We start from the raw sequence: 230,686 nt of genomic DNA, 5'->3' as shown, positions 1-230,686 counted from the left end.
CTTGCACGGGTGAAAAAGATGAAGAGCAAAGACTATGTCAGCGCCGATTCCATCGCCAAACTCGAATACAACCTGCAGGCCGCCAAGGCGCGCCTGGACCTGGCAAAGCTGCAGGTTAAAGAAAGCCAAATCGTGTCCCCCGTGGATGGCATCATCGCCAAGCGCTTCGTTAAAGCCGGCAACATGGCCAAAGAATTCGAAGAGCTCTTCTATGTGGTCAATCAGGACGAGCTTCACGGGATAGTGCATCTGCCGGAACAGCAGCTCTCCAGCCTGCGTCTTGGACAGCATGCCGATATCTACGCCAGCGGTCAGAAAAACCAGGCCGTGAATGCCGAAGTACTGCGCATCAGCCCGGTTGTCGATGCCCAAAGCGGCACCTTTAAGGTCACACTCAAGGTGCCCAATCAAAATGGCGTCCTCAAATCGGGCATGTTTACCCGGGTTGAGCTAAAGTACGACACCCATGAAAACGTCATCACAGTGCCTTATAACGCCATCATCAACCAGGATAACAAGCAGACCCTGTATGTTATTCAGGACACCACGGCCGAGCGTCGCGAAGTAGAGCTGGGTTATCGCGAAGGCAACATGGTTGAAGTAGTCGCGGGTATTGCTCCCGGAGAGCATCTGGTGATCCGTGGGCAGCAAAACCTCAAAGACCAATCGCTGGTTGAAATCATCACCCCACTGGATGTGGCTTCGGTTAAAAAGTAAGGAGCACATCCCATGTCAATAATCACGACTTCCGTTAAACGGCCGGTCACCGTGTGGATGTTTATGCTCGCGGTGATCCTCTTCGGTATGGTGGGTTTCTCCCGTCTGGCAGTGATGCTGCTGCCGGACTTGAGCTACCCCACAGTCACCATACGTACTCTTTATGATGGCGCAGCGCCCGTTGAAGTGGAGCAACTGGTCTCCAAACCAATCGAAGAGTCAGTGGGTACTGTTAAAGGCCTGCGTAAAATCAGTTCAGTGTCCCGCTCTGGTATGTCCGATGTCATCCTCGAATTCGAATGGGGCACAGACATGGACATGGCAAACCTGGATGTCAGGGAAAAACTCGACATCATTGCCCTGCCGCTTGACGTGCAAAAGCCATTGCTGCTGCGCTTTAATCCCAACCTCGACCCCATCATGCGTGTCGCTCTCTCGCGGGAGGAAGCCAGCGGCGATGAACTGAAGCAACTGCGTACCTATGCCGACGAAGAGCTCAAACGCCAGTTAGAAGGCTTACCGGGCGTGGCCGCAGTTCGCCTGTCGGGAGGTCTGGAGCAGGAAGTGCAAATCCTGCTGAATCAGGAGCGTCTGGCACAGCTTGATTTGGATGCTGAGCAAATTCGCAGTCGTATCGCGGCAGAAAACCTCAACGTGTCTGCAGGTAAAGTGGTTCAGGGCGATAAAGAGTATCTGGTGCGCACCCTTAACCAGTTCAACTCCCTCGAGGAACTGGGCCAGGTGGTGGTGTACCGCAATGGTCAAAGCCTGGTGCGTTTGTTTGAAGTGGCCACCATCATCGACGGCCACAAAGAGCGCAGCGATATCACCCGCATAGGTCAGCGCGAGTCCATTGAGCTTGCCATCTATAAAGAGGGCGATGCCAATACTGTGACTGTGGCGAAAAAGCTGAAGCAGGATATTGAACGCATCAACGGGAAAGATCCCCTCGCCAGGATGGAAATCATCTACGATCAGTCCGAGTTTATCGAAAGTGCCGTCAGCGAGGTGACCTCCTCGGCGTTGATTGGCTCTGTTCTGGCCATGCTGGTGATTTACCTGTTCCTGCGGGACATCATCCCAACACTGATTATCTCCATCTCTATCCCCTTTTCGGTGATAGCCACCTTCAACATGATGTATTTCGCTGACATCAGCCTCAACATCATGTCCCTTGGCGGTATTGCACTGGCGGTGGGCCTGTTGGTGGATAATGCCATTGTGGTGCTGGAGAACATCGACAGATACAAGCAGCAGGGGCTCTCGCGCATGGACGCCGCCATCAAGGGAACCAGGGAAGTGAGCGGCGCCATATTTGCCTCGACCCTCACTACGCTTGCGGTATTTGTACCTCTGGTGTTCGTGGACGGTATTGCCGGTGCGCTCTTCTCCGATCAGGCGCTTACCGTGACCTTTGCCCTGCTCGCCTCTCTGCTGGTTGCCCTGACCTCCATTCCCATGCTGGCTTCACGGGAAGGCTTTAAGGCCCTGCCGCCACTGCTGGAAAAAGAGTCCAAGGCCAAACCTGAAGGTAAAATGGGTAAGCTCAAGCATTACAGCGCTACTGTGTTCAGTTTCCCCTTTGTTCTGCTTTTCAAATGGTTACCTGCCGCGATATTGACGATGGCGCTGTCATTGAGCCGTCTGCTCTCCTGGCTGATGGGCATGTTGCTCAGGCCCTTCACCTGGTTGTTTAACCTGGGCTACCGCGCACTGGAAGCCAGTTACCGTCCGCTGCTGGCCGCTGCCCTGAAGGCCAGAATTCTGACAGTCGTGGTTGCCCTTGGCATTACAGCCAGTGCAGGGCTTTTGCTGCCACGGCTCGGCATGGAGCTCATCCCCAACATGGATCAGGGTGAATTCTATGTGGAAATCCTGCTGCCGCCCGGCACCGAAGTTGGTGAAACCGATAGGGTTCTTCAACAGTTGGCTTTCGCCATCAAAGACATGCCAGCGGTTAAACACGCCTACAGCCAGGCCGGCAGCGGCGGCTTGATGACCTCGGATGTCAGCCGTGGTGGAGAAAACTGGGGCCGTTTGCAGGTGGTACTCGCCGATCATGACGCCTTTGACCAGGTCAGCGATGTGCTGCGCCATGAAATCCGCCGTATTCCTGAGCTCGAGGCCAAGGTCAAATATCCCGAACTCTTCAGCTTCCGTACCCCACTCGAAATCGAACTGCGCGGCTATGAGCTGGATTTGCTAAAGCAAAGCGCCGACAGTCTTGTGCGTGCACTGGGCGAGTCAGAGCGTTTCGCCGATATCAATACCAGCCTGCGGGATGGACAGCCTGAGCTGGCCATTCACTTCGACAGTAACCGTTTGGCGGCGCTGGGCATGGAAGCCCCCACAGTGGCCAACCGTATCGCACAGCGTATCGGTGGCACTGTCGCCAGTAAGTACAGCCTGCGTGACCGCAAAATTGATATCCTGGTGCGCGCTGAAGAAACCGAGCGCGACCAAATCAGCGATATCGGCAACATGATAATTAACCCTGATGCGGCGACCCCAATCCCGCTGTCGGCAGTGGCCGATGTCAAACTCGAGTTGGGTCCATCTGCCATCAACCGTATCAGCCAACAGCGTGTTGCTTTGGTATCGGCTAACCTCGCCTATGGGGATCTGGCCGAGGCGGTCACGGAAGCCCGCAGTATTTTGGCCAAACAGCAGCTGCCTGCTTCCATTCAGGCCAGTTTTGGTGGTCAGAATGAAGAAATGGAACACTCGTTCCAGTCGCTGCAAATCGCGCTGGTGCTGGCGGTATTCCTGGTCTATCTGGTGATGGCCAGCCAGTTCGAGTCTTTCCTGCATCCGCTGCTTATTCTCTTTGCCGTGCCCATGGCCGTCAGTGGCAGTGTGTTTGGCCTGTATCTCACCGGCACCCATGTGTCAGTGGTGGTGTTTATCGGCCTTATCATGTTGGCGGGGATTGTGGTGAACAATGCCATCGTCCTGATTGACCGTATCAATCAGCTGCGCAGCGAAGGCGTTGAAAAACTGGAGGCCATCAGCGAGGCCGCCAAGTCCCGGTTGCGCCCGATTATGATGACCACACTGACCACTGTACTGGGCCTGTTGCCCATGGCGCTTGGCCTGGGTGATGGCGCCGAGGTGCGTGCCCCCATGGCCATCACAGTGATTTTTGGTCTGGCGCTGTCTACCTTGCTGACGCTGGTGCTCATTCCTGTGCTCTACGCCCTGTTTGACCGCAAAGACTTTGCCACCAAAGCCCCTGTGACCGTGGAGGCTGGCGTATGAATATCACCAAACTCGCGGTCCGCCGCCCGGTCACAACTGTAATGTGTTTTGTCGCCATACTGCTGTTTGGTATGGCCTCTACCAGGTTGTTGCCACTGGAACTCTTTCCCGGAATCGACATTCCTCAGGTGATGGTGCAGGTCCCCTATAAGGGGTCCACACCCGCCGAGGTTGAGCGCGATATCACCCGGGTGTTGGAAGAGTCCCTCGCCACCATGAGTGGCATTGAGAGAATGACCTCAGAATCCAGCCAGGATGGCGCCTTTATCGAACTCAGTATGAAGTGGGGCGAAAACACCGCCACCAAAAGCCTTGAGGCCCGTGAAAAGGTCGATGCGGTAAGACACTTGCTACCTAAAGATGTAGAGCGGGTATTCATCCAGCAGTTCTCCACATCAGACATGCCCATCTTTAACCTGCGTATTTCCAGTGAACGGGAGCTTTCCGGCGCCTACGACTTGCTGGAAAAGCAGCTGCGTCAGCCCCTTGAGCGCGTGGAAGGAGTCTCTCAGGTTACCCTCTACGGGGTGGAGCAAAAACAAATCAGTATCCGGGTGGATGCCGACTTGCTGGCCGCTTCCGGGATATCTTCTGCCGAACTTAACCGCCGTCTGCAGGCCGAAAACTTCGTGATAGCCGGTGGTACGCTGCGTCAGGACAAATCCGTCTATCAGGTTTCCCCCAAGGGAGAGTTTCGCTCCCTCAAGGAGATTGAAGACATAGTCCTCACGCGGGGCGTGCGTCTTGGCGACATCGCCAAGATTAACTATGAGCTGCCTGAGCGTATCGAAGGTCGTCATCTGGATCAGCGTTATGCCGTGGGCCTGGATGTATTTAAAGAGTCAGGTGCCAACCTGGTGGAAGTGTCAGCCCGGGTTATGCGGGTCATTGAAGAGGTAAAAGCCGATAAACAGTTCAACGGTATCAAGCTCTTTATCATGGAAGATCAGGCAGAAGGGGTAAAATCCTCCCTGTGGGATCTGATGATGGCCGGCCTTATAGGTGCCGCCCTCTCCTTTGCCGTGCTCTACCTGTTTTTGCGCAACATGGGAATGACGCTGATAGTGGTGTCTTCGGTGCCCATTTCAATCTGTATGACTCTGGCCGCCATGTATCTGCTTGGCTACAGCCTGAACATACTGTCGATGATGGGCTTGCTGCTCGCCGTGGGCATGCTCATTGATAACGCGGTGGTGGTCACCGAAAGCGTACTGCAGGAAAAACAGAAAGAGCCCCACGAGAGCAAGGACAAGGCCGTGCTGGCAGGGGTGGATAAGGTTGCGCTGGCCGTACTCGCCGGTACCCTGACCACGGCCATTGTATTTTTCCCCAATATTTTTGGCGCCAAGGTGCAGCTCACCATCTTCCTCGAGCACGTGGCCATCGCCATCTGTATTTCTCTGGGCGCCTCGCTGCTGGTTGCCAAGACACTTATTCCACTGATGCTGACCCGCATTCACATCCATCATGAGGACAAAACCCATAAATCCCGGGTGCAGCGTTTTTATGAAGTAAGCCTGAACTGGGTGCTGACCCACCCCAGATGGAGCACACTGATAGCAGTGCTGATGCTGGCATCAACCGCGCTGCCCCTTGCGAATGTGAAGCAGGATCAGGAAGATGGCGCCAGCAAGCAGCGACTCTTTATCAATTATCAGATTGAAGGTCGCCATGCCCTTGCCGTTACCGAAGCCGTAGTTGCCGAGATGGAGAGCTACCTCTACGCCCACAAAGAGGAGTTTTTCATCGACTCGGTTTACAGCTACTACAACCCCGAGCGCGCCTCTTCAACCGTGCTGTTCACAAAAGGCGCTGAGTTTGACCTCGAAACCCTGAAGAAAAATATGCGGGAAGGTTTCCCCAAGTTCTCCATCGCCAAGCCACAGTTCGGCTGGAGCAATGACCGCCAGGGCGTACGCGTCACCCTGACGGGTCGCTCCACCAGCGAGCTGATGCGCTTAAGCGAGGAAGCCTTGCCTATGCTGAGCGCCATTGAGGGGCTTGAAGACGTCAATTCCGAGGTCAGTGGTGCACAGCAGGAGGTGCTTATCCGGGTTAACCGCGACATGGCGGCGCGCCTTGGCACCCAGGCCAGCGACATTGCCCGCGCCATCGCAACGGCGCTGCGTGGCCAAATGCTCAGAAGTTTTCGTCATGACCCCAGTGGGGAAATCCGAATCGAACTTGCCTACGAGAAAAGCTGGCAACAGTCCCTGGAAAAGCTCAAGCAGTTGCCGGTGCTGAAAATAGACGAGCGGGTGTACAGCCTGTCGTCACTGGCGGAGGTGGACATTGCGCCCCGCTTTGACACCATACGCCACTTTAACCGTAAGACGGCACTCTCCATCGGCGCCAACGTGGAAGGCATTACCACCGAAGAAGCCCAGGAGAAGATCAAGCAGGCCATGAGTCATCTTAATCTGCCCCATGGCTATGAATACTCGCTCAGGGGCGGTTTTGAGCGTCAGGATGAAGATCAGCAAATCATGGTGGTGAACATGCTGCTGGCCGTGGCAATGATTTATATCGTCATGGCAGCCCTGTTTGAATCCTTGCTGCTGCCGTCGGCCATTATTACCTCCATCCTGTTTTCCATCACAGGGGTATTCTGGGCACTGTGGCTTACCGGCACGCCCAACGGCGTGATGGCCATGATTGGCATACTCATTCTGATGGGGATTGTGGTGAACAACGGCATAGTACTGGTTGACCAAATCAACCAGATGACACCTTCTTTGGAAGAACTGTCTGCCACCATACATGCGGTGTGTATCACCCGTCTGCGGCCGGTGTTGATGACGGTGGGCACCACAGTGCTGGGTCTTGTGCCCCTTGCCATGGGCGACACGCAAATCGGCGGTGGCGGTCCCCCATACTACCCTATGGCCATTGCCATTATCGGTGGACTCAGCTTCTCCACTGTCACCAGTTTGTTTCTGGTTCCCTTGTGCTATCAAGCGCTTTATCGCTTAAGACACAGGGCCGCCCAGGGATTGTGGATGGCAAATAAACGTACAGACAAGATGCTGCCCTGGCTGGCAGGTAAAACAGACTGATCTGACAAGCATCAAGGGCCGCATTCTGCGGCCCTTTTTGTTGACAACTCTGGCCAAAAACATCACTCCGGATTCCTTGAGAGACCGCCAATTCTTGCATACACTCAGGATCCGGCGTTGTGATGGAAATGCAACCGACATGAACAAAGTGGTGCAAAAGGAAACCCGCGCTGCTGGCACAATGCCCCGCCATCTGTTGCTCCTGTCTAAATCCCAGGAAGCAACAGATGTAAGTCGTCGCCTCGCGGCATACGGCTGGCATTGTCTGACTGCCGCCAGCGGTCATGAAGCAATTTTAAAACTGAGCGGACAGCAGTTGGGTGTCGCCGTCGCCATGCTGTGCCCCCGTGCCGATACCCTGTCTTCAGACATCGCCCTCATTCAAAGCCACTTCCCTCACTTGCTCTGGATAGCCCTCACCGACGGAAAACTGGATAAAGCCTGCCAGTGGCTGCTCAGCGCCCGCTTTATCGACTATCACCATTCTCCCCTTGACTGGGACAGCGTCAACAAAGCCTTGGGCCACGCCGACGGCATGGCCAAATTACTGCCGGTAAAAACCCCAGGGGTTAAAATTACCGATATTTTGGGAACACATCCCTGTATCCTCCGGCTGAAACAGGATCTGAAAAAACTGGCCAGTACCGACGAAACAGTGCTGCTCAGTGGTGAAACCGGCACCGGCAAAGGTCTGTGCGCCAAATGGCTGCACCGCATGTCTGCCCGGTCCGATGGTCCTTTTATTGCCCTTAACTGCGGCGCCTTACCCAATGGCCTTATCCAATCCACCCTGTTTGGCCACGAGAAGGGAGCCTTTACCGGCGCCGACAGACAGCATCAGGGTCACATAGAACAAGCCAAAGACGGGGTCTTGTTTTTGGATGAAATTGCCGATCTGCCGCTGGAGCTGCAAGTTAACCTGCTCCATTTCCTGGATGACAGACAAATCACCCGTATCGGTGGCAAGAGCCCACTGAAGATAAACTGCCGCATCATTTTTGCGACGCATCAAAACCTTGAAAAAGCGGTCGATGAAGGTACTTTCCGGGAAGACCTCTACCACAGGATTAATGTGCTCCGATTGCATGTTCCCAGCCTGAGAGAGTACAGCACAGAAGTAAAGTTGATGGCCGAAGCCTTTCTTGCCCAGCTTTCCCCTCCAAACCGTTCCTTGAGTTTCAGTGACAGTGCCATTGCGACCATGCGCCATTACGACTGGCCGGGTAATGTCAGAGAGCTGCAAAACCGCATACGGCGAGCGGTGATTATGGCGGAAACACCGCTTATTACACCGGACGATTTAGGCCTAAGCGTTGCCATTCACGCCAAACACCGCGACCTGGTCAGTCAGCGCGATGAGCTGGACGTTGAAGCGGTTCTCAAAGCAATCAGCGACCATAAACATAATATTTCAGCCGCCGCGAGGGCGTTGAATATTTCCCGCTCCACCCTCTATCGCTTGCTGAAAAAAGAACCCAGTTAGGTGTGTCAGTGTCGCAGGTAAACGCGACAACCTGCTTCATATATGCAACAGTTCTACCCACCATAAAATAAATTTCCTCATATAAACATATAGATAACTTCAGGCTCAAGTCTTGCTAAGACTAAGCGTGACCACGCCCATTACGCCCCCTGTCCGCATAAGAAGACGTAACGGGTTACGCATGCATAGAAGGAGCTAAAAATGAAACTACTCTGTAAAGGAAAGATACTTCGTAGGTTCAGCGCACTGGCGCTGGGTTTCACGATGGGTATGGCCGCAACGCCAGCGTTTGCGGTTCATGATGACATATTCGAATTGGAGGGCAATGCCGTACAGGATGCCGTTGCACCACCCTATGACTGGGCAACCCTGTACAACAATGGCAGTAATAATGGTGGTGACCCACTGAGATTTACAGGCATAGTCGACGATACGCCAGATGCATCTGGAATCGACAGCAGTATTTTCACAGGTGGCCGTAAAGACATTCAGGACGTTAGCGACTGGGCTCACAAAATGGGTAGCTCACCGGATAAAGATGAAATTACCCACGCTTATGCGGCAGCCTATAACATCAATGATGACCTGGTGGTGTACTTTGGCGCTGACAGGATCTCCAACAAGGGTGATGCCTTCCTGGGATTCTGGTTCTTTAAACAGCATGTAGCAGCCTTGCCAAACGGCAGCTTCGAGGGCATGCACACAAACGGTGATGTACTGGTTCTGGCAAACTTCCCGCAATCAGTAAACGCGAGCCCCGAAATCCGTGTGGATGTGTGGGATTCAAGCTGTACCAAGGCCGCCAACAACAATCCCGCTGCCGGTGAGTGTGATGCCGCCAATCTGCGTCTGCTTTACAAAGGGGCAGCCATTTGCGGCTCTGGCCTGGGTAACGATTTGGTATGCGCCATTACCAATGATGAGAACGGGTCATACGACCCTACCCCGTCACCATGGCCATATCAGTCTAAAAACAGCAACAACGCCAATGAGTTCCCATATGAAACCTTCTTTGAAGGTGGCATTAACCTGACTCAGTTGGTGGGTGGTGACAGTTGCTTCAGCAGTTTTATGGCAGAAACCCGTTCTTCCAGCGAGTTTACCGCCACGCTGAAAGACTTTGTCATCCATGACTTTGAACTCTGCAGTGTTGATATTACCAAGACCTGTAGTCAGGCCCGGGTCAACGCAACAGAAACCGGCTATGAGTATGACTTTACTTATAAAGTCATCAACGATGGCGCAGGCACCCTGTACAACGTAGTGGTAACCGATAACGTGGCCAATCAAACCTTTAATGTTGGCACCCTGGCAAAAGGTGCAATGGCTGAAGGTGGTGGCACCTTTGAAAGTAACCTCAACGGCCTGCAAAATACGGTTACAGTAACAGCAGCCGGCACACCAAGTGGGGATTCCACCATCTCCGATACCGGTGGCGCCGATTGTCAATCACTGAGCATTTCGCCCATGATTAATGTGACCAAAGACTGTAATTCCAACTTCGTTGAAACTGAAAATGGTGTGATTGCCAAGGTCAGCTTCTCTGGACAGGTTTGTAATACCACAGCCAATAACCTCACACTGATCAACGTAACAGTCACCGATGACTCAGGTACTCCATCCGATCCATCCGATGACGTGGATGTGCTTTCAGGTGTGACTTTGGGCGGCGGCGTATGTATGCCTTACTCAGGCGATTACGTACCTAAAGCCTTTACCTCTGCAGTAGACAAGACCTTCAGTGACACCGTCTTTGCAGTCGGACAACTGAAGATTGATGGTTCAAGTGCCTTCAGTGAAAACTCTGCCACCTGTCCTATTTGTCCAAGTAGCGACTAGCGGCTAATCAGGCAGTGGCTTGATTATGAGCCACAAGACCTGATTCCAGAAAGTGCACAAACAAAAAGCCCGGTATCAATACCGGGCTTTTTTTATCGGGTCACTGTTAACGGTTCTTACCTTTGCCGCCGGTGCTGCCACCAGTGCTGGTGTCACCTGTGTCTGTGGTTGATGAGCTCAGCGTCACAGTCACGGTAGCGCTGGAGCTGCTGATACCATCAAACAGGGTGTAGCTGAAGCTGTCACTGGTTTTGAACGCCTTGGCAGGAGTGTAACGTACGCTGCCATCACTCAGTACTTCCACGCTGCCTTTGGCGGCGGTAGAAACCTGCACAGTCACGTTGGCACCCTGGGCTATCACGTCATTGGCCTTCACTGCGATGGTAACCGCTTGCTTGCTGCTGATATTCACCAGGTCATTGTTGGCAACCAGCTCACTGGCAGCAGGGGCTGCGATTACCTGATAAGTCAGGTTGGTGCTGCCTTTCACGCTGGAGTCAGCCAGTGAAGTGGCAGTCACAGGCACGTTGTAGTTACCGTCAGCACTGTTGCCGGCAGAAGTAACGGCCAGAGTCACCTGCTGGCTGGCACCGGGAGCCAGAGTCACAGTGGCAGTGTTGGCCTGCCAACCACTCAACACGTTGGCTGCAACACGGTAATCGCTAGCTGCACAATCTGCAGAGTCACGGTTTTCAATTCTCACACTGTACTGCACAGTATCACCGGCATTCCCGGAGGCAACGCTTTGGACCGCTGAAACAGTTGGTGAGGCTTTCAGACACTGGCCAGCGGCGCTGCCCAGCTGGACACTGATGTCAGCAGTGTTGCCGTTGGCAGACAAGAGGCTGAACGTCACACCTGAATCCGGATCGGTAAAGCTGTCACCTATGGCCATGGCGGGATCTTTCCAGTCGTTCATGCCATATCTTTGCTTGAAGTAAGCATCAGGCTTCATGTGCAGTACGCGGCTGCGTGGCTCACCTTCGGTCACCATACGAACCAATACCCCTTCTGTGACATCGCCGCGGTACATGGTGTAAGAACGGGCTGCCAGGAAGCTGTCATGGGCCAGAGACTGGCGATATTCGATGTAAAACCAACGCTGTTTGCCTGTGACTGGATCGGCGCCGCGTGGGATTTTTACCGCGATGGGTTGACCATTGCTCTGCTCATAGGCGCCCAGGGTGTAAACACCATCCTCTGCAGCCACAGCTACCGCACCAGACGCTGCGCTAACCCAACCCAGTTGTTCTTTTTGCTCTGCACCGAAATAACCCATATCTGAGTTGCCCATGGTGCTGTAGCTGTCACCGTATTCAATTACGCGACAGTTACCCGCCAGAGTACCGGCATCACAATCCCAGGCACCGGCGTGTTCCAGACCCAGGTTGTGGCCAAATTCGTGTGCAACAACGCGGGCAGGCTGAGGACCATTAATTACGGCCCGTGATGGCAGACCGGTCAAGGTTGCAGAGCCTTCAGACTGACAGGCGTCCTTGGTGGTCAGATACACATAGCGGTCATACTGGTTCAGGGGCACACCGGCGGCAATCGCCTGCTCATTGATGGACTGCGCCAGGGTATTGGCGTTGTTGCAAACCTGATTGGACATGGGCGCAGTGAACACACCAGCCACAGTACCAGTCAACCACAGTTGGTTATCTGAGGCCGCACGGTAGAAATCATTGACAGTACCGAACACCATGGCATCGGCTTCGCTGACGCTCATGGGCAGATCGTTGGGGTTTTCCTGAAAGTTGACCAAAAACACCAGGGTTTTCTGCGCCCCGGTCACGGCGGCGTTTGCAGCCACAGGCACCATGGCGGCCAATCCCAGTGCGGACATCACCATCATTGACGCGGCTGTCTTGCCAAACCCCTTTGATGAAAGGCGCTGAGACTGACGGATGTGGGTGGTGCTTGCAGTAACTTGGGTCAACTTTGTCATTTTGCTACTCTTTTGGGCTATTCAAATTCGGAGTTTTTCAGGTCCAGATAACTGATAAAACTAGAATTTGTATGTGAATAACGATGGAAGCTTTTGCGTTTCAGGACATCCTTTTTACGATTTGAAACGCTTTCCTTCACTTTTTCACCCAAACCTCTGTGGATCTGTTCGGCGGGGTCATTCTATAGAGAAATTCGTCGGCTTGTATATAGGCTAAAACCCAGTAAATTAGCGGGTTTCAGCCATTTTCTTTTAAAAACAACACATAAGATTGATTAAATTTTAATCTGGTCATACCAGACGAATTTTTGACTAATTTCCATCAAGTTAGCAATCTTAAAAATTTGATAATTGCTTTTTTTACGAGAAACATGGCTTTAATTATCCAGTGTCAATAAAAAGTCAAATGTCTGAATTTTGACACCATAAAATGACGCTTTTCATTGCGCGCAATGAAAGCAACAATGCTCAGTTAATTCATCCGAAATTTCGGGTTCAGGCGGGATAAATCACCATTAATAGGCGCAGCGATTTTGACGCATCGATGGCGCGCCTAAGGACAAGGTTCGCGGGGATCTCTACTTGCGTTTAAGGTGAATTCTTGTAGCTTTAAACAGGTTTATAACAACAGGGATATACAGATGAACAAACTGCCACTGATTCTGCTGCTGTGCTGTAGCGCAGCCATGTCCGCCGACGATAAATTTGCTGCCGTGGAAATCAAAAGTACTCACCTCAATGGCAGTGCCTGGTTGTTTGAAGGCGCCGGTGGCAACATAGGCGTCAGTAGCGGCGAAGACGGCCTGCTGATCATTGATGACCAGTTCGCGCCCCTGGCAGACAAGATAACTGAGGCCCTCGCGCAAACTCCGGGTGCCAAAAAAGCCGCTATGCCCAGATACATCATCAACACCCATTATCATGGCGATCACACTGGAGGAAATGCACACTTCGCCGAACATGGCACTGTGATGGCCCATGATAATGTCCTGCAGAGACTGCAAAAGGACGACAAATTCCCCGGCACAGGTTTGCCGGTGATTACCTACGACAAGGGCATCAATATTCGATTCAACGGTGACAACCTGAAAGTCACCCATCTGGGCCCAGGCCACACAGACGGCGACAGTGTCGTGCTTTGGCAAGCTGCCAACGTGATTCACATGGGCGACCTCTTTTTTAAAGACAGATTTCCCTACATTGACCTTAAGGGTGGTGGCGACGTGATAGGCTATCGCGACAATGTAGCGGCAGTGCTGCAGATGATCGGAGACGACACCAAAGTCATCCCGGGGCACGGCGGGCTTGCCACCAAGGCCGATCTGTTAACGTTCAAACATATGCTCGATCACAGTATCAATTGGGCCAAGGAAGCCCACCGGGAGGGCAAGAGTCTCGAACAGATGACATCCGAAGGCCTGGGCGAAAAATATCAGAGCTGGAGTTGGTCGTTTATCAACGAAGAAAAATGGATTGCCACGCTTTATGAAGGGCTGAAGTCCTCTTAAGTTCATTGCGGCAGAGTCTTGATGTCCTGCTGCTAAATCCCCCGAGTACAAGGAACTGAGTACCATGAAAACCACTGTGCAAACCCTGATTGACGCCCCGATTGCCGTTGTGTGGCAAGCCTGGACAACGCCCAGCCATATTTGCCAATGGAATTTTGCTGACGACAGCTGGTGCTGCCCCGCCGCAGAAATCGATTTACGTGAAGGAGGCAGCTTCAGTTATCGGATGCAGGCGCGCGACGGCTCCATGGGCTTTGATTTTGGCGGCACCTTCACCCATCTTATTCCCGGCAGCGCTTTGGGTTATGTGATGGAGGATGGCCGCGAAGTCCAGGTGACCCTGCGCCAAACACCTGAAGGGGTGTTGCTGGAAGAAACCTTCGACAATGAAGATCAGCATACCGCTGAGCAGCAGCGTCAGGGCTGGCAGGCCATCCTCAACAACTTCAGGCATCATGTGGACTCCCTGGTAAGTTAATATGCATTACCGGCCTCAACCCACGCCCTTAAAACCGGCGGCGCGAAATGGATAACTGCCAAGAAGCGCAGCGACAGTTGCTGGCCGTGCTCGATTCACAGGAAGCCGCGAGTACACAGGCCTTGATGCATCTGACAACGGCCTTTTCTACCTGTGCCTGCTGGCCCACGCTATTGCTGAACAGTGCAAACGATTCAGCAAACCACACCTCAGTAACCTGGTTATTAAAGGTCTGGCTTGAACAGGGCAACCGACTCGATGACCAGCAATCGGCAACCTGGCTGGCACTAACCCCGGCGTTAACGCAATGGCAGGCAAGACTTCATATACTGCAATGTCTGCCGGGGTTTAGTATCCCCGAATCATTACGGTCGCTGACCGAACACATGGTTCGGGAGGCATTGGCTGACAGCAATAAATTTGTCCGGGCTTGGGCATACACGGGTTTGGATACTCTGGCTCGGCAATTTCCTCAGTACCGGGATGAGCGCAACACCTTGTTTCAGATGTCGCTGCAGGACGAAGCCCCTTCAGTAAAGGCGAGAATACGCCAGCTGATAAAGGCCCAGAAAGGAGAGCAAGTATGACAACCAAAGGTGGTTGCCACTGCGGCAACATTCGCTATCAACTCAGTGCTGACCCATTTGATGCGGACTATTGCCATTGTCTGGATTGCCAAAAGACCTCAGGCGCTCCGTTTGGCGCCTGGATGGACTTTAAAGCAGAGCAGGTCACCTGGCTTGCTGGTGAAGTAAAAGAATATGCGTCATCGGATAACATCCGTCGTGGCTTTTGCCCTGAGTGTGGCTGCACTCTGACTTACCGCAGCACCCAATACCCCGACTATCTGACCCTGAGCATCTGCTCACTGGACGATGCATCGCAGATTTCCCCCAAGTACCATATCCATACCCATAGCCGGCAGCCCTGGCTGACGATTCAGGACAGTCTGCCGCGCTTTCTCAGGTCGCGCCCACAAGGCTAGAGAATTAGTCGCGTATTCAGAATAGAAACTACCAGGACAGAGGAATGGCCCTGCGGACATCGCCGCAGGGCCGGCTTAGGGGTTAAATGACGTTGCGATTAGCCGCTCAGGACTTTGACAAACCGGCAGTCAGGTTAAAACGCATGGCTTCTTCAAAGCTCCAGTCGACCTTGATTAGGTCTTCACGCTTAACCAGGGTAGTGACACCGGCCATTTGATAGGAAAGCTGAAACAGCACCGGCACCCAGTCGCCCTCCCCCAGCGCCAGGGATACAGGCTCAGGCGCCTTATCCGTCATGATAAAACCCACCACATATCCGCCGTTGGCCTGCTTGACCAGTACCACCTGCTGATCCTTGGGCTTGCCATCGCGATTCATCAAAGAGGCTATGTCTCTGATACTGCCGTACACAGACTTAAACAACGGGAAGCGCATCAGCGCGCGCTCAATCTTACCCCATATCCATTGGATGGGGCTCACGGAAAACAGCAAGCCGGCAGAGAATACCAGGGCTATCACCAACAAGAAGCCCTCACCCACAAACAGCTTGGGTAAGCCCACCAGCTTCAGCAGCAAGACACCCAACTCGTCCAGCGACACGAACAGCGACCAAAAAAGCCACAGGCTCAGTGCCATGGGCAATACATTCATCAGTCCACGGGTCAGGGTGGTTTTCATTGATTCCTCGATTAACGCAGTGGCTTTAGAGGGGCAAGTTGCCCCGGAAATTGTCCGCTATGGTATCACAGCCGTTTACTCTGGCTATCTGCGCCTCAAGCCTTTTCATTGCCTGTGGTAATACCAGGGGTTTTGCGACGTTAAGGGGTATCCCCAATCGGCCGTCAGTCAGGGATGCGGATGCAAACCACAGGTACAAAAAAGCCGGGAGAACCCGGCTTTTAATGTTGGCTACAGCTGAGACATCAGAGGTTAATGTCTTTTTCCATGTCCTCATAGGAGGTATGGCGCACGTCTTTGCCCTTAACGTAGTAGATGATGTACTCGCAGATGTTCTTGCAGCGATCCCCTACTCTTTCCACCGCGCGGGCGGCCCAGAGCACGTCCAGTACACCCGGGATAGAACGGGGGTCTTCCATCATGTAGGTCATCAACTGACGAATGATACCCTCGTATTCCTTGTCCAGACGCGCATCCTCGCGGTGCAGCTCCAGGGCCGACTCCACATCCATCCGCGCCAGCGCATCCAGCGTGGAATGCAGCATGCGGGTGGCATGGCGCCCCATAGACTCGATGCTCACCAGCAGCGGTTGCTGGTTGTTGTTACGCTTCTCCAGTGCCGCCTTGGCAATGCGCACCGACGCATCGCCGATACGTTCAAGGTCGGCAATGGTCTTGGAGATGGCAATGATAAGGCGCAGGTCGCTTGCCGCCGGCTGACGCTTGGCGATGATGCGGGTGCACTCTTCGTCGATGGACACTTCCATGCCGTTGACCTTGTGGTCGCCATCAATCACGCGCTTGGCGAGCTCAGCGTCCAAACCGCCGAGGGCATCCAGGGCCTGCTCCAGTTGACGCTCCACCAGACCACCCATGGCCAGAACCCGGTTACGGATGTCGTCCAGCTCGGCATTGAACTGACCGGAAATGTGCTTATTGGTACTCAGTTTATCCATGTGAATTCAAACGCCTCTTGCTGTTAACCGTAACGGCCTGTGATGTAGTCTTCTGTTTTGCGCTGGGATGGCGTGGTGAAAATGGTGTTGGTATCCGCATATTCCACCAGCTCGCCCATGTACATAAAGGCCGTTTGATCAGATACCCGCGCCGCCTGCTGCATATTGTGGGTAACGATAACCACAGTGTACTTGGCCTTAAGCTCGGTGATGAGCTCTTCAATGGTCAGGGTCGAGATGGGGTCGAGGGCCGAGGTTGGCTCATCGAGCAGCAGCACTTCGGGCTCAATGGCAATGGCACGGGCAATCACCAGACGCTGCTGCTGACCACCTGAAAGACCAAAGGCATTGTCATGCAGACGGTCTTTCACTTCATCCCAAATAGCAGCGCCGCGCAGCGAGCGCTCACAGGCTTCATCCAGCTCACGACGGTTGTTGATACCCTGCAGGCGCAGGCCATACACCACGTTTTCGTAGATGGACTTGGGGAAGGGATTGGGGCGCTGGAACACCATGCCCACGTTACGGCGCAGCGCCGCCACATCCACCGCCTTGTCGTAGATATTCTGCTCATGCAGGCGAATTTCACCCGTGATATTGCAGTTATCCACCAGGTCATTCATACGGTTGATGCAGCGCAGCAGTGTCGATTTACCGCAGCCACTGGGGCCGATAAAGGCAGTAACGCGCTTTTTCGGGATCTTCATCGACACATCAAACAGTGCCTGCTTGGTGCCATAGTGCAAATTAAGGTTTTGGATCTCCAGAGCCGTCTCCGACGCGGGCAGATTGGCCAAATCCAGGGTTTCGGTCTTCATTACAGTGCTGTCTATCGAAATCATATTCTGTACCAATTCTCAGGATAATCGTCGGATTATCAATGCTCAAGGGAGCGATATTTTTCACGCAGGTGGTTACGTACACTGATGGCGGTCAAATTGAGCGCCACAATCACGGACACCAGCAGGAAGGAGGTGGCATATACCAGCGGGCGGGCCGCCTCCACGTTGGGGCTCTGGAAGCCCACGTCGTAAATATGGAACCCGAGGTGCATGAACTTACGGTCAAGGTGCACAAAGGGGAAGTTCATGTCGATGGGCAGAGTTGGCGCAAGCTTCACCACACCCACCAGCATCAGCGGCGCCACTTCACCGGCGGCGCGGGCTACCGCCAAAATCAGCCCCGTCATAATCGCCGGGCTCGCCATGGGGATAACAATCCGCCACAGGGTCTCGGCCTTGGTGGCGCCCAGAGCCAAACTGCCCTGACGCACAGCACTTGGTATACGAGACAAGCCTTCCTCGGTGGACACAATCACCACCGGCAGGGTCAGAATGGCGAGCGTCAGCGCCGACCAAATCACGCCGGGAGAGCCAAAGGTGGGCGATGGCAGTGCTTCGGGGTAAAACAGCTGGTCGATGGAACCACCCAGCATGTATACGAAGAAGCCCAGACCGAACACGCCATACACAATCGACGGCACACCGGCGAGGTTAATCACGGCGATGCGGATAATCTTGGTGAGCGGGCCCTTTTTGGCATACTCGTGCAGGTAAATGGCGGCAATCACCCCAAATGGCGTCACGATAACAGCCATCAAAAGCACCATAAACACGGTACCGAAAATGGCCGGGAATACGCCGCCCTCGGTGTTGGCTTCGCGGGGGTCGGCGCTGACAAAGTTCGCCACACCGGCAAACCAGTGGCCAATTTTACCCACAAAGCCCAGACGGTTTGCGTAGGCTACATCCAGCACGCTATCGAGCTTGAGCACCACTTCCTCACCACGCATATCGCGGACAATCACGCTGTCGCGGGCCGCTTCGTCACGCAGGGCAAAGAGCTCTTTTTCCAGTACCAGATAGTCAGCTTCCAGCTTTTGACGGGCCGCTTCAAACTCCTGCTTTTTGCTGTCGTTGAGCTCACCATCGAGTTCGGCGCGGCGCTCCTTCAGACGCAGACGTTCCAGCTCATAGTTGATGGCACCGATATCACGCTTTTGCAGTGTCATGGCCTTGTCGGCAATATCCACTGCCCGGGCAATGTGCTCTTCCAGAGAATGCTGCACATCGGTGAGGTCCAGGCGCTTGCCATCTTCAATCACCGCCAGCGGATAACCGTAGAAGTTACCATTTTTGGTGCGCTCGATTTTGGCAATCCCCTCGGGGGTGCTGCGCGAGACGATGTCGGTCTCCAAAATCCAGCGGAAATCCAGCCCCACAAATTCACGGTTACCGGTTTTCACCAGATAACGGGTCACGAACTCGCCGGGATGCTCGGCAAACTCCACACCGGCCGTGATAAGACGCTCGGTGGGCACGGCTTCGCTGTCGTAAATCTCACCAATCAGGGTGGACTCCACCCCTTTGGCATCACGCAGTTTCCACTCGTAGATATCGGCCGGCCAGAAGTACGACAGACCACGCCAGGCAATCAGGAGCAAGAGGCCCAGCACAGCAATAAGGCTGATGCTGACCGCGCCGCCGGTCATCCAAATCCAGGGGGAACCCGATTTAAACCACTTACCCATTGTGCTTTCCCCAATTCATTTCAATGCATTTCATCAGAACAATTCCTGCTTGCAACAGCGCCATTACAGCGAGCTGTAACGCTCGCGGAGGCGTTGACGAACAACCTCGGCAATCGTGTTGAAAATAAAGGTGAAGATAAAGAGCACAAAGGCCGCGAGGAACAGCACCCGATAGTGGCTGCTGCCAATGGCCGACTCCGGCATTTCCACGGCGATGTTGGCCGCGAGGGTTCGCATACCTTCAAATACACTCCACTCCATGATGGCGGTATTACCGGTTGCCATCAGCACAATCATGGTTTCACCCACGGCACGGCCAAGGCCCATCATGATGGCAGAGAAAATACCTGGGCTTGCGGTAAGCAAAACCACCCGGGTCAGGGTTTGCCAGGTAGTAGCCCCCAGCGCCAGACTGCCATTGGACAGATGACGGGGCACAGAGAAGATAGCGTCTTCCGCAATGGAGAAAATGGTTGGAATAACCGCAAAGCCCATGGCAATACCCACCACCAGAGCGTTGCGCTGGTCGAAGGTGATACCAAGCTCGTTGGTGATGAACTGACGGGTATCCCCGTGGAAGAACATCACTTCGATGCTGGGGCTGATGGCGAAGGACAGATAGCCCACGGCGCAGATAACGGGTACCAGCATCAGTTCCTGATAGGTTTCAGGCAGGCGCTGCTTCCAGCGGCCGGGCAACTTGCTCCAGCCATAGGCACTGGCCAGAATCGATACAGGTAACAGTATCAGCAGGGCCAGAATACCGGGCAAATGCTCTTCCACCAGGGGGGCCAGCCACAGACCAGCCAGGAAGCCCAGAATAACCGTAGGCAAAGCTTCCATGATTTCAATGGTGGGCTTGACGATACCGCGCACCTTGGGGGACATGAAATAGGCGGTGTAGATGGCACCGGCAATAGCAATGGGCACGGCAAACAGCATGGCGTAGAGTGCCGCCTTCATGGTGCCAAACGCCAGTGGCATCAGGCTCAGCTTGGCCTCAAAATCATCAGAACCCGAGGTAGACTGCCACACAAATTTGGGCTCTGGATAACCTTCGTACCACACCTTGTTCCACAGGGCACTCCAGCTCACCTCAGGATGCGAATTGCTCACATCAAACAGATGCAGCTTGTTGCCGGCATCCACCACCAAACCATTGGCACGGGGGCTGAAGCCCAGCGCCTGTGGCTTGGCGATATCAAAGGTTTCACTCAAAAGCTCGCGCTCACTGGTGGTATAAAGCAGTGCCAAACGGCCTTCGGCGGTGATGGTGGCAAAGCTCTTGCGGTAAAATTCACTTCCAATGGCCTGCACATTGCCAAGGCCCTTGAAGTCACGGATTTCACGGTAGAGGCGACCCTTGTCGCTGCTGACCTGGAAATACTGCACCACATCGCCACTGTCGTAGGACAGCAGCAGCGAGCTGGCACCGGCAAGTAAAGACACGCTGGTAAGCTGCTGTTTGGCACGGCCCGCATCTATCACCTGCAGCAGTGAAGGCGACTCCGCATCGCGGATGTCGTACACAAAAATTTTGTTGCCGCCGCGCAGCATCAACTGACGCTGATCCGGGGTCATCAACTGTTGCTCAACCTTGGAAGGGGCATCCTCGAGGGGCGCGCTCACGCGGCTCCACTCCACCTCTTCGGTCATCATGTTCACTTCGCCTTCGAGGCGAGTGAGCTGCCAGCGGCCCTGGGCATCCTTATACGCCACACTCACCTGCTCGCTGCTGCGGGCATAGGCAAACTGGGCAATGGCATCACCGGACTCACTCACCAGGATTTCACCATCCTGGCTTAACTGACGCAGTTTAGGCGTAATAAGGCGGCGATTGTCTGGATAGGTGACGCCAAACTCCACCCGGTAAAGGCGAAGCTCACCATTGGAGAGGCCAAGACCGAAGCTTTGTTCATAGGGCATGCCGGCATAAGCGCCGGTGACACTGAAACCTTCCGGGAGAGAAGGCGCAAAGGAATCGGCCAGCTCACCGCTTACACGATAAAAGGCGACACTGCCATCGGTTGCCACGCGGTAGAGAATTTCATTTTGCTCATCGCTGCCCACCATCAGGGCGGGAGCACTTTGCGCATCGTACGCAACAGAGACACGCTCAGTCACTTCGGCGCTGTCGAAAATGGGCTTCACCACATAAAGCAGATAAAAGAAGATCAGCAAAAGGGCGACAAACACCATCACGCCGCCTACGCTGACGCCGATGGCTGTCGCCTTGTCCTTGAGGGCGCGTCGCCCCGTGCCCCTGCCTGCCAGTATACTGCTGGCAGCCATTTCAGGCTTAGTGACCTGAATTTCCATTCATAACCTCTGATTGATTGGCCTGAGCTCTTTTCGCTGGGCAGCGCCGATTTGCTGTGCTAACAATTAATCATCGGAGCGACCCAACCTGGAATGGCCGCCATTATATGACGTCAATATGACAGTTGTGTTACGACCATAGACCCAAGCCGCCAAAAGATCATCTGCAACTCTGTCTTTATTTTGTAGCAAACACAAGGAGTAAGCGCGCAATGCTGAGATACCTCATCACACTGCAGGCCCCGGACAGAACCGGATTGGTTGAGCAGATTGCCCATGCCGTGAGCCGCCATGGCGGCAACTGGCTGGATTCAGAGCTGCGCCATATCGACGGTATTTTTGCCGCCATCATAATGTTGGAGATCCCGTCCGATAATTGGGACCCCCTGATAGAAAATCTCGAATGCATCGATGGCCTGACCCTGACCCACGCCAGTACCCGGGCGGGCAAACCACCAGCCTTTAAACGAAGCTACAGCCTGGTGGCCTACGACAGACCCGGACTAGTGCTGGATATTTCAAATAAAATCAATGCCCTTGGCATTAATATCGAGCAATTTTCCAGCCAATTTGAAAGTGCCAGCCACACGGGGGTCGCCCTGTTTCGCGCGACCTTTGTGCTGGGGATGGATGACATCGCCAAACAGGAGCTGCTGACCGAATCCCTCTACCGCATCGGCGATGATGTGGTGCTGGACCCAGTCAGCAACTGAGCAGGCCTAAGGCACCTTTTGGTGCCTTGATTTCACCAGATACCTTAAGGGTATCTGGCTGACCAGCATTCCAAAGAGCATCAAGCCGCAGCCAAACAGGGCTCGCGCTCCCAGGGTTTCATCGAGAAACAGCATCCCGCCGATGGCGGCAAACACGGTTTCGAGACTTAAAATAATTGCCGCGTGGGCAGGATGGGCGTGTTTCTGCGCCAGCACCTGCAGGGTGTACGCCACGCCTACCGAGATAAGGCCTGCGTATGCCAGAGAGCCCCAGGCCGCCTGCACACCTTCCAGCGTGGTGGTTTCCATCATTAAGGACACAACAAAGCTCGCCAGCGCACACACCAGGAATTGGCCACAGGCCAGCACCACAGGCGCTATGCGGGTGGCGTAGTGATCCACTGCCAATATATGCATGGCCCAAAAGAGTGCGCCAACAAGCTGCAGGGCATCACCAAAGGAGATACTGAAATCATCGCCCACGCTTAAAAAATACAGCCCCACCACAGCAATGGCGCAGCCAAGCCAGGTATTGAGTCCCGTGCTGTGCTTAAGCATGATCCCCAGCACAGGCACCAGCACTATATATAGGCCGGTGATAAATCCGGCGTTGGCTGCGGTGGTGTGCAGCAGCCCCACCTGCTGAAATGATGCCGCGATAAATAAAATGCCACCACAGCCAAGGGATCCCACCAGTGCCCGGCGCCAAAAACCAGCCTCCCCCGTGCCCTTTACCCGGCCTCGCGCCTTTAAAAACCAAATCAGCGGCAACAGACTCATCGCACCGATAATAAAACGCAACCCATTGAATGCAAAAGGCTCAAGGCTTTCCATCCCCAGTCGCTGCGCCACAAAGCCAAAGCCCCAAATGGCCGCCGCCAACAATAACATCAGATTGGCCAATTTTTCCCCCAAGGCACTCAATATCCAAAACCAACGAACAGATTCAGTAACATACAACCAATACTTAAGGCCAAATCGACTTGGCAGCAAGCGCGCTATTCTGACCGCATGCCAGCCGTTTTACAACGCCAACCAGGCATTTTCAAAAACACCCTGTGCAAAATAAAAAACGGCGCCCGTGTCGGTCATTACAACCGGGGCGCCCAACGGCATAAGCACATAAAAGCCCTCATCCATGAGGGATAAGCAACAAACCTCATTCATTTGGCAGCACGAACACTGTCCACTTGTTCGGCGTGACCAGCCCCCTTATTTGCGTTCCAGCAAGCCCGGCAAGGCCGCTTGTTCACCGGGCGCCCACAACCAGGCAGCACCGCGTACCCCTGAGGAGGCGCCATGATGATTTTTGACCACTTTGGTGGCACACTCGCCGCCCAGCACGTATTTTGGCAGCAGGGCTGGCAGATACTCGTAAATCTCATCGATATTGGACACGCCGCCACCAAGGACAATCACGTCCGGGTCAAGCAGGTTGATAACGTGGGCCAGCGCCCGTGCCAGACGGTCGATAAAGCGGCCGAACGCCGCTTCGGCTAGGGGATCGCCCTTGCCCATCAGCGCCACGATTTCAATGCCGCTTGCGGCCTCTCCCCCGTGGGCGCGAAAATCACGCACAAAGCCTGTGCCGGAAACAAAGGTCTCTATGCAATCGGCATTGCCACAGAAACAGCGGGTGGAGTTAAACTCATCTGCCGTCATCCACGGCAGCGGGTTGTGACCCCATTCACCGCCAATGCCGTTACCACCACCATGTACCTTGTGATTAATCGCAATACCTGCGCCGCAGCCGGTGCCAAGAATGGCACCAAATACCAACGTTTTACCGGCGCCGCCACCGTCCACTGACTCCGACACCGCAAAGCAATTGGCGTCGTTGGCAATACGCACTTCCCGGCCCAGCATGGCACCGAGGTCCTTATCCATCGGCTGTCCGTTCAGCCATACGGCATTGGAGTTCTTTACCCTGCCGGTAACTGCAGACACCACACCGGGAATGCCAATCCCCACACTGGAGACCTGTCCGGTTTCCATTTCAGAGTCATGCACCAGGCCAGCGACCGCTTCGAGGGTCGCTCGGTAGTCCTTGGGCGTAGGTACACGCTTGCGAAATACCTCCTCCCCCTTCCCATTCAAGGTCACCAATTCAATCTTGGTGCCGCCCAAATCAATCCCAGAGCGATACATCTCTTTCTCCATGTCGATGGTGTTTTTCATCTCAGCGCAGCTTGTCATGCCCCTGCCCCTGCCCCTGCCCCTGCCAATTCTCAGTGCTCATGCTCAGTGCTGTCATTTGTTGTTGACCGGCGGCAGTCCACATTTCAGCGCCTTGGCAGGCTCATCCTGTTGGACAATCCCTTCGAGGCGGATATTCGCCAGCGTCAGGGTACCGCCCTGGGGAAGCGACAGGGTCATGGGGCTGAAAGTGCGCGCCAGCTCGTCGGCCGTTACCCCGAAACATGACAGAGGTACTTCCACTCGCTGCCACTGGCCATCGGTTTTTAACTGCCCGGACAAGTCCACAGCCTGACGACAGCCGCCTTCACAAACCATCGACAGCTGCAATTTGCCGGGCAAGGCAGCCAGAGCAATATCGAAGGAAAGCATTGATGAGTCGGGCGCAAAGCGGCGCAAATCCAGGGTGAAATCATCACGGAAGCTGAGGGTACCGGCGGCGCCGAACTCAAACCGGCGGGCATCTTCCTGCACGATGCGATTCACACTGCGCACGGCCCAGGGACCCTGCTGCCAAAGACCGGGGCCGACGCGATGTAGCCCCTTATCGTCCCCCACGGCCAAATGCCAGGGCGCCTTAATGGCTTTATCGAAAATCGCCAGTCGGTTATCCGCCTCAGAGCTGCCGTTGTCCTCGCTGAGTTTGGCAAGTGCCCCATCCGTCTGATAATCAAAGCCCTGCCAGAGGCTGAACAGGGGCTTGGGCTGAGTTTGCCCTGCACTGTCGGCAACAGAGACAAAGCCATCGGCTGCCGGGGTGGCGGGCCATGGGAAGGGCATGCGCCCCTTGAAGTCGGTTCGCGGCTTTGCGTTTTTATCGCCAATCAGCACATCTGCGATACCCGCACCTTCGCTGCCAGGCAGCCAGGCGGCCACAAAGGCATCGGATACGTTGATTTCAGGGTTCATCCACAGCGGTCTGCCGGACAAGACCACGGACACCAGAGGTAATCCTGTTTCCTTCAGAGCATTAAGCATGGCCAGTGAACGCTTGTCAGCGCGCTGATACTCGAGGTTATCCAAATCGCCGTTGCCTTCGGCGTAGGGTTGCTCACCATAAACGGCGATGACCACATCGGGCTTAAATCCCACGGGGATACTGCCATCTGAACTCAGCAGGGCATCACCGCCAGCGGCGTTCAGCGCCGCCTTGATACCGGCAAAAATGCTGGTGGCGCCGGGGAAATCGGCGTTGGTCACTTCAGTTCCCTGCCAGGTCATGCTCCAGCCACCTGACTGCTGGGGAATACTGTCAGCGCCCTCGCCCACCACCAACACCCTGGCATTGGCAGCAATGGGCAGCACAGGGCGCTCGCCATTGGCTGGGCGATTGTTTTTCAGCAGCACCAAGGACTCGGAAACGGCCTGACGGGCAATGGCACGGTGCTCTGGATGCCCTATCCATTCCTGTTTACCGGCATAGGGGTTAGCTGACGGCGCTTTATTGTCAAACAGACCAGCGCGCAGTTTTACCCGCAACACGCGCTTCACCGCATCATCAAGACGGGAAAGCGGCAAGACCCCGGATTTCACATCCTCGATGGTATTGGCATAGAGCGCTTTCCAGCTGTCCCCCGGCGCCATCAGTATGTCCACACCGGCATTCACGGCTTCAGCACAGTGCTCGTAACTGCAGCCCGGCACAAAGCCATGGCCCAGCCAATCGCCAACCACTACCCCATCAAATCCCATGCGCTCTTTAAGCACATCGGTAAGCAGGTATTTACTGCCGTGGAGCTTTTCGCCGTTCCAGCTGTTAAAGGAGGCCATCACGGTTTGCACCCCATGACCCAGCGCACCCACGTAGCCCTGACCATGACGGGCAAGCAGGGTGCTTTCATCTACCCTGGTATCACCGCGATCGTCACCATTCTCAGTGCCGCCATCGCCGATAAAGTGTTTGGCGGTGGCCAGGGTGTAATCTTCGCCAAGCCAGCTTTTACCCTCGCCCTGCATGCCATCCACAAAGGCTTCGGCGTAGCGTTCAATCAGCTCTGGATCCCGGGCGTAACCTTCATAAGTGCGACCCCAACGCAGGTTGTCCACCAGGGCCACGGTAGGCGCAAACACCCAATCAATACCGGTTGCGCGCACTTCTTTGGCGGTGGCCGCGGCGATGGCCTTAATCAGCTGGGGGTTTTGCGTTGCACCCAGGCCAATGTTGTGGGGGAATAAGGTGGCGCCAAACACATTGCCATGACCGTGAACAGCATCTGTGCCCCACATGGGCGGGATGGCGATGCCATCGATACTGTCATCCATGGCAGCATGGTACATCTGGTCGGCCAGCGCCACCCAGTCGGCTGCCTTTGCCCTGTTGTTATTACCGGGGAATGAGCCGCCACCATTGAGAAAGGAGCCAAATCCATAGCGGCGCATGTCCTCGACACCAAAGTCGCGAATTTCCGGCTGGATAATTTGCGCCACTTTCTGTTCCAGTGTCATTGCGGCCAGCAACTTATTGACCTTTGCCTCTACATCCGCCTGTTTTGGGGCCTGATACACGGCCTTTGGCCAGCGATTAACGTCCCGCTCGGTCAGTGACGTCGGCTCTGCTGCGCTCACCTTGCCTGACATGACGCCGCCAAGGACACAGGCAAGGGCTACCGTGGTTTTGGATAATGCAAACTTCATTGACCCGCCTCCCTGGGTACAGAGCCCTTCAGGCCATAGAAAAGGATATAGCCGTAGCACAGTACCGGCAGGATAAAGGAGGCTGACAGGCCAACAGAATCCGCCAGAAGCCCCTGCAGCAAAGGCACCAAAGCGCCACCTACAATCGCCAGACACAGAATACCTGAGCCCTGAGCTGTCGCCGGACCCAGGTTTTTCAGTGCCAGACTGAAGATGGTCGGGAACATGATGGAGTTAAACAGCCCCACTGCCAGAATCGCCCACATAGCCAGGGCGCCGCTGCTGTTCATGGCAACCAGCACCAGCAGGGCCGCCATGGTGGCATTGAAGCCCAGCACCTTGCCGGCATCCACTTTTTGCATCACGGCCGCACCGATAAAGCGGCCCACCATGGCGCCGCCCCAGTAAAAGGCGATGTAATGGGCCGCATCGGCTTCGGCCATGCCCGCCACATGGGATTCACCCAAAAAGTTCACCAAAAAGCTGCCAATGGCCACTTCACCGCCCACGTAAACGAATATCCCGATGGCGCCGAGCACCAGATGGCGATGGCTCAGGGCACTGTGACCGCTGCTTGTGACGTCATCTTCCTGGTCATGGATGTGGGGCAGCTTCAGCAGCGCAAACACCACTGCCAGCACTATCAGCATGCCGCACAGCAAAAGATAAGGCAGCTTGACCGCATCGGCTTCTGCCTCGGCAGAGGCGCCCACGGCCACCGACAGGATAAGCACAGAGCCAAAGGCCGGGGCTATGGTGGTGCCAAGGGAGTTAAATGCCTGGGTCAGGGTCAAACGACTCGAAGCGGTTTGCACCGGTCCCAGCGCCGTGACATAGGGGTTGGCCGCCACCTGCAGCACGGTAATGCCGCTGGCAAGCACAAACAGCGCCCCCAGGAATACGCCGTAAGTAGCCGATACCGCCGCCGGATAAAACAAGCCGCAGCCCAGCGCCGCGGTTAACAAGCCAACCACAATGCCCTTTTGGTAGCCGAGGCGTTTTACCAGCACCCCGGCCGGTACCGACACCAGAAAATAGGCACCAAAGAAGCAAAACTGGATCAACATCGCCTGGGCATAGTTCAGGCTGAATACCGCTTTCAAATGCGGAATAAGGATGTCGTTAAGACAGGTGATAAGGCCCCACATAAAAAACAATGTGGTGAGTGAGCCGAGCGCAAAACGATAGTTCTCTGCGCCGGCCGCGCTTGCCTGATTGGTGTTGGCAATAGGTACAGTTGCCATGAGTTCTCCCCTTGTATTTTCGGGTTTGCTTCGTTCGGATTTTCAGTGTCCACCGCTTTGGCGATTGACCTTTGGCTATTCTGCCACTAGATTAATGTAAGCGCTTTCATTTTTAACATTGCGGTAACCCTTGTCAACTTGTTTTACCGGTAAAACCCTGCGCTGAAACGCTGTCACAGGGAGCCAGGGTAAAGGGCGCAAGGCTGAGATCTGGAAAAAGGATAACGATGACAACACTCTCGCATTTCACCCTGCCGGGTGATTCAGCAATGATGCAAAAAGATTTTTTATTTGGCGTTGCCACCGCCTCGTTTCAAATTGAAGGCGACGCTGAACATCGTCAGCGCTGTATCTGGGACACCTTTTGCGACACCCCGGGCAAAATCGCCGATGGCTCAGATGGTCAGGTTGCCTGCGATCATGTCAAGCTCTGGCGTGATGATGTGAACCTGATTGCCTCCCTTGGGGTGGATGCCTACCGCCTGTCCATCAGTTGGGGACGGGTGTTACATCCGGATGGCAGTGTGAACCAGCACGGCATGGACTTTTACATTAATCTCCTCGATGAGCTCGGCCGTCTGGGCATTAAAGTGTTCGTCACCCTCTATCACTGGGACTTACCTCAGCATCTTGAGGATAAAGGTGGCTGGCTGAATCGGGACACCGCCGTGGCCTTTGCCAAGTATGCTGCCATTGTGGCCAAAGCCCTGGGCAATAGAGTGTATGCCTATTCAACCCTGAATGAGCCATTTTGCAGCGCTTTTCTGGGCTATGAGGCAGGTATTCACGCCCCCGGCCACAAGAGCCGTCAGCAGGGCCGCACTGCCGCCCACAATCTGCTGCTGGCCCACGGTATGGCAATGGCTGAGCTTCGCCGGGAAGCACCACAGGCCAAAGCGGGCATAGTGCTTAATTTCAGCCCAGCCTACCCATATACCTCCAGTACCGAAGATGCCAACGCCGCCAGGCTGGCCCATGAATATCACAACACCTGGTATTTGATGCCACTGATTCAGGGCCGCTATCCGGACATCATCAACCAGCTGGAGCCCCATGAGCGCCCGGTTGTGGCGCCCGGTGACATGGATATCATCAGTACACCAATCGACTATCTGGGTATCAACTACTATACCCGTAACGTCTACCGCGCAGGCGGCCCGCTCGGCTTTGAAGAAGTGCGCCTCGATAATGTGCCCCGTACTGCCATGGATTGGGAGATTTGTCCCCAGGCCTTTACCGACTTGCTGACAGGTCTGGCGCAGGAATTTAACCTGCCGCCCATTTACATCACCGAAAATGGCGCCGCCGAAGACGATGCGCCCCTTAACGGCACAGTGCACGACCCCATGCGACTGGACTATTTGCAGTCTCATCTGCTTGCCGTTCATCAGGCTATCGAACGGGGGGTGGATATCAAAGGCTACTTCGCCTGGAGCCTGATGGATAACTTTGAGTGGGCGGAAGGCTACCGCAAGCGCTTTGGCCTGGTTTATGTAGACTATGGGACCCAGCAGCGCATACTCAAATCCAGCGCCAAAGCCTATCAGGGAATGCTTGCCATACGCCAAGAGGCCAGCCAACAATAATAATAACGGAGGTCGCCATGCTGAGCGTCAGAGAAAAAATTGCTTATGGGCTGGGAGATACTGCCAGCAACATCGTTTTTCAAACCGTCATGCTGTTCCTGACGTTCTTCTATACCGATATCTTTGGTATATCGGCGGCCTATGTGGGCACCATGTTTTTGGCCGTACGCATCATGGATGCGGTCACGGATCCCCTGATGGGCTATCTGGCTGACCGCACCAACACCCGCTGGGGCCGCTACCGCCCGTACTTGCTGTGGTTTGCCTTTCCTTTTGCCGCCATCAGTGTGCTCGCGTTTACCACCCCGGATTTGAGTGAAAGTGGCAAGGAGTGGTATGCCTTTGCGACTTATGCACTCTTGATGCTGGCCTACACGGCTATCAATATTCCTTACTGTGCCCTTGGCGCCGCCTTGACCACCAACCCAGCCGAGAGGGTGTCGGTTCAATCTTATCGCTTCGTGTTTGCCATGCTCGGCGGCGTGATGGTCAGTGCCCTTACCCTGCCCCTGGTGGATTTTTTTGGACAGGGCGATAAAGCCAAAGGCTATCAGCTCACCATACTGGCGATGAGCATTGTCGGCGCAGTGATGTTTTTACTGTGCTTTATCGGTACCAAAGAGCGCGATTTCAGCACAGATGACAGCAGCGGCAACTTCAAGGCGGCCGCTGCCGCCCTGTGGGCCAATGACCAATGGCGGGTATTGTCGACGGCAGCCATCTTTTTGCTGACCGGATTGGTGCTTAAATCCACCCTTGCCATCTACTACGTCAAATACTTCCTCGGGCGTGAAGACATGATAAGCGTGTTTGTCACCAGCGGTGTGGTTGGCAATATCTTTGGGGTCGCCCTCGCCAAAAAACTCGCCGATAACATGTGCAAGGTGAAAGCCTATATCCGGCTGCAACTGATTGCCGCCGCGCTCTGTATGGCTGCCTGGTTTGTACCGGCCGACCAGTACGTGCTGGCGCTGGTGTTTTACATCGCCTGGAACTTTACCATTAACATGGGCACCCCACTCCTGTGGGCGAAAATGGCCGATACCGTGGACTACGGCCAGTTTAAAACCGGCGTTCGCACCACAGGATTGGTCTACTCGTCGGTGATTTTCTTTATCAAGCTTGGGCTTGCCATTGGTGGCGCCCTGGGCGGCTGGTTGCTTGCCGCTTACGGCTATCGCCCCGATGTCGTACAAACCGAAGAAACCCGGGCGGGCATTTTATTGTGCTTTACCCTCTACCCTGCTCTGGCATCAATCGCAGTTGCCTTTGTGATGCGACACTATAAACTGAACAGCCAACGCGTTGCCGAGATCAGTGTATCTTTGCAACAAAAGCATTCAGGCACATAGATGTAGTACAAGGAAAGCCCGCGCATATGGCCACTATTTATGATGTTTCCTTTCTGGCAGGCGTGTCACTGGCGACCGTCTCCAGGGTGGTGAACAACACCGGCAAGGTCAGTGACAAGACCCGTCAAAAGGTCCACGATGCCATGGCAAAGCTGGACTATCGCCCCAATACCATCGCTCAATCGCTGGCCTCTAACCGCTCAAACAGCGTGGGCGTGCTGGTGTCGCAGCTGGATGGTCCCTTCTACGGCCCCATGATGCGGGAAGTGGAATCGGCGCTGCGGGCTGCCAATAAGCACGTTATCATCGCAGCCGGTCACAGCGATGCGGCGCAGGAAAAAGACGGTGTGGAGTTTCTGCTCTCCCGGGGCTGTGACGCCCTGATTGTGGATGCCGAAATCCTCTCCAACGGCTATTTGGTTGAGCTGTGTCAGGGGAAAACCCCGGTGGTACTGATAAACAGGCATGTGGATGGCATCGATGAGCGCTGCGTGCACCTGAATAACCTTCAGGGTGGTCTGCTCGCCAGCCGCCATGTACTGGAAAAGGGCCACAAGCAGATAGCCTATATCTCAGGGCCGCTGTTTAAGCTCGATGCCAGAGAACGTCTCGAAGGTCATCGCCAGGCATTGGCCGAGCAAGGCATTGCCTTTGATGAAAACCTCTTTTATGAAGGGGACTTTCGTGAAGAAGGTGGCTATGAGGCCATGGCTGAGTTGCTCTCCCGGGGACGGGACTTTACCGCTGTGGTGTGCGCAAACGATCAGATGGCATCGGGCGCCATCGCCCAGTGTTTGGAGCGGGGTCTGCGGGTGCCGGAAGACATCTCCTTTGTGGGATTCGATAATATCCCCTTCCCCCGTTATATCTCGCCCAAACTGACCACCGTGTGTAACCCCATTCAGGACATGGGACGCATGGCGGCCCATTGGGTACTGCGCGAGGTGTATGACCAAACCGACGTGACTTTTTGCCACCGCTTTGAGCCTGAGTTGGTGGTTCGGGATTCTGTTATCACACGTTAAGCATTTTTATCATAAAAAGGGTGAGCCAGCGTGCTCACCCTTTTTTCTGGCCGAATAAAATTCCTTTAAAAACAAAAGAAAAACTCCAACCCAAACACTCAATCAAAACATTTATTCAACATCCATCATCAGAGTGGTTGACATAAAACGCTACTCAACCTAATTTGTGTAAGCGCTTACATTTGTGCTGACAAGGGAGAGTTGTATGCCAGCAAGTAAGCTTTACAACAATAATGTCCCGAACCCCTGATGCGGTTCCGGGTATAAAGGAGAGGAACTTGATGCGACCCTTACAATTCAAAAAATCCATGTTGGCTACCCAGGTTTCACTGATGATGGGCCTGTTGACTGCCGTGCCTGTTATGGCCGAAGAAGCCCCCATTGCCGAAGGCAATATCGAAGTCATTCAGGTAAAAGGTATCCGCGGCTCACAGGCCAAGTCGATGGAACTGAAACGTCAGTCTGCCGGTGTGGTAGACGCCATTTCTGCCGAAGATATCGGTAAATTCCCCGACACCAACCTCGCCGAATCACTGCAGCGTATTACCGGTGTGTCTATCGACCGTATTAACGGCGAAGGCAGTAAGGTGACTGTGCGCGGCCTTGGCCCGGATTTTAACCTGGTGTTGCTGAACAATCGCACCATGCCCACCGCCCAGGTGGCCGGTGAGTCCACCCGCTCTTTCGAATTCGCCAACCTGTCATCAGATGCTGTCAGTGGTGTCGAAGTTTACAAGACCAGCAAGTCGGACATCAGCTCAGGTGGTATGGGTTCTACCATCAATATCCGCACTGCCCGCCCCTTCGATACCCGTGGTTTGGTGGCCAGTTTCGGCGTTAAGGGTCATCACGACACCAATGTGGAAGATGGCAGCTCCATCACCCCCGAAATCTCCGGTATTTTCAGCAACACCTTCCTGGACGACACCCTGGGCTTCGGGCTGAATGCCTCTTATCAGGAACGTGACAGCAACCTCAAGAAAGCCACCATCGATGGCTGGCGCCAGAACATTCACGGCGAACTGAACCCCAATGCGGTTGTGGTAAACGAGAACAAAAACCCCTACGGCAACACCTTTTATGCCCGTAACATCGGCTATGCCAGTCAGGATACCGAGCGTGAGCGTACCAACGCCCAGCTGGTGTTCCAGTATGCGCCATCCGATACCATTGAAATGACCCTGGATTACACCTATTCCAAGCTGTCTGATGTATCAAATACAGATACCTGGGGTCTGTGGTTCTCGGGTCCGGGCAACGCCACCTACGCCCATATCAATGAAAACGGCACTTTTGACTATGTGACCGAAGTGGGTGGTGATTACTCGGGCACCATGAATCAGAACGCCTCTGACAATATCAACAAGTCGCTGGGTTTCAATATCGAATGGCAGGCCACGGATAACCTGCTGCTGAGCTTCGATGCCCACGACTCCAACGCCACCGCCGAAGGGAAGTTGGGCAATTACGCCGACAATATCTTCTTTATCCTTGGTGCATTGAACGTGGCCGATAAAACCTACGATGCCACCGGTACCGAAATCCCATTACTTGGCGCCAACTATGGCACCCTGAACCCCAACGGCGAACCACATCTGTTGCCCGAGCATTACGCCTCTCTGTTTGCCGGTGTGCGCGCAGGCCGTAACGAGACCGATGTAAACCAGTATCAATTTGACGGTCGCTGGCTGAACGAAAACAGCGACGCCCTGTCCTCCATCGACTTTGGTGTGTCTTTCACCTCCATGGAAACCCACGCCCAGGGCTCTTACACAGGCCCTATCAGCGCCGGTTGGTATGGCAATATGGGGTTGTGGAAGGATGATGTGAGCTACGTTGGCCTGGGCAGTGACTTCCTGTCCGATTTCAGTGGTGGCGGCAGCGATCTGCTGATCCCTTACTACTACACCTACAATCAGCAAGCGGCCATGGACAAAGCCCAGGCCCTGTACGATGTGGAATATGTGTCCGCGCCATGGCAGGACGACCACCGGATCAAAGAAGACACCACAGCGGCCTATATACAGGTAAATATCGACAGCGAGTTCAATAACATGCCATTGAACATCGTGGCCGGCCTGCGCTATGAGCAAACCGATGTCAGTGCCAGCTCCATGCAACAGGAAGCCGAAAAACTGGTGTGGCTCAACCCCACCGAGTGGCAAACCGTCTTTGCCGACGATTTCACGTTCAGTGACGAAAGCCACGACTACAAAGAGTTCCTGCCGAATCTGGATATCAATCTGGAGCTGATGGAAAACGTGATGGCGCGTTTCTCCTACAGCCGCACCATGGCCCGTCCAAATCTGGGCGCCATGCGCGCTACCACCTCGCTGACGCCTATCCCCAAAGTGGGTTCGCGCACCGGCTTTGCGGGTAACCCCGGACTCAAGCCATACAGTTCCAACAACATCGACCTGTCGCTGGAGTACTACTACGACGACGCCAGCTATGTGTCTGTTGGTTACTTCAATAAAGAAGTCGATAACTTCCTCGCGGATGTCATCGAAGAAGTGAAATACGACTGGCTGCGTGACCCATACCTGGGCGCTGCTGCCGAGCAGGCACGTGCTGAGCTGATTGCCAATAACGAAACCCCAAGTGATGAAGCCGTGTTCCAGTGGCTGCTCGACAATGGTTATGGTAACGCTGACAACCGTGTTGAACAGGACGGCAGCGACCCGGTCGCCAGCTGGAACATCAAAAAGCCCAACAACGTGAACCAGATGAACATCAACGGCGTTGAGCTGGCCTGGCAACATTGGCTGTGGGATTCAGGCTTCGGCTTTGCCGTTAACTACACCCTGGTGAATGGTGACATTGATTACGACGTTGAGCGTGTGGATGAGCAGTTTGCCCTGCCCGGCATGTCAGACACCGCCAACTTCTCCGTGTTCTATGAGAAAGATGGCCTGCAAGGTCGTCTGGCCTACAACTGGCGTGACACCTTCCTGTCAGGCATGGGTCAGGCAGAAGCCGGTGGTCCTGCACCGCAGTTTACCGAAGCCTTTGGTCAGCTGGACATCAGCGTGAGCTATCAGCTCACCGATAACCTGTCCATCTTCGCAGAAGGCATCAACATTCTGGAACAGGAAAAACGCGTTTACGGCCGTTATGAGGAGCAGATGCTGCTGGCTCAGCAAAACTCCGCCCGTTACTCCATAGGCGCACGTTACAACTTCTGACACCTTTGCTTGTGTACTTAAGTGGGAAAGCCCGGGGCCAACACCGTCAGGTAGCGGCCCAAGGGTGAGGTCTTTGCCGCGGCATCTGCCGCGGCTTTTTTTATCTTCCAGGCCAAGACTGGTACACTCTGGGCAAATTCAAAAAGAGCCAGCGCCACGGCGGACGGCTCCAACGCAATTGAGAGTGTTATGCAAGGAACATTAAGAAAAATGCGCACCGGGCTCGATGAGCAGGGCCTGGCCAGTTATCGCCTGCCCATAGGTGAGCACGAAATCCCACTGAATCCGCTGATTGGAAAGCCAGTGAAGCTCATCTTCTCGGGCAATATCTATTGCTGTAATTGCGGCAAGAAGACCAAGAAAAGCTACTCCGAAGGCCACTGCTATGTGTGCATGCAAAAACTCGCCAGCTGCGACATGTGCATCCTGAAACCCGAAACCTGCCATTACGACCAGGGTACCTGCCGCGAGCCTGAGTGGGGCGACAGCCACTGCTTTGTGCCCCACTTTGTGTACCTGTCGAACACATCCGGGCTTAAGGTGGGCATTACCCGTCATACTCAAATTCCTACCCGCTGGATAGATCAGGGCGCAACACAGGGTCTGCCTATTCTCAAAGTGGCTTCCCGAAAAATATCGGGGCTGATTGAAGTGGAGATCGCCAAGCTCGTGGCCGATAAAACCCACTGGCAGGCCATGCTCAAGGGTAACAATGCCAATATGGATTTGGCCGCCGAAGCCGCGCGTTTACTCGGTGAAGTGGCGCCTGTGATTGCAGAGGTTCGCAATCAATATGGCGAGGATGCGGTGCAGGAACTGGTGAGCCAACCACAGCCCATTGCGTTCCCGGTGTCAGCGTTCCCCACCAAGGTGAAGTCATTCAACCTGGACAAAGAACCGCTTATCGATGCGGTGCTGACCGGCATCAAGGGCCAGTACCTGATTTTTGATACCGGTGTTATCAATATTCGCAAATACACGGGCTACGAAATCAGTTTTGAATGCTGAGAGGTGAGTGGTGAGTGGTGAGTGATGAGTGATGAGTGATGAGTGCGGAGCCTGACTCACATTCCACCAGCCACATAAAAACGCCGGGCAATGCCCGGCGTTTTTCATCTATGCCTGTTTTACAGGAATAACCTTAGAAGCGCACCCGGGCGCCGAGGGAGTAACGGCTGCCGTACTGCCGGGCAAACAGGAACTGCTCCTCGAAACGGCCATACCCTTCTTCGGTTTCGTTATTGAGGTTAATGCCCTCAAAAAACACCGTCAGATGCTCGTTCACATCGTAGTTGATGCTGGCATCGAGCTGGCCAAAGGTCTTGGCAAACTGTGGGGGGGCATCGGCAGAGCCCTGGGACTGACCCACACCAATCAGGTAGCTGTCTCGCCAGGCGTAGGTCAACTTCACCGACAGGCCATCCTTCTCATAAAAGGCCTGGAAGTTAGCCGAATCACCGATACCACTGAGCGGATTTTGCGGTGCCAGGCTATAGGGATCGTAGGTCACATCCCCTTCGACGAAGGTACCGTTAACACCCACACCAAAGCCGGTTTCGCCAAACACATGCTGCAGCGCCAGCTCTATCCCCTGGACTGTCTTGCTGTCACTGTTAAAGGGACTGGTGATATCCCATACAATCAGCGGGTCGCTGGCAAGGGGCACTATCTGGCCATCGGCATTGCCATGTCCATTGGCAATCATCTGGGCAAAGATGCTGTTTTCGCTGACCGGCGTACCTGCCGCTTCAAGCTGGCTGATAGCCTCCTGATAACGGGGGCTGTTATAGACGTCGTGTAACCCTTCGATGGTCAGCTGAGTGGTTTTTTGAGACACATAGTTATCGGCGTACTTTTTAAACAAGCCAACCGAGGCGTAGCTCGCATCGCCATAGTAGTACTCAAATGACAAATCCAGATTGACCGATTCCAGCGGCAACAGCCCGGGGTTACCAAGGCTGCCACGGCGGGCACCAATCTTGGGGCTGCCGCTCAGGTTTCTGCCGGCCACCATGTCACCAAGCAAAGGCCTTGCGATGGTTTTACCGGCGGAGAACCGCACGACGATATCTTCCAGCGGCTCGGCGCTGATATCCAGCATCGGCAGCCAGACATCGTAATCACCGCCCTGGGTGAAGTAGTTATCATCGCCACCGGGAGCATACTGCATGATCCACTCGGTGGGACTTGCCCACACCACCTGACTCTCCACCCGCTGTTTCACGGTGCTCGAGGCATCGGTTTGCTCGTATCTGAGCCCCAGATTCACATTCACCGGCACATTGCCAATGTCAAAACCCCATTGGGTGGTGAGATAAAGCGCCAGAGTCTTTTCTTCCACCAGGGTGGCGCTGTCGATGCCATCAAAGTAAGGATCGATGGAGTAATAGTTGTCACCGGCTATCTCGGGGGTGATAAAGGCCAGCTGGCGGGCGACGGCCTCATCGAAATTGTAGGTGTAGTAGTAATCGGGCATGAGTGCACTGCCGCCACCGCCAAGGGCATCAAGCAAGCCGGAGGCATCCTGCAACACAAACATGGCATCGGGGAAAATTTCCGCATAGGACGGATTAAATCCGGGGCCGCCACGCAGGCCGCTCCAGGCACTGGTGCCCGACATGGTCTGCTTGGTGTAAGCCGCGCCAAAGTCCACCTTCACCAGATGCTCGCTGAACTCGGGGTACCAGTTGGTGTTGAATTGCACCTGCTCAATCTCACTCTCACCCGGTGAGTGGATGAACTGACTGAAGTTGGAGTCAATATCGCCGGCATCCAGCACATGGGTGCCATTGTTCCAGTTGATCAGAAAATGGGGCACCTCACCGGTACGATAGTCGTAAACCTTGGAAATCAGCTTATCTGAACCCAGGATCACCTGCCCGTCACTGCCCAGGCCTTTATCGGCACCATTATCGATTTCGTTGGAGGAGTTGTGATAGTCCAGGGTAAAGCGCCAGGCTTCGTTGGGGCTCCAATCGATATTCAGGCCAACGGACTCGGCATTCACCTCTGTGGTATTGCGATTGGCGGTAAAGGAGCCATCACCACCACGGATGTCGGAATAAAGCGCTGTGCCGTTGGCATCGAGTTCATAGCCAATCACCGGAGAACCATCCGTAGAGGAGTTCCAGATCCCCCAACCAAAACCGTTGGAGGCGGTCAGCGCCCGGGTCGCCACATAGTCGGCAGTCAGTATCAAATTATCCGTTGCCACAAACTGCAGGGTAACCATGCCGTTGGTGCGTTCACGTTCCACATCATTGATACTGAAGTTCATATCACGGGGGAAGAAAAACGGGGCCACCGCATTGCCTTCGGCATCGCGAAAGCGGGCAATCGGATTGCCATCGGCATCGGTTTCGCGCCCGTCTATGCCTTTATCGCCAGCCAGTGTTGGCAAGCGGCCATTGTCAGTCTGGGCAATCCAGCCCTGACTGTTGGCAGTTTGCTGCTGGAAGTCCCGCTCCTGATGAGAAACAGATACCAGTACGCCAAAACGGTCATCAAACAGCGTGTTACTGTAAATGGCCGCCAGCTCTGGTGTTACATCATCACCGTGCACATTGGATTCATCGTAAATACCCTTGCCAGAGAAGGTAAATGCCTGGCCGGGGTTATCCAGCGGCTTGTGGGTAACGATGTTAACCGTTCCGCCGAGTCCACCGGTGGGCACATCGGCCCTGGCGGTTTTAACCACCTCAAGGGTCTTCACCCCCTCAGAGGAGAGGTTCTCCAGATTATAGGAACGGGTATAACCCGTGCCCGGCATCTGCCTGCCATTGAGTGTGATGAGGTTGAACTCGGGACCAAAACCCCGCACCGTGATCTGGCTGCCTTCACCGTTGGCACGGCTGACGGTCACCCCGGTGATCCGCTGTAAGGATTCTGCAAGGTTGGTATCGGGAAATTTACCGAGCTCCTCGGCTGAAATCGCATCCACAACGCCGTTGGCGCCGCGCTTTAAGTCCATGGAGCGGTACAAACTGCCCCGGATCCCACGAATTTCAATCACTTCGATGGTTTCTTCCGATCCGTTCTGGGCCGCCACAACGCCATCGGCTGCGGGGGTCGCGTCATCAGCAGCCCATGCCAGCGGGATGGCGCCAACGCCGAGGATAGCTGCCAGCGTGGCAGACAACCGGTTACGCTTAAATGCCTTATCTAACATAATTGCCTCTTATTCTTTCGCTACGGCCACACCGGACAAATCACAAGCTCCGGCGGGCCATTCCCATTCATGCCAAAGGGTTAGGTGTATCAGGGCGTGCCTATCAGTGCGTTATCCAAACGGAACACCGCCCCCTCACCGGTCCCCCACGCAGGGAACACCATCACCACATCAATGGCACTGGCATCCAGCCCCATATCGGCCAGGGTCTTAAGCGGGAAAGTGTAGGTCTGCCACTGGCCTACAACAGGTGCAGTGCCTTCGACACTGTCGGTCAGGTTCAGCTCAGCAGCGGTATTGGCATCACCGGATTCAATCTTGAATTTCCACACCGAGCCTGGGTCATTCGGTGCCGAAACCAGCTTCATCTCAAAGCGCACCACACCTGTCTCCACAGCAGCGGACGCATCGTAATAGACACCGTCATCGGCGAAGAAGCCCACCACAGTCGGCTGCGCGCCAATTACATACTCAGCGACGGCACCATGGGCTGCATCATCGGCCTCAACTGTGGGGGTTGAGCCGCCGCAGCAATCCCAGATTGACCAAGCATCGGCCACAGTGTCGGCAAACAGACTCAGGGCGTTCATGGCGCCGCCGGAGCCGGGTTGATGGATTTTAACGTTATCAATGCGATAGACAGCGCCTTCACCCTGTCCCCAGGCGGGGAATACCATCAACACATCGATGGCGCTTAAATCCAATCCCGCATCGGCCAGAGTCGACAGGCGGAAGCTGAAGGTTTGCCACTGTGCAGATGGCGCCATGCCTTCAACGCTGCTGGTTAACGGCAGCTCCACCGCAGAGGCCGCATTGTTGGATTCAACCTTGAACAGCCAGGGCGCATCGGCGGTATTGGGCGCGGTGACGACCTTAAGATCAAATTGCACTACGCCATTGTCATACAGGGATGAGGCATCGAAGGGATTGCCACCGCCACCCAGCTCGGTGCGATTGATATACCCCATCACGGTAGGGCTGGCACCAATGGTGAACTCGGACACTATGCCGTGCTCTGCATCATCGGATACCACCTGCGGGGTCGAGCCACCACAGCAGTCCCACATGGGCCAATCGGGGTTCTCGTTGTCGGTAAAGATGGTCAGTGACGGCAGGCTGGTGTCGGGACGGGCAATCTTCACTTCATCCAACAGATACTCAGCGCCGCTGCCGGTGCCCCACGCAGGGAACACCATCACCACATCAATGGCAGACAAATCCAGGCCCTTGGCTGCAAGTTCAGACAGCGGGAAACTGAAGGTTTGCCACTGGCCCACTGCCGGTGCCATACCTTCACTGCTTGCGGTAAGCGGCAGTTCAACGGCGGTCGCACCTTCGTTGCTTTCAACCTTCATCATCCAGGTCGAGTCGGCATTTGACGGGGCACTCACCACCTTCATGGCAAAGCTTAATACGCCGCTTGCCTCAATGGGCGCGGCATCAAAAGGACTGGGCACACCGGCCGGATCGGTAATGAAGGCCGCGCGGCTGATAAAGCCGTTGACTGTGGGGCTGTCACCTACCACAAAGCGATATACGGCACCCTTGTCGGCATCGTCCACCAGGCCTGGAGTAGAGCCACCGCAGCAATCCCATGCAGCCCAGTTGGGGTTGGGGGTGCTGTCAAAAATCAGCAGATCTTTTGGCGTGCCATCAGAAGGCGGTACAGGCACAGGTGCCTTGCCTTCCACCAGCGCATCCTCTGGCTTGTCATAGCCCGGACGCACAGTCTCACAGCCCTTGCCGGTATCAGGGTTGGCAGAACACTCATAAACCCTGACAAAGTCAATTTGATATCTGTTGTTCTCGTTAAAGGCGGTATCGTCGATACCGGTTTCGTTTACCGAGGCTGGCCAGTTGCCACCCACGGCGAAGTTAACGATGAGATGGAATTTTTCATCAAATGGCGCATCGGTCCAGCTGAGCTGCAGGTCGCCGCTGGACTGATCGTAATATTCCGTAAACCAGCCTTTGTGAGCCAGACCAACCGCCTGCCCCTTGGAGTTGTACCTCAGTTCAGAGCGCCGCTGGGTGGCATAAAGATAGTCGTCCACGTACCAGCGGATTTCCCCCTGCTGCCACTCAATGGCATAGGTATGAAAATCATCGGCTGGATTGACGCCATTGGGCAGCAGATAGGCTTTGCCGGATTGCTCGTTCTTGGGCCACTCACGACCGTAGTGAAGGGTGCCGTGGACATAGGCTTCAGGAGTGCCCTCAGCAGTGGCGGCTTTAAGATTCACCGCTTCCACAATATCGATTTCGCCGCTTCTGGGCCAGATGCCGTAAACATTGTCCGTAGGCAGCATCCAGAAGGCGGGCCAGCTGCCCTGCCCCGACGGCAATTTCGCCCGCATTTCAATGCGGCCAAAGGTGAAATCCGCCTTGCCTTTGGTTGTCAGTCTTGCAGAGGTATAAGGCTTGTCAGCACCTTCGGGCGCCTTCAGTGCCACTATGTTCAACATGCCATCGGCAACGAAGGAGTTAGCCTCATCTGCGGTATAGCATTGAGACTCCTGATTGCCGCCTCCGGCACAATCCACTTCATGCGCCCATTTGGCCGCGTCTATGCTGCTGCCGTCAAACTCGTCGCTCCATACCAGTTCCCAACCGGTTGCCGGACCTTCAAGGTTGACCGAGCCCAAATCGGTGCCGGTATTGGTGTCTCCCCCGCACCCCTGCAGCGCCGCCGCAAGCAGTCCAAAGGCAAGGTACTTGCTCGTTCCAGAATTCTTCATCATCATTGCAGCCCAACCCACTGTTTTTATGGATAAATTTAGCCATGCCAGCGCTAACTACTGCCGATGTTTCCATTTGAAACCAAATGTAAGCGCTTACATTTGTATAAAATAAGTAAAGATAATGTAAAGATCAACCGGATTTTTAATTGGTTTCAGAAGAAAAGCATCGGCAAGGGCCGCCTGGAGGGACTCAGGAAAAATAGCGGGGGCAGCGGCATGCAGTGAAATCCAGCACAGTACAGGCAGAAACGCTCTATTTGCGAAACAGCAAAAGCGTCCTGAGTAGCGGGGTAAAGAAACATGAAAAAATGTAAAAATATCAACAACTACATATTTTTATAACGAGACCGAACAGGGTGTTCTGAAAAACTGTATGCAATCCAACCGCAACCGGGGCGTGAGAATGGATAGGTGTACTTGTGCCCCAGACGATGCACTCAAACACACGTTAGTTTAAAGCCTCAGCCCACCAGGTGATGGGCTGAGAGCCGCAAGGCGATATTACAAACGTAAACGCAGCATCCACAATTGGGCTTTGGTTTATTCCGATTTATCTTTGTCGTCATCCTTGCCCATCACATCCACATGGGCTTTTTTCGTCAGTCCAAGCAGTGCCATTTCCTTGCTGCCCACAGAGTCGTATTTAAGGGAGATTTTTTTCAGCGTGGCGTCCCCCTTGGGCACACTGATCACCCGGCTGGACATGCCATCGGTGAGCACGCCGAGGTTATCCACCTCTTTATCGGAACCATCACTCATGTGCAGCACTATTTTATGCAAATTAACCGTTCCCTGAGTGCAAACCAGCCTGATATGGGTAACGTTTTTCTTGTCAAATTTCGGGGTGACCTCGTCTGTTTCCGACTTATAGTCCACCACCTTATCGGCAATTTTAAACCAGTCATCGGCCAGCACAGCATTGGCAAATAGCGCAGCAGAAATCGCCAGGGTACCAGCCAGTATTGATGAAGCTTTAAAGTTCATGACCTATTTCCTCCTGAAATAACCAATCAAGACAGCCTGATGATGACATAAGCCTAAGCGCCGGTGCCCCAGAGGTTGCCTACAAAAGCTTATATTCCCCTCCGGGGATTACCAGTCTGCAAAAGTTTACTTTACCGGCGCCATTCTCGCCGCCATGGCGCAACAAAATTACAACATATGTAAATAATCTGAATTTGTTATTGATAGTAATTATCATTCCCAAAAAATAAAGTATCACCAAGGAATGAAAATGAAGCTATCCCCTATTGCCATTGCGCTCTCTCCCTTGATGGCCCTCACTGCTGCACCCGCCTTTGCCGAGGTGACAGAAGCCTTGTCCCCTGACACTATCGCAATTGAACGCATGATAGTGACCGGCAGCCGGGTGCCGGAGCGCCTCGATGAGGTGCCTTCCTCTGTCACCCTGATTGACAGCAAGACCCTGGCCACCGAAATGAGCATCAGCTCTGAACTGCAGAATATGCTGGCAACCCGGGTGCCGGGCATGTCGCCCGCCACTGGCACCTCCAGCAACGCAGGTCAAACCCTCCGCGGCCGTAAAGCTTTGATTTTGATTGACGGTGTGCCTCAATCCACTCCCCTGCGAAACGGCTCGCTGGACATTCGCTCCATCGACATGAACGCTATAGAGCGGGTGGAGGTCATCAAGGGTGCCACCTCCATTTATGGCAACGGCGCGGCCGGTGGCATTATCAATTACATCACCAAAAAGCCGGGGGCCGATGGCGCTATTGGCGGCACTTTGGGCGTTTCCACCCGTTTCAGTGCCGTGAAATTTGAAGACAGTGTTGGCAGCCGGGTTGAAGGTGCACTCAATGGCAGCGTGGGAGAGCTGGGCTACCTCATCAGCGCCAGCCGTGATGATTATGGACTGCAGCGGGATGCCGAAGGCGATGTTCCTGGCCTGGTATACGGACTGTCAGAAACCACCACGGACAACCTCTTTACCAAATTCCATTTCAATTTCGACGATGAAAAATCGCTGCAATTGACTTACAACTACTTCAGCTCCGCCCAGGATGCCCGCATGGTGGATGTCACCGGCAGCGTCAACACCGGTGAGAAAACCTACGCCATCGAAGCCGGACCCGACACCCTTATCCTCGGGGAGCCACAGGGTGTCGATGGAAACCACAACCTGATGGTGAAGTACGAAGACCTGGCGCTGTTCGACAATACCCGATTTGCCATCGATGCCTACGGTCAGAAAATCGAAAACGTGTTCTTTTACAGCCTGACACTCGCCAATCCAGAACAGGGGTTTGATGGTGGTCAGTCCATTATTCGCTCTGAAAAACGTGGTCTTCGGGCCAACTTCAACTCGGATTTCACTCTGGGCGATACCGAGTTGGATTTAATCTATGGCATTGATTACCTGCAGGATATATCAAGCCAGCCCTTGGTGGATGGTCGTATGTGGGTGCCCGAAATGGACATGCAGAATCTCGCCTTCTATCTGCAGGCCAAATGGCTGTTTGCCGAAGACTGGGTTCTCAAGGCCGGTGTGCGCCGGGATCAGATGGCCATCGAAGTGGACGACTACCAGACCCTGCGCCTTTGCCGCACAGCAACACAGTGCTCTACACCCGTTGCGGTAAAAGGCGGTGAACTTGAGTTTGATGCCAACACCTACAATATCGGCCTGAGGTATAAGGGTTCATCCATCTTCAGTCCTTTTATCAGTTTTTCACAGGGCGCGGACGTATCGGATCTGGGCTTGCTGCTGCGTACCGCCACGGTGGACGACCTGGCAAAAATTCAGTCACAGGCGGCACTCATTGATAATTACGAAGCCGGTTTCGACGGCCATTGGGAGGCCTTCAGCTACTCTGCAGCGGTTTTTCTGAGTAAGTCAGAGCTTGGTACCCGTACCGTACTGAACCCCGCCAGCGGTATTTATGAACCTGTGCGTGCGCCCCAGGAAATCAAAGGGGTAGAGCTTGCGGCCAGCTATGACGTGAATGATGAGCTTACCCTCGGCGCGAATTACAGCTGGATGGAAGGCAAGGATACCGATCAGGATATTTATCTGGATGGCCAGGCCATCACCCCGCCCAAGTTTGCCGCCTATCTTGACTGGGCCACCACAGACAACAGCAGTGTGTCACTGACCTGGCTGCATGTGGGCGACCGCAAACGCTTCGAGCCGGTCAATGGTCAGTACACCGGCAGCCAGGGCCCCGTAGACAGCTATTCGCTGCTGAATCTGGCCGGTCATTATCGTATAGACCAGCTGCTCTTTACCCTTGGGGTAGAGAACCTGCTGAACGAAGACTACTACTCGGCGCGTTCTCAGGCCTTTACCTTCCCCGGTTATAACACCAAGGGGCTGGGTACCACGATTAATCTTGGCATGAAGTGGACCTTCTGATCCTGGTCGAAGCCAGATGAAAAAAGCAGCCTCCGGGCTGCTTTTTTATTGCGTGTTGGCAACAGGGTTTCTACCATGTGCGACCAACGAGCAAAACCGAGCCACCAAGAGGCCACCCGAGATGTCCGAACAGCAGGAAATTCAGTCCATCACCGATGAGACCCGCGCCTGGGTCACCAAGGTGATCATGAAATACAATATTTGCCCTTTCGCCCGCCGCGAAGTGGAGCGAAACAGTATCCGCTATCAGGTGTGCAACGAAACCCGCATGGAATTGGTGCTGCAAGCCTTGCTGGATGAGTGTCAGTTTCTCGATACACACCCCGAGGTGGAAACCAGCCTCTTTATCCTGCCAAGGGGCTTTGAGGGCTTTTACCTCTATCTGGACCTACTCGGTATCGCCGAAGACTTACTGGTTGAAGAAGGCTATGAGGGCACTTATCAGCTGGCAAGCTTTCATCCTGACTATTGTTTTGACGGCGAACCTCAGGATGACCCGGCCAATTTCACCAACCGCGCGCCCTATCCCACGCTGCATATCATCCGCGAAGAAGGCATGGCGGCGGCGCTGGCGAGCTACAACGAACCCGAAAGCATCCCCGAGCGCAATATCGCCTTTGCCCGTCGCAAGGGCAGCGAGTTTTTTGCGCGCCTCCTGCAAGAATGCAAAAAGCCGGATTGAGTCCGGCATTTTTGTGTTAAGGCCTGCTCATCAAAAGCCCAACCCAGATCACTCCTTTACTGCTTGAGGGCGCATGCTCTCCTCCTGTGAGGCCAGCTCCTTGTCATAGCCCTTGGGCGGCGGTGTCCAGCCGCTCAAACTGCGGCTGTGGCCATCCATCCTATCCTTGCCCATGTCTTCCTTGAGCGCCGCCTCCAGCTTGATAAAGAGCTTCAAATAGCGCTCGCGTCGGTCGAGATTATCCCGCACCTCGAGCCAGGCCTCATAGAGTTCGCTTGCATGGGCTTTTTCCCGCTCCACCATAGCCGTTTTACGCTGCTCGGCGGCAAAGGGATGTATACCAAGACGTATCAGCGCCTCTCCCCCCATGTTAAGCGCCGAGTAGAAGCTTTCACTCACCACCCAGTCGGCCCCGGCTTCAGTCAGTGCATAGAAGTGCCCCCTGTCAAAGGCCCGGGCCAGAATAGCCACCTGCGGATAGTGTTGGCGCACGTGGCGCACAAGCGCTGTGGCCCCTTCCACATCATCGATGGCCACCACCAGCATCTTGGCCGATTCAATGCCCGCAGTGTGTAAAAGCTCGGGGTTACTCACATCCCCGAAAAAGCTCTTCATCTCGATTTCACGCAGTCGTTCCACCTGGGCGTATTCCCGGTCGAGTACCACGGTTTTCACCCCGTTGGCCCTGAGCAGGCGGTTAACTATCTGCCCAAAGCGGCCGATGCCGGCAATGATCACCGGCCCCTGCTCGTCTATGGTATCGGCTTCACGTTCATTGGTACTGCGGGTCACCCTCGGCAGGATAACCCGCTCATACAGGATAAAGAGCCCTGGGGTTAAAAACATGCTGAGCGCCACCACCATAGAGAGAAGCCCGCCAAGCTCGCTGCCAAAGATACCCTGTTGCTGGCTGTAGCCGAGCAGCACAAAGCCAAACTCCCCGGCCTGTGCCAGCGACAGTGCAAACAGCCACTTGTCAGAGCCGGACAGACGGAAAGTTTTTGCCAGCAGCAGAAGCACCAGCGCCTTTATCACCATCACGCCGAGTGCCAGCCCCAGCACCAGCGCAAACTGAGACAGCAACATCTCAAAGTCGATGCCCGCGCCCACAGTGATAAAAAAGAGCCCCAACAATAAGCCCTTAAAGGGCTCGATGGTGGACTCGAGTTCATGTCTGAATTCACTGCTGGCCAGCACTACACCGGCCAAAAAGGTCCCCAGTGCGGGCGACAGGCCCACCAGACTCATGAGCGCGGCGATGCCAATCACCATCATCAGCGCCGCCGCAGTAAACACTTCCCGAAGACCCGAACGCGCCACATAGCCAAAGAGTAGCCTTGTTAAAAAGCGCCCACCAAACACCACGGCGGCAATGGCGCCAAGCACCACCAGCGCATTTGCCCAGCCGGGCAGGCCGGCCACCAGCGACATATCCTCATGGCTGGCGTCGACCTGGGGGGCGCCAAGGGCCAACAGCGGCAATATCGCCAGAATCGGGATCACAGCAATATCCTGAAACAAGAGCACCGAGAAGCCACCGCGACCACCTTCGGTTTTGGCCAGGCCCTTCTCGTTGAAGGATTGCAGCACTATGGCGGTGGATGACATGGCAAAGATCATCCCGAGGGCGAGCGCTATCTGCCATGGCTGGTTCAATATCAGCGCCAGGCCCGCCACCGCGCCTGTGGTCAGCAGCACCTGCAAACCGCCCAGCCCCAGGAGTCGCTGGCGCATCTGCCACAGCTGTTTGGCATCGAGCTCCAACCCCACCAGAAACAGCATCAGCACCACACCGAATTCGGCAAAGTGCTGAATACTTTGCGTTTCCTGGCCAACCAGTCCCAACAAAGGCCCGATGGCAACGCCAGCGACCAGATAGCCAAGCACCGAGCCGAGTCCCAAACGCTTGGCAAGGGGCACCGCGAGCACAGCGGCAAGCAGGTAAACAAAGGCCTGCAGAAAAATCCCGGTCATGACAAGGTCTCCCTCTTTTTCGGTGCTCCGTCCCTACAGCCGGTATCCGGTATTTCACCTGCCACCAGTGCTTCCAACACCTCTTGCCAGCGTTTGAGATGGGGTTCAAGCCGTCCCTCCTCCACCGCCGAACGGGCACCGAAAAGCGCAAAGGGTGGCAGGTAGTCCATGCCAATAAGGGAGGCGGTTTGCTCGATGGGTGACAACAGTTGCCTCAGACCAAAATGATTGTAACCCTCTGCGCAATATGAACTTTCGCTGCCACCCGCGCTCAGGGCGCAAAGCAGGGATTTCCCGTGCAGTGCAGTACCGCCCTGCCCATAGGCAAAACCATACTCAAGCACCAGATCCTGCCATTCCTTGAGGATGGCAGGCGTGGAATACCAATAAAGCGGAAAAAGCCAGATAATTCGTTGATGGGCACTGAGGCGCTGCTGCTCTGTGGCGATGTCGATGTTAAAGGTGGGGTAATCGGCATAGAGATCCACGCAGGTCACTCCAGGCACCGACTGGGCAACCCGGTACATGGGCATGCACACTTCCGATTTATGTTGCGATGGATGGGCAAACAGCAGCAGAACAGATGACATAGGTTCACAGCTCCCTGATGAACTCTCACACCCTGGGGTTATTGAGGATTGGGCAAAGACGGGTCTGAAGGAGCCTGGCAAACCATTTTGTATTTATGACGAAGTAACACAGCCCCCAGAAAGAACATAAACGACACCCCGGCCAGACTCAAGGACTGACCGGGGGTATTTCAGGGTAACTCAAACAGCAAGGCTCTCACCGGCTCTTTTCCGGGGTTGGTGACCTTGGGACTGTCGCCCCCTTCCAGTTTGGCGCCATCGCCGGGGGACATCTCCATAGCTTCCAGAGATAAAGCCCCCTCAACCAGATGCAGATACCCTTTACGGGCGGCGCTCAGCGGCAGGACGATGGATTGCCCCGGTGCCAACAGCAGCTGATAGACACGGGCATCCTGGCGCACAGTAAAACTCCCGTCGCGCCCATCCGGGCTGGCAATCAGGGTGAGTCCCTCACGACTGCCAAAGTGCTTTTGCTGATAGCCCGGCTCACCGCCAAGGGTCGCCGGAATAATCCAAATCTGCAAAAACCTCAGCGCCTCAGTCCGGGAGCCGTTGTACTCGCTGTGACGTATGCCCTTACCCGCCGACATCAGCTGAAACTCGCCCGCCGGCAGGGTGGCAATGTTGCCCTCGCTGTCCTGATGACGGATGCTCCCTGACAGCACGTAGCTTAAAATCTCCATATCCCGGTGGCCGTGGGGTGCAAACCCAGCGCCCGGTGCCACGGTATCGTCGTTGATAACCCGCAGTGCGGAGAATTCCATATGGTTGGGATCGTAATATTCGGCGAACGAGAAGCTGTGAAAGCTGTCGAGCCAGCCGTGGCTGGCATGACCCCGTTCATTGGCCGGACGAAGCGTTATCATGCCCACTCCTCAGCCTCTTTGTTGCAGCACTCTGTCGATACCGAAGCGGCCCGAACCGGACAACACCAGGGAGACGCTCATGGCCAGCAGCGCCAGGCCAAATTCGTAACCATTGTTGGCCATAAAAAGACCATTACCCAGGTGTACAGTGACGATAGCCACCACCATGGTCACGGCCAGCACCAGCGCGGCTGGACGTGTCAGCAGGCCAAGCAGAATAGCCAGACCACCGAAAAATTCGGCGCCGCCCGCCATGGCCGCCATCAGCCAGCCTGGCTCCAGTCCAATGGATGCCATCCACTGTCCGGTCCCTTCGATACCATAACCACCAAACCAGCCAAAGAGCTTCTGGGCGCCGTGGGCCATAAAGATTATGCCGGCGGGTACACGCAGCGCCAGCGGGGCAATGCTGTCCTGGGTTTGTACAAGTTTTTTGATTGTGCGGTTCATAGTCTGTGCCTCATGTTTCAAATCGCTGTTATTGGTCTCAAGCTTTCGCTCAGCCTTGATTGAATTTTAGTTTATGGCGATAAAGGCACAGAAAAAATCGGAATGTTTCGATATAATTATTCAAAATTATTGAACAGTATAAAATCATGGCGAACTCACTGGATTTGGACGGACTGAGAGCACTGGATGCAATTGATAAAAAAGGAAGTTTTGCAGCAGCTGCCGAATCGCTCCATAAGGTGCCATCGGCCCTCACTTACACAATTCAAAAGCTGGAACAGGAATTTGGCACGCCTTTATTCGACAGGTCAAAACAAAGGGCCAGATTAACGGCCGCCGGCAGACTGGTGCTTGAGCAAGGGCGGGAAATTTTGCAGTCTACCCAGCGCCTGGCCGATGCGGTGGCCGCTTTGGAGTCAGGCTGGGAGCGAGAGCTGCGCATAGCAAGAGACACGGCCATGCCGCCGGGGCCGCTGCTGGATGCGCTCACGGCGTTTCTGGCCCTGTCGGTGCCAGTGGACATCAGCCTGGCGGAAGAGTCACTGGGTGGCGGCTGGGACGCGCTGCACAGCCGCCGCGCCGATTTGGTGATTGGTGCCAACGGTGACCTGCCCCGGGGACTCTTTGAAACCCATTGTATTGGTCAGCTCGAGTTTGTGTTTGCCCTCGCCCCCTTTCACCCACTGGCAGCGGCTGAGGGTGTATTGCAGCTTGAACAGCTTATGCCCTTCCCTTCGGTGGTGGTGTCTGACAGCTCGCAGCTGTTACCCGCCCGAAGCAGCGGCCTATTCAGCAGTCGCCAGACCCTGAGAGTCGCGTCCATGGAAGCAAAAATTGAGTTGCAATGCCGCGGATTGGGCACTGGCTTTATTCCGCGCCATCTGGCGGCGCCGCTAATAGCCAGCGGCGCACTGGTTGAAAAAGCCTGCGCCCTGCCGCGGCCAAGCCAGCCGGTTTTTCTGGCCTGGCATAAGGGGCATCAGGGCAAGGCGCTAGCCTGGTTTGTGGAGCATTTATGCAAGGCCGAATGGGGCATATAAACCCACTATCGGCCTTAAATACACATGGCTGGCGCCATTCGCAGCCTCAGTGAAGTGAGCCAGACCTGTCCCTGTCTGGAACGCACGCCTTATTTCATGGAGTGCAGGCCAAGCATATTGCCTTCGGTGTCTATGGCCAGCGAGATATAGCCATACTGACCTATGGACATCTTTTCCCGCTGCACTGTGCCACCGGCGGCAGCAACGCGAGACTCTTCCAGCGCGCAGTCGTCACAGGCAAAGTACACAAGGGTACTGTTACCGCCCGCTTCGAACCCCGGCATGTGCACCAGGGCACCACTGGCGCCGTAGTTTTCCATATCCGCAGGAAAGGACCACATGGAGAAGCCCGGCTCTTCCGGCACCTGCAGCGCTTCGAGCTTGATATCCAGCACCGCCTCATAAAAGGCCTTGGCCCTGTCCATGTTGTTCACGTAGATTTCAAACCAGGCAATGGGGTTTTTGGCCATCAGCTTTCTCCTTGTAGATGGGGATAACAGTACATTTCCGGTGCCCTGCCGCGCTTGCACACAGGGTTCCAGTTAAGGCCAAAAATGTTAAAGAAACAAGCAACTTTTACGCAGGCAACTTTGCTTAAGGCACAAAAAAGCCGGCAAAGTGCCGGCTTTTAGCGCTGAAGCGTCTGTTAGTTTTCGATGCCTTTACTGCGCAGGAACTCGTCGTAAGTGCCCTTGAAGTCGGTCACGCCATTGGCGGTGATTTCGATGATGCGGTTGGCCAGGGAGCTTACAAAGGCGCGGTCGTGGGACACGAAGAACAGGGTGCCTTCGTACATTTCCAGTGCGTTGTTAAGCGACTCGATGGATTCCATGTCCAGGTGGTTGGTGGGTTCGTCCATCACCAGGATATTGGGCTTTTGCATGATCATCTTGCCAAACAGCATGCGACCCTGCTCACCACCCGACAGTACCTTAACCGATTTTCTGATATCGTCGGCGCCAAACAGCATTCGGCCCAGAATACCGCGTACGGCCTGCTCATCGTCGCCTTCTTTCTTCCACTGGCTCATCCAGTCGAATACGGTCAGATCGTTTTCAAAATCACTGGCGTGATCCTGAGCGTAGTAACCGATAGAGGCATTTTCAGACCAGTGGATAGTGCCTTCATCCTGTGGCAATTCATGGATGAGGGTGCGCACCAGAGTGGTTTTACCGGCACCGTTCTCACCGAGGATGGCGATACGCTCACCCACTTCGGCAATCATATTGAAGTTCTGGAACAGCGGCTTGCCATCGAAGCCCTTGCTCAGGTTCTCTACCACCAGCGCGTTACGGAACAGTTTCTTTTCCTGCTCGAAACGGATGTAAGGGTTCACACGGCTGGAAGCCTTCACTTCGTCCAGCTTGATCTTGTCAATCTGGCGGGCACGTGAGGTGGCCTGTTTGGCCTTGGATGCGTTGGCAGAGAAGCGCGCCACGAAGGTTTGCAGCTCGGCAATCTGAGCCTTCTTCTTGGCGTTGTCCGCCAGGAGGCGCTCGCGGGCCTGGCTTGCGGCCATCATGTATTCATCGTAGTTGCCCGGATACACACGCAGCTCACCGTAGTCCAGATCCGCCATGTGGGTGCACACAGAGTTCAGGAAGTAACGGTCGTGGGAAATGATAATCATGGTGCTGTTACGCTGGTTCAACATGTCCTGCAACCAACGGATGGTGTCGATGTCCAGGTTGTTGGTTGGTTCGTCGAGCAGCAGCACGTCAGGATTGGAAAACAGTGCCTGGGCCAGCAGCACACGCAGTTTCCAGCCTGGGGCTACTTCGCTCATGGGGCCAAAGTGTTGCTCAAGCGGAATACCCACGCCCAACAGCAGTTCACCGGCGCGGCTTTCGGCGGTGTAACCATCCATTTCGGCGAACTCCATCTCAAGCTCAGCCACCTTGATGCCGTCTTCTTCGCTCATTTCAGGCAAAGAATAGATGCGGTCACGTTCCTGCTTCACGGCCCACAGTTCTTTGTGGCCCATGATAACGGTATCGATTACGCTGAACTCTTCATAGGCAAACTGATCCTGATTCAGCTTACCGAGGCGCTCGTTGGGATCCAGATGAACGTTACCGCCGGATGGCTCAAGCTCACCGGCGAGGATCTTCATAAAGGTGGATTTACCGCAACCATTGGCACCGATAAGGCCGTAGCGGTTGCCGTCACCGAACTTGACGGAGATGTTTTCAAACAGTGGCTTGGCGCCGAACTGCATGGTGATATTGGCGGTTGTGATCACGGGCTGGTTTCCGTTTGTCTGTAGGCCGAGGCAGACGCCTGCGGCGAAAATCCCAAGGGCGAAGCTTAAGCCTACCCTCTGATAAAGCGCGGTACTATAACACCCCTGCGTGAATTATCAACCGACTTGCGGCCCCACGCCAGATGCCGCCAATATAGTCGGGGATAAATAAAAAGCGGCGCGTAGATAAGGAGAAGCGAATGATCCGGCTGGAAAAGATGACTGAATCCAATCGTACGCTCGCCGAAGCGTTGGAAGTCGCCCCTGAGCAATTACGCTTTGTGGGTACCATGGAGGAAATTCTCGCCACCGCTGGCGGCGCCATAGTGCCTGTGTTGGTGTGGCATCAAACTGACACTGCCGATACGGATAGCGCCGAGGCCAATCACAGCGAAAACCTGGTGGGCTTTTTTCTGCTGGATAAGGCATACAGCCTGGAGCATGACTTCGCCGAGGCCACCGATTTAGGTTTCAGGGCATTTCTGATTGATGTGCGCCATCAGGGTAAAGGCCTTGCCAGAGGCGTGATGCAGGCACTGCCACAGTTTATTCAGACGCGCTATCCGCAGTTCCACCGCCTGGTATTAACCGTCAATCTTAAAAATATCCCGGCGCGGGATCTCTATCTTAAAAACGGCTTTATCGACAGCGAAAGCCAATATTTGGGCGGCAGCGCCGGGCCCCAGCACATCCTTTATTTGCCGCTGGGTTAACCAAGGCGAGCACAAGGCACTTAGCACAAGCCACGTAGCACAAGGCACTTAGCACAAGGACTGTTTATGACAACAACTTCTTCCGAGCCGCAAACCGCGGTAACACCGGGCCATGGCCCCAGCCCCGATAACCCGTTTCCCATGGAAGGCTTCCCTCAGGTGTGCTTTATCAAAAACACCATCAGCAATCCCAATATTCAGGTGGGAGATTACAGCTATTACGACGACCCCGAGGACAGTGCCAATTTTGAGCGCAATGTGCTGTATCACTTCCCCTTTATTGGCGACAAACTCATTATCGGTAAATTCTGCGCCATCGCCCGTGGGGTCAAGTTCATTATGAATGGCGCCAATCACCCCATGGCCGGGGTGAGTACCTACCCGTTTTTCATTTTCGGCAACGGCTGGGAGCAGGCAGCGCCTGAGCCCGGGGAATTGCCCTTTAAAGGCGATACCCAAATAGGCAACGATGTCTGGATAGGTTACGACGCCCTGATTATGCCCGGAGTAAAAGTGGGCAACGGCGCCATTATCGCAAGCCGCTCTGTGGTGACATCAGACGTGCCCGCCTACGCCATTGTGGGTGGCAATCCGGCCAAAATAGTAAAGATGCGCTTTGATGATCTGGACATCGCCCGGCTTGAAGCCATCGCCTGGTGGCACTGGCCGGTTAAGAAAATCAGCGCCCATCTGCTGGATATTAAAAACGGTGACATAGCAGCACTCGAGAAAGCTGCCGGGCAATAAGGCTTCACCTTACATCCCAAATGATGCATAAAAAAGCCGCCCAAGGGTGGCTTTATGTCAGCGAAGGACTGGCTCGGACCTTACTTAGTCCTTCAGCGTCTTTCTTTTAAGCCGGTTGGCGTTAGTCACCACAGTGAGCGAAGAGGCCGCCATCGCCGCCCCCGCCAGTACCGGGCTTAACAGCACCCCAAACGCCGGGTAAAGCACGCCCGCCGCCACCGGAATACCCAGCACATTGTAAATAAAGGCGCCAAAGAGGTTCTGGCGAATATTGCCAAGGGTGGCGCGCGACAGAGCAAAGGCATCGGCAAGGGCCTCGAGCCTGGGTGACAGCAAGGTCAGAGACGCGCTCTCGATGGCGACATCCGTTCCCGTGCCCATGGCAATCCCCACATCGGCCTCGGCCAGCGCCGGGGCATCATTAATGCCATCCCCCACCATGGCCACCACTTCGCCAGCCGCCTTAAGACGGGCAATATGCTGATGCTTTTCATCTGGCATCACCCCGGCAATGACCTCATCGATACCCACTGCGCGGCCAACCGCTTCGGCGGTGTGCCGGTTATCCCCTGACAGCAGCACCAAGCGCTTGCCCTGGGCTTTAAGGCGCGCCATCGCGATTTTGGCATCGTCTCTGAGCGGGTCGCCCACACCGAGTATGGCAATAAGCTTGTGATTTTTAGCTACCAGCACAGGGGTGAGCGCCTCTTTGGCCAGGGCATCAAGCTCGGCCTCAAGCGCTTCAAGTTCTGATGCCAGGCCAAGGCGCGCCATCAGACGTGGATTGCCGATATGCCACTCTTGGCGACCATCTGTGGTGGTGACCTTACCCATGAGGCCTTCGCCGGGCAGGTTTTGAAATTCGCTCACCACAAGTGAAGGCGCATCCGACAGGGCCACAAGCGCCTCTGACAGCGGGTGGCTGCTCTGGCGCTCGAGGCTGGCTATTACATGCCGCGCCTCCGCTTCATCACCCTGAAGCCACAGCGTTTTTCGCACCGCTGGTTTACCCAACGTCAGGGTGCCAGTCTTATCCAGCACCACAGTGGTGACCTTGCTGGCCAGCTCAAGTGCTTCACCGTTTTTAACCAAAATCCCCATGGAGGCGGCGCGCCCTACCCCGACCATAATCGACATGGGCGTGGCAAGCCCAAGGGCACAGGGGCAGGCAATAATCAGCACTGTGGTGAGCACCACCATGGCATGTGACAGCGCGGGCGCCGGGCCAACAAAGTACCAGATCAGCGCGGCAATAATGGCAATGGCCACCACCACGGGCACAAATACCGCCGAAATCGCATCGGTCAGACGTCCTATGGGCAATTTGGAGGTTTGCGCCTCTTCCACCAGCGCTATGATTTTCGACAATCGACTGTCATCGGACTCTGCGGTCACTTCAATCACCAGGCTTCCGTTGCCATTGACCGTCCCGGCAAACACACTTTCCCCTGCGGTTTTGGCCACCGGCAGTGGCTCACCGGATAGCATGGACTCATCAATCAGCGACTCACCTTCGATAACCTTGCCATCGAGGGCAATCCTGTCACCCGGCCGTACCCGAATCAGATCGTTGCAGGCAATCTCTTCCACCCTGACCCAGCGCTCAGTACCGTTTTCCAGCCGCAGCGCTTCATCGGTTTTAAGCCCAAGGAGTTTATCCAGCGCCTCGCTGGTTTTGCCCCTCGCCCGCGCCTCCAGCGCATGGCCAAGGTTTATCAAACCCAGAATCATCACGCTCGCTTCGAAATACACATGGCGACTGCCTTCGGGAAACGCCTGTGGCAGCAACACCAACGCCATGGAATAGAGCCATGCTGTGCCTGTGCCAAGTGCTATCAGGGTATCCATGGTGGCGCTTTTAGCCTTTAACGAGCGCCAAAGCCCTTGGTAGAAGTGCCCGCCGGTTAAGAGCATAGCAATACCTGTTATCAGCCCCACCAGTCCCCAGCCAAGGCGGGTGGCATCGTTCACCATCATCTCGCCGCCAAAAAGTCCCCATAGCATTAAGGGCACACCCAGCCCCAGCCCCACGGCCGCCTGCCACAGTCTGGTTCGAAAATGCTGCCCTTCATCGCTGGCAGGCCTTGGCTGTGCGCTTAAAAGCTCGCCGGGATAACCCACACCGTTCAGCGCCGCCAGCGCTGCATCGGCGGATAACCCCTTCACCCGTACCACTTTACGGGACAAATCGACCCGGCCCTCACCGCCGGCTGAGCGCAGCGCCCCTTCAATCTTGGCCACACAACTGGCGCAGCTCATGGCAGGCACACTGAAACGCAGTGTCGCCAGGGATGCATCCGCATCAGACGTTGGCTTACCTGATGCCGCGCTCGTGTCCCCAAGCGGATTTTTACCGTCAGTAATCAGCTTGTGGTCACTGTCTGGGTGCAAAGCTGCAAAGACTTCGGTTCCTGCTGCAGCAGTTTCATCCGTCAGGCTTGCGGGATACCCTCCAGCCTCGAGCCGCGCAAGCACGTCTGCCACATCAATCGCATAGCTTGCGCTGATATCGAGGCGTTTAGTGGCGGGATCTGTGTGTATATCCCAGCCTTCGGTGGCCAGCAATGAGGTGATTTTTTTGCCGCAGCCACCACACTTCATGGCGGGGACTGTGAGATGGACGCTGTACATATGGACTCCTTGACTCTCTATTGAGTTTAGCCCATCGTAAAGTCTCCATTAACTGGAGAGTCAAGCCGAAAAACAGCCTGTGTTCTGCCTCGAAGCAGGAGAGAAATGGAATGAAAATTGGTGACGTGGCCCGCATCACCGGGCTCAGCGTGAAAAGCATCCGCTACTATCACGATATCAAGCTGGTCAGTGCCAAACGTGGTGACAATGGTTACCGTGAATACGACGACAGGGCGCTGGAAAATCTGCACTTTGTCCATCAGTGCAGAGAGATGGGGTTCTCGGTGGAGGAGTGTCGAAGCCTGTTGTCTTTAAAACAAAACCCCAGCCGCGCTGCGGGAGAAGTCAAGGCTCTAGCAAAGGCACATCTGGACCTTATCGCTGCCAAAATCGTCCGGATGCAGGCATTGCAAAAACAGCTCGGCGCCTTGGTGGAACAGTGCCAGGGAGGCAATCAACCCGATTGCCCCATCCTCAATTCCCTCAGTCAGCCTTGAGTGTCGTGGACTGAGATACTTCGACGGGCGCCCGCAGATGGAGGTTCAGGGAAGGCACCTCATCCGCAACCTTAAAGCCGAACACCTGCCCATAGAAACCCAGCTCATATTCCAGCGCCTTGACCAGGTTGGCATTTTTCCAGTGGTTGTGGTTCTCATCGGCAAAGGTGAGCAAGGCAGCCGGGATCTGATTTTTCTCCAGCGCCTCGTAGATGGTCAGGGCCTGGTTGGGTAACACCACGGTATCCTGCAGTCCCTGCAGCAGCAGTAAAGGCTCTTTAAGTCGCTCCAGTTGATAAACCGGAGAACGTTCACGATAGAGCGCCCTGTGGCTAGCCAATGGACCAATCAACTGATCCAGATAGGTTTTTTCAAACTTATGGGTCTCACCTGCCAGCTGCTCTATATCGCTTATCCCGGCACGACTGACGGCGGCCTTAAAAGTATCATCATAGGCGAGTGCCGACAGCGCCGTTAAGCCACCGGCGCTGGCACCTGTGATAGCCATTTCATCGCCATTCACCCAGCCTTTTTTCACCAGAAAACGAGCCGCATTCACCGCATCCTCTACATCGGCCTTGCCCCAATTGCCATAAAGGGATTGACGGTAGGCACGGCCAAAACCACTGCTGCCGCGGAAATTCAAATCCAGCACCGCAAAGCCGCGGCTGGTCCAATATTGGATATCACCACGGTAAGCCAGGTTGGCCTTGGCAGTGGGGCCGCCATGCAACTTCACCAAAAGCGGTGGGCGTGTGTCAGACAAGCCTTTAAACGCCGGGTTGCGTGGCCAATAAAAATAACCCCAGGCGCGCATATTGTCGGCGGTGGCAAAACTGATGCTTTGGGCTCTGGAGATAAAGCGCGGGTCCAGCACCATGAGTCTGGGCGCATAGACCAGCTCCACGCCCCGGCCACTGACCCGGTAAATGCCTTTCTCTGTGGTTACCTTGCTGCCGATAAAATAGACGGCATCTTTGCCACCGGTGAGCTGCTTGATTTCACCAAAGTCCACGGCGATATCTTCGGCGTGGCCGGTTTGTAAATCGAGGCGGATAAGCCCGGCTTCACCATTATGCACGTAGCTTGCGATAAGGCTGCTTTCACTTTCAAAAGCATAGGTGCGTTCGCCAAGACGCCAGGCGGGGCCGGCAAAATCCGCATTCTTCTGATAAAGCCGTTCCGGTTTGCCATCGTCACCGAGGCGATACAGATTCCACCAATCGTCATAGTCGGCAATAAAGTACAGCCTGCCATCGGGGCCAAAGCTTGGCTGGGTAACGGCCACATTGCCTCCCTCGCCTGCAACCACCCGTGACGAATGAAGCCGCCCCTTGCGGTCAAGCTCACCGAGCCACAGACGAGTGTTGTCCCAGGGCATAGCCGGATGCTCCCAGGTGAGCCAGGCCAGCTGAGTATTGTCGCCGTTAATGCTGGGCGAGCTGATGAAATCGTGCCCGGCGACGAAGGTGTCACCTTCACCGGCAAAATTCAGGTTAATGGTGACCAAACTGGCTGCTGGACTGCCCTGCTGCCGGTGATCTTCCCGCACACAAATAATGCGGGATCCCTTGGGGTAGGAAATGCAATCCCCATGGCGGGTGCAATTGGGCGTGAGCGCCAGTGGCGCTTGATTGGGGGCAAAACGGTAAAACAGCTGATCGCTCTTGCCGGTGGCAAACAGGCTTTGACCAATACCAAGAAAGTCGCCGCCGCCGTATTCATGCACCCGGCTGCCCACATTAAATTCGGCTGGTACTACCTGAGATACACTGCCATCGGCCTCGAGACGCTTAATGCCGGTGTTGCCGCTTTTGCCGTCAAACTCAGAAAAATACATCAGGTCGCCAACGGCCCTGAGTTCAATCAGTTCATCGGAACTGGCATAGACATCTTCGGCGGTGAGGGGGGAAATCCAGGTGCCATAGCGGGCGGCCATGGGTTCGCTGTCGCTCTCTTGGGGCAGCACAGATTCCTGCCTGGGCTCACACCCCAGCAGTGCCAGTGTCATTAAGCAAATCGCCGCAACGCGGTGCCCAATGCCAAGCCTCATGTCCTTGATTCCCCAAAACGCTTCGTATGCGAAGTTCTGTATACAAAAGGCAGGTTAACGTCTGAATTTATTGATAAACCAGCCGACTACCGCATGTTGCTGTGCAGAGGGCAAGCCAAAAAACACACAAACCCAGGGCGATAACAGGATATACCAAGGGAGTGCCCGGGTGTCCTGTCCGCTCAGCAACAGAAACAAAAATCCGCCGTAAATCACTACAACGCCCGCATAGCCTGTCCAGAGCATGAGCTTTTTTAAAACAAATTCCAGGCGTAGCATCTCGGGTCCTGCTAAGGCAAACGACTGACCGAGAGGCGGCTTTCGTGTTGCTTTTAAAGAGAATTTAACGGCAGCTTTCACTGCCGCATTGTTCAATCTGCGTCAGTTTCTGTCAACTTGATACGCAAAATAAAGGGTGACAAAAGTTAACAGCCCCAGCCAGACAAGGTTAGCCGGGGCTGGCGACTCAGAGTCTGATACCGCCGTCGATTTCAAACACACGGCCATTCACATAATCATTTTCCATGATAAAGCGAACGGTGGAAGCAATCTCTTCGGCCTGGCCCAGTCGACCTACGGGTACCATTTTTTCGAGACGCTCAAGGGCTTCCGGCTTCATGGCCGCAGTCATCTCGGTGGCAATTACACCGGGCGCCACTGCCGCAGCGCGGATGTTAAAGCGGGCCAGCTCTTTGGCCCAGCCCACCGCCATGGTGGCTACGCCAGCCTTGGATGCCGCGTAGTTGGTCTGGCCCATGTTACCGGCTCGCGCCAGGCTGGAGATATTGACAATCACTCCGCCCTGACCCGATTCAATCATGGCTGCAGCGGCTTCGCGGCCACACAGGAAGGTGCCGGTCAGGTTTACATTGATAACTGACTGGAACTGATCCAGTGACATACGGTCAGTCACTACCCCGTCTTTGGCCTTGACCAAAAGACCGTCGCGCAGAATACCGGCGTTGTTTACCAGACCGTGGATAACACCAAAATCTTCGAGGATATAGCGAAATCCGGCCACCACATCTTCTTCGTCAGTAATATCCAGGGCATAACCCTGTACTTCGGTGGCGTCACCGATATCGGCACAGGCACGCTCGAGACGCTCCTGATCCACATCAATCAGCGCCAGTTTGGCGCCATGGGCGGCGAGGTCCTTGGCCATGGCCAGACCCAGACCACCGGCGCCGCCGGTAATGACAATTACCTTATCCTTCAATTCCATTGTGGTTCCTTAGGCCTTATCGCCTTTGGCAAAATGTTCAAAAATACTGGAAAAATCCCTTGGACCATTCCCGGCTCGGGCATGGGACACATACAGGCTGCGAGCCAGCGCACCCATGGGGGTGCTCGACTGACTGCTAAGGGCCGCTTCCTGGGACAATCCCAAGTCTTTCACCATCAGGTCGACCATAAAGCCACCCTGGTAGCCTTTGGAGGATGGAACATTCTCCATCACACCCGGGCAGGGATTGTACTTTTCCAGGGTCCAGTTACCGCCACTGGACACCTTCATGATGTCTGACAGCACCTTGGGGTCGAGCCCATGGTCAATCCCAAGCGACAACGCCTCGCTGGTACCCACCATAAGTACCGACAGCAGCATGTTATTGCAAATTTTGGCGACCTGACCGGCTCCCGGGCCACCGGCATGGAAAATGTTCACGCCCATATTGGCCAGCACGGTACGCGCCTTCTCAAAGGCCGCGTCTGTGCCACCACAGATAAAGGTCAGGGTTCCGGCTGCGGCGCCGGCTGTGCCGCCGGACACGGGCGCATCAATAAATTCCAGGCCCTTTGCCGCAGCGGCTTCGGCCACAGCGCGGGCGCTATCGGCATCTATGGTGGAGCAGTCTATCAAGAGACAACCTGCTTTCACCACCTCAATCAGTCCCTTGGCGGTATCAGTGCCTAAATAGAGACCGCGTACATGCTTACCGGCCGGCAGCATGCTCACCACAAAGTCCGCATCGGCGGCGATGGCCTGCGCCGTATCGCCACTGCCTGCTCCCTGGGCCTTGAGTGACTCAACCGCAGCCGGGTTGAGATCGAATACCGATACACTGTGCCCCGCCTTCAGCAGGTTGGCCGCCATTGGGCCACCCATGTTGCCAAGGCCAATAAACGCTATCTTCGCCATGATGTCGCTCCTTGCCAAGCCCGGCAAGCCGGGCCATAAATCGGATAAGCCCGGTAAGTGCCGGGCTGTGAATAGGGTATCCCTCAGAGGTCCTGCAGCGGATGCTGCTCGCCCTGCCAGGGTGAACTCAAAAGGCGGCCAATCACCTCGGCGGGTACCGAGGCCACATCGGCATACTGCCAGTTTGGATTTCTGTCTTTATCGATAAGCAGTGCCCGCACCCCTTCGACAAAATCGCCGTGGGCACAGCAATTGATGCTGACGCCAAGCTCCCAGCGGAAGCAATCGTTCAGGGACAGCTCTTCACCTATGATGGCCTGGTGCCATACCAGATGAGCACTGAGCGGACTGCCCGCCAGCAGGGTGTCGCGGGCTCTGAGCAGGGACTTGTGGCTGTCGTCCGGCAGCGCTTTGAAACGCTCAATGACTGTCTCCAGAGAGCCGCTGCACAGCGCACTGATAAACTCAGCATTGTCCTTAAGGAAGCTCTCCTGCTCGGGCACGGCTCTGGTGCCGAGCACGTCACTCAGACGCTGATGATTGGCTTCGCTGTTGTCATCCCAGGCCACCTCGGCCAGGGCATCAAGCAGCGGCTCCTTGTCATCACTTTCCAATAAGAAGTTGGCAGTGCCTGCGTACAGCGCATCGGCACCGTTCATTTGAAACGCGGTTAACCCCAGGAACACGCCTGTCTTTTCCGGCATATGGGCCAAAAAGAAGGTGCCACCCACGTCCGGGTACAAACCAATGGTGATTTCCGGCATGGCAATACGGGAACGCTCGGTGGCAATGCGGTGGCTGGCACCGGCCATCAGCCCCAAACCGCCGCCCATCACAATGCCATCTCCCCACACCATAAAGGGTTTGCCGAATTCGTGGATAAAGTAATCGAGGCGATATTCTTCCTCGAAGAAGATCTTCGCCAGGGTCTCTGTACTGCCGGGGGCCTCTTTGCTGGCCTGATACAGGGCGCGCACATCGCCACCGGCGCAAAAGGCTTTGTCACCGGCGCCATCCAGCAGCACCATAGCGATATTGCTATCGGCCTGCCAGGCTTTCAGCTGGGCAGTTAAGGCCCGCACCATGTCCAGATCCAGGGCGTTAAGCGCGGCTTCCACATTGAGGGTGGCTACACCTATCTGTTTGCCCGAGGCGGTACCCAGGGTTTGAAATACAACTTTCTGTGTCATGCTCGCTCCTTGCTTGCTGTCTTGTCCAAGGCAAGGCCTCAGCGGTTTTTCCACTGGGCGGCACGCTTCTCGAGGAAGGCATTCACCCCTTCAGCCTGATCTTCGGTATCAAAAAGACCAACAAAGAGCTCACGCTCCAAAGGCAGTGCCTGGGTGCGCGGCATGGTGCGGCCACTCTGAATGAGCTGTTTGCACACGGCCACGGCAGAGGGGCTCTGCTTGGCGACCTTGGCGGCCAGGGCGATGGCGGCACTCAGGGACTCGCCCTTCTCCACCACTTCTTCCACCAGCCCAAGATTCAGCGCCTTGGTGGCATCAATACGCTCACCACAAAGGATCATCCGCTTGGCCCAGCCCTCGCCCACCAGGGCGGTGAGATTCTGAGTACCACCGGCGCAGGGCAGAAGGCCCACTGTGGCTTCCGGCAGTGCCATCACCGCCTGAATTTCGGCGATACGGATATCACAGGCCAGCGCCACTTCGAGGCCGCCGCCCATGGCATAGCCATTGATGGCGGCGATGGACACGCCACGGAAGGCGCTTAAGGTTTCAAAGGCTTCACCGAAGGCCTTGGCCATGGTGGCGGCATTGCCTTTATCGCCGTCGGCAAAGAGTTTCAGGTCAGCGCCCGCAGAAAAGAACTTCTCCCCTTCCCCGGTCAGCACCAGCGCGTAAATCTCTTTGTTGTTATTCAGCTCAAGTACCTTTTCCTTCAGCTCATTCAGGCTCTCACGGGTCCAGGTATTGGCCGGTGGATTGCTGATGGTGAGGATGGCGGTATTGCCTTCAATACGTTCAATCAAAAATGCCATGGCAGTTATTCCTTTTCTGTCGAAGTCTCTATTCAGTCGACGTTACTATTCAGTCAAAGTCACTGGCAAATCAGAGGATGTCGTTGGCGTTTTCGTCCAGCAGACGACGGGAAATGATGAGACGCATGATCTCATTGGTGCCTTCCAAAATCTGGTGTACCCGCACGTCACGGAAATGGCGCTCAAGCGGATATTCACGGATATAACCATAACCGCCGTGGATTTGCAGTGCTGCGTCGCACACGGCAAAGCCGATGTCGGTGGCAAAGCGTTTGGCCATGGCGCAGTAGGCCGTGGCTTCCGGGTCCTGGCTATCCAGTTTAAAGGCTGCAAGGCGCACCATCTGACGGGCAGCCACCAGCTCGGTAGCCATATCGGCGAGCTTGAATTGCAGCGCCTGGAAGGCCGCCAGCGGCTTGCCAAACTGCTTGCGCTCGTTCATGTAAGCGATTGAACGTTCAAGGGCCGCCTGGGCGGTACCCACGGAGCAGGTGGCGATATTGATACGGCCGCCATCGAGCCCCTTCATGGCGAAGGTAAAGCCCTGGCCTTCTTCACCCAGCAGGTTTTGCACAGGTACGCGCACGTTTTCAAAGGTGATAAGGCGGGTCGGCTGGGCGTTCCAGCCCATCTTGTCTTCGGCCTTGCCGTAAATGACACCGTCAGCATCAGCGGGGATGGCAATGGCAGAAATGCCCTTGGGACCGGCTTCACCGGTGCGGCACATCACCACCAAAAGTTCGGTGGCACCAGCGCCTGAAATAAACATCTTGCTGCCATTAATCACATACTCATCGCCTTCACGCACCGCCTTGGTGGTGAGAGATGCGGCATCACTGCCTGCACCGGGCTCGGTCAGGCAGTATGAGGCCAGCTTGGCACCCGTGGTCAGGGCCTCAGACCATTCGGCGCGAAACGCCTCTGTGCCCCAGGTGGTCACCATCCAGGTGGCCATGTTGTGAATGGTCAGCATGGCGGTGGTGGCGGTACAGCCCTTGGAAAGCTCTTCAAAAATAATCGAGGCATCCAGGCGCGACAGGCCCATGCCGCCTTCTGACTCAGGGGAATAGAGTGAACAGAAACCCAGCTCTCCGGCCTTTTGAATGACATCTTTGGGGAAGTGGTGCTCTTCGTCCCACTTGGCGGCAAAGGGGGTCAGTTCATCTGCGGCAAACTGGCGTGCCAGTTCGGCAAACTGACGTTGATCTTCGTTGAAATTGAAATCCATCTTGACTGCTCCCGTGACTCTGGGGTCACTTCATGTGATGGCCGGCATAACGCCGGCCTTGAAGGTGGTTTTGGTTTACGGCCTCGCCAGGTTAAGCACCCGAAAGTGATTAACGCAGGGCGATGGTCATGTTGGGACCATGGGGGATATCGTCTTCAAACCAGCGACAGGTGATGGTCTTGGTTTCGGTGAAGAAACGAATAGCCTGCTTGCCGTAGGCGTGCTGGTCGCCGTAGAAACTTCCCTTCCAACCGGTAAAGGAGAAGAATGGCAGAGGTACCGGGATAGGTACGTTAATACCCACCTGACCCACTTCAATTTCGTGCTGATATTTACGGGCGGCAGCGCCGCTGGCGGTGAAGATGGAGGTGCCGTTACCGTAGGGCGATTTGTTCACCAGCTCAATGGCGTCTTCCAGCTCATCCACTTCCATACAGCACAGCACTGGGCCGAAGATTTCTTCCTTGTAGATGCTCATGTCGGTGGTGACCTTGTCAAACATGGTCGGGCCAACCCAGTTGCCTGACTCGTAGCCGGGCACGGTAAAGTCGGAGCCATCCAGCAGGCAGTCGGCGCCTTCGGCCTTGCCCTGCTCAATGAGCTTGAGTACACGGGCCTTGGCAGCTGGGCTGATAAGCGGGCCGTAACCGGCATCTTTATCGTCCCACAGGCCTGGGCGAACCTTGGCCAGCGCCTCTTTAAGCTCAGGGATCCACTCTTTGGCGGCGCCCACAAACACGGCCACCGAAATCGCCATACAACGCTGACCGGCCGCGCCCACAGAGGCACCCACCAGGTTGTTGATCACCTGCTGCTTGTTGGCATCTGGCATGATCACACAGTGGTTTTTGGCGCCGGCAAACGCCTGCACCCGCTTGAGGTTGTCAGTGCCGGTCTTGTACACGTACTGGCCCACACCCACAGAGCCCACAAAAGAAATGGCCTTGATATCGGGATGGGTCAGCAGAATATCCACGGCGCTCTTGTCGCCGTGCACCAGCTGCAGCACGCCCTTGGGAGCACCGGCCTGTTCAAACAGCTCGGCCAGACGCAGCGGTGTCATGGGGTCCTGCTCGGAGGGCTTGAGCACAAAGGTGTTACCACAGGCCACAGCCAGGGGGAACATCCACAGCGGGATCATCGCCGGGAAGTTGAAGGGGGTAATACCGGCGCACACGCCCAGGGGCTGGGTGTAAGAATAGGTATCGATTTTACGGGCCACGTTTTCAACGGTTTCGCCCATCAGCAGGGACGCGATATTACAGGCGTGCTCGGCCACTTCAATGCCGCGCCACACATCACCCTTGGCATCTTCGAAGGTTTTACCGGTTTCCTTGGCCAGAATGGTCGCCAGCTCGTCGTGGTGTTCTTTGAGCAGCGCCTGATAACGCAGCATTACGCGGGCGCGCTCGGATACAGGCACTTCTTTCCAGCTTTGGAACGCGGCCTTGGCACTGGCGATGGCGCCGTGCACTTCCTCGTCACTGGCACAGCGCACTTCGGCGATGGGCTGGTTGTTGGCCGGGTTGGTCACGGTAATGATGCGCTCACCCTGTCCTGTGGTGAACTCACCGTCGATGTAGTGCTTAACTTGTGTGATCATATCGCTTCCTTTTGAGGGTCAGAGGTAGCGGCGCAGCCTTGTAGGTATTGTGTATGGCCGCGCCCGCGTCTCCTGTCGAGTGTCTTGTTGATTGCAGCTTGCCGTGTCCTGGCAATTAAACTTCGATGGCCATGGCAGTGGCTTCACCGCCGCCGATGCACAGTGAGGCCACACCGCGCTTGAGGCCACGGGCCTTGAGCGCATGGATGAGAGTCACCAGCACACGGGCGCCTGAGCAGCCGATGGGGTGACCCAGGGCGCAGGCGCCGCCGTTCACGTTAACCCTGGCGGCATCCAGCTTAAGCTCACTGATGGCAAGCATGGTCACCATCGCAAAAGCTTCATTGATTTCAAAGAGATCGACCTCGTCCTTGCTCCAGCCCACGTTGGAGAGCAGCTTCTGCATGGCACCCACAGGGGCTGTGGTGAACATGGCGGGCTCCTGAGCATGGGTAGTGTGGCCCTTGATGGTGGCAAGCACCTTAAGACCCAGAGCGTCAGCCTGCTCACGGCTCATCAGCATCAGCGCAGCTGCGCCGTCGGAGATGGAGGATGAGTTGGCGGCAGTGATGGTGCCGTCTTTGGCAAAGGCCGGGCGCAGTGTCGGAATTTTTTCGGGACGGGCGTTTCCAGGCTGCTCGTCAATTTTCACTTCCACATCGCCTTTGCGGCTGGACACAGTCACTGGCACGATTTCGGCTTCGAAGGCGCCGGAGTTGATGGCGGCATTGGCTTTTTCCAGTGAGCTTAGGGCGAAAGCATCCATGGACTCGCGGGTCAGGCCGTAATCATCGGCGGTTTTCTGGGCGAAGGTACCCATGGCGCCGCCGGTATAAGCATCTTCAAGACCATCGAGGAACATATGGTCGAGCACCTTGCCGTGTCCCATGCGCATGCCGCCACGGGCTTTGTCCAGCAGGTATGGGGCCTGGCTCATGCTTTCCATGCCGCCGGCAATCACCACATTGGCGCTGCCTGCTTTGATGAGGTCATGGGCCAGCATCACGGTTTTCATACCTGAGCCACACACCTTGTTCACTGTGGTAGCTCCCACAGACAGTGGCAAATCGGCACCCAGGGCGGCCTGACGGGCAGGCGCCTGGCCAAGGCCTGCAGGCAGCACGCAGCCCATCAGGAGTTCGTCAACCTTGGCGCCATCCAGGCCGGTGTCATCCAGCAGAGCCTTGACTGCGGTCGCGGCCAACTTTGGTGACGGCACCTCAGACAGGCTGCCCTGAAAACCACCCATGGCGGTGCGTTTTGCCGCAACAATGACGATATCCGATACGCTCATTTCTCACTCCAATTGCTTGTGATGCCCGGGCGCAAAACCCGGTGCAAATGTGATTGCAGTCGCAGTTTGCGACCCGATGCATTGAATGTGACGTTTACGCGAACGTAAAGCAAGTAGAAATTGGTCTAACAAGCCGCATTTTCTGGCCAAGGCTTGTCACTCTGGATTTACAGCGGCGGGAACTGAGATTGACACGGGCACCAACGCAGATTGTCAGTGCCTGCGGACAAAATAAAAAGGCCGCATAAGCGCGGCCTTTTCACATTGATTTTCAAGATTTTGCACTATCTTCCCAGGGGGTGATGGCACTCATATCCGACAGATCGTAAGGGGTCAACTGGTACACATAATAGTTAAGCCAGTTACTGACCAGGAGGCTGCCATGGCTGTGCCAGCGCGCCACCGGTGCCTGGGCCGGATCATCGTTTCTGAAGTAATTTTTGGGGATGTCTGGGTCAATACCGGCTGCCAAATCCCGATGATATTCGTCACTCAGGGTGGATTTTTGATATTCGGGATGACCAATGACAAACAGGTTTCGGCTGTTTCGGCTCAGCACCAGATAGGCCCCGGCCTCGTCAGACTCCGCCAGTACCTGCAAAGCCGGATGGGCATGAATTTGCGCCACCGGGATTTCGGCATAACGTGAATGAGGCGCGAAAAACTCCTCATCGAAACCCCGCAGCAGCGGATGATGGTCGCAGCTGCGACTGTGCACGAATACCCCGGAGCGTTTGGTCTTCAGCAGTTCACGCTTGAGGCCGTAGAGATGGTACAGACCGGCATGGGCAGCCCAGCACAAAAACAGTACCGAGGTCACATGGCTTTGCGACCAGTCGATGATTTCGCGGATGTGGTCCCAATAGGTCACCTCTTCAAAATCAAGCTGCCCCAGTGGCGCTCCGGTGATAATCAGGCCGTCATAATTTTTATGACGCACATCCTCAAAGTCCCGGTAAAAGGCATTCATGTGGTCGAGCGAGGTGTGACGGGACTCCTTGTCGTGGATGCGCAGCAAATCCACATCCACCTGCAAGGGCGTATTGCCAAGGAGCCTCAGCAGCTGGGTCTCTGTTTCTATCTTGTTGGGCATCAGATTAAGGATAAGCACCTTCATCGGACGTATGTCCTGATGGGCCGCCCGGGTTTCTGACATCACAAAGATATTTTCTGCCGACAGTATCTCTGCCGCTGGCAGATTGTCGGGGATTTTTACCGGCATACTGCGCCTCTCCCTTGATTAACTCCGGGGCGATGCCGGTAAGTGTAAAACTTACCCCGGCTCAGCGCCCCACACTGTCCAGCCTTACCGACATGCCGGTAGGCTGTGTGAAATCCACTCTGTAGCTTTGGGTGTTGATAAACAGCAGTTTATCGCCCTGGGTGATACGTGCGCCCACCGCGTAGGTGTGGCCCTGCTTAAACGTGTCCGGCTTAAAACGCAGCGCAAAGTCCTTGGGCACGGCGGTGACAGGCACCTTCAACTCCCCCAGCACCTCTGCCGCCACATCCATACGGGAAACGTCCTGCACCTGAACCGTCAACACTGCATCAACAGGCAAAGCGATGCGCTCCCGGAACCAGACGCTGCCGCTTATCTCCACATCGTCTGCACTGCTGGCACATCCACCCAGTCCAACCGCTCCCACCAATGCCGCCATCGGCAGGGCAACACTCAATAGCCATTTCTTCATGGTGATATTCTCCTAAATCATACATAAAGACTTCTGGATGTCTATACATCCAAGTTTGAATCTTGTTCAGCATGGGCTTTCACCCTATCATGGTAGCCCTGTACTTTTGCTGAATATCCTTATGACTCAAGCAACTGCAATAATTGTGGGCGCCAGCTCACACCTTGGCCGCGAATTAGTGACCCAGCTCACACAGGAAGGCACCCGAGTGGGCGTCCTGGTGCCCGATCCAGAACAGATGACTGAATTTATCCAGTCCCTCGGCGGCACTGTTGAGGTGGAAGCCTTACCCATCACAGACCCCGACGGCGCCATGGCAGCCTTTGAAAACCTGTGGCAGCGTATGGGCGGCGCGCATCTGGTGTTGGTCAACACAGGCCTCAATAGCTACCACCCTGACCTGCCATGGCAGATAGAAGCCGACATCATCAAGGTTAACGTGCAGGGCTTTGCAGTGATTTGCAACACGGCATTCAGATTACTGCGCCAGCAAGGGTACGGACAACTGGCTGCCATCAATTCCATCGCCGGTCAGCGCGGTGGCCCTGCCGTGGCCTACCATGCATCCAAAGCCTTTGCACAAAACTACCTTGAAGGCTTATCCATGCATGCCCAGCGGCTGAAGTTACCCATCACCATTACCGATCTGCAGCTGGGCTTGCTGGACAAAGCCGCCATGCAGCAGAGCCGCTTTTGGTTGCAGCCGTTGCCAAAAGTCGCCGGGCAAATTTTACGGGCACTGAAAAAAGGTAAACGCCGTGCCTATATCACCCGCCGCTGGGCCTTGGTGGCCTGGCTGATACGTTTGCTGCCGGAATACATCTATAACACCCGCCACTGGAAGAAAAAAGGCAAGCATTAATACTGCTACCCCTTGAGTAATCCGCATAAAAAAGGCGCCCGGTGGGCGCCTTTTTTCATCCAAGGTTTGGCAGGGAAGGGACAACCTTAGAACTTGTAACCCACACTCACCATGTATACCCATGGGTCGATATCGGTTTCAACAACAACAGGGGTATCACCCAGGTTAAATTTCACGTCTGTGCTGATGTCGGCGTACCACACAGAGGCGTTCAACATCCAGTTTTTGTTGAAGCTGTAGTCAAAGCCTACCTGTGCGGCCCAACCCACTGAAGTGGACAGACTCAGATCGGTCAGGGCACCGTCCAAATCGTTGGTGAATTCGGTGTCAAAAAAGTTGGTGTAGTTCACACCCACACCCACGTAAGGGCGGAAGGCAGAATTGGCGTTGCCAAAGTAGTATTGGGCAACCAGAGTCGGTGGCAGGTGCTTGGTTTCGGCAATCTTGCCCAGCACGCCCAGAGACACATCGTGGGTGAATGGAGTAGCAGCCAGCAGCTCGATAGCCCAGTTGTCAGTCAGCATGTAACCGAAGTTCAGACCCAGCTGAGTATTGTTGCTCACGCCAAATTCCGCTACGTCGGCTACGACAGGGCTGGACTCATTGGGGGCAACAACAACAGCACCGGCGCGTACGATAATATCGCCGGCCTGGTGAGCCAGGGCAGAGGCAGAAACAACAGACAGCAGGGAGGCAGCGATCAGACCGGACAGATAGGATTTCTTCATCATTTACTCCATTAACCACGTGGGCTTTGTTATTTTCTGTTACGTCCGTAACAATTGAGGCCTAGCCTGCCAGAGCAGGCCGTTAACTTTCTTGATCCAAATCAACACCGCCGTGTGATACCCACTTTGGGGTAACAAGAGCGCGATCGTGCTCACGCTTTTAGTGCATTTTGTCTTGTTGCTCAGCAAGATTGTGTTGTCATCGTCACAGGACCTTCAGCGAGATAAGCCTGATTACGCCAAATCGGGTTCACTTGATTAGCGGTTTATGCATTCACGGCTCGGCGAAGACAAAATGCCTGAAAGCCTGGTTTTGGGTTGATAGCGAGCCTGATAGCTGTCTGGTTCAAACCCAGAGTTTGTCATCCGGTTTTGCGGGCAATTCATCGATTGAGCTTAGGGAGCGAGGTAAATCGCCAGGATGAGAACAGGGTATGGAGCAGGAATGCGTGTGCACGCCTGCTATAGCGCCAGCGGGAGAACATCACAGGGGATGGCGCTATGTTTCCTGAGTGGAGAATGCCGGGCCGGTTTATGGCTTAACCAGTTGAAGTTTAGGGTAATGCTCAAGCCAGCCTTTTGAGCGGACCCGCTGCCAGAACACATCAATCGGCCGCCGCGGGGATGGCGTGAGTTTAAGGGCAAAGAGGGACTCGAGCCCCCAGGCTGATTCGATGTGAAATGTATCCTCATGGGTCAGCCTGACGCCAACGGCGGTTTCCTGCTCCGGCCAGGCGGCCATGGCGTCCACCAAATTACGGTAGGGAGCATCGCCGTGGCGCAAGTGCATACGACGCTGATCTTTCACTTCCCATGGGATTACTGCGAGTCTGGCACCGAGTGCCTCAGTAAGCCGCTGCTCCAGCGCTCTCTCCCCTGCCCCCCAGTAAATCAGGTCAACGTCGGCAAGCTGACGGGTCTCCATACCATGGAGGCTATCCCACACCCGCTGGCGCACAAAACCAGCCGCCAGCAGATAGTCCCCGATACCAGCCTCGGTCATCACCTCTCGGGCCGCTTTCAGGCAGTCCATTGCCGAATCATCGTCACGCAGCAGGCTGGTAAGCGCAGTGGACAGCCTCATGGCACAGGGATCCATGTCAGGGTAAGCAGCCTCTGATGACACCGATGATTACCTGCCAACAGGCTTCATCACCACTTCGGTGGTGAACTTGTTGTTATGGATCACCGGGAAGCGGTCATAGGTCTGAAAAATCACCTGGTTATTGTGCTTGATAAGTGCCACCACGCCGTAATTGACATTGCTGCTGATAGACTCGGCCGGCAATATAAACTTAAAGGGCACTGGCGCCCGCACCACATTAAAGGTTTTCTGGGCGATGATAATGCCGGGGGTGTCCAGATCTATCACAGCTATGGTGATAGAACTGTTTGGCGGCAGCACCACGGACTCCAGATAACCCGCCGCACCATTGATGATAATGGGTTTAGGTTCTTCCACCGTCACACAGGCGCTCAGAGCGCCGAGCATACTCAGGGCGACCATGGCCCGGGCCGCTTTGGCAAATTTGTTCCACATCAGTTGCTGTCCTTCTTCATGCGCATCAATCCTTCCTGGGTTGCAGACGCCACCAGCTCACCCCGGCGATTGAAAAAATGTCCTTTTACAAAACCGCGACCACCGCTGGCATTGGGGCTATCGATACTGTATAGCAGCCAATCATTCATATCCAAGGGGCGATGGAACCACATGGCATGGTCGATGGTGGCCATACGCATGCCCGGGGTCAAAAAGGATACCCCGTGTGGCTGAGCGGCCGTCACCAAAAAGTTGAAATCAGAGGCATAGGCGAGAAGCGCATCGTGCACATGGCTGTCGCCTTCCACCTTACCATTGGCACGCAGCCAAACGTGGCGCACCGGCTCCCGGGAGCGCGGCGCCACCGGACTGACAGGGTCGACAATGCGCATCTCGATGGGCGCATCGGCCATAAACTTTTCCAGCATTTTTTCGGGAATTTTGTCCCTTAGGGTCACTGCCAATTCCTGTTGGTTGAGCAGTCCCTCAGGCCCAGGTACATCCGGCATACTTATCTGATGGGAAAAACCGTCTTCTTCGCCCTGAAAGGAGCAGGTCATGTAAAAAATCGGCCGGCCTTTTTGCACGGCTTTTACCCGACGGGCACTGAAAGAACCACCGTCGCGCATGATTTCCACGTCATACACTATGGGGAGAGACTCATCGCCTGCGCGCAAAAAATAGCTGTGAAGTGAATGGACCTTGCGTGTTGGCTCAACGGTTTCCCGGGCGGCACTCAGGGCCTGCCCCATCACCTGGCCGCCGAAGACATGACCAAAGCCCAGATCCTGGCTCTGACCACGATAAAGTCCAATCTCCAGGGTTTCGAGGGTCAGCAGTGACAATAGATCGTTCAATACCTGACTCATGTTATCTCTCTGATTTAAGGTCAATTGCCAAGAGAGTAACAAAAAGCGCCATACTCTGGCGAGTCTCAGTCGAGTCGAATGCCCTGCTCGTGGGCGGCACGTCGGGCAAAGGCAAGGATCTGGTCTTCACCGTTGGCGTGTTTTTGGATGGGCCAGGCGTTGTCAATGTCCGGCCAATGGGCAGCAAGCACTTCGGGGGTACGCAGCTCAGATTCGAAATATCGATACCTGTGTTCGGCAATACAAAGCTCACTGACACTGCCGCCACCGGCAAGCAGATGTCGGCCGCTGGGCGCCTGCCCGCTCAGTAAAAATAACATGGCAGCCGTCACTATTTCCTTGGAGAACAGCGGTTTGACCTGAGGCGCCAGATGAGCATCTGTCATGGCGGTATGGGCAAGGGGGCAGAGGCTGTTGACCATGATATTGCGGGGAAGCCCTTCGGCGGCCAAGCCATTTACCAGGCCGATGAGCGCCATTTTGCCACAGGCAAAGGCGCTTTGATGCAGATCTCCATAGAGCCCACTGACCCCGGTGGACATCACAATACGGCCATACCCTCTGTTCATCATGCCCGGCCACAACACATGGGTCAGGGCAATGCTGCCCAGTAAATCCACCTGCAACTGGCGGCGAATATCTGCGATGGACTGATGCTCGAAGCTGCCATGGGTGTGCATACCGGCATTATTGATAAGCAAGTCCACATTGGCCCCGGTGGCGTCAAATTCCGCCGCCCATGCCTCGATAGCATCGGGACTCCCCACATCAACGGACCAATAGCGGCAGGTCGCCCCCGTGGTGTCCAACGTTTGAAGCAGGCTTTGTACTTCTGCGGCCTCCTCTGGCAAGCAATCAATCAGCATGACACTGGCACCACGCTCGGCCAGCGCCAGCGCATAAGCGCGGCCCAAACCGGATGCGGCACCGGAGATCAGGGCAGACTGGTTATCGAATCGCATCTCGCTTTCCTTAGGCGCAAAAATCAAACAGCCGATTAAATAAAGCACAGCGTTAACGGTAAAACTTTGACCTTGACGGCAAATTTACCCGAAGGCGCCGATGCCGATGTGCGCCTTGTCCCAGTCTGCTAAATGCGTGTTTTCGATTGTGCTAACTTTCAACGAAATTCTTGTTATCCTATGGGCTGCAATCGTTTTTATCTTTTAAAGGCCCCCATGAATCCCTGGATCCTTGCCATCAGACCCCGCACGCTGCCCGCGGCCATCGGCCCACTCCTGGTGGGAAATACCCTCGCCCTTGGCCTGGAAAGCTTCAGCGTGACTATTGCCATCGCATCGATGATCTGTGCCCTGTTGCTTCAAATTGCCGTGAACCTGGCCAATGACTATTTTGATTTTAAGAGCGGCGTGGATACCGAAGAGCGCCTGGGCCCTGTGCGGGTAACCCAAAGCGGCCTGATAGCCCCGGCCAGAGTCAAGGCGGCCATGATAGTGTCCCTGCTTGCGGCACTGGCGGTCGGCTCCTACCTGATTTGGCACGGTGGTGCCCCCATTGCCGTGCTCGCCGCCGCCTCCATTTTGGGCGCACTCTGTTACAGCGGCGGCCCCTATCCCCTCGCCTCCCATGGCCTTGGCGAAGTGGCAGCCTTCGTGTTTTTCGGCCTGGTGGCCGTTGTGGGCAGCTTTTATCTGCAGGCGGGCTACACCTCAATGGATGCATGGATACTGGGTGCGGCAATCGGTCTTTTCAACGCCGCCATTATGTTGGTAAACAATACCCGTGACATACGCACCGACACCCGCGCTGGCAAGCGCACTCTGGCAGTACGTATTGGCGAAGCCCAGTCGCGGGTGCTGTATCAGGCATTGGTGTATTTGCCCTTTGGCTTAATCATCGGCAGTTTTCTGATGGGCATACTGCCGGGCTGGCCGGTACTGCTCTCAGGCGTGTCTCTGGTGATTGCCAGACGCCTGTCGCGGGAGTTCAGCGAGACCAGCGGCGGCGCCTTAAACCCTTTACTGGGCCGCACCGCAAGACTGACGCTGGTCTTCAGCGTACTCTTTTCCGTCGGGCTGCTCATTCCGGCTCAGGCCTGATGGCGGCATCGTAAGTCAGAGATGAAAAAGGCTTCCCGAGGGAAGCCTTTTCGTTTAATGGTGTGACGCGCGGCGCGTCAGCTGCTCAGAGCCTTTGCAGATTAGAGCTTTTGCAGATCACGGGCCGGGCTGCTCCAGTTGAGATGATATTTTTCACCCGCTGGGGTGTCGATACGCTCAAAGCTGTGGGCTCCGAAGTAATCACGCTGCCCCTGCAGCAAGTTGGCAGGCAGGGTTTCACGGCGATAACCGTCGTAATACGCCAGGGCCGAGGTGATACAAGGGGCAGGTACACCCGCCAGTACAGCCTTGGACACCAGATGGCGCCAGGACTGCTGGGCCTCGCTCAGCGCCTTGGCAAAACTTTTCGCCATCAGCAGATTGGCAAGCTTGGGCTCGGCCTCAAAGGCCTCTGTGATGGACTGCAGGAAGGTGGCACGAATGATACAACCGGCGCGCCATATGCGGGCGATGGCGGCAAAGTCGAGCTCCCATCCCTGCTCGGCGGCGTTCATGGCCATCAGCTGGAAGCCTTGGGCATAACAGCAAATTTTGGCGCAAAAGAGCGCCTGCTCCAGCTCGTCGATAAAACCAGCCGCATCTATGTCCTGCAGTGGCAAAGCGCCGGCGAGACGGTCTGCCAGCTCAGTACGAAGCGCCTTTTGATTCGACAGTGCCCGGGCGTATACCGCTTCGGCGATAGTCGGTGCCGGCGTGCCGATTTGCAGGCTGCTGACCGCAGTCCACAACCCAGTGCCCTTCTGACCCGCCTTGTCCAGAATCATTTCCACCAGTGGCTTGCCGGTGAGTGGATCTGTCTGGCGCAGCACTTCGGCGCTTATTCCCATCAGGTAGCTGTTGAGTTTGCCGCTGTTCCAGCGCTCAAAAATGGCGGCAATCTCCACCGCAGACAGCCCCAGCACATCAGAAAGTAACTGATACACTTCACAAATCAGCTGCATATCGGCGTACTCGATGCCGTTGTGCACCATCTTCACGTAGTGACCACTGCCCGCCGGGCCTATATAGGCGGTGCAGGGCTCGCCTTCCAGCACCGGATTACCCGGCTCGAAGCGCTCAATGGGCAAACCCGTGGTGTTATCTACCTTGGCAGCAATGGCGCGCCAGATGGGGGCTACACTGTCCCAGGCGTCTTTTTTGCCTGACGGCATCAGGGAAGGCCCAAAACGGGCACCTACTTCGCCGCCGGAAACGGCAGAGGAGAAGAACACAAACTTGCCGGCGTATTCCTGCTCGCGTTTGACGGTATCGGTCCACAGGCTGTTGCCGGTGTCGATAACTATGTCATCCGGCTTGATACCGGCATCAATAAGTGCCGAGCAAACGCCGTCTACAGGGGCACCGGCGGGTACTGACAACAACAGGAGTCTGGGCGAAGTCAAGGCGCACAGCATGGACTTGAGACTGTCCACACCGGTCAGCTCCGTGGCCTTGCTGTGTGCAGGCTTGGCGGCAACTTCGGCCTGGGATTGACTGACGGCGGCGCGCACCTTGGCAACGTCCAGGTCAAAGGCGGCCACACGATAGCCATTATCTGCGATATTGAGGGCAAGGTTTTTGCCCATGACACCCAGGCCGATAACCCCGATGTCGTGTAATTGGGTGTGGTTTTGCATGCTTTTTATTCCACGGGTACAGGAAGAGCCAAATTTCGCGGCGGATTATAGCGATTTTGGTAACTGAATTACAGTAAGGCAAGATAATGCATAGGAATGCAGTGTAAAACTGTTGCTAAATGACGAGCTTAGGGATGAAAAAAGCCTCCGGTGAAATCGGAGGCTTATCGGCGTACTATGGGTCAGACCCGGGCGTCACCATAACCCATGCGGGTCAGGGTGTTACGTACCAGTTCCAGCGTCGCCGGATCTTCAATGGTGGCAGGTACGCTGTATTCCTGATTGTCGGCAATCTTGCGCATGGTGGCCCGCAGGATTTTGCCGGAGCGGGTCTTGGGCAATTTGGGAATGGCACTCACCAGCTTGAAGGCCGCCACCGGGCCAATTTCACTGCGAACCAGGGCCACCAGCTCTTTATTGAGCTGTTCATCGGTGATGTTCACTCCGTTCTTGAGTACCACCAAGCCAAGGGGCACCTGGCCTTTCAGCTTATCTTCCACCCCAATCACAGCCGCTTCGGCAACGGCCGGATGCTGACAGAGCACCTCTTCAAACCGGCCCGTGGACAGGCGATGACCGGCCACATTAATTACGTCGTCGATGCGGCTCATGATGTACAGGTAGCCGTCTTCATCCATGTAACCGGCATCGCCGGTAAGATAGCAATCCGGGTACATGGAGAGGTAACTGTCGATGTAGCGTTTGTCGTTTTGCCACAGAGTCGGCAGTGTACCCGGAGGCAATGGAAGGCGGATCACCACGTTGCCGTATTCACCGGCGCCCACGCTGTTACCGGCTTCATCCACCACATCCACCTGATAACCGGGCACGGGTCGGGCGGGAGAGCCCGGCTTAATGGGCATTTGTGCAATTCCCATCAAGTTGGAGGCCACAGGCCAACCGGTCTCGGTTTGCCACCAGTGGTCAATCACTGGCTTCCCAAGCATTTCCTGGGCCCACAGCAGGGTATCGGGATCGCAGCGCTCTCCGGCCAGGAACATCTGTTTCAGGCAATCGAGGTTGGTGTTGCGGCAGAAGAAGCCTTCGGGATCTTCCCGTTTGATAGCACGAATGGCGGTAGGCGCGGTAAAGAAGCTCTTCACGCCATACTTTTTAATGGTGCGCCAAAACGCTCCGGCATCCGGGGTGCCCACGGGCTTTCCTTCGTAAAGCACAGAGGTGGCACCGGCAATCAGAGGTCCGTACACAATGTACGAGTGACCTACCACCCAACCCACGTCAGAAGCGGCCCAGAAGGTATCACCGGGTTCGACATCGTAGAGGTAGCGCATGGACCAGGCCAGCGCCACCGCGTGGCCACCGTTGTCCCGCACCACCCCCTTGGGTTGGCCGGTTGTGCCTGAGGTATAGAGTACATAAAGCGGATCGGTTGCTTTAACCGGTACCCAATCGGCGTCCGGCGCAGTTGCCACAGACTGCTGCCAGTCAAGGTCACGCCCGGATGTCATCTCGGCCTCATATTGAGGGCGCTGTAGAATCAAACACTTGCTGACTTTATGGGTCGCCTGAGCCAGAGCGGCATCCAGCAGCGGCTTATAGGCCACCACACCCGAAGGCTCTACCCCACAGGATGCTGAAAGCACCATCACAGGTTTGGCATCATTGATGCGACTGGCAAGCTCATTGGCCGCAAAGCCGCCAAACACCACAGAATGAATCGCTCCGATGCGGGCACAGGCGAGCATGGCATAGGCCGTTTCGGGGACCATGGGCATATAAATCACCACCCTGTCACCCTTGTTTACGCCCTGCGCCTGGAGCAGGCCCGCCAAGCGCTTCACCTGGGCCAGACACTCGCTGTAACTGATGGAATATTCAGTCTCAGTCACCGGACTCACGTAATGAAACGCCGTCTGCTGGCCACGCCCGGCATCCACCTGACGGTCGAGGGCGTTATAGCAGGTATTGATTTCGCCGTCTGTGTACCAGCGATATAAAGGCGCCTGTGACGAATCCAGAATAGTCTCCGGCGCCTTGTGCCAGTCCACCATGGTGGCGGCCTTTCGCCAGTATTGCTCGGGGTTGTCCCTGGCTTCCTGGCGCAGCGCCTCAGCAGGATCCGCTGGCATCATTGTGCTTGTGCTTATTGTTGTCATTGTAATGGTCCTCCGGGGTGGAGTGGCGACATCTGCGCCGGTAAGGTCCCTTCCTTATCTTCGGCATTATTGCGCGGAGTCGCCCCGCCCCCCATTAGACAAAAGCCTAGGAAGGTTTGCCTGTAACCGAAAGAAGCACGGCCATCACGGCAGGGGCCACGGGTAAGCCATGAGATTGAATGATTGAGATAAGCAGATGCCCCGGCCCTGGATAGCACGCGAGCCCCTTGGAAACAGCACCCGGCAGGGCTGTAAGCTAAGCCTGACACTGGTCACCATGAAAATGCCTTAGCCACGCGCACTCCAACTTTACCTTTACGTAAACTTCATATATCTTGCATCCAATTGAAACAAGAAAAATCCGGTGTCGAGATGAGTTCAACCAACAGTGCGCAAACCAGCTATTCAATCAGTGACTTGTCGAAAGAATTCGACATTACCACCCGCTCTATCCGCTTCTATGAGGATCAGGGGCTGCTTAAGCCCAAGCGTCGTGGCCAAACCCGTATCTACAGCCTGAAAGACAGGGTTCGCTTAAAGCTTATCCTGCGTGGTAAGCGCCTCGGGTTTTCGCTGGCCGAAACCCGCCGTTTGTTTGAGCTTTACGATGCCGACAAAACCAGCGTAACCCAGCTCAACACCATGCTGGCGCTGATTGAAGAGAAAAAAGCCGCGCTGCAGCAACAGATGGACGATATCAAGGTGGTATTGATGGAACTCACCAGCGCCGAGGCCCAGTGCCGTGGTGCCCTGGATGGACAATCCAAGAGTTCCTGAGCTTACGCCGGCGCCCAGACTGAATAAAGACCGACACAATAACAAAGATAACAAGACAACAAGCAGATTTAAGGACACAAGCACATGAGCCACCTGTACTCTACTCTCAACTTCGGACTCGGTGAAGACGTGGATATGCTGCGGGACGCGGTATACGAATTTGCCAAGGGTGAAATTGCGCCGCTGGCCGAAAAGGTTGACCGCGACAACGCCTTCCCCAACGAGCTGTGGGCAAAATTCGGTGACATGGGCCTGCTGGGCGTCACTGTGGCTGAAGAATACGGCGGCGTGAACATGGGTTACCTCGCCCATGTGGTGGCCATGGAAGAAATCAGCCGCGCCTCGGCCTCCATTGGCCTGTCTTACGGTGCCCACTCCAACCTGTGCGTCAACCAAATCTATCGCAACGGCAACGAGGCTCAGCGCGCCAAATACCTGCCCAAGCTCATCAGCGGTGAGCACATCGGTGCCCTGGCCATGAGCGAGCCCAACGCCGGCTCCGACGTGGTGTCCATGAAGCTGCACGCCCGCAAGGAAGGCGATCGCTATATCCTCAATGGCAACAAGATGTGGATCACTAATGGTCCCGACGCCCACACCTATGTGATTTACGCCAAGACCGACCTCGATAAGGGCCCACACGGCATCACCGCCTTTATCGTTGAGCGCGGCTTCAAGGGCTTCTCCCAGGCGCAAAAGCTCGACAAGCTGGGTATGCGCGGCTCCAACACCTGTGAGCTGGTATTTGAAGACTGCGAAGTACCGGAAGAAAACATCCTCGGCGGCCTCAATAATGGCGTCAAAGTGCTGATGAGTGGCCTGGATTACGAGCGCGTGGTGCTCTCCGGTGGCCCGCTGGGCATTATGACCGCCTGTATGGATATCGTGGTGCCTTACGTACACGAGCGGGTGCAGTTCGGTAAATCCATTGGTGAGTTCCAGCTGGTACAGGGCAAGCTTGCCGACATGTACACAGGTATGAACGCGGCCAAATCCTACGTGTACAACGTGGCCCGCGCCTGTGACCGCGGCGAAACCACCCGTAAAGATGCCGCCGGTGTGATTCTCTATGCCGCCGAATTGGCCACCAAGATGGCGCTGGATGCGATTCAGCTGCTCGGTGGTAACGGCTACGTCAATGAGTACGCCACCGGCCGCCTGCTGCGGGATGCCAAACTGTATGAAATCGGCGCCGGCACCTCGGAAATCCGCCGCATGCTGATTGGCCGTGAGCTGTTTAACGAGACTAAATAACTCTGTCTTATAAATCAGCCCGCTAAACCAAGCTGATAAGCCAATAAGCCAACTCTTCACATCCACTCCCCGGCAAAGCGCCGGGGTTTAAGGACACTGCGGCAGGCAACAGGCCTGCCCCTTGGAGGACACAAGACGTGACTCAACTTACCTCCCGCGTGAATCCACGCAGCGACGAATTCAAACAAAAACACGATGCCATGGCGGCCCTGGTGGCTGATCTCAAAGACAAGCTCGCCCATATCGAGCAGGGCGGCGGCCCGGTTGCCATGGAGCGCCACTTATCCCGTGGCAAACTCGCCCCCCGCGCCCGGGTGGAAAAACTCTTAGACCCAGGCTCACCCTTCCTGGAACTGAGCCAGTTTGCAGCCTATGAGGTGTACGATGAAGACGTACCGGCGGCGGGCATCATTGCCGGTATCGGCCGGGTCAGCGGCGTCGAGTGCATGATTATTGCCAACGATGCCACCGTAAAGGGCGGCACCTACTACCCCATCACGGTGAAAAAACACCTGCGTGCCCAGGCCATTGCCGAGCGCTGCCACCTGCCCTGCATCTATCTGGTGGACTCGGGCGGTGCCAACCTGCCCCGTCAGGACGAAGTCTTCCCCGACCGTGACCACTTCGGCCGCATCTTCTTCAATCAGGCCCGCATGTCCGCCAAGGGTATTCCGCAAATCGCGGTGGTGATGGGTCTGTGTACCGCGGGCGGCGCCTACGTGCCAGCCATGGCCGATGAATCCATTATCGTGCGTGAGCAGGGCACCATCTTTTTAGCAGGCCCGCCGCTGGTGAAAGCTGCCACCGGCGAAGAAGTGAGCGCCGAGGAGCTTGGCGGCGGCGACGTGCACACCAAAATCAGCGGCGTGGCCGACCATCTGGCGCAAAACGATGAGCATGCGCTGGAGCTCGCCCGCAAGGCGGTATCGCGCCTCAACCACCAAAAGCAGGTTGAGCTGCAACTCGCAAAAGTCAAACCGCCCAAATACGACATCAACGAGCTTTACGGCATCGTCGGTACCGATCTTAAAAAGCCCTTCGATGTGAAAGAAGTGATTGCCCGCATCGTGGATGACTCCGACTTTGACGAGTTCAAAGCCAACTACGGCGCCACCCTGGTGTGCGGCTTTGCCCGCATCCACGGTTATCCGGTGGGCATAGTGGCCAACAACGGCATCCTGTTCTCAGAGTCGGCCCAGAAAGGCGCGCACTTTATTGAGCTGTGCTGCCAGCGCAAAATTCCGCTGGTGTTTTTGCAAAACATCACCGGCTTTATGGTGGGTAAAAAATACGAGCACGAAGGCATTGCCAAGCACGGCGCCAAGATGGTGACGGCAGTTTCCTGCGCCACTGTGCCCAAGTTCACCGTGCTGATTGGCGGCAGCTACGGCGCCGGTAACTACGGCATGTGCGGCCGCGCCTTTGAGCCTACCCTGATGTGGATGTGGCCCAATGCCCGCATCTCAGTGATGGGCGGCGAGCAGGCCGCAGGCGTGCTGGCCACTGTGCGTAAAGATGGTCTGGCCCGTAAAGGCGAAACCATGAGCGCGGAAGAGGAAGCCAAATTCAAGGCGCCCATCATCGCCCAGTACGATAAAGAGGGTCACCCCTACCATGCCAGCGCCCGCCTGTGGGACGACGGCATTATCGACCCTGCGCAAACCCGTGATGTACTGGGGCTGGCCATTTCCGCCGCCCTCAACGCCCCCATCGAAGAGACCCGCTTCGGCGTGTTCCGCATGTAAGGAGAAGCAGATGACAACCATGACTTCCATTGCCGAGCTGTCTGCCTCCTTCAGTGCCGTGCGCTGCGAGCTTAAGGGCAAGGTGGGTTATCTCATCTTGAATCGCCCCGAGGTGCACAACGCCTTCGATGAGGTGATGATAAGCGAAATGACCCAGGCCATTAATGCCTTCGCCCACGAGAGCGACTGTGCCCTGATGGTGCTTAAAAGCGACGGCAAGCATTTCTCCGCCGGCGCCGATTTGAACTGGATGCGCAAGCAGGCCGCCATGGACTTTGATGCCAACCTCAAAGACGCCCGTGAGCTTGCCAACCTGATGGATACCCTGGACCGGTTCCCCAAGCCGTCCATCGCCCTTGTTAACGGCGCGGCTTACGGCGGCGCACTGGGGCTGATTTGCTGCTGCGACATTGCAATTTCGAGCCACAAAGCCAGTTTCTGCCTGTCTGAGGTCAAACTGGGGCTTATTCCTGCGGTCATCAGCCCCTACGTGGTGCGCGCCATGGGGCCACGCCAGAGCCGCCGCTACATGCTCACGGCTGAGCGCTTCGATGCCAGCATGGCGCTGGCCTTAGGCGTAGTGCATGAAATTGCTGACGATTTAGATGCCGCAGCTGCCCCCATCATTCAAAACCTGCTCAGCGGCAGCCCCCAGGCCCTCGGCTGGTGCAAGTCGCTCATCGCCCGGCTGCAAAGCGGCGTGATTGATGAGCACACCCGCGACTACACCAGCGAGCGCATCGCCCGCATTCGAGTGTCCGCAGAAGGACAGGAAGGCCTTAACGCCTTTTTCGATAAGCGCAGCCCAGCCTGGGTTAATGATACCGGCAGCAAGGACTAAGGGATTTTCCATGTTTAACAAACTCTTAATTGCTAACCGCGGTGAAATCGCCTGCCGCGTTATCCGCACCGCCCGCGATATGGGCATTAAAACCGTGGCAGTGTATTCCGACGCCGACCGCGACGCCCGCCATGTGGCGCTGGCGGATGAATCCTTTTATCTGGGCGAAAGCGCCCCGGCAAGCTCGTACCTTCGCGGTGAGCTGATTATCGACATCGCCAAAAAATGCGGCGCCGAGGCCATTCACCCCGGCTACGGCTTTTTGTCGGAAAACGCCGAATTTGCCCGCGCCTGTGAGGCAAACGGCATCGCCTTTGTCGGCCCTGGCTCTGATGCCATCGATGCCATGGGCAGCAAAAGCGCCGCCAAGCTCATCATGGAAAAAGCCGGTGTGCCCCTGGTGCCCGGCTACCACGGCGACGATCAGAGTGATGCCACCCTGCTTGCCGAGGCAAAAAAGATTGGTTATCCGCTCCTTATCAAAGCCGCCTACGGTGGCGGCGGTAAGGGCATGCGTATTGTCGAGGGCGAGAGCGAGCTTAAAGCCGCCATCGACTCGGCCCGCCGCGAGGCTGCTTCCAGCTTCGGTAACGACAAGCTCTTGATGGAGCGTTATCTGCGTCAGCCGCGCCACGTGGAAGTGCAGGTATTTGCCGACTCTCACGGTAACTGCGTGTATCTGTCTGACCGCGACTGCTCCATTCAGCGCCGCCATCAAAAGGTGGTGGAAGAAGCCCCTGCCCCGGGCCTGCCCGACAGCCTGCGCAGGCAAATGGGCGAGGCCGCCGTGGCCGCTGCCAAGGCCATCGATTACCGCGGCGCCGGTACTGTGGAGTTCCTGCTCGATGCCCCTCAGCCAGGGAAAGAGCGCAGCTTCTTCTTTATGGAGATGAACACCCGTCTGCAGGTAGAACACCCGGTAACCGAAATGGTCACGGGCCAGGATCTGGTGAAATGGCAGCTGTTGGTGGCATCGGGTTCAGTGCTGCCCCTTGAGCAGCACGAAATCCAAATCCACGGTCACTCCTTTGAGGTGCGGATTTACGCCGAAGACCCCAATAACGAGTTTCTGCCCGCCAGTGGTAAGCTCACCTTTTTGCGAGAGCCAGAGCCAAGCCGCCATGTGCGCATCGACTCAGGCGTGCGCGAAAATGATGTGATTTCAAACTACTACGACCCGATGATTGCCAAACTGATTGTGTGGGACGAATCACGCCCCCGCGCACTGGCGCGTCTTAACCGCGCCCTTGGCGATTACCGTGTTGGCGGCCTTAAGCACAACATCGAGTTTCTCTCCAACATCGCCGAGCATCCGGCGTTTGCCGATGCCAACTTCTCCACCGACTTTATCGGCCGCTACGGCGATGCCCTGATTGGCGACAGCCGCGATGAGGCCGACACCGCCTTTGTGCTGGCGGTACTGACCCAGCTTAAGCTGCGGGAAGCCACCACTCAGGACGCTCCCGGCCACGATCCTTTCAGCCCCTGGTCGAGCCTGAAAGGCTTTCGCTTAAGCAGCCCAAAGCGCCACAGCGTGACCCTGCTGGATGACGCGCATCAGAGCCGCTGCGCCGAACTCACCGAGGCTAATGGCCGCTATCAGCTAAGCCTCAACGACAAGCTGATTGAGCTCAGTGGCAGTATTGACGCCTCTGAGCTTAAGTGCGAAATCAACGGCCACAAGATGAAGGTGACGGTATCGCTGGAAGAAGGCGGTCTTACCGTGTTCCTCTCAAGCGGCAGCTACCATTTCCGCGAAGTGCTGGGCCAGGTGTTGGAAGAAACCGCAAGCTCAGAGGATAAACTCAAGGCACCGATGAACGGCACTGTGGTGACCCATCTGGTCGCCGTTGGCGACACTGTCACTGCCGGTCAGGGTTTGCTTGTTATGGAAGCCATGAAGATGGAATACACCATAGAAGCGCCCTTCGATGGGGTGGTGAGCGAGTTCTTCTTCGCCCCCGGGGAGCTGGTGTCCGACGGCACCCTGCTGCTGGCGCTGGAGCCAGGCGACGGCGCTTGCGAAACCAGCGGCAAGGAGGCCTGAGATGGCACTGCCCTCATACATCAGCCTGTTTGAAGTCGGCCCCCGTGACGGCCTGCAAAATGAAAAGCAGGTCTCAACCGCCGATAAAATTCTGCTGGTCGAAAACCTTGCCGCCGCTGGGGTTAAGCGCATCGAGGCGGCAAGTTTCGTCTCCCCCAAGTGGGTGCCGCAAATGGCCGACTCAGGCGAGGTGCTCAAGGGGATTTCCCGTGTGGCCGGCGTGCGTTACAGCGCCCTTACCCCAAATTTGAAGGGGCTGGAACTCGCCCTTGACGCCAATGCCTCGGAGGTTGCGGTATTTGCCGCCGCCTCCGAGGGCTTCAGTCAAAAGAACATTAACTGCTCGATTGAAGAGTCGATTGAGCGGTTTATCCCATTGATGGAAAAAGCAAAAGAGCACAATTTACCGGTGCGCGGTTATGTGTCCTGCGTGCTCGGTTGCCCCTACGATGGCGAGATAGCCGTAAGCGAAGTGGCGCGGGTGTCTGAAATTCTGTACAAACTCGGCTGCTATGAAATTTCTTTGGGTGACACTATAGGCGTTGGCACGCCCGCAAAGGCCCGTAAAATGGTGGAAGCCGTGGCGGCCAGAGTACCGGCAGATAAGCTCGCGCTGCACTTCCACGACACCTATGGCCAGGCACTTGCCAATATCCTGGCCTGCCTTGAGACAGGCATCCGCACCGTGGATACCTCGGTGGCAGGCCTCGGTGGCTGCCCCTATGCCAAAGGTGCTTCGGGCAATCTTGCCAGCGAAGATCTGGTGTACATGCTCCATGGTATGGGCGTAGACACAGGTATCGACCTTGGCAAACTGATTGAGGCGGGTAACCGCATCAGCGCCGCTCTTGGCAGACAAAACGGCTCCAAAGTGGCGCGGGCGCTGAGCTAGCCACGTCAAGAAGGTGGCGCGGGCGCGGCGTTAGCCACTTCAAGAAAGTGGCACGGGCAGCCTGGCCACTGCAAGATAACAATAACTATCTCCTGCCCAGTTGCGGGCAGGCGAACAAAGCACAGCACACGACCTGACGTCACAGCAGGTTAAGAACAAAAGGAAGACAAGATGGCTGGACTCTACAAGGTCGTCGACAGTTACGACCAGGCCCTGGCGGGCCTTAACGACAATATGACCATCATGGTGGGTGGTTTTGGCCTGTGCGGTATTCCGGAAGGCCTGATTAATCAGATGGTAAAACTTGGCACCAAGGGCCTGACTGCTATCTCCAACAACGCTGGCGTTGATGACTTTGGTCTGGGGCTTTTGCTGCAAAACAAGCAGATAAGCACCATGATCGCCTCCTACGTGGGTGAAAACGCCACCTTCGAGCGCCAGATGCTGAGCGGCGAGCTGAACGTTATCCTCACCCCACAGGGCACCCTGGCCGAAAAAATCCGTGCCGGTGGCGCAGGTATTCCTGCGTTCTTCACCGCCACTGGCTACGGCACCCCGGTAGCCGAGGGCAAAGAGACCCGCGAAATCAAGGGCCGCCATTATGTGCTGGAAGAGTCCCTGACCGCCGATTTCGCCCTTATCCGCGCCTGGAAGGCCGATACCATGGGTAACCTGGTGTTCCGCAAGACCGCCGCCAACTTCAACCCCATGATGGCTACCGCCGGTAAAATCACCGTGGTGGAAGTGGAAGAAATTGTTGAGCCGGGCGAACTTGACCCGGACCACATCCACACCCCGGGGATTTATGTGGATCGCATCATCAAAGGCAACTTTGAGAAGCGCATCGAACAGCGCACCGTGAAGCAGGCATAAGGAGACACGCCATGGCACTTTCAAGAGAACAACTGGCCCAGCGCGTCGCCAAAGAGCTGAAAGACGGCTACTACGTAAACCTCGGCATCGGCATTCCAACGCTTGTGGCCAACTACATCCCCGAAGGCATGCAGGTGATGCTGCAGTCGGAAAATGGCCTGCTCGGCATGGGCGAATTCCCCACCGAAGAGACTATCGACCCGGATTTGATTAACGCCGGTAAACAAACCGTTACCGCAGTAAAAGGCGCGTCGTTTTTCTCCAGCGCCGAGAGCTTTGCCATGATCCGCGGCGGCCATGTGGATTTGACCGTGCTCGGTGCCTTCGAGGTGGACGTTGAAGGCTCTATCGCCTCCTGGATGATCCCCGGCAAACTGGTAAAAGGCATGGGCGGCGCCATGGACTTGGTGGCCGGTGCCGACAATATCATAGTCACCATGATGCATGCCGATAAATACGGTAACTCCAAACTGCTGCCCAAGTGCGAGCTGCCGCTCACCGGCTTTGGTTGCATCAAACGGGTGCTCACCGATTTGGCCTTTATCGAAATCAAAGACGGCGCCTTCCACCTGCTGGAGCGCGCCCCGGGCGTGAGCGTTGAAGAAATCATTGAGAAAACCGCAGGCAAGCTTATCGTGCCCGAGCACGTGCCTGAGATGCAGTTTTAATCGGCCCTGCTCTTTCAGGCCAGCCTACAAAAACACCCGCAGCTGCGGGTGTTTTTATTTGAATCAAGTCATTCAGATAGCAAAGTTTTTTACTGTGCTGATAACGGGCATAACAGGCTTGTTAAGCCCCGGCGATTTGGGTATCTTCGACACTGTGCAAACAGTATTGCGGGTGAGCAACAGCTTGTTGCAATCGACATTCAACCAGTGGGCGATGCGTTTCAACACTCACCAGCACCATACCAGCAGGGAAGCGCGAAAAAGCACAGCGCAAAGGTCATACTTACACTTCCCCCACTGTTATTTACTCTGCTTGCCGCCAGCACCCACAGCATTAGATGCGATTGAACTCCAATGGCGTCCTGCGGTAGCTATGGCCTTAACAGCCACACCATTTCATCCCAACCGTTTCAACCCAACCGCTTATGTCAGTCTATCGAGCGGGCTCACGGTGCCGGCATAATGTAGCCCCAGCACGTGGGTGTATATTTGAGTTGTCTTGACGTCATTGTGGCCAAGCAATTCCTGCACTGTGCGGATATCGTAGCCTGCCTGCAAAAGATGAGTGGCACAAATTCAGCGGGACTGAATTTGAACAGCTCCGCTGGCCCGAAGGGGAAAATACAGGGAAGTATTTTATAAATGAGTGACGAAAAGTATGGCAAGTCACCCGCTTGTTGACCCCAGATTTAGCAACGGCGACCGCCAGCGCTTTACGCACAACACTCTGATGCAGATGATGCCGACATAACACCCCCGTAATGGGATGATGGCAGATTGCATGTGATGGGAAGATAAACATCCAGATAGATTTTCTAAACGCATTGGGATATTTGCGCCCAAGTGCATAGGGCAGCGATGGCCCCAGGCCTTGTAAGTTATCTTTCTGCTGAAGGGCTGTCGCGCTGCTTATGTAAGATTGTAATGCCGTCGCACAATGTTGGCTGAGCATTGTTTTGCGATCTTTGCGGCCTTTACCGTCCCGCACTGTTAAAGACAGATGCTCAAGATCGACATCCTGGATCCTGAGTCTGAGGCATTCAGAGATCCGCAGGCCACTACCGTAAAGCATTTCGACAATCAGGCGGCTACGTCCTTCCAGACAATTCAGAATGCGCTTTACTTCATCAACGGTCAGTACCACAGGCAGGAATCGCTGTTTGCTGGCGTAATGAAAACTAAGGCTGCCAAGTTCCTGATGCAAGTGCTTATGATAAAGGTAGACCAGCGCATTTAACGCCGTCTTTTGGGTGTTTATTGCCACATTGCGTTGATTGGCGATAAAGGTCAGAAACTGTCCGACCTCCGGTTGCCCCATCTCTGCCGGGTGCCTTTTATGGTGAAAACGGATAAAGGCCTTTATCCAATACAGATATGTCTTTTCTGTTAGAATGCTGTAACCACGCATCCGCATCTCTTCGCGAATGCCCTGCAGAAACGGACTTTGATAGGCCATGTCGAAAGCCCCGAAAGCTGTACGTACATACAGTATTATTTTAAAATGGATGATTTTGCCAGCTCAAACGACAAAAAATGTGCGCACTATTTCTGAAACACTTTTTATAGCTTTAGTAAATTCATAGACTTAAAAATGGTGCGCGAAATAAAGCGAGCGCAAATCATGCGCATGCGCACTTTCCACCAGGATGATTTTTTCTAAGTTAAAAATCGAATTTAAAAACAGCGTGTTGCGTGAGATTTCACCAAGTGGTCAGATGTGAGATTATGCGCATGCGCACTATACAAATGTTAGCTAGGAAACGTCATGTCTTATATCGAGAACCTGATTGAAAATTGCAATAAAGCTAAAATGGCAAAGCCAGAAAAAGAGTTCGTGGTAGAGAATATCTCTCAACTTGACGGAATTGACAAGGCTATCTATATAATTGAAGAAATAGATGGAAACTGCGAAAGCACATTTATTGAACTATCAAAATATAAAAAGTTAAAGCAGAGGGCTTGCCCTAAATTAAATGCTCCTTCTCCAGTTTTATATGTGGGTTCATCTACCACCGGCGTTAGGAAAAGAATAGAGCAACATTTGGGTGAAGGAGCAAAGGATACCTATGCTTTACATTTGAAATATTGGTTCAGAGGTGACTATAAAATAACTATAAAGGTTTTTGAACAGCCGAAAGAGGTTCTTCAAATTATCGAAGACGCGTTATCTTATGAGCTTGCTCCTGCTTTTGGTAAGCAAGGTGGTAATAGCAAATGAGGCGAATATGGTAGCTAACAAGGCCATCAATTTGACAGTTTTTCCGTTACGGCTTTTGTGCTTAAAAATAGCACAAAAGCCTCCACTCCAAAACTGCAAATTATGGCAGCGTTATGCGCAAGTTAAGATAAGGAAGTTATGTGAAAACACCAAATTTGTTCTCCTATGCGACTAGTGAATTATCACAAGATGCATTTATTTGCTGGCTACTAGAATGGGCGTCACCAGAATTTCGCAATGAAGATCCAGATTTACATACGTGTGCGACTGAATTTGTGAACTCTCTTTTTTCAATACATGAAAAAGAATGCCCGACAGAAATCAATAAAGTTGAAGTAGGAAAGCAGGATAAGAATATCGATGTTCTTTGCATTATCAACGACGAATATCCAATATTAATTGAGGATAAGACCGGTACAAAACATCACTCAGGTCAACTTTCGCGTTATTTAAATACAATAAAAGATCGTTCTTATTCAGAAGAAAAGATATTTCCGATCTATTTTAAGACTGAAGATCAGGCTTCTTATAAAGACGTCATTAAAAATGGTTATATGCCATATTTACGATCTGATTTTTTAAAGATTTTGATCTCATATCAAGGTGAAAACTCAATATTAATTGATTACAGAGATCACCTTCAGTCAATTGAGGATAGCGTCCAATCTTTCAAATTACTTCCAATCGATAAATGGCATTGGCATTCATGGATAGGTTTTTATCAGGAGATCCACGATAAATTAGATGGTCATTGGGATTACGTAGCTAATCCTTCAGGCGGTTTTCTTGGCTATTGGTGGCGTTTTCAGGGAGATGATAATTGTGAGCAGTATCTACAGCTTGAGCAAGGAAAGTTCTGTTTTAAAATTTGGGTGAAGCATAAAAACGAGCGTAGTCGTTTAAGATCTAAGTGGCACAATCTTATTAAAGATAAGAGTAATGAGTTGGGATTTAGTCTAACCAAGCCAGAAAGATTTGGAAGTGGTGAATATATGACTGTTTGTGTATTTGATGGAGAATATAGAGTAGCTAATGAAGGTATCTTAGATCTTGAGCAAACAATTCAGCGTATTAGGTTAGCTGAAGAAATATTATATTCAGTTAAAGAGCGCGCATAACAAGTGCCAGCAACCGACCGCCAAACCTGTCACTCAAATTGCTTCGCAATTACGTGCCAGATTTGTCGGCGGCTGTGGCAGGCGTTGATATGATTCCCTCGGTCAAATGGATAATAGTGTCCTTACCGGAGACCCAAAAAATCTCCGGTAAGGACACTCTGGCAGACGGGCTTTGGCGAGTAAGTGTCGGCGGTTGACCTTGCTGATATCCGCGGATTTTAACCGCATTACTTGTGTTCGCCGCTGGAGCCTTGCCTCAGTCTAGAAGCGCGGATGTGACCGCTTAACGCCCTCGAGGGTTGCTCGCACCGCTGCCGCCGCCTTTACTGCCAGAGTGAAGTTAACCCTGATTCAGCACGCTTTTCGTGGTATGTCGGCATCAAAGCTTTGGGCTATGTCCCAAATGTAACCTGTCAGCTCGCGTGCCACGGCGGTCACCACCTTGTTGTATTCCTTGCCCCGTGCTTTCAGGGCATGGAAACGCCGACACAAGCGTTGCTGGACTTCCCAGGAGCGGGTTTGCAATGGTATCGAATGGCCTTGCTGACGACTCTCCAGCTCCCGTGATACCCGAGCGGGAAAGCGATAAGCCCAGTCTGATTCGATAAGGATACGTCTGGCGTGGCCATTGCCACATTTGGTAATGCCGCCCCGTCGCTCCCGCTGGCCGCTGGAGTATTCACTTGGCGTGAGGCCGACAAAGTTCATCAACGAACGCGGCGAGGCAAAGCGCCACAGGTCGCCCAGCTCCGCCAGCAGCGTCATGGCCGATAAGAAACGCACACCACGCAGTACAGTCAGACGTTCAACCAGTGGATACCAACGCCAGCTTCCGGCGAGGCTTTGCAGCTCCAACTCCAGTCGTTGTAAACGTTCATAACGTTCGGTAACTGTGTGGATGTAATGCTGGAAAGTGATTTTAGTGGCGCTCTCAGCAAAGCTGATACCCGCCAGATGACGTCGATAGGCCTCGGTCCAGTTTTGGCGACCACTGCACGGGTGGCCATGGCGCAGCAGGAAGGATTTCAGTCGTTGCCGTGCCTGACGTAAATCGAGCATGGCATCTTCTCGGCAACGAATTAGGTCCCGGATGGCTTCATCTCGCTCATCCGGGACATAGATGGACTTCAAATCGCCGCTGCGAGCCAATCTGGCCAGGGTCATGGCATCACGTTTATCGGTTTTGACTCTGTCCCCTGGTGCTTTGGGGATTAAAGCAGGCGCCACGACCCAACAGGTGATGCCACGATGTTGCAGGTGACGATAAAGCCAGAAGCCACAAGGTCCAGCCTCATAAATGATGCAAAGCTTGCTGGCCTTGGTTGATTGATTTTTAAAGAGTTTATCGAGTGAACGCAGGTTGGTGGGAACGGTGCCATGATAGTGCACGGTATCATCCAACTTATCAGAAACCCAGGCCACATCAGTGGTCTCCTTGTGCACGTCCAAACCGATAAAAAGTGTGTTAGCTTTAGACATGTCGGCCTCCTGTGATTGTTTGCTATTAGATCAACAAACAGTGTGGCTCTGGTTTCACTAACCCACGAGAAAACACGGAGGCCGACACCTGCGCAGGGAATCATTATGTCTAACTGCCAATTAAGCTATGAAGATCTTTTTAAAACTCACAATTTTTGTACTGGTTGCTTTGTTTGCAGTACTTGGTAGCCTGGTTGTTTGGTATGACAGAGAACAGCATATTGATTTCTTAAGTATGTTTCCTGAATCTTTCGAAACTTGTCATGGTGATGTGTCAGGTGGTTCAGGTGATTTAGCACACTGGTTCTCTTTGAATAAAGATGGGTGGAAAAATCACCCAGCATCTTTGGCTCCGGGCTATTTATATAAATCATCAAAATTGAATATAAATGTTCATCCAGACTGGGTTGTTGTTAGTTATCTTGATAATAAGAATTGGCAACAGGTTATAAAATATTCGCAAGCCAGTTCAATTTTTAGAGAGTGTCGCATTAGCAGTTAACAAACCGCTGTAGACGCACGCGAGGCGTGCTGGGACAAAAACACGTGGGCTGTCCTCGCTTCGCTCGTTATTATAGCCCACGTATTTTTGCCCCTAAGCGGGGTGTTATACCCACGCAAGCAAAACTCCACTTGAATTGTTTTCCGGTGAGTGATAGGTTAAGACAATGCAAGTAAATCATACGTTTAATCTAATCTCAGTTTCATGGTGGCGTTCTATCTTATAGAGCGGCGCTGAATCACATTTGTTCAAAGCCGTCGGAAGACTGCTTATGAATAACGTAATTTATGTCTCCGATGGTACAATTTAGGAGTCATATTATGCATAATCAAATACATACCATTAAAAAAGAAAAAGTGTTAACTGGTGATAGAGCTACAGGGCAGTTGCATCTCGGACACTTTGTCGGTTCACTTCAGCAAAGAGTAGCGTTACAAAACGACTATGAACAAACTATTTTGGTTGCCGATTTACAAGGTTTAACTGATAACGGTCACAATCCCCATAAAGTATCTTCAAATATTTTGAATGTTGTTGCTGATTATTTAGCCGTTGGCATTGACCCACAGAAAACTACTATTTGCTTGCAGTCTGCGATCCCTGCATTATCTGAATTGACAATGTATTACTCAAATTTGGTGTCTGTCGCTAGATTACAGAGAAATCCAACAGTTAAAAATGAAATTGCAGGTAAGTCATTTGGAGGCTCAATTCCCACGGGTTTCTTAACATATCCGATTAGCCAAGCTGCTGATATTACGGCATTTAGAGCAACGCTCATCCCTGTTGGTGATGACCAGTTACCAATGATTGAGCAAACGAATGAAATCGTGAGAAAACTAAATCATGTAGCCCAAGATGACATTTTAGTTGAGTGTCGACCGTTATTAAGCAAAGTCCCTCGTTTACCAAGCACGGATGGTAAAAGTAAAATGTCTAAATCAATGGGTAATTGTATCCTCTTAAGCTCTGGAGAAAAGGATATATCAAAGGCGGTAAAATCAATGTATACCGATCCTAATCACTTAGCAGTTGAAGACCCGGGTAAAATTGAAGGTAATGTTGTTTTCACATATCTAGACGCATTCCATCCAGATTTAGCTTATGTTGATGATTTAAAGATTAGGTACCAAAAAGGTGGTCTAGGAGATGGGACCACAAAAAAAATTCTTGAAGAATGCTTGCAGGAAACTCTAAAACCAATTAGAGAACGTAGAGAAACATTCATATCAGATAAAGCTCAATTGATTGAAATTCTTCGTATTGGTAGCGAAAAGTCACAAGATGAATCAAATCAGGTGTTAGGTAGCGTTAAACGAGCATTTGGTCTTAATTTGTTTCAGTAGTCGATATCAAGGCGTGGGTATAACAATGCAATCAAGGTGATGCGTTACACTCGGCGGTTTTGGTATGAAGTTCGGTGTGCTTTGCTGGTTCAGTGGGGCACACCTTATTGCAGGCGTTAATATGATTCCCTCTGTCAAATGGATAATAGTGTCCTTACCGGAGACCCAAAAAATCTCAGGTAAGGACACTCTGGCAGACGGGCTTTGGCGAGTAAGTGTCGGCTGTTGACCTTGCGCTCTTGTTGATAGTGAGGCCGCGAGTTTGGTTATTCGCATTACTTGTGTTCGCCGCTGGAGCCTTGCCTCAGTCTAGAAGCGCGGATGTGACCGCTTAACGCCCTCGAGGGTTGCTCGCACCGCTGCCGCCGCCTTTACTGCCAGAGAGAAGTTAACCCTGATCTAGCACGCTTTTCGTGGTATGTCGGCATCAAAGCTTTTGGGCTATGTCCCAAATGTAACCTGTCAGCTCACGTGCCACGGCGGTCACCACCTTGTTGTATTCCTTGCCCCGGGTTTTCAGGGCATGGAAACGCCGACACAAGCGTTGCTGGACTTCCCAGGAGCGGGTTTGCAATGGTATCGAATGGCCTTGCTGACGACTCTCCAGCTCCCATGACACCCAAGCCTGTGCCCTCAGGCATCAACCGGAGCCCGTCTCCAACCTTGTTTATACCCGCTAAACGCCAATGTTTGGCCCATGTCGAATTCGTACAATGTCGCCAGAGGATATAAGGCTATGTTGGCGGCATTAACAACGAAGGAGAAAGCAACATGGCATTACGCGCAAATTACTTTGGATTGGCCGCAAAGGGCATGCAGATACTCATGACACAGGAAAGCTATTTACAGCAACAGTTCAGCACGTCAGTACGGCTGTCGCTGCCGCTGTGGGAATTGGTCAAACTCAGGGTATCGCAAATCAATCAATGTGCTTTTTGTGTGGATATGCACAGCAAGGCCACGCTGCAACAGGGAGAAAGCCAGGAGCGTGTCATCGGCTTAAGCGCCTGGCGCGACATGCCTTTTTACAGCGACACTGAAATGATGGCCCTTGACTGGGCGGAACACCTGACTCAGGGGCTGCCGGTGAACGATGACAAGTACGCTCAGGTGGTGGAGGCCTTTGGCGAACAAGGCCTGGTGGATTTAACCATCGCCGTTAACGCCATCAACAGTTGGAACCGTATCGCCAAGACCTTTAAACCTGAGGTGGGCAGCTTCAAACCCGCTGCCCATGATTGATCACCCCTGGTTATGAAAATGCCACATCACCCAGTACATGGGCTTAAGGTCCCTTCCACCGATACTGCGGAAGGGTTTCAGTAAGGGACGAAGCCACTGCCAGGGCGCGAGCTTTCGTTTTGCGGCCTGCCAGGTGGGTTCTCCCCCGGCCTCTCGGTAGGCCAGCATGGCACGGGTGATGGGCTCGTGCGCAGGCCCCAGGTAGCGATAGAGGCTGTGCAGATATACCAGCAAATCGCGTCGCTGCTGGAATGCCATGTCCTTTTGGCGTTGATTGGCTTCAAAGTCGATAAACTTTACCGCTCCGCCCTGCCAGCCGATGTCTCTGAGCGCCGGGCGGCCATGGGCAAGCTCAAGGGAATGCAGCTCAGCCAGCGCCGCCGCACTGTCAGTCAAAATTTTATCAAAGGGGACACTGCCGTCCTGATGAGATAAGTGCCACCAATCGCTGACCGTTTTACCGGCATCCTCAATCACAAAATAGCCCTCACCCGCCAGCACCACATTGGGTACAGGGGCATGTTTTTCATTGAGGGTTTGCAGTGCCCGAATTTCGGTTTGCAGCGCCTGGTCGGGGCTGTGTTTGAGCAGTTTCATGGCGCCTTCCAGGCGCTCGGGCTGTTTCAGCCAGTAGCGGCGTCCTTCAAAGTCGAAGGGAACCACTCTGTGGCCCTGATGTGTCGCCAAAACCTCTGCAACCAAGGCCTTGAAGGCCAAAGAAGAGGTTGCAGGCGTACTGATATCGTGTTCCATTCGTATCCCATCTCACAGATTGCGGCGGCATTATCCCCGCGCCCTACGGTAATTTCAATGAAACCTGAGTATGTTATAGCCGTCGGTTCAGCATTCAGACAGCAAAGCTACAAAGTTGTAACTGGCCCCATTCAACGGATCACAAAACGGCAAAATCAGCCCGCTTGAACCTATCATCGATGAACTATCACTCGGACACAGGAAGCAGCCACAATCGCCATAAAAAAAGCCTCCCGATGGGAGGCTTTTTTTTATGGCATTGAAACTCAGTCGGCAGTTTGCTCCTGCCAGGGCGTGGCACGGTTTTCCAGCAGAACCGGAATGCCCTCTGTGATGGGATAGGCCAGACGGTCGAACTTACAGATCAGTTGATCGGCTGCTTTGTCGTATTCCAGCTTGCCCTTGCACACGGGGCAAGCAACGATTTCCAGGAGTTTTTTATCAAAGGCCATGGGTGTTTCCTTGCTTGGCTGTGGCCGCCCGGTTCAGGGCATCGAGCAGCCTGGTTGAAAATGTTGGCGGTAGATTGGCATCAACAGCGAGATACCACCAGTGTTGTTTGGCGAATTCGCGACATTTAACCGAATCTTTTTCGGTCATCAGCAGTGGGCGACCATCATCGACCGCAGCGATATCCGCAGCGCTGAAGGCCATGTGGTCGGTAAATTCATGTGCCTTACCAAGCACAAAGCCCTGGGCCCTCAGGGTTGAGAAAAAACGCTCTGGATTACCTATTCCCGCCATGGCGTTTACCGTATCCCCGGGGCGCGGCGCAATATTATCCTGCTCATTGGTGTTGCAGCCTTTGGCGTGGCCGCGGATTGCAGCGACGGGCGCCAGGCCAGCTGGCTCAAGGGTCATGGCGTATTCGTCCGCTTCTGCGTTGGCGCCATTACAGAGCACAAAGTTCACCGAACTTTTGCGCCATTTACCTTCACGCAGTGGCCCCGCTGGTAACAGCCAGCCATTACCAAAGCGGCGCTCACCATCAATCACCAATATTTCGACATCCCGCTCCAGGGCGTAATGCTGCAGGCCGTCATCACACAGAATGACGTTAACGTCGTGGCTTTGCAGCAGCTTATGGGCAGCCTTGATACGGTTTCGCCCCACCACCATAGGGACGCCGGTGCGCATGGCTATCATGGCTGGCTCATCACCCACCTGGGCGGGAGACATGCCGGCCACTACGTCCAGCTCACCGTCAAAGGCGGCGCCATAGCCACGGCTGATGACACCTGGGCGCCAGCCTTCCCGGCGCAGCCGCTCGATTAAATAGAGCACTGTGGGGGTTTTGCCGCTGCCACCGGCGGTGATGTTACCCACCACCACTACGGGCACAGGTAAGCGCTCGCTGCGCTTAAGCCCCAGCCTGAAGGCCGCACGGCGTAAGCTGCTGATAAACCAAAACAGCAGCGACAGGGGCAACAGCAGCCAAGCTGCCGGGTGCCCCTGATACCAGATTTTGTGCACAAAACTTTGCATAATCAGCCAGTAAACTGCATCTGATAGAGTTTGGCGTACATCCCATCCTGCGCCAACAGTGACTTGTGGTTGCCTCGCTCCACAATACGGCCCTGCTCTATCACCAAAATCTCATCGGCGCTTTCGATGGTCGACAGGCGGTGGGCAATCACGATAGAGGTACGGTTCTGACGCAGATTTTCAAGCCCTTCCTGGATGGCCTTCTCTGACTCTGTGTCCAGTGCCGAGGTGGCCTCATCGAGAATAAGCACGGGTGCGTTACGCAGCATGGCGCGGGCGATGGCGATACGCTGGCGCTGACCGCCGGAGAGCAGCACACCGTTTTCGCCCACCTGGGTATCCAGGCCGCTGGGCAGCTTACTGATAAATTCCATGGCATGGGCCAGGGTGGCCGCCTGCTCTATTTGCTCGCGGGTAACCTCCCAGGGGCAGGCATAGGCGATATTATTGGCGATGGTGTCGTTAAACAGGGTGACCTGCTGACTGACCAGCGCCACCTGGCTGCGCAGGTTTTTAAGGCGGTAGTCCTCAACATTGACGCCATCGAGCTCGATAGCGCCCTGCTCAAGCCCGCCATAAAAGCGATTGATAAGGCTGGCAATAGTTGATTTGCCCGAGCCGGAGCGCCCAACCAGCGCCAGGGTTTTACCCGGCGGCACATCAAAGCTGATACCGTCGAGGGCTCTGCTCTCCTGGCCTTCGTAGCGAAACGCCACCTCGTCAAAACGTACATGCCCCTTGACCCTGTCGGTTTCAAATGTGCCCTTGTCATGTTCGGCGGGTGTATCGAGCAGCTCAAATACCGTGGTACAGGCGGCAATACCGCGCTGGAATTCGGCGTTGACGCGGGTCAGGTTCTTGATTGGCTGCAAGGTTGCCATCATGGCGGCAAGCACAGTGGCGAAGGTGCCCGCAGTCAGCTCACTCTTTAAGGCATCAAAGCTTGCGGCATAAAGCACAAAGGCCAGCGCAAAAGAGCCGATGATCATGATGGTGGGCTGGCTGATGGCCTGGGCCACGGCAAGCTTCATGTTCTGGTGGCGATTGTGGTCGTTAACCTGGGCAAAGCGCTTGGCCTCGGTGTCCTGACCGCCAAAGGCCAGCACGTTTTTATGGCCCTTGATCATCTGCTCGGTCACGGCGGTGACACCGCCCATGGCACTTTGAATTTGACGTGAAATCTTGCGGAAACGGCGGCTGACGGTGGCGATAACCAACCCTATGATGGGACCCACAATCAGGATGCAGAGTGACAGCTTCCAGGAGTTGTAAAACATCAGGCCCAGCATGCCGATGACTGTTACGCCATCACGGACGATGGAAATGAGCGCGCTACCGGATGCCCGGGCGATTTGTTCGGTATCGAAGGTGACACGGGAAATGAGGTTGCCCGAGTTTTCCTTGTCGATGTAGCTCACCGGCAGGGTCAGATAATGCTCAAATACCTGCTGGCGCATGTCCATGATGAGCTTGGCACTCATGTAGGAAATACCATAGGTAGACACAAAGTTGGCCAGGCCCCTGAGGGTAAAAAGCCCCACTACAACGAAGGGCGCCCAATAGAGTACGCTGTTGTTGGAATCAAAGCCGGATGACGTGCCCACATCGACACTTCCCGACATGCCAACGCCAGAAAAGCCTTTATCAATAAAGGGTTGGATAAAAGCGATAAAGGTTGCGTCTACTGCACCATAGACCAAAAGTGCAATAACCGAGACGATAAAGATGGACTTCATGGGTTTGAGGTATCCCATGAGGCGTTTGAACACCGTCCAAACTTCCTGATTATGAGCTGTAGTCATTGATTCATCTGAGAGTATGACAAAGTCCGCATTCTACTCTGTAATCGGCCTGCCACCAACTCCAAAGACCCGGTTATACCAAAAAGGGGCCAGAGAGCCCCGATAGGTTTTTACTGTGATTTCATCACCAAGGTACAGACTTATCTGGCCGGTATCTGCCACTGTGAACGTCTCACTGCCCTGGGACAGGTATCTTTGCAGCACCGCATCTTTGGGAAATCCGTATCTGTTGTTGGCGCCGGCGGCAAAGAGGGTGATAGCCGGTGCGACGCCCGCGATAAAAGCCGGCGTGGATGATGTCAGGCTGCCATGGTGGGGTGCCACCAGCACCCTGGCCTTAAGCGCAGCACCGCTGCCAAGGAGTCGCGCCTCCCCCTCGGCTTCAATGTCGCCGGGCAACAACAGCCGCGAATGACCATCGCCAAGTGCAACCACACAGGAAGCGTTGTTGCCCACTCTGCCAACGGGTGAGTCTCCGGGCGACAGGACCTCTACCCACAAACTGCCAAGGGCAAACGCCTGAGGTCGGCAAGGCGCATGTTCCATCGCCTTGATATCCCGGGCTGCCCGGGTATCGCTTATGAGTAAATCGATTGGCATCGACCTGGCCAGTGCGGCGGCGCCACCGGCATGATCCTTATCTTCATGGCTTATAACCAACACATCGATGTGATGACGTCCCTTGGCGCGCAAAAATGGCACCAGGGTTCGCTCACCGTGGGAGAAGGTCTCACCAAAGGCCAATCCGGTGTCGTACACCAGTGTTTTATCCCGGCTAAACACCACGACGGCCAGCCCCTGCCCTACATCAAGTAAATGCACCTGCCATTGGGGAGCGCCTTTTACAGTGAGGGTCAGCAGTAGCGGCACCAGTATGGAGGCGCTCACCCACTTAACACCCCGCGCCAACGGCAGAAACAACAAGGTAGCCCCTGTAATGGCAAAACACAGGGGCGCAATCAGCTGTACAGGCACGCTTATCCAGGCGCCGGGTAAGTGGTCACTGAGCTTAAGAAGCCCATCCAGCGGTATCAATGCCATGAGTGCGGGAGTAAAGGCCCAGTCGGCCACTATTCCAAAAGGCAGCAGGAGAATAAAAAGTACAAGTCCTGCCAGCGCCAGCGGAATGGTCACCAGCGAAAACCAGGGCACCATCAGCAAATTAATCCAAAGGCTATGGACACTGACACCGCCAAAGAGCACCAGCTGCAATACCCCCAATCCGATACTGAGTGCCAACTGCAGCGTCACCAGCGACATCAGATAGTGTTTTAACCGACCAGGGACACCCTCAAGGTGAACGGACTGCCGGGTCAATAGCATCAAGATAATCATGATGGCGCCAAAAGACAGCCAAAACCCCGCTGACAGAGGTGACAGCGGGTCCAGAAACAGCACAGCAGCGAGGGCGTACAACAAGCGCTCCCAGGGCGAGGCAAAACGGCGACTCAGGGTAAGCAGCACCACCAATGCCAGCATGATAAAGGCCCGGCGGGTAGGAATGCCCATGCCCGCCAGCAGACCATAGAGCAGACACCCCAGGGTGGCTACTATCATGGCAATGACCAGGTTACGCCTGTCCTGGCGCGGCGCAAGCGAGGTCAACAGCGCCCGGCACAGCAGCAACAACCAGGCACCGAGCACCGACATGTGCAGTCCCGAAATGGCCATCAGGTGCCCAGTGCCGGTCTGCCTAAGCTGCTGCCAGGTCTGGGTATCTATGCCCTGCTGCTCCCCCGTCAGCAGTGGATACAGAAGCGCCTGCCGGGGTTTATCCGATATAGCCTGGCCGATGTGTTCAAGTAATAGCCCGCGAAGCCCTGACGCCGCCGACACCTTTCTTGCTTCCAGCACTCTGGCCTTGATGCCCACATGGCGTGACAACAGGTAGCGCTGACCGTTGAAGGCGCCTTCGTTGAGGGGGGAGGTGATAGAACGGGGGGCGAGACGAAATTCCCACTGCTCCCCGGGGCGAGTTTGTTCAGTTGTTCGCCAGTTGAGTCGGATTTTGCCCTCAACAGGCCAGATTAATTTTGGTTTAACAAGGCGTATATCTATACTCTGCCAGTCGCCGCTGTCAGACACAGGTGCTATTATCTCGCCACGCACCCAGGAATCACCGGCTTGATGCAGGTGGCTGTAATCGAACAGCATATGGGTGTACACAGCAACCCACGCCACGGCAGTCAGGGCTCCACTGAGCACAGGCAACTTGCGGTAACACCCCAATGCCACAAGCAAAAGCAGGCAGGCCGGCCAGGGCGGCAGCACTGGCCAGAGCAGCGATGAGATGACAAGGGCACAAAAGCCCAGCAGAAATGGGTTCTTCACAGCAGTAAGTTAAGACAGCATTATCCGCCTATGCCAAAAAAGCTCATCAAAAGGTTTATGCCGCACCCGGATGCACTGAAAGATCACAAGCATCTGAAGATGTTTGGCACCCTGTTGCATAAACCCAATCTATGGCACCTGAATCGCCGGTCGGCGCCAGGTGCGTTTGCCGTTGGGCTTTTTATGGCCTGGATGCCCATGCCATTTCAGATGGTTGCCGCCGCGGCCATGGCGATTTTCTTCAATGTGAATCTGCCGGTGTCTGTAGCCCTGGTGTGGATAACCAACCCTGTGACCATGCCGTTTCTGTTTTATATCGCCTATCAGGTGGGGGCCAGACTGCTTGGCCACACACCCCAGCCCTTTGCCTTTGAGGCGAGCTGGCAATGGCTGGAGTCATCTCTGGCTACAATAGGCCCACCATTTCTGCTCGGTTGTCTGGTGCTTGGGGTGATCAGCGCCATTGTGGGCTTCTTTGTGATAAGCAACCTGTGGAAGTATTCGGTGCTCTTTAAGTGGAAAAATCGCGCTACACGCTAGAGGGTTATGACTCCCATTCTTGGCAGCAGGTGCTGATCCACAGACAATAAACAGCTAATACCCCGGCAATCAGGCATGGCGACATTCGGCAATGAATGCTCCGGTGAAAATTGCGATTTCCCAGTTCCCGAATATAAAAAACGCGCCCTGAAGGCGCGTTTTTTATATTCGGGAACTGGCTCTGGTTGCTTCCTCGGGTTGCTTCTTCGGGTTGCGTCAGCGCCCCGCCAGGGCCGGTGCAGGCTCGGTAAGGCTCGCCTTGTACGCTGGATAGAGGGTCGCCAACAGACTCATCAGCAGTGCCATTACAGCAACCACGGCAACATCCTGGCCATGAAGCTCTGAGGGCAGAAAGTCGATAAAGTAAACGTCGGATGACAACAGCTGCACTCCAAAGGCGCTTTCAGCCGCCTTGGCAAGCCCGGACAGGTTCAGCGCCACCAGCATACCGGCGCTGACGCCAAGCAGAGTGCCAAGGAGTCCGCTGATGGCGCCATGCACCATAAATACCAGCACTATGGCGCTGCGTCTTAGCCCCATGGTCATCAGGATGGCAATTTCCGAGGTTTTGTCCCGTACCGCCATCACCAGGGTGGAAACAATGTTGAAGCAGGCCACGGCTATTACCAGCGCCAGTACCAGATACATCAGGGTGCGCACCAGCTGAATGTCCTGATAGAGGTGCCCCTGAGTACGGGTCCAGTCACTCATGTACAGATATTGACTCTGGGTAAAGCCCAGCTCACGGATAAGCTTGGAGGCCTTGAACACATCGTCCACGGCGATGCGCACTCCGCTGACATCCTCCCCCATTTCCAGCACCCGCGCCAAATGGGTCATGGAAGCATAGGCTGTGACCAGCTCGAGCTCGCCGCCCAGATGATAACTGCCACGCACCACAAATCGGTGGCTGCGGGTAGCACCAAGCTTCCCGCTTTGGCGACCACTTAAATCCGGTACGAACAGTACCAGTGCGTCGCCTTCATTCAGACCAAGCTTTTCCATCAGTGACTGACCGAGCACGATGGCATTTTCATCCTGAGCAAGAGCCTGCCAGGCATATGCGGGCATATAATGCTCGATTCCCGAGACCTGCCCTTCCAGTGACGTGTCTATGCCCACCAGGCTCAGTCCCTGAAAACCGCCCTGGCGCTGTGCCAATCCCTGTAAGCGAATAAAAGGGGCTGCCCCGCGAATACCCGGGATTTTCGATGCATCGGCCACCATGGCCTGCCAGCTGTGCACCGGCTCGTTCACACCCACCAGCTCGGCGTGGGGTACCACGTCCAAAAAGCGCTCCCTGAGTTCACGCTCAAAGCCGTTCATGGCAGACAGGACAATAATCAGTACTGCCACCCCGAGGGCGATGCCTGCGGTGGAAGCAAAGGAGATGAAGCTGATAAAGCTGTTGGACTGGCGGGCACGGTAAAACCGAAAACCCAGCCACAGTGACAATGCAGCACCGGCCCTTGAACTCATTGGCGGGCTCCGGCGGTTAATTTGCCACTTTTCATCGACAGTTGTCTGTCCATGCGCGCGGCCAACGCATTGTCGTGGGTCACCACCACAAAAGCGGTGCCAAGCTGAGCTGCCAGTTCACGAATAAGGGCATACACGGCTTCGCCGCTGGCGGCATCCAGGTTACCTGTGGGTTCGTCTGCCAATACCAATTTGGGTTGATTGATCAGCGCCCTGGCGATGGCGACCCGCTGACGCTCGCCGCCGGACAATTCAGATGGCGCATGGGACAACCTGTGACTCAGACCGACCCGCTCCAGCAGGGCTTCTGCGCGGCCAAAGGCAGACTTTTTATCCACCCCGGCAATGCGAGCCGGCATGGCCACATTCTCGAGTGCGCTGAATTCGGGCAACAAATGATGAAACTGATAGATAAAGCCGAGGCTGGCGTTGCGGATTTGCGCCTGGCGAGCCGCGCTCAAGCTATACAAATCTTCACCTTCCAGCAGTACCTTGCCACTGGTGGGTTTATCCAGAGAACCCATGATGTGCAAGAGCGTACTTTTACCCGAGCCTGAGCCGCCCACAATCGCCAATTGCTCGCCGCGGTATACCGAAAGATCCACCCCGCACAGCACCTGGGTTTCCAGTTTGCCTTCCCGGTAGGTTTTGCTGACGTTTTCGACCTTAAGCAGTATGTCTTGCATCTGTATTCTCTCTCACCGGCGCCACGCGCCTGAATGCCTTGGGCATAAATTATTCGTATCTGAGCGCCGAAGCGGGTTCCACCCGGGACGCCCTGAGTGCCGGGTACAGGGTCGCCAGCAGGGTAATGACCACGGTTCCTGTGACTATCAGCCACAGCTGCTCGGCAGCGATTATCACCGGCAGAGGCTGCCCAGCCCCCAGCACGGCAATACCCAGGCTGCTTAGCAGGGGATTAAGATTAAGTGCCAACAACAGCCCTGCAATCAGACCAAGCACCAGCCCCAGTAAGGCATTCAGGGAACCCTGGGTCACAAAAATCCCCATCACGGCGCTGCGGGTCAGCCCCTGGGTCATCAGCACAGCCACATCGGTGGTTTTATCCACCACCATCATCACCAGCGCCGATACTATGTTAAAAGCTGCAACCGCCACTATCAGACTGAGCATCAGCGACGTCATATTCTTTTCCATTTTGACTGCGCCGAACAGGTGGCCGTAGCTGTCGCGCCAGTCATGGACCTTGAGCGCCTCGCCCTTGCCTGCCAATATCTGCGGCACAGCCTTCCCTATGGCTTCGGCCTTGAAGGGATCGTCCAGATACAACCTCAGGGCATCCACCTTGTCCGGGGCTTTTCGCATCAAACGGCGGGCATCGTCGTAGTGGATAAAGGCCAACTGGGCATCCACCTGAGATCCCATTTGAAACAGACCTGAGACGACAAACTTACGCTGGCTGGGTACTGGCCCCAGCGGCGAAAACACCACGCCTTCGCCGCTCAGCACCCGGATGGTGTCGCCCACCGCCACATCCAGCTCCGACGCCAGCTGCACGCCTAGGATTATCCGGTATTCACCGCTGATAAGGCTGTCGAAGGCGGGGGAATAGACGGTGGTGGTTCGGCTCGCAAGAGTGGATTCCACTTCCGGCAGGATACCGGAGAGCTGCACGGCACTGATGTTGCTGCTCGATTGCAGCATGGCCTGGGTCCCTGTTGATGGGCTTACGCCCACAATGCCCGGCAATGTTGCTTGCAGCTGGTCGGCTGTTTGACGCCAGTCGGCAAAGCCATCGTTTTTTTCGACAACGACCTGGGGGACGGCGCCTAGAATGCGCGTTTTGAGTTGCCCTTCCAGGCCATTCATCACCGAGCTGACCACAATCAGGGCGGCGACACCGAGGAAAATGCCACTCACGGCAAACAGAGTGATAAAGGAGGCGAAGGCATTGGCCTTGCGGGCCCGCCAGTAGCGATATCCGATAAGAAAGGCAGAGGAAGAAAACATGTGCGCTGCTGATGCCTTGGCTGTGCTTGCGTATTTATTTGAGTGGGCACGATAATAGGGGTATCTCACCTATAAATAAAGAGGCATGTCCTTGTTAGCCGATCCCAACGCCTATTTCAGTGTGACGCACGATTTCAATGCCTATTTGCTGCCGTTTGACGGCCCCATGCCTAATGATGCCGGGCTGCTGGCCATGCGAAGCGTAGGCCTGCAACTGCTCAGTGACGTTAAAACCCTCGAAGCCGGGTGCTTGTTGCATTTAAGGCAGCTCGATAACGAAGCCAAAGCCGTGGTGGACTTTTTGAAATTGCAGTCCCGTAAGGTGGACATGGTGCTGCACTACGTGCTGGAAAACGAGCAGCGCGATGGCAAACGCTACCGGGGCGTGAGCTTTGGCGGCAGTAATATTCAGGTTGAATCCCAGGGGGGGGTGCGCCCCGGCGAACTCTACAAGACCACGGTATACATTCGTGACGAGCTGATTGCCCTGGTCTGTATCGCCCGGGTTAGCTCAGTTAACCACGAAGAGGGGCGTGAGCTTGCCGAGCTCGTTTATGAAGGCATACTCGAAGCCGACGTGGAACATCTGGTTAAAGCCAGCCTCAGCGTACAACAAAAGCAGTTAAAAGCGCGCAAACAGCAAGCACCACATCCCCTGGAAAGGTGACAAGCCTTAGTGCTTGCCTCTACAATGAGCGCCTGATTTTTAGTAAAAAAACCGGCAATCCAATCCGAATGAGCTCATTTACGGTAGACCGTCTTCCCAAGACTCCGGCCAAAGGCCGGGTGTCTGCTGTCAGGCTGCCTGGCGGCGTTGCCCGCGCCCTGACACTGGCCGAAATGACCTGCAGTTACGCGGGTACCACCCTGATAGTGACCAGCGACACGCCCACAGCCCTGGTGCTGGAGGCCGAGCTTGGTTACTTGCTCAAGTCCCGTGGTATCGATATTTGCCTGTTTCCCGACCGGGAAACCCTGCCCTACGACAGTTTTTCGCCCCATCAGGACCTGATTTCCCAGCGCCTCGAAACCCTGTCCAATCTGGAGCGTGGCAAGGGGCGGCTGGTTATCGTGCCACTCACGACCCTGATGGTGCGCTTGCCCCCCAAGGCGTTTTTGGCCGCCAATGTGCTGATCCTTAAAAAAGGGGACCGCTATCAGCTGCAGCAGATGCGACAGCATCTGGTCGACACAGGCTATCACCTGGTTGAGCAGGTATATGAGCACGGTGAATTTGCCATCCGTGGATCGATTCTGGATATTTTTCCCAGCGGCGCCAGTGAGCCACTGAGGATTGAGCTATTCGACGATGAAGTGGAGTCGATTCGCCATTTCGACCCTGAGACTCAGCGCTCCAGCGGCGAAGTTGACAGTATTCGCATGTTGCCGGCAAGGGAGTTTCCCACCGACAGCCAGGCCATCGAAGGCTTTCGTCAGCGCTACCGCCGCACCTTTGAAACAGTCAACAACGCGGCCGAGTCGGTATACCAGTTGGTCAGCCGCAATCTGATGCCAGCCGGCATTGAAAACTACCTGCCGCTATTTTTTGATGACACCGCCACCCTGTTCGATTATCTGCCTGAAGAGCTGCAAATCATCACCACAGGGGCACTGCATCAGGCGGCGGAACATCACCTGACTGAAATCCACAGCCGCTACGAAGACCGCCGGGTTGACCCGCTGCGGCCCTTGCTGCCGCCCAAGGCACTGTACCAGACAACAGAAGAGCTGTTTGCCCGTTTTAAGCTGTATCCCAGGATAGATTTGTCCGGTGATGAAGGAGATAAAGCCCTCGAAGCCACTCCCCTGCCCGATATACGTGCCAATCACAAACTCAAGCAACCGCTCGAATCGTTGGCCAACTGGGCCCAGGCAGGTCAGCGCATCGCCTTTGTGGCCGAATCGGAAGGCCGCAGGGAAGCGCTGCTGGAACTCCTTGGCAAGGCAGGCCTAAAGCCCAAACTCTATGGTCATTTGGATGGGTTTCTGGCCTCAGACAGCCGTCACGGCCTGGTCGTGGCGCCGCTGGCTATGGGCTGTCAGCTCAAAATTGGCAAATCCCAGGTGGCTGTGGTCTGTGAAACCGAGCTTTTTGGTGAGCGGGTTTCTCAGGAGAGGCGCCGGGACAAACAGCGTCAGCTGAGTCAGGATGTGCTCATCAAAAACCTGGCCGAACTCAAGGTGGGTCAGCCAGTGGTACACCTTGAGCACGGTGTAGGCCTGTATCAGGGATTGGAAACCCTCGACACCGGTGGCCTGGTGGCCGAGTACCTCAAGCTCGAATACGCCGGTGGCGACAAGCTCTATGTGCCTGTATCAGCGCTGCACCTTATCAGCCGTTTTGCGGTGGGTAACGATGAGTCGGCGCCGCTCAATCGCCTCGGTAACGAAAGCTGGAGCAAGGCCAAGCGCAAGGCCATTGAAAAAATCCGCGATGTGGCGGCGGAGCTGTTGGACGTTTATGCCCGCCGCGAGGCTCGCCCCGGCGAACCCTGTACCCTGGATGAAGCCGAGTACGCGCAGTTTGCCCAGGGTTTCCCCTTTGAGGAAACCGTGGATCAGGAAACTGCCATCAAGGCGGTTATCGACGATATGTGCCAGCCCAAGGCCATGGACCGACTGGTGTGTGGTGATGTGGGCTTTGGTAAAACCGAAGTAGCAATGCGCGCCGCCTTCCTTGCAGTATCCAGCGGAAAACAGGTGGTGGTATTAGTGCCCACCACGCTGCTGGCACAGCAGCATTTTGAAAACTTTAAAGACCGCTTCGCCGATTGGCCAGTACGTATCGAAGTGATGTCGCGCTTCAGAACCGCCAAAGAGCAGCAGGCAGTGCTGTCGGCCATGGGCGAAGGCAAGGTCGATATCGTGATTGGTACCCATAAGCTTTTGAATACCGAGCTTAACTTTGAGTCGCTCGGTCTGCTTATCATCGACGAAGAGCACAGATTTGGGGTACGCCAGAAAGAGCGTATCAAGGCCATGCGCGCCAATGTGGATATCCTGACCCTGACCGCCACCCCCATTCCCCGCACCCTGAACATGGCCATGTCAGGCATGCGTGACCTGTCTATTATCGCCACGCCACCGGCCAAGCGTCTGGCGGTAAAAACCTTTGTGCGTGAATACGACAAGGCCACAGTGCGCGAGGCGATCCTGCGGGAAATCCTCCGTGGTGGTCAGGTGTATTATCTGCACAATCAGGTTGAAACCATCGAAAAGACCGCGCAGGACATTCGAGAGCTGCTGCCCGAGGCGCGGGTTGTGACTGCCCACGGACAGATGCGTGAACGCGATCTGGAGCGGGTGATGTCGGACTTCTACCACCAACGCTTTAACGTGTTGGTGTGTACGACCATCATAGAAACGGGTATCGATGTCCCCAGTGCCAACACCATATTGATAGACAGGGCCGACCATTTCGGTTTGGCGCAGCTGCATCAGCTGAGGGGCCGCGTTGGGCGGTCCCATCACCAGGCTTATGCCTACTTGATGACCCCCCATCCCAAATTGATGACGGTAGATGCCCGCAAACGGCTCGAGGCCATTGATGCGTTGGAAGATTTGGGGGCAGGCTTTATGCTCGCGACTCAGGATCTGGAAATCCGCGGTGCCGGTGAACTGCTTGGCGATGAGCAAAGCGGCCATATTTCCAGGATTGGCTTCAGCCTCTACATGGAAATGCTGGAGGGCGCCGTAAAGGCACTCAAGCAGGGTAAAGAGCCATCGCTCAGGCAAATGCTGGGCGCTCAGTGTGAAATCGACTTACGGATCCCGGCGCTGCTGCCCGACGATTACGTAAACGATGTGAATATGCGACTGTCGCTCTACAAGCGGATTGCGGGCTGTGACACCGAAAAAGCCGTGGACGAAATGAAGGTCGAACTTATCGACCGCTTCGGCCTCTTGCCCGATGCCACCCGTAACCTGTTAACCATGACAGTACAGAAGCACAGGGCCACCCGACTGGGTGCCAGTAAAATCGAGATGCACGCCCGTGGCGGCAGTATTGAGTTTGGTGAAGAGCACAGGGTCGACCCCGGCTTTATCATCGGCTTGCTTTCGTCTCAGCCCCAAGTCTATCGTATGGACGGCCCCAATAAACTCAGGTTCACCATGCCTTGCGAAACCGCCAAGGAACGATTGGAACTCCTGGAACTGCTGCTGGAGCAGCTCGAACAACACAGCGTTGGAGAAGGAAAATAATGATCCGCAAACTTGCGATGAGCGCAGCTTTTTGTTTGCTGCCCCTGAGTCAGGCCATGGCAGAGTCCTGGTTTGAGGTCGAAGTGTTCCTGTTTGAGCGCAATCAGCCCAGTGCCGAGGAGTGGCCAGAGCAAACCCGCTTGCCGGCGTTTGCCAAGGGACGGGATTTAATCAGCCCTGTGTTGGTACCAAGGGATGCTTCATTGGTTCCCTGCTCCGATGAGGAACGCCTTGTTGACAGCCTGCGTTGCGATGCCATGGATATTCAAATAGCGAGCTTTGTCCCCAGTTACCCAACTCCCATGCCTGTTAAGGTGGTCGCACCATCCCAGATGGTGGCAGAACCCGGTGCCGGCGCCCTTTTGATGGATAGCACCAAACTGCAATTCAATGACGCAGTGCAACAGCTTTCCCGGGAGTCCGGCGTCACTCCCTTGCTTCACATGAGTTGGCAGCAGGCAATGCAACCCAGACACGCCTCAACACCGGTTCGCTTATTCGGTGGAGAGAACTTTGCGGACCGATTCACGGCTATGGGCACCCTGCGGCCGCCTCAGGACCCGGTAATGGAAGCCGGAGCGACCAACAATGCCTTTGGTCTGACGATTACCTCGGACAGCGCGCAATCAGTTACCCAGGATATGTCCGGCTCAAACAGCGCCGATCCTCAAGTACTGATTGCATCTGATGATACTGGGGTATCAGGCCAACTGCTGCCAGAGAATGGTCTGTACGGCACCAGTATGCTCAGAAACCGTGCCCCGGAGCCGGTATGGCAACTCGACGGCCTGCTTAACATTTATCTGAGTCACTATCTCTACATTGAAACCGATCTGGTGTTAAGAACCCCGGGTACCCGTAAAGTAGCGGTTGAAGATGAAGTATTGCAGAGCCAGAGCGACAGCCAGGCAGCTGGCGCATCTACGGCCAAAACTGACCGGCAAATTGCATTTGAAGAGCAGCCGTTCCTGTTTGCCATTCCACTGATGCAAAACCGTCGGGTACGCAGTGGACAGGTGCATTACTTCGATCACCCCAAACTCGGCATGGTGATCCAAATTCGCAAGATGGCGCAGCCCACTGGCGCCGTGGATGTGGAAGAACCCGCCACCGAACCCGAGGGTGATGACACCCCCGAGGCAGACGTGATAAATCAGCAGCAGAATCAGGATTGAGTGATTGAGAAGTCGAGGTAGATTTCATCTGCCTCGTCTTCATTGACTTCGACCGCATTGACACTGGCGGCGGGTGACCCCTCCCAGCACCAATCGATGAGTTTTTCCACCAAGGGCGCACTTCCCTGGGCCAGAATTTGCACTGAGCCATCATCCATATTGGTCACATAACCCGTAACCCCCAGCTCCCTCGCCCGCTCCAGGGCAAACCGCCTGAAACACACACCCTGTACTTTGCCCTTCACCCGAATCAGCACACGCCTCATGTGGTTCTCCACCTAAGTGATTGTGTAATGAGCATACGACATCAACCGGAACAAGGAAAATTGAAGCGGAATTTTATGAGGGGCAAAAAAAACAGCTAACAAAACTGCTGTTAGCTGCATCGGGCGACATACGCAATCGGTAGGTCCGTTAAGACCAAAATGCTTTCATTGATACGATTTGTTACAAATCCTATCAGGAAAGGCCGACACTCTACCGCCTGACTGTGAATTTTCAATGCCGGGATTTAGCCCAAAGATAAAAATGCTTTCATTTGTGATCCGCGTCACAAATGAAAGCGCTTTTATCAAGACTGCGTACTGTATTTAAATGGCGTGATATGGTACGGAAGTTCTATTTATCTCATGCGCTCCAGGCTTAGGTTCTACGCACCTGGAAGCGACCACTACACCGCCAGAGATCTGACTGTCGCGAAAACGGGTTGAACAGCAAACCAGAGCTCAAGAAGTCGTCATAAAGGCCTTTATGGTTGCCAGATGGCTGCCAAGCTCTGGGAATTTATGGGGCTGCTCATCATCCCAAACGATGGAATAAAAATGTGAAAGCGTGGCTGCCGCCACCTTGCTGTCGAGCACTTCATCATGGCGAGAGAGAATACACAGACAGCGCCCCTGATTTTTCCTTCGAAACTCGGTAACACACTTGGCGGCGATATCGGCGTATTCCTCCGGCCGGTCGATGCGTCCTACCATATTGTGCTCCGGCGTGAGATTGGGATTGATAAGCACCGCACGAATGCCGTTCAAGAAACCAATTCGCTCAGCCCAAAACGCCCCCAAGCCGACCCCAAGGGCAATGACCTGCTGCTTATCTACCTCAGCCAATTCACGGGCAACATCATTCAGCATCTGCTGCATGTCGTATCTGGGATGCTCGGTGGAATAGCTAATCAGGCGCACGTCAGCATCGATAAATCGCAACTGGCGCATTTTTTCGTGATTTCCGGGACTGGTAGAGTCAAAACCGTGGAAATAGAGGATCATCAGAGAAGCCCACTGTGCTGTGATAGCTAAACCCTAACAGGGCAAGGGGCAGAAAAGTTTGCGCATCATCAAATAATGCGCAAACTTTGCGAACTTGGACGGACAGAGTTAAGGCTGATAACCAATGGACAGAGCAAGCTCACGGGCTTTTTCCCAACGTTCGTGGTTATCCAATGCCTTAATGGCTTTGATAGGATCAGGCCTGAGTGTGGCGACATTACGGCGCGCCCTGCCATCAATCTCACTCAGTGACGCGTGAGCGGCCAATACCGCCAAGGCGCCTTCGCGGTTATTACAGACTAAAATCATGTCACACCCCGCCGCCAGGGCCGCATGGGCTCGGGATGGATAATCGCCTGCAAAGGCGGCACCTTCCATCCCCAGATCATCGGAAAATATCACGCCCTCAAACCCGAGCTCACCTCTGAGCTTTTCCTGTAACCAGAAAGACGAAAATCCAGCAGGATTGGAACACAGCTTGTTGTACACCACGTGGGCAGGCATGACACCATCTAGGCGCTGGGCACCAATCAGCTGTTTGAACGGCTGCATGTCAAAGTTCAATATCTCACTTGCCTCGCGGCTATCCACAGGCATGGCCACGTGGGAGTCAGCCTTAACGCTGCCGTGCCCGGGGAAGTGCTTACCCACCGCCTTCATGCCGGCGCTTTCCATCCCGCGGATAAAGGCATCAGCAAGCTCGGTAATCTCGTCTGGATTGCTGCTGAATGCGCGCCTGCCAATCACGTCACTGACGCCATTGATATCCAGCACGGGGGCAAAGCTTAAATCGATGTCACTGGCAAGGAGCTCCACCGCCATCAGAAAGCCCAGTTCCGTTGCCCAGCGCTTTGCCAGCGCTACATCCTGGCCAGCGGCTGGCAATATGTCACCCATAGCAGGGATTTGGGTGAATCCCTCACGAAACCGCTGAACCCGGCCACCTTCATGGTCGACGGCAATAAGGAGGTCGGGGCGTACCCGTCTGACGGACGCGATAAGGGCATTTAGCTGGGCGCGATTTTCAAAGTTGCGGCTGAACAGAATAAGACCGCCGGTCATGGGGGAAGCCAATAAGGCTTCTTCTTCACGCTCAAGTTGGGTGCCTGCAATATCAAGCATCAAAAAGCCCATAGATTCTCCCTATAAAAATTCATCACATGTCAGGCCAGTTGAACAAAGCCAATACATGCTCAATAAAAATCCGTACTGCGATAACGCTATCTTAACGGTAATCCCGGTTCAAACATCAGACGTTAGTCAGACTAATCCGAATCTGACTGCATAAAAATAACTAATGAAACTATCTCAAAGGATTGTGGGATACTTATCGGCTGCGGAGACTCATATCCCGAATTCTGCTGCCCTCACTACAGAGGAGACCAGCCGAGGTTACCGCAAAGCACTCCGGTGAGCGAGCAAGCATCGGACAGACGACTAAAATAACAACTACATCCAAACAGGGCCCAAGTTATGATCAGTGTATTTGACATATTTAAAATTGGAATAGGTCCTTCCAGTTCTCACACCGTCGGCCCCATGAAGGCTGGCAAAGAATTCGTTGCCCGTGTGGAGAGCATGGGCATGCTGGCACAGGTTGATGAACTGCGTGCCGAGCTGTTTGGCTCATTAGGCCAAACCGGTAAGGGCCACGGTACCGGTAAGGCCGTGATACTGGGCCTTATGGGTGAAGATCCTGAAACCGTTGATACCGACGCTATCGATGGCATTCTGACCCAGGTATCGAGTCAGGAAACCCTGACTCTGGCACAGGGTAAAACCGTCAAGTTCACCCGTGAAGACGGCATCATCTACCACAGACGCAAGACGCTGCCCGCACACGCCAACGCCATGACTCTCTATGCCTTCGCCGGTGGTGAGTGTCTGTATCAGCGCACCTATTATTCGGTAGGCGGTGGCTTTGTGCTGGATGAAGATCAAATCGAGAGTAAAAACCCTTCGCCCGCCACGCCCATCAAGGCAGCACCTTACGACTTCAACAGTGCCCAGCAGTTGCTGGAAATGTGCACGGATAATGGCTTGTCGATTTCATCCCTGATGATGCAAAACGAACTGACATTGGCCAGCGAAGAAGACGTTAAAGCGCGGCTGTGGCATATCTGGCAGACCATGAAAACCTGTATCGAGAAAGGCTACAAGAAGGAAGGTATGCTTCCGGGCGGGCTCAAGCTGCGTCGTCGAGCCCCTGGCCTTTATCGTCGCCTGCAAGCCGAAGGCCGTAACAACGTGGACCCACTGAATGCAATGGATTGGGTGGACCTGTTTGCGCTGTCGGTGAATGAGCAAAATGCGGCGGGCGACCGTGTGGTCACAGCCCCTACCAATGGTGCTGCGGGTATTATCCCGGCGGTGCTCTGCTATTTCGATACCTTTGTGCAGCAAGTCGACGTGGATATTTGCGCACGATATCTTCTGACTGCAGCTGCCATTGGCATTCTTTACAAGAAAAACGCCTCTATTTCCGGCGCTGAAGTGGGCTGTCAGGGCGAAGTGGGCGTTGCCTGCTCTATGGCGGCCGCTGCGCTGACTGAAATCATGGGTGGCACGGTTGAGCATGTTGAAAATGCAGCCGAGATTGGTATGGAGCATAACCTGGGCCTCACCTGTGACCCGGTAGGCGGTCTGGTACAGGTGCCCTGCATTGAGCGTAATGCCATGGGTGCGGTCAAGGCCATCAACGCCTCGCGTCTGGCACTTCGTGGCGATGGCAATCACAAGGTGTCGCTCGACAAAGTGATTAAGACCATGATGGACACCGGCCGTGATATGCGCAGTAAATACAAGGAAACCGCCAAGGGTGGCCTGGCAGTGAACATTGTTGAGTGTTGAGTGTTGAGTGTTGAGTGTTAATTCTCACTCCATAAAAAATCCCGCTTCATGCGGGATTTTTTATGGGTGTAAACCAACTCAGCGAATAGGCAGCTCTCTGTCGGCAAACATCTCTTCAATGAGTATAGGGTCACGCAGAGCCACGGCTTTTTCAACCACATCCCGGGTAAGGTGAGGCGCAAAAAGCTCAATAAAGTCGTACATGTAGCTTCTGAGGAAACTGCCCTTTCGAAAGCCAATCTTGGTGGTGGAATGCGCAAACAAATGACTGGCATCGATGGCCACCAGGTCCCGGTCTATATTGGGGTCAATGGCCATTGACGCCAGCACCCCAACACCGAGTCCCAAGCGAACATAAGTCTTTAGCACATCGGCACTGGTGGCAGAAAACACCAGCCTTGGCTCCAGACCCGCGCGATTGAATGCCCGTTCAATCTCTGAAGCACGGTCAAAACCAAACACGTAGGTCACCAGTGGATAACGGGCCAACTCTTCAATACTGATTTGGCTGCGTCCGGCAAGGGGATGATCCCGGGTTACCACGATGGAGCGATTCCAGTGATAGCAAGGAAGCATGATGAGATCTGAATAAAGATGCATGGCTTCAGTGGCAATGGCAAAGTCTGCTTCGCCACGGGCAGCCAGCTCACTAATCTGTGTGGGCGTACCCTGGTGCATATGCAGGTTCACCTTGGGATAGCGTTTGATAAAGCCCTTGATGATGTGAGGCAGCGCGTATCTTGCCTGGGTATCGGTAGTGGCAATATTCAACTCGCCCTGATCCGGCTTTGTGTACTCTTCTGCGACTTTTTTGATACTTTCAACTTTACCCAGAATATCGTTGGCAATGGCTATCACCTGCTCACCCGCCGGAGTTACGTGGGTTAAATGCTTGCCACTGCGGCCAAAAATCTGTATCCCCAGCTCATCTTCGAGCATGCGTACCTGTTTACTGATCCCCGGCTGTGAGGTGTAGAGGTTTTCTGCCGTGGCGGACACGTTCAGGTTATGGTTAACCACTTCGGCAATGTATCTGAGTTGTTGAAGTTTCATCTCGCTTCCTTAGCCACTCCCAAGGGGCGGGAGGCCAATCTTCAGCTGGCTATCTATAATCATGGGTTATAGTACACCGATTAAATTAAATCAAACAGGAATAACAAAACCCAATCGCCCAATTTGAGCGACATGTCCCCCAAGCTGCGCTAAGATATCTATGCTAGTTTATTGATTTATTGTAGCATTGGCTGAATTGTAACAATAATGGACGACCTATGTTATTAATGATCCTGCTCGCCTGTGGGGCCTTGTTGCTGCTCATTATTGGAGTCAATGTCGTTCAGCAGCAAAAGGAACGTGCAGAGGCCGAGCGGCGTACAGAAGTTGCACGGCAACGGGCGATTATCGATGAGACCGAAGGCGTACTTTCCAACACAGGTATGTTTCCCTGCAGCACCCATGTGGTGATGGTGCTTTATCGACGCATCCAGGAAGCTCTGGCGGTGGCAGTCGACCTGAGTTCGGGGCAACCCAAGTCCGATTACCAACGTCGATTAATTGATGTGCAAAGCCAAATCGAAGGCATGAAAGGTGCCTTAAATGTACCGCCCGTCGAAAGCTTCCGCTTACCGGATAACGACAAGCAAATTCTGGTGATTGTGCAAACCCTTAAAAAACTCAAAGCCATACTGAGAGCAGAGCACAATAAAGGCAAAGTCGACCCCATGATATTTGCCGATGAAGAGGCCCGGGTAGACAGCCTGCAACTGCGTATTAACGTTGAATCCATGATTTCCCGCGCGCGAGCTGCCTGTTACATGAAACAGTACGGCTCTGCCAAGCAGATGGTGACCAAGGCGCTTTCAACCCTGCACGCCATTAAGGCTCAGACACCCAACGATCCTTTTATCGGTCGCAAAGTTGATGAAGCCAAACAGTTGCTTGATGAAATCATGGGAGCACAGAAACTGTCCCAGCCAAGTGCGCCCAGCTCACGCAAAGAAGGCGACGATTTGGATATGCTGTTCCAACCCAAAAAGAAATGGTAACGCCTGCACTGATTACATCTGTTCCATAAAAAATCCCCGCATTGCGGGGATTTTTTATGTGGGCAACCCATATCAGGTTGCCCGGTAAAGCGTCTTATTTGGACTCAACCCATTTACCGTCTTTGAAGTGAGCACTCCAACCTGTAGCTTTACCATTGACTTCAGTGGCCACATATTGCTCCTTGGTCTTACGGCTGAATTTCACCAGCGCCTTATTACCATCGGCATCCTCAACAGGCGCATCCGCCAGATACTGATACTTGGGCCACAGGGCTTCACGGTACTTCTTCAGCTCTTCAACCAAAGGCGCGCGGGTTTCCCGTGAGCGCGGGAAAGTACTGGCCGCAAGGAAGATCCCTGCAGCGCCGTCTCTGAGCACAAAATAGGCATCAGACTTGGTGCATTTAAGCTCCGGAAGATGGATAGGATCTTCCTTCGGTGGCGCAGCTTCCCCATTCTTAAGGAGCTTACGGGTATTTTTACAGCTCTCATTGGTACAGCCAAAATACTTACCAAATCGGCCGTTCTTCAGCTCCATATCGTTGCCACAGCGGTCACACTCAATGATGGGGCCTTCGTAGCCTTTGAGCTTAAATGCGCCTTTTTCAACCTCATAGCCGTCACACTCGGGATTATTACCGCACACGTGAAGCTTACGGGTTTCATCCAGCAAGTAAGAGTCCATGGCCGTACCGCACTTACTACAGCGATGCATAGCCCTGAGCGCATCGGTCTCGGCATCTTCACTGCTGTCGCTGATGGCTTCTTCACCCGGCGTCAGATTCAAGGTCGTCTTACAACGCTCTTTGGGGGGCAATGCATAACCCGAGCAGCCCAGGAACACACCAGTTGTGCCGGTACGGATCCCCATTTGGCGGCCACAGGTGGGACAGGGAATATCCGTCAGCACCATTTGATTGGGACGCATACCACCGGCATCGGGTTCAGCCTCGGCTTTCTCAAGCTTGGCGGTAAAGCCGCTGTAAAAACCGTCGAGCACGCCTTTCCAGTCTTTGTCGCCCTTGGCAACATCGTCCAGGGTCTGTTCCATTCCCGCCGTAAAGTCGTAGTTCATCAGCTCACTGAAGCTTTCGACCAAACGCTCGGTGACAATCTCACCCATCTTTTCGGCGTAGAAACGGCGGTTTTCCACCTTCACGTAGCCACGGTCCTGAATGGTCGAGATGATGGCTGCGTAGGTTGATGGACGGCCAATGCCGCGCTTTTCGAGCTCTTTTACCAGAGAGGCTTCGCTGTAACGTGCAGGAGGCTTGGTAAAATGCTGCTTGGGATCCAGCGCCTTGAGCGAAAGCGTATCACCCACCTGAACGTCCGGCAGGGTGTTGTCTTCTTCGTTCTTTTTCTTCAGCGCAGGCTGTACACGGGTCCAACCATCAAATTTGAGAATACGGCCGCTGGCCTTAAGCTCATAATCGCCGGCTTTGGCAGTTAAGCGGGTCGCATCGTAAACGGCGGGCGTCATCTGACAGGCCACAAATTGCCGCCAAATCAGCTCATAAAGGCGCTGTGCGTCCCTTTCCATGTCGGTCAGGGTTGCAGATTCTACCTTAACGTTGGAAGGACGTATGGCTTCGTGAGCCTCTTGTGCACCTTCTTTGCTGCCGTAACGAATTGGAGACTCGGGTAGATACTTACTGCCAAATTCCTTTTCAATGTGCGCGCGCACATTTTCCAGCGCTTCCTGGCTCAAGTTGGTTGAATCAGTACGCATATAGGTGATGTGGCCGGCTTCGTAGAGCCGTTGGGCCAGCATCATGGTCTTCTTCACCCCAAAGCCCAAACGGGTGCTCGCCGCCTGTTGCAGGGTGGAGGTAATAAAGGGAGCGCTTGGCTTACTGGAGGTAGCCTTGTCTTCACGGTCTGTGACGGTGAAAGCCGCTTTTTCGAGCGCATTAACCGCAGCCATGGCCTCTGACTGGGTAACAGGTTCAAAAGCTTCATTTCGACAGCGACTGACCTCCATCACCAACTCAGCTGCCGCTGGTGTACTCAGAGTGGCGTGCACGTCCCAAAACTCTTCCGGCACAAACGCCTTGATTTCAGCTTCACGCTCAACCACCAATCGCACAGCAACCGATTGTACACGACCGGCCGATAAGCCCCGGGCCACCTTTTTCCACAGCAAAGGCGACACCATAAAGCCCACAACACGGTCGAGGAACCGCCTGGCTTGCTGGGCATTAACCATATTGGTATTCAAATCAGTGGGGCGGCTGAAGGCCTCCTGAATGGCGCCTTTGGTAATTTCGTTAAATACCACGCGCTTATATCTGGATTCATCACCACCTATCACTTCCTGCAAATGCCACGCAATGGCCTCCCCTTCTCTATCCAAGTCGGTTGCGAGATAGATTTGGTCGGCGCTGCTGGCGAGAGATTGCAGTTCTTTGACCACTTTCTCTTTACCGGGGAGTACCTGATAGTTGGCTCGCCATCCATGTTCGGGGTCAACACCCATACGGGCAACCAAGGCTTGCTTATCCTTTTGTGCCTTGTATTTGGCCTTGTCTTCAGGATTCATCTTGCGAACTTCGGCAGCTGACTTGGTGCTGGCTTTGCCTTCGGCGGCAGACGAGGTTGGCAGATCACGAATGTGGCCAACACTCGATTTCACAATAAATTCTTTACCAAGATACTTGTTGATGGTCTTGGCTTTCGCCGGCGATTCGACAATAACGAGCGATTTACCCATAGCTTAATTTGCGCCAAAAGTCTCGAGAAGGTAGAAGTTGGCACCATATATAGAGGGTTGAAACGGCAGTTTCAAGCGCTTCCCTCAGATATCTGGACCAGCGAGTCACTTTTTAATCAATAATGAAAAAAATGTTTAAAAATAACTTTGCGTAATTAAAAACTAATATTTCATATTCCGCCAGCAAGCAAGCAATAGTTATGCAAATCTGGCAATTGTCACGACTTTTGCTGTCTTTGGGCAACTTGTGAAGCAGGATTGTCCCAGTATACTGAGGCCTTCATCACAAAAAATCGATACAAAAACTAAGCTCGAGCCCTACTGAGGACAAGCAATGAAGCACTTTGAAGCAAACTTTGATGGACTGGTTGGCCCTACTCATAATTATGCCGGTCTGTCTTTTGGTAATGTCGCCTCCCAAAGCAATGCCGCCCAAGTTTCAAACCCCAAAGACGCTGCCAAGCAAGGCCTGAAAAAAGCCAAGGCATTAGCCGATATGGGCATGGTGCAAGGTATATTGGCACCCCAGGAGCGCCCGGATATTCATACACTGCGCAGAGTAGGATTCACGGGATCTGACGCCGATGTGCTCGCTCAGGCAGCCAAAGCCTCACCGGTGCTTCTGCAAGCCTGCGCCAGCGCGTCCAGCATGTGGACCGCCAACGCAGCGACCGTTTCTCCCAGTGCCGACAGTGACGACGGAAAGCTCCACTTCACACCGGCAAACCTGGTCGACAAGTTGCATCGCAGCATTGAGCCTGTCACCACAGGTAATATATTGAAAGCCATTTTTACCGACGAGCGGTACTTTGCTCATCACCAACATTTACCAGAGCACCCACATTTTGGTGATGAAGGTGCCGCAAACCATACCCGTCTTTGTCATGATTATGGCAAAGCCGGCGTGGAAGTCTTTGTGTATGGTCGCAGCGTTGCCGACCTGTCCCGTCCTGCACCGGTAAAATATCCAGCCAGGCAAACGCTGGAAGCCTCGCAGGCCGTTGCCAGATTACATCAGCTCAGCGATGACCGCACAGTCTACATGCAGCAGAATCCCGATGTTATCGATCAGGGCGTCTTTCACAACGATGTGATTGCGGTGGGTAACCAAAATGTGCTCTTTTATCATGAACAGGCATTTTTGGAGACCCAGGCAAAACTCGCTGAAATTGATAAAAAAATGCATGGCAACATGCATTTTATCGAAGTCCCCACCGCTAAGGTGAGTGTACAGGATGCGGTGAAGAGCTACCTTTTCAATACGCAGATAATTACCCTGAGTGACGGTAACATGGCAATCATTGCCCCCACCGATTGCCAGGAAAATCCAGCGGTCCACGCTTATCTTAATGAGCTCGTCACCCTGAATACCCCCATCAAAGCGGTACATTATTTTGATGTGAAGCAAAGCATGCAAAATGGCGGTGGCCCTGCCTGCCTGCGCCTGCGGGTCGCCATGAACGAGACCGAACTGGCGGCGGTGAACCCACAAGTGATGATGAACGATGCGCTCTTTGCCCGCCTTAACCAATGGGTCGATAAACATTATCGCGACCGCCTGAGCACCCAGGATTTGGCAGATCCGCAGCTACTGATGGAATCACGTACCGCGCTTGATGAGCTGACGCAAATCATGAAACTTGGCAGCGTGTATCAATTCCAGCGTTGATTTTTAGCTATCCAGACATGAAAAAGCCACTCGACTAAGTGGCTTTTTATTTTTAAATCATATCCTTAAGAAAACCCATCAAAATCAGTGCTGCGAAGATCCACCTTCGATGGTCGCTCTTAATTCAGTTAGCCCGCATCAATAACAGTCAAAGATACCACAACAGCATCTCCCTTAGGCGTCTTTATAGTAATGTACAAGGTACCAGTGGTTTTGTCGTTTGCCGAAGCTTCAACACCAATGGTGAAGGGGTACATAGCTGGTCTGTTGGAGCTGTTATTCCCTATGATGTAACTTGAGGTTGCAGAACTCAACTCACCATTGTCTGTAGTTGCGGTAATGGTGGTACCCAAAGGCAAGGTATTGTTATTCACATCAGACAGGAATAAGTACACAGTTTGCGGGGCCGCAACAGTTAAATCTATCGGTTGTGCCGCGCTGATGGAATCACCGACTTTGTCTATGTTTGTCAGTCGAACCATAGGCGTACTGCCTGACATAACCAAGGTCAAATTCCGGAATACGTTCAATTGTGCTTTTTTGGTACCAAAGCCATTGTCCGTACAGGCAGACTCGGAACCCGCCGCGCACAAAAGCCCGGTATAAAAACCATCTGCAACGTCATAAGTTCCATTGCTGTTGTAATCGACAAACTCTTCATTTACGGCGCCAGCAGGCAAAGGAGTGCCGCGATACACACCATCTTCGTTATGATCTGTAAAGGCTTCTGCCAAATCAGAATAGGTTTCACCGGTATCAAATAATCCGTTGCCATTGAGGTCTACAAAGCTTTCTTCACCTATGGCATAGGCTGTCACAGTCACCCTACCCGGTCTGGGTTCAGCTAGTACAGAGTTGCTACCATCAAGGTAGGCACTGTAGCTGTGACCGGTACATGGGGGCGAACTATCAGATGCGGTGCCATCAACGAATGCGACAGGGCATGTTACATTGGTGGACTCAAAGGGCCTGCTATCCTGACTATTCCAAGTCACACTACAATTGCCACTTGGATCGCCATTGGTTTTAACACCTGTGGTACAAGAACCATCTATACCACCACCTTCGGCTCTGAAGCTGATTGCCGTACCTTCGGGTACCAGGTTATGGAAATGGTCAGCAGCACGGATGGTAATGATGGATGTTTCTCCATCATAGTTCCATGCTTCAGGGTTAAAGACGCTGGCTGACAAGGAGAAATTACTGTTGTCTGTAAGGCCAGTGGATATTCTCAGTTCGTCGGAGATATTGGATATGACACCGTTGTGGCCTGTGCTATTGCTGCCGCTCCATTGGGCATAGACTTTCACCGGTGTTGGCACATCCCCAGACTTGACGACTACGCTAGCCTCACCATTACCGTTCGTATAAGCAACCGCATATTTGTTTGGAACTGTGATGTCAGCAGGATATTCCGCATCGGCAGGCTTGGGGAAATTCCCACAATCCAAATAATCCTCGGCCAAAGGCTGTGGCGATAAGGTCATACCGCCCACGTCGGTACTGAGTTCAAAGCACACTTTTTGCTGAGTAGCCGGCTGAGCAATCTCATTTAACAACTTGAAGGCTACTACAGATGTTTCGCTGCGATTGCCTGCACCACTAATACCGCCTGTACCTCTTAGGGCCAAAAGCTTAGGCGTAGCAGAAACATATTCCAGTGAACCCACATTGACACTGTCAATAGTGATAGTGCGCGATGCAATGACTGCACTACCTCCTGTCACAGCGGACACTGTGACGGTATCTTCCCCGGAACAACCTGTGGTGCGGTAGGTTGCGTACCCCATTCCAGCATTGGTGACAACCGGAGAGTCAATGATAGCCGTACCAGCTGTCTGGCATTCAGAATTAAAGTTCAACGTAAAGGGCTGTCCCGTCAATATACTGCCATCAGTGTTATATACGGTAACTTCCAGCACTGTTGAACCGCCTGCCGGCAAGATTTCCCCGTTTAAAGAATCGGTAATACCAAGCGTGATATCCACGCGTCCGATTTCAAATGCTTTGGTGCTTGATACATCCTTGACTTTTAGTGTAATTTCCCCTGCACCAACGTCTCCGTTGGCATAGAGATCTAGTACCGCTCTGCCATCGTCATTAGTAATGGCACTTCCAGACCCAGGACTGATCGCCCCTAAAGAAGTCGTCGCCGAAACCAAAACCTGCTTCAACGCCTGAGTACTACCTGAACGCGTAACAATAGCACCGACAATACCAGGTTTATCACTGGTAATGTTGTCAGTGATGGTACAGGCCTCGAAATTTTTCAGCGTCTTATCCCACGATGCGACACCATTGCAATCATATATGTCAAAGCTTATCTCAGGGCTTGCTTCGACTGGATCAATCTCATCGCCCGCGGTAACGAAACCAACAATGGCAGAAGTTGAACCGTAGTTTGCGGTAATTTCACCCGCACCTTCAACACTGCCTGCGGTAACTGTGATACTTGCCTTACCGGTCGCATCGGTCAACGCTGTACCCGTATTGGGCAAAAATGTACCCAAGGTGCTGGAGAAACTTACTACCTTGCCAGCCAAAGGAGCGTTGTCTTTATCGGTTAAAAATACAGTAACAATTCCCGGTTCGGCCGCATTAATTGAGGATGTCTGGTTACCAGATACAGCGCTAGTTAACTGAATACTCAGGTTATTTGCTTCGCCATTGCCACCGGGAGCATCCCCTGCTACCTGATAGTTAAAGCTGTCATCGATAGAATCACCATCCAATGTGAATGAAGCGGTTACTGTGCCAGCCCCCGCATCACTGCCAGTTAGCAGAGTGACACTGGCCTCGCCATTGGCATTTGTTAATGCAGAACCAGATGTCGGGTTGATAGTACCTTTACCATCGACGACAAATGCAATTCGCTCGAAATTGGCTGGTATGCCATCCTTTGTTAGGGTAGCGACAACTGTGCCTGGTTCTGCTTGGGTTACATTACGCAATTCTGCACCTGATTGATCAACAACAGTAAGACTGATGCTGTATGGGTCAATCGCTTTGGCAGGGACTTCATCACCCAACGTGGTAAAGCCAAGTGGAAGTGAATTAACTTGTTCTGCAGTCGCAGTTACACTTGAAGCGCCAGCAACAGTGCCAGCAGTCAAGCTAATTGTTGCAACACCGCTGCTGTTAGTCAGTGCAGTTCCAGAACTGGGATTAAACTTGCCCAATGTTGAGGAAAAAGTAACAACTTTATTGACCAGTGGATCACCACTCCCCGTTTTATATGTGGCGTTAACCACCCCTGGCTGAGCTGCACTGATAGTCGTAATTGGGTTGCCACTGGCATTTGTTAGTGATATTTGGAGTACATTCCCAGTACCTGTGCTTGTACCTCCATCACCTTTCATATTAAAACCGACTACACCACTCTCGCCACTTTCAACCGCAGCTTTAACCGTTCCGGCACCTGGAACATCGGCGGTGCTCAAGATAATAGTTGCATTACCACTTGCATCGGTAAGGGCTGTGCCCGTGCCCGGTGTGAATGCTCCCAGATTGTTGTTGCTCAAGCTGAAGGTAACCAGTTTACCCGCCTGTGCACCTGACAATGAGCCGGTCACATTAGCTGTGACAGTAGCGGGGTTAGCCGCATCAATATCAGTGTTGGAAATAGAAACCGATACTGTGATGGTGTCTGTTGGAGGCGTACCACCATCTCCTCCCCCTGTATCTGAAATCGAACCACCGCCCCCGCAGGCTATCAATAAAAACGAGAGGAAGGTGGCCAACCATAACTTAAACGCTGACTTCATTGTCAGACTCCCTGTTACTCTAGTTAAAATATCTAAGCATTCCGCTTCTTACTTATAGGCTAACAATACACAATTTTCATGTAACTTTTCTATTACCCGATTCTTTTATTTCGTGGTTTTACCAGAAAACTTTAGTTAATTGCCCGTTTCCTCGGCACCGCTTTCTTGCTAGGCTTTTGTGCGCCAAAACACAAAAGCACAAAAAATAAACAGGAAAATCTATGGCTGCTGCACAATCCAGTAAAATTGGCCTGACAGGCAAGATCTTAATCGGCATGGGCGCCGGTATTTTGATAGGTTTGCTCCTTCGTAACTTTTTCGGCGGCAGTGAATGGGTTCAGGACTATATCACTGAGGGTTTTTTCCATGTGATAGGCACTATTTTTATCAACAGTCTCAAGATGTTGGTTGTGCCTCTGGTGTTTATTTCACTGGTCTGTGGAACCTGTTCTCTGAGTGAACCTTCCAAGTTAGGCAGACTGGGCGGTAAAACCCTCGCGTTTTATCTGTTTACCACGGCTATCGCACTGGTCGTGGCCATCTCTGCTGCGGTACTTGTCCAGCCCGGCAATGCCTCTCTGGCCTCTGAAAGCATGCAGTATTCCGCCAAGGAAGCCCCCAGTCTGGCGGATGTGCTTATCAATATAGTGCCATCCAACCCGATGAAGGCACTGAGCGAAGGAAACATGCTGCAAATAATTATTTTTGCAGTGATTTTTGGCTTTGCGATTTCACACATTGGTGAACGTGGACGCCGTGTGGCGGCTCTGTTTGATGACCTTAACGAAGTCATCATGCGTGTGGTAACCCTCATCATGCAACTGGCTCCCTACGGTGTATTTGCCCTGATGGGGAAACTCGCACTGACCCTGGGCATGGAAACCCTCGAGAGTGTGATTAAGTACTTTATGCTGGTGTTGGTGGTGCTGCTGTTCCACGGATTTGTGGTGTATCCAACCCTGCTTAAATTGTTCTCCGGCCTGAGCCCGCTGATGTTCATCCGTAAGATGCGTGATGTGCAGCTGTTTGCCTTCAGTACAGCCAGCTCGAACGCTACCCTACCCGTAACCATGGAAGCGTCAGAGCATCGTCTGGGCGCCGATAACAAGGTCGCCTCTTTCACCCTGCCACTGGGTGCCACCATCAACATGGACGGCACTGCCATTATGCAGGGCGTGGCAACTGTGTTTATTGCACAGGTGTTTGGTATCGACCTGACCATTACTGACTATGCCATGGTTGTGATGACAGCCACTCTGGCCTCAATCGGTACTGCGGGTGTGCCTGGCGTGGGTTTGGTGATGCTGGCCATGGTGCTCAATCAGGTTGGCTTGCCGGTGGAAGGCATTGCGCTCATTTTGGGTGTCGACCGTATGCTGGATATGGTGCGTACCGCGGTGAACGTTACCGGTGATACAGTGGCCACCTTGGTGATTGCCAAGTCTGAAGGCGCCCTCAATGAAGCCGTCTTCAACGACCCCAAAGCCGGTAAAACGGCTGGCAGCTTTGATGCCGAGGTCCATCGGGGCGAATAAGGACATACAGGGAAAATATGTCGCGGGGGCTATGGTCCCTGCAATTCTCGGTTTACTGCTAAAACCCGGTAACAACAGAGATAAAAAAGGCGCCATCGGCGCCTTTTTTATCTCTGTCTATTTATCTGCCCCGCTACGTAAAATCTCTTCTACTGCAGGGCGCTGGGATTAACGTTCCCAGTACGACTCTTCCAGGCTGTCTTCACGCTCGGGTAAAGCTCTGGATAAACGCGGGCTGTGCTGGGCCAGCACTTCATAGGCTACGCGATTGGCATATTTGCAAATCTGTGAAAATGACGAATAGCAGAGCCCCTCGTTTCTGTGCTTGCTGGAGCCGGGAACATTAACCTTGTGGAAATTGTTCGCCGCCAAGTCATGAAGCAGTGCTGAAAGCGCTCCATCACCGGCCCCATTGGTGTTGCGGATTTGCTCCGGGCCGCCCATATAGGGCGAAATGTGCGCATACACCTTGATGGGCTCACGGCAATCACGCTTACGCATCGGACGGGAAAACTCAAAGCGGTTGAACTCGGGTATGGCGCCTGGCAGCAGCGTATGGCTGGTTTCACGCTTGTCACTCTCCTCGGTGTAACCTGCAGTGTAAAGACCAATGGGGCCCGCTGTTGTCAGCACCATATCACACCATTCCAGCGCTGCCTCACTGGCAAGCAGTGGGTCGGCAAAGCCTGTCAGGGCCTCACCTTCATCTTCATTCATGGCCAAAATGGTGACGTTGTCGCGAATAAAGGCCTGCCACCATGCTGGGTCTTCCTGAATGAGGAAACGGGTACCCAGGGTCAGCACCACGGGGACGTCAGCTGCCTTGGCGTATTCAATGGCCTTGAGCGCTGCCTGGCTCATGCCATCGCCCTCGGCCGCGCGCATCAAATAGGCTGTCAGTACCAGCGCCGCACTGCCCTGCACCACATCCTTATCGATAAAGTCCGGCGTCAGCTTGTCCATGGCGCCCTTGCTGATGGCAAAGGTACGCTCACCACAATCAGAAATCAGGGTAAAACAGCGGCCAATGGGGCCATCTACCGGCTGCAGGTGATTCAGGTCGACCTTGGATGAGGTGTGGCACAGATAGCGATAGGCATAACTGCCCACCTCGATGGACTTACTCATTACCCCAAACAGTACTGAGCGATCATCAGCCAAAATGGAGTAGTTATGTACTGTATTGCCAATGGTGCCACCGGCAAATTCGTCACTGATAAGGTTATCGCGCTTGAGCTCTTCATAGAGTGCGTGGGCGGTAACATCATCAATCAGGGTAGAATTGCCTTTGGGCAACCGATAGCGCACCAACAAGTCTTCCGCGACCTTGGCTTCAATGTCCACCAGGGTTTGGTCGATGCCACTGATATAGGTCTGCTTTGGCTGAGGTTGCTGAGTCAACTGCTCAAGCAGCGGATCTCGGGTATTCACGGGGAAGTAGTGTTTTGACTTGCGCTGGCCAGGAAACTTCATAACGGGATCTCTGTTCTTTGCCTATTTGCACTATTGCAGAGTTGCACTTGCCGCATCCATGCAGGTCAGGTCCGGTGCCATGCATGGCACCGGACTTAAACAAGTAAAGTTGATTTTAGGCCGGAGCGATATTCATCGCCAAAAGGCGGGGAGATCCACACAAAAGAAAGCTGCAAATACCGCCGCCTGGCTCAAAGGCGGCAGATTCTATCACATTTTAAGACGCTGACCAGTGATGAGAAAGCCGCATCAGCCAACTTGCCAGCCGAGGCTCTGCTCCCTGACGAGTTCAGCCAGCAATCGGATATGACCATCGTCATCGTTCAGGCAGGAAATGACTCGATATTGCTCGCCACCGGCATGGATAAAGGACTCTTTACCCCCTTCGGCAATCTCCTCGAGCGTTTCCAGGCAATCTGCCGAGAAAGCAGGACACATAATGTCCACCTTCTTAACACCCTTGCCCGGCAGACTCTCGAGCAACTCGTCGGTATAAGGAGTCAGCCACTCTTCTTTGCCAAAGCGGGACTGAAAACAGACCTGCCATTCGTCATTGCCAAGGCCAAGCTCTTTGGCAACGAGCCTTGCGGTTTCCTGGCACTGGGCCTGATAGGGGTCGCCTTCGGTTATGTACCTCAGCGGCACACCGTGGAACGACATCAACAAGAGTTCAGCTTTGCCGTCAGCCTCCCACAGGCGACGAACAGAGTCAGCCAGAGCCCGGATATACAGCGGATGGCGGTAATACTCGCGCACCATGCGCCAGTCTGGCAAACGTCGCCATGACTTGAGCACCCCGGCAACCCCATCGAACACACTGGCTACCGTCGAGCAGGAATACTGCGGATACAGAGGCAACACCACCACACGGTCTATCCCCTGGGCCTTGAGGTTTTCGAGCCCCTGGCTCAGCGACGGGGAACCGTAGCTCATCCCAAGTTCAACCGGAACTTCATGGCCATAAAGGCTGCTCAGCTCGGCGGCAAGCTTCTGCCGCTGACGCTGGCTGATAACCATCAGCGGCGAACCCTCATCCCACCAGATGCTTTGATACAATTTGGCCACTTTGGCAGGGCGGGTATTGAGAATGATGCCATTCAGAATCGGCTTCCAAATCCAAGGGGATAAATCCACTACCCTGGGATCGCTCAAAAATTGCTTTAAAAAACGACGCACAGAAGGGGCGTCGGGGGCATCTGGGGTGCCCAGATTGACAAGGAGTACTCCAAACATTGGCTTTTCCTGGCTCACATCTCACCTCAAATTGGCAAACTTTGGCTTAGCCTATCATAGGCCAAAAAACAAAAAAGCCTGTTTTCACAGGCTTTTCTACAAAGTGCGATCTCTGGCTATCAGCTCAGGGCTGCCTGGATCAACTTGCTGACCTCGGCCACGCTCTGGGTACCGTCAAACTTGGTGTACTTGGTGTTACCTTCAGCAGCAACCTTGCCATAGTAGTCAACCAATGGCTTGGTTTGCTCGTGGTAAATACCCAGACGCTTACGCACTGTGCTCTCTTCATCATCCGGACGGATAACCAGATCTTCACCGGTCACGTCGTCCTTGCCTTCCACCTTGGGTGGATTGAACACAACGTGATACACACGGCCTGAGCCTGGATGTACGCGGCGGCCGCTCATGCGGTTCACAATTTCTTCATCAGGCACGTCAATTTCAATCACGTGATCGATGCTGATGCCATTGGCAGCCATGGCATCGGCCTGAGGAATGGTACGTGGAAAACCGTCCAGCAGGAAACCTTTGGCGCAGTCGTCCTGAGCAATGCGCTCCTTCACCAGACCGATGATCAGCTCATCAGAAACCAGCTGACCTGCGTCCATCACTTTCTTGGCTTCCAGACCCAGTGGCGTACCGGCTTTTACGGCAGCACGCAGCATGTCGCCGGTAGAAATCTGGGGGATTCCGTAGTGTTCCATGATGAACTGAGCCTGGGTACCTTTACCGGCACCTGGGGCGCCCAATAGGATAATGCGCATCGGGGAGTCCTCTTAAATTCGCATCGATATTCTTCTTAGGGCGGCGATCTTCGCACATAAACCCGCGCTTTAGAAGGCCTGCGCTTTCGACTTTAGCCTCAGTTGGCATAAAAAAGTGTCTAAATCGGCGCAGACTTTTACTCAATAAAGCAGGCTGTAAAGTTTGCGCCTGAAGCCGTTGGCGATACTGCTGCCCTGCCCCATAGCCGTTAAAATGCCCATAAACGCTTGTTTTACTTCACCGCCTTCGGCGCCCAGATCCCGTTTAAGCACGTCAAAAAGCAGCTCCAGCGCCTCTTCTTCACGTTTGGCCTGTGCCAACGCCCTGGCAAGCTCAATTCGCAGCGCGTGATTGTCGGGTGCGCTGGCGAACCGGCTTTGCAGCTCCCGAACCTCCGGGGTATCCGCCGCCTCTCTGGCAAGCACCAGCTTTGCCTTGAGGCTGTGGTAATACGCGTCCTGATCGGCAAGACCCACGGCAGCCAGACGCAGCTCGGCGCTGCTGAGCTCGCCCTGGGCAATTTCCGCTTCTGCCATCAGCAGCGCCCATTCGGCACCTATGGCTGCGGCATCCATTTCGATGCTTTTAAGCAGCGCTAAGGCATCCGCATCCTGGCCATCGGCCAGTGCTTGCTTTGCCTGCTGCAAGACTTGCTTCCAGGCCTGTGGCAGATGCTGAGCCAGCATGGCATCGAGCTCCGCATCGGTTTTATCGCCGGCAAAACCATCTACCGGCTGGCCCTGGCTAATCACCAACACGGTTGGCAGCGCCTGAATGCGAAAATAGGATGCGATTTCCATTTCGGTTTCGCAGTTTACTGTGGCCAGCACACCGCGCCCATTGATGACCTGTGCCAGGCGAGTATTCATCGCCACACTGTCTGGATGTGACGGCGCGAAAAAACTCAAGACTATGGGCGCTTCGAGCGATTTTTCCAACACAGACTGGATATTGTCCCGGGTCAGCGCCACGCCGGCCATGGCAGCATTTTCCTGTTGAGGTATCCCTTGGGTCATAGGTGCTTCCCCTGAATGTAAAAAAGCCATTATCAAAAAGACAAACGGGGGCATTCGCCCCCGCAATCAGTTTAGCCAACCGATTTAAGCAGCATCTGGTTCACCAGCTTGATGAAGGCTGATGGGTCTGCCAGGCTGCCACGCTCAGACAAGGTAGCCTGCGCCAGCAGCATCTCGGCCCACTCGGCGAACGCCGCTTCATCCTGCTCTTTATCCAAACGGGCCACCAGCGGGTGCGTTGGATTGAGTTCAAGCGTTGGCTTGGATTCTGGTACAGGCTGACCTGCGGCCTGCATCAGCTTGATCATTTGGCTCGACATTTCCCCTTCCCCTGTAACCACACAGGCGGGCGTGTCGGTCAGACGGGTCGTAATTTTCACTTCGCTGACTTTGTCACCCAGCGCAGACTTGAATCGCTCTACCAAGGGCTCTGATTCCTGGGCCAGTTTCTCCTGCGCTGCCTTCTCGGCCTCGTCTTCCAGGGCGCCGAGATCCAGATCGCCACGGGTCACAGAGTGCAAAGCCTTTTCTTTATAGTCGTGCAGGTGGTTAATCAGCCACTCATCGATGCGCTCAGACAGCAGCAACACTTCGATGCCCTTCTTCTTCAACAGCTCCAGGTGTGGGCTGTTGGCTGCGGCCTCATGGCTGTCGGCCACTATGTAGTAAATCTTTTCCTGCCCTTCCTTCATGCGGCCGATGTAATCATCCAGCGACACTGACGGCGTGGCATCGCCCGTATGGGTTGAGGCAAAACGCAGCAAACCGGCAATACGTTCACGGTTGGCAAAATCTTCCGCAGGACCTTCTTTGAGCACGGTACCAAACTCGGCCCAGAACTGCTGATACTTGTCGGCATCATCCTTGGCCAGCTTTTCCAGCATCGACAGCACGCGTTTGGTCAAAGCCTGACGCAGATTGCGGGTGACCTTGTTATCCTGCAGGATTTCACGGCTCACGTTCAGCGGCAAGTCGTTGGAGTCAATCAAACCCTGCACGAACCGCAGGTAAGATGGCATAAATTGCTCGGCGTCATCCATGATGAACACCCGCTGCACAAAGAGCTTCAGGCCATGCTTGCGGTCACGGTTCCACAAATCCCAGGGCGCTTTGGCCGGGATATACAGCAGGCTGGTATATTCCTGATTACCTTCAACCTTGTTGTGGCTCCAATCCAGAGGGTCAGCAAAGTCGTGGGAAATGTGCTTGTAGAATTCTTTGTATTCGTCGTCGCTCACCTCTGACTTGCTGCGGGTCCACAGCGCGGTGGCCTTGTTCATTGCCTTCCACTGACCTTCAGTGGCAGGCATTTTCTCACCATCGGGGCCATCACGCTCAGGGGTGCCTTCCTGGTACATCTCTACCGGAATGGAGATGTGGTCTGAGTACTTGGTGATGATGGAACGCAGGCGCCAGTCATCGGCAAATTCTTTTTCTTCATCACGCAGGTGCAGCACGATTTTGGTGCCGCGCTCTGCTTTGGTGATGTTTTCAACGCTGAAGTTACCTTCGCCTTCCGACTCCCACTTCACGCCTTCGTCGGCGTTGTGGCCTGCAGCGCGGGTAAACACCTCAACCCGCTTGGCGACGATAAAGGCCGAGTAGAAACCCACCCCGAATTGACCAATCAGCTGTGAGTCTTTGGCGCTGTCGCCGGAGAGGTTTTTAAAGAACTCGGCAGTACCCGACTTGGCGATGGTGCCCAGGTGTTCAATAACGCCGTCGCGGGTCATACCAATGCCATTGTCTTCAATGGTCACTGTGCCCTTGTCTTTGTCGGCGCTTACGCGTACCCGCAGCTCACCGTCACCTTCATACAGGCTGTCGTTGGTCAGCGCCAGGTAACGCAGCTTGTCGGCGGCGTCGGCGGCGTTGGAGACCAATTCACGCAAAAAGATTTCTTTGTTGGAGTACAAAGAGTGGATCATCAAATGCAAAAGCTGTTTGACTTCTGTTTGAAAACCATGGGTTTCTTGATGCGACATCTCAGTTCCCTTTTCTTTCAGTGTTACAAAAACATTCAGGTATTGGGGCGCGTTGCCCGGATAGAACTGAAATGGGGGCGATGACACACTTTTCAAGGGCAAGGGTGCAAGCGAGGTTTAAGCGAACAAAAAAACAACAAAACGCCCCGGCAAAGCGGGGCGTTTTTCGTCTTTAACAGTTTTAAAGTGGCAAGCGGCCGTTAAAGCTCAGCGCCAGGGTGGTGCTGTCGACGTATTCAAGCTCACCACCCACAGGCACACCGTGGGCAATTCTACTCACGGCAACCCCGGCTCGGCGGGCGATATCGGCAATATAATGGGCCGTTGCATCCCCTTCAACCGTGGGATTAGTGGCCAAAATCAGTTCACTGATACCACCGCCGACCAATTGCCCTTCAAGGAGAGAGAGCCCAAGCTCCTCGGGCCCTATGCCGTCCAAAGGAGACAAGTGCCCCTGCAGCACAAAGTAGCGCCCCTGAAAATGGCCGCCGGACTCAATGGCCAGCACGTCCGCCGGGGTTTCCACCACACACAGGGTGTCGGCTTCGCCGCGCCTGCTACTGGAGCAAATCGGGCACAAAGGCTGCTCGGTGAAGGTACGACACTTTTGGCAGTGACCCACTTCGCTCATGGCCCGGGACAGGGTGTCGGCCAGGCGAATGCCCGCTTGACGATCGCTTTCCAGCAGGGCAAAGGCCATGCGCTGGGCCGATTTAGGCCCTACTCCCGGCAGGCAACGCAGGCTTTGAATAAGCTCATCCACCAGCGGACTGAATTTCATCGGAAGCGTATCCTCAGAAAGGCATCTTCATGCCGGGAGGCAGTTGCATGCCGCCGGTCACTTCCGCCATCTTGGCTTTCTGGTTTTCTTCAACGCGACGGGCCGCATCGTTACAGGCTGCAGCCACCAGGTCTTCCAGCAGCTCTTTATCGTCTTCCAGCAGGCTTGGGTCAATTTCCACTTTGCGTACGTTGTGGGTACCTGTCATGGTGACTTTCACCAAGCCGGCACCAGATTCACCTGTGACTTCCATGCGGGCAATTTCTTCCTGCATCTTGGCCATTTTTTCCTGCATCATCTGGGCTTGCTTCATCAGGTTGCCCATTCCGCCTTTTCCAAACATACGCTTAATCTCTTTCGGTTGAGGCCCGCAGCCGTGCGGGCAAAATGAATTTGTGAACGGTGAAAATGAAGTTGGCTAATCTTACTGAAATCTCAGGCATTGGCAATTATCACGGTCACAGGGATGCCATTAAATGCGATTCAGACCACAGGCTCCTGAGCCAAAGCCGGTGGCGTTGGCAGGGCCCTGCCCCGCTGGGCCAGCAGTTCTGGCGGATAGCCAATGCTGTCGTCATCAAACCAGGCGCCGGCCTGCTGCATCAGTCTCAGCACAGCGGGATCGGTATTGAGCGCCGCTCTGGCATCACTCAGCAGCTCACGGTGAAAACGGGCACGGATATCCAGCGGGGTTTCCCGTCCCTGGACCTCACCCACCTCCAATGCGATTTCAGCCTCGTGACCGAGGGCTTTGGACAGCGCCTCATTGAGCTGCGCAATAGCTACAGGCGCAGCCAGATGCTTTTGATCCTGTTTCAGCACCAAGGGGATGGGATTAGACCATTCCAGGCACACCGAATTGACCGCCAACTGGCGAACCCGTCCGCCAATCTCCAACGCTCCCATCAGCTTGTACCAGCGAAGGTCAGTTTCGTCACCGCAAATGCGACTGGCTGCACCGACATTGGCAGGATGCTGCTTGTCGCTGGACGAGAGTTCGTCCTCGTGTGTTTCCACTTTAGCCTGCGGTGCTACTTGAGATTGTGCTGTGTGAGACTGTACAGCGAGAGACTCGGGTGTCTGCGTTTGCAGCGCAGCCGATGTGTCTTCCTCTGGGTGAGCCTTACCTCGCGCCTCGGTCTCAATCGGTGCTGAGTCTCTGTTTGAGGCCTCATGAAGGGCTGATCCCGGCGCTTTTGACCTGTCAGCAGCAAGTACTACCGGGGTTTCCCAGGGCGGCCTGTCGTCATCGGCCGCCACATCAGCACGCGATACACTGACTTCGGTTTGGGTACGCGCACCCGCTTGGGTGTTGGCTGACATGGCAGCGGGTGGAGTTTGGTCCTGCGCGCCCGTGTCTGCCGGCTCTGCGGTTACCGGGACGGCACTATTTTCCTGCGCCCCCATGCGGCGGCGCTCGAAACTGGATACCGGCTTTTTTGCCTCATCCTCTTTCGCCTCCGAGGTGATACCACTGAGTAAATCTTCTCTGGCAGCCAAAACGGCATCGAGCAGGTCATCACCAAACGCAGAAGCCGAGGCGTTATCAGGTTGTTCTGCCACGACCTTTGTCTCGTCCCCCGCAGCATCTGTGTGAGAATGAGCGCTGTGGGGCTGCAAGCTTTGGGGCGAAGCATTGGAGAGCTGAACGTCAGCGCCATCTTCAAGCCCTCTGTCCACTGGGGGCGCAGAGAAATCGGCCGAATAGCTTTGCGGATAGTCCGCATACGCCATTTCATCGAATAATGGTGGAGCATCATGTAACGGGAGGTCGTTGTTACCGGCGTTCACTGAGTCGTACCCGGGATTGAAACCCTGGCTCTCGGCCTGGGAAATCAGCACGTTTTGCTCAGCAAACAGGGCGGCAGACTCGGCCTCCTGTACATCGTCATCGCCGCTCAGTGCCGTTTCGGCGGCAACCGAACTGTCAGCCTTGGTTGTTGGCTCCGCAGTCGCCCTGACTGGGCATTCGGTACTTGTCACCGGAGCAGTTGTAATACCCGCACCCGACACTGGAGCCACTGGAGCCTGCTCAGTGATAACAGCTTGCTTAGGCGCGTTGTCCGCTTGAGGTGCACTCTTTTCTTCTGTCGATGGCGCGGCAGACTTGAGCGCCTCAGCAGCCGACAGGCCCTCACCTGACTGCCAACGGCTTACCGGCTTTTCGGGCACAAAGCCCACGGCGCGAAGCAGACTCATTTCCAGCCCGGACGCCGGGTCGGGAGCGCAAGGCAAATCTTTACGGCCGCTGAGCAATATTTGGTAATAAAGCTGCACCTGCTCAGGCTTCAATATTTTGGCCCAGGCAAGTACCGCGGCGCCGTTGTCACTGATGCTGGCTGTGGCCGGGGCAAATTGGGCGAGACTGATTTGATGCAGCAGCTCCAGTAACGCCCTCAATACCTCATCGGCATCGGCGCCAAAGCCCAGTGCGGTACGAGCCGTGGTGAGCAGTGTCTCGATGTCTCCCTGGCAGAGAGCGTCGAATAAACTCAGTATTTGGCCTTTATCTATGGCCCCAAGCATGGTTTGCACCTGGGTCAGGCGCACTTCTCCCCCACCAAAGGCAATTGCCTGGTCGGTTAGGCTCAGGGCATCACGCATACTGCCGGCCGCCGCCTTGGCGAGCAGCGATAAGGCATCCTCATCGAATCCCAAGCCCTCGCCGCTGAGAACCGCAGCCAACTGCGCCTGAATCTGGGGCTGTGTCAGCGCTTTGAGATTGAATTGCAAGCAGCGGGACAGCACGGTCACCGGCAGTTTTTGCGGGTCGGTGGTGGCGAGCAGAAATTTTACGTGCTCAGGCGGTTCCTCGAGGGTCTTCAGTAACGCGTTGAACGAGCTTTTGGAGAGCATGTGCACTTCGTCGATGAGGTACACCTTAAAACGGCCGCGACTGGGGCGATACTGGACGTTGTCGAGGATTTCCCGGGTGTCATCCACCTTGGTACGGGATGCAGCGTCCACTTCGATTAGGTCAACAAAGCGGCCTTCGGCAATCTCGCGGCAGGCACTGCATTGGCCACAGGGTGTGGCAGTGATCCCCTGCTCGCAATTCAGCCCCTTGGCAAAAAGCCTGGCCAAACTGGTTTTACCCACACCCCGGGTGCCGGTAAAAAGGTAAGCATGGTGTAATCTTTGCTGACCGAGGGCATTGGTCAAGGCATGAAGCACGTGGGATTGGCCCACGACCTCGGCAAAATTGGCAGGGCGCCATTTTCTGGCCAACACCTGATAGGACATGTCACTCCCCACTTACAAAATCGGTCGGGAGCCTGTGTCCCGTCATGGGGCAAACATACCACGCTGAGGGGGTCGATGCCATAACGCCATGACGGGGCAGGAAGTGTGAGGGTTCAAGCGTTGGATTAATCGCCTTCGAACTCACACAATTTACAGATTTCCAGGCCCATGGCCTGCAGACGCTTTTCACCACCCAGATCCGGCAGGGAAATAACAAAGGCCGCGTGGGCCACATCACCGCCCAGACGGCGAATGAGTTTAACCGTGGCTTCGATGGTACCGCCGGTGGCCAGCAGATCGTCTATCACCAACACCTTGTCATCAGCCTTGATTGCATCCACGTGGATTTCCAGGGTGTCGTGTCCGTATTCCAGTTCATAGCTTTCGCTGATGGTTTCACGGGGCAGTTTGCCAGGCTTGCGTACAGGCACAAAACCCACACCCAGTTCCAACGCCAGCGGTGCACCGAACAGGAAACCACGGGATTCAGTTCCCACGACTTTCGTGAAGCCGGAATCCTTGTAGCGTTCAACGAGCAGCTTCATGGCTGTTTGATAAGCGGTGTGATCCTCAAGCAGGCTGGTCACATCACGGAACATAATGCCGGCTTTGGGGTAATCAGGAATGGTTTTAATGCTTTGCTTGATAAGCGCTAAGCTATCTGTGTTCATAGGACATTCACGTTAGATTTGCCGGCTTCGCCGGACTTTGACAACAAAAAAGTCCACGAAATGTGGACTTCAAATTTAATCCGGCTAAAGCTTAAGCTCCTTTGCCTGTGGATGCAACCGCCTGAACACCCGGCTGCCAGTGTTGACGGTCACAAAATCGGCACTCAGGGTGTATCTTCAAGCTCAGGCACTGAGTACAGAAAAGCCAGCAAAGCCACCAGTAACGAAAACAGCATCAGTTTGACCCACAGCAGCGGCACGACAGCGATGCTGATGGCAAAGCTCAGGCTCGACAGCACCATGGCTTTCCGCTTGAGCCCACGTCTTATGGCCTTTTTTTGTTCCCAGTTATTGAGAGCATCGGCAAACCAGGGATGCGTCATCAACCAGCGGTGCAAGCGTTCGCTTGAGCGGGCAAAACAAAAGGCAGCCAGCAGCACAAAGGGCACCGTGGGCAGCAGGGGTAAAAACACGCCAGCCACTCCCAGCACCAGGCTTATCAAACCAATCACCAGCAACACACTGCGCTTTATCACGCCTTCGCCCCCTTGGGTTTCGTCCTTTTATGCAGGCCCAAAAACAAAGGCCACTCAATTGAGTGGCCAAGTATACCTTTGTTCCGAACTTAGATTAAGCCGGCAAGTTTGAGCCATGACAGACTGGCAGGCAGGGTTGGAACCAGAAGAACCAACAGAAAACCAATAAGATACCAAACGTTGAAGGGCTCTTTGAAATTAGCGTCCATGTGGACTCCTCTACAAAATGTACGACCACTGCCGTGATGCAGCTCACAAAATGGGCGCCATTCTAGCGGTTTGTCCTGAACGATAAAACCAACTAAGTGTAGGGTTATTACAACTTTTGCACTACCACACCCCGGACAGCCATTTGCCCAAGCACCTGAGCAATGCCCTCCAGGAGCTGCTGCCCGTCAAAGTTGGGGTAAAGTGCCTGCATTTTTTGCAGTAGCTCGGTGTACTCAATACCGGTACTGACTTCCAAAACTGCCAACAGCTGCGCCGTCATAGGGTTGAGTTTCAAAAAGCTCACCTCATCATCCCCATCCCGATAGAGACAAAAATAGCAAGGCGATGGCAGAGGGGAGTCCGGTTGATACTGGGGTGAAATTTTCTCGACCTCAAAATGGTACTGCGCCACCCGGGCATGGGATGCCAACCCCAGCCGAGCCTGAAGGTAGGCTTTTTGCGCCAATGCGCCGTCATCGAAAGCGGCTTCATCGCCCTGCTCCACCGCTGTGGCCACCACCAGCTCCAGCCATTCATAGTGCGCCAGCTCCAGCAAAAACGGCGGCTCGCCAGCCAGGGGCTCACGGGCACTTAAAAAAGCCAAAAACTCCCCGGCGATGCCAATAAACAGCGGATTTTGGCAGTCATGCTCGATAAAGAACTGCCGCAACAGCGCCTGCCACTGCGCATCCCCATAGAGGCTCTTGAGCACCGGAAAAGCACTGTTTACAAAACCACTAACGTTGTTGAAAAAAAGTTCGCGATATACCCCCATCCTCTCGGGGGCTATCCCATAGGGACAGGCTAAATCCGGTCTGCGGATGGCCTCGATAAAATCGGCCTGGATATCCTTAAAACTCATCCGGCCCTCCTGCTGGTGCGAATTGCCGCAGCCTGACAATCCCGGATGCGATCAATTTCCTGAAGCAAGATCTCGGTCGGCGGAATATTGAAATCTCTTTCGAGCAAGGTGGGTAAAGGCCCGTGCAGCGCATAACAGTCGGCGAGCAGTTGCCATACCGGGTCCACTATGTCTGCCCCATGGGTATCCACTATCAGGCCGGGGGCTTCCACGTAGTGGCCTGCCACATGGAGATAACGAATGCGCTCGGTGGGCATGGCCGCAAGATAGGCAGCCGCATCATAATTGTGATTGATTGAATTCACATAGATGTTGTTCACGTCCAGCAGTAGCTGGCAATCTGCTTCCTCCAGCACCGCCAGCACAAACTCCTGCTCTGTCATCTGTGCGCCGGGCGCGGCGTAAAACGAGATGTTTTCCAGGATTAACGGCCGCTCAATGATGTCTTCCACCTGCTTAACCCGCCCGGCGATATGACGAACAGCCTCCGGGGTAAAAGGCATGGGCATTAAATCGTACAGGTGCCCCGAGCCAGAGCAGTAACTCAGGTGCTCTGAATAGACTGCGATTCCGTGCAAATCGAGGAAGGCTTTAATGCCCTTGATAAAGTCAACGTCCAGCGGCGCACTGCTGCCGATAGACAGGGACAAGCCGTGACAGAAAAATGCATGACGCTCGGTTAAGGCACGGAATTGTTTGCCGTATTTACCACCAAGCGCCATCCAGTTTTCCGGGGCAACTTCAAAAAAATCGATTTGTGCCGGAACCGATTGACTGAATTCAGCCAACATTTCGCGCCTTAGCCCCAGTCCGGCCAGCGAGGATACTGCCATGTGATCACCTCTGCCTGCGAATAAAATGCCACGCGGGTTATTTCCCGCGTGGCGACCTGTTATCAGTGAGCGCCGCCGCACTTGCCTTCTTTGGCTTTTTCAGTGCCTTTAGCTTCGCCACACTTACCTTCTTTGGCTTTTTCGGCAGCTTCATGGCCTTTCTTCATGCCTTCGCCACATTTGCCTTCACCGCACTTGCCTTCTTTGGCTTTTTCGGCAGTTTCATGGCCTTTTTTCATACCCTCACCACACTTACCTTCGCCGCACTTACCTTCTTTGGCCTTCATGCCTTCACCGCATTTACCCTCACCGCACTTGCCTTCTTTGGCCTTTTTGCCTTCGCCGCACTTACCTTCACCACATTTACCTTCGTCACCCACCAGCTGGTAACCGGCGTGCATTTCATCGAAGCCAAAAGGGTTGGCCTGCGCTTCGGCTGCAAACGCTGCGCCCACAACAACGCTTCCCAGTGCAACTGCAGCGGCGGTTTTCTTGATGCTGTTCATAGTCTTCTTCCTTCTGTGTGTTTCAGTGAGTTATGACGGCCGCCTTTTGCTGCCAGTCTGCTTAACCAGACCCATGGCGACCTGTTTTTATTTCAAATTTCCAATGCACTCACAGAAATTTTTTAAAAAGAGTGCAAGGCAGAGCCTTTAAGCTAGACACTTTTACCATGGGTATCAAGTTGTTGGCATTAGAGTTGTTCCAATCTTTTTCCACGCTTGGTAAAGCTGCGGGCGCGCGGTAAAATGCCGCGCTTATTTTTAATGGATGCGGGATATCAGCTTGCGAATTATTTTGGCCCCGATGGAGGGCGTGCTGGATCATTTGATGAGGGAGCTGCTCTCCTCCATCAACCCATACGATCTCCTGGTTACCGAGTTTGTGCGCGTGGTGGATCAGCTATTACCGGAAAAGGTCTACTATCGCCTCTGTCCTGAGCTGAAAAACAACGGCCTGACCAAGAGTGGTACCCCGGTGCGGGTTCAGATATTGGGCCAGGAACCCGGTTGGATGGCCGAAAACGCCCTGCGGGCGGTGACCCTTGGCTCCCGAGGTGTGGATGCCAACTTTGGCTGCCCGGCCAAAATGGTTAACCGCAGTAAGGGTGGTGCCGTGCTGCTGCAATATCCCGAATTAATCCACGATATTGTTAAAGCCATGCGTCAGGCAGTGCCCGACGAGCAACCGGTCACCGCCAAAATTCGTCTGGGGTACGAAGACAAATCCCTGTTCATGGAAAACGCCCTGGCCGTATACGAAGCCGGCGCCACCGAGCTTGCCATTCATGCCCGCAGCAAGGTCGACGGTTATAAGCCGCCCGCCTATTGGGAGTACATCACCGAGGTGCGTGAGCGCTTGCCCATTCCCGTCATAGCCAACGGCGAAATCTGGAGCCGTGAGGACGCAGAGCGCTGCATGGAAGTAACCGGCTGCGACAGCATCATGATTGGTCGAGGCGCCTTGTCAATGCCAAACCTGGCTGCCAGCATCAAGGGTGATACCCCCTATGATTGGGCCACCACCCTGAGATTAATGATCCATTACTCGGAGCTGGAAACCTCAGGGCTCAAGGCCACCTATTACCCGGCACGCATCAAGCAGTGGTTCAGTTACCTGAGCAGGCAATATCCGGAAGCAGATGAGCTGTTCAGGGAAATCCGCATTCACAAAACCACCGAGGACATACTGGATGGCCTCAAACTGGCGGCATCCAGGCTGGCGCCAATGGAGTAAGAATGGGCGGCACTTAAACAGGGCCACGCGCTTACAACTGTGGCAATCTTTGATCTGCAAAGGCTTTACACCCAGCAGAAATGAAAAATCGAACGGTGTTTTGATCCTTGTCATAGTCCCGCGCACCGGGGCTACTAGACTGAAATCCAATCCATGTTGAATTGGACTTATGTAACGACAGGGGATAACCGTGACTATAGCCAACACCAGACAAGCTTTATCACAGCTTGAAGCCAAACTCAGGGAAGAGATAGCGGCACTCCCCTTCCCCGAGCTACAAGGCTCGGCCTTAAAAGCCTCGCTGAGCGAGCTTATCGATACCCTTACCCGACTGCACCTGGCGGATGATCCCATCTATGACAGACTAACCCGCCTGGATGCGGCGCAATGTCAGTTGGACTTGGGACTCTACGGCCTGTGTGCCGACTGCGAATCCGAAATAGAGCAGGAGAGGTTGATACGGGATCCGACCGTTCAGCGCTGCCTGGCCTGTGACGACCATTATCGCCATGAGCACAGACACGAGCTGCGGCTCAATCACTGAGGGCAGAGCACGCGAACACAGAGGATTCACTGTTAAGGCATGGCCATCATTTGCAGAAAACGGCATATGAGTCTGGCCACACCTTGGACGATGGAAAATAAAAAAGGAGCCATTCGGCTCCTTTTTTATTTTCGGTAACTGATTAGCGAGTGCGTGGGCACAGCTCGTCAGCAGCGAAGAAGTAAGCGATTTCGCGCTCGGCAGAAGCCAGAGCGTCAGAACCGTGTACAGCGTTCTCGTCGATGCTGGCAGCGTAGTCAGCGCGCAGAGTACCGCGGGCAGCTTGAGCTGGGTTGGTAGCACCCATGATTTCGCGGTTGGCCAGAACGGCGTTCTCACCTTCCAGAACCTGAACCATGATAGGACCAGAAGTCATGAAAGATACCAGGGCGCCGAAGAAAGGACGCTCGCTGTGCTCAGCGTAGAAACCTTCAGCCTGCTCTTTGGTCAGGTGAACCATTTTAGCAGCGATGATTTTCAGACCAGCAGATTCAAAACGGTTGTAGATAGCACCGATGTGGTTCTTGGCAACAGCATCAGGCTTGATGATAGAAAAAGTGCGTTCGATCGCCATAACTAGCTTCCTTTGATGAGCAAGTTTGTAAAATTCGCGCGGATTATACGGGATTTATTTCACAAAGCCTATCTTTATCACATAGACAGGCACAACCAAACCTTGCAAAGCCGGGGCTCTGCAAGGTTTGGTTCAGAAATATTTGATAGGGCTTATTTGCGGCCCTTGGCCCACCACCAGGTACCGGCAATAGCCACCAGCGCTATGGCAGGCAGCAGGTCCATCATATGGTGGAAGAGCCCCACTCCACCGTGCCCCTCATGGGCCATGGCAGCGGCGGGAACAAGCAGGAGCAGAGGCAGTACAGATTTCATGGCAGCGTCCTTTTATTTATAAGCATGAATGCCGCACCGGGCGGCCATGTGACAAGCTTACGCCCATGGACAATGCCGAGTTTGACGGCGATCAAAGTTCACATGGGCTTACAAAGACTTAACCTTAAAATCCATCCTGGATCACAAAATGGCCTTAACCACGGGCACCCGTTTGCTTGGGTTTCTTATGGGCGGCTTTCTCGATAAAGGCAATGATGGCGCCGGCAACATCCTTACCGGTGGCGCCTTCTATACCTTCGAGTCCGGGAGATGAGTTGACTTCCATCACCAATGGGCCGTGGTTTGATCGCAGCAAATCCACGCCAGCCACATTAAGCCCCATGGTCTTGGCAGCGCGGATGGCGACAGAGCGCTCTTCCGGCGTCAGCTTAACGAGAGTAGCACTGCCACCGCGGTGCAAATTGGAGCGAAACTCACCGGGCGCAGCCTGACGCTTCATGGCCGCTACCACCTTGTCACCCAACACAAAACAGCGAATATCGGCGCCATTGGCCTCGCGGATATATTCCTGCACCATGATGTTGGCCTTAAGGCCCATAAAGGCTTCAATTACGCTCTCGGCCGCTTTACGGGTCTCGGCGAGCACGACACCTATGCCCTGGGTGCCTTCCAGCAATTTAATCACCAGCGGAGCACCACCTACCATCTCAATCAAGTCAGGAATATCCGACGGCTTATTGGCAAATCCGGTGATGGGAAGACCAATACCACGACGAGACATCAGCTGCATTGAGCGCAGCTTATCCCGGGAACGGGTCACGGCGACAGATTCATTGAGGGTATACACCCCCATCATTTCAAATTGTCTCAGCACGGCACAGCCGTAAAAGGTGATTGCCGAGCCTATGCGGGGGATCACGGCATCGAAAATAGGCAACTCTTCCCCGGCAATGTGAATGCTGGACGCCCGCATATTGATGTTCATATAACACTCAAGGGGATTAATGACCCTGACCTCATGACCCCGCTCTTTGGCGGCCTCCACCAAACGACGGGTGGAATAGAGTTCTGGCCCCTGAGATAAAACAGCGATCCGCATTCATGACTCCGATAATGAAAAACCCGCGCATCATACGCGCCTTTTGCATAAAAGCAATCTCGGCCAATTGCTGCTGTGGCCAGTGCCAATAACTATAGCGAGACGGCCGAAAAAAAAGCCAGTCATAAGACTGGCTTTCATTATCTAAAGGCGCTGATTAGCCTTCACTGACCATGTTGATGGTGTACTTGGGAATGTCGACCACCAGGTCACAATCCACTACCTTGGCCTGGCAAGACAGACGGCTTTCCGGCTCCAGTCCCCAGGCTTTGTCGAGCATATCGTCTTCCAGTTCATCCGACGGCTCAAGCTCATCAAAGCCTTCACGTACCACCACGTGGCAGGTGGTGCAGGCACAGGATTTTTCACAGGCGTGTTCGATGTGGATCCCGTTTCTTAAGGCCACATCCAAAATGGACTCACCCACCTTGGCCTCAACCACGGCACCATCCGGACAGAGTTCTTCGTGAGGCAAAAATACGATTTGCGGCATGTTGTTACCTATATAGTGTCGACCGACTGGCCCTTGAGGGCGTTGCGGATAGAATTGTCCATACGTTTGGCGGCGAACTCCTGGGTTTGGGTATCCAGTCGCTCAATGGCCGCCAAAATAGCATCGGCATCATCGCCTTTGGCCATCTCGGCAAGTTCGGCCATGGCCGCAGTAATATCGTTAAGCTCTGCCTCAGACAGCAGCTGCTTGTCTTTGGCAAGCGCCGAGTGCAAGGACTCCAGTACACGGGCTGCTTCTACCTGCTGCTCAGCCAGCATGCGGCGGCTGATGTCTTCCTTGGCATGCTTCATGGAGTCTTTGAGCATGGTGGCAATTTCAGTGTCTGACAGGCCAAAGGAAGGCTTCACCTGAATGCTGGATTTCACTCCGGTGGACTTTTCCATGGCGGTAACGCTGAGCAATCCATCGGCGTCCACCTGAAAAGTGACCCGAATGTGGGCAGCGCCGGCAGCAAGCGGTGGTATCCCTTTCAGCGTAAAGCGCGCCAATGAGCGGCAATCCTGAACCAGCTCACGCTCGCCCTGCACCACGTGGAACGCCATGGCTGTTTGGCCGTCCTTAAAGGTGGTGAATTCCTGCGCGCGGGCAACCGGAATGGTGGTATTGCGGGAAACGATTTTCTCCACCAAACCACCCATGGTCTCGATGCCCAGCGACAGAGGGATGACATCCAGCAGCAGCAAATCTGATTCTGGTTTGTTGCCCACCAGAATATCCGCCTGAATGGCAGCGCCAATGGCAACCACCCGGTCCGGGTCAATGCTGGTCAGCGGCGCCTTGCCAAAGAAGGCTTCGACTTCAGAGCGCACCATTGGCACCCGGGTCGAGCCGCCTACCATCACGGTCTCCAGCACTTCATCGGCATTGATACCCGCATCACGCAGCGCGCGGCGACAGGCGGCGATGGTCTTTTTCACCAAGGAGGCAATCAGGCCATCGAAGGTCCCGCGGTCGATGTCCAGCTGAAAACGCTGGGCCTGATAGTCAAGGGTCGCAGTGACTGTGTTGGTGTCCGTAAGGGCTTCTTTTACTCTGCGCGCTTCAATCATCAGCTTACGACCGAGGCTGGTATCGGCCAGATCCAGTCCCCATTGCTGGGCAAGATATCCGCCGAGCAGATGATCGAAATCATCGCCGCCAAGGGCCGAATCACCACCGGTGGCCAGTACTTCAAACACACCGCGGTTCAGACGCAAAATAGAAATATCAAAGGTACCACCGCCCAGGTCATACACGGCGATAACGCCTTCCTGACCGGAATCCAAGCCATAGGCGATGGCAGCGGCGGTGGGCTCATTGAGCAAACGCAGTACTTTCACACCCAGAAGCTGGGCGGCATCCTTGGTGCCTTGACGCTGAGCATCATCAAAGTAGGCAGGTACAGTAATCACGGCGCCTTCCAGGCTACCGCCAAGGGTAACTTCGGCGCGGGCGATAAGCGGGCGCAGAATTTCGGCCGAAACCTGTACCGGGTTCACCTGTCCCTGAGGGGTGTTAAACAGCGGCAAACCGTTTTCACTGGCACTGAACTGATAAGGGAAACGCTGACTGCCAGCCTCAATGTCTGCCAGGCTGCGACCCATGAAACGTTTTACTGAGACTATGGTATTGGCGGCATCGGTGGCGCTGTGCAGTTCGGCATCCTGGCCAACAGAAATACCGTCTTTTGCATAACGCACGATAGAGGGCAGAGAATGGCGGCCCTGGGCATCGGCCAGGGTTTTGGCTTCACCGCTTCGCACCGCGGCCACCAAAGAGTTGGTGGTGCCAAGGTCGATACCGACTGCGAGTCTGTGTTGGTGAGGCGCGGCGCTTTGGCCGGGCTCGGCGATTTGCAATAAGGCCATAGGTGTCCAACTTAACTTACGCCGGCGAACGGCGCCGGCTTAAAAAGGGATGTGTCAGTCCAGCAGTGCGTCTTCCGCCCGCTCAAGTTCCAAATGCAATTTTGCCATAAACTTGAGCTTGCGTACCTGATCTGCCGCAGCTTGCCAGTCATTGTTGTCGTCGCTCACAAGCAACGGCTTGAGCTTGGCCGTCACCTGCTTTTGGAAGTCTCCGAAAGACTGGTACAGGTCAGCAATCAGGCTATGGGGGTCGTCTGCGTGGGTAATCTCTTCCAGTGCCTCACGCCATTCCATTTGCTGCATCAGGAAAGCGGTGTCGCGCACGGTTTGGGTTTCATGACGGATATCGACCCCCTTGAGCGCAAGCATGTGCTCGGCACGACGAATGGGGTCTTTGAGGGTTTGGAAACCGTCGTTCACCATGGCAGTACGACTGACTGCGAGCAGTTTTTCCTGCTCACTGGCGGCGGCAAACTTATCGGGATGCACGGTACGCTGAAGCTCGCGGTACTTGTCCGCGAGCTCACTGGTATTGACATCGAAAGCAACCGGAAGGTTAAACAGCTCGAAGTAATTCATAAAACCGGATTATACGGTGAAGCTCTCGCCGCAGCCGCATTCTCCCTTGGCATTGGGGTTATTGAATTTGAAGCCCTCATTGAGGCCTTCCTTGACGAAATCGAGCTCAATACCCTGCAGGTAGATGAAGCTCTTGGCATCGATGATGATATTGACACCGTCTATTTCGTAGACTTCGTCGTCATCGTTAAGATCGTCAACAAATTCCAGCACGTAGGCCATACCCGAGCAGCCAGACGTCTTGAGACCGAGACGAAGGCCTACGCCCTTGCCACGATTGGCAAGGAAGGCTTTGACTCGCTCATTGGCTGCGGGTGTCATAGAAATCGCCATACGAACTCCGAATTACTTGGCTTGCTTGTGCTTGTACTCTTCCAGAGCTGCCTTGATGGCATCTTCGGCCAGAATAGAACAGTGGATCTTCACCGGTGGCAGAGCCAGCTCTTCGGCGATGTCGGTGTTCTTAATGGCAGCCGCTTCTTCGATGCTCTTGCCTTTCACCCATTCGGTGACCAAAGAGCTTGAAGCAATGGCGCTGCCACAGCCGTAGGTTTTGAATTTGGCGTCTTCGATGATGCCGGCGTCGTTGATCTTCAACTGAAGTTTCATCACGTCACCGCAGGCAGGCGCGCCCACCATACCGGTCACTACGCTGGGATCGTTCTTGTCAAAAGAACCCACGTTACGGGGATTCTCGTAATGATCTATCACTTTTTCACTGTATGCCATGATACTGCTCCAAATCTCTCAAACCACCAATCAGTGGTGTACCCACTCAACCTTGCTCAAATCGACGCCATCTTTGAACATCTCCCAAAGTGGGGACATTTCTCTCAGCTTGCCGATAGAGCCCTGGATAATGCCGATGGCGTAATCCACTTCTTCCTCGGTGGTAAAACGACCGATGGAAAAACGGATTGAGCTGTGGGCCATTTCATCGCTCAGCCCCAGAGCGCGCAGCACATAGCTTGGCTCAAGACTAGCAGACGTACAGGCAGAGCCTGATGACACGGCCAAATCTTTCAGGGCCATCATCAAGGACTCACCTTCAACAAAGTTAAAGCTGACGTTCAGGTTACCGCAGTAGCGCTGTTCGAAGTCACCGTTAACATAGGTTTCTTCGATATCTTTGATGCCATTCCACAGGCGATCACGCAGGGCGTGAATACGGGCGTTATCGCTTTCCATATCCGCTTTGGCGATGGCAGCAGCCTCACCCAGACCTACGATTTGATGGGTTGGCAGGGTGCCGCTGCGCATGCCGCGCTCATGGCCACCACCGTGCATCTGGCTTTCCAGACGGATACGTGGCTTACGGCGCACATACAAGGCACCAATACCTTTGGGGCCATACATCTTGTGACCGGAAATCGACATCAGGTCGACCTTGGTGTTTTGCACGTCAATCGGCAGTTTGCCGGCGCTCTGGGCAGCATCTACGTGGAAAATAATGCCCTTGCTGCGGCACAGCTCACCGATGGCATCGATATTATGTACCACGCCGATTTCGTTATTCACGTGCATCAGGCTCAATAGAATAGTGTCGTCACGCATGGCCGCCTCGAGGCGCTCCATGGGGATGATGCCGTTTACACCTGGCTCGAGGTAGGTCACTTCAAAACCTTCACGCTCCAGCTGGCGGCAAGTATCCAGCACCGCTTTGTGTTCAGTTTTGCTGGTGATGATGTGCTTGCCTTTCTTCTGATAGAAGTGGGCAACGCCTTTAATAGCCAGGTTATTTGACTCAGTTGCGCCGGACGTAAACACGATTTCGCGGTGATCGGCATTAATCAGATCTGCCACCTGAGCACGGGCGACATCAACCGCTTCTTCAGCCTGCCAACCGTAACGATGGGAACGGGAAGCCGGGTTACCAAAGATGCCGTCCATTGTCATGTACTGCATCATTTTTTGAGCAACGCGCGGGTCAACCGGGGTCGTTGCGGCGTAATCGAAATAGATAGGAAGCTTCATCACACACTCCGTACTTCGCAGTCTCAACCGAGGCTACTTACAACGTACACGCTTAATTATTATGGATTCACAAGGACTTAAGCCGATGCCCTGTGCCCTTTCTGTATCTGATCCTGCTGCACAGAGATGTACTGAACATCCCGTTTCTGCATAAGTGCAGCGAGGCTGATACCGTTCAAAAAGTCAGAAATTTGTTTGCTGAGATCGCCCCACAGAGAGTGGGTCAGGCAGCGACTGCCGCTTTGGCAGTTACCAGCGCCCTGACAGCGGGTGGCATCCACGGATTCGTCCACAGCATGGACAACCATACCGACAGAGATATCGTCAGCTTCGAGCCCGAGGCGATAACCGCCACCCGGACCGCGGACACTGGCGACCAGTCCATGTTTGCGCAACTTGGCAAAAAGTTGCTCGAGGTAAGAGAGTGAAATCCCCTGGCGCTCGGAAATATCAGCCAGCGGTACAGGCCCTTGGGCGGAATGAATCGCCACATCCAGCATAGCAGTTACGGCGTAGCGGCCTTTTGATGTCAGTTTCATAGCAACCGTGGTTCCCCTGTAATTCTGGGAGCAATTTCACCATACCCGAGTAATTTAGTCAACTATAAAACCAACTAATTTACTCAAGTATTGAATTGGTGTGCCTCAGAATACCCCCGCACAAAGCTGGGGTATTTAACCTTTTTTCAGTCTTTTTATCAATGTAAAAAGGCCAATTTTGCGGTCTTGGGATCAGATACTGGGATCAAACTCATCCAGCGCGTTCTGGCGTTTCTCTGCGGCGGCGGCTTCGGCCTCACTGAACTCGCCAACATCGAGCTCAGGCAGGCGCTCGGTACACACATTGCCGCCCAGACGCTGCAGCTCCTGGCAGAGGTCCTGCACCTTGGAGTCCATCAGATGCATATGGTCGAGCATCTGTCCGATGGCATTGGCGACGGGGTCCGGATTGTCGGGAGAAACCGCATACGCATCAAAGCCATACTTCTTGGCCATGGCGCTGCGGCGTTCTGAGGTTTCTTTGGACTGGCTTGATGGCTGCGCCACGGCCCGGCCGGGGATCCCCACAACAGTGGTGTGCTCTGGTACATCTTTTACCACCACGGAGTTGGAGCCAACGCGGCTGCCCTCTTTCATGGTGATGGGCCCGAGAATTTTGGCACCGGCACCCACGACCACGTTATTTTCAAGGGTCGGGTGACGCTTTCCTGCATTCCAGCTGGTGCCGCCCAGGGTCACACCGTGATACAGGGTGCAATCATCGCCAATCTCGGCGGTTTCACCAATCACAATCCCCATGCCGTGGTCGATAAAGAAACGACGGCCAATGGTGGCCCCCGGGTGAATTTCCACGCCGGTCAGCCAACGGGAGAAAGTCGACAAACATCGGGCCAGAAACCGCCAATCCCGTTTCCACAATTTATGACTTATCCTGTGCAGCCAAATGGCATGCATACCGGGATAATTCAGCAGGATTTCAATGGCGCTGCGCGCCGCCGGATCCCGGTGATAAATGGAGGCAATGTCTTCTTTCAGCCTGGATATCACACCCATGTCGTTTCCTTGTCGTTGAGCCAAGGGCTCTGTTACTTCTTGCTGCCGACTGCCTTTTCGATGGAAGTCAGGATGCCACGCAGAATATTCATCTCATGACTTTCTATCCGGGCACGGGTAAACAGCCTTCTGAGCTTGGTCATTACCTGCCCCGGATGATTCTTAATAATAAACCCGGTTCCGGTCAGGGTTCTTTCGAGATGCTCAAAGAAACGCTCGTTTTCTTCCATCAAGGGGAATTCGGTCACTTCGGCTGCCTGATTTTCCAGCGCCAAATGGGCAATGCGGGTCTCATAACAAATAATTTGCACCGCTTGCGCCAGATTAAGCGACATGTATTCGGGATTGGCCGGAATAAACACGTGATAATTGCAGGCCTGCAGTTCTTCGTTATAGAGCCCATGATTTTCGCGGCCAAACACGATAGCAACAGGGCCACTGACGGCTTCAGCTGCCAGTTTGCCACCTGCCTGACGGGGATCGAGCAAAGGCCAATCCAGCGTGCGGCTACGGGCCGAGGTACCTATGACCAGAGCACAATCTTTAATAGCCTCGTGCAAGGAATCTACCCGGGTAAGATTTTTCAGAATATCGCAGGCACCGGCGGCCAAAGCTACCGATTGACCATCGGGCTCGCAGCGAGGTTCTGCCAGATAAAGATTTGATAAACCCATGGTTTTCATAGCCCGAGCGACGGAGCCTATGTTACCGGGATGGGAAGTGCCTACCAAGACGACGCGGATATTACTGAGCATGAAACGACTTAATTTAATTGATAAAAATCCTGAGCGATGCAGTCTACCACAGCAGCGGTTAAATCCTTATATGAAAATCTGTAATTGATATACCCGGCAGATGCGGTATAATGCGCGCCGCTCATTTTTCGTTCTTTAACATCCAGGGGATTGCAATGCATCCGATGCTGACCATCGCTGTGCGCGCCGCTCGCGCCGCCGGCCAAACCATTATGCGTGCTTATACTGATCTCGACCGCGTCGAGGTGAGTACCAAAGGTATCAATGATTTTGTTACCAGCGTAGACAAGGAAGCCGAAGCAGCTATCGTTTACCAGATCCGCAAGTCTTATCCCGACCACACCATCGTTGGTGAAGAGCAGGGTGAAAACCGCGGTACCAACAAAGATTATATCTGGATCGTTGACCCCCTGGATGGCACCACCAACTTTATGCGTGGCATCCCCCATTTTGCCGTGTCCATCGCCCTGCAGTACAAAGGCAAAACTGAAGTTGCCGTAGTCTATGACCCAGTCCGTGACGAGCTGTTCAGCGCCGTTCGCGGCCAGGGTGCCAAGGTCAACGACTTCCGCGTCCGCGTGAGTAACGTTCAGGACCTCAACGGCACCATCATCGCCACAGGTTTCCCATTCAAGTCACGTCAGCACACCCAGACTTACATGAATGTGCTCAACGAAGTGTTTGCCCAGTGCGCTGACCTTCGCCGCGCCGGTGCAGCCTCTCTGGATCTGGCCTATGTGGCCGCCGGACGCATGGACGGTTATTTTGAGCTGGGTCTCAAGCCATGGGACATTGCCGCCGGTGACCTTATCGTGCGTGAAGCGGGCGGTACAGTGACTGACTTTACCGGTGGTCACAACTACCTGATGTCCGGCAACATAGTGGCAGGCTCACCCAAAGCGACTACCGCACTGGTGAAAACCATGCGCCCGCTGCTGAACGAAGCCCTTAAGCGCTAAGATTCAGAAAAGATTGCCAAAATAAGAACCGCCTCACGGCGGTTTTTGTTTTTGTGCGCCACATCAATTTACATGCATATTTTAAGCATCTTATAATGACCAACAAAATTAGTCAGGTTTAGGTGCGCCATGCTCAATATCCATGATCCCCGCAAGACCGAATCCATCCCGCCATTACTCAGACTGGGCTTTCGTCCCTTCTTTTTATTGGGTGCCGCCCTCAGCGTCCTGGGCGTAGTCCTTTGGGTGTTGGCACTATCCGGCGTAATCACCTTTGAGCCCCATGGCGGCGCTTACTGGTGGCACGGCCATGAGATGCTCTTTGGCTTTGTGACCGCCATCATCGCCGGCTTTCTACTTACCGCCGTCCAGAATTGGACCGGTGTCCCTGGGCTCAGTGGCAATAAGTTGTTGGCCCTGGTATTACTGTGGCTTGCACCCAGACTCACTCTGCCCATCACCTCAATTCCGTTTGAGCTGGTAATGGTAATGGATCTTGCTTTTTTACCTGCTGTGGCACTTACGCTGGGCCACAGCGTCGCCAAGGTAAAACAATGGCGTAATCTGGTGTTTGTGCCCATGCTGCTGTTGATGGCAAGCCTCAACGCCCTCTCCTACCTGGCGCTGACCGACGGCAATGGGATGCTGGCACAAAAGGCGCTGCAGGGCGCGGCGTTGGTGGTAATCATGATAGTGGCGCTCCTTGGCGGTCGGGTTATCCCCTTTTTCACGGAACGTGCCAGCAGTTATCAGCGCAAGACTAATCTTTGGTACCTCGATGCCGGCACCTTTATCTCGCTGTTAATGCTGATTGGGACGCTGATTTTTGATTTGACCGCGCTGCAGCGCCCGGTTGCTGCGGTGGCGGCAATCATCATTTTACTTCGCTGGCATCGCTGGGGCTGGCGCCATACCTTTTCAGTACCACTGCTTTGGTCTTTGCATTTAAGCTACCTGTGCATTCCGGTTGGGCTTGGGATCATTGCCCTTGGCCTGCCCTTTACCGCCGGGTTTCACGCGCTGGCCGCCGGGGGGATGGGTGGAATGATCCTGGCAATGATGGCACGGGTTTCTCTTGGCCATACAGGCCGGATGCTTGAGCCCCCCAAAGCCATGGTGGCTGGTTTTGTGTTGGTACTGCTTGCGGTTGTACTCCGGGTGATGGCCGGTCTCATTCCTGCTGCGTATCTGCCGCTGCTTATCGCCTCCGCTGTCGCCTGGGGATTGGCGTTTGGCGTGTTTATCGTCAAATACGGCCCAATGCTGACCTCCCCCAGAGCTGATGGCCGTCCGGGTTAGGCTCATCCTTTCTCATTTGTGAAGCCAGTCACGGTGTGTAATGCACCGTGCCGGCAAAAGGCTGTTACTATCTTTCTAAACAATGCTAGGGAGATAGAGATGGATCTGTACCGTAAATATGGCTCAAAGCTGTTGAAGCTCACCGAGAATTTGGTGCTGGCAATCATTGCTGTCGCCACGGTCGCGGCCATTGGCCAGGAAATCGCACACATCCTCAACATGGGTAAAGTACAGCTGGCAGACTTGCTGCTGTTATTCATCTATCTGGAAGTGCTGGCCATGGTGGCCAATTATGCCGAGTCAGGTAAATTACCGGTACGAATGCCACTTTACATTGCCATCGTTGCTCTGGCGCGTTACCTCATCCTCGATATGAAGAGCATGGATGACTGGCGTATTTTAGCTATCTCTCTCTCCACTGTGGTCCTGGCAGCAACCGTGATAGTCATTCGATGGGGGCAATTGAAAATGCCCTATCCCAAAAATCAGGAATACGACAACTGAATCTGTATCCTCCTTTAAGCCGGTCAATTACCGGCTTTTTTTCATTCACTTTAATGGAGCATTGGTATTCTTAAGTAAAAGGAATTATGCTGATTTTTAAGCGCTTGTAATGTGCCAGAGGAGAAGGCCGTGATGGATGACAATCCAAAAGATTACGAAGAAAGACGCAGATCACTCAGGGTAGATTTGGAAGCCGAACGCGTGCTGCTCAGCTGGGTAGATAAAGACGGTATTGAGCAAAATGACGATGGTGTCTGTATCGACCTGTCAAGGCGTGGCTTGCTGTTTGAATATCGTCAGCCGTTTGCGCTGGGTGAACTGGTCGAAGTGACCTTTAATCCGGGCACCGACAAACAGAATAGCGTTCAGGGTCAGGTTTGCCGCTGTAAAGAGAGTAAAGCGCAGAGTTATCATATTGCTATGCAATTGATTTAAGCGATGCTTTTCTATCGTTTCCAACACACTGTTCTATACTGATGTGAAAAGATTGGCTTTTACGGAGCGTCCATTATGATTTTGCTGGTTGGTGGTGAAAAAGGCGGTAGTGGCAAGAGTTGCCTTGCGCAGAATATTGCAGTGCATATCACCCAAAAATTCAATGCCAACGTGCTCATGGTGGACTGTGACCCCCAGCGAACAACCTCTGATTGGATCCAGGCCCGCAACAACGATCCCAGCCTGCCCCAAATCAATTGCATCCAGTTATACGGTAAAATCCGTAACGACCTCCTGAGCCTGAATGAACGTTTCGACTATGTGATTGTGGACTGTGGTGGTCAGGATAACCTCGCCATGCGTGCCGCCATGTCGGTGGCAACCTACGTGGTTGTGCCGCTGAGACCAAAACGGCGCGACCTCAAAACCTTGCCACACATGGAAGACATGCTCAGCACCTGTAAGATGGTTAACCCCAAGATGGTTGCTACTGTGGTGCTTACTCAGTGCCCTGCTTTGCCCACCCAGGCCAAACGCATCATTGAAGCCAAGGAAGTTGTTACATCCTTCGGTTTGCGGGTGCTGGATTCTGTCACCTTCAGCCGCAACATTTATGATGACAGTGAGGAAAAAGGATCTTCGGTCATCGAAATCGAGCCCGATGGCAAAGCGGCCGAAGAAATTCGTGCCATTGCCGATGAACTCTTGGCCATACCACCAGAAAATTCCTATGAGCTTAACTGACTTAAAGCGTAAAAAGCCCAAACTGGACCGCGGTAAAATTTCGGTGGAAGATTTCATCGATGATGCCAACAATTATGCACACGGACGGCCTACCCTTCTCGACGAGGAGCACAAGGCCGCGCGCGTTAAGTTAGGGCTGGATAAATCCACTGCCAAGGTCTACCGTCACGCCACTTTCAGTCTGACCACCAAAGCGATTAAGCAACTCGATGAGTTGGCAAAACAATCAGGCATCGCCAAATCCAAGCTGCTTCGTATCCTCATCAAAGAATTCCACGAAAAAAGCGCAGGAGAACAGGATCACATTCTTCGTCGTGGCGAAGAAGAGAATTAGTGCTCACAAATCAGGGCTTGTTGTGTGACCAGGCCCTGCTCAGTTTCAATAAATTTCCCCTTTTGCTTCAAAAACCTTATAAGCTCGCCAGCCGTTAGCCCTTGTGCACTGCAGGTGTGAAACCTGGCCGCGCCACCAAAAGTTTGCGCAATCAAGGACACAAGCGCATCTTGAGTCAGGGGTTTACCGTGGGCTAACATCAAGGCCATCACTTGATGGCCGTGAACAGATTGGGTCATTGGGAGCTCCGCTGTTTCGGGTACATGTGGGATTTAAGGCAAATCATTGGCATCTTATAACCCAGCCTACTCAGCATTTCCCTGCGCCAGCGCAAAGTTCAGGTAATACAGGCCCCACAGGAGTCTTCATGTCGCTTATCCTGCTACTGACCCAGCAAATGTGCCTCTACCTGGTGTTTGTTTACCTCGCCAGTAAAACACCTCTGTTTAAGGTGCTCACCGAAAACGCCCCCAGATTGCCGCACAAGGTCATCATCTATGTTATTTTTTCGGCCTTCTGCATCATGGCCACCTACTTTGGCGAGCAAACCCACGGCGCAATAGCCAATACCCGGGCCATGGGTGCCGTACTCGGTGGCCTGCTCGGTGGACCTGTGACCGGCTTTTTTGTTGGCCTTACCGGTGGCCTCCACAGGTATAGCATGGGGGGCTTTACCGATGTCGCCTGCGCGCTCTCGACAACGCTCGAAGGGCTTTCTGCCGGGCTAATCAGCCTGACTCTGCGACGGGCAGGAAAAACAGAGCTGATTTTCCACCCTCTGGTGGCTGGCTTTGTTACCTTCTATGCCGAAGTCATGCAAATGCTCATCATACTGCTAGTCGCCAAGCCCTATGACGAAGCCTGGGCACTGGTGAGACAGATTGCGCCGCCCATGCTAATGGTGAACTCCATGGGCTCGGCCCTCTTTATGAGCATGCTCAAAGATCAAAAAGCGATGTTTGACAAGCTGTCTTCCGCGTTTTCCACCAAGGCACTGAAAATTGCCGAGCGCAGCGTTGGGCTGCTCTCTCAGGGATTCAACGAGAAAACCAGTGCCCAGGTCGCCCGAATTGTTATCGAAGAAACCAATGTGGGCGCGGTGGCCATCACCGACAGAGAAAAACTGCTCGCCTTTATCGGGATTGGCGCCGACCACCATATACCGGGAACGCCTATTGCCTCAGCCATCACTCTCGAAGCTATCCGAGACAATAAGGTGATGTTTGCCGATGGGGTGGAAGTACCCTACGCCTGTTCTATTTCCTCCCAATGCCGTTTGGGTTCAAGTTTGGTGATCCCCCTTCGCAGCGATACCGAGGTGATAGGCACCATCAAACTCTACGAACCCAAGAACAAACTCTTTTTAAACATCAACCGCACACTCGGCGAAGGTATTGCCAAGCTGTTGTCCAACCAAATCCTCTATGGCCGGGTGGAACAACAAAAGAACCTGCTCACCCAAACCGAACTCAAACTGTTGCAGGCCCAGGTAAACCCTCACTTCCTGTTCAATGCCCTCAACACCATAGGCGCCATCATTCGCCGGGACCCGGATATGGCCCGGGGACTGCTGCAAAAACTGTCGCAGTTTTTACGCATTAATCTGAAACGCAGTCCGGAAATGGTCACATTAGCCGACGAGCTTGAGCATATCGACGCCTACCTTGGCATCGAAAAAGCCCGTTTTATTGATCGCCTCAGTGTGAATATCGCCATTCCTCCCGAACTGATGCACCAAAAGTTGCCCGCTTTTACCCTGCAACCCATTATCGAAAACGCGGTAAAACACGGCACCTCACAGTTGCTGTCGCCAGGCGTAATTGAAGTGATTGGCAGACAGCAGGACGAGATGCTGGTGTTGGAAGTCGCTGACAACGCGGGTTTGTATCACCCCACCCCCAACAACGAAGGTCTGGGGATGAACCTGGTGCATAAACGCATTCAAAATCAGTTCGGTGAGCAGTACGGCGTGACGGTTGATTGTGAACCCGATACGCTCACCCGCGTCAGAATTTGCCTGCCAATCAACGTCGATACGCTCATCGACACCGACAATTCGGGAGACAATCCGAGATGATTTCATGCATTCTGGTGGATGATGAACCCTTTGCCCGGGAAGCCCTGTCCGAGCTTTTGGCCCGCCATCCAGATGTGAATATTGTGGCGCAGGCCAGTAACGCCATCGAAGCCATACAGGCGATAAACCAGCATAAACCGGCACTGATATTTCTGGATATTCAGATGCCACGCATAAGCGGTATGGAACTGCTGGCCATGCTCGACAAGGACACCTTGCCCCGGGTGGTGTTTGTCACGGCATTCGATGAATACGCCATCAAGGCGTTTGAACTCAATGCCTTTGATTACTTACTCAAACCCATCGATGATGCCCGGCTTGCAAGCACCATGGACAGGGTTCGAAAAGATCTGCGGCCGCAGGATATCTCTGCTCTGGCCCCCGAACGCCTCGCACACTTGCCCTGCTTCAGCGGTAATCGCCTGAAAGTGGTTCCGATAGAGGAGGTTGAGTTTGTATTCAGCGATGTCGGTGGCATCCATGTATCGACCGTCAATGGCAGGGTGCACACCCAAATGACCCTCAAGCTGCTGGAAGAAAAAACGCCGCTGATATTCTGCCATCGCCAATATCTGATAGCCCCGGCGGCCATCGCCGAAATCGTGCTGCTCGATGGCGGCGCCGAAGTGATTACCCGCAGCGGGGCCCGGGTGCCGGTTTCCCGCCGTTATCTTAAGGAACTGAAATCCCACTTCGGTTTCCTGTAAACCGCTGAAGTCTGATAACAACCGCTTAACCTGCGAATTCGACCGCTCACCCAAAAGGCTGAGACACTGGACATCCCCTTTCGTAGACTGGCACTACTCAAAAAAGGGGAGATCCTCAACATGACTTGGTTTTTACTCTGTGTCGGCCTGCTTCTCGTCGGCTACTTTGTTTACGGCGCCTTCGTAGAGAAGGTGTTTGGAATTAACGCCAAACGGCAAACCCCGGCGTTTGCCCAAACCGATGGCGTGGACTATGTGCCCATGTCCAAAGGCAAAGTCTATCTTATCCAACTGCTGAACATCGCCGGTGTCGGCCCCATCTTCGGTCCTATTCTCGGTGCCCTTTACGGCCCAGCCGCCATGTTGTGGATTGTGATTGGCTGTATTTTTGCCGGTGCAGTGCACGATTATTTCTCAGGTATGTTGTCGGTGCGAAACGGTGGCCAGTCTGTGCCTAACCTCGCCGGTAAATACCTGGGCAAGAGTGCAAAACACTTTATGAACGTGTTTGCCACCATTTTGCTGCTGCTCGTGGGTGTGGTGTTTATTTCTGCCCCTGCCGGCCTGCTTGGCAAACTCACTGGCCTTAGCGTCAGCCTGTTTGTGGGCGTCATTTTCGTTTACTACCTGATTGCGACCATTGTGCCGGTAGACAAGATTATCGGTCGTCTGTACCCCTTCTTCGGCGCCTTGTTGCTGTTCATGTCTGTGGGTCTGACCGTGGCACTCATTGTCTCTTCTGAGCACAGCTTGCTGCCCGGTGTTGAAGCCTCTGATTTCTTAACCAACCTCAACCCCAATGACATGCCACTGTGGCCTGCCCTCTTTATCACCATTGCCTGCGGCGCCGTATCTGGCTTCCACGCCACTCAGTCTCCCCTGATGGCTCGCTGCATGGAAAACGAAACCAATGGCCGCTTTGTGTTCTACGGCGCCATGATTGGTGAAGGCATCATCGCCCTTATCTGGTGTGCCATTGCCCTGTCGTTCTTCGGTGGTGTTGAAGGTCTGGCCACCGGTATGGCCGGTAACCCTGCCAACGTGGTGTACGAAGCGTCTACCGGCCTGCTGGGTGCTGTAGGTGGCTTTATGGCGGTGCTTGGGGTAATTATTCTGCCCATCACCTCTGGTGACACAGCGTTCCGCTCAGCGCGTCTTATCCTGGCTGAATTCTTCAACATGCCACAAACCCAACTGCCCAAGCGTTTGATGCTGGCTATCCCGCTGTTCGTGCTGGGCGGCATTCTGACCCAGGTCGATTTCGGCGTGATCTGGCGCTACTTTGGTGTGGCTAACCAGGCAACAGCCGTGCTGATGCTGTGGACTGCCTCTGCCTACCTGTTGCGCCACAACAAGCTGCACTGGATTTGTACCATTCCGGCGATGTTCATGACCTCAGTGGTGGTGACCTTCCTGCTGAACTCGGCAACCTTGGGTGCAGGACTGCCGATGACCGTCTCCACCGTGGTGGGTGTACTGGTTGCCTTCGCGGTGGCTACACTGCTGGTAATTAAAATCAAGGGTAAATCCGTGGAGCTGGCTGAAGAAGCCTGATCCCAAACTCCGGGTAACTCATACACACCAAAAGGCCGGCGTTCGCCGGCCTTTGTTTTTTATCCATCCGGCAGGTTACAATGCCTCCCCCAATCGCCCTGATTGCCACTCAAACGAGCCACTATGTCCCCACAAACTCCACCAACTCAGGCCAACAATCCACTCCATGGCCTGACACTGAAAGCCATTCTCGAACACCTGGTGGAAGAGCTCGGTTGGACAAAACTTGCCGACGAAATTCGCATCCGCTGCTTTGCCGTTGATCCCAGTCTGGATTCCAGTCTGAAGTTTTTGCGCCGCACATCCTGGGCCCGGGCAAAAGTGGAAGACCTGTACCTAAGCCATATGGGTTTTCCGGTGCCGGAGCGCTCGGTGCGGCAACCTAAAGAAGGCGCTTCGGACAAGCCATCGAATAAAAGCGCGCCTAAGCCCAGGACAGCGAAACCTGATAGCCGTAACAGGCAGCCAGGCGGTGATAAGCCTTCCCCCTATAGCAAGAGAGCCAACGGCCAGGCTGCCGATAAAGGCAAGAAACCCGGCGTTGGCACCAAAGTCTCGGCAGAAAGTAAAAATCGCGGGGGAGCAAGCGCCCATCAGGCAGGTTCAGGAGCCGACAAAGGCACCCAAGCGCCCAAACGTCAGCCCACGCTGAGCCTCAAGCGCACCGGCAAAACGGTTACCGCTGATACTCAATCACCGAGCAAGGGTTCGGCGAGCTCCGTTCCAACGAGCACCAATGCCGACATTTGGGGTAAAAAATAACCCTGAAACAGCGCCGATATAAAGGCGAGACGTTAAAGCGGGTGGCTGAAAAACACCCGCCACAGGTCTTCGCCACCGGCGTGACTGTAGCTGAAACCCACCCGCTCTATTGATATCACTTCAAACTCCAGCGGTTTCTCAAACACCAGACTTAACCCCAGTTCCAGGGTGCTCTCGCCAAAGAGGGCGCCGACAAACTCATCCGCCAGCTCTCCCCGGCCGAAATACCAGTGCATGGCAGCGAATAATCTGGGCTCCATCTGCCGCTCCCAAGCGCTAAAGCCCCATCCCAGGCCCGACTCCACACCCGAGGTAAGTGCAGAGTAATGCTCTTCACTGCCGCTCTGTATGCTGCGATAACCTGCCGAGTAGAAGCGACTGACCCACAAGGGTTGGTATGTTTCACTGCCAAAGGAATAGAGCGTTGAGATACCGGCCGACAGGATGCCCACATTGCTGCTGTCGGAAAAGTTGTGCCCAAACCCGATATCAAGATAGGTCTCCATCTTCAAATTTGGGCTTGCTTGCCAGTGGTATTCAATCCCGGGGGTCACAGTAACTGTGCCCACCGAGTCCGGGAAATCACCTTCCGGCAGCTCATCCCAGTTGTAGTTGAAAAAACCCAGCGACAGCGGCATACGCAGAAACAAACTGTGATCTGAAGATGACTCTATGTCGAAAGACAAGGGAATATTTACCACGGCCGCACTGTCACCGGCAGAGCTGTAGATACCACTGCCCAAGTAGTTGGCAAAGGCATAATGGCTGACATCGGGGGCTTGCTGGGCCACACAGGGAGAAGACAAAAGCAGGATGGCGAGAATTCTGGCAGGCTTCAAAGCAATCGGGGCATCCATCAATGAATGCCCCGACTATAAAAGGTTTCCCCACTAAACACCAGTTTGCACAATCAGTCCTGGTGCTGTGCCTTAAAGTGCTCTTCAGACATCATGTGTCCAAGCTCGTCTGATTTGGTTTTGAGGTAAGCCTCGTTGTAGCGATTTTTACCCACCTGCAACGGCACGCGCTCGACCACATCCATCCCCACGTCTTTCATGGCTTTGACTTTGCGGGGGTTATTGGTCATCAGCTTGACCCGGGAAATCCCCAGATGCGCCAACATGGGGGCAATCATATCGTACTTGCGCATATCGGCAGCAAAACCGAGCTGCTCGTTGGCTTCAACGGTATTGGCCCCTTTATCCTGCAATTCATAGGCGCGGATTTTGTTTAACAAACCAATGCCGCGTCCTTCCTGGCGCAGATACAAAATAAAGCCACGGCCGGTTTCAGCGATACGCTGCATGGCTGTTTGCAGCTGAAAACCACAGTCACAGCGCAGGCTGAACAGGGCATCACCGGTCAAACATTCAGAATGGATCCGTCCCAGCACAGGAGCGTCACCACTGAGATCGCCAAAGGTCAGTGCCACATGCTCCTTACCGGTTTCACTGTCTTCAAAACCGTGCATGGCAAAAACGCCCCAGGGCGTTGGCAACTTGGAGGTGGCGACATACTTTATCGACATGAAATTTTCCTAACGACTACGCTCAATCCCTGAGTCCAGCACTTTCCCTGACAGCTCAATAACCTTGGTAAGATAACCTCACCGGGTGGCCTATTCTATGCGCTTTTGTCGCCCGCAGGAATACCCAAGTGACTGACTGGGGTATCGGAGTCGGCATAAGATAGACAATTTGAGGCAAAGCACGGGACCAGACAGCGAGCATAATATCAACATCGGCAGACATAGCGCCAAGATACAGTCCTGTCCTGGGGGTTAGCTTTCTTCCCTCCAGGGTACAAAGCCATCGCCGCTGCGACAAAAAATACGCTGATTACTGCTGCCCCGAAACTTAAGCCGCCTGTCGGCAAGCCCCTGCTCAAAGGGGCCATCCACAATCACGTCCACACGGGAGGCCAGCGCCAGCTGCGCTTCAGTCAAGGATTCCAGTCGATAACCCGTCCACAGCCAGATGTCCTTGCCCGGACAATGGGAGCGCACCCGCGCCACCAGCTCAGTAATACCGGCAAGATTTGCCGGCAGCAAGGGGTCGCCACCGGAGAGGCTAAGTCCGCGGCGGCGAATGCGCGGGTCATTGAGATCATCGATTATCCGGCTCAGCATCGCCTCATCAAAAAGATGACCACTTCGCACATCCCAGGTGGATTGATTGTAGCAGCCCCGGCATTGGTGCTCGCAGCCGGACACGAAGAGCGTAGCCCTGGTGCCCGGTCCGTTAAGCACATCCAGCGGATAGTACTGATGGTAATTCACAAGATGATGCTCCCTGCGCTGCCACAATAAAGCTTTGCCATTAGAGATGCTTGACCCGGCGTTTTACCTCTTCCTGCTTACCATGGTTAAAGGGGCGCGCATCCGGGCTGCCAAGGTAGCCACATACCCTTCGGGTTACTGACACGCGGCTGGGCTCATGGTTACCGCACACCGGGCATACAAAGCCCTTGCTGGTACAGTCAAACTCGCCGGTAAAGCCACAGTCGTAGCACTCATCGATGGGAGTATTGGTGCCATAGTAAGGGACTCGGGTATAGCTGTAGTCCCACACGTCTTCAAGCGCGTCAATATTGTGCTGCATGTTGGGATATTCGCCGTAGCAAATAAAGCCACCACTGGCGAGCTCAGGGTATGGCATTTCAAAATCGATTTTGTCGAAGGGCGAGACTTTCTTTTCCACATCCAAATGGAAACTGTTGGTGTAATAGCCCTTGTCAGTCACCCCTTGTATCAGGCCAAAGGCCTTGATATCCAGCTTGGCAAAACGGCTGCACAGGCTTTCGCTGGGTGTACTGTAGAGGCTGAAGCCGTAGCCGGTTTCCTGCTTCCACTGCTCGGTGGCCTGCTTGAGGCGCGCTACGATGGCAACGGCCTTTTGCCGCAGCAGCTCTGAGTCGTACACATGCTCCTTCGTGCCATAAAGAGCATTGACGGTTTCATGCAGACCTATGTATCCAAGGGAGATGGACGCGCGGCCATTTTTGAAAATAGGCTCAATATCATCGTCCGGACGCAGGCGCACGCCGCATGCCCCTTCCATATACAAAATGGGTGCAACTCGGGCCTTAACCCCTTTCAGACGTTCGATACGGCTGTCCAGTGCCTGGCGTGCCACCTGCAAGCGCTCCCCGAGCAGGGCATAGAAGCGATTCTCATCGCCATCTGCTTCAATGGCGATACGTGGCAGGTTAAGACTGACCACACCCAGGTTATTTCGGCCTTCATGCTCCATTTCGCCGTCTTTTTCATACACCCCGAGGAAGCTGCGACAGCCCATGGGGGTTTTGAATGACCCGGTGACCCGTACCACTTGCTCGTAGTTGAGAATATCCGGATACATGCGCTCGGTGGCGCACTTGAGTGCCAAGCGCTTGATATCGTAGTTGCAGTCGCCTGCTTTGTGGTTGATGCCATCACGGATGGCAAATACCAGTTTGGGGAATACCGCTGTCTTGCGGTTTTTACCCAGTCCCGCCATCCGCACCTTGAGAATGGACTGCTGAATAAGCCGCGACTCCCAACTGGTGCCCAGACCAAAGCCAAAGGTAACAAAGGGGGTCTGTCCGTTGGCCGTATGCAGGGTGTTCACCTCGTATTCCAGCGACTGGAAGGCATCGTGACACTCTTTTTCCGTCAGGGCACGGGCATAGGCCACGGCATCGGTAATGCCCCAATGCAGCGCAGTTTGGTAGTGTTTGTCGTAGCTCTTGGCCACATAGGGCGACAGCACTTCATCGATGCGATTGATGGTGGTACCGCCATAGATGTGGCTGGCCACCTGGGCGATGATCTGCGCAGTAACCGCTGTAGCGGTGGAAATGGACTTGGGCGTCTCGATTTCGGCGTTGCCCATCTTAAAGCCCTTGGTCAACATGCCGGCAAGGTCAATCAACATGCAGTTGAACATGGGGAAAAAGGGCGAGTAATCCAGATCGTGATAATGGATCTCTCCCGCCTCATGGGCCGCCACCACCGCCTTGGGCAATATGTGGCGCTTGGCGTAGTGACGCGCCACAATACCGGCGAGCAAGTCACGTTGGGTCGGGATCACCTTGGAATCTTTATTGGCGTTTTCATGCAGCAGCGCCGCATTGGTTTGCTCCACCAGAGAACGAATTTCCAGATTCAGTCGGCTGGTCGCTTCACGGCACACGTCTCTGTCGTGGCGATACTCGATATAGTGACGGGCAACCTCTTTATAGGGACCGGACATCAGGCAGTTTTCCACCGCATCCTGCAGCTCGTGGATAGCAACTTCGTCGCGCTGTTCCACCTCGGCTGCCACCACCGAAGCCACCGTGGCCGCATAGTCTTTATCCTCGACACCGGCTGCGCCCTGGGCTGCAATAACAGCATCCCGCAACCGGGTTTCATCAAAGGCTGCGCGGCAACCATCCCGCTTGATAACCACTGGCATATACAGGTCCTCTCTGTTTACCCAATCACTATATGTTGAGCTTATTTTTTATCCAGATACAAAATGTAGTGTATTAGGCGATAAATACCAGACCGATACCTTGATATGGATCATGTTTGGGAAAAAGATAAATTTCCCCTTTTTGAAAACCTGTGGCAGGTAACTCTTTCACGATTTAGCCCCTTGACCGGAAGAAAAATCACCATTAGGCAGGCACAAAAAAGCCGCCAAACTCATCGAATGAGTGGCGGCGTTTAGGCAGAAAAAATGGGATTATCCGAGGGCGGCTTCCAGCAAATGGGCCTGGGCCATCACTGCGCTGTAGCCCGCATCGATGGCCTCGGCAGCGCGGTGGAACTCCATGGTGCCTATATCGGCGACCTTGGGTACCAAACACACATCGGGCGGGTCGCCCATCAGGCGCGCCCTCTTATGCCGTTGCTGCACTATCTCCATGGACTGATTCATTACCGCCAGCATGCCGGGATCGTCCCGGGTGCCAAGGGCAAATTTGTCCGACAGGCTGGCAATATAGTCGCGGCCGCGGGCAAAGAGGTCCATAAAGCCACCCTCTTGCTCGGCAAGGGCCCGGGTTTCTTCCTGAGGACTGATGGCCTCACTGCGAAGGTCAACCGGCACCGCCTGAATACGGCTGCGGCGCTGTCCATCCAAATCGACTGCAATCACCAAATCCACATCAAGTGCACGACAGGCTGACACGGGCACAGGGTTCACCACGGCGCCGTCCACCAGCCATCTGTGCCCCTGACGTACCGGCGGCAGTATTCCGGGCATGGAGCAGGATGCCCTCACCGCATGGCGCAAATCCCCCTGGCGAAACCAGATCTCCTGGCCGCTGTACAAATCGGTCGCCACCGCAATAAAGGGCATGGACATGGATTCAATGTCCATACTGCCGATGCGACTTTGCATCACATCAAACACCTTTTCGCCCCGAATAAGCCCGCCGCGGCGCCAGCTTAAGTCCATCAGTCCGAGCACATCCCAGCTCGAAAAACTTCTGACCCAGGCTTCGAGGTCGCTAAGGCGACCGTTAACATAAGCTGCCCCAACCAAGGCCCCAATAGAACACCCAGCGACCCGTTCGGGTTTTATTCCCAGCTCATCGAGGGCATTGAATACCCCAATGTGGGCCCAACCTTTAGCGGCACCACTGCCCAGGGCAATTCCAATACGGGGTTGGCTCATCTACGACTCCTTTGCAAAGATGAAGGCAAGAATGACTCTGACTATAAACGACAAGCGCCGGCAGGTGCCAGCGCTTGGGAAGAAAGGAAACAATCTATTGTTGCCGGGCCTTGAACAGGTAACCCAGCCAGCCAAACCAAGACCCCACAGTGACTGCCAGTATCCACCAGCTCTTTTGGCGAGCAGTCACCACGTCAGATAAGCCGATGTGTAACACCGGGATCATCCAACCAAAAATCACGATGGCGAGTGCAATCCAAAAATCCATTTGCGCCTCCGGGGCGGCAGGGTCGTTGTGAGTGTTAATTTTTCAATTGCCCAAACATAAGGCAATTATTTCGCTGAATAAAGCGCCACTAACGGATTTTTGACGGTTATCACAGATATTGACGCATGACTTCGATAGGGAACGCATCGTTAAGCAGGCAGAAACACACTTGTCATGGCGCCAAGCCGCCGATGGCGCTATAATTCCCGGCTTGAATTTTTCCGGAGACCATCCTTTGCAATTTTCTGATTTTTCCCTCGATAAGCGCCTCATGCAAAGCCTGAAGCACATGGGCATAGAGACGCCTACCCCCATCCAGAGTCAGGCCATTCCCGTTGCCCTCGCCGGCAAGGATTTGATGGCCTCGTCCAAGACGGGATCGGGAAAGACGCTGGCATTTTTGTTGCCTGCCATGCAAAGGGTGATTTCCAGCAAGGCGCTGTCGAAAAAAGATCCGCGGGTACTGATTCTGCTGCCTACCCGAGAACTGGCGCAGCAGGTGTATGCCCAGCTTCGTCTACTGGTGGCCAACACCCAATACCGGGCCATCAGCGTACTGGGCGGTGAAAACTTCAACGACCAGGCCAAAGCCCTTGCCAGGGAGCCACATTTTATTGTGGCCACTCCCGGTCGCATCGCCGACCATCTGCAGCAGCGCCACCTGTTTTTGAACGGGCTTGAACTGCTCATTCTCGACGAAGCCGATCGCATGTTGGATTTGGGCTTTGCACCTCAGCTGAAAGCCATCAACGCCGCTGCCGACCATCGCCGCAGACAAACTCTGATGTTCTCGGCTACCCTGGAGCATGGTGAAGTGCACGAGCTGGCAGCAGAGCTGTTAAAAGAGCCTGAGCATGTCGCCATCGATGCTGTGCACCTGGGCCACGGTGATATCGAGCAACAAATTCTGCTTGCCGACCATCTGGAGCACAAGGAAGCCCTGCTCGAGCGCCTGCTCAGTGGCAATAACTTCCGTCAGGTGATGGTGTTTACCGCCACCCGTCAGGACACAGAGCGCCTGGCCACCCTGCTGGCCGAGAAAGGTTACAACACAGCAGCCTTATCCGGCGAGCTGCGTCAGGCACAACGCAATCAAATTATGGATAGTTTCAGCCGTGAACATCACCGCATTCTGGTTACTACCGATGTGGCTTCCCGCGGATTGGATATCTCCAACGTATCCCTGGTGGTGAACTTCGACATGCCGAAGTTTGCCGAGGAATATGTGCACCGTATTGGCCGTACGGGACGCGCCGGAAACAAAGGAACCGCCATTTCGCTGGTGGGACCAAAAGACTGGGACAACTTCCTCAAGGTGCAGATCCTGCTGCAAAAAACCTTTGACTTCAGCGTACTCGAAGGCCTGGAAGCCAAATTCACGGGACTGGCGCCCAAGCGTGAACGCAAAGACGCAGGCGCCAAGGCCAAGACTGCGGGCAAAACCAAACGACAGACCGCAGATGCACCCAAGGGCGAAAAGCGCAGCCGTGACAAACGCTTCCTCACCGGCGTGGATGTGGGCGATGCGCCAATGATCCGTAAGAAGCCCCTCCCGGCACCGATCGTGCCCGAGGACGATGACGCAGATGAATTGGGCGAAGACTGAGACTTTCAGAATAAGCCGCACGTTTTCGCTTGAGCGAAAACACCGAACCAATTAAGTGACAGAAAAAGATAAGGGAAAAAAATGAGAGTATGTGGCGTAGAGCTGAAAGGTGCAGAGGCCATTATCAGCCTCGTGGGCTACGATAAAGAAGCCTTCAATGTACCTGAGTGTCGCAAGCACTCGTTTGTGGTGACCGATGCCGATAATCAGGAAGCCATCCGTGAATTCCACTTCGCGTTTGCCAAGCTGATGGCCGACTACAAGGTGGAACACATCATCATCGTTGAGCGTGAACAAAAAGGTAAACTGGCTGGCAGTGCCATCGGCTTTAAACTGGAAGCCGCTATTCAGCTGGGTGAGTTACCTGTGACCCTGCTCAAGCCCACGGTTATCCGCGAGCTGTGCAAGCGCAATCCCCCGCAGGTTGATTATGACGTGCTTGGGCTCAAGCGCTTCCAGCTGCCAGCCTTTGAAGCAGGCTATGCCTTCCTGAACGGCCGCATCTACGGCAAGCTGTGAGCCAATACCTGGCCCATTACCCCGTGCAGGTGCGCACTCAGGTGGCCGCCCTGCTCGAGGCTGGCACCCTGGGCACTGTGCTGGCCCGTCGCTACCAGGCCCAGCACGACATCCGCTCCGACAAGGCGCTGTTTGATTACGCCATGGCGCTGAAAAATCGTTTCCTCAAGCGCAGCGAGCCCCTTTCCAAGGTGTGCTTTGACGATAAAATCAGTTTGCGTCAGCAGGCCCTCGGGCTGCATACCAGCATTTCCCGGGTTCAGGGTAATAAGCTTAAGGCCAAACGTGAAATTCGCATCGCATCCATGCTCAAGCAAGTGCCAGAGCCCTTGCTGCGTATGGTGGTGGTACACGAATTGGCCCACCTCAAAGAGCGTGACCACAACAAAGCCTTTTATCAGCTGTGCTGCCATATGGAAGGCGACTACCATCAATTGGAATTCGATTTACGGCTGCTGTTGACTGCAATAGATGCAGGTCAGTCCCCCTTCTGAGCCCCTCTTTTGAGTCAGGCCTTAACGGCACGCCAGTGCCCCCTCCCGAAAGCATTCAGCACACGGCTTAGCCCACTTACAAAAAACTGGAACATCCGCGCCCTTGCCCACTGTTATTAAACACACCGGCAACAGCTTTTAGTCAACCCTATGCCGAGTCCCCTTCCTTTATCCTTGTAGATCGCCGCTTTGACATGCTTCTACTGCGAGATCTCACCTCATTTCGACAGGCACGACTAGAGAGGAGCTCACAGGATGAGTATCACATTGCAGGGTCACACAACTTGACTGAGAATAGTTTTCATTTAAAATCCATTCCAACACAACACCTCGCTGGAACATGTTAATGGCCAAGGTCGATAAAAAGCTCAACAAGCTATGCCGTAAGGTAGCGCGCAAGGCACTTGGTCTGAGCAAAAATGCTTTAAAAGACAAGGCAAACAAGTCTGAGGTAAAGGTCTTTGCCCGCCGCCTCAGACAGCAGTTGGCAGCCGACGGTAAATTGCCGGACACCAATAAGGCCGCATCTGAAGCAGCTAAATTCGACAAAAAAACAGTGGCGCAACAGCTTAAGCGTCTGGCCCTCTCTCAAACAGCCCAACGAAGCAGTGCCAATGACGACCAATTACCACAGGTGCGCAAGCTGCGCCCCGCCGTTGGCAGCATGGCTTTCGCCCTCAAGCCCCTTAAGCGTAAACCCTGTGGTGGCTGCCCCGCCAAACGCGGTGGACTGTGCGCCTGTGCCCTTAAGCTTGCCAAGCGTAAAGTGGGTTAACCCCTTCAGAACATAAGAGAATGCGGTGATAATTCGATTTCAAAGCATTAAAAAAGCGACCTATTGGTCGCTTTTTTATTTTGCCGTTTCCGGTGGTCAAACGCTTTCTCAGCCGAGGTCCATCAACATCTGGCGGCTTCTCACCAGTGAAATGAACTCAGACAGCTCAGCCGAATTCAACTGGGTAGAGGTAGGCAGCGGCACCTTCATGGGGTCGACAGGACGGCCGTTAACATGGAATTCATAGTGCAGGTGTGGGCCTGTGGAGCGCCCTGTGTTGCCGGACAGCGCAATAACCTGACCACGGCTGACACGGTCACCCTTTCTCACCAGTGACTTTGATAGGTGCAGATAGCGGGTACGGAACTTGTTGCCATGTTCAATCACTATGTATTTACCGGCAAACTTGTGATCGGTCACCATGGTCACCACGCCGTCACCGGGCGCAACCACCCTGGTGCCTATCGGTGTCGCGAAATCGGTACCGTTGTGGGGCGATACACGGCCCGTAACCGGATGCTTACGCACAGGGTTGAAGCGAGAGCTCATGCGGAATGATTTGTCCAGCGGCACCCGTTGAAACGCCCGGGCAAGATTGTGTCCCTTGGCATCATAGAAGTTGCCGTCGGTATGCTGGAAAGCGGTGATTTCCCGTTTGCCACTTTTTATCTGAATTCCGAGGATTTGGCTGGTGCCCGTGGCCAGACCCTCTACGTACTGGTCGTTCACCAGTACAGAAAAGGTATCACCCGCCCGCAAATCACGGGCAAAATTCATTTTTTCTTTCAGCAAAGATTCGATTTTGGTGATTTCGGCGGCAGATAGACCCACGCGCTGGGCCGAAACATAAAAAGAGCCACGGATTTCACCGCTGGCGATACGGTTTTGCCAAAGGCCATCAACCACAATCTCATCGACGTTAAAACTGCCATCCTCGAAACGGCTGAACACCACCTGACGGGCTGGACCGAAATAGAGTTCGAGTTTTTGTAAATCACCCTTATCGTCGAGCCAGAATTTGATGCGGTTATCCGGCATCAGGGTATCCAGCGCCAGAATGTTCATATCGGCTTCCAGCACCCGGTACATGGTCTGCTGGTCCACTCCGGCGCGGGAAAACAAACCGCTGAGCGTGTCGCCGGAAACGATTAAATGATCGAAATCTGCCACAGACTCGCTGGCTGCCAATGGCAATGGCGCCTCGGAAACCTGTGGCAGTAGAGATTCAATATCGAGCGCAATAGGAATGCGGCCAACAACCGGCTGCTGCGCCGTGGGCCACATAAAGGAGACACCTACCAGTAAACCGCCCACCAGCAACAGACGTTTGTGAAAGCTGGGCAAACTGGCAATATGCGAAAAAAACATATTGTTTTTATTATATATTTGATTAAGCAACCCTGAAGTTTCCCTTAATGCCAGTCGTTATTATTGGTATATTTCCCTGTCATTTTGCAGGGATTGGTTTCTTTTATACCAAAAAAGCCGCAGGACACAAGCCTTTTCAGGCGATACTGCGCCCTGCGATGGGCTTTAAACAACCGGACATTAGCAAAAGCCAGCATTGAAAAATGTGAGCTGGCATCTGCTTTCATGGAAAAATCCTGCCCCTATTCACCCTTGGTCAAGCCCTGTTCACCCTTGCTCACGCTAACGTGAGGCGAATCTGACTGCCTACTGTGTCTTTATGGATGTCGACCCGGGTCTGAATTTGCTCTTTCATCTCGGTCACGTGGGATATCACCCCTATCATGCGTCCTGAGGATTGCAGGTCCACCAGGGTGCGCACCGCAAGCTCCAGCGAGTCCTGATCCAGGCTGCCAAAGCCTTCATCGATAAAGAGGGTGTCGAGCTTAATACCGCCCGCATAGGCCTGAACCACATCCGATAAGCCTAGCGCCAGTGACAAAGCGGCCATGAAACTTTCGCCGCCACTCAGGGTTGCCACGGGGCGCAACTTGCCGCTGTAGGCATCTTCCACTTCCAAATCCAAACCGGACGCCCGGTTGCCCTTGGCCTTGTCTTCGCGACGAAGCAAGCGGTAACGGCCTTTGCTCATGCGATGCAGGCGCTCGCTCGCCTCGATGAGCACATCGTCCAGCAGTACACCCAGCACAAACCGCTGCAGGCTTATTCTCGCTCCTGTCATGCCACTGGCGGCATCCGACAAGGTGCCCACTACGGCATATTCCGCATCGAGCCTGGCGGCGACTTCGGCTTCGGTGCCAAGCTGCGCCCTGGCGCGGCTATACATCACATGGGTATCGTTAAGCGCCTGCCATTGCTGGTTGCATTGGTTAAAGCTATCCTGCACTGCCGCTTCAAGCGCAGCCAGCTCAGTCAGATCCGGTGGCAATGCATCACCAAGGGCCTCTTGCTGTGCAGCCAGGCGCTCTTTAAGCCCAGCCAACAGCTGCTGCCAGCCGGCGATACGGTTTTTAGCATCGCCCATGTCATCTGTGCTCATCCGCGCCTGATTAAAACTCACCACATCATCAAAGCCCTTGGCCCCAAGCTCAGTATCAAAGCGCGCCTTCGCTGCCGCTTCACGGCTGTGGGCTTCACTCAGGGTTTGCTGCAGCGCCTGACTTCGCTCATTGCATTGGGTTTGACGGATTTGAGCGTCATTCAGCTGGGTTTGCAGCTTCTCCATTTGCCCGCTTAAGGCATCAATGTCCTGGGAAAGCACGGCAAGGTGGGCAGCAAACGCCTGCTCATTGCCAAGTCGCTGACAAAGTTCCGGCATGGCACCGACGAGGCTTTCTTGCTCGCCGCTGGCTTTTTGAAGCTCTCCGGATTGCTGCTCACGCTGACGCTGCAGTCCATCGATATCCGCAAGTAGCTGCTTTTGCGTGTTATCGAGCTGCTCAAGCTCTCTCTCCAGCGCCTGCAGCGATTGTTGGGCGGCCTTCGCGTTATGGCACGCCTCGCGGCTTTGACCCAGCGTATGCTGCTTTTGCTCAAGACTGGTGGCAAGCGCGTCACCGAGCGTGGCGGCGTCATTGGCAAGCTCTTGCTGCATAACCTCGAGACGCTGCTTCTGCGCTTTGTATTCAGAGCGGGCGCGGCTCAGCATTTCCCTTGCCTGTTGCTCGGATTCTCTTGCCGCAGCAAGTTCATCATCGCTTGGCAGTGCCCCCCCATGGTGGGCTGGACTGGGGTGCTCAACACTGCCACACACAGGGCATGGCGCGCCGGGTAAGAGTCTTGCCGCCAACATTGCTGCCTGCCCCTGATGCCAGGCGAGTTCCAGCAGTTCACGGGCACGGGTCAGATTATCCTGATTGGCCTTGGCCTGACGTCCATCCGCTTCCAGCCGAGAAAGCTCGGTGGCGAGCTTTTGCGCCTGACGCTCTTTCTCAATCAAGTGCTGGTGCCGCTCAAACACCTGGGTCTGCTGCACCAGAGTGGCCTCAAGGCTGCCTGCCGTGCTCGACAGCGCTGACAAGTCGCGTCGCTGCTGGGTAAGAGTTGCCATGCGCTCCTGGGTTTCACCAAGGCGGCCGCGAACCTGGGCAAGATTGGCGTCAATGGCGTTAAGCGCCTGCCCGAGTCCAGTGATAGCCTCGTTCAGCACCGACAGCCGGTGCATCCGCGGGCGCCATTCTGCCAGTCGCTCGGCTTCGTTTTTCAGCTGATGCCGCCTGGCATCCAATTCAGGCACAGCGGCGGCGGCGGCCTTTGCATTGGCAAAACTTAATCCTGCTTGTTTCGCGGCCTCTTCGGCCATCGCCGTGGCAGTTTCAGCACTCTGGCGCTCTTTTTCACGCTCTTCCCACGCTTGCCAGGTACCCGCCAGGGATTCGGCAAGTGCGGCACGCTCAAGCTGCATGCCAAGCGCAGCCATAGACTCCGCTTTGGCGTTTTCCGCCTCCAACCGCAGCCTGGTTTCGTTAAGGGCACTGAACTCACGCAGCTTTGCCTCGGCAGCCTCACGCTGTGCTTTGGCGGCGGCAAGCTTTGCCTCGGCAGTCTGTTTCGCCTCGGTGGCACGGGCAAGATCTGGCGCCAAGGCTGCCATGGCATCATTCAGCGCATCTACACTCTCGGCGCCTGCGGTTTCCAAAATGCCCGCTCTGCGGGCCTCGAGCTCTTTGGCCCTGGCTTTAAGCTCCAGCGCCTTTTGCTTGAGACTGTCTTCGATACGCTTGTAAATGCCGGTTTGAAACAGCTGGCCAAAAATAGCCTCACGCTCTTTTGAGTCGGCCAGAAGCAGTTTTCGAAACTGCCCCTGGGGCAACACCATGACCTGGCGGAACTGCTCCACTTCTAGCCCCAACAGGTCTTCAATGTACGCTGTGACCTCAGTAACTTTGCCGGCCGCGAGGGGAGTGGCGCTATTGCCTTCAATACGCTCCAAGAGGGCGTCACTCTTTTGCACCGTAAAGCCCTCACCACTCTTTTTGGCGCGCTGCTGCTCGGGTACCCGTTTCACCCGGTACACCTTGTCACCCAAACCGAACACAAAGGTCACTTCCGTCAGCACATCATCGGGAGCGGCATCGCAGCGCATCTGAGTGCCTTCGCGCTCATTGCCGGTGGTTTTGCCGTAAAGTGCAAAACAAATTGCATCGAGGATCGTGGTTTTTCCCGCTCCGGTCGGCCCGTTAATCAGGAACAAGGGCCACTCTCCAAGGGCACGAAAGTCCAGGATTTGGGTGTCCACGAAGGGACCAAAGGCGGTGATGCTGAGGGTTAAAGGTTTCATTGACCGCCCTCCCTGTGCAGCGAAGCTATCAATTCGGACATCAGCGCTTTTTGCGGCCCGGAAAGGGACTCGCCCTGAACCTGAGTGAAGAAGTCTTCAAACATCGTCAGCTCGCTTTTTTGCATGCGCTCGCGGCCTGGTCCCTCCAATGCCCGTTCTTGCATCAGCCCGGTACGTTCAAGGTGCAGCACATTCGGGTAGATTGCCCGAAGCTTTGCCATGGGCTCTAAAATGGCATGGGTATCGAGCAATCGCACCATCAGGTAATCGTCGCGGCCAGGGTCGCTTGCCCCTTGTGCAAGGAGCGCGTCCAGATAGCCTTCGATAATGCGCACATCGCGCTGGGGTTTGATGGGCAGCAAACGGATATCCGGAGCCTGGCCGGGCAGCATGTCCACCAGGGTGACCGACTTATTTTGGTGCTGCTCGCTGAAGGAGTATTTCAAGGGAGACCCGCTATAGCGCACATGCTCTGCACCCTTGTATTGTGGGCCATGCAGATGTCCGAGGGCGGCGTAATCAAATGGCGTGAACAGCGCCGGTGAAATCTTGTCGGCGCCGCCGATTGACAGGGGGCGCTCTGAATCAGATTCGCTGCCACCGTCCAAAAAGCAGTGACTTATGACTATCTTGGGCAGCCCGTCACTCTTGTGGGCTGTAACCTTTGCCAGCAAGGCCGCCATGGCATCCTGATGGCTGTGAATATCCTCATCGTCCAGCAAATGACGAACGAGCGCGGGCTCCGCGTAGGGGATGGGGTAGAAAAATGCAGCGCCTTGCTTCCCATCAATGCGGACGGGATCAATACTGGCACTGACCGGCCCCTGAATATAAAGACCGGCACCGGCCATTTGCCGCGCACCAAAGGCCAATCGCTCCTGGCCATCGTGATTACCGCCAATGGCAATGACGCTCACCTTGAGGCGCTGAATCACCTTGTCGAGAAAATCATCCAGAAGACTCACTGCGGCTGCCGGTGGCACAGAGCGGTCGAAGATATCGCCTGCTATCACGAGGGCATCCACCTGGTGGGTCTCTATGAGTGTCAGCAGGGTCTCCAGCATCTGCGCCTGCTCGTCCAGTAATGACTGATTGTGCAGTGTGCGGCCCAGATGCCAGTCTGAGGTATGGATGAATCTCATGCAAAAGCCTTTTTGCTTTAAAATTGAGACTCATACTAGGGGATATCAATGACGCTGTGAAGGCGCAAACCCCCTCCACAGCACCGGGCGCTCAGCCAATCACCACCACTGAAACTGATCGCCAAGGAGCTTGGTACTCATCACCACCGACATCAGCACCACCAGGGGTTTGATAATGGCCGTTCCCTGAGTGACCACCAAACGCGAACCCAGGGTTGCCCCCATGGCCTGACCAAGCAACATCAAGCCGCCCAGCATCCACACCACCTTGCCGCCGAGTGCAAAGAAAATCAGCGACGAGATGTTGGTGGCAAAGTTAAGCACCTTGGCATGGGCCGTGGCCTTGGCAAGCCCAAATCCGGCCAGGCTCACAAAGGCCAGCGCGAAAAAGCTGCCGGTTCCCGGACCAAAGAAACCGTCGTAAAAACCAATCCCAAGCGCTGCTGTGAAGGCAAACAAAGTGGGAGTTAACACCCTGTGTCTGTCATTCTCACTGACTTTTTTGGAAAACAGAAAATACCCGCCAATGGCGAGCATCAAAAAAGGCAGCAGGGTTTTGAGCATGCTCGCATCAATCAACTGCACCGCAATGGTGCCGAGCGCAGCGCCCACAAAGGCACAGAAAATATCGAGCTTGATACTGGCCAAATCCACCATTTTTTTACGCACAAAATAGAGGCTGGCAAAAAAACTGCCGCCGCAAGCCTGCAGCTTATTGGTTGCCAGCGCCGCAGCAGGTGAAAGACCGGCCCACATCAGCGCAGGAATGGTCAGCAGGCCACCGCCCCCGGCGATGGCATCAATAAATCCGGCCAACATGGCCACGAAGAAGAGCAGCGCGGCAAGCTCAATCGAAAAGGCAAAGTCCATGAATACATCCATCGCTAAATCAAAGGCGGTAAAAATCGCCCCATCAGATAAGACAGGGCTGTGGCATTTAACGCCTTTTATCAGCAAAAGGCAAAGGCACAGCGTAAGTTCATATCGGCCATTAACGTTGGAACCAAACGTCCGCTTAACAGCCCGGGAAGCCATGCTCCAGAATGACCACTGTGTTCTGTAGGCAGTTTACGCAATAAAAAACCACCGCAAGCGGTGGTTTTAATAAGAGACGACTGAATATCAGTGATTACAACCCGGACCACAGTGATGGTCATGGTCATCATCTTCGTCGTCCATAAACTCATCGTCGCCTTCCTGATGCTGCATAACACCCCAGCCATCACTCTGGCCATCAAACTGGCCGGCAAAGGTATTGAGTTCGACTTCTTTAGCCACCAGGGCATCGTACTCCGGCAGCATATTGATGCACACAATCAGTTCCCACTTGTCGAGCTCTTCATTGAAATTGAGCTCCACTTCGCCTTCGGTTGCCTGAGCGGTCAAATCTTCAAGAGCTGACTCGGCGTCGCGCCTGTCGTCAAACACCAGGAAAAAGTCCACGTCCAATGGCTTGGTCAAATCGATACCCGATTCGTGCATGGCTTTGAGCATCTGGCCGTTATCATCTTCTGGAAAATGCATTATCTGTCTCCTTAACCCGCCAGGATCTGGACGGTTTCGCCATTGAAGGTGACCGAGTCACCGGCAACCAGTTTCTTACGCTTGCGGGTTTCCACGTCACCGTTTACCAATACCATGCCTTCGGCAATGACACGCTTGGCTTCGGCGCCGTCTCCGGTCATGCCTTCTACCTTAAGTACTTTATAAAGCTCGATATAGTCTTCACCCGCATGCAGGGTGAGGCTGGATGCTGAACCGCTCAATGCCGCTCTCCACTGATTATAAACCGCTGCATTATACACATAACCGCTGCGCTAAGCGTGAAGTTGCGGTTAATTTACATCGCCGCGGTCATCGGCCAACAGACCATAAACGCAGTCGTTGTGCCATTCATCGCCGATAAGGCTGTGGCTTTTCAGCACACCCTCGAGCTGAAATCCCAGTCGCTCAAGCACGGCGCGTGAGCCAAGGTTCTGCTCGCTGCACCAGGCGACAAATTTATGAATATTAAAAAGGTGAACGCCCCAATCGATAACGGCGCGGGTAGCCTCGGAGGCAAAACCCCTACCGGACATCGCCGGACTCAACATATAGCCTACTTCGGCACGCCTCGACAGCGCACAGTCCTGATGAAATCCGGTGTAACCAACAAAGTCGCCCTCAAGGGTTTCAATCACTAGAGTGAGCCACTCGCCGCTATCAAACTCCCAGGGCACCAACCGGGCTTCAAACTTGGCCTCCACCTGAGGCAGGCTCTCGCACACCCGCACAAATCGATTTACGCCAGCATCGGTTTGCATGGCCACAAAAATGGGTTTGTCGTCAGGGACGAGGGTTCTGAGTTTCAGGCGGTCGGTGAAAAGCTCTATATGCACGGGGTATCCTTCCTGTTACGAACAAAAATGCCGGGCCAAAACAACGGGCAACGATGGCGGAACCAAAATATGAACGACAAAAACCAAGAGCGAAAGAAAACGGCTGCCGAGGCAGCCGTTTTTTAATCTATCATCCCCGACTGGTCACTTCCAACAGGTGATAGCCAAACTGGGTTTTTACCGGCCCCTGCACCACATGCAGCGGGGCAGAAAACACCACTTCATCGAATTCCCGCACCATCATCCCCGGGCCAAAAGAGCCCAACTCGCCACCCTGGCTACCTGAAGGACAGGCAGAATGCTCTCTGGCGATGTCGGCGAAATCCGCGCCACCTTCGATGAGCTTTTTCAGTACTTCGCATTGTTCTTGCGAGCTAACCAGAAGATGTCTGGCGGTTGCACGAACCATAAAGTGCTCCTTGTCATTATCGGGTCAAAGCCCGGCGTTTTTTACAACCTATGGCCTGCTAACCTCGGCAGGAACTCCAGTATAGGGACTTGCGTACGAATTAACAGCCGGGCTTGAGATTTTCCTTACAGCTGGCTTTTAACCCAACGGTCGACCTTTTGTTCCATCACTGCCATTGGCAGCGAACCTGAAGTGAGGATCTGATCGTGAAAAGCCGGCAGGCTGAACTTATCACCCAGGCGCTTTTCAGCATCGGCTCTCAGTTCCAGGATCTTAAGCTGACCGACCTTATAAGACAGCGCCTGGCCGGGGATGGCCATATAACGTTCTACTTCGGCAATGATGTCAGATTCGGCCATGGGCGAATTGTCTTTCATATACTGAATGGCCTGCTCGCGGCTCCAGCCCTTGGCGTGTAACCCAGTATCCACCACCAGGCGCATGGCGCGGAGCATCTCATCCGAAAGCTTACCAAAGTATTGGTAAGGGTCGCTGAAGAGCCCCATCTCGATACCCAAATACTCGGCATACAGTGCCCAGCCCTCTTCGAAGGCAGTATAACCACTGAAGCGCTGGAATTCGGGCACACCAGTCAGCTCTTGCTTGATGGCAATCTGGAAGTGGTGGCCTGGGGCCGCCTCGTGCAGTGACAGGGTGGTCATACCCCACTTTGGCTGGGCCTTCAGGTTATAGGTGTTGATATAGAACACCCCCGGACGGCTGCCATCCACCGCCGGCGATTCATAGGAGGCACCCGCTGCCGATTGCTCCCGGAAGGACTCAACGGGTTTGACGACGTAATCAGCCTTTGGCATGACGTTAAAATACTGAGGCAGCACCTGATTGATTGTGTCTTTGAGAGCCATATAGCCGTCAATTAACCCCTGACGCTCAGTAAAGAAGTACTGAGGCTCGCTTGAAAGCGACGCAAAAAAGGCTTTAAGGTCGCCTTCGAAGCCGACCTGCTGCCGAACCTTATCCATTCCGGACAAAATGCGGGCGACTTCGTTAAGGCCAGTCTCATGAATTTCATCGACGGACTTATCGGTGGTGGTATGCAGGTTAGCCAGGTGTTGATACCAGGCCTTACCGTTAGGCAGCCCTGACCAACCATCTGTCGCTCGGGCGGCAGGCAGATACGTGTCTTTCAGGAAGCCTTCCATTTTAGCCAATGCCGGCAGCAGGCGCTGGGCAATCATCGCCTGGTAACGCGCTTCAATGTCCGCTTTGTCCTGCTCAGTGAAGGACTCTGGCAGGGATTTTACCGGGGCATAAAAAATACTGTCTTGGGCATCGGCAACCTGCTGGGCAGTGAACTGCGGGATCATCCGCTCTACCAGTATGCGTGGCAGAACTACCTTGCTGGCCATACCTTCATTCATGCGCGCCTGTGCACGGTCAAGCCAGGCGATAAAGCCGTCTACCCTTGACTCCCAGTTGAGGTAATCCTGTTTGGTCGCAAACGGCTGCGCAGCCTCACCGCTACCCAACTGGATCATGGTGATAACGGTACTGTAAAACTGATTCATGGGCAGGAAACGAGCTGGGAAAGTTTCATCGACCAGCGCCATGTTGCGGTCGTAAACAAACAAGTCATAGGAGAGCTGCAAATCCGCGGGTAACGCCGACTTGTCTATCTTTCTGGCCTGTGCCAGATAGTGGGTATTAAAGTCGTGGCGGGCTTTGAGGTAGTCGTCAGACAGATCGCCACCAAACTCGGCGTTATAATCGTTTACCCCAAAAAACGTGGCATAAATCGGCTCGAGCTTAAGGTAATCCTTAAAGTAGCGGTCTACCATAACCAAGTAGCGGCTCTGCGCTGTTTCCTCAGTGGGGACTGCAGCGCTGCCCTGTGCATCAACGTTTGCGCCCGGTAAAGCGGCCGTATTTTCCTGAGAACAACCCGACAGCACGAATACCGAAGCCACTACCATTGCCAATAACGTTTTTTGCATAGTCTTTCATCTCCCTATGACGATGTAACCTGCGATGTTTTCTATACTGATAATTAAGTTAACGCAGGAGTTCGCCTTATGATTTATTCGTTTAGAAATTCCGGATTCAGGGATCCAGAAACGGGCGTCTACAATCAAACCTACTTTATGGAAGTCTTTAACCGGGAATGGCACAGACATATCCGCGACAATCAAAGTCTGGCCCTATTGTATCTATACCCCCACATTCGTGAAACAAGAAAACACCCAGGTCTGATGGAGCTGTTCAGTAAAGAGTTGGAGAAGGCTTTACTCCGTTCCAGCGATTTGATTGCCCGTATGAGTAATGAATGTTTTGCCCTTGGGCTCTTTAACATCGATATTGATGGCACGGCTGTCGTGGCAAACCGCATTGAAGAAAACATCAAGGGCTTTATTAAAGGGTTCGATAAAGACCCGAGTATCCAGATGAACTACAAGCTTGCCGCCTGTCTCTGTGCGCCTAACAGGGACAAACGCATAGAAAAGCTATTTATCAACACAGAAGCTATGGCCCAAACCTTGGCGCTGGAAAGAGACAAACACAGTGTCGTGGGAAACCTGCAATAAAAAAAAGCCACCCTAAGGTGGCTTTTTCAATTACATACAAGTGTTAGAGCGTCACGTTGTTGATACGTGCTTTCTCTTGAATATAAGAGATGTAGCTCTTGGCACTACGCTCAGTTTTCTTGTCCTGAGCGGCCAGCTTAGCCCGTGAGTAAGCAGACTTGTACTGCTTCAGTTGCAGATGAATCAACGCCAGCTCGAAGTGCGCTTCGCCAGGATTGGGAATACCGGCATCCAGAGATTTCTCCAGAGCTGGAACGGCTGCAGAATATTTCTCAGCCAGTGCCAACATACGTCCCTGCTTGAGGAACAGCTTGCCGTCTTTCTTTTCTTCTGCCGCTTTACCGTAGTATTCAGCCGCTTTTTCGATCTCTTTGGAGTTCTGGAAGAAGCCGGCGAGCTGCTCATAGTGCTTGGCGTTGGACTCAATAACACCTGCCTTCATGAATTTTTCCATGATGGTGGCAGCGCGATAAGGTGAGCCCTGACTCGCCAACAGCTGAGAGTATCGAACCAAACTGCCTGCATCTTCCTTCAGGAAGCCATTGCGATAACTCAGGTCATAAGTTTGCAATGAGCGCGGGAAGTCTTCGGTCAGCAGGTAGAACTGCGCCAACTGGATCCACAAGCGTTTGTCGTCCTGGAACAAGGGAACCATGGTTTCCAGTACCTTGACAGCGCTCTTGTACTGCTTCTTCTCGAAGTAAGCAGTTAGCTTCATCTGGTACAGGTTTTTGTCCGGCTCCTTGGCGTGCGACAAACCTTGGTCTGCCACTTCCAATACCTTATCCCACTGCTTCAGTTCGCTGTAGGCAATACCGATACGGCGATACACCACAGGATCATCAGTCTTACAGGCAAAATCCATCCACTTGTAGTAAATGGCGATTGCCTCTTTCCACTTTTTCTCCTGGATGAGCAGATCGGCATACAACTTCATGGAAGCCGCATGGTCAGTACCACCCAGTACATCAGCCTCAACGGCCTGTTTCATGTACTTGATGGCAGTATCCATTTTGCCTTTCTCGGCATAAAAGTTACCCAACATACGAGCAACATATGCCTTGTCGAAGTCGCCTTTGGCATTGGCTTCGAGCAAAATGGCGATTGCCTCGTCGACTTGGCCATTGGTGTAGGCTTCAAAGGACTTTTGGACCTTTTTACCCACAGTCTCGCCAACCGCTCGTGACTGACGCTTTTCCATCGGACATTTTTCGGCGGCCTGTGCCACTGGCATTACCAGGGCACCGGCAGTCAAGGACAGCAGCAAAGCGCTGGCAAGTTTAACTTGACGCATCCTTATTTGCCTCCTTTATCCAGTTTAAAGTCCAGTTGTACAGTCATGCCGGGTTGCTTCTGGGCTTGGCCATCAACAACTTTAGGCTTGTACTTCCACTTTTTCAGCGCACGAATCGCTTCTTTATCGAATACGCGCTTGGGTTCTGCAGCGATAACTTCTACGTCATCCACACCACCAATCTCGTTGATGGTGAAGCGCAGTTGTACCCAACCTTCCTTACCGTCGCGAGCCGCAGCAATCGGGTATTGGGGTTCAATCCGCACGATAGGTGTTGCATCACCGTCACGTGTCATCATGTTGCCCAATTTAAGCCCAGTGCTGGCACCGCCTGACTCAAGCCCACCCATGTTAAAGGTCAGGCCAGTATCGATATTACTCGATGTGTCTGGTGGCGTTGTATCCGGCTTAGGCGGTTGCTCTGGTGGTGGGGGTGGCTTTGGGACCACCCTTGGTTTGTTCTGCGCTTTCGCATCCTGCCTGTCCATGGTGATTTCAATCACCGGGGTTTCGGAGGAGGTATCGGCGCGTTGAGCACCGCCCCCCACCAAGGCAGCCATGAACCAGAACAAACCAAATGTCACCAAAGCACCAATAATGATAGATACTAGTGCTCTCAACATAATTAGTCGTTCCCCGCAGATACTGCGATCTTGTCTATACCGGCAGCCTTCACCTGGTCCAGAACTTTAACAACGATGCCGTGTTGGGCTTCTTTGTCTGCCTGGATCAGAACAGAGGCTTCTGGTGCTTCTGCCAACATACGCTCAACGTTTGCAGTCACACGCTCGATGTCAACCTGACGGTTTTCCATCATGATGACGCCAGTCTTGCTCACACCAATAAAGATGTTTGCTGAAGGCTTTTTAGTCGCTTGTGCTGCCGGAGGCTTGTTGTAGTCCAAACCAGATGGCTTCACGAACGAAGTAGTTACGATGAAGAAGATCAGCATGATGAACACGATGTCGAGCATCGGGGTCATGTCGATTTGAGCTTCCTCGTCTACGCTGGAATGCTTTTTACGAGCCATGTTAAATCTCTCTTTAGTGGTGAGGCAGACTGTCTTTCAGTCGCTCAAGGCTAATTCTCATCTTGGCATCCAGACGGGTACTGAAGAATACCCCGGACAGTGCCGCAACCATCCCTGCCATCGTTGGCATGGTGGCCTGAGAAATACCAGCCGCCATCATACGAGCGTTACTGGTGCCCTGTACTGCCATCACATCGAACACTGTGATCATACCTGTTACGGTACCGAGCAGACCGATCATGGGACAAAGTGCCACGAGAGTCTTGATCATCAGCATACGTGCGTTCATATCTTGCTTCGCTTGGGATACCCAAGCTTCACGGATACGGTGTGCATACCAGGAAGTGGTTTCTTCTCTGGCTTCCCATGAGGCGATGATCGCCAGATGCTGCTTTGGTGCTATCCAGTTAAGGTACCAAAAGCGCTCCAACATCAACACCCACATGAGAAACAACACTACCGCTACAAGCCAGAGGACGTCGCCTCCGGTGGCCATGAAGCCCCTGACGGAATCCCATACATCCATCAGGAATAGCATCATTAGTTAGCCCTCTTCTCAGCGTGTTCAGCAATGATACCTGCACTCTGTTCTTCCAGAGTTTGAACGATGGTCTTGCTGCGAGCCACAACGATAGCGTGAACCAGCATCAGAGGCAGAGCAGCAACCAGACCTTGAACGGTAGTTACCAGTGCCATAGAGATACCGCCGGCCATCAGTTTTGGATCGCCAGTACCGAACAACTGGATGCTCTGGAAGGTTGCAATCATACCGGTTACGGTACCCAGCAGACCCATCATAGGAGCGATAGCGGCCAGTACTTTGATGATAGAGATACGAGTCTCGATTGCTGGAGTTTCTTTCAGGATGGCTTCATCCAGTTTCAGTTCCAGAGTTTCAACGTCGGCATCTTTGTTATCCTGATACACTTTCAGGATACGGCCCAGCGCGTTGTTGCCTGGGTTAGCTACGTTCTTGGCCTGAGACTTAACTTTAGAACCAATCACGAACAGAGTCAGCAGACGCTCAAGACCAATCAGCAGACCCAGGGCCAGCAGACCGATGATGATGTAACCAATCACGCCACCGGCTTCGATACGATCTTGGAAAGAGGCTTTCTGGGTGAAGATGTTCAGCAGAGTACCGCGAGCAGGGTCGATGTACAGTTTGGCAGCACCGCTGGTAGTGGCTTCCCACTTAGCGATTGGCGCAACCTGGTAACCTTCAGGCTGAGCAGACAGCTGTTGGATCAGACCCAGTTCTGGGTTGTAAACCACATACTTGCCATCGGCAGTCAGGTTGAAAGAACCGATACGGTGCACAGTGGTGTTAACTACGTTACCGTCGATGTCGGTTACAGCAGCTTCAAACTTAACCACTTTGCCAGACTCAGCCATTTCGAACAGCTGTTCTTGCCAGAACTTTTCCAGTTCTTCAATTTTTGGCAGCTGCTTGCGAGAACCCAGATCAGCGATGAACACGTCACGCTTAGGGTACTGAGCAGATACGTTAGAGCCTACCAGCTTACCAGCGAAGTCACCGGCTTCACCTTTAACCACACCGAACATTTCACCCAGGTCACCCTGAGCGGTTTTCAGGTCTTCTTCGAGCTGAGCAATTTTACGCTCGTTGTCGATGAAAGCTTGGTTCAGGTCTTGGCCACGCTGCTTTTCGGCAGCCAGAGCAGACTTTTCACGCTGCAGCAGAGAAGCTTTGTCGCCACGCTCAGCTTTGAACTCAGCTTCGCGCTTGGCATTTACTTTACCTTCAGCGGCACGCTCAGTTTTAACTTGCTGAAGCAGTTGATCAATAGTCTTTGGCGCGTCAGCAGCACTAACCATACCGGCAGTGAGTGACAGACTGGCCGCAACAACGGCGGTAGAAATTAACTTCTTCATTATTTTGCAGTCTCCGCAGCTGGGATTGGTAACGCAAATAGGTCAAGAGCGCCTTGTTTACGGGCGATACGGATGCCTTTGGTCAGCTCACGCAGGTGGCTGTCTTCCAGCTTGTCCCAACCTTTGGTTTCTGAGTTGTACATCCAACCGGTTTTCTGGTCCAAGCTCTGAGCGTACAGAGCAACACGACCCAGGTTGAAGAAGTCAACCAGAACTTCCTTACCATCCAGGTTCAGCTTACCAGTAGTAACTGCAACGAAAGTACCGTACTCACGCTCGATGCTGTATGCATCAAGGATCAGACGATATTTTTCGGCCAAGGTAACTTCAGCAGTGCTGAGCAGATTTTTCAGATTTTCAACACGCTCTTTACGAGCTTCAGTGTTGAATGGCAGGTCCAGAGCAACAAACTGCTCCAGTGACTCGACCATCTTAAACATCAAAGGCACTACGCCCTGACGCAGTTTATCAACACCGTTGATGTCATCTTGAATAGACTTCATGGTCTTTTCCTGGTCTGCAACCAGAGACGCCAGATAGTCATTGTAGGCTTTCAGAGCCTCACGCTCATCAGCGACAGAGCCGTATTCAAACAGCATGTCCTGAGCTTGATCAAAGTAGCTGTCTACTTTCTTCTGAGATGCAGCAGCATCGGCGTGGATCTGGGCGTCGGCGTTTTGAACCTCTTTCAGAGGGTCTGCAACCACCAGGTTGCTGCCGGCCAGAGCCAACGCGCCAACGAGTGCAGTAGCGATTTTGGTTCTATTGCTTACCTTGGACATAGTTCCCAACCAATTTGAAGTGAATAAAGGTTTAACTTACAGGTAACTTAGGCAGTTTGAGGTGTCAAACGCCCGTTTGTCACACATAAGTTGGTCTTTCTCTTGTGATTGTTAGAGTTTTCTTCCCTTTCCTATGCCCCGCAGGGCATAGACCCGCTCGCATCATTTCACAAAATGTTGACCTGTGTCAACATGGGAGAATGGGCTGTGGACTGGGTTTGTAGGCAACTGGAATGCTAAACCCGATGACCAGCCAACATCTGATTCAGTCTCTTGAAAAGCGCAGATCAAAAGCGATTGTCATCCGCTGTTTGTCACTCTGGAACGGGGTAGTTCCGTGCCACATATAAGAGGGAAATACTACCAAAAGCCCGGTGTCTGGCTTAACACAGTAGTCGGGGCTATCCTGCACCCAATCTCCCAGTCCCGCCTCCCCAAATTTTATCCACCCTTCGCCCGGTTGGCTGTTCACCCCGGATACATCCAAATACAGGCACGCACTGAGATCGCCGGCATTATGAAAATGATTAGCATGAAAGTGCGTGTCGTTGAGCAGGACTGACCAGGAATCTGTGATAGTGAATTCATCCATTTTTAACGAACTCAACGGAGCAGATGAACTGAAATCTACACGGGAGAACAGCCCGGCCAACTGCCCCATCAGCCTTTCTTTCAGATCTTGAACATCAGGGTCATAGCTTTCGAACAAATGGCCAGTGGTCTGACTTCCTCCACGCAGTGATTGTTCAAAGGGTTCCCGATTGGCACTATGCATTTCAGTCAGTTTTTGCTTGAGCCGTTCATGGAGGTCGTTCGATGCCAGATCAATCTGAATACAGTTGATATGCTTATCGAAATCGTACAATCGTCTATATTCCTGTTCCCTACCACTCAATTTTAATACGCTGGCATAGAGCGCATACGTCCCCTGCTTAACATCCGGTAGTTTCAAACGGGCTTGCATCAGGGCAAACGCCTCATCAGTCCTTTTCATCGACAGCAGTGTCTTAACCTTCTGTTCAATGAATTGTCCATCTTCGGGTTGCTGTGCGATGAGCTCATTAATCTCGGTCAGGGCTTCATTAAAATACCCTAACTCGCAGACAATAAACGCTTTAAGAAATTGAAGGGCTGGACTCTTGAATTGCCCTTGATTTAACTCGGTTAGTTGTTGATAGGCAAACTCGAAGCGGCCACATTTAATCAGCTTTCTTAGATAGTCTTCAAGAACATCTGCTGAAGGAGTACTTTTAAGTGCTGATTCATAATGGATAAAGGCAGAATCCTGCCCGCTTTCCCATTCAAGTCGAAACAGCAAATCAAGGGCTCTTCGCTTGATAGATGGGACGCTCAACATGCCGGAGATAAACTCCTTAGCGCCGTCGATGTTTTCGTGTTGCAACACAATCTTGAACAGCAGTCCCATCAAACCGTCATTAAAGCCCGCAACCGGAATTCGGAATCGCAGCAGATCGAAGGCCTGTTGATTGTGATTCAGGGAATGCAGCAAAAAAGCGATTTTATAGAGTTGATTAGGATTGATATCGGTTTTTTGAGCCAGACGCTTAAGCTCGGAAGTGGCTTGTTCAACCTCCCCCAATCTTCTGTAGCATTCTATCAGCGAAATAAGCGAGCTCACATCATTCGGGCGGAGAATAAGGGATTGCTGCAAAGCAACTTTTGCTTGTGGCCAATCTTCCAACATAAAGTAAAGCCTGCCGAGATTCACCCAGGCATCGAATGAAGGCTGTAGCTTAATCGCATCGCGCAGTTGTGTTTCTGCGTCAGTCCACGCCTGTTTTGCAATGTTGATATTCGCCAACGTTATCAGATACTCGGGATTTCTTCTGACTGACAGTAACCAGCGAAGTATTTTTTCGGCCCCCTCCAGGTCGCTCAGCTTTCGGCGGCACTGCGCCAATAGGAAGTGCGCATCCAAATGGTGCGGAGTCTGCTGCACGACCGTCGAAAAACACTGGCTAGCCCCAGCGAAATTTCCTGCCTGAAAGAGTTGCACTCCAGAGATAAACACCTGTTGCGTATTCATCACCATTACACCTGTAAATAAAAAGCCAGCCCGGAGGCTGGCTTGTTGCTACGATAAATATCAGTTCAATTAGAACTTAACATTTACGCGAGCGTACCAGTACTGACCGGCAGTGTCGTAAGACACTGGGATGGTGTTCATATCCTGGTTGTTGGAGATGTATGGAGCATCTTCGTCGAACAGGTTACGCACACCCACTGTCAGAGACAGGTTGTCCATGGCGAAGTAAGTGCCCTGTACATCGTGATACCAGATAGAATCAGCAATGTTGTCCAGGTTGTCTTCGCTGGCGAAGTAGTCTTCACCTTCTGACTGGTAGCGGGTCTGCCAGCTTACAGACCAGTTATCCATGGTGTAGTTCAAAGACAGGTTGGCACGCAGTCTTGGGAACACAGCCAGGGTAGTTTCCCACTGGTCGGCAGCCACTTTACCGGCGGCAGAAACGATGTCAGCACCCTCGTATGGCAGGTAGTCATACTGCTCCAGGTAAGTACCGTTCAGCAGTGCAGAGAACTGGCCTTCACCGATGTCAGTCTTGTAAGACAGGTCAAAGTCATAACCTGAAGTCTCGAAGGTAGACAGGTTGGCGTTGGTCAGCAGGATACCTGCAACTGGACCGAGCGCGGTACGGTATGGAGAGGTTGGGTGTGGCGCATCACCAGTCAAGCTTGGGCCTTTGATCAGGTCACACAGTGGGCTTGAGAAGTTAGCTGAGTTCCAGCAAGCGCTAACCACGTTGTCAGTACCGGCAGTACCAATACCGTTGGTGATTTCAATGTTGAAGTAATCAACACTGGCGCTGAAACCGATATCGTGGCTGTATACGAAACCAGCAGTGAAGCTTTCAGACTCTTCAGGCTGCAGATCTGGGTTACCACCCACTACAGTAGAAGACTGGTTAGAAGACAGTTCGAAGTTTCCTGGCAGACCTTCGGCAGCACAGTTGGCTTTAACGGTCGCATTCTGAGAACCAGTAGCGTAGTTCTTACAAGGTTCAGCATAGGCCAGGTTGGTTTCAGACTGAGGAGCATACAGTTCACTTACGCTTGGTGCGCGGAAACCGTCAGCCAGAGTAGAACGCAGCATCAGACCGTCGAATGGAACCCACTCCAGACCGAACTTGGTGTTGGTAGAGCCATCATCCAGGAAGTCGAAGTCAGAGTAACGTACGGCAGCAGTCAAACGTACAGACTCGGCAAATGGCAGGCCTTCGAGGACTGGCATATCGAATTCGGCGTAAGCTTCGTTTACAGAGTAGTCACCGGAAGTTGGCTCACCGGCTACAGAGTAGATCTGGCCGATAGAAGCGGCACCATCAGGTACGCTCTGGTATTCGTCCCAACGCTTTTCAAAACCGGCAGCGAACATGACTTCACCACCTGGCAGCTCCAGACCGAACAGGCTACCGGAGATGTTACCCTGCAGCTGACGGGTCTCACCGCGAACGATCGGTGAGTTAGGTACGAAAGCGTAAGCCAGCATTTCTGGAGTCAGTGTACCTTCGGCCAGAGGGTTCCAAATACCTGGGCAATCTGAATCTTCTGCACACAGGTCTGGGTCAAGCAGGGTTTCGGCGCGGGTTGGGTTTACACGGCCCAAATCCAGGCGTGAGTCAACGTAACGGGCGAAGTTGTATGACAGATCCCAGTAGTAATCGCCCAGAGAACCTTCCAGACCAAACACCATACGGTAGTCAGAGAAGTCCTGAGTAAAACCACGACCGCCGGTCTCAGACAAACGACGAACCACAATCAGGTCTTCGCCGGTTGGGTTGTATGGGTTTGAGGCTGTCATGGTTGGTCCCCAGAAGGTACCTTCCGGAGCCATCAGCTGGTCGGACTGACGGTTGGTGAAACCACCTTCAACGAAACCGGTCAGGGTATCGCTGATTTCGTAACGGCCAGCACCGTTGATGCTGAACACTTCCTGAGGGGTAACCATGTAGCTGGCAACAGAGTAGTTGTAGCCATCAACCGCTTGGTCAAACTTACGGATTGCACCGGTTGATGGGTCAATTACGTGACCGCCAGCTGGGCTGTTTGCGCCAGTGTAGAAGAACTGACCGTAAGGGATGGTACCTGAACCACCGCAAACTTTCTCACCGTTACGTTCGAACAGTGGGCAAGCAGAGAAATCACGATCGCCCTGCCAAATCGCTTCACGCTTGGTGTATTGCAGAGACATAACCACGTTGCCGCGATCACTGGAGGTACCAGTGGTCACAGACAGCAGAGTCTTCTCACCGTCGCCTTCACTGGCGATATCGTACTGAGCACCGAACTCAATACCTTCAAAGTCTTTTTTGGTGATGAAGTTGATTACACCGGCGATAGCGTCAGAACCGTAAACGGTAGAAGCACCGTCACGCAGAACTTCGATACGCTCAACATAAGCAGTAGGAATAGAGTTCAAATCGCCGGAAGCGAAACGACGACCGTTGATCAGAACCAGAGTACGGCCTGAACCCAGACCGCGCAGAGAAGCAGTCGCAAAACCGCGGCTACCGTTGTTTACAGAAGAACCTTCGGCGCCACCGTTGATGGCAGGAATGTTTTGTACGAAGTCTTCGAGGGTAGCTACACCTGAGTTCGCGATGTCTTCAGCAGAAAACATGGTGATTGGACTGGCAGTTTCAAGGTCAGTACGCTTGATACGAGAGCCAGTTACTTCGATACGCTCGACTTTTTCGCCCTCGTCAGCTGCATATACAGTTGGCGCGGTAAACGCTGCAGTCGTCGCACCTGCTACTAAGGCAAAACGCACAGATTTTGCCAGCATGCTGTTCTTAAGCATCGTCTATCTCCCTGGATTTCAGTTTTTATAATTTGCCCTGTGGGCTTGTGTTGCAGGCGTTACACAAGTAAACGCCTTGTCACTTTCAACTGTGGATGGAAACACATAAAAAACATTTTTTCAACATCCAAAAACAGGGTAAATACAAATTGTTCGATGTGAGCGCTCAAATAATCAACACACATGCAGGTGTGATTTCATGTCGGTCAGCGAAGTAAATCCAGCATGGACAGCTTTCTCGGACGAAACTGGCAAGGAATAAACGTCGATAAGTCAGTAACAAACTATTGGTTATGTGTTTAATCAGGCATAAAAAAACCCGGATTAACCGGGTTCTTTCAGTAACGCTTTTATTACAATGTGTAACGAATACCGATTGCAATACCATCATCTTCCGAAAGTGCCATTCTGGCTTCCTGTTCGACATCGGCACTGCTGAAATCACTGAAATCTTTACGTCCTTCAACATAAAGCACTGTGTCTTTATCCCAAACATAATGTAAGCCTGCTACCACGAATTGACGTTTAAATACGTCGTTGGGATCGGCATTGAAGTTTGGCTGGATAACGTAATCACTGCCGGCATCCAGTAAGTTATAAGAAACAAATGCACGGAAACCATTATCAAATTTGTATGAGAACAGTGACTCAATACCATAGGCTTCTTTAATCAGGCGGCCGATGTTGTCTGTATCGTGGTTTTCGTTGTAGTTATAGTTAACCGAGGCATAAAAACCGTCTGCTTCGAAGTCACCCCAGGTCGCGCCCACACCATAGATAAGATCCACAGCGGTGATTTGTTCGCCATTACCGTAGGTAACATCAAATTCACCGCGGTTAACGCCAACCGACAGAGCCAGTTTGTCAGTAGCCTTCCAGGTAACAGCACCGCCGTAGGTGTAGTTATATTCAACCTGCTGAGCTTCGCGTTTACCCTGCTGCCACAAAGCTTCGCAATCAGCCTGAGTAATGTCGTCAAAGTCACAGGTAAAGAAGGTGCTGTTTTTTAGCTGAGCCTGAACGGCATAGCTGAAATCACCCACGCTGTTACGATATTGAATGACCTTATCACCACGGCCGGTACCGTTTACGGCGCCATCATCCTTGTTATAGGTGTAAACACCTGCGGCGTTTCCGTCCCATACAAAGCCATAGTTGGTGCCATATACCACGTCATACCAAGCGCCCCACTGCTTACCTATGGTGAGGGTACCCCAGGTGTCGTGGCTCAGTCCGGCATAGCCAAGACGGTTGTAAAAGAACTCATCCTGTACGGTTTCAAACTTGTTGTTATACACGATTTCACTGCTGCCAAAGGGATTGATCCCCCATTCGAGCAGGGCAAAGGCCTTCCAGTCGTGGCTGAGGACACGCTCAAAGCCAAAATTAATACGTGAGGCACCGTTTACCACTTCTGTGGTGTCCTGGGTATGGATTGCGCGGGCGTCGATAAAACCACCGATAGAGACGGCGTTTTTATCGTCTTTGTATATTTCGATGGCAGAAACGGTGGGAGCCACCAGCGAGGCCAATATAGCGCCGGCGATGAGAGTCTTGTTCATGGTGCCTAACCTTCTTTATGGAGATCGAGTCGCAGGATATTTTCCGTAATTTTATTTCCATCCTGGAACCGACGAAGATTAGCAAACCCCGAAGCACTCGACAAAGAAAAAATGCAGCAAACGTGTTAAAAATCACACCACACATTAAGATAAACCACTAACCAAAGGACATTTAACCGACTATTAACCCAAATAGCTCAAAGTCACACGACCTTAAACTAGATTAACAATAATTGCTCTGCGCCCGCCTTTTGGTAATTAACTTTCAAAACGGCGAGTATGGGTTCCAGGATAGGCATTAGCTGGCGGTCAAAGTAGTAGTCATAATCGATGGGCTGAGACAGATAACCCAGAGGCTCTGCACCGGCCTTAGTAAAGAGATAAGATATAGAAGCACCACGCTTGCCACGGCTGCTATCACCGGTTGCACTGACAAGCGCTGCGGCGGCTTTCACGTGGGGGGCAGACTTTGCCGTGTACTGGCTGATATCGCGCTTAAGCCGCTTTTGGAACACAAGCTCATTGTCATACTCTCCGGCAAAAAGCGCCTTTTCAACATCACTCACATACTCGAGCAGGTCTTCCTGCTGGAACAACCGGCGGTACAGCTCATACTGCACCCTGCGCGCCAGCGGGCTCCAATCGCTTCTAACCTGCTCCATTCCTTTAAACACCAGTACCTTTTCATCACCATTATCGTACCGTCCGACATAGCGCTTTTTACTGCCTTCAGTGGAATGCCTGAGGGTGGGCATAAAAAATTGCTCAAAGTGACGCTCAAACTCAAGCTCTAAAAAGCATTCCAATCCCTTGTCATCATGCAGTTGCTGTTGCCAGCGTCGATTCACCATCTCCACCAGGGCGCATCCTGTGGCCTTGGCATTCTGCGCATCATTTCCCAGCCAAACAAAAGTCGAATCCGTATCACCATAAATCACCTGAAACCCTTCAGCCTCTATCCAGGCCTTGGTAGTACGCATGATCTCATGGCCCCGCAGGGTAATGGAACTCGCCAGGCGATAGTCGTGAAATACGCAGCCCCTGGAACCCAGCACCCCATAGAGCGAGTTCATGATGATTTTCACCGCCTGAGACATGGGGCCGTTCTGGTTCGCCTTCGCCTCTTCTCTTCTACTGGCCAGGGTCTCTACGAGCTTTGGCAAAATGGGCGATTTGCGACTGAATCGTGCCCCGCGAAATCCTTCAACCGACATTGCCTCCGGCTCAGTCAGACCGAGCACCAAACCCTTTGGGTCAATTAAAAAGGTTCGGATAATAGAGGGGTAGAGACTCTTGTAATCCAGTACCAGTACGTTGCGATACAGGCCCGGAAACGAATCCATCACATAGCCCCCCGGGCTGTCAGGCCCTGGGATTTTTTGCATGGCAGGCGCGACAAAACCGGCGCGGTGCAAATGGGGCAGATAGAGATGATTAAAGGCTGCGACACTGGCCCCCACCCGGCCAAACTCCAATCCGGTAAGGCGCGCCCTTTCGAGGGCGAAATGAATCAGATCCGTCTTTTGAAAAATATCCCACACCAGGCGGCAGTCGGTTAGGTTATAAAAGGCCAGTGCCGCTTTGTCTTCGCGAAACAACCGGGTGATTTCCTCCCCCCGGTCATCCGGATTATGAATAGCCTTGCCCTCACCCAGAAGTTCACCCGCCACCCTGTCGAGTGCGAAACTGTCGAACTGATAGAATGCCGCTTTCAACCAGTCGATACCATCCAGTACCACACGGCCCGGCAAGTCCAGCGTCTCCGGCCTGTGTTTATCCTCTACTTTCCAATTGAGCGGCTTACCAAATCGCCCGATGCAAAGCCTCATGCCATGGTGTTTCGCCCGCCGCCACAGGAGTGACAAATCAAATGTCACCACAGACCAGCCCAACAAGATGTCGGGGTCAACCTCCAAAAACCAGCGTTGAAGCGACAAAAGCAGCGACACTTCATCCGCTGCCCACTCCACAGCAACCCTGTGATCCACACCATCGCGATGGCATGTGAGCACACCGTCCCCTTCGCCAACCATAATAACTTTGGGCTCGCAGTCGCCAAACAAGCCCACAGAATAAAGCTCCCCCGACATACTGCACTCGATATCGAGAGAGACTGCTTTCAGGGATATGTCTTCACTGGCGGCTCTTACCCGACTGGCAACAAACCGGCTTGGGTCACTTGCATCGAAGTAACCGTAAAATTCCGCATCCAGCGCCACAAAGCGCTCAATCAGGAACCGCTGCTCGGGCTTGATATCGGCCTCGTAAAGCGCAACATCCAGCTCCTGAGCCCGGCTGACCAGTCGCTTGAGCATCACTCCGGTACGGCAGTAGACAGCGTGTACAGGTTGCCTGCTGAAACTCTGCAGCGTAAGGGGCTGAGCCCAGGCTTCGGTCTGAGCAACCCCGATGAGTATTCGCTCTACTTCATCACTGTGGCAAAAGGCCATCGGCCTTTGATTGTGTACTTCCACCTTCACGGGCCCATTGGTGGTTTTAATCAGGTATTCGAGCACTGTGTCACCGCCGCGCTGCACACTGGCGCGTGTGAGCACCCGCCCCTTAAGTAGCGTTGGAGCCATTGATTCATTGGAGCCTGGGGAGCAAACGGATGACAATTCCATGGGCAGAGGGTCAAAAAACACACATTAGCAATGATTGCAGGGTTCTTAGCCTAAGCAATCACTGTTATTATGTACAGCATAATTGAGCTGCCGAGAGCCCCATGCTGCCAGACAAAGTCAAAACTCAGATCCGTGCCATCTATAAAGATATTGCCGCCGCATTGCCAAACTTCCGGTCCCGCCGCGAGCAAAACTTCATGGTCGCGGAGATCTCCAAGACACTGGCAGGGGAGTATGACAAGCACAGACGCATCATAGTCGTTGAGGCTGGCACTGGTATTGGTAAGTCACTGTCTTACATTCTGGGCACCATTCCCCTGGCATTGGCCCAAAAAAAGAAAGTCTGTATCGCCACTGCAACCGTTGCTCTGCAGGAGCAATTGCTGCACCAGGATCTGCCTTTTTTTTTGGCACAGTCCGGACTGAACTTTCGTTTTGGGCTGGTAAAAGGCAGGCAAAGATATGTGTGCCTTGCCAAGCTGGAGATGCTCATCGGCGACAACAATGGCACTCAAATGGCCATGTGGCAGACCAAGCCTGATACGGCGCAGGTTGAAATGCTGCAGAAACTGCACAACGATTTTCATAAGGGCCTCTGGAACGGCGAAATAGACACCCTCGAAACGCCCATTCCGGATCACCTGTGGCAACAGATAGCCTGTGATAAGCATTCCTGCCATCGGCAAAATGCCAGCCACCGCCAATGTCCTTTCCACAAAGCAAGGGAAGATGTGGACACCTGGGATGTGCTGATTGCCAACCACAGTTTGCTGTTCGCCGATCTCGAGCTCGGCGGCGGGGTGATACTGCCCGATCCCGAAGAAATGTTTTACGTGATTGACGAAGCCCACCACCTGCCTGTGGTTGCCAGAGACTTTTCCAGTGCGCAGGCGACACTGAGAGGCGCTGCCGATTGGCTGGAGAAAATTGGCAAAACCGCCGCCAAATTGCAAAACCAAATCAAGAGCAACAACATCATAGCGCCATCTCAGGCCATGCAAGACCATGTCGCTGACATCGCCGGTATGCTCAATCAGGTAGCCCATTATTGTGACGGCGAAAAAGCCCGCTTCGATAACCCGGAAAACCGCTTGCGTTTCACCCATGGCGCTCTGCCCGAGGTGCTTAAACGCCACGCGGAAAACCTGGCTACTGCCACCAGTGGCGCCTTGAAGCAGTTCAATAAAATGCAGCTGCTGCTTGGAGAAGCCATTAAAGATGGCGATATTCCGCGTCATCAGGCCGATACGCTGCAAACCGAGACCGGCTTTATGCTGCAGCGGCTTGAGAATCTGCACAAGCTCTGGAAAATGATGGCAAAAGAGGACAGTAAAAAAGGGGCGCCCACCGCGCGCTGGATTGAACTCCTGCCGGCCACCAAACAAGTGGACTACCTGCTTTGCGCCTCCCCCATCGAAGTGGGCTTTATGCTGGAATCCATGCTGTGGGAAAAGGCGGCTGGGGTGGTGCTTTGCAGTGCAACCTTACGGGCACTCAACCAATTTGACTATTTCGCCCATCAGGTAGGGCTTTCACTACACGATGGCAGTCGCTATCTAGCGCTCCAATCGCCTTTCGACTTTGAAAACAATGCCACCCTGTATTTGCCCAAAATGCGCACTGAGCCAACCGACGACAATTACACCGACGAACTGGCCGAACATATTTTAAAACTTACTGAGCATGAAATGGCCAGCCTGGTGCTGTTTGCCTCTTATTGGCAGATGGAAAAAGTCGCCGATATCCTTGGCCCCAAACTGAAAATCCCGTTGCTTATCCAGGGTAACTCGCCGCGCCAACTGCTGCTGGACAGTCATAAAAAGCGTTGTGATGAAGGCAAGCCGTCGTTGCTCTTTGGCACCGGCAGTTTCTCAGAGGGCCTCGACTTGCCCGGTGAATACCTTACCAACTTGATTGTCACCAAACTGCCCTTTGCGGTGCCCACATCACCGGTAGAGCAGGCCCATGCGGAGTACATCAAGGAAAAAGGCGGCAATCCCTTTTTGCAACTGACCATCCCCGACGCCTCACGCAAGCTCATCCAAAGCTGCGGCCGTTTGCTGCGAAAAGAGCAGGACTATGGCAGGATCACCATATTGGACAGACGCCTTGTGAGTAAAAGATATGGCAAGTCTCTGCTGGACGCCCTGCCACCCTATCGCAGGGTTATTGAATAGGAACCCTCTGTGGAATTACTGCAAGACCCCGCCAGCCTGATACTGTTGGCGTTGGTCGGCCTGATTGCCGGCTTTATTGACGCAGTTGTGGGCGGTGGCGGCCTCTTATCGATTCCGGCGCTGCTGTCATTCGGGCTCCCTCCCCATCAGGCGCTGGGTACCAATAAATTGTCGGCCTGTTTTGGCTCAGCTACCGCCGCTTGGACCTACTACAGACAGCAACTGCTAACCCCTGCCTTTTGGCGCCACAGTGCCACGGCTACCCTGATTGGCGCCCTGCTGGGGACAATTGCCGTTTACCTTACCGACGCCGAGATTTTGCAAAAGCTACTGCCGCTCATCATCATGGCTATTGCCCTCTACACCCTGTTGAAACCCAGTGCCATAGAGCACCCCAAAGCACAGGAGCCACAGACACCGGCCAGTAGCAAACGTCAGTGGCTTCAGGGCCTGCCACTGGGATTTTACGATGGCTATGCAGGCCCAGGGATTGGTGCCTTCTGGACCTTGAGTTCCAGCCGCCTTTACCGTCTGCCGGTGTTGCAAAACTGCGCCCTGGCGAGGGCCATGACCCTGATTAGCAATATCACCGCCCTGACGGTATTTCTGATCTTTGGCCAGGTTGAGGTTGCAGTGGGTCTCTTTCTGGGCGCATCCATGATGGCAGGGGCCTACCTCGGTGCCCGCAGCGCCATTCATTTTGGGCTTCCCTTTATTCGGCCAGTGTTTATTCTGATTGTGTTTGCCGCATCCACCCAACTCGCCTGGAGAGCCTGGTTTTGAAATACGACGGATTGCTGTCACGCCTGCGCAGCCAGCTAAAAACCCTGGAACAGGAGGTGCTTCAGCACGATGCGGCGCTGCCACCCCACAGCCGTAAGCTGATGCAGGACACCGAAAGGTTTAACGAAGAGTTGTTTATCCAGCATGGTGCCCAGCTCTATCCCTGCATCGGCCAGATTGAAAAAGATATCAAACAGCTGGAGCAGCGGCTTAAGCTCAATTTAAACGCGTCCACCATCATCGCCGCCTGTGAGCGTATCAACGACAGGTTCAGTGCCGTTAAACGGGCGCTTGCCACCACAGGGATAGGCGTCAAGGCCGCGGTTCAGGCAAAAGACAGTGCCAGAAAGCGCATGCTCGCCAGTCAGGAGCGGCGTCACGATAACAGTGGTTTTGCCTGGATTGCTTCCGGCGTCATGCAAAACAGCCATCAACTCTATGAAGAGTTGAATAAACATTTGAACTGGGCCAGAAAAATCGAGTCAAAGATCGAGCAACTGGAAACAATACTTGAAAATTGTCACGGTACTGACAAAATCAAAACGCAAAATGAGATCCTTTTGATGCACCGCAGGCTCGGAAAGTGTCGCCAGGCAATCAGTTACATAGAAGATCGCATCCAGGCATTCGAGCGGCCGTATCAAAGTCACAATCGTTAAGGAGCAACAATGAAATCAGTTTTGCCTGTCGGCGCTCTGCTTGCGCTGGCCGCTTCATCCTCGGTGTTTGCCGGCAGTCTCACCATTCCTATGTCTTTTGAGTATTTGGCACTGGACGGCCAGGAAATTGCTACCAACAGTTTTTCCCACAAGGCCGAACTAGACCTTTCTCCGGGCACCCACAAGATTGCCATCCGTTATCACGATATGGTGGACGATGAGTTCAGTGACAGCCAGACCTTTGTTAAATCAGCCCCTTTCATTCTGACACTGATGGTTGATGGGGATCACGATTACTTCCTCAAACCCGCCAGTGGTGAGGTTGTCAAGCAGCCCAAGCAGTTTGCCAAAGCGCCCCAGGTCGTGGTTAACCGTGCCGACAAGGGCGAGGTAAGCTACAAAATAGTCCAGACAGACTACAAAGAAGACAGCTTTGTCGGTCGTCTCTTTGGTGGTTCCAAAGGCGTGGATATTGACGAAGCCGCCGCTGCCGCCACCGCCGCTGGCACTGCAGCAGTGGTCAGCACGACGCCCGCAGCGCCGGTAAGCCAAGCAACGGCCCCCGCAGTCGCTGACACTGTCGCACCCGCAGCAACCAGCCCGGTTCCTCCAGCTGTTGGCGGCGCTCACGCGCAGCAAATGCTGCAATACTGGTGGCTGCAAGCTGATGAAAAAACCCGCAAGGAGTTTATGAGCTGGGCAATCAAACAGCTCTGAAATGATCCCTCTGGTCTATCACACCAGCTATTCCAAGCTGGTGTTGCCCCCAAAGCATCAGTTCCCCATCACCAAGTACGCCCATCTCCGGCAGCATTTGCTGGAGTCTGGGCATGCTTTGGAAGCGCAGTTTGTCTCACCTGAACCGGTGGACGCAGCCTTTATCAAAGGTGTACACGACCCGGGCTACGTAAATGCCTTTCTCAGTGGCAATCTGTCACCGCAAGCCATTCGCAGGTTGGGGTTTCCCTGGAGCCACGCCTTGGTCGAACGCACCCTCCACTCTTTGGGCGGGTCCCTGCTTACGGCCGAGCTTGCCATGAGCCACGGCATTGCACTGCACCTTGCAGGAGGCTACCACCACGCCCACCGTGATTTTGGCAGCGGATATTGTGTATTTAACGATCTGGTATTGGCGGCAAGGCATCTTATCGACGAGGGGCATGCCGGCCGGGTGATGATCCTTGACTGTGACGTACATCAGGGCGATGGCACTGCAACCCTGTGCGCAGACATGGACGATATCATCAGCGTATCTGTGCACTGCGACAGTAATTTCCCCAGTCGCAAGCCCGCGTCCGACTATGATGTTCCGCTGCAAAAAGGGCTAGAGGACGACGGCTATCTCGATGCATTGGAGCAGATATTTCAATACCTTCTGCATCTGGAAAAGCCGGATGTCATTCTCTATGATGCAGGAGTCGATGTTCATCATGGTGACAGGCTGGGACACCTTAATATCAGTACCCAAGGCCTCCTTCGCAGAGACAAATTGGTATTAACCATGGCCAGGGACGCCGGGTTACCGCTGGCCGCTGTGATTGGCGGCGGCTACTCTGTAAATCCACTACACTTGAGCGAAAGACACAGCCAATTATTTATTGCCGCCAATCAGGTATGGCAAGGGGATAATGAATAACGCGGAGCATCTTATGCAACTCGAAATCAGAAACTACTATGAAGTGCTGCTCATGGAAATTTTGTCTGACGAAGGCTTGATGGATGAGCTTCCTGAAGATTATCTGGCCGACCTGTCCTGTATTACCCTCAATCAACTTCCCGTGCGTTATATCCGCCACCTGGTCGACACCTATTTTTTTGAGGACTATCAGGAGCTGAAGCAAATGCGCAACGAAATACAAACGGCACTGGAAAAGTCCCGGGCATTTTTGAAGAAACGTAATCTGGAGCGGCTTCGCGAACGCGATTAGATTGGTGACGTACCCAGAGCCACACCCCGGCACACGAGTCGCCTGCTGCGGTTGCTTCCTTCCGGACCTGGCCGAGTTCACAGGTTATCATTGCGGGGGGACCCTGGGTCCGCCATAGATTTCCATCAGCGATGGAACGGCGCCGATTATCCCCCAATGCCAAGCGGCAAATCAAGTTAAAACCGGAAATTAGCGCCTTTACCCTGCACAACAGCACAATAGATAAACAAAAGGCCTGCAAAGCAGGCCTTTTGTCAGTTAGAGACTCAAAACGTCCCTGTTGTCGTCCAGCACCTTCTGACCGACGCCTGCCACCTTGGTGAGGTCTTCCACACTGGCAAAGCGGCCATATTGATTACGGTACTCAACTATCGCCCTGGCTTTTGCCTGCCCAATACCTTTGAGCAACTGCAGTTCGCTTTCAGTCGCGGTGTTGATGTTGATTTTGCTGGTCTGAGGCATCTGCGCCTCAGCCTTGGGGGCTGTGTCTGTTTTGGGGGCTTCGGCGGCCAGCAGCGGTAAATGCGTCACTGCGGCGCCAAGCAAAAGGGTAACAAGTAGTTTGTTCATAGGTTCACTCCATTGAGATTTTAACGTGGCCGGGGCTCCCTTTCCTTGCCACTTCAATAACTCTAGTTACCCTTTGTAAAAGCGCAAATCTCCCGTTAGATTTTTGTCAATGCCTGAGATAAATCCGCAATCAAATCATCCACATCTTCCAGTCCAACGGAAATTCTCAGCAGGGTATCGGTGATACCCGCCTCAAGCCGTGCTTCCGGGGTGTAAGGTGAGTGCGTCATGGATGCCGGATGCTGAATAAGGGACTCGGCATCCCCCAGACTTACGGCAATGGTGAATACCTTAAGACTGTCGACAAAATTGATGGAACCCTCGATATCTGACTTAAGCTCAAAGGCAATAACGCCCCCGGCGCGGCGCATCTGCTGACCCAGGAATCGGTGTCCCTGATGGCTCTTAAGCCCCGGGTAGTAGACTCGTCCTACCCGGGGGTGAGCCTCAAGGAAATCCGCAATTTTTTCCGCATTATCACAGTGACGCTGAACCCGCACGTCCAGGGTTTTCATGCCCCTCAGAATGAGCCAGGCATCATGGGGCGACATCACGGCGCCTATATCTTTGATGATTTGATATTTAACTTTATCAATCTGCTCTTTGTTGCCTGCCACCATGCCGGCAATGACATCGCCATGACCGTTGAGGTACTTGGTGGCACTGTGAATAACCATATCGATGCCGTGCTCCAGGGGACGCTGCAGCAGCGGGGTCATAAAGGTGTTATCGACAATGGTAAGCAAACCGTGGCGCTTGCCGATGGCGGCGATGGCATCGAGGTCGAACACATCAAGATGGGGATTCACCGGGGTTTCACAGAAAATCACCCGGGTATTGTCACGGATAGCGGCTTCGATGGCAGCGGGTTCTGTAAAATCCACCAAGGTCACTTCAATCCCAAAACGGGCCATCAGGTCAGTCATCAGGGCAAAGGTACAGCCATACACGGCACGGCTCGCCACCAAATGTTCGCCCTGGCTCAGATTGGCAAGCAGCGCCGCTGACACCGCGCCCATACCGGACGCCGTGGCGGCTGCAGCCTCGGCCCCTTCAAGAATGGCCAGCTTGCGCTCAAGTTCTGCTGTGGTGGGGTTTCCCAGGCGGGTATAGATGTAACCGGCTTCGTCACCGGCAAAACGGGCACCACCCTGACGGGCGTTGTCAAATACAAAGGTCGCACTCTGATAGAGGGGACTCACCAGCGCCCCCATGGCATCACGCTCGTGGCCACCATGAACAACGAGGGTGGCTAACTTGCTTTTCTCCTGCATAACTGCTCTCCCAAAAGCACCACCTTAAGAAATTATAGGTTGTGGCGGTGGTGTGGGCACTAACATGACGGCCCCGGACGCAAACGCCAAGGGCCGCAGCAGAATTAAGCGTCAGCTATTTGTAAAATCTTTGTTACGACGCAGACGGCTATCCACCTGGCCATTTAGAGTGCTACTAAACAAAGACTTAAGTTCGACAAGCAGTTGCTGATGGATACGGGAAAGCTTGGGTTTCTGATCAGTTTTGAAGGTCAGTGGCCGGCAAAGCGCCATGGCCTGGTAGCCAAGCCGGGCAGTGAGCAGCCCGCCTCCGAGGCCCTGAGCCAAGCGGGCAGACAGCTTGCCTGTCATCTCCACCGACAGCAGTTGACTGCCAAGGTCGGTCACAAGCTCGGTAGTCCCGGCATAGAAGATATTGACCAGAATGGCGCGGATAAGCCGGATGCGGCTCCAGTAACCCAGCTCCACACCGTAGCAGTCAGCCACGTCACGGATCATCTTTTGATTACGCCACAGGATGATACCCATATCGAGCACCGCCAACGGGCTTGCCGCCAGCAGCGCGGCCGACTCCATGGCGTAGCGGCTGACTTTGCGCTTGGCTGCTTCATCCTGGGCTGTGAGTACACACTCCTCGTAAAGGGTCAGCTTTTCCGCGTCGTTATGGTCATCCCGCACCAACCCCTTGAACTTGTTGAGAGCCTCTTGCGGCGCCTTGGCACTAAGGCCGTCAATAAACGCGTCGGCCTCGCCGATTTGTACACTTTCACGAATTCGAGTCCCCTGCTCTCTCGCGTCATCTGTGGCTTTAAGACGCTTGAGCAGCCGGTATTCGCGCCAGGCGGCACTAAGCCCCCAGGTGAGCACCAGCACAAGCACCACACCATATAGTCCAAACAGCCAGGGGCTTTGACGATACGCATCCATCAATCCCAGTGCGGTTTCGGTGACCACAAGTACACCCAGGCCTGTGAGTGCCCACTTCGCCAGCGGCGACCAGCGGCGGCCCTTCAGCCCCTGCAGGGTGATATGGGCATCGAGGGGTGACAGCGCCTGTTCAAGTTCGGTTTCATCGAGGGTGCGCACCTCGGTCTCGACGGCGAAGCGTTGGGTGCCGGCAAGGGCATCATCGCTTGGCTGCTCGGATTCAAAGCGGCGCGCGGGCGCCAGCGGCGTCTCGTCTTTCATGATTTCAGTCATCTCCTGCTACTAACTGGTTCCCACTCAGGCAAGCTTATCGCCGAGCAGGTATTCCAGCAGATGATCGAGGCGGATATGGGCCATGGGGCTCTCGCCATTTCTGGCCATGGGCGCAAACTGCACAAATTCAAAGCCCTGATTTTGCCAGAAATCCGGTTTGGGTAAGCTTTGGGGCACTTCGCCGGGAAACAGCGTAATGGGCTTGCCGGTAGCAAGCTCGGTGCCTGTGACCACTTCCACTTCGCCATTTTCGGTATTGACCATCCCAGGCCGGGTGGCGCGAATGGCACTGATGGCCATGGCCTCAACCTGACAACCTTCAAAGCGAGCGAAGTGCTCACTTCGCCCGAGCATTTGTTTAAGCAGCCCGAGCACCCGGCCCTGCTGATCCCGGGTCACATGGTCGATTTTACTTGCCGCAAACAGAAGCTTATCGATGCGAGGGGAAAACAGTCTTTTAATCAGGCTCGATTGACCAAACCTGAAGCTTTCGAGAATGCCATCCAGCGCCAGGCTCATGTCTTCAAACTGGGCCCGGCCACGATTAAGTGCACTGAAGCAGTCCACCAACACCAACTGTCTGTCAAAACGGGCGAAATGACGTTTAAAGAAGGGCTCGACCACCGCATCCACATATTCGCGATAACGGCGACAAAGCTGTCCATAGGCGCTGTCTTTGCCCGCTTCTGCAGCCCGTTTGTGGGACGCATCATCCAGCGGCAGTGGGAAGAACGCCAGCAGCGGCGCGCCTTCAAGCTCCCCGGGCAGCAACATGCGTCCGGGCTGGGCAAAATAATAGCCCTGACTATGTACAGACTCTTCAAGGTAGGCGCGATACAGGCCTGCGATACGTTCAAATTCTTCATCGCTTAACGGCTCATCGAGGCGAACCCGGCTCGCCGCCTCAATAAAAGCCTTCAAAGACTCGGATGGCGTGCGCTTGTTGATGGCAGCAAACACACTCTGACTCCAGCTGGCATAGTCCTGCCGCAGCATGGGTAAGTCCAAAAGCCATTCACCGGGGTAGTCCACCAAATCAAGATACAGGGTGGACACATCAGAGAGTTTTGATAACAAGCCTCCTTTGGGGCGATAGCGGATTTCGAGCCTGAGCTCAGACAAATTGCGGGTAGATGCAGGCCAGCTTGGCGGCGTATGTGATAAGGCCGCCAGTGCCCCCTGAAGGTCAAAACTGGCAATGTTTAAATCAGGCTGACTGGCGCGGCGAACACCAACCAGTCTTTCATCGCGGCTCACCTGCCACAGTGGTAGGTTTTTATCGTTTGCAGCGGTGGCACTCAGAAGCTGATGAACAAGACCTGTGATAAAGGCGGTTTTCCCTGCACCCGAGAGGCCGGTTACCGCCAGTCTTAAATGCCGGTCTGTGCTCCTTGCCAGCAGATCGCGTGCCTTTTGTGTGAGTTTATCCACCGGGCTGCTCGCCATAGAATCTCCTGTGTCATTCCCTTAACGGCGTCTTTGTTTTATACGCTGCCAACAAAGACAAAGGGCGACCGAGTCGCCCGTAGTCAACTTAAAGGTTATTGATTTGCCGCTTTAAGTCGTAGTTGTCTGATGTCACGTAGCGCTCGAGTGACCGGAGCCTGGACTCCAGGGAGCGAAAGCGACTGTTCACATCGGCCAGTGCCTGTTTGGCGGGTTCTCCGGCCTGCCAGACCTTGCGCTTGACCTCGATGTCACTGATGTCGTCGTGGACTTTGGTGGATGCCGGCTTTACATCCAAAATCATCCACAGGGCCACGTAAAGAATGAAGATGATACCTGAGCCGCCAAGGAGGAAGATGGACACTGCCACCACTCGCACCAACCAGGTCTCGAAGCCGAAGTACTCGGCGACTCCGGCGCAGACCCCGGCGATTTTGCCTTGCTGGGGTATGCGATAGAGGGTCCTGCCATCACGCGTGCTCATGCTTGTTCCTCCACTCAGGAGACTCGGCGTCCAGAATGGCTTCCAGAGTCTCGATACGCTGATCCATCTTGTCAGCCAGGGCGATGAGTTCGTTAAGCTGTTTGAACTCTTCGTCGGTAAGTCCCTGGCTCACCTGCCGCTTGCTGCGGTAATGCAGAACCAGCCATATGGGTGCCACTATCACCATGAAAATAATAATGGGCGCCATCAATACATCCATATCCATAACTCACCTCCCCCGAATAATTCATTACTTGCCAGCTTTTTCTTTGGTCTTGCCCTTCATTTTAGCCTTCAGGGCTTCCAGCTCGGCATTCACTGAATCTTCGGCCTGCAGGGCGGCAAATTCGTCGTTCAAACTGGATTTGTTGGCCAGATCGTAAGACTCCACCTGAGCTTCCAGGCTTTCGACACGTTGTTCATACTGCTCGAACTTCAACATGGCATTGTCGATTTTGCTTGAATCCAGCTGCTTTTTTACCTCAAGGCGGCTGGAAGCAGTCTGCTTGCGCATGATGATGGTCTTCTGACGTGCCTTGGCGTCGGCCAGTTTTTCCTGAAGCTGAGTCACTTCTTCTTTCAGACGCAGGATATGGTCTTCAACCACTTCCAGCTCACGCTGCAGGGTGTCGGCCAGGGTAGAAGCTTTTTGCTTTTCTACCAGGGCGGCACGGGCCAGATCTTCACGCTCTTTGGAGATGGCCAGCTCGGCTTTCTCTTCCCAATCCTGCACCTGGGAGTCAACCCGGGCGATGCGGCGAAGGATGTCTTTCTTCTCGGCCAGAACCTTGGCTGAGGTAGAACGCACTTCCACCAGAGTGTCCTCCATTTCCTGAATGATAAGGCGAACCATTTTTTCCGGATCTTCTGCCTTGTCCAGCAGGGCACTGATGTTGGAGTTAATGATGTCCGCGAAACGAGAGAAAATACCCATAATTCAATCCTCACATATAGTTGGTTGTCGCTATGAGTAATACACAGAGCGTGCCAACTTTGGTTTTTATATATTTTTCAATAACAAAGACGATATTTTAAGATTCGCTTTATTTTATAAGTGCAGACACCTATTATGAATTTCACCACTTGTTAGCGAATAAGACCAACAAAAAGTGCCCAACGCATTTAAACAGGATAACCTCATCGGACAGTCCAATGCACTACTGGAAGTGCTTGAACATGTCTCACGAATCGCTCCCCTCTCCAAGCCTGTGCTGATTATTGGAGAACGAGGTACCGGCAAGGAACTGATCGCCGAGCGTCTGCACTATCTGTCCCAGCGCTGGGATCAGAGTTTTCTTAAGCTAAATTGTTCATCTTTGAGTGAAAATCTACTCGAAAGTGAACTCTTTGGCCATGAGTCAGGTGCCTTTACCGGCGCCAAGGGGCGTCACGAAGGCCGCTTTGAGCGTGCCGATGGCGGCACCCTGTTTTTGGATGAGCTGGCCAACACCTCCGGACTTATCCAGGAAAAGCTGCTCAGGGTCATCGAATATGGCGAGTATGAGCGTGTGGGTGGCAGTAAAACGCTGCAAGCCGATGTGCGCCTTATCTGCGCCGCCAACGAAGACTTACCATCATTGGCCGAAGCCGGCGAGTTTCGCGCCGACCTGCTGGACAGACTCGCCTTTGACGTAATCACCCTGCCGCCGCTGAGAAGCCGTAAAGAAGATATCATGCCGCTGGCCGAGTATTTCGGTGTTGGCATGGCGCGTCAGCTGAAACTGGAATATTTTCCGGGATTTGCCCCCCACGCCATTGAGCAGCTGATGAGTCATCAGTGGCCCGGAAACATCCGCGAGCTCAAAAACGTCATTGAACGCTCAGTGTATCGCAGCGGTGCCGATGGCGAGCCCATCGAACACATAGTGCTGGACCCCTTCGATTCCCCATGGCGGCCAAAAGGCCGGATTAAGACCCGGGAGCGCCAGGTTCTGCCCGCGCTGGCGTCGGAGCCCAAATCAGAGCCCCCATTGGTAACAACTGCTGCCGTCAGTGAAGGCGCGCCAACGCCAAGTTTTCCGCTGGATTTGAAAGAGCATCTGGAAGCCGTAGAAAAAGACCTCATCCAACAGGCGCTGGCAGCAAGTCAGTTCAATCAAAAAAAATCGGCGGATATGTTGGGGCTCAGCTATCACCAGCTGCGCGGGATCCTGAAGAAATACAATTTACTGGATAAGGCATAAGTGGATTGCCGGGGGCGGCGAGCGGCTGTTAGAATCAACCATTACCGCTTACATCAATAACGATTCTTTAATGAATGCGCTGACAACCCGGCTCTATCGGTTTGCTTTGCTGCCCCTTCTAGGTGGTTGGCTCGCGGCCTGTGGCCATCAGCAATTGCCACCTGGGGTGGTTTACTGCTCCGAAGGCAACCCTGAATCATTCAATCCCCAGACAGTGACCTCCGGCACCACTATCGATGCCACATCCCAACAGATATACAGTCGTTTGGTGGATTACGATGCCGAAGAAGGCAAGATAGTGCCTGCGCTGGCCGAGCGTTGGAGCATCAGCGACGACGGTTTGGAATATCGTTTCGTATTGCGTCAGGGCGTGCAATTTCATCATTCAGCCAAGTTCACCCCCAGTCGCCCAATGAATGCCGACGATGTGCTGTTTTCGTTCCAGCGCATTCTCGATGATGAGCATCCCTTCCACTGGGTTTCCCGCAGCGGCTATCCATTTTTCCAAAGCATCGATTTTGCCAATCAGGTTGCCTCGGTTACCAAGGCCGGCGATAACGAAGTGGTGTTTAAACTCAATCACACCGATGCATCGTTTTTATCGAATCTTGCCACGGACTTTGCCGTTATCCTGTCGGCCGAATACGCAGCCCAGCAACTGAGGGCAGGTACCCCGGAACAGCTCGACATCCAGGCCATAGGCACTGGACCGTTCCATTTGGTGGAATATGTAAAGAACGAATATATTCGCTACCGTCGCCACGAAGACTATTGGGGCAAGGCCCCTGAAATAGACATGCTGGTGTACGACATCACCTCCAAGAGCACTGTGCGCTTGTCAAAGCTCATCACTGGCGACTGCAGCGTGTCGGCCCTGCCCAAAGCCGGTGAACTTGATTTGATTGAGGCCCATCCTGAGCTTACGTTGGAGTCAAAACCTGGCCTCAACGTAGCCTTTTGGGCATTCAATACCCAAAAAGCGCCATTCAATGATGTGCGGGTACGAAAAGCCCTGTCGCTAGCCATCGATAAGCGCAATATTCTTGCGGCCGTATATCAGGACACCGCTGTCGAGGCGCAAAGCCTGCTGCCGCCCTCTTCCTGGGCGTATGCCAGGGATTATGAACTCGACATAGACTATTCGCCCTCCAGAGCCATGACCCTTCTGGCGGACGCCGGCGTTCGTAACCTCAACATTGATATCTGGGCCATGCCGGTTGCCAGGGCATACAACCCCAACGCCCTGAAAACGGCAGAACTCATTCAGGCGGATTTGGCCAATATCGGGGTAAAGGCCAATATCGTCAGTTATGACTGGTCGGTGTTTACCCAAAAATTGAATCAGAGCGATTATGACTCTGTGCTTATTGGCTGGAACGCCGACAACAGCGACCCTGACAACTTTTTCAGCCCGCTTTTGAGCTGCGCCTCCATGGCATCGGGAAGTAACCGCTCACGTTGGTGCAACCCTGCATTTGACCAGCTGCTGTCCAGAGCCCGCTCGACCACCGACAGATTGGAGCGCACCGCCCTCTATCAGGAGGCTCAGGCCACAGTTGCCAAAGAATTGCCACTGTTTGCCTTTGCACACGCCAAGCGCTCGCTGGTACACCGCACCAATATCCAGCATATGCCGGTAACACCTTTTGGCGGCATTGCCTTTGCCGACATCCAGCCCGCAACGGGGGAGGAGAACTGATGGGTATTTACCTTATCCGCAGACTGAACCTCTTTATCGCTACCTCCATATTGATGGTGAGCATTCTGTTTCTGGCAACCAGCCAGTTCCCAACGGACAGGGTGTATGCCCTGACAGGCATCGACAATCCTTCCGGCGAGCAGGCACTTCAGATTATCGAAGATTATCAGCTGGATAAGTCAGAGTTCCGCCAGTATATCGCCTATGTTCAGCAGCGACTGACCGGTAATCTGGGTATTTCCACCACCTCTCAGCAGAGTGTGGCCAAAGAGCTGGCCACTGTGCTGCCGACATCCTTTGAGCTGGCGTGTTTTTCTGGCTTATTGGCGCTACTTCTTGGGATCCCACTCGGGGTTTTGGCTTCCCACAACCAACATAAGCTGACCCAGCATGCCATTATGGCCATTACCCTCACCGGCTATTCAGTGCCGGTGTTTTGGCTTGGCTTATCGTTGTCGTTGTGGTTTGGCGTGCGTCTGGGTTGGTTACCAATCTCGGGCCAGATCAACCTGCTTTACGAAATCAAACCTGTCACCGGCTTTATGCTGATTGACACCCTGCTGTCAGATTCAAGTTACCGTATTTCGGCGTTCAAGGATGCGCTGGCGCACATCGTTTTGCCGGCAGTCACCTTAGCGGTGCTGCCCTTTACCGTGGTGGTGCGTATTACCCGCGCCGCCATGGTCAACGTGATGAACCAGACTTATATCCGTGCCGCCGAGGCGCGTGGACTGCACACGGGCATGATCATCCTGAAACATGCGCTGCCCAACGCCCTCATCCCTGTGCTGAAGCACCTGGGCCTGATGCTCGGTGCGTTCGCCAGCTATGCCATTGTGGTGGAAGTGATTTTCTCCTGGCCCGGTGTGGGCTCCTGGCTGGTGTCAGGTATCTATCAGCGTGATTACACTGTCATTCAGGGCGGGATTCTGGCGGTTGCCCTGCTCATTATTTTCCTGAGCATCCTGATTGAAGTGATACACACAGCCTCCAACCCGCTGAGCAGGAAAGAACTTTATGCCTCAAATTAAGATTTATCAGGAAGACGACATTCCGTCTCCCATGAGGCGGCTCTGGCAGGCATTTGCATCCAACCCCTTCGCCCTGGCGGGGCTTTGGGTCATCATAGGGCTGCTGTTTTTCACCCTGTTGGGGCCCTGGCTTGCGCCCTTTAGTCCGGAAGCGCAAAACCCCAAAGCCTTGCTCTTGCCTCCCTCCTGGGATCCCGCCGGTACGGTGGAACACTTTTTGGGCACCGATGACCTGGGCCGGGATATATTCAGCCGCATCCTGCATGGTGTACAGCTGACATTCGGCATGTCGCTGGCCGTGGTGATTACGGCGCTGCTGCTTGGCTTTGTCATAGGTGCCATCTCGGGCATGATGAAAGGGCTGAAATCCAGTATTCTCGGTCACCTCCTGGACGCGCTCCTGTCTATTCCATCACTCTTGATGGCCATTCTGGTCGTCGCGGTGCTGGGGCCGGGGCTTGGCAATGTATTTTGGGCCGTGGGTATTGCCCTCACCCCACAGTTTGTGCGCGCCATTCATCAGGCCATCCACGAAGAACTGCAAAAAGAATATGTCACGGCCGCCCGCCTCGATGGCGCCAACAGTGCCCAGATTTTCTGGTACGTGATCATGCCCAACGTCTGGGAAGTGGTGATCATTCAAACCACCCTCGCCATTTCCACCGCGATTCTGGATATTGCCGCACTGGGCTTTCTGAATCTGGGGGCTCAGGCGCCCAGCCCCGAGTGGGGTGCCATGGTGTTTCAGGGGCTCGATAACCTGCTGACCGCCCCCTGGACCATGACCATTCCCGGGCTCGCGATACTCTTTACCGTGCTTGCCGTTAACCTGGTGGGCGATGGATTACGCTCGGCCCTCGCGCCGATAAAGAACTGATTATGCCGCTACTGGATATTCGCAATCTCACTATCGAACTCGACACCCCACAAGGGCGGGTCAAGGCGCTGGAAAAAGTCAGCCTGACGCTCCATGCAGGTGAAATTCATGGCTTGGTGGGCGAGTCGGGCTCGGGTCGCAGCTTGCTTGCCCGGGCCGTTTTGGGGATCCCGGGGCCCAACTGGACCATCACCGCCGACCGCATGATGTGGGATGGCCGTAACCTTATGGAAATGAGCGATGTCGAACGCCGCAATCTGATGGGCAAAGACATGGCGATGATATTTCAGGACCCTTCCGGTAGCCTCGACCCGGTCATCACCATTGGTGCCCAGCTGATTGAAGCCATGCCCGCCGACAAGAATGTGCCCTTCTGGCGACGTGGTCGTGAGCGGCGGCTGACGGCACAAAAATGGCTGCACAAGGTGGGGATCAAGGATCCCAAGCGGGTCATGGCCTCCTATCCCTGGGAAACCTCCGAAGGCGAATGCCAAAAGGTGATGATTGCCATGGCGCTGGCCAATCAGCCAAGACTGCTGATTGCCGATGAACCGACCAACTCCATGGAACCCAGCACCCAGGCCCAGATTTTCCGCCTCCTGGCACAGCTCAATCAGCTGCAGGGGGTAACCATTATGATGATTAGCCATGAGCTTGAGACCCTGGCGGACTGGTGCAACAACCTCACCGTGCTTTATTGCGGTCAGGTGATGGAATCCGGTCCCATCGATGAGCTTATCCGTGAGCCACTGCACCCCTATACCAAGGCGCTGATGGATCACCTTCCCGATTACCGTGGCAACCTGCCCCACAAGAGCCTGATGCCGGTATTACCGGGGTCGGCGCCGGCCTTACAGCATTTACCTATAGGTTGCCGCCTCGGACCACGCTGCCCGGAAGCCAGGCGCGAGTGTGTCCATCAGCCGCAGTTGCAGCACCAAAAAGACAGATACTATGCCTGTCATTTCCCTTATCGCACGGAGACGAATAATGACGACACCGCTGCTTAAGGTCACCGGTCTGTCGAAGCGCTACTTCACCGGTTATCACAGGTTTAAGCGCCAGTATAACGAGGCCTTGGCTCCCATTTCATTCGAGCTTGGCCGTGGCGAGACCCTTGCCATTGTCGGCGAGGCAGGCTCAGGCAAGAGTACCCTTGCACGAATATTGGTGGGCGCAGAGCAGCGCTCCAGCGGTGATATCCAGTTCGAAGGCGAATCGCTTGAGAGTCGCAACCTAAAACAGCGTTGCCGGCTTATCCGGATGATTTTTCAGGACCCCAATACCTCGCTAAACCCCCGTTTATCAATTGGCGAGCTGCTCGAAGAGCCGTTGAGGTTCAATACAGATATGTCAGCACATGAGCGCAGTGTTCAGGTCACTGAAACCCTGCGCAAAGTTGGGCTCTTACCTGAGCATGCCGATTTTTATCCGCATATGATTTCTGAAGGTCAAAAACAGCGGGTGGCAGTGGCTCGGGCGCTGATGCTTAGCCCAAAGGTGATTATTGCCGACGAGGCGCTGACCGCGCTGGATCTTTCTGTTCGCTCACAAATTCTCAATCTGCTGTTACACCTGCAAAAGGAAATGGGCCTGTCTTACATCTTCGTGTCCCATAACCTCAATCTGGTGCGCCATGTGAGCGACAAAATCATGGTGCTGCACAAGGGCCAGCTTGTAGAAAAAGGCCCGGTGCAAAAGGTATTCGAAAGCCCGGAGCATGAGTACACCGCAAGGCTGATTGCCGAGCAAACCCGTCAGGTGAGAAAGCGCTGAACTCATCCAACCACCGGGGTGAATTGTAAAAAAGGAGCTGCCTTCGGCCGCTCAAGTCATTATTCTATTGCCAGTGTTGACTGAAGAAGCATAAACATGATTATCAAACCAAAAATTCGTGGATTTATTTGTACCACCACTCATCCGGTAGGCTGTGAAGCCAATGTGCTGGAACAGATTAATCTGACCAAGGCCCGTGGCCCCGTCGTCAATGGTCCCAAGCGCGTGCTGGTTGTTGGCTCCTCCAGTGGCTACGGTCTGTCTTCCCGCATCGCGGCAGCCTTTGGCAGCGGTGCAGCCACCATAGGCGTGTTCTTTGAAAAGCCAGGTACCGAGTCCAAACCAGGTACTGCAGGCTGGTACAACTCCGCCGCCTTTGACAAGTTTGCCAAAGCTGAAGGCCTGTACAGCAAGAGCATCAATGGCGATGCCTTCAGCCATGAAGCCAAAGCCAAGGCGATTGAGTTGATTAAAGCCGACCTGGGGCAAATCGACATGGTGGTTTACTCGCTGGCATCGCCCGTGCGTAAACTGCCTGACAGCGGCGAGCTGGTGCGCTCATCACTGAAGCCTATCGGTCAGCCATACAGCTCAACCGCAGTGGACACCAACAAAGACACCATCATCGAAGCCAGTGTTGAGCCCGCCACCGAGCAGGAAATTGCCGACACTGTCACCGTAATGGGTGGTCAGGATTGGGAACTGTGGCTCAACGCCCTGGATGAAGCCGGTGTTCTGGCCGATGGCTGCAAGACCGTGGCTTACTCCTACATTGGTACTGAGCTGACCTGGCCTATCTACTGGCACGGCGCGCTGGGCAAGGCCAAGATGGACCTCGACCGCGCCGCTCACGCCCTGAATGACAAGCTGGCAGCCAAAGGCGGCAGCGCCAACGTGGCCGTACTCAAGAGCGTGGTGACTCAGGCTTCTTCTGCCATTCCTGTGATGCCACTGTACATCGCCATGGTATTCAAGAAGATGCGCGCCGAAGGCCTGCATGAAGGCTGTATGGAACAAATCCTGCGTATGTTCTCTGAGCGTCTGTACAAAGCCGATGGCAGCGCACCTGAAGTAGACGAAGACAACCGTCTGCGTTTGGATGACTGGGAACTGCGTGATGACATTCAGCAGCATTGCCGCGATCTTTGGCCTCAGATCACCACCGAAAACCTGCCTGAGCTGACCGACTACTTCGAGTACAAGGCCGAGTTCATCAAGCTGTTTGGTTTTGGTATCGAAGGCATCGACTACGAAGCGGACGTCAATCCTGAAGTTAACTTCGATGTGATTGAGCTGTAAGCACAAACGCTTTGCAAAGACGCCGCTATGCGGCGTTTTTTTATGGCTGAAAATCAGCATAATAGACACAATCAGCTAAAGATTGAGGATTCAAGGTGGACTGGCAACAACTTCTTGGTGATGAGAAACGCTCTCCCTACTTTCAAGACACCCTTAAGTACGTCAATGAGCGCATACGCGCCGGAGTGACCGTCTATCCCCCGAAGGCCGATATCTTCAATGCCTTTAGATTTACTCCCCTTGAGCAGGTAAAGGTGGTGATATTAGGGCAAGACCCTTACCACGGGCCCAATCAGGCGCACGGTCTGTGCTTTTCAGTAAAATCCCCATGCCCACCCCCTCCCTCTTTACAGAACATCTTTATCGAGCTTACAAATTCAATCCCGGGCTTTATTGCGCCTTCCCATGGCGACTTAACTCATTGGGCGAATCAAGGCGTGTTGTTACTCAATACCGTATTGACAGTGGAGCGCGGACAGGCACATTCCCACGCCCATCTGGGATGGGAGCGGTTTACCGATGCGGTGATACGCGGCATCAGTACCCATAGTCATGGGGTTATATTTTTACTCTGGGGTAGTCATGCCGGCAAAAAAGCGGGATTGATTGACGGCAGCAGGCATCAAGTACTGCGAGCGCCGCACCCGTCACCATTGTCTGCACATAAAGGCTTTTTTGGCTGCAATCACTTTGCCAAGGTCAATGACATGCTGAGACATCAGGGTAAATCGCCCATAGACTGGCGACTGTGAAGCGGCTTAGCAAGCTTTCATAAAGCCCGCAAAACCCTGCCCTGATGACGAAACCTCTCGTGTTCGTAAACAAAAAAGCCAGCCCAAGGGCTGGCTTTTAATGCTGCAACTTATCGTTATTCCGCAGCAGCGTAACTGATTTCGGCTTTTGCCTTCAGCGAGTCGATAACGCCGCGATAGGCAAGCTCGGTATACTGGTTGCTCAGACGCTGAGCAAGGGCCTGCACCAGAGCGTCTTCAACGCCCTCTGCTGCGTTAACCTTGTCCAATACTACCAGCGCATAACCGGAAGCCATGCTGATGGTATCAGCGCCGCCTACGGCCAATTGGAAGCCCTTGTTCACGATGGAGGGATCCAGCTCACGGTCGAAACGGGCAACTTTGGCTTTGGCAGTCAGCTCCAGTGCTTCACCCGCCTTGAACTTGGCCAGCAGTTCCTGCGCCTGCAACTTCGCCGCATCGTTGGCCTTGTCCTGGGTAAGACGGGCCACGATACCGGCTTTGACTTCATCAAATGGTAAAGTACCGGCTTGCTTGTGCTCTTTAACGCGCACAACGGCCACATTGTTGTCACCAAGATCAATCACGTCGCTGTTCATGCCGCTCAGCAGTACCTGCTCAGAGAACGCCGCCTTGATGAGTGCTGGGTTGCTGATGTCAGCCGGTGGCATTTCACGGGCGAAAAGACCAGTGGTTTTCACTTCAAGCCCGGTGGCCTTGGCCGCTTCGGTCAGGCTGTCTGGGACTTCGTAACTGGTATCGGCCAGTTTTTGCTGCAGGCTGTAGAACTTGTCCAGCGCATCTTTTTCTTTGATCTGGGCGAAGATGCGGTCCTTCACTTCGTCAAAGCTGGCCTGTGCACCGCCCTGCAGGTCAAGCAACTTGATGATGTGGAAACCATAGGCGGTTTTCACCACAGCGGAATACTGATCTTTTTCGAGACCAAACAAGGCTTCGTCAAACGCAGGATCCATCACTCCCTGCTCAAACCAGTCAAGCTGACCACCCAGCTCACCACTGAAAGTGTCTTCGGAGTCGGTTTTGGCGAGCTCAGCAAAGTCTGCACCGGCCAGAAGCTTGGCATAAATCGCATCGGCTTTGGCTTTTGCGGCAGCTTCGTCGTCGCCCAGGTTCACCAGGATATGGGCAGCCAGACGTTTTTCAGGCGTCTTGTACTGGCTCATGTGCTCGTCGTAATAGGCTTTTGCCTGCTCGTCGGTCACGCTCACGTCATCGGCAAGTGACTTGGCAGACAGCGTAAGGTATTCAAGGCTCACCTGCTCAGGTTTTATAAACTGGTCGGGATTGGCATCGTAGAAGCTCTTGGCTTCATCGTCGGCCACTGTGATACCTGCTTCGAATGGCTGGGACTCAACCACCAAATAACGCAGGTCACGGGTCTGGCCTTGCAGATCGGCAACTGCCTTGCTCTCAGATGGCAGCACAAACTCACTGCCTATCAGGGCGTTCACCAGCTGACGACGGGTCATGTCGACACGCATCATGTCGCGGAAGCTGTTGGTTTGGTAACCGAGCTGACGCAGGATAGCCAGGTAACGCTCGTTGTCAAACTTGCCTTCGGTTTGGAAGGCGGGCTCTTCCATGATGGCTTGTTTGATTTGCTCATCGGAGATGCGCAGCCCCATTTCACTGGCAGTTTGATCCAGCAATTTGTCGGCAATCATACGCTCGAGCACACCCTGTCTGATGGAGCGCAGGTAGTTATCGTCGGCGGCCAGGGTCTGGAACATCTCACCCAGTTGCTGCTCCATACGTGCCTTTTCGTTTTGGAAGGCTTGCTCCAGTGCTGAGACGGGAATTTCTTCGCCGTTCACTGTGGCAGCCGCAGGTTCGGTGGAGGAGCCCAGATAGCTGCTCACACCGGTAAAGGCAAAAGAAAGTATCACCAGCACCAGAATGCTCTTGGCAATGGTACCCTGGGCACCTTCACGGATCTTTTCTAACATCAGACGTCCCGCTTGTTACTCTTGTGATTGAAATAAAAAAGCGCATCTTTGTGAGGATGCGCCTTTATGTAACTTTTCAGGAATGACCTTGAATGCTTCGTCACTCCGGTGCTGCGCTTAGTTGCTCAACACCTTCAATTCGTAAAAAGCACTGCAGTGGCAGTGCTTGAAGAACGAAAGCCTACAAAGGCGAGTCAGTATTAGTTGACTGCGTCTTTCAGTGCTTTACCAGCTTTGAACGCTGGGATCTTGGCGGCAGGGATTTTGATCTCTTTGCCAGACTGTGGGTTACGGCCGGTACGCTCAGCACGCTCACGAACTTCAAAAGTACCAAAACCAACCAGGGAAATTTTACCGCCGTCCTTCAGACCTTCAGTCACAGCAGCGATGAAAGAGTCCAGTGCGCGACCGGCAGCAGCCTTGGAAATATCGGCACCAGAAGCAATTTTCTCGATCAGTTCAGATTTATTCATGTCATCCCCTTGAATGTAGTTTTTGCGCCGCAACCAAATCCTTCTCTAGAGCGGTCTGCGGAGGCTTTTATAACAAGCTTGAAACCAAAGTTCAAGCGTCAACGAAAAAGCAAAGAATTAAAGTTGGATACAGCTCAAAGCCAGCCCTGCCAAGGGTTTGGGAGGTACTGGCTCTCCACGAACCTAGGCTACCACAGGTCAAGGGTTTGTTAAGCCCCTTTTTTCACTTTTTTTAAGCCTGTAGCGCACTTTTTTGCCTTATCCGGCGTTTTTGACCACTTCGAAGCCTTCAACCGGGCGCTCCAGCGCCAATTTCAGCACTTCGTCCACCCAACGAACCGGGTGAATTTCCAGATCTGCCACCACGTTAGCGGGGATTTCTTCAAGGTCACGTTCGTTTTCTTTGGGGATAAGCACATGCTTTATACCACCACGGTGAGCCGCCAGCAGTTTCTCCTTAAGACCACCGATAGGCAGCACTTCACCGCGCAGGGTAATCTCACCTGTCATGGCTACATCCGCGCGAACCGGATTACCTGTCAGGGTTGAAACCAGTGCGGTACACATGGCGGCACCGGCTGATGGACCATCCTTTGGCGTGGCACCTTCAGGCACGTGCACATGGATATCGCGCTTCTCATAGAAGTCAGGGTTGATACCCAGTTGCTCGGCACGGGCACGCACCACTGTCATGGCGGCCTGAATCGATTCCTGCATCACATCGCCCAGAGACCCCGTGTATGTAAGCTTGCCTTTACCCGCCACCGAAGTGGCTTCAATGGTCAAAAGGTCACCGCCAACCTGAGTCCAGGCAAGACCTGTTACCTGCCCTATCTGATTATTGGACTCAGCCTTACCATAGTCGTGACGCTGAACACCCAGGAATGACTTAAGGTTGTCACCGGTCACATCCACGTGTTTCACCGCTTTATCCAGCAAAATTTGCTTCACGACTTTACGGCAAATCTTCGACAGCTCACGCTCAAGGGCGCGGACACCTGCCTCACGGGTGTAGTAACGGATAATGCCCAGAATCGCGCCATCATCGACGCTGATTTCCTGTGGCTTAAGGCCGTTACGCTCAACCTGCTTTGGCAGCAAATGCTGCTTGGCGATGTTGAGCTTTTCGTCTTCGGTGTAACCCGACAGACGAATCACTTCCATACGGTCGAGCAGCGGGCCTGGAATATCCATGGAGTTACTGGTTGCCACAAACATCACATCGGACAGGTCATAATCGACTTCCAGATAGTGATCGTTAAAGGTAGCGTTCTGCTCGGGATCCAAAACTTCCAGCAGAGCTGAAGCCGGGTCGCCGCGCATGTCGGAACTCATCTTGTCGATTTCATCCAGCAGGAACAGTGGGTTTTTCACCCCAACCTTGGCCATCTTCTGGATGATTTTGCCTGGCATTGAGCCGATGTAGGTACGACGATGACCGCGGATTTCCGCTTCGTCACGGACGCCACCCAGCGCCACCCGCACATATTTACGGCCGGTAGCCTTGGCAATGGACTGACCGAGCGAGGTTTTACCCACACCTGGTGGACCCACCAGACACAGGATTGGGCCTTTAAGCTGTTTCACCCGGGTCTGTACCGCCAAATACTCAAGGATGCGCTCTTTGACTTTTTCCAGTCCATAGTGGTCTGCATTGAGCACCTGCTCGGCCTTGGAGAGGTCGCGCTTGATTTTGGAGCGCTCAAACCAGGGCACTGAGGTCATCCAATCAACATAGGAGCGCACCACAGTGGCCTCGGCTGACATCGGAGACATCATCCGCAACTTGTTCAGCTCTGCCTGGGCCTTGTCTTTGGCATCAGCCGGCATCTTGGCCTCTTCAATCTTGCGATTGAGGGTCTCAAATTCATCATGGCCGTCGTCGAGATCGCCAAGCTCCTTCTGAATGGCTTTCATTTGCTCATTCAGGTAGTACTCGCGCTGGCTCTTCTCCATTTGCTTTTTCACGCGGGAGCGGATGCGCTTCTCCACCTGCAGCAAATCGATTTCGCCTTCCATCATGGCCATCAGGTACTCGAGGCGCTCACCCACGTTCACCATTTCGAGCACAGACTGTTTGTCTTCAAGCTTGAGTGGCATATGGGCGGCCATGGTGTCGGCAAGGCGAGCAGCCTCATCGATGCCGGACATGGAGGTCAGCACTTCGGGAGGAATTTTTTTATTGAGCTTGATGTAGCCTTCAAACTGGGCGATGGCACTGCGCACCAACACCTCTTCTTCCTTGTCTTCCAGTGGCGCCGAAGGCAGCTCTTCGATGCGGCCGATAAAGAAAGGCTCTTCCTGTGTGTAACGGGCCACACGGGCTCGACGCCCCCCCTCAACCAGCACTTTAACTGTACCGTCAGGCAGTTTCAGCAGCTGCAGAATGGAGGCGATGGTCCCCACCTCAAAAATGTCGTCAGCACCGGGCTCATCCAGATCGGCATCTCGCTGAGCGACAAGCATGATCTGCTTATCTTGGGCCATGGCCGTTTCCAGGCAGCGAATAGACTTTTCACGACCCACAAATAACGGAATGACCATATGGGGGTACACCACCACATCTCGCAGGGGTAATACCGGCAATTCGAAATGCGCTTCACGCTCTTGGGACATAATTCGATTCCGTATCAGATGGACTATATTCGAGTATATTGGGGCTGTTTCGGCCCTTTCAATGGCATAAATGTAAAAAAGGAGCCCAATTGGACTCCTTTATTCGTGCTTTCAACGCGGATGGGCAATTATTGGTCGCCGCTGGCCGCCTGAGATTCGGTCTGCTCGTAAATCAGGATAGGCGCAGACTCGCCCTTCACCACTGACTCATCCACCACCGCCTTGCTCACACCCTGTTGGGACGGCAAGTCATACATGGTATCCAGCAGAATACCTTCCACAATCGAGCGCAGACCACGGGCGCCCGTTTTGCGTGACATCGCCTTTTGAGCAATGGCCTTAAGGGCGTCTTCACGGAACTCAAGCTCAACGTTTTCCATCTCAAACAGCGCTGCATATTGCTTGGTGAGCGCGTTCTTTGGCTCAGACAAAATTTGGATAAGTGCGTCTTCATCCAGCTCTGCCAGGGTAGCGACCACAGGCAAACGACCGATGAACTCAGGGATAAGGCCGTATTTAACCAGATCTTCCGGCTCAACCTGCGAGAGGATGTCAGACATGCTCTCTTTTTCTTCCTTGCCCTTTACCTGAGCACCGAAACCAATACCACTGCCGGTGTGGGTACGTTGCTCAATCACTTTCTCAAGGCCAGCAAAGGCGCCACCACAAATAAAGAGGATCTTGGAGGTATCAACCTGCAAAAACTCCTGCTGCGGATGTTTACGGCCGCCCTGAGGAGGCACGGCAGCAACGGTACCTTCGATGAGTTTCAGCAGCGCTTGCTGCACGCCTTCACCGCTCACATCACGTGTGATGGAGGGGTTGTCGGACTTGCGGCTGATTTTATCGATTTCATCGATATAGACGATGCCACGCTGGGCCTTTTCCACATCGTAATCGCATTTCTGCAGCAGCTTCTGAATAATGTTCTCAACGTCCTCACCCACATAACCGGCTTCGGTCAGGGTAGTGGCATCGGCCATGGTGAAAGGCACATTGAGGAAGCGCGCCAGGGTTTCGGCCAGCAGTGTCTTACCACTACCTGTGGGACCAATGAGCAGAATGTTGCTCTTACCCAGCTCTACCCCATCTTTGGGGCCTGCGTTACGCAAGCGCTTGTAGTGGTTGTACACTGCCACCGACAACACCTTCTTGGCCTTTTCCTGACCAATGACGTAGTCATCGAGGTGCGCTCTCAGCTCATGAGGCGTTGGCAGCTTGTCCTGATCCCGCTTTGGCGAAATCTCTTTAATCTCTTCGCGAATGATGTCGTTACACAGTTCAACACACTCGTCGCAGACGTACACGGATGGTCCGGCGATCAGCTTTCGCACTTCGTGCTGGCTCTTTCCGCAGAAGGAGCAATACAGCAGTTTGCCGCCATCACCAGTCTTGTTCTCACCCATTAGTTTACCCCGTTTGCGACCTGTCAGTCGCTTGTCTCTCTATCTCAACCTTTCAATCTGAGCTTAGCCCAGAGAGATGCAAAAATCAGCGGCTGGTCAGCACTGAATCAATCAGACCGTATTCTACGGCCTGGGTTGCACTCATGAAATTATCGCGGTCAGTGTCACGCTCAATCACTTCCATTGGCTGGCCAGTGTGGTGCGATAACATCTGGTTGAGTTTGTGTTTGATACCCAAAATTTCCTGCGCATGGATAGCGATATCCGATGCCTGTCCCTGGAAACCACCCAAAGGCTGGTGGATCATTACCCTGGAATTTGGCAAACAATGACGCATGCCTTTTTCACCACCGGCAAGCAGGAACGCGCCCATACTGCAGGCCTGACCGATACAAACGGTACTGACCTTGGGCTTAATAAACTGCATGGTATCGTAAATCGCCATACCCGCAGTTACGCTGCCACCGGGTGAATTGATGTAGAGATAAATCTCTTTATCTGGATTTTCGGATTCCAGAAACAGTAGCTGCGCAACAATCAGGTTAGCCATGTGCTCTTCAACCTGACCCACCAGGAAGATGACTCGCTCTTTCAGCAGACGTGAATAGATATCGTAGGAACGCTCACCTTTTGCGGTTTGTTCCACCACCATGGGCACGAGCGCATTGAATACTGATTCCGGTGCGTTATGCATTTATCCCTTCCCTAAATAAAAATGGCCCGCATGAGGAGCCTCATACGAGCCATTATAAATGGCTTAACGCCAATCAAGTCAAGCTGCGGTTAAGCGCGGCCGGTAGCCTTGTTCATAAATTCTTCAAAAGCAACTTCCTTCTCGGTCACTTTTGCAGATTTCAGCAGAGCTTCAACGGCTTGCTCTTCCAGAGCCACGTTACGCATGTTCTGCATCAGCTCTTTGTTACCGTTGTAGTACTCAATCACTTCGGCTGGGTCTTCATAGGCAGAAGCCATAGAAGCAATCAGCGCCTGAACGCGTTCTTCTTCTACTTTCAGCTCGGTAGACTTGATAACTTCGCCCAGCAGCAGGCCCACTTTTACGCGGCGCTCGGCTTGCTCAGCGAACAGCTCAGCTGGCAGCTCAGGCATGTTGGCAGCATTGCCACCGAAACGCTGAACGGCTTGACGACGCAGTACGTTGATTTCGCCATCGATAAGTGCCTTTGGCAGCTCGATGTCGTTGGCAGCCAGCAGACCGTTGATCACCTGCTCTTTCACGTTGGCTTTCAGGGCCTGATCCAGCTCACGGCTCATGTTTTTGCGAATTTCGGCCTTCAGAGCCTCAACGCCGCCATCGGTGATACCGAACAGCTTGGCAAACTCGTCATTTACTTCTGGCAGGTTAGCCGCTTTCACCTCAGTCAGGGTGATAGCAAACTTGGCCGCTTTGCCCTTCAGGTTTTCAGCGTGGTATTCCTCAGGGAAGGTCACGTCGATTTCGAATTCTTCACCGGCCTTGTGGCCTTTGATGCCTTCTTCGAAGCCAGGGATCATACGACCGCTGCCCAGTTGCAGCTCAAAGCCTTCGGCCTTGCCACCCTGGAACTCTTCACCGTCTACGCTGCCAACAAAGTTGATAACTACTTTGTCGCCTTCTTCAGCGGCACGTTCGACTGCGTCGAAAGTAGCATGTTGCTTGCGCAGGGTTTCAATCATGCTGTCTACGTCAGCATCGGTCACATCAGCTTTTGGCTGTTCAACTTCGATGGCATCCAGACCTTTGAGTTCTACTTCTGGATACACTTCAAAAGTGGCAACAAATTCAAACTTGTCGGCATCGCTTGCACCAGGCATGAAAGTAGGTGCGCCAGCTGGATTCAGCTTCTCGGCGATGATGGCTTCAACAAAATTGCGCTGCATGATTTCGCCAGTCACATCCTGACGGATAGCGGCGCCGTAGCGCTTGCTGACAACGCTCATTGGTACTTTACCAGGACGGAAACCAGGGATACGGGCACGCTTGGCTTCGCGCTTCAGGCTCTCGTTAACCAGTTTTTCGATCTGCTCGGCAGGTACAGAGATGGTCAGGCGACGCTCTAAGCCTTGAGTTGTTTCAACAGAAACTTGCATTGTTTTACCTCGAAATATGTCTAACGTCCTTTGTAAATAGCCGAGTGTTCAACTATTAAGGTGTTCGTTTCTTGATCTTTTAAATTGACTTTAATGCCTGTCACGACGGGCGCGTCGGCACTGGTCGCTGATGGTTGACAGTTATCAAGACGCGACATTATAGCCACCGATATTGCTTGAGTCGAGCCTGAAACCGGCGTTTAAGGCTAGAAAAAAAGCGGCCATTGGCCGCTTTTTAACCTTCTGAAGAAGTGGGGTGACTGATGGGGCTCGAACCCACGACAACCGGAATCACAATCCGGGACTCTACCAACTGAGCTACAGTCACCACTGAATTTTATGGCACGCCCGGCAGGATTCGAACCTGCGACCATCCGCTTAGAAGGCGGATGCTCTATCCAACTGAGCTACGGGCGCAAGGTATCAACAATCGTTGAAGCCTATCCGGGGAGTCGACGCATACCTGCATCGACTTATAATTTGGTCGGTGATAGAGGATTCGAACCTCTGACCCTCTGCTCCCAAAGCAGATGCGCTACCGGACTGCGCTAATCACCGAAATCGTTCTATTATCGACGCCTTGCGTCAGAACGGAGCGCATCTTATCCCCTCACCTGACACCCGTCAACGATTTTTTTAATGCTGAAATCTGCCTGGCGAATTATAGAACAATACAGAGTTATCGGGATTTGCCGCCAATGGGGACAATGACACTGTGGCCCTTGGCTGTTAGAATGTGCGCGCTAAAAACTTCAGGCTGGTTTAACACAGTCGAATACAGGAAGCCCTACAACCATGACAGCCCAAAATATCGATGGTAAGGCCATTGCCCGTGCCATTCGCACTACCCTCAGCGACAAGGTAAAAGCCCGTAAAGAGGCCGGCCAGCGCATTCCGGGTCTTGCCGTAATCCTGGTGGGGTTGGATCCCGCCTCTCAGGTCTATGTTGGTTCCAAGCGCAAGGCCTGCGAAGAGGTCGGATTCTTATCCCAGTCCTTTGACCTGCCCGACACCACCAGCGAGGACGATCTGCTGGCGCTGATTGACCGCTGCAATGAAGACCCGGCCATCGATGGCATTCTGGTGCAACTGCCGCTGCCTGCACACATTGACTCTTCCAAGGTGATTGAGCGTATTCGCCCCGATAAAGATGTCGATGGCTTCCACCCTTATAATGTGGGCCGATTGGCACAGCGCATTCCTGTGCTGCGCTCCTGTACCCCTATGGGCATCATGACCCTTATCCGCTCCACCGGCGTGGATACCTATGGTTTGGACGCCGTTGTTGTTGGCGCCTCCAATATCGTGGGCCGCCCCATGACGCTGGAACTACTGCTTGCCGGCTGCACCACTACTACCTGCCATCGCTTTACCAAAAACCTTGAAGATAAGGTGCGTCAGGCAGACTTGCTGGTGGTGGCTGTGGGTAAACCCAACTTCATTCCCGGTGACTGGATTAAGCCCGGCGCCATTGTGATTGACGTAGGTATCAACCGTCTTGATGACGGCCGCTTGGTAGGGGATGTTGAATTCGATGTGGCCGCCGAACGTGCAGCCTTTATTACCCCTGTGCCCGGTGGTGTGGGTCCAATGACCATTGCGAGTCTGTTGGAAAACACCCTCTATGCCGCTGAGAACTATCACGACTGAGTCAACAAGGTGATAGCGCCATAAAAAACGCCTGCAATTGCAGGCGTTTTTGTTTGAACTCAAAAGTAGTTTACTTCTTGCGCCAGGTAGTGCCTTCCGGACCATCTTCAAGCACTACACCGAGGGCGTTCAAGCGGTCGCGGGCTACATCGGCAGCAGGCCAGTCCTTCTCGGCGCGGGCACGGTTACGCTCAACGATCAGAGTTTCAATTTCCGCCACTTCGTCGGCATTGCCATCCCCCTGGAGGAAAGCCTCAGGCGTTGAAGACAAAATGCCCAGCACTTCGGCAAGCGCTTTGAGCGCTACACCCAATTGGGACGCCGCAGCCATGTCGCTGGTTTTCAGACGGTTGATTTCGCGCACCATATCAAAGAGGACCGAATAGGCCTCTGGGGTGTTGAAATCATCGTCCATGGCAGCAACAAAGCGGCTGACGAACTCGTCAGCACCGGCGGCGTCAACGGTCAGGTCCAGACCTTTCAGTGCGGTATACATACGCTCGAGGGACGCGCGAGCCTGCTTCAAGTTGTCTTCGCTGTAGTTCAGCTGGCTGCGATAGTGACCGGACAGCAGAAAATAGCGCACGGTCTGGGCATCGTAGTGTGCAAGCACATCCCGGATGGTGAAGAAGTTGCCAAGGGACTTGGACATCTTTTCACGGTCGACCATCACCATACCTGTGTGCATCCAGGTGTTTACATATGGCGTGTCATGGGCGCAGCAGGACTGCGCAATTTCGTTTTCATGGTGCGGGAACTGCAAATCACTGCCACCGCCATGAATGTCGAAATGAAGCCCCAGGTGCTTGCTGTTCATGGCCGAGCACTCGATGTGCCAACCTGGACGACCCGGGCCCCATGGGGATTCCCAGGTAGGCTCGCCGGGCTTGGACATCTTCCACAGCACGAAATCCATCGGATTACGTTTGTTCTCATCCACTTCAACGCGGGCACCGGCTTGCAGCTGCTCCAGGTCCTGCCCTGACAGACGGCCGTATGCGGCATAAGAGGACACATCAAACAGTACATCGCCGTCTGCAGCTATATAAGCATGACCACGGTCAAGCAGACGGGTCACCATGTCGATGATTTCGTCGATGTGGAGAGTCGCACGGGGTTCGAAGCTTGGACGCACCATATTCAGCGCGTCGAAGTCGGCATGCATTTCACCAATCAAACGCTCGGTGAGGCTGTCACAGCTTTCGCCATTTTCATTGGCGCGCTTGATGATTTTGTCATCCACATCGGTGATATTGCGCTGATAATTTACCTCGTAACCGCGGTAACGCAGATAACGCACAATCATATCGAAACACACAAAAGTACGACCATGGCCAATGTGGCACAGGTCATAGATCGTCACACCACAAACATACATGCCGATTTTGCCTGGCTGTATGGGTTTAAACTCCTCTTTTTGACGACTGATACTATTGTATATCTTCAACATTCTTGCTCTCTTTCCGCTAAGCACTGGGTGTAAAATCAAGCCTGTGAGTCTATCATGCTCCAAAGCCCTTGAATACTGCACTTTCAGGGCCGTTCCAGATAAGTTAGAATCCGCCGACACTTTCAAATGAGTACCGCAACGATGATCACATTGCACACCAACTTTGGCGATATCAAAATCGCACTGAACCACGAAAAAGCACCGGTCACTGCCGAAAACTTCCAACGCTATGCCAGCGAGGGATTCTTCGACGGCACTATTTTCCACCGTGTTATCGATGGCTTTATGATCCAGGGCGGCGGTTTTACCGAAGATATGGTGCAAAAGCGCACCCATGAGCCAGTGAAAAACGAGGCCAACAACGGTCTGTCCAACAAGGTTGGCACCATCGCCATGGCCCGTACTTCCGACCCGCATTCGGCAACGGCCCAGTTCTTCATCAACGTAAATGACAACACCTTCCTAGACTTCAAATCTGAGTCCATGCAGGGCTGGGGTTACTGCGTGTTTGGTGAAGTGGTTGAAGGCCTGGACGTAGTAAACGCCATCAAGGGCGTAAACACCGGCAACCGTGGCATGCACCAGGATGTGCCGCTGGAAGCCGTTGTTATTCAAAAGGTCAGCATCGAAGGCTAATTCAGGTCAGATGCGCACCCTTTTTATCGGCGATCTGCATTTAAGTGCAGATCGCCCCGATATTACCTCGGCCTTTCGTCGCTTTCTTTCCCAGTCCTTCGATGATGTGGACGCCCTGTATATTCTGGGCGATCTGTTTGAAGTGTGGGTGGGTGATGATATTGCCGAACCCTTTGCACTGGATATTGCCGCCGATATTGCTGCGCTCAGCCACAGGCTGCCAATTTATTTTATTCACGGAAACCGTGATTTTTTAATTGGAAAGCAGTTTGCCGCGGTCAGTAAGATGCAGCTCCTTGATGAAGTGCATCAAATCGACCTCTACGGAATACCCACCCTTTTGCTTCACGGCGACAGTCTCTGTACGCTTGATAAGGGCTACCAGCGCTTTCGCTGGTTCAGAAACCAGCCTTGGGTGAAGTGGATATACAGCAAGCTATCCCAAAGTAAACGACTGAGCATTGCCGCTAATCTCAGGGCCAAAAGCAAGGCC

199 protein-coding genes, 3 tRNA genes, 1 other RNA gene and 1 pseudogene (2 of these 204 cut by a window edge) are annotated in these 230,686 nt (G+C 53.9%); 79 read left to right on the top strand and 125 right to left on the bottom strand.

Annotated elements, in window-relative coordinates:
• From K0H79_RS07255 to K0H79_RS07235, 5 genes are all read left to right on the top strand, one after another.
• On the top strand, positions 1-717 hold the 3' portion of the coding sequence (locus K0H79_RS07255; protein WP_220077810.1) for an efflux RND transporter periplasmic adaptor subunit. 348 nt of this gene lie to the left of the window's left edge; 717 of the gene's 1,065 nt are visible here — the last part of the coding sequence; the start codon falls outside the window, past its left edge; it ends in the stop codon at positions 715-717.
• A gap of 12 nt (positions 718-729) precedes the next feature.
• Positions 730-3,975 (top strand): efflux RND transporter permease subunit, encoded by a 3,246-nt coding sequence (locus K0H79_RS07250; protein ID WP_220077809.1) that lies wholly within the window; start codon positions 730-732, stop codon positions 3,973-3,975.
• Positions 3,972-7,031: an efflux RND transporter permease subunit gene (locus K0H79_RS07245; protein ID WP_220077808.1), complete on the top strand. Its 3,060-nt coding sequence runs from the start codon at positions 3,972-3,974 to the stop codon at positions 7,029-7,031. Before K0H79_RS07250 ends, K0H79_RS07245 begins: the two co-directional genes overlap by 4 nt.
• Positions 7,032-7,170: 139 nt before the next feature.
• Positions 7,171-8,514: a sigma-54 dependent transcriptional regulator gene (locus K0H79_RS07240; protein WP_220077807.1), complete on the top strand. Its 1,344-nt coding sequence runs from the start codon at positions 7,171-7,173 to the stop codon at positions 8,512-8,514.
• A 201-nt stretch (positions 8,515-8,715) separates the two neighbouring features.
• Positions 8,716-10,353, top strand: a complete 1,638-nt coding sequence (locus tag K0H79_RS07235; protein WP_220077806.1) for a DUF11 domain-containing protein — start codon at positions 8,716-8,718, stop codon at positions 10,351-10,353.
• 106 nt (positions 10,354-10,459) lie between these two features.
• Here the strand turns inward: K0H79_RS07235 and K0H79_RS07230 are convergent, their stop codons facing one another.
• The gene (locus K0H79_RS07230; protein ID WP_220077805.1) at positions 10,460-12,301 is read right to left on the bottom strand and encodes an Ig-like domain-containing protein; all 1,842 of its coding nucleotides are present in this window, start codon (positions 12,299-12,301) and stop codon (positions 10,460-10,462) included.
• Positions 12,302-12,942: 641 nt separating this feature from the next.
• Between K0H79_RS07230 and K0H79_RS07225 the strand changes: the two genes are divergently transcribed.
• From K0H79_RS07225 to K0H79_RS07210, 4 genes are all read left to right on the top strand, one after another.
• Positions 12,943-13,809 carry an MBL fold metallo-hydrolase gene (locus K0H79_RS07225; RefSeq protein ID WP_220077804.1) on the top strand — a complete coding sequence of 289 codons (867 nt, stop codon included), beginning with the start codon at positions 12,943-12,945 and terminating at the stop codon, positions 13,807-13,809.
• A 64-nt stretch (positions 13,810-13,873) separates the two neighbouring features.
• Complete coding sequence (locus K0H79_RS07220; RefSeq protein ID WP_220067411.1) at positions 13,874-14,287, top strand: SRPBCC family protein; 414 nt, start codon at positions 13,874-13,876, stop codon at positions 14,285-14,287.
• 47 nt (positions 14,288-14,334) lie between these two features.
• Entirely contained in the window at positions 14,335-14,874 is a 540-nt protein-coding gene (locus K0H79_RS07215; protein ID WP_220077803.1) for a hypothetical protein, read from the top strand.
• A complete protein-coding gene (locus K0H79_RS07210; RefSeq protein WP_220077802.1) occupies positions 14,871-15,272 on the top strand; it encodes a GFA family protein in 402 nt (133 codons plus the stop codon). Before K0H79_RS07215 ends, K0H79_RS07210 begins: the two co-directional genes overlap by 4 nt.
• 106 nt (positions 15,273-15,378) lie before the next feature.
• Here K0H79_RS07210 and K0H79_RS07205 read toward each other — a convergent pair whose 3' ends face one another.
• The 5 genes from K0H79_RS07205 to K0H79_RS07185 form a co-directional block, all read right to left on the bottom strand.
• Complete coding sequence (locus K0H79_RS07205; protein ID WP_220077801.1) at positions 15,379-15,951, bottom strand: DUF502 domain-containing protein; 573 nt, start codon at positions 15,949-15,951, stop codon at positions 15,379-15,381.
• 245 nt (positions 15,952-16,196) lie between these two features.
• A complete protein-coding gene (gene phoU, locus K0H79_RS07200) occupies positions 16,197-16,907 on the bottom strand; it encodes a phosphate signaling complex protein PhoU (protein ID WP_011759526.1) in 711 nt (236 codons plus the stop codon).
• 23 nt (positions 16,908-16,930) lie between these two features.
• Positions 16,931-17,749 (bottom strand): phosphate ABC transporter ATP-binding protein PstB, encoded by an 819-nt coding sequence (gene pstB, locus K0H79_RS07195; RefSeq protein WP_011759525.1) that lies wholly within the window; start codon positions 17,747-17,749, stop codon positions 16,931-16,933.
• A 35-nt stretch (positions 17,750-17,784) separates the two neighbouring features.
• The gene (gene pstA / locus K0H79_RS07190; RefSeq protein ID WP_220077800.1) at positions 17,785-19,437 is read right to left on the bottom strand and encodes a phosphate ABC transporter permease PstA; all 1,653 of its coding nucleotides are present in this window, start codon (positions 19,435-19,437) and stop codon (positions 17,785-17,787) included.
• A 63-nt stretch (positions 19,438-19,500) separates the two neighbouring features.
• Positions 19,501-21,756, bottom strand: coding sequence for an ABC transporter permease subunit (locus K0H79_RS07185; RefSeq protein ID WP_220077799.1), 2,256 nt, complete (start codon positions 21,754-21,756; stop codon positions 19,501-19,503).
• A gap of 212 nt (positions 21,757-21,968) precedes the next feature.
• On the opposite strand from K0H79_RS07185, the gene K0H79_RS07180 reads away from it, so the two are divergent.
• Positions 21,969-22,469, top strand: a complete 501-nt coding sequence (locus K0H79_RS07180) for a glycine cleavage system protein R (protein ID WP_220067405.1) — start codon at positions 21,969-21,971, stop codon at positions 22,467-22,469.
• A 6-nt stretch (positions 22,470-22,475) separates the two neighbouring features.
• Here the strand turns inward: K0H79_RS07180 and K0H79_RS07175 are convergent, their stop codons facing one another.
• From K0H79_RS07175 to K0H79_RS07160, 4 genes are all read right to left on the bottom strand, one after another.
• Positions 22,476-23,360: a DMT family transporter gene (locus K0H79_RS07175; RefSeq protein WP_220078110.1), complete on the bottom strand. Its 885-nt coding sequence runs from the start codon at positions 23,358-23,360 to the stop codon at positions 22,476-22,478.
• Positions 23,361-23,681: 321 nt separating this feature from the next.
• Positions 23,682-24,617 carry a fructokinase gene (mak, locus tag K0H79_RS07170; RefSeq protein ID WP_220067845.1) on the bottom strand — a complete coding sequence of 312 codons (936 nt, stop codon included), beginning with the start codon at positions 24,615-24,617 and terminating at the stop codon, positions 23,682-23,684.
• Between the two features lie 102 nt (positions 24,618-24,719).
• Entirely contained in the window at positions 24,720-27,299 is a 2,580-nt protein-coding gene (locus K0H79_RS07165; RefSeq protein WP_220077798.1) for an exo 1,3/1,4-beta-D-glucan glucohydrolase, read from the bottom strand.
• Entirely contained in the window at positions 27,296-28,543 is a 1,248-nt protein-coding gene (locus K0H79_RS07160) for a sugar MFS transporter (RefSeq protein WP_220077797.1), read from the bottom strand. Before K0H79_RS07160 ends, K0H79_RS07165 begins: the two co-directional genes overlap by 4 nt.
• A 227-nt stretch (positions 28,544-28,770) precedes the next feature.
• Here K0H79_RS07160 and K0H79_RS07155 point away from each other — a divergent pair, with 227 nt between their 5' ends.
• The 5 genes from K0H79_RS07155 (at position 28,771) to K0H79_RS07135 (ending at position 36,699) form a co-directional block, all read left to right on the top strand.
• Positions 28,771-30,129, top strand: coding sequence for a GH1 family beta-glucosidase (locus K0H79_RS07155; RefSeq protein ID WP_220067402.1), 1,359 nt, complete (start codon positions 28,771-28,773; stop codon positions 30,127-30,129).
• A gap of 17 nt (positions 30,130-30,146) precedes the next feature.
• Positions 30,147-31,481 carry a glycoside-pentoside-hexuronide (GPH):cation symporter gene (locus tag K0H79_RS07150; RefSeq protein WP_220077796.1) on the top strand — a complete coding sequence of 445 codons (1,335 nt, stop codon included), beginning with the start codon at positions 30,147-30,149 and terminating at the stop codon, positions 31,479-31,481.
• Between the two features lie 26 nt (positions 31,482-31,507).
• Positions 31,508-32,506, top strand: coding sequence for a LacI family DNA-binding transcriptional regulator (locus tag K0H79_RS07145; RefSeq protein ID WP_220067400.1), 999 nt, complete (start codon positions 31,508-31,510; stop codon positions 32,504-32,506).
• A gap of 281 nt (positions 32,507-32,787) precedes the next feature.
• On the top strand, positions 32,788-35,691 hold the full coding sequence (locus K0H79_RS07140; protein WP_258405489.1) for a TonB-dependent receptor: 2,904 nt from the start codon (positions 32,788-32,790) through the stop codon (positions 35,689-35,691).
• Positions 35,692-35,880: 189 nt separating this feature from the next.
• Entirely contained in the window at positions 35,881-36,699 is an 819-nt protein-coding gene (locus tag K0H79_RS07135; RefSeq protein ID WP_220077795.1) for a DUF2797 domain-containing protein, read from the top strand.
• Between the two features lie 133 nt (positions 36,700-36,832).
• Here the strand turns inward: K0H79_RS07135 and K0H79_RS07130 are convergent, their stop codons facing one another.
• From K0H79_RS07130 to K0H79_RS07120, 3 genes are all read right to left on the bottom strand, one after another.
• Positions 36,833-39,859, bottom strand: a complete 3,027-nt coding sequence (locus K0H79_RS07130; protein ID WP_220077794.1) for a TonB-dependent receptor — start codon at positions 39,857-39,859, stop codon at positions 36,833-36,835.
• Between the two features lie 89 nt (positions 39,860-39,948).
• Complete coding sequence (locus tag K0H79_RS07125; protein ID WP_408733372.1) at positions 39,949-42,600, bottom strand: family 16 glycosylhydrolase; 2,652 nt, start codon at positions 42,598-42,600, stop codon at positions 39,949-39,951.
• 540 nt (positions 42,601-43,140) lie between these two features.
• Positions 43,141-43,584, bottom strand: a complete 444-nt coding sequence (locus K0H79_RS07120; RefSeq protein ID WP_220077792.1) for a hypothetical protein — start codon at positions 43,582-43,584, stop codon at positions 43,141-43,143.
• A 250-nt stretch (positions 43,585-43,834) separates the two neighbouring features.
• Here K0H79_RS07120 and K0H79_RS07115 point away from each other — a divergent pair, with 250 nt between their 5' ends.
• Positions 43,835-45,976, top strand: coding sequence for a TonB-dependent receptor (locus K0H79_RS07115; protein WP_220077791.1), 2,142 nt, complete (start codon positions 43,835-43,837; stop codon positions 45,974-45,976).
• A gap of 121 nt (positions 45,977-46,097) precedes the next feature.
• Positions 46,098-46,658 (top strand): DUF1415 domain-containing protein, encoded by a 561-nt coding sequence (locus K0H79_RS07110; protein ID WP_220077790.1) that lies wholly within the window; start codon positions 46,098-46,100, stop codon positions 46,656-46,658.
• A 48-nt stretch (positions 46,659-46,706) separates the two neighbouring features.
• Here the strand turns inward: K0H79_RS07110 and K0H79_RS07105 are convergent, their stop codons facing one another.
• The 4 genes from K0H79_RS07105 to K0H79_RS07090 form a co-directional block, all read right to left on the bottom strand.
• Entirely contained in the window at positions 46,707-48,632 is a 1,926-nt protein-coding gene (locus K0H79_RS07105; protein WP_220077789.1) for a monovalent cation:proton antiporter-2 (CPA2) family protein, read from the bottom strand.
• Entirely contained in the window at positions 48,629-49,222 is a 594-nt protein-coding gene (locus K0H79_RS07100; RefSeq protein WP_220077788.1) for an NAD(P)H-dependent oxidoreductase, read from the bottom strand. Before K0H79_RS07100 ends, K0H79_RS07105 begins: the two co-directional genes overlap by 4 nt.
• 170 nt (positions 49,223-49,392) lie before the next feature.
• The gene (locus tag K0H79_RS07095) at positions 49,393-50,088 is read right to left on the bottom strand and encodes a pirin family protein (protein WP_220077787.1); all 696 of its coding nucleotides are present in this window, start codon (positions 50,086-50,088) and stop codon (positions 49,393-49,395) included.
• A gap of 9 nt (positions 50,089-50,097) precedes the next feature.
• Positions 50,098-50,538 carry a DoxX family protein gene (locus tag K0H79_RS07090; RefSeq protein ID WP_220077786.1) on the bottom strand — a complete coding sequence of 147 codons (441 nt, stop codon included), beginning with the start codon at positions 50,536-50,538 and terminating at the stop codon, positions 50,098-50,100.
• Positions 50,539-50,684: 146 nt separating this feature from the next.
• Between K0H79_RS07090 and K0H79_RS07085 the strand changes: the two genes are divergently transcribed.
• Positions 50,685-51,578, top strand: a complete 894-nt coding sequence (locus K0H79_RS07085; protein ID WP_220077785.1) for a LysR family transcriptional regulator — start codon at positions 50,685-50,687, stop codon at positions 51,576-51,578.
• An 89-nt stretch (positions 51,579-51,667) separates the two neighbouring features.
• Here K0H79_RS07085 and K0H79_RS07080 read toward each other — a convergent pair whose 3' ends face one another.
• A complete protein-coding gene (locus K0H79_RS07080; protein ID WP_220067388.1) occupies positions 51,668-52,048 on the bottom strand; it encodes a VOC family protein in 381 nt (126 codons plus the stop codon).
• Positions 52,049-52,224: 176 nt separating this feature from the next.
• On the bottom strand, positions 52,225-53,820 hold the full coding sequence (locus tag K0H79_RS07075) for an ABC-F family ATPase (protein ID WP_220077784.1): 1,596 nt from the start codon (positions 53,818-53,820) through the stop codon (positions 52,225-52,227).
• 200 nt (positions 53,821-54,020) lie between these two features.
• On the opposite strand from K0H79_RS07075, the gene K0H79_RS07070 reads away from it, so the two are divergent.
• Together K0H79_RS07070 and K0H79_RS07065 are read left to right on the top strand one after the other, a co-directional pair.
• Positions 54,021-54,533, top strand: a complete 513-nt coding sequence (locus tag K0H79_RS07070) for a GNAT family N-acetyltransferase (RefSeq protein WP_220077783.1) — start codon at positions 54,021-54,023, stop codon at positions 54,531-54,533.
• A 66-nt stretch (positions 54,534-54,599) separates the two neighbouring features.
• Positions 54,600-55,280 (top strand): Vat family streptogramin A O-acetyltransferase, encoded by a 681-nt coding sequence (locus K0H79_RS07065; RefSeq protein ID WP_220077782.1) that lies wholly within the window; start codon positions 54,600-54,602, stop codon positions 55,278-55,280.
• A gap of 84 nt (positions 55,281-55,364) precedes the next feature.
• On the opposite strand, the gene K0H79_RS07060 is transcribed toward K0H79_RS07065, so the two are convergent.
• Positions 55,365-57,569: a heavy metal translocating P-type ATPase gene (locus tag K0H79_RS07060; RefSeq protein WP_408733386.1), complete on the bottom strand. Its 2,205-nt coding sequence runs from the start codon at positions 57,567-57,569 to the stop codon at positions 55,365-55,367.
• Positions 57,570-58,021: 452 nt separating this feature from the next.
• Here K0H79_RS07060 and K0H79_RS07055 point away from each other — a divergent pair, with 452 nt between their 5' ends.
• Positions 58,022-58,408 carry a MerR family DNA-binding protein gene (locus K0H79_RS07055; protein WP_220077781.1) on the top strand — a complete coding sequence of 129 codons (387 nt, stop codon included), beginning with the start codon at positions 58,022-58,024 and terminating at the stop codon, positions 58,406-58,408.
• On the opposite strand, the gene K0H79_RS07050 is transcribed toward K0H79_RS07055, so the two are convergent.
• The 11 genes from K0H79_RS07050 to K0H79_RS07000 form a co-directional block, all read right to left on the bottom strand.
• Complete coding sequence (locus K0H79_RS07050) at positions 58,395-60,461, bottom strand: S9 family peptidase (protein ID WP_220077780.1); 2,067 nt, start codon at positions 60,459-60,461, stop codon at positions 58,395-58,397. The two genes, K0H79_RS07055 and K0H79_RS07050, sit on opposite strands and share 14 nt — an antisense overlap.
• A 54-nt stretch (positions 60,462-60,515) precedes the next feature.
• Positions 60,516-60,836 (bottom strand): hypothetical protein, encoded by a 321-nt coding sequence (locus tag K0H79_RS07045; protein WP_258405487.1) that lies wholly within the window; start codon positions 60,834-60,836, stop codon positions 60,516-60,518.
• Positions 60,837-60,927: 91 nt separating this feature from the next.
• Positions 60,928-61,686 (bottom strand): SDR family oxidoreductase, encoded by a 759-nt coding sequence (locus tag K0H79_RS07040; protein ID WP_220077779.1) that lies wholly within the window; start codon positions 61,684-61,686, stop codon positions 60,928-60,930.
• A gap of 9 nt (positions 61,687-61,695) precedes the next feature.
• Positions 61,696-62,601, bottom strand: a complete 906-nt coding sequence (gene mmsB, locus K0H79_RS07035; protein ID WP_220077778.1) for a 3-hydroxyisobutyrate dehydrogenase — start codon at positions 62,599-62,601, stop codon at positions 61,696-61,698.
• 83 nt (positions 62,602-62,684) lie between these two features.
• A complete protein-coding gene (locus K0H79_RS07030; RefSeq protein WP_220077777.1) occupies positions 62,685-63,791 on the bottom strand; it encodes an enoyl-CoA hydratase/isomerase family protein in 1,107 nt (368 codons plus the stop codon).
• A 38-nt stretch (positions 63,792-63,829) separates the two neighbouring features.
• Entirely contained in the window at positions 63,830-64,603 is a 774-nt protein-coding gene (locus K0H79_RS07025; protein ID WP_220077776.1) for an enoyl-CoA hydratase, read from the bottom strand.
• Positions 64,604-64,673: 70 nt separating this feature from the next.
• Positions 64,674-65,831 (bottom strand): acyl-CoA dehydrogenase family protein, encoded by a 1,158-nt coding sequence (locus K0H79_RS07020; protein ID WP_220067378.1) that lies wholly within the window; start codon positions 65,829-65,831, stop codon positions 64,674-64,676.
• Positions 65,832-65,940: 109 nt separating this feature from the next.
• Positions 65,941-67,434 carry a CoA-acylating methylmalonate-semialdehyde dehydrogenase gene (locus K0H79_RS07015; protein ID WP_220067377.1) on the bottom strand — a complete coding sequence of 498 codons (1,494 nt, stop codon included), beginning with the start codon at positions 67,432-67,434 and terminating at the stop codon, positions 65,941-65,943.
• 115 nt (positions 67,435-67,549) lie between these two features.
• Complete coding sequence (locus K0H79_RS07010) at positions 67,550-68,728, bottom strand: acetyl-CoA C-acyltransferase (RefSeq protein ID WP_220077775.1); 1,179 nt, start codon at positions 68,726-68,728, stop codon at positions 67,550-67,552.
• Positions 68,729-68,999: 271 nt separating this feature from the next.
• Complete coding sequence (metA, locus tag K0H79_RS07005) at positions 69,000-69,950, bottom strand: homoserine O-succinyltransferase (protein ID WP_220067375.1); 951 nt, start codon at positions 69,948-69,950, stop codon at positions 69,000-69,002.
• 61 nt (positions 69,951-70,011) lie between these two features.
• Complete coding sequence (locus tag K0H79_RS07000; protein WP_220067374.1) at positions 70,012-70,422, bottom strand: YbaY family lipoprotein; 411 nt, start codon at positions 70,420-70,422, stop codon at positions 70,012-70,014.
• 121 nt (positions 70,423-70,543) lie between these two features.
• Here K0H79_RS07000 and K0H79_RS06995 point away from each other — a divergent pair, with 121 nt between their 5' ends.
• On the top strand, positions 70,544-71,284 hold the full coding sequence (locus K0H79_RS06995; protein ID WP_220077774.1) for an SDR family oxidoreductase: 741 nt from the start codon (positions 70,544-70,546) through the stop codon (positions 71,282-71,284).
• An 86-nt stretch (positions 71,285-71,370) separates the two neighbouring features.
• Here K0H79_RS06995 and ompW read toward each other — a convergent pair whose 3' ends face one another.
• The 5 genes from ompW to K0H79_RS06970 form a co-directional block, all read right to left on the bottom strand.
• On the bottom strand, positions 71,371-72,015 hold the full coding sequence (gene ompW, locus K0H79_RS06990; protein WP_220077773.1) for an outer membrane protein OmpW: 645 nt from the start codon (positions 72,013-72,015) through the stop codon (positions 71,371-71,373).
• A 529-nt stretch (positions 72,016-72,544) separates the two neighbouring features.
• Positions 72,545-73,096 carry a nucleotidyltransferase family protein gene (locus tag K0H79_RS06985; RefSeq protein ID WP_220077772.1) on the bottom strand — a complete coding sequence of 184 codons (552 nt, stop codon included), beginning with the start codon at positions 73,094-73,096 and terminating at the stop codon, positions 72,545-72,547.
• Between the two features lie 48 nt (positions 73,097-73,144).
• The gene (locus tag K0H79_RS06980; RefSeq protein ID WP_220067370.1) at positions 73,145-73,552 is read right to left on the bottom strand and encodes a YbaY family lipoprotein; all 408 of its coding nucleotides are present in this window, start codon (positions 73,550-73,552) and stop codon (positions 73,145-73,147) included.
• A complete protein-coding gene (tesB, locus tag K0H79_RS06975) occupies positions 73,552-74,421 on the bottom strand; it encodes an acyl-CoA thioesterase II (RefSeq protein WP_220077771.1) in 870 nt (289 codons plus the stop codon). The genes K0H79_RS06980 and tesB overlap by 1 nt, the downstream gene beginning before the upstream one ends.
• Positions 74,422-74,486: 65 nt before the next feature.
• On the bottom strand, positions 74,487-75,383 hold the full coding sequence (locus K0H79_RS06970) for an SDR family NAD(P)-dependent oxidoreductase (protein ID WP_220077770.1): 897 nt from the start codon (positions 75,381-75,383) through the stop codon (positions 74,487-74,489).
• A 216-nt stretch (positions 75,384-75,599) separates the two neighbouring features.
• Here K0H79_RS06970 and K0H79_RS06965 point away from each other — a divergent pair, with 216 nt between their 5' ends.
• Positions 75,600-76,481, top strand: coding sequence for a 1,4-dihydroxy-2-naphthoate polyprenyltransferase (locus K0H79_RS06965; protein ID WP_220077769.1), 882 nt, complete (start codon positions 75,600-75,602; stop codon positions 76,479-76,481).
• Positions 76,482-76,582: 101 nt separating this feature from the next.
• On the opposite strand, the gene gndA is transcribed toward K0H79_RS06965, so the two are convergent.
• Together gndA and K0H79_RS06955 are read right to left on the bottom strand one after the other, a co-directional pair.
• Positions 76,583-78,118, bottom strand: coding sequence for an NADP-dependent phosphogluconate dehydrogenase (gndA, locus tag K0H79_RS06960; protein WP_220077768.1), 1,536 nt, complete (start codon positions 78,116-78,118; stop codon positions 76,583-76,585).
• A gap of 182 nt (positions 78,119-78,300) precedes the next feature.
• Entirely contained in the window at positions 78,301-80,235 is a 1,935-nt protein-coding gene (locus tag K0H79_RS06955; RefSeq protein ID WP_220077767.1) for a propionyl-CoA synthetase, read from the bottom strand.
• A 372-nt stretch (positions 80,236-80,607) separates the two neighbouring features.
• Between K0H79_RS06955 and K0H79_RS06950 the strand changes: the two genes are divergently transcribed.
• The 9 genes from K0H79_RS06950 to K0H79_RS06910 all read left to right on the top strand — a co-directional run bounded on the left by K0H79_RS06950 (position 80,608) and on the right by K0H79_RS06910 (position 89,795).
• Positions 80,608-81,012 (top strand): MerR family DNA-binding transcriptional regulator, encoded by a 405-nt coding sequence (locus K0H79_RS06950; RefSeq protein ID WP_220067364.1) that lies wholly within the window; start codon positions 80,608-80,610, stop codon positions 81,010-81,012.
• An 84-nt stretch (positions 81,013-81,096) separates the two neighbouring features.
• Positions 81,097-82,266, top strand: a complete 1,170-nt coding sequence (locus K0H79_RS06945) for an isovaleryl-CoA dehydrogenase (protein ID WP_011759477.1) — start codon at positions 81,097-81,099, stop codon at positions 82,264-82,266.
• Between the two features lie 137 nt (positions 82,267-82,403).
• On the top strand, positions 82,404-84,011 hold the full coding sequence (locus K0H79_RS06940; RefSeq protein WP_126166474.1) for a carboxyl transferase domain-containing protein: 1,608 nt from the start codon (positions 82,404-82,406) through the stop codon (positions 84,009-84,011).
• Between the two features lie 19 nt (positions 84,012-84,030).
• A complete protein-coding gene (locus K0H79_RS06935) occupies positions 84,031-84,852 on the top strand; it encodes an enoyl-CoA hydratase-related protein (RefSeq protein ID WP_408733385.1) in 822 nt (273 codons plus the stop codon).
• A gap of 10 nt (positions 84,853-84,862) precedes the next feature.
• Positions 84,863-86,899 (top strand): acetyl/propionyl/methylcrotonyl-CoA carboxylase subunit alpha, encoded by a 2,037-nt coding sequence (locus K0H79_RS06930; protein WP_220077765.1) that lies wholly within the window; start codon positions 84,863-84,865, stop codon positions 86,897-86,899.
• A gap of 1 nt (position 86,900) precedes the next feature.
• Positions 86,901-87,791 (top strand): hydroxymethylglutaryl-CoA lyase, encoded by an 891-nt coding sequence (locus K0H79_RS06925; RefSeq protein WP_220077764.1) that lies wholly within the window; start codon positions 86,901-86,903, stop codon positions 87,789-87,791.
• Positions 87,792-87,962: 171 nt separating this feature from the next.
• Positions 87,963-88,664, top strand: a complete 702-nt coding sequence (locus K0H79_RS06920) for a CoA transferase subunit A (protein ID WP_220077763.1) — start codon at positions 87,963-87,965, stop codon at positions 88,662-88,664.
• A gap of 11 nt (positions 88,665-88,675) precedes the next feature.
• Positions 88,676-89,332 carry a CoA transferase subunit B gene (locus K0H79_RS06915; protein ID WP_220077762.1) on the top strand — a complete coding sequence of 219 codons (657 nt, stop codon included), beginning with the start codon at positions 88,676-88,678 and terminating at the stop codon, positions 89,330-89,332.
• Between the two features lie 58 nt (positions 89,333-89,390).
• Positions 89,391-89,795, top strand: a complete 405-nt coding sequence (locus K0H79_RS06910) for a hypothetical protein (RefSeq protein ID WP_220077761.1) — start codon at positions 89,391-89,393, stop codon at positions 89,793-89,795.
• Here the strand turns inward: K0H79_RS06910 and K0H79_RS06900 are convergent.
• Positions 89,756-90,788: pseudogene (locus K0H79_RS06900) on the bottom strand (integron integrase). The gene K0H79_RS06910 and the pseudogene K0H79_RS06900 sit on opposite strands and share 40 nt — an antisense overlap.
• A 309-nt stretch (positions 90,789-91,097) precedes the next feature.
• On the opposite strand from K0H79_RS06900, the gene K0H79_RS06895 reads away from it, so the two are divergent.
• Positions 91,098-91,550 (top strand): GIY-YIG nuclease family protein, encoded by a 453-nt coding sequence (locus K0H79_RS06895; protein ID WP_220077759.1) that lies wholly within the window; start codon positions 91,098-91,100, stop codon positions 91,548-91,550.
• 140 nt (positions 91,551-91,690) lie between these two features.
• Positions 91,691-92,668 (top strand): PD-(D/E)XK nuclease family protein, encoded by a 978-nt coding sequence (locus tag K0H79_RS06890; protein ID WP_220077758.1) that lies wholly within the window; start codon positions 91,691-91,693, stop codon positions 92,666-92,668.
• A gap of 351 nt (positions 92,669-93,019) precedes the next feature.
• Here the strand turns inward: K0H79_RS06890 and K0H79_RS06885 are convergent, their stop codons facing one another.
• On the bottom strand, positions 93,020-94,147 hold the full coding sequence (locus K0H79_RS06885) for an IS110 family transposase (RefSeq protein ID WP_220077757.1): 1,128 nt from the start codon (positions 94,145-94,147) through the stop codon (positions 93,020-93,022).
• A 127-nt stretch (positions 94,148-94,274) separates the two neighbouring features.
• On the opposite strand from K0H79_RS06885, the gene K0H79_RS06880 reads away from it, so the two are divergent.
• Together K0H79_RS06880 and trpS are read left to right on the top strand one after the other, a co-directional pair.
• Positions 94,275-94,649 (top strand): hypothetical protein, encoded by a 375-nt coding sequence (locus K0H79_RS06880; protein WP_220077756.1) that lies wholly within the window; start codon positions 94,275-94,277, stop codon positions 94,647-94,649.
• 320 nt (positions 94,650-94,969) lie between these two features.
• Positions 94,970-95,995: a tryptophan--tRNA ligase gene (gene trpS / locus K0H79_RS06875; RefSeq protein WP_220077755.1), complete on the top strand. Its 1,026-nt coding sequence runs from the start codon at positions 94,970-94,972 to the stop codon at positions 95,993-95,995.
• A 427-nt stretch (positions 95,996-96,422) separates the two neighbouring features.
• On the opposite strand, the gene K0H79_RS06870 is transcribed toward trpS, so the two are convergent.
• Positions 96,423-96,614, bottom strand: coding sequence for a hypothetical protein (locus K0H79_RS06870; protein ID WP_220077754.1), 192 nt, complete (start codon positions 96,612-96,614; stop codon positions 96,423-96,425).
• 152 nt (positions 96,615-96,766) lie between these two features.
• On the opposite strand from K0H79_RS06870, the gene K0H79_RS06865 reads away from it, so the two are divergent.
• Positions 96,767-97,237 carry a carboxymuconolactone decarboxylase family protein gene (locus tag K0H79_RS06865; RefSeq protein WP_220077753.1) on the top strand — a complete coding sequence of 157 codons (471 nt, stop codon included), beginning with the start codon at positions 96,767-96,769 and terminating at the stop codon, positions 97,235-97,237.
• Here the strand turns inward: K0H79_RS06865 and K0H79_RS06860 are convergent, their stop codons facing one another.
• The 5 genes from K0H79_RS06860 to K0H79_RS06840 all read right to left on the bottom strand — a co-directional run bounded on the left by K0H79_RS06860 (position 97,238) and on the right by K0H79_RS06840 (position 103,608).
• Positions 97,238-97,990, bottom strand: a complete 753-nt coding sequence (locus K0H79_RS06860; RefSeq protein ID WP_220077752.1) for a phosphotransferase — start codon at positions 97,988-97,990, stop codon at positions 97,238-97,240.
• 266 nt (positions 97,991-98,256) lie between these two features.
• Entirely contained in the window at positions 98,257-98,442 is a 186-nt protein-coding gene (locus tag K0H79_RS06855) for a Trm112 family protein (protein WP_220067351.1), read from the bottom strand.
• Positions 98,432-99,475: a tetraacyldisaccharide 4'-kinase gene (lpxK, locus tag K0H79_RS06850; protein WP_220077751.1), complete on the bottom strand. Its 1,044-nt coding sequence runs from the start codon at positions 99,473-99,475 to the stop codon at positions 98,432-98,434. Before lpxK ends, K0H79_RS06855 begins: the two co-directional genes overlap by 11 nt.
• Positions 99,476-99,477: 2 nt before the next feature.
• Positions 99,478-101,277 carry a lipid A export permease/ATP-binding protein MsbA gene (gene msbA / locus K0H79_RS06845; RefSeq protein ID WP_220077750.1) on the bottom strand — a complete coding sequence of 600 codons (1,800 nt, stop codon included), beginning with the start codon at positions 101,275-101,277 and terminating at the stop codon, positions 99,478-99,480.
• A gap of 33 nt (positions 101,278-101,310) precedes the next feature.
• On the bottom strand, positions 101,311-103,608 hold the full coding sequence (locus tag K0H79_RS06840) for a DNA internalization-related competence protein ComEC/Rec2 (protein ID WP_220077749.1): 2,298 nt from the start codon (positions 103,606-103,608) through the stop codon (positions 101,311-101,313).
• A gap of 30 nt (positions 103,609-103,638) precedes the next feature.
• Between K0H79_RS06840 and K0H79_RS06835 the strand changes: the two genes are divergently transcribed.
• Positions 103,639-104,148, top strand: a complete 510-nt coding sequence (locus K0H79_RS06835) for a DUF2062 domain-containing protein (protein ID WP_220067347.1) — start codon at positions 103,639-103,641, stop codon at positions 104,146-104,148.
• Positions 104,149-104,364: 216 nt separating this feature from the next.
• On the opposite strand, the gene lolE is transcribed toward K0H79_RS06835, so the two are convergent.
• Genes lolE through K0H79_RS06820 form a run of 3 tightly spaced genes read right to left on the bottom strand, consistent with a single transcriptional unit; the run spans position 104,365 to position 107,598 of the window.
• Positions 104,365-105,627, bottom strand: a complete 1,263-nt coding sequence (gene lolE, locus K0H79_RS06830) for a lipoprotein-releasing ABC transporter permease subunit LolE (RefSeq protein ID WP_220077748.1) — start codon at positions 105,625-105,627, stop codon at positions 104,365-104,367.
• Positions 105,624-106,313 (bottom strand): lipoprotein-releasing ABC transporter ATP-binding protein LolD, encoded by a 690-nt coding sequence (gene lolD / locus K0H79_RS06825; protein ID WP_220077747.1) that lies wholly within the window; start codon positions 106,311-106,313, stop codon positions 105,624-105,626. The genes lolE and lolD overlap by 4 nt, the downstream gene beginning before the upstream one ends.
• A gap of 49 nt (positions 106,314-106,362) precedes the next feature.
• Positions 106,363-107,598 (bottom strand): lipoprotein-releasing ABC transporter permease subunit, encoded by a 1,236-nt coding sequence (locus K0H79_RS06820; RefSeq protein WP_220077746.1) that lies wholly within the window; start codon positions 107,596-107,598, stop codon positions 106,363-106,365.
• A 91-nt stretch (positions 107,599-107,689) separates the two neighbouring features.
• On the opposite strand from K0H79_RS06820, the gene K0H79_RS06815 reads away from it, so the two are divergent.
• The 3 genes from K0H79_RS06815 (at position 107,690) to K0H79_RS06805 (ending at position 112,976) form a co-directional block, all read left to right on the top strand.
• Positions 107,690-108,265 (top strand): hypothetical protein, encoded by a 576-nt coding sequence (locus K0H79_RS06815; protein WP_220077745.1) that lies wholly within the window; start codon positions 107,690-107,692, stop codon positions 108,263-108,265.
• 68 nt (positions 108,266-108,333) lie between these two features.
• The gene (gene mfd / locus K0H79_RS06810) at positions 108,334-111,801 is read left to right on the top strand and encodes a transcription-repair coupling factor (protein WP_220077744.1); all 3,468 of its coding nucleotides are present in this window, start codon (positions 108,334-108,336) and stop codon (positions 111,799-111,801) included.
• Positions 111,801-112,976, top strand: a complete 1,176-nt coding sequence (locus K0H79_RS06805) for a peptidoglycan binding protein CsiV (RefSeq protein ID WP_220077743.1) — start codon at positions 111,801-111,803, stop codon at positions 112,974-112,976. The genes mfd and K0H79_RS06805 overlap by 1 nt, the downstream gene beginning before the upstream one ends.
• Here the strand turns inward: K0H79_RS06805 and K0H79_RS06800 are convergent.
• The 3 genes from K0H79_RS06800 to nagZ form a co-directional block, all read right to left on the bottom strand.
• On the bottom strand, positions 112,967-113,242 hold the full coding sequence (locus K0H79_RS06800; RefSeq protein WP_011759443.1) for an acylphosphatase: 276 nt from the start codon (positions 113,240-113,242) through the stop codon (positions 112,967-112,969). The genes K0H79_RS06805 and K0H79_RS06800 overlap by 10 nt on opposite strands.
• Positions 113,243-113,701: 459 nt before the next feature.
• A complete protein-coding gene (gene ycfP / locus K0H79_RS06795) occupies positions 113,702-114,244 on the bottom strand; it encodes an alpha/beta hydrolase YcfP (protein WP_220077742.1) in 543 nt (180 codons plus the stop codon).
• Positions 114,245-114,352: 108 nt separating this feature from the next.
• Entirely contained in the window at positions 114,353-115,378 is a 1,026-nt protein-coding gene (gene nagZ / locus K0H79_RS06790; protein ID WP_220077741.1) for a beta-N-acetylhexosaminidase, read from the bottom strand.
• 339 nt (positions 115,379-115,717) lie between these two features.
• Here nagZ and K0H79_RS06785 point away from each other — a divergent pair, with 339 nt between their 5' ends.
• The gene (locus tag K0H79_RS06785) at positions 115,718-117,094 is read left to right on the top strand and encodes an L-serine ammonia-lyase (protein ID WP_220077740.1); all 1,377 of its coding nucleotides are present in this window, start codon (positions 115,718-115,720) and stop codon (positions 117,092-117,094) included.
• A 78-nt stretch (positions 117,095-117,172) separates the two neighbouring features.
• Here K0H79_RS06785 and cysB read toward each other — a convergent pair whose 3' ends face one another.
• Positions 117,173-118,147, bottom strand: a complete 975-nt coding sequence (gene cysB, locus K0H79_RS06780; RefSeq protein WP_011759439.1) for an HTH-type transcriptional regulator CysB — start codon at positions 118,145-118,147, stop codon at positions 117,173-117,175.
• A 218-nt stretch (positions 118,148-118,365) separates the two neighbouring features.
• On the opposite strand from cysB, the gene K0H79_RS06775 reads away from it, so the two are divergent.
• The gene (locus K0H79_RS06775; RefSeq protein ID WP_220067337.1) at positions 118,366-119,139 is read left to right on the top strand and encodes a hypothetical protein; all 774 of its coding nucleotides are present in this window, start codon (positions 118,366-118,368) and stop codon (positions 119,137-119,139) included.
• A gap of 94 nt (positions 119,140-119,233) precedes the next feature.
• Here the strand turns inward: K0H79_RS06775 and topA are convergent, their stop codons facing one another.
• Positions 119,234-121,852, bottom strand: coding sequence for a type I DNA topoisomerase (gene topA / locus K0H79_RS06770; RefSeq protein ID WP_220077739.1), 2,619 nt, complete (start codon positions 121,850-121,852; stop codon positions 119,234-119,236).
• 334 nt (positions 121,853-122,186) lie between these two features.
• Here topA and astB point away from each other — a divergent pair, with 334 nt between their 5' ends.
• Complete coding sequence (astB, locus tag K0H79_RS06765) at positions 122,187-123,521, top strand: N-succinylarginine dihydrolase (protein WP_220077738.1); 1,335 nt, start codon at positions 122,187-122,189, stop codon at positions 123,519-123,521.
• Between the two features lie 128 nt (positions 123,522-123,649).
• On the opposite strand, the gene K0H79_RS06760 is transcribed toward astB, so the two are convergent.
• On the bottom strand, positions 123,650-127,285 hold the full coding sequence (locus K0H79_RS06760) for an S-layer family protein (protein WP_220077737.1): 3,636 nt from the start codon (positions 127,283-127,285) through the stop codon (positions 123,650-123,652).
• Positions 127,286-127,506: 221 nt separating this feature from the next.
• On the opposite strand from K0H79_RS06760, the gene K0H79_RS06755 reads away from it, so the two are divergent.
• Positions 127,507-128,820 (top strand): dicarboxylate/amino acid:cation symporter, encoded by a 1,314-nt coding sequence (locus K0H79_RS06755; RefSeq protein ID WP_220077736.1) that lies wholly within the window; start codon positions 127,507-127,509, stop codon positions 128,818-128,820.
• Between the two features lie 168 nt (positions 128,821-128,988).
• Here the strand turns inward: K0H79_RS06755 and K0H79_RS06750 are convergent, their stop codons facing one another.
• From K0H79_RS06750 to K0H79_RS06690, 13 genes are all read right to left on the bottom strand, one after another.
• Positions 128,989-130,293 carry an inosine/guanosine kinase gene (locus K0H79_RS06750; protein WP_220077735.1) on the bottom strand — a complete coding sequence of 435 codons (1,305 nt, stop codon included), beginning with the start codon at positions 130,291-130,293 and terminating at the stop codon, positions 128,989-128,991.
• A gap of 249 nt (positions 130,294-130,542) precedes the next feature.
• Positions 130,543-131,526: a ferrochelatase gene (gene hemH, locus K0H79_RS06745; RefSeq protein WP_220077734.1), complete on the bottom strand. Its 984-nt coding sequence runs from the start codon at positions 131,524-131,526 to the stop codon at positions 130,543-130,545.
• Positions 131,527-131,645: 119 nt separating this feature from the next.
• Positions 131,646-132,290, bottom strand: coding sequence for an adenylate kinase (gene adk, locus K0H79_RS06740; protein ID WP_220067331.1), 645 nt, complete (start codon positions 132,288-132,290; stop codon positions 131,646-131,648).
• Positions 132,291-132,431: 141 nt separating this feature from the next.
• Positions 132,432-133,307, bottom strand: a complete 876-nt coding sequence (locus K0H79_RS06735) for a tetratricopeptide repeat protein (RefSeq protein ID WP_408733371.1) — start codon at positions 133,305-133,307, stop codon at positions 132,432-132,434.
• A gap of 71 nt (positions 133,308-133,378) precedes the next feature.
• On the bottom strand, positions 133,379-135,292 hold the full coding sequence (gene htpG, locus K0H79_RS06730; protein WP_220077733.1) for a molecular chaperone HtpG: 1,914 nt from the start codon (positions 135,290-135,292) through the stop codon (positions 133,379-133,381).
• A gap of 181 nt (positions 135,293-135,473) precedes the next feature.
• Positions 135,474-136,073 (bottom strand): recombination mediator RecR, encoded by a 600-nt coding sequence (recR, locus tag K0H79_RS06725; protein ID WP_220077732.1) that lies wholly within the window; start codon positions 136,071-136,073, stop codon positions 135,474-135,476.
• Positions 136,074-136,086: 13 nt separating this feature from the next.
• The gene (locus K0H79_RS06720) at positions 136,087-136,416 is read right to left on the bottom strand and encodes a YbaB/EbfC family nucleoid-associated protein (RefSeq protein ID WP_220067328.1); all 330 of its coding nucleotides are present in this window, start codon (positions 136,414-136,416) and stop codon (positions 136,087-136,089) included.
• A 140-nt stretch (positions 136,417-136,556) separates the two neighbouring features.
• A complete protein-coding gene (gene dnaX, locus K0H79_RS06715; protein ID WP_220077731.1) occupies positions 136,557-139,316 on the bottom strand; it encodes a DNA polymerase III subunit gamma/tau in 2,760 nt (919 codons plus the stop codon).
• A gap of 125 nt (positions 139,317-139,441) precedes the next feature.
• On the bottom strand, positions 139,442-139,987 hold the full coding sequence (apt, locus tag K0H79_RS06710; protein ID WP_220067326.1) for an adenine phosphoribosyltransferase: 546 nt from the start codon (positions 139,985-139,987) through the stop codon (positions 139,442-139,444).
• Positions 139,988-140,151: 164 nt separating this feature from the next.
• The gene (locus tag K0H79_RS06705; RefSeq protein ID WP_220067325.1) at positions 140,152-140,523 is read right to left on the bottom strand and encodes a YbaN family protein; all 372 of its coding nucleotides are present in this window, start codon (positions 140,521-140,523) and stop codon (positions 140,152-140,154) included.
• 316 nt (positions 140,524-140,839) lie between these two features.
• Complete coding sequence (locus K0H79_RS06700; protein WP_220077730.1) at positions 140,840-141,595, bottom strand: DUF2063 domain-containing protein; 756 nt, start codon at positions 141,593-141,595, stop codon at positions 140,840-140,842.
• Positions 141,592-142,428, bottom strand: a complete 837-nt coding sequence (locus K0H79_RS06695) for a DUF692 domain-containing protein (RefSeq protein WP_220077729.1) — start codon at positions 142,426-142,428, stop codon at positions 141,592-141,594. The genes K0H79_RS06700 and K0H79_RS06695 overlap by 4 nt, the downstream gene beginning before the upstream one ends.
• A gap of 62 nt (positions 142,429-142,490) precedes the next feature.
• Positions 142,491-142,934, bottom strand: coding sequence for a hypothetical protein (locus K0H79_RS06690; protein WP_220067322.1), 444 nt, complete (start codon positions 142,932-142,934; stop codon positions 142,491-142,493).
• A gap of 280 nt (positions 142,935-143,214) precedes the next feature.
• Between K0H79_RS06690 and dusC the strand changes: the two genes are divergently transcribed.
• Both dusC and K0H79_RS06680 read left to right on the top strand, forming a co-directional pair.
• Positions 143,215-144,165 carry a tRNA dihydrouridine(16) synthase DusC gene (dusC, locus tag K0H79_RS06685; RefSeq protein ID WP_220077728.1) on the top strand — a complete coding sequence of 317 codons (951 nt, stop codon included), beginning with the start codon at positions 143,215-143,217 and terminating at the stop codon, positions 144,163-144,165.
• A gap of 190 nt (positions 144,166-144,355) precedes the next feature.
• Positions 144,356-144,709: a TraR/DksA C4-type zinc finger protein gene (locus tag K0H79_RS06680; RefSeq protein ID WP_220077727.1), complete on the top strand. Its 354-nt coding sequence runs from the start codon at positions 144,356-144,358 to the stop codon at positions 144,707-144,709.
• 142 nt (positions 144,710-144,851) lie between these two features.
• Here the strand turns inward: K0H79_RS06680 and ndk are convergent, their stop codons facing one another.
• From ndk to trmJ, 12 genes are all read right to left on the bottom strand, one after another.
• Positions 144,852-145,283 (bottom strand): nucleoside-diphosphate kinase, encoded by a 432-nt coding sequence (ndk, locus tag K0H79_RS06675; RefSeq protein WP_011759417.1) that lies wholly within the window; start codon positions 145,281-145,283, stop codon positions 144,852-144,854.
• A gap of 152 nt (positions 145,284-145,435) precedes the next feature.
• The gene (locus K0H79_RS06670; RefSeq protein ID WP_011759416.1) at positions 145,436-145,597 is read right to left on the bottom strand and encodes a hypothetical protein; all 162 of its coding nucleotides are present in this window, start codon (positions 145,595-145,597) and stop codon (positions 145,436-145,438) included.
• A 154-nt stretch (positions 145,598-145,751) separates the two neighbouring features.
• Complete coding sequence (gene rimK / locus K0H79_RS06665; RefSeq protein WP_220077726.1) at positions 145,752-146,657, bottom strand: 30S ribosomal protein S6--L-glutamate ligase; 906 nt, start codon at positions 146,655-146,657, stop codon at positions 145,752-145,754.
• A 157-nt stretch (positions 146,658-146,814) separates the two neighbouring features.
• Positions 146,815-147,150 carry an ISC system 2Fe-2S type ferredoxin gene (fdx, locus tag K0H79_RS06660; protein ID WP_011759414.1) on the bottom strand — a complete coding sequence of 112 codons (336 nt, stop codon included), beginning with the start codon at positions 147,148-147,150 and terminating at the stop codon, positions 146,815-146,817.
• An 8-nt stretch (positions 147,151-147,158) separates the two neighbouring features.
• Positions 147,159-149,018 carry a Fe-S protein assembly chaperone HscA gene (hscA, locus tag K0H79_RS06655; protein WP_220077725.1) on the bottom strand — a complete coding sequence of 620 codons (1,860 nt, stop codon included), beginning with the start codon at positions 149,016-149,018 and terminating at the stop codon, positions 147,159-147,161.
• 54 nt (positions 149,019-149,072) lie between these two features.
• Complete coding sequence (hscB, locus tag K0H79_RS06650) at positions 149,073-149,597, bottom strand: co-chaperone HscB (RefSeq protein ID WP_220077724.1); 525 nt, start codon at positions 149,595-149,597, stop codon at positions 149,073-149,075.
• Positions 149,598-149,606: 9 nt separating this feature from the next.
• Positions 149,607-149,930: an iron-sulfur cluster assembly protein IscA gene (iscA, locus tag K0H79_RS06645; RefSeq protein ID WP_011759411.1), complete on the bottom strand. Its 324-nt coding sequence runs from the start codon at positions 149,928-149,930 to the stop codon at positions 149,607-149,609.
• 12 nt (positions 149,931-149,942) lie between these two features.
• Positions 149,943-150,326, bottom strand: coding sequence for a Fe-S cluster assembly scaffold IscU (gene iscU / locus K0H79_RS06640; protein ID WP_011759410.1), 384 nt, complete (start codon positions 150,324-150,326; stop codon positions 149,943-149,945).
• Between the two features lie 30 nt (positions 150,327-150,356).
• Entirely contained in the window at positions 150,357-151,571 is a 1,215-nt protein-coding gene (locus K0H79_RS06635; protein WP_220067317.1) for an IscS subfamily cysteine desulfurase, read from the bottom strand.
• 77 nt (positions 151,572-151,648) lie between these two features.
• Positions 151,649-152,110, bottom strand: coding sequence for a Fe-S cluster assembly transcriptional regulator IscR (gene iscR / locus K0H79_RS06630; RefSeq protein ID WP_011759408.1), 462 nt, complete (start codon positions 152,108-152,110; stop codon positions 151,649-151,651).
• A 192-nt stretch (positions 152,111-152,302) separates the two neighbouring features.
• Positions 152,303-153,124: a serine O-acetyltransferase gene (cysE, locus tag K0H79_RS06625; RefSeq protein WP_220067316.1), complete on the bottom strand. Its 822-nt coding sequence runs from the start codon at positions 153,122-153,124 to the stop codon at positions 152,303-152,305.
• 32 nt (positions 153,125-153,156) lie between these two features.
• Complete coding sequence (gene trmJ, locus K0H79_RS06620) at positions 153,157-153,879, bottom strand: tRNA (cytosine(32)/uridine(32)-2'-O)-methyltransferase TrmJ (protein WP_220077723.1); 723 nt, start codon at positions 153,877-153,879, stop codon at positions 153,157-153,159.
• Between the two features lie 155 nt (positions 153,880-154,034).
• On the opposite strand from trmJ, the gene suhB reads away from it, so the two are divergent.
• The 6 genes from suhB to K0H79_RS06590 all read left to right on the top strand — a co-directional run bounded on the left by suhB (position 154,035) and on the right by K0H79_RS06590 (position 158,154).
• Positions 154,035-154,838: an inositol-1-monophosphatase gene (gene suhB, locus K0H79_RS06615; RefSeq protein WP_011759405.1), complete on the top strand. Its 804-nt coding sequence runs from the start codon at positions 154,035-154,037 to the stop codon at positions 154,836-154,838.
• Positions 154,839-154,967: 129 nt separating this feature from the next.
• A complete protein-coding gene (locus K0H79_RS06610) occupies positions 154,968-156,137 on the top strand; it encodes an NnrS family protein (protein ID WP_220077722.1) in 1,170 nt (389 codons plus the stop codon).
• 99 nt (positions 156,138-156,236) lie between these two features.
• A complete protein-coding gene (locus K0H79_RS06605; RefSeq protein WP_011759403.1) occupies positions 156,237-156,641 on the top strand; it encodes a phosphate-starvation-inducible protein PsiE in 405 nt (134 codons plus the stop codon).
• A gap of 132 nt (positions 156,642-156,773) precedes the next feature.
• Positions 156,774-157,076 (top strand): PilZ domain-containing protein, encoded by a 303-nt coding sequence (locus K0H79_RS06600; protein WP_220067312.1) that lies wholly within the window; start codon positions 156,774-156,776, stop codon positions 157,074-157,076.
• 75 nt (positions 157,077-157,151) lie between these two features.
• The gene (locus K0H79_RS06595; protein WP_011759401.1) at positions 157,152-157,820 is read left to right on the top strand and encodes an AAA family ATPase; all 669 of its coding nucleotides are present in this window, start codon (positions 157,152-157,154) and stop codon (positions 157,818-157,820) included.
• Complete coding sequence (locus K0H79_RS06590; protein ID WP_220067311.1) at positions 157,807-158,154, top strand: ribbon-helix-helix protein, CopG family; 348 nt, start codon at positions 157,807-157,809, stop codon at positions 158,152-158,154. Before K0H79_RS06595 ends, K0H79_RS06590 begins: the two co-directional genes overlap by 14 nt.
• On the opposite strand, the gene K0H79_RS06585 is transcribed toward K0H79_RS06590, so the two are convergent.
• Complete coding sequence (locus K0H79_RS06585) at positions 158,151-158,393, bottom strand: YecH family metal-binding protein (protein ID WP_220077721.1); 243 nt, start codon at positions 158,391-158,393, stop codon at positions 158,151-158,153. The genes K0H79_RS06590 and K0H79_RS06585 overlap by 4 nt on opposite strands.
• Positions 158,394-158,521: 128 nt before the next feature.
• Between K0H79_RS06585 and K0H79_RS06580 the strand changes: the two genes are divergently transcribed.
• The 4 genes from K0H79_RS06580 (at position 158,522) to K0H79_RS19385 (ending at position 163,254) form a co-directional block, all read left to right on the top strand.
• Complete coding sequence (locus tag K0H79_RS06580) at positions 158,522-160,231, top strand: sensor histidine kinase (RefSeq protein ID WP_220077720.1); 1,710 nt, start codon at positions 158,522-158,524, stop codon at positions 160,229-160,231.
• Positions 160,228-160,938: a two-component system response regulator BtsR gene (gene btsR / locus K0H79_RS06575; protein WP_220077719.1), complete on the top strand. Its 711-nt coding sequence runs from the start codon at positions 160,228-160,230 to the stop codon at positions 160,936-160,938. The genes K0H79_RS06580 and btsR overlap by 4 nt, the downstream gene beginning before the upstream one ends.
• A gap of 120 nt (positions 160,939-161,058) precedes the next feature.
• Positions 161,059-162,492 carry a carbon starvation protein A gene (locus tag K0H79_RS06570; RefSeq protein WP_220077718.1) on the top strand — a complete coding sequence of 478 codons (1,434 nt, stop codon included), beginning with the start codon at positions 161,059-161,061 and terminating at the stop codon, positions 162,490-162,492.
• Between the two features lie 123 nt (positions 162,493-162,615).
• Positions 162,616-163,254, top strand: a complete 639-nt coding sequence (locus tag K0H79_RS19385) for a VF530 family DNA-binding protein (protein ID WP_220077717.1) — start codon at positions 162,616-162,618, stop codon at positions 163,252-163,254.
• 32 nt (positions 163,255-163,286) lie between these two features.
• Here the strand turns inward: K0H79_RS19385 and K0H79_RS06560 are convergent, their stop codons facing one another.
• The 6 genes from K0H79_RS06560 to K0H79_RS06535 form a co-directional block, all read right to left on the bottom strand.
• Positions 163,287-164,111 carry a hypothetical protein gene (locus K0H79_RS06560; protein ID WP_220077716.1) on the bottom strand — a complete coding sequence of 275 codons (825 nt, stop codon included), beginning with the start codon at positions 164,109-164,111 and terminating at the stop codon, positions 163,287-163,289.
• A 53-nt stretch (positions 164,112-164,164) separates the two neighbouring features.
• Positions 164,165-164,782 (bottom strand): GTP cyclohydrolase II, encoded by a 618-nt coding sequence (gene ribA / locus K0H79_RS06555; RefSeq protein WP_220067304.1) that lies wholly within the window; start codon positions 164,780-164,782, stop codon positions 164,165-164,167.
• Positions 164,783-165,034: 252 nt separating this feature from the next.
• Positions 165,035-165,532 (bottom strand): anaerobic ribonucleoside-triphosphate reductase-activating protein, encoded by a 498-nt coding sequence (gene nrdG, locus K0H79_RS06550; protein ID WP_220077715.1) that lies wholly within the window; start codon positions 165,530-165,532, stop codon positions 165,035-165,037.
• Between the two features lie 40 nt (positions 165,533-165,572).
• Positions 165,573-167,690: an anaerobic ribonucleoside-triphosphate reductase gene (nrdD, locus tag K0H79_RS06545; RefSeq protein WP_220077714.1), complete on the bottom strand. Its 2,118-nt coding sequence runs from the start codon at positions 167,688-167,690 to the stop codon at positions 165,573-165,575.
• Positions 167,691-167,963: 273 nt separating this feature from the next.
• Positions 167,964-168,899, bottom strand: a complete 936-nt coding sequence (gene rssA, locus K0H79_RS06540; protein WP_220067301.1) for a patatin-like phospholipase RssA — start codon at positions 168,897-168,899, stop codon at positions 167,964-167,966.
• A gap of 94 nt (positions 168,900-168,993) precedes the next feature.
• The gene (locus tag K0H79_RS06535) at positions 168,994-169,167 is read right to left on the bottom strand and encodes a hypothetical protein (RefSeq protein ID WP_198134305.1); all 174 of its coding nucleotides are present in this window, start codon (positions 169,165-169,167) and stop codon (positions 168,994-168,996) included.
• A gap of 235 nt (positions 169,168-169,402) precedes the next feature.
• Here K0H79_RS06535 and K0H79_RS06530 point away from each other — a divergent pair, with 235 nt between their 5' ends.
• The 4 genes from K0H79_RS06530 to K0H79_RS06515 all read left to right on the top strand — a co-directional run bounded on the left by K0H79_RS06530 (position 169,403) and on the right by K0H79_RS06515 (position 172,561).
• Positions 169,403-170,773, top strand: a complete 1,371-nt coding sequence (locus K0H79_RS06530) for a DEAD/DEAH box helicase (protein ID WP_220067300.1) — start codon at positions 169,403-169,405, stop codon at positions 170,771-170,773.
• Positions 170,774-170,854: 81 nt separating this feature from the next.
• A complete protein-coding gene (locus K0H79_RS06525; protein WP_220067299.1) occupies positions 170,855-171,292 on the top strand; it encodes a DUF3010 family protein in 438 nt (145 codons plus the stop codon).
• Entirely contained in the window at positions 171,289-171,786 is a 498-nt protein-coding gene (locus tag K0H79_RS06520) for a M48 family metallopeptidase (RefSeq protein WP_220077713.1), read from the top strand. Before K0H79_RS06525 ends, K0H79_RS06520 begins: the two co-directional genes overlap by 4 nt.
• Before the next feature lie 346 nt (positions 171,787-172,132).
• Positions 172,133-172,561: a hypothetical protein gene (locus tag K0H79_RS06515; protein ID WP_220077712.1), complete on the top strand. Its 429-nt coding sequence runs from the start codon at positions 172,133-172,135 to the stop codon at positions 172,559-172,561.
• Between the two features lie 108 nt (positions 172,562-172,669).
• Here K0H79_RS06515 and K0H79_RS06510 read toward each other — a convergent pair whose 3' ends face one another.
• The 10 genes from K0H79_RS06510 to K0H79_RS06465 form a co-directional block, all read right to left on the bottom strand.
• Complete coding sequence (locus tag K0H79_RS06510; protein ID WP_220077711.1) at positions 172,670-173,929, bottom strand: peptidoglycan DD-metalloendopeptidase family protein; 1,260 nt, start codon at positions 173,927-173,929, stop codon at positions 172,670-172,672.
• 44 nt (positions 173,930-173,973) lie between these two features.
• Positions 173,974-174,156, bottom strand: a complete 183-nt coding sequence (locus K0H79_RS06505; RefSeq protein WP_220067295.1) for a hypothetical protein — start codon at positions 174,154-174,156, stop codon at positions 173,974-173,976.
• Positions 174,157-174,206: 50 nt separating this feature from the next.
• Complete coding sequence (locus K0H79_RS06500; RefSeq protein WP_220077710.1) at positions 174,207-177,269, bottom strand: AAA family ATPase; 3,063 nt, start codon at positions 177,267-177,269, stop codon at positions 174,207-174,209.
• Entirely contained in the window at positions 177,266-178,411 is a 1,146-nt protein-coding gene (locus K0H79_RS06495; protein ID WP_220077709.1) for an exonuclease SbcCD subunit D, read from the bottom strand. The genes K0H79_RS06500 and K0H79_RS06495 overlap by 4 nt, the downstream gene beginning before the upstream one ends.
• A gap of 99 nt (positions 178,412-178,510) precedes the next feature.
• Positions 178,511-179,281 carry a TSUP family transporter gene (locus K0H79_RS06490; protein ID WP_220067292.1) on the bottom strand — a complete coding sequence of 257 codons (771 nt, stop codon included), beginning with the start codon at positions 179,279-179,281 and terminating at the stop codon, positions 178,511-178,513.
• A gap of 252 nt (positions 179,282-179,533) precedes the next feature.
• A complete protein-coding gene (locus K0H79_RS06485) occupies positions 179,534-179,935 on the bottom strand; it encodes a ribonuclease E inhibitor RraB (RefSeq protein WP_220077708.1) in 402 nt (133 codons plus the stop codon).
• A gap of 11 nt (positions 179,936-179,946) precedes the next feature.
• Positions 179,947-180,177, bottom strand: coding sequence for an RNA-binding S4 domain-containing protein (locus K0H79_RS06480; protein WP_220077707.1), 231 nt, complete (start codon positions 180,175-180,177; stop codon positions 179,947-179,949).
• 69 nt (positions 180,178-180,246) lie between these two features.
• On the bottom strand, positions 180,247-180,789 hold the full coding sequence (locus K0H79_RS06475) for a GNAT family N-acetyltransferase (RefSeq protein WP_220077706.1): 543 nt from the start codon (positions 180,787-180,789) through the stop codon (positions 180,247-180,249).
• A gap of 130 nt (positions 180,790-180,919) precedes the next feature.
• Positions 180,920-181,198 (bottom strand): peptidylprolyl isomerase, encoded by a 279-nt coding sequence (locus tag K0H79_RS06470; protein ID WP_011759378.1) that lies wholly within the window; start codon positions 181,196-181,198, stop codon positions 180,920-180,922.
• A 125-nt stretch (positions 181,199-181,323) separates the two neighbouring features.
• The gene (locus tag K0H79_RS06465) at positions 181,324-183,153 is read right to left on the bottom strand and encodes a DUF885 family protein (protein WP_220077705.1); all 1,830 of its coding nucleotides are present in this window, start codon (positions 183,151-183,153) and stop codon (positions 181,324-181,326) included.
• 78 nt (positions 183,154-183,231) lie between these two features.
• On the opposite strand from K0H79_RS06465, the gene K0H79_RS06460 reads away from it, so the two are divergent.
• The gene (locus tag K0H79_RS06460; RefSeq protein WP_220067288.1) at positions 183,232-183,741 is read left to right on the top strand and encodes a deoxycytidylate deaminase; all 510 of its coding nucleotides are present in this window, start codon (positions 183,232-183,234) and stop codon (positions 183,739-183,741) included.
• A 43-nt stretch (positions 183,742-183,784) separates the two neighbouring features.
• On the opposite strand, the gene K0H79_RS06455 is transcribed toward K0H79_RS06460, so the two are convergent.
• The 10 genes from K0H79_RS06455 to K0H79_RS06410 form a co-directional block, all read right to left on the bottom strand.
• Positions 183,785-185,035 carry a tetratricopeptide repeat protein gene (locus K0H79_RS06455; RefSeq protein ID WP_220077704.1) on the bottom strand — a complete coding sequence of 417 codons (1,251 nt, stop codon included), beginning with the start codon at positions 185,033-185,035 and terminating at the stop codon, positions 183,785-183,787.
• 2 nt (positions 185,036-185,037) lie between these two features.
• Positions 185,038-185,658 carry an energy transducer TonB gene (locus K0H79_RS06450; RefSeq protein WP_011759374.1) on the bottom strand — a complete coding sequence of 207 codons (621 nt, stop codon included), beginning with the start codon at positions 185,656-185,658 and terminating at the stop codon, positions 185,038-185,040.
• A gap of 2 nt (positions 185,659-185,660) precedes the next feature.
• Entirely contained in the window at positions 185,661-186,065 is a 405-nt protein-coding gene (locus tag K0H79_RS06445; RefSeq protein ID WP_011759373.1) for a biopolymer transporter ExbD, read from the bottom strand.
• A 13-nt stretch (positions 186,066-186,078) separates the two neighbouring features.
• Complete coding sequence (locus K0H79_RS06440) at positions 186,079-186,606, bottom strand: MotA/TolQ/ExbB proton channel family protein (protein WP_011759372.1); 528 nt, start codon at positions 186,604-186,606, stop codon at positions 186,079-186,081.
• Positions 186,606-187,961, bottom strand: coding sequence for a MotA/TolQ/ExbB proton channel family protein (locus K0H79_RS06435; protein ID WP_220067286.1), 1,356 nt, complete (start codon positions 187,959-187,961; stop codon positions 186,606-186,608). Before K0H79_RS06435 ends, K0H79_RS06440 begins: the two co-directional genes overlap by 1 nt.
• Positions 187,961-188,743: a DUF3450 domain-containing protein gene (locus tag K0H79_RS06430; RefSeq protein WP_220067285.1), complete on the bottom strand. Its 783-nt coding sequence runs from the start codon at positions 188,741-188,743 to the stop codon at positions 187,961-187,963. Before K0H79_RS06430 ends, K0H79_RS06435 begins: the two co-directional genes overlap by 1 nt.
• A gap of 265 nt (positions 188,744-189,008) precedes the next feature.
• Positions 189,009-190,790, bottom strand: a complete 1,782-nt coding sequence (locus K0H79_RS06425) for a tetratricopeptide repeat protein (RefSeq protein ID WP_220077703.1) — start codon at positions 190,788-190,790, stop codon at positions 189,009-189,011.
• 69 nt (positions 190,791-190,859) lie between these two features.
• On the bottom strand, positions 190,860-193,583 hold the full coding sequence (locus tag K0H79_RS06420) for a TonB-dependent receptor (protein ID WP_220077702.1): 2,724 nt from the start codon (positions 193,581-193,583) through the stop codon (positions 190,860-190,862).
• Between the two features lie 353 nt (positions 193,584-193,936).
• Positions 193,937-195,145, bottom strand: a complete 1,209-nt coding sequence (locus K0H79_RS06415; protein WP_220077701.1) for a porin — start codon at positions 195,143-195,145, stop codon at positions 193,937-193,939.
• A 218-nt stretch (positions 195,146-195,363) separates the two neighbouring features.
• Positions 195,364-197,727: a DNA polymerase II gene (locus K0H79_RS06410; protein ID WP_258405486.1), complete on the bottom strand. Its 2,364-nt coding sequence runs from the start codon at positions 197,725-197,727 to the stop codon at positions 195,364-195,366.
• A gap of 143 nt (positions 197,728-197,870) precedes the next feature.
• Here K0H79_RS06410 and dinG point away from each other — a divergent pair, with 143 nt between their 5' ends.
• The 6 genes from dinG to K0H79_RS06380 are packed head-to-tail and all read left to right on the top strand — an operon-like array spanning position 197,871 to position 203,316.
• Positions 197,871-199,946, top strand: coding sequence for an ATP-dependent DNA helicase DinG (dinG, locus tag K0H79_RS06405; protein ID WP_220077699.1), 2,076 nt, complete (start codon positions 197,871-197,873; stop codon positions 199,944-199,946).
• 9 nt (positions 199,947-199,955) lie between these two features.
• Positions 199,956-200,729, top strand: coding sequence for a TSUP family transporter (locus K0H79_RS06400; protein ID WP_220067280.1), 774 nt, complete (start codon positions 199,956-199,958; stop codon positions 200,727-200,729).
• A complete protein-coding gene (locus tag K0H79_RS06395; protein WP_220077698.1) occupies positions 200,726-201,388 on the top strand; it encodes a primosomal replication protein in 663 nt (220 codons plus the stop codon). Before K0H79_RS06400 ends, K0H79_RS06395 begins: the two co-directional genes overlap by 4 nt.
• A gap of 9 nt (positions 201,389-201,397) precedes the next feature.
• Positions 201,398-202,105: a DUF2057 domain-containing protein gene (locus tag K0H79_RS06390; RefSeq protein ID WP_220077697.1), complete on the top strand. Its 708-nt coding sequence runs from the start codon at positions 201,398-201,400 to the stop codon at positions 202,103-202,105.
• 1 nt (position 202,106) lies between these two features.
• Positions 202,107-203,024: a histone deacetylase gene (locus K0H79_RS06385; protein ID WP_220077696.1), complete on the top strand. Its 918-nt coding sequence runs from the start codon at positions 202,107-202,109 to the stop codon at positions 203,022-203,024.
• A 13-nt stretch (positions 203,025-203,037) separates the two neighbouring features.
• Positions 203,038-203,316: a late competence development ComFB family protein gene (locus K0H79_RS06380; RefSeq protein WP_220067276.1), complete on the top strand. Its 279-nt coding sequence runs from the start codon at positions 203,038-203,040 to the stop codon at positions 203,314-203,316.
• 10 nt (positions 203,317-203,326) lie between these two features.
• Here the strand turns inward: K0H79_RS06380 and ffs are convergent.
• The 8 genes from ffs to pspA all read right to left on the bottom strand — a co-directional run bounded on the left by ffs (position 203,327) and on the right by pspA (position 209,224).
• Positions 203,327-203,423: signal recognition particle sRNA small type (gene ffs, locus K0H79_RS06375), an RNA gene on the bottom strand.
• Positions 203,424-203,574: 151 nt separating this feature from the next.
• Positions 203,575-203,886, bottom strand: a complete 312-nt coding sequence (locus K0H79_RS06370; protein ID WP_220077695.1) for a ComEA family DNA-binding protein — start codon at positions 203,884-203,886, stop codon at positions 203,575-203,577.
• A 95-nt stretch (positions 203,887-203,981) separates the two neighbouring features.
• The gene (locus K0H79_RS06365; RefSeq protein WP_220077694.1) at positions 203,982-205,160 is read right to left on the bottom strand and encodes a PLP-dependent aspartate aminotransferase family protein; all 1,179 of its coding nucleotides are present in this window, start codon (positions 205,158-205,160) and stop codon (positions 203,982-203,984) included.
• A 111-nt stretch (positions 205,161-205,271) separates the two neighbouring features.
• The gene (locus tag K0H79_RS06360) at positions 205,272-206,348 is read right to left on the bottom strand and encodes a YcjF family protein (RefSeq protein WP_258405485.1); all 1,077 of its coding nucleotides are present in this window, start codon (positions 206,346-206,348) and stop codon (positions 205,272-205,274) included.
• A gap of 36 nt (positions 206,349-206,384) precedes the next feature.
• Entirely contained in the window at positions 206,385-207,806 is a 1,422-nt protein-coding gene (locus K0H79_RS06355; protein WP_220077692.1) for a YcjX family protein, read from the bottom strand.
• Positions 207,807-207,894: 88 nt separating this feature from the next.
• A complete protein-coding gene (pspC, locus tag K0H79_RS06350; RefSeq protein ID WP_126166362.1) occupies positions 207,895-208,290 on the bottom strand; it encodes an envelope stress response membrane protein PspC in 396 nt (131 codons plus the stop codon).
• The gene (pspB, locus tag K0H79_RS06345; RefSeq protein WP_203326551.1) at positions 208,277-208,516 is read right to left on the bottom strand and encodes an envelope stress response membrane protein PspB; all 240 of its coding nucleotides are present in this window, start codon (positions 208,514-208,516) and stop codon (positions 208,277-208,279) included. Before pspB ends, pspC begins: the two co-directional genes overlap by 14 nt.
• A gap of 24 nt (positions 208,517-208,540) precedes the next feature.
• Complete coding sequence (gene pspA, locus K0H79_RS06340; protein WP_220077691.1) at positions 208,541-209,224, bottom strand: phage shock protein PspA; 684 nt, start codon at positions 209,222-209,224, stop codon at positions 208,541-208,543.
• A gap of 175 nt (positions 209,225-209,399) precedes the next feature.
• On the opposite strand from pspA, the gene pspF reads away from it, so the two are divergent.
• The 8 genes from pspF (at position 209,400) to ung (ending at position 217,907) form a co-directional block, all read left to right on the top strand.
• The gene (gene pspF / locus K0H79_RS06335) at positions 209,400-210,473 is read left to right on the top strand and encodes a phage shock protein operon transcriptional activator (RefSeq protein ID WP_220077690.1); all 1,074 of its coding nucleotides are present in this window, start codon (positions 209,400-209,402) and stop codon (positions 210,471-210,473) included.
• A gap of 70 nt (positions 210,474-210,543) precedes the next feature.
• Positions 210,544-212,172: an ABC transporter substrate-binding protein gene (locus K0H79_RS06330; RefSeq protein WP_220067269.1), complete on the top strand. Its 1,629-nt coding sequence runs from the start codon at positions 210,544-210,546 to the stop codon at positions 212,170-212,172.
• Positions 212,172-213,203 (top strand): ABC transporter permease, encoded by a 1,032-nt coding sequence (locus K0H79_RS06325; RefSeq protein WP_220077689.1) that lies wholly within the window; start codon positions 212,172-212,174, stop codon positions 213,201-213,203. Before K0H79_RS06330 ends, K0H79_RS06325 begins: the two co-directional genes overlap by 1 nt.
• Positions 213,190-214,080 carry an ABC transporter permease subunit gene (locus K0H79_RS06320; RefSeq protein WP_220067268.1) on the top strand — a complete coding sequence of 297 codons (891 nt, stop codon included), beginning with the start codon at positions 213,190-213,192 and terminating at the stop codon, positions 214,078-214,080. Before K0H79_RS06325 ends, K0H79_RS06320 begins: the two co-directional genes overlap by 14 nt.
• Positions 214,081-214,082: 2 nt before the next feature.
• Positions 214,083-215,090 carry an oligopeptide/dipeptide ABC transporter ATP-binding protein gene (locus K0H79_RS06315; protein WP_220077688.1) on the top strand — a complete coding sequence of 336 codons (1,008 nt, stop codon included), beginning with the start codon at positions 214,083-214,085 and terminating at the stop codon, positions 215,088-215,090.
• Positions 215,071-215,856 (top strand): ATP-binding cassette domain-containing protein, encoded by a 786-nt coding sequence (locus K0H79_RS06310; protein ID WP_220067266.1) that lies wholly within the window; start codon positions 215,071-215,073, stop codon positions 215,854-215,856. Before K0H79_RS06315 ends, K0H79_RS06310 begins: the two co-directional genes overlap by 20 nt.
• A 96-nt stretch (positions 215,857-215,952) precedes the next feature.
• Positions 215,953-217,155 carry an enoyl-ACP reductase FabV gene (gene fabV, locus K0H79_RS06305; protein WP_220077687.1) on the top strand — a complete coding sequence of 401 codons (1,203 nt, stop codon included), beginning with the start codon at positions 215,953-215,955 and terminating at the stop codon, positions 217,153-217,155.
• A 95-nt stretch (positions 217,156-217,250) separates the two neighbouring features.
• Positions 217,251-217,907 carry a uracil-DNA glycosylase gene (gene ung, locus K0H79_RS06300; RefSeq protein ID WP_220077686.1) on the top strand — a complete coding sequence of 219 codons (657 nt, stop codon included), beginning with the start codon at positions 217,251-217,253 and terminating at the stop codon, positions 217,905-217,907.
• 116 nt (positions 217,908-218,023) lie between these two features.
• Here ung and K0H79_RS06295 read toward each other — a convergent pair whose 3' ends face one another.
• From K0H79_RS06295 to K0H79_RS06255, 9 genes are all read right to left on the bottom strand, one after another.
• Positions 218,024-219,874, bottom strand: coding sequence for a SurA N-terminal domain-containing protein (locus K0H79_RS06295; RefSeq protein ID WP_220077685.1), 1,851 nt, complete (start codon positions 219,872-219,874; stop codon positions 218,024-218,026).
• Positions 219,875-220,074: 200 nt separating this feature from the next.
• Entirely contained in the window at positions 220,075-220,347 is a 273-nt protein-coding gene (gene hupB, locus K0H79_RS06290) for a nucleoid-associated protein HU-beta (protein ID WP_011759343.1), read from the bottom strand.
• Between the two features lie 258 nt (positions 220,348-220,605).
• On the bottom strand, positions 220,606-222,963 hold the full coding sequence (gene lon / locus K0H79_RS06285) for an endopeptidase La (RefSeq protein WP_220077684.1): 2,358 nt from the start codon (positions 222,961-222,963) through the stop codon (positions 220,606-220,608).
• A gap of 128 nt (positions 222,964-223,091) precedes the next feature.
• A complete protein-coding gene (gene clpX / locus K0H79_RS06280; protein WP_011759341.1) occupies positions 223,092-224,369 on the bottom strand; it encodes an ATP-dependent protease ATP-binding subunit ClpX in 1,278 nt (425 codons plus the stop codon).
• 85 nt (positions 224,370-224,454) lie between these two features.
• Positions 224,455-225,063 carry an ATP-dependent Clp endopeptidase proteolytic subunit ClpP gene (clpP, locus tag K0H79_RS06275; RefSeq protein WP_011759340.1) on the bottom strand — a complete coding sequence of 203 codons (609 nt, stop codon included), beginning with the start codon at positions 225,061-225,063 and terminating at the stop codon, positions 224,455-224,457.
• Positions 225,064-225,152: 89 nt separating this feature from the next.
• Positions 225,153-226,457: a trigger factor gene (gene tig / locus K0H79_RS06270; protein ID WP_220077683.1), complete on the bottom strand. Its 1,305-nt coding sequence runs from the start codon at positions 226,455-226,457 to the stop codon at positions 225,153-225,155.
• Between the two features lie 252 nt (positions 226,458-226,709).
• A tRNA-His gene (locus tag K0H79_RS06265) sits at positions 226,710-226,785 on the bottom strand.
• Positions 226,786-226,797: 12 nt separating this feature from the next.
• A tRNA-Arg gene (locus K0H79_RS06260) sits at positions 226,798-226,874 on the bottom strand.
• A gap of 64 nt (positions 226,875-226,938) precedes the next feature.
• Positions 226,939-227,015, bottom strand: a tRNA-Pro gene (locus K0H79_RS06255).
• A 237-nt stretch (positions 227,016-227,252) separates the two neighbouring features.
• Here K0H79_RS06255 and folD point away from each other — a divergent pair.
• Positions 227,253-228,107 (top strand): bifunctional methylenetetrahydrofolate dehydrogenase/methenyltetrahydrofolate cyclohydrolase FolD, encoded by an 855-nt coding sequence (gene folD / locus K0H79_RS06250; protein ID WP_220067260.1) that lies wholly within the window; start codon positions 227,253-227,255, stop codon positions 228,105-228,107.
• 70 nt (positions 228,108-228,177) lie between these two features.
• On the opposite strand, the gene cysS is transcribed toward folD, so the two are convergent.
• Complete coding sequence (gene cysS / locus K0H79_RS06245) at positions 228,178-229,557, bottom strand: cysteine--tRNA ligase (protein ID WP_220077682.1); 1,380 nt, start codon at positions 229,555-229,557, stop codon at positions 228,178-228,180.
• Positions 229,558-229,698: 141 nt separating this feature from the next.
• Here cysS and K0H79_RS06240 point away from each other — a divergent pair, with 141 nt between their 5' ends.
• On the top strand, positions 229,699-230,193 hold the full coding sequence (locus K0H79_RS06240; protein ID WP_220067258.1) for a peptidylprolyl isomerase: 495 nt from the start codon (positions 229,699-229,701) through the stop codon (positions 230,191-230,193).
• 10 nt (positions 230,194-230,203) lie between these two features.
• Positions 230,204-230,686, top strand: the 5' portion of a protein-coding gene (locus tag K0H79_RS06235; RefSeq protein WP_220077681.1) for a UDP-2,3-diacylglucosamine diphosphatase. 234 nt of this gene lie beyond the right edge of the window; 483 of the gene's 717 nt are visible here — the first part of the coding sequence; the start codon lies at positions 230,204-230,206; its stop codon lies beyond the right edge, outside the window.

Source organism: Shewanella sp. FJAT-52076 (genome assembly GCF_019457455.1).
Lineage (GTDB): Bacteria > Pseudomonadota > Gammaproteobacteria > Enterobacterales > Shewanellaceae > Shewanella > Shewanella zhangzhouensis.
This window is presented reverse-complemented; position numbering and strand designations above follow the sequence as displayed.

What these genes read in the sequence shown, in the direction of transcription:
- K0H79_RS06505 (WP_220067295.1), bottom strand. Translation starts at nt 174,156, where the DNA reads ATGAAAGCAGATGCCAGCTCACATTTTTCAATGCTGGCTTTTGCTAAT.
- K0H79_RS06805 (WP_220077743.1), top strand. Translation starts at nt 111,801, where the DNA reads ATGATCCGCAAACTTGCGATGAGCGCAGCTTTTTGTTTGCTGCCCCTG.
- K0H79_RS07245 (WP_220077808.1), top strand. Translation starts at nt 3,972, where the DNA reads ATGAATATCACCAAACTCGCGGTCCGCCGCCCGGTCACAACTGTAATG.
- K0H79_RS06800 (WP_011759443.1), bottom strand. Translation starts at nt 113,242, where the DNA reads ATGAGGCGTGTGCTGATTCGGGTGAAGGGCAAAGTACAGGGTGTGTGT.
- K0H79_RS06985 (WP_220077772.1), bottom strand. Translation starts at nt 73,096, where the DNA reads ATGAGGCTGTCCACTGCGCTTACCAGCCTGCTGCGTGACGATGATTCG.
- K0H79_RS06635 (WP_220067317.1), bottom strand. Translation starts at nt 151,571, where the DNA reads ATGAAGCTTCCTATCTATTTCGATTACGCCGCAACGACCCCGGTTGAC.
- K0H79_RS07050 (WP_220077780.1), bottom strand. Translation starts at nt 60,461, where the DNA reads ATGAGGCTTGGCATTGGGCACCGCGTTGCGGCGATTTGCTTAATGACA.
- K0H79_RS07250 (WP_220077809.1), top strand. Translation starts at nt 730, where the DNA reads ATGTCAATAATCACGACTTCCGTTAAACGGCCGGTCACCGTGTGGATG.
- K0H79_RS06775 (WP_220067337.1), top strand. Translation starts at nt 118,366, where the DNA reads ATGTTATTAATGATCCTGCTCGCCTGTGGGGCCTTGTTGCTGCTCATT.
- K0H79_RS06470 (WP_011759378.1), bottom strand. Translation starts at nt 181,198, where the DNA reads ATGGTTCGTGCAACCGCCAGACATCTTCTGGTTAGCTCGCAAGAACAA.
- K0H79_RS06435 (WP_220067286.1), bottom strand. Translation starts at nt 187,961, where the DNA reads ATGAAGAAGTTAATTTCTACCGCCGTTGTTGCGGCCAGTCTGTCACTC.
- K0H79_RS06600 (WP_220067312.1), top strand. Translation starts at nt 156,774, where the DNA reads ATGGATGACAATCCAAAAGATTACGAAGAAAGACGCAGATCACTCAGG.
- pstB (WP_011759525.1), bottom strand. Translation starts at nt 17,749, where the DNA reads ATGATTTCGATAGACAGCACTGTAATGAAGACCGAAACCCTGGATTTG.
- K0H79_RS07110 (WP_220077790.1), top strand. Translation starts at nt 46,098, where the DNA reads ATGTCCGAACAGCAGGAAATTCAGTCCATCACCGATGAGACCCGCGCC.
- K0H79_RS06865 (WP_220077753.1), top strand. Translation starts at nt 96,767, where the DNA reads ATGGCATTACGCGCAAATTACTTTGGATTGGCCGCAAAGGGCATGCAG.
- K0H79_RS06315 (WP_220077688.1), top strand. Translation starts at nt 214,083, where the DNA reads ATGCCGCTACTGGATATTCGCAATCTCACTATCGAACTCGACACCCCA.
- K0H79_RS06570 (WP_220077718.1), top strand. Translation starts at nt 161,059, where the DNA reads ATGACTTGGTTTTTACTCTGTGTCGGCCTGCTTCTCGTCGGCTACTTT.
- K0H79_RS06370 (WP_220077695.1), bottom strand. Translation starts at nt 203,886, where the DNA reads ATGAACAAACTACTTGTTACCCTTTTGCTTGGCGCCGCAGTGACGCAT.
- lpxK (WP_220077751.1), bottom strand. Translation starts at nt 99,475, where the DNA reads ATGCAAAGTTTTGTGCACAAAATCTGGTATCAGGGGCACCCGGCAGCT.
- K0H79_RS07070 (WP_220077783.1), top strand. Translation starts at nt 54,021, where the DNA reads ATGATCCGGCTGGAAAAGATGACTGAATCCAATCGTACGCTCGCCGAA.
- K0H79_RS07000 (WP_220067374.1), bottom strand. Translation starts at nt 70,422, where the DNA reads ATGAAGAAATGGCTATTGAGTGTTGCCCTGCCGATGGCGGCATTGGTG.
- K0H79_RS07165 (WP_220077798.1), bottom strand. Translation starts at nt 27,299, where the DNA reads ATGAAGTTTGCATTATCCAAAACCACGGTAGCCCTTGCCTGTGTCCTT.
- K0H79_RS07185 (WP_220077799.1), bottom strand. Translation starts at nt 21,756, where the DNA reads ATGGAAATTCAGGTCACTAAGCCTGAAATGGCTGCCAGCAGTATACTG.
- tesB (WP_220077771.1), bottom strand. Translation starts at nt 74,421, where the DNA reads ATGAGTCAGGTATTGAACGATCTATTGTCACTGCTGACCCTCGAAACC.
- K0H79_RS07095 (WP_220077787.1), bottom strand. Translation starts at nt 50,088, where the DNA reads ATGATAACGCTTCGTCCGGCCAATGAACGGGGTCATGCCAGCCACGGC.
- K0H79_RS06415 (WP_220077701.1), bottom strand. Translation starts at nt 195,145, where the DNA reads ATGAACAAGACTCTCATCGCCGGCGCTATATTGGCCTCGCTGGTGGCT.
- K0H79_RS06785 (WP_220077740.1), top strand. Translation starts at nt 115,718, where the DNA reads ATGATCAGTGTATTTGACATATTTAAAATTGGAATAGGTCCTTCCAGT.
- K0H79_RS06440 (WP_011759372.1), bottom strand. Translation starts at nt 186,606, where the DNA reads ATGATGCTATTCCTGATGGATGTATGGGATTCCGTCAGGGGCTTCATG.
- K0H79_RS06895 (WP_220077759.1), top strand. Translation starts at nt 91,098, where the DNA reads ATGTCTTATATCGAGAACCTGATTGAAAATTGCAATAAAGCTAAAATG.
- K0H79_RS07225 (WP_220077804.1), top strand. Translation starts at nt 12,943, where the DNA reads ATGAACAAACTGCCACTGATTCTGCTGCTGTGCTGTAGCGCAGCCATG.
- K0H79_RS06430 (WP_220067285.1), bottom strand. Translation starts at nt 188,743, where the DNA reads ATGTCCAAGGTAAGCAATAGAACCAAAATCGCTACTGCACTCGTTGGC.
- K0H79_RS06670 (WP_011759416.1), bottom strand. Translation starts at nt 145,597, where the DNA reads ATGAAATCTGTACTGCCTCTGCTCCTGCTTGTTCCCGCCGCTGCCATG.
- K0H79_RS06610 (WP_220077722.1), top strand. Translation starts at nt 154,968, where the DNA reads ATGCTCAATATCCATGATCCCCGCAAGACCGAATCCATCCCGCCATTA.
- hscA (WP_220077725.1), bottom strand. Translation starts at nt 149,018, where the DNA reads ATGGCCTTATTGCAAATCGCCGAGCCCGGCCAAAGCGCCGCGCCTCAC.
- K0H79_RS06920 (WP_220077763.1), top strand. Translation starts at nt 87,963, where the DNA reads ATGGCTGGACTCTACAAGGTCGTCGACAGTTACGACCAGGCCCTGGCG.
- clpP (WP_011759340.1), bottom strand. Translation starts at nt 225,063, where the DNA reads ATGCATAACGCACCGGAATCAGTATTCAATGCGCTCGTGCCCATGGTG.
- K0H79_RS06965 (WP_220077769.1), top strand. Translation starts at nt 75,600, where the DNA reads ATGAATCCCTGGATCCTTGCCATCAGACCCCGCACGCTGCCCGCGGCC.
- clpX (WP_011759341.1), bottom strand. Translation starts at nt 224,369, where the DNA reads ATGGGTGAGAACAAGACTGGTGATGGCGGCAAACTGCTGTATTGCTCC.
- apt (WP_220067326.1), bottom strand. Translation starts at nt 139,987, where the DNA reads ATGAACACAGATAGCTTAGCGCTTATCAAGCAAAGCATTAAAACCATT.
- trmJ (WP_220077723.1), bottom strand. Translation starts at nt 153,879, where the DNA reads ATGCTCAGTAATATCCGCGTCGTCTTGGTAGGCACTTCCCATCCCGGT.
- K0H79_RS06510 (WP_220077711.1), bottom strand. Translation starts at nt 173,929, where the DNA reads ATGTTTTTTTCGCATATTGCCAGTTTGCCCAGCTTTCACAAACGTCTG.
- K0H79_RS06915 (WP_220077762.1), top strand. Translation starts at nt 88,676, where the DNA reads ATGGCACTTTCAAGAGAACAACTGGCCCAGCGCGTCGCCAAAGAGCTG.
- K0H79_RS06455 (WP_220077704.1), bottom strand. Translation starts at nt 185,035, where the DNA reads ATGCGTCAAGTTAAACTTGCCAGCGCTTTGCTGCTGTCCTTGACTGCC.
- trpS (WP_220077755.1), top strand. Translation starts at nt 94,970, where the DNA reads ATGCATAATCAAATACATACCATTAAAAAAGAAAAAGTGTTAACTGGT.
- K0H79_RS06380 (WP_220067276.1), top strand. Translation starts at nt 203,038, where the DNA reads ATGCAACTCGAAATCAGAAACTACTATGAAGTGCTGCTCATGGAAATT.
- K0H79_RS06325 (WP_220077689.1), top strand. Translation starts at nt 212,172, where the DNA reads ATGGGTATTTACCTTATCCGCAGACTGAACCTCTTTATCGCTACCTCC.
- lolD (WP_220077747.1), bottom strand. Translation starts at nt 106,313, where the DNA reads ATGCAAGACATACTGCTTAAGGTCGAAAACGTCAGCAAAACCTACCGG.
- suhB (WP_011759405.1), top strand. Translation starts at nt 154,035, where the DNA reads ATGCATCCGATGCTGACCATCGCTGTGCGCGCCGCTCGCGCCGCCGGC.
- K0H79_RS06490 (WP_220067292.1), bottom strand. Translation starts at nt 179,281, where the DNA reads ATGGACTTTGCCTTTTCGATTGAGCTTGCCGCGCTGCTCTTCTTCGTG.
- K0H79_RS07040 (WP_220077779.1), bottom strand. Translation starts at nt 61,686, where the DNA reads ATGGAATTGAAGGATAAGGTAATTGTCATTACCGGCGGCGCCGGTGGT.
- K0H79_RS07210 (WP_220077802.1), top strand. Translation starts at nt 14,871, where the DNA reads ATGACAACCAAAGGTGGTTGCCACTGCGGCAACATTCGCTATCAACTC.
- K0H79_RS07230 (WP_220077805.1), bottom strand. Translation starts at nt 12,301, where the DNA reads ATGACAAAGTTGACCCAAGTTACTGCAAGCACCACCCACATCCGTCAG.
- K0H79_RS06355 (WP_220077692.1), bottom strand. Translation starts at nt 207,806, where the DNA reads ATGGCGAGCAGCCCGGTGGATAAACTCACACAAAAGGCACGCGATCTG.
- K0H79_RS06425 (WP_220077703.1), bottom strand. Translation starts at nt 190,790, where the DNA reads ATGAATACGCAACAGGTGTTTATCTCTGGAGTGCAACTCTTTCAGGCA.
- K0H79_RS07240 (WP_220077807.1), top strand. Translation starts at nt 7,171, where the DNA reads ATGAACAAAGTGGTGCAAAAGGAAACCCGCGCTGCTGGCACAATGCCC.
- folD (WP_220067260.1), top strand. Translation starts at nt 227,253, where the DNA reads ATGACAGCCCAAAATATCGATGGTAAGGCCATTGCCCGTGCCATTCGC.
- K0H79_RS07065 (WP_220077782.1), top strand. Translation starts at nt 54,600, where the DNA reads ATGACAACAACTTCTTCCGAGCCGCAAACCGCGGTAACACCGGGCCAT.
- K0H79_RS06930 (WP_220077765.1), top strand. Translation starts at nt 84,863, where the DNA reads ATGTTTAACAAACTCTTAATTGCTAACCGCGGTGAAATCGCCTGCCGC.
- astB (WP_220077738.1), top strand. Translation starts at nt 122,187, where the DNA reads ATGAAGCACTTTGAAGCAAACTTTGATGGACTGGTTGGCCCTACTCAT.
- K0H79_RS07125 (WP_408733372.1), bottom strand. Translation starts at nt 42,600, where the DNA reads ATGATGAAGAATTCTGGAACGAGCAAGTACCTTGCCTTTGGACTGCTT.
- K0H79_RS06880 (WP_220077756.1), top strand. Translation starts at nt 94,275, where the DNA reads ATGAAGATCTTTTTAAAACTCACAATTTTTGTACTGGTTGCTTTGTTT.
- ompW (WP_220077773.1), bottom strand. Translation starts at nt 72,015, where the DNA reads ATGATGAAGAAATCCTATCTGTCCGGTCTGATCGCTGCCTCCCTGCTG.
- K0H79_RS06320 (WP_220067268.1), top strand. Translation starts at nt 213,190, where the DNA reads ATGCCTCAAATTAAGATTTATCAGGAAGACGACATTCCGTCTCCCATG.
- K0H79_RS07120 (WP_220077792.1), bottom strand. Translation starts at nt 43,584, where the DNA reads ATGAACTTTAAAGCTTCATCAATACTGGCTGGTACCCTGGCGATTTCT.
- K0H79_RS06860 (WP_220077752.1), bottom strand. Translation starts at nt 97,990, where the DNA reads ATGGAACACGATATCAGTACGCCTGCAACCTCTTCTTTGGCCTTCAAG.
- rssA (WP_220067301.1), bottom strand. Translation starts at nt 168,899, where the DNA reads ATGAGCCAACCCCGTATTGGAATTGCCCTGGGCAGTGGTGCCGCTAAA.
- K0H79_RS06995 (WP_220077774.1), top strand. Translation starts at nt 70,544, where the DNA reads ATGACTCAAGCAACTGCAATAATTGTGGGCGCCAGCTCACACCTTGGC.
- K0H79_RS06605 (WP_011759403.1), top strand. Translation starts at nt 156,237, where the DNA reads ATGGATCTGTACCGTAAATATGGCTCAAAGCTGTTGAAGCTCACCGAG.
- K0H79_RS07085 (WP_220077785.1), top strand. Translation starts at nt 50,685, where the DNA reads ATGGCGAACTCACTGGATTTGGACGGACTGAGAGCACTGGATGCAATT.
- nagZ (WP_220077741.1), bottom strand. Translation starts at nt 115,378, where the DNA reads ATGGGCTTTTTGATGCTTGATATTGCAGGCACCCAACTTGAGCGTGAA.
- K0H79_RS07160 (WP_220077797.1), bottom strand. Translation starts at nt 28,543, where the DNA reads ATGGCAACTGTACCTATTGCCAACACCAATCAGGCAAGCGCGGCCGGC.
- K0H79_RS06450 (WP_011759374.1), bottom strand. Translation starts at nt 185,658, where the DNA reads ATGTTGAGAGCACTAGTATCTATCATTATTGGTGCTTTGGTGACATTT.
- iscU (WP_011759410.1), bottom strand. Translation starts at nt 150,326, where the DNA reads ATGGCATACAGTGAAAAAGTGATAGATCATTACGAGAATCCCCGTAAC.
- fdx (WP_011759414.1), bottom strand. Translation starts at nt 147,150, where the DNA reads ATGCCGCAAATCGTATTTTTGCCTCACGAAGAACTCTGTCCGGATGGT.
- K0H79_RS06690 (WP_220067322.1), bottom strand. Translation starts at nt 142,934, where the DNA reads ATGAACAGCATCAAGAAAACCGCCGCTGCAGTTGCACTGGGAAGCGTT.
- mak (WP_220067845.1), bottom strand. Translation starts at nt 24,617, where the DNA reads ATGTATCGCTCTGGGATTGATTTGGGCGGCACCAAGATTGAATTGGTG.
- K0H79_RS07080 (WP_220067388.1), bottom strand. Translation starts at nt 52,048, where the DNA reads ATGGCCAAAAACCCCATTGCCTGGTTTGAAATCTACGTGAACAACATG.
- K0H79_RS06980 (WP_220067370.1), bottom strand. Translation starts at nt 73,552, where the DNA reads ATGTGGAACAAATTTGCCAAAGCGGCCCGGGCCATGGTCGCCCTGAGT.
- K0H79_RS06410 (WP_258405486.1), bottom strand. Translation starts at nt 197,727, where the DNA reads ATGGCTCCAACGCTACTTAAGGGGCGGGTGCTCACACGCGCCAGTGTG.
- K0H79_RS06750 (WP_220077735.1), bottom strand. Translation starts at nt 130,293, where the DNA reads ATGAAGTTTCCTGGCCAGCGCAAGTCAAAACACTACTTCCCCGTGAAT.
- lon (WP_220077684.1), bottom strand. Translation starts at nt 222,963, where the DNA reads ATGTCCCAAGAGCGTGAAGCGCATTTCGAATTGCCGGTATTACCCCTG.
- K0H79_RS07105 (WP_220077789.1), bottom strand. Translation starts at nt 48,632, where the DNA reads ATGACCGGGATTTTTCTGCAGGCCTTTGTTTACCTGCTTGCCGCTGTG.
- K0H79_RS07025 (WP_220077776.1), bottom strand. Translation starts at nt 64,603, where the DNA reads ATGGCATTTTTGATTGAACGTATTGAAGGCAATACCGCCATCCTCACC.
- cysE (WP_220067316.1), bottom strand. Translation starts at nt 153,124, where the DNA reads ATGGGTGTGATATCCAGGCTGAAAGAAGACATTGCCTCCATTTATCAC.
- K0H79_RS06330 (WP_220067269.1), top strand. Translation starts at nt 210,544, where the DNA reads ATGAATGCGCTGACAACCCGGCTCTATCGGTTTGCTTTGCTGCCCCTT.
- K0H79_RS07115 (WP_220077791.1), top strand. Translation starts at nt 43,835, where the DNA reads ATGAAGCTATCCCCTATTGCCATTGCGCTCTCTCCCTTGATGGCCCTC.
- K0H79_RS06935 (WP_408733385.1), top strand. Translation starts at nt 84,031, where the DNA reads ATGACTTCCATTGCCGAGCTGTCTGCCTCCTTCAGTGCCGTGCGCTGC.
- K0H79_RS07140 (WP_258405489.1), top strand. Translation starts at nt 32,788, where the DNA reads ATGCGACCCTTACAATTCAAAAAATCCATGTTGGCTACCCAGGTTTCA.
- K0H79_RS06700 (WP_220077730.1), bottom strand. Translation starts at nt 141,595, where the DNA reads ATGAGTTTTAAGGATATCCAGGCCGATTTTATCGAGGCCATCCGCAGA.
- K0H79_RS07135 (WP_220077795.1), top strand. Translation starts at nt 35,881, where the DNA reads ATGCAAGGAACATTAAGAAAAATGCGCACCGGGCTCGATGAGCAGGGC.
- K0H79_RS06485 (WP_220077708.1), bottom strand. Translation starts at nt 179,935, where the DNA reads ATGCATTTTCCAGAAGATGATAACGGCCAGATGCTCAAAGCCATGCAC.
- btsR (WP_220077719.1), top strand. Translation starts at nt 160,228, where the DNA reads ATGATTTCATGCATTCTGGTGGATGATGAACCCTTTGCCCGGGAAGCC.
- cysB (WP_011759439.1), bottom strand. Translation starts at nt 118,147, where the DNA reads ATGAAACTTCAACAACTCAGATACATTGCCGAAGTGGTTAACCATAAC.
- K0H79_RS06560 (WP_220077716.1), bottom strand. Translation starts at nt 164,111, where the DNA reads ATGGATGCCCCGATTGCTTTGAAGCCTGCCAGAATTCTCGCCATCCTG.
- hupB (WP_011759343.1), bottom strand. Translation starts at nt 220,347, where the DNA reads ATGAATAAATCTGAACTGATCGAGAAAATTGCTTCTGGTGCCGATATT.
- K0H79_RS07220 (WP_220067411.1), top strand. Translation starts at nt 13,874, where the DNA reads ATGAAAACCACTGTGCAAACCCTGATTGACGCCCCGATTGCCGTTGTG.
- K0H79_RS19385 (WP_220077717.1), top strand. Translation starts at nt 162,616, where the DNA reads ATGTCCCCACAAACTCCACCAACTCAGGCCAACAATCCACTCCATGGC.
- K0H79_RS06955 (WP_220077767.1), bottom strand. Translation starts at nt 80,235, where the DNA reads ATGACAACAATAAGCACAAGCACAATGATGCCAGCGGATCCTGCTGAG.
- K0H79_RS07180 (WP_220067405.1), top strand. Translation starts at nt 21,969, where the DNA reads ATGCTGAGATACCTCATCACACTGCAGGCCCCGGACAGAACCGGATTG.
- K0H79_RS06295 (WP_220077685.1), bottom strand. Translation starts at nt 219,874, where the DNA reads ATGTTAGAAAAGATCCGTGAAGGTGCCCAGGGTACCATTGCCAAGAGC.
- K0H79_RS06390 (WP_220077697.1), top strand. Translation starts at nt 201,398, where the DNA reads ATGAAATCAGTTTTGCCTGTCGGCGCTCTGCTTGCGCTGGCCGCTTCA.
- K0H79_RS07155 (WP_220067402.1), top strand. Translation starts at nt 28,771, where the DNA reads ATGACAACACTCTCGCATTTCACCCTGCCGGGTGATTCAGCAATGATG.
- K0H79_RS06945 (WP_011759477.1), top strand. Translation starts at nt 81,097, where the DNA reads ATGAGCCACCTGTACTCTACTCTCAACTTCGGACTCGGTGAAGACGTG.
- K0H79_RS07100 (WP_220077788.1), bottom strand. Translation starts at nt 49,222, where the DNA reads ATGTCATCTGTTCTGCTGCTGTTTGCCCATCCATCGCAACATAAATCG.
- iscA (WP_011759411.1), bottom strand. Translation starts at nt 149,930, where the DNA reads ATGGCGATTTCTATGACACCCGCAGCCAATGAGCGAGTCAAAGCCTTC.
- K0H79_RS06695 (WP_220077729.1), bottom strand. Translation starts at nt 142,428, where the DNA reads ATGGCAGTATCCTCGCTGGCCGGACTGGGGCTAAGGCGCGAAATGTTG.
- K0H79_RS07090 (WP_220077786.1), bottom strand. Translation starts at nt 50,538, where the DNA reads ATGAACCGCACAATCAAAAAACTTGTACAAACCCAGGACAGCATTGCC.
- K0H79_RS06535 (WP_198134305.1), bottom strand. Translation starts at nt 169,167, where the DNA reads ATGGATTTTTGGATTGCACTCGCCATCGTGATTTTTGGTTGGATGATC.
- K0H79_RS06580 (WP_220077720.1), top strand. Translation starts at nt 158,522, where the DNA reads ATGTCGCTTATCCTGCTACTGACCCAGCAAATGTGCCTCTACCTGGTG.
- lolE (WP_220077748.1), bottom strand. Translation starts at nt 105,627, where the DNA reads ATGAGTTCAAGGGCCGGTGCTGCATTGTCACTGTGGCTGGGTTTTCGG.
- K0H79_RS06595 (WP_011759401.1), top strand. Translation starts at nt 157,152, where the DNA reads ATGATTTTGCTGGTTGGTGGTGAAAAAGGCGGTAGTGGCAAGAGTTGC.
- ndk (WP_011759417.1), bottom strand. Translation starts at nt 145,283, where the DNA reads ATGGCGATCGAACGCACTTTTTCTATCATCAAGCCTGATGCTGTTGCC.
- ribA (WP_220067304.1), bottom strand. Translation starts at nt 164,782, where the DNA reads ATGTCGATAAAGTATGTCGCCACCTCCAAGTTGCCAACGCCCTGGGGC.
- pspC (WP_126166362.1), bottom strand. Translation starts at nt 208,290, where the DNA reads ATGAGCACGCGTGATGGCAGGACCCTCTATCGCATACCCCAGCAAGGC.
- K0H79_RS07150 (WP_220077796.1), top strand. Translation starts at nt 30,147, where the DNA reads ATGCTGAGCGTCAGAGAAAAAATTGCTTATGGGCTGGGAGATACTGCC.
- K0H79_RS07130 (WP_220077794.1), bottom strand. Translation starts at nt 39,859, where the DNA reads ATGTTAGATAAGGCATTTAAGCGTAACCGGTTGTCTGCCACGCTGGCA.
- K0H79_RS06760 (WP_220077737.1), bottom strand. Translation starts at nt 127,285, where the DNA reads ATGAAGTCAGCGTTTAAGTTATGGTTGGCCACCTTCCTCTCGTTTTTA.
- K0H79_RS06310 (WP_220067266.1), top strand. Translation starts at nt 215,071, where the DNA reads ATGACGACACCGCTGCTTAAGGTCACCGGTCTGTCGAAGCGCTACTTC.
- phoU (WP_011759526.1), bottom strand. Translation starts at nt 16,907, where the DNA reads ATGGATAAACTGAGTACCAATAAGCACATTTCCGGTCAGTTCAATGCC.
- K0H79_RS06590 (WP_220067311.1), top strand. Translation starts at nt 157,807, where the DNA reads ATGAGCTTAACTGACTTAAAGCGTAAAAAGCCCAAACTGGACCGCGGT.
- K0H79_RS06820 (WP_220077746.1), bottom strand. Translation starts at nt 107,598, where the DNA reads ATGTTTTCTTCCTCTGCCTTTCTTATCGGATATCGCTACTGGCGGGCC.
- K0H79_RS06720 (WP_220067328.1), bottom strand. Translation starts at nt 136,416, where the DNA reads ATGTTTGGAAAAGGCGGAATGGGCAACCTGATGAAGCAAGCCCAGATG.
- gndA (WP_220077768.1), bottom strand. Translation starts at nt 78,118, where the DNA reads ATGCAAAACCACACCCAATTACACGACATCGGGGTTATCGGCCTGGGT.
- K0H79_RS06925 (WP_220077764.1), top strand. Translation starts at nt 86,901, where the DNA reads ATGGCACTGCCCTCATACATCAGCCTGTTTGAAGTCGGCCCCCGTGAC.
- metA (WP_220067375.1), bottom strand. Translation starts at nt 69,950, where the DNA reads ATGCCGGTAAAAATCCCCGACAATCTGCCAGCGGCAGAGATACTGTCG.
- K0H79_RS06515 (WP_220077712.1), top strand. Translation starts at nt 172,133, where the DNA reads ATGGCCAAGGTCGATAAAAAGCTCAACAAGCTATGCCGTAAGGTAGCG.
- K0H79_RS06495 (WP_220077709.1), bottom strand. Translation starts at nt 178,411, where the DNA reads ATGAGATTCATCCATACCTCAGACTGGCATCTGGGCCGCACACTGCAC.
- K0H79_RS06445 (WP_011759373.1), bottom strand. Translation starts at nt 186,065, where the DNA reads ATGGCTCGTAAAAAGCATTCCAGCGTAGACGAGGAAGCTCAAATCGAC.
- K0H79_RS07215 (WP_220077803.1), top strand. Translation starts at nt 14,335, where the DNA reads ATGGATAACTGCCAAGAAGCGCAGCGACAGTTGCTGGCCGTGCTCGAT.
- iscR (WP_011759408.1), bottom strand. Translation starts at nt 152,110, where the DNA reads ATGAAACTGACATCAAAAGGCCGCTACGCCGTAACTGCTATGCTGGAT.
- K0H79_RS07145 (WP_220067400.1), top strand. Translation starts at nt 31,508, where the DNA reads ATGGCCACTATTTATGATGTTTCCTTTCTGGCAGGCGTGTCACTGGCG.
- K0H79_RS06835 (WP_220067347.1), top strand. Translation starts at nt 103,639, where the DNA reads ATGCCAAAAAAGCTCATCAAAAGGTTTATGCCGCACCCGGATGCACTG.
- msbA (WP_220077750.1), bottom strand. Translation starts at nt 101,277, where the DNA reads ATGACTACAGCTCATAATCAGGAAGTTTGGACGGTGTTCAAACGCCTC.
- K0H79_RS06465 (WP_220077705.1), bottom strand. Translation starts at nt 183,153, where the DNA reads ATGCAAAAAACGTTATTGGCAATGGTAGTGGCTTCGGTATTCGTGCTG.
- K0H79_RS06950 (WP_220067364.1), top strand. Translation starts at nt 80,608, where the DNA reads ATGAGTTCAACCAACAGTGCGCAAACCAGCTATTCAATCAGTGACTTG.
- K0H79_RS06240 (WP_220067258.1), top strand. Translation starts at nt 229,699, where the DNA reads ATGATCACATTGCACACCAACTTTGGCGATATCAAAATCGCACTGAAC.
- K0H79_RS07205 (WP_220077801.1), bottom strand. Translation starts at nt 15,951, where the DNA reads ATGAAAACCACCCTGACCCGTGGACTGATGAATGTATTGCCCATGGCA.
- K0H79_RS06365 (WP_220077694.1), bottom strand. Translation starts at nt 205,160, where the DNA reads ATGCAGGAGAAAAGCAAGTTAGCCACCCTCGTTGTTCATGGTGGCCAC.
- fabV (WP_220077687.1), top strand. Translation starts at nt 215,953, where the DNA reads ATGATTATCAAACCAAAAATTCGTGGATTTATTTGTACCACCACTCAT.
- recR (WP_220077732.1), bottom strand. Translation starts at nt 136,073, where the DNA reads ATGAAATTCAGTCCGCTGGTGGATGAGCTTATTCAAAGCCTGCGTTGC.
- ycfP (WP_220077742.1), bottom strand. Translation starts at nt 114,244, where the DNA reads ATGATCCTCTATTTCCACGGTTTTGACTCTACCAGTCCCGGAAATCAC.
- cysS (WP_220077682.1), bottom strand. Translation starts at nt 229,557, where the DNA reads ATGTTGAAGATATACAATAGTATCAGTCGTCAAAAAGAGGAGTTTAAA.
- K0H79_RS07235 (WP_220077806.1), top strand. Translation starts at nt 8,716, where the DNA reads ATGAAACTACTCTGTAAAGGAAAGATACTTCGTAGGTTCAGCGCACTG.
- mmsB (WP_220077778.1), bottom strand. Translation starts at nt 62,601, where the DNA reads ATGGCGAAGATAGCGTTTATTGGCCTTGGCAACATGGGTGGCCCAATG.
- K0H79_RS06970 (WP_220077770.1), bottom strand. Translation starts at nt 75,383, where the DNA reads ATGCGATTCGATAACCAGTCTGCCCTGATCTCCGGTGCCGCATCCGGT.
- K0H79_RS06885 (WP_220077757.1), bottom strand. Translation starts at nt 94,147, where the DNA reads ATGTCTAAAGCTAACACACTTTTTATCGGTTTGGACGTGCACAAGGAG.
- hemH (WP_220077734.1), bottom strand. Translation starts at nt 131,526, where the DNA reads ATGTTTGGAGTACTCCTTGTCAATCTGGGCACCCCAGATGCCCCCGAC.
- K0H79_RS07015 (WP_220067377.1), bottom strand. Translation starts at nt 67,434, where the DNA reads ATGATCACACAAGTTAAGCACTACATCGACGGTGAGTTCACCACAGGA.
- rimK (WP_220077726.1), bottom strand. Translation starts at nt 146,657, where the DNA reads ATGCGGATCGCTGTTTTATCTCAGGGGCCAGAACTCTATTCCACCCGT.
- K0H79_RS06500 (WP_220077710.1), bottom strand. Translation starts at nt 177,269, where the DNA reads ATGAAACCTTTAACCCTCAGCATCACCGCCTTTGGTCCCTTCGTGGAC.
- mfd (WP_220077744.1), top strand. Translation starts at nt 108,334, where the DNA reads ATGAGCTCATTTACGGTAGACCGTCTTCCCAAGACTCCGGCCAAAGGC.
- topA (WP_220077739.1), bottom strand. Translation starts at nt 121,852, where the DNA reads ATGGGTAAATCGCTCGTTATTGTCGAATCGCCGGCGAAAGCCAAGACC.
- nrdD (WP_220077714.1), bottom strand. Translation starts at nt 167,690, where the DNA reads ATGCCAGTGGTTATCAAGCGGGATGGTTGCCGCGCAGCCTTTGATGAA.
- K0H79_RS07020 (WP_220067378.1), bottom strand. Translation starts at nt 65,831, where the DNA reads ATGGATTTCAATTTCAACGAAGATCAACGTCAGTTTGCCGAACTGGCA.
- K0H79_RS07010 (WP_220077775.1), bottom strand. Translation starts at nt 68,728, where the DNA reads ATGAGCGTATCGGATATCGTCATTGTTGCGGCAAAACGCACCGCCATG.
- K0H79_RS06420 (WP_220077702.1), bottom strand. Translation starts at nt 193,583, where the DNA reads ATGCTTAAGAACAGCATGCTGGCAAAATCTGTGCGTTTTGCCTTAGTA.
- K0H79_RS06360 (WP_258405485.1), bottom strand. Translation starts at nt 206,348, where the DNA reads ATGAAAGACGAGACGCCGCTGGCGCCCGCGCGCCGCTTTGAATCCGAG.
- pspB (WP_203326551.1), bottom strand. Translation starts at nt 208,516, where the DNA reads ATGGATATGGATGTATTGATGGCGCCCATTATTATTTTCATGGTGATA.
- dinG (WP_220077699.1), top strand. Translation starts at nt 197,871, where the DNA reads ATGCTGCCAGACAAAGTCAAAACTCAGATCCGTGCCATCTATAAAGAT.
- dnaX (WP_220077731.1), bottom strand. Translation starts at nt 139,316, where the DNA reads ATGTCCTATCAGGTGTTGGCCAGAAAATGGCGCCCTGCCAATTTTGCC.
- K0H79_RS06855 (WP_220067351.1), bottom strand. Translation starts at nt 98,442, where the DNA reads ATGGCCTTTGATAAAAAACTCCTGGAAATCGTTGCTTGCCCCGTGTGC.
- K0H79_RS07030 (WP_220077777.1), bottom strand. Translation starts at nt 63,791, where the DNA reads ATGACACAGAAAGTTGTATTTCAAACCCTGGGTACCGCCTCGGGCAAA.
- K0H79_RS07175 (WP_220078110.1), bottom strand. Translation starts at nt 23,360, where the DNA reads ATGTTATTGTTGGCGGCGGCCATTTGGGGCTTTGGCTTTGTGGCGCAG.
- K0H79_RS06735 (WP_408733371.1), bottom strand. Translation starts at nt 133,307, where the DNA reads ATGACCCAAGGGATACCTCAACAGGAAAATGCTGCCATGGCCGGCGTG.
- adk (WP_220067331.1), bottom strand. Translation starts at nt 132,290, where the DNA reads ATGCGCATTATCCTATTGGGCGCCCCAGGTGCCGGTAAAGGTACCCAG.
- hscB (WP_220077724.1), bottom strand. Translation starts at nt 149,597, where the DNA reads ATGAATTACTTCGAGCTGTTTAACCTTCCGGTTGCTTTCGATGTCAAT.
- K0H79_RS06385 (WP_220077696.1), top strand. Translation starts at nt 202,107, where the DNA reads ATGATCCCTCTGGTCTATCACACCAGCTATTCCAAGCTGGTGTTGCCC.
- htpG (WP_220077733.1), bottom strand. Translation starts at nt 135,292, where the DNA reads ATGTCGCATCAAGAAACCCATGGTTTTCAAACAGAAGTCAAACAGCTT.
- K0H79_RS06525 (WP_220067299.1), top strand. Translation starts at nt 170,855, where the DNA reads ATGAGAGTATGTGGCGTAGAGCTGAAAGGTGCAGAGGCCATTATCAGC.
- K0H79_RS06460 (WP_220067288.1), top strand. Translation starts at nt 183,232, where the DNA reads ATGATTTATTCGTTTAGAAATTCCGGATTCAGGGATCCAGAAACGGGC.
- pspA (WP_220077691.1), bottom strand. Translation starts at nt 209,224, where the DNA reads ATGGGTATTTTCTCTCGTTTCGCGGACATCATTAACTCCAACATCAGT.
- tig (WP_220077683.1), bottom strand. Translation starts at nt 226,457, where the DNA reads ATGCAAGTTTCTGTTGAAACAACTCAAGGCTTAGAGCGTCGCCTGACC.
- K0H79_RS07055 (WP_220077781.1), top strand. Translation starts at nt 58,022, where the DNA reads ATGAAAATTGGTGACGTGGCCCGCATCACCGGGCTCAGCGTGAAAAGC.
- pstA (WP_220077800.1), bottom strand. Translation starts at nt 19,437, where the DNA reads ATGGGTAAGTGGTTTAAATCGGGTTCCCCCTGGATTTGGATGACCGGC.
- K0H79_RS06755 (WP_220077736.1), top strand. Translation starts at nt 127,507, where the DNA reads ATGGCTGCTGCACAATCCAGTAAAATTGGCCTGACAGGCAAGATCTTA.
- K0H79_RS06585 (WP_220077721.1), bottom strand. Translation starts at nt 158,393, where the DNA reads ATGACCCAATCTGTTCACGGCCATCAAGTGATGGCCTTGATGTTAGCC.